The following is a 230686-nucleotide window of genomic DNA, read 5'->3' as shown; positions in this document are numbered from 1 at the left end:
GGGTCAGACCTTCAGGGTCTGCTCGATGTCGGCCAGTACGGCGGCCGAATCCACGCCGATGGCAATCGACTGCACCACGTGGCCGTCCCACACGCTGGGGCCGAACGCCAGGCCTTCCGGCTTGGGAATGGTCATGCCGCGGGCGACGCCGTCGGTGGCCACGCGCACGCTGGCGCGCTCGAACTGGAACAGCTCCGGGCGGGTCAGCGCGATGCACGCGCAGCAGTCATGCACGACCATGCCCTTGTGGCCGGCCTGCAGGTAGAAGTCCACGTAATCCTGCGACAGCGCACGCACCAGCTCGGCATCGGCACCGCCGATGGTCGCCAGCTTGTCCAGGCCGTCACGGTCCATTTCCACGCGGGTGGTCACGTCCAGGCCGATCGCAGTGACCGGCCAGCTGGCGGTGAACACCACGTCGGCGGCTTCGGCGTCGCCCCAGATATTGGCCTCGGCGGCCGGGGTGATGTTGCCGTTGACGTGGAAAGCGCCACCCATGATCACCACGCCGCGCACCAGGCCGGCGATGTCCGGGGCCTGCTGCAGGGCCAGGGCCAGGTTGGTCATGCGACCGACCGCGACCAGGGTCACTTCGCCCGGATGTGCGCGGACCAGGTCGATGATCAGCTGATGGGCCGGGCGCACATCGGCAGCCACGTCCAGGCTGGCCGGCACCGGGTGGTTGCCCAGCCCGTTGTGGCCGTGGATGTGCACCGGCCAGGCTTCCGGGGTGGCTTCCGGCTGCAGCGGGCCTTCGGCGCCGCGCGCGACCGGGGCGGCAAAGCCCCAGGCCTGCTTCAGGTACAGCGCGTTGTGCGTGGTCGACTCCACCGAGGCATTGCCGAAGGTGGTGGTGACGCCGACCAGGTCGATCTGGGCGTGCTTGTGCAGGTACAGCAGGGCCAGGGCGTCGTCGACGCCCGGGTCGGTATCGAAAATGACTTTCAGCATGTTGTTGTTCTTCTTCTTCCGTGTGGTGCGGGGGGCGCCGGCGGCCCGGAGGCAGGCCGGCGCCCCCTACATTGTCCCATCTTCATGACAGGCAGGGCCAACATCGGGGTGGAAGGCCATAATGCCTCCAGTCCAGGCACGGAGTCGCCGAATGCTGATCGTTGCCCTTCTGCTGGTCCTGCTGGTGCTGGGCCTGAACGTGGTGGCTACCGTGGTGATCGTCAGGCGCGATGGCCTGTCGGCCGGGGGGCGGGCAGTGCAGCTGCTGCTGGTCTGGCTGCTGCCGCTGGTCGGCGCGATCCTGTGCATGGCGGTGGCCACGGCCGATGGCTCGGGCAGCCGGGGGGATGGCGGCGCAAGCCATGACAGCTCAGGTGGCTATTCCGGTGACAACCACAGCCATCACGGCAACAGCAGCTCCGACTGCAGCAGTGATGGTGGTGGGGGTGACGGCGGCAGCTGCGGTGGCGGCGATTGATGAGACGTCCCAGGGTGCCGGCCAAGGTCACGTCCTGGTAGTGCCGGCCGCTGGCCGGCAACCTCAACAGCTCAGCCGCCGCCTTCGGTCGGCAACGGCGCCGGCACGTTCAGCAGCCCGCCCGCCGCCACATAGGCGGCCAGTGCCTGGCCCTGGCTCAGCAGATGGCGTTCCATGGTGCGTTCGGCAGCCTGCGCGTCGCGGCGGCGGAAACACTCCATCAACTCGCGGTGTTCGGCCAACGACTGCGCGGTGCGGCCCGGCGTCAGCAGCTGGCGGCCACGGTGCATTTTCAGGATGCGGTGCAGGTCGTGAGTGATGCGGATCAGCCACGGGTTGCCCGCGTAGTGCTGCACGGTTTCGTGGATCAGGTAGTTGTTGCGGTAGTACTCGGCGATGTTGCCCTCGGCCGCCGCTGCTTCCATCGCTGCATGCAGGTCTTCCAGCTGCTGCACGCCGGCATCGTCGATGTGCTTCACCGCCTCATGCGCGCAACGGCCTTCCAGCATCGCCATCACCGGGAACAGCTGGTTGAGGTCTTCCAGCGTCAACCGGGTGACCCGGCTGCCACGACCGGCATCGATCTGCACCAGGCCTTCGGCGGCCAGCAGCTTCAGCGCCTCGCGCAGGGGCGTGCGGCTGATGCCCAGTTCTTCGCACAGCGCGGGCTCGTCGATCCATTCTCCCGGCGGCAGCCGGTAATCGTAGATGCGCTCGCGCACGTGTTCGGCCACCTCTTCGTACAGGGGGGCGCGCTTCTTCGGTGACCGCGGGGCAGGGGCAATGGCCATGGTGGAAGTGTACCGCCAGGTAGTGCCGGCCGCTGGCCGGCAACCCATGATCGCTGGATGGCTTCATGAGATTGCCGGCCAGCGGTCGGCACTACCGCTGGGCGGTTACATCCAGCCCGGCACTACGAACACCAGCCAGGCCAGCAGCGGTCCGAGCGCAACCACCAGGCCGCTGTAGACCAGGAAGCGGCGGAACAGGGTCTCGCGTTCTTCCTTCGCGGCCGAGGCCACCACCAGTGCGCCATTGGTCGAGAACGGGCTGACATCGACGATGGTGGATGACACCGCCAGCGCGCAGATCACGCCAGCGGCGCTGAGGTGGCCCTGCATCAGGAACGGCACCGCCAATGGGATCGTCGCGCCGAGTACCGCTGCCGACGAAGCGAATGCGGAGACGATGCCGCCGACGTAGCAGACCAGCAGTGCACCGAGCAGCGGGATGCCGATGTCGGAGACACCGTTGCCGATGAAGTCCACCGCGCCGGCATGTTCCAGCACGCCGATGTAGGTCACCACGCCGCAGATCAACAGCACGGTGGACCAGCTGATGCCATCGACCGCACCCTTCTGGCTTTGTGGCGACAGCAGCGCCAGCGCGACCGCCACGGTGATCGAGACCAGGCCGACGTTGAGGTTGTAGATCAGCGCCGCCACGCCCAGGCCGAGCAGGCCGATCAGGGTGAACAACCGCTCGCGGGTGAGGTTCACCGCATCCAGTGCCGCCGGATCATTGCTGAGCGTGCCGCCGCCTGCCGCGACCAGCGCGCCATGACCTTCGATCGCGAACTGGCGCGACGAGGCCTGCGGGCCACCGGCCATCGCCAGTTCGGCAGTGCCGAGCATTCCTGCTGCGGTGATCGAGCCACGGCGCAGCAGGGCGATGCCACCAAAGGCGAAGAAGCAGATCGTCGCCATCATGAAGTTGAAGCCCAGACTGGTCAGGAACACCGCCATCTCGGTCACTTCCAGCCCGGCCTTCTGCACCACGCCATTGGTGATGCTGCCGTACACGCTGATCGGCGAGAAGCCGCCCGCCTGCGCGCCATGGATCACCAGCAATCCCATCATCAACGGATTGATGTTGTACTGCTTGGCGAAGCGCAGCGCGACCGGGCCGATGATCGCGACCGCCGCCGGGCCCAGCGCACCGAACGCAGTGAGGACTGCGGTGATCACGAACATCACCCACGGAATGGCCACGATATGGCCGCGCACCGCTTTCACTGCCCAGTGCACCAGCAGGTCGATGGTGCCGTTCTTCTGCGCGATGGCGAACAGGTAGGTGATGCCGACCAGGGTCAGGAACAGATCGCCGGGAAAGCCGGCCAGGACTTCCTTGCCCCCCATGTCGACCCACAGCCCGCCGATGATGAAGGCCAGCGCGAAGGCGACGGCTCCCATGTTGATCGGCATCGCGGTGGCAACGATGAACATGATCACCAGACCGATGATCGTTGCGATTTGTGGACTCATGCGCCCTCCCAGACACGTGACTCACGTACAGCGCGGATGGAGACCCGCCATCCCGGGGTAAGGCGACGTACGGCGTGTTGCGTGACACGTACTGCTCGAACCCGTTACTGCAGCCGTTCCAGCGCACTGCGGACCCAGCCCGCGGCGCCTTCAAGGCTCTGGAACTCTTCCACCGCGCGCACCTCGCAGCACGGATAGGCCGGCGCGACCATGCGCGCCAGTGCATTGCCCGGGCCCAGCTGCAGGAACACCCGCGCGCCACGCTCGAAGGCCTGGCGCATCACCTGCGCCCATTCGATGGTCTGTGCCGGTTGCGCCGACAGCGTGTGCACCACTGCAGCGCGATCCCGCACCGGGCGGGCATCGACGCCAGCCAGCAGGGGCAGCCGCGGTGCCTGCACCTGCGCAGCGTCCAGTGCGGCGGCAAACGGTGCCACTGCGCTGGCCAGCAACGGCGTGTGCGCGGGGACATGGACCGGCAATGGGCGGATTTCCGCGCCGCACGCCTGCGGGTCTGCCGCCAACGCGTGCAGCGACCGCCATGCACCACCCACGATGAAGTGGTCGTGGCCATTGACGATCGCGATGAAGGCGCCATGCGCATCACACAAGCGCTGCGTGGCAATGCGATCCAGTCCCAGGACTGCCTGGAGCCCGGCATCTTCCGGGGTTGCGGCATCCATCAGGTGCGCGCGCTGCGCGGACAGTGCCAGGCAGGTGGTGGCATCGAAGCTGCCGGCGATGGCATGCGCGGCGAGCTCACCGATGCTGTAGCCCGCGATCACCGTCGGCGTTGGCAAGACGTCGCGCAGGCCCTGCCAATGCGCCAGGCTGGCCGCGCACAGCAAGGGCTGGGCCTGCACATTGTCGAAACGGTCGTCGGCCGCCGCGGCGGCGAATACATCGCGCCCCAGCAGTTCGCCCGTGGCATCGAGCAGCGGCCGCGCGCCGGCAAGGTCGCGCACGCGATCGAACATCGCCGCATGTTGCGCGCCTTGTCCGGGGCAGAGCAGGGCAAGGCTCATGCGCCCTCCTGCTGCAACAGGAACAGGCTGCAGGCAAGCAGGTCGGCGCTGCCGCCGGGGCTCAGGTGACGCGCAACGAAGGCATCGGCAATGTGCTGCAGGCGTGGCTGCCAATCGTGCGCGAAAGCACCACCTTCGGCCAGGAAGCGGTGGGCCTGCTGCCGCGCCCAGCGCAGGCCTTCCGCACCACCGCGATGCAGCAGGTTGAGGTCGTCGGTGTGGGCGACCAGCTGCATCAGCGTGTGGCACATCGCGGCTTCGCGTGGCAGGCCACTGGCCAGGGCGTGGCGCAGGCTGGGCAGCGCCACCTCGCGCAACAGTGGGTAACCGGCGGCGGCCTGTTCGCGCACGCCTGGCACCTTGTGCAGGGCGCGCGCGCGCTGGCCGGGGCTGCCTGCATCCAGTGGCGCGTGCGCGAAATCCGCAGCCCAACGACGTACCTCCAGGCAGACCTGCTCACCCGTGGCGGCATGGCCCAGGCGGGAGCGGCAGGCCGCGGCGGCCGCTACCAGCAGGCCGAGGCTGAAGATCGCGCCACGATGGGTATTGATCCCGGCGGTCGCGCGCAGCATCGCGGCTTCGGCGGCGATGCCACGTCGGCGCAGGGCACCGAAGTCCGCCCCGGCGGCACCGAGGTGTGCCACGGCAGCGAAATAGTGGCGCAGCGCGAACAGGCTGCGCAGGAACGTGCCGGCGTCCATGTCGTGATGGCTGCCGCGGTTGAAGGGTGTGACCAGCCCGGGCTTGGGTGCCAGTGCCAGTTCCGCATGCAGGCTGGCGACGGCCAGGCGGCCCAGGCGCGCGCTGTCCACGGCAGCTGCCGGCCTGACCGCCGGTTGCACGACGGCGTTCATGCGCTCACCCCGGCGGGGGCGAACAAGCACTCGCGCAGTTCCAGTGCAGCGCCTTCGAGGCGCTTGACCAGTACCTCGCGGCTGCGTCCCGCGTATTCCCGCCAGTTCACGGCGGCGTCGCCGGCCAGGCACAGCTCGCCATCGACCCGCCGGCCGTGTTCGGTCTCCCATGCCTGCAGCCGTGCGACGAGGGCATCGGCCTGTGCGGCGGTGTCGATCCGCCACAGCAGATCGATGTCCGAGCGCGCGTGCACATAGTGCAGGCCCGTGAGGTGCTGCCATGCGAAGGCACCGAATACGCGCGCTGCAGCGATGTCCTGCAGCGCCTGCAGCGGGTGCTGCCAGTCCTGCACAAGGTCGCCTTCCAGCACCGCCTGCAGCGTCGGTGGCGGCGCGGTGCGCAGCACATCGTGTGCCGGCACGCGCAGGGCCAGGCGCAGTTTGCCCTCGGCGGGTGGCAGCGGCACGCCGAGGCGCAGGCGGGGATCGGCATCGTCGGCGGCACGCCGGGCGACGATGGCGGGCAGCCCCTGCGCAAACCAGTCGCCCAAGCGTGGCTCATGCGCGGCGATGTCCGCCTGCCAGCGGGCGTGCGCTGGTAACCAGACCAGCGTATGGCGTGGCAGCCGCTCAGGCATCGCCCTGGCTCACGGCTGCAGCCACGCGTGCGGCCAGCATGCGACCGCCACGTTCGGCACCCTGCACGGCGCGGCGGTCGCCATCGGTGGGCGTACGCAGCGCCTGCAGCAGGTGTGCGGCGAGGTCGCCGCTCCAGATCGAATCCACCGCGCCCATCGCCACGTAGTTTTCCACGCCCGGTGCGAACACCGGCGAGGTCTGGCTCAGCGCCTGCAGTTTCTCCAGCGGCTGCTTGGTCACCCGCGCCATCGCGCGCAGGTCCATCACCCGCACCTGGGCGTCGGGCAGGGCATGGATGTGGTCGGCCATCAGCCCGAACGAGAGGAAGCCACCACTGACCGATTCACCGTAGACCAGCGTGACCAGTCGCGCACCCCGTCGGCGTGCCAGATCCAGCGTCTGCGCCAGGTGCGCGAAACAGCCGTTGATGCCGAGCAGTTCGTCGCGGCGCGCCAGGCGCTGGCCGGCGGTGTCGACCAGCATCACGATCGGTCGCCGTGGATGCGCGGCGGTGCTGGCCAGCACGGATTCGGCCAGCGCCAGTGCGTGGTCCACGCCGACTTCGAGCTTGTCGGCGGTGCCGATCACGGTCACCTCGCCGTCGTCGGTGATGGCGGTTCCGGTCAGTACCGAGTCCTCCACGTCAACGGCGTGGCCACGCGGGAACAGGGCATCGAGCAGCGCGTGCAGCGGAATACTCATGGCAGGCTCCGATCGGCGGTGGCGGCGAGGAAGTCGTCGGTGTCCAGCAGCGGCAGCCGCTGGGGTTCGGCGATGCCAAGCAACGCCCAGATCTCAAGACCATCGCGGCACCCGCCCCAGGCCTGCACGCGCGCTTTCAGTGCAGCATGGCGTCCCTGCAGCGCATCCAATGCGGCATCTGTATCGGTGCTGGCCGTGTCCGGCTGCAGCGCATCGAATGCCGCCTGTGCGAACGCCTCGATGGCATCGGGCACCAGCATCTGTGCCTGGTCGATCAGGTAGCGGTGCTTGCCCCCCGTTACGCGCCAGACCAGCGCACGATCGCGGGAATCGAACTCTTCAACGCCACGCACGGTCTCGATCACTTCCGGCCCGGACAGCGACAGCCGGCCTTCCTCGGACATGATCACCGTGCTGCAGCAGCGGGCGACGATGCCCATGCCACCGAATGCGCCGTTGCCGCTGCCGATCAGCGCCACCACGGGGACGCCTGCAGCGCGCGCATGCAGCGTGGCGCGCATGATCTCGGAAATGGCGATCAATCCCGCGTTGGCTTCGTGCAGGCGCACGCCGCCGGTATCGAGCAGCAGCAGTACGCCTTCGGGCCGGGTCGCGGCTGCGCGGCGCAGCAGGCCAGTGAGCTTGGCGCCGTGCACCTCGCCCACGCCCCCGCCCATGAATTCACCCTGCTGTGCGGCCAGCAGTACGCGTTTGCCGCGGAGCGTGGCTTCACCGACGACGATGCCATCGTCGAATGCCGCGGGCTGGTCGAGCTGGGCCAGGTGTGGGCTCATCATCCGCCGTGCCGGGCCGAGGAATTCACGGAACGAACCGGCGTCGGCCAGGCCGGCGATACGCTCGCGCGCGTCGGCTTCGTAGTAGCTGTGACGCTGCGTCCGGTTCATCGTGCATCTCCAGCGAGCAGCGTTTCCACCGCCTGGTCCAGGCGCAGGCTGACCACCGCCGGCGTGGCGCCGGCATCGTTGATCGAGATGCGTACATCGCGCAGCGGATGGCGCTGTGCGAAATCGCCGATCACCGCTTCCCAGACGCGGCCAAAGCCCTGTGCGGCGGTGATGATGCGCACCGTCATCGCGCCGTCCAGTGCGGCCGGCTCCAGCAGGATTTCCAGGTTGCCCGAGGCCAGTACGCCGACCAGTACCGCATCGCGCGGGAACTGCACCGGGGTGCGTCCTTCGAATCGATAGTCGAGGGTTTCCATGCTCAGCCCCTTACCAGTTGCGGAAGCGCTTGGGTGGGTCGTACAGACCGCCGGACCAGCGCACCAGATCCTTCACCGAACGTGCCGCCAGCAGGTCGCGGCTGGCATCGCGTACGGAGATGCCGAGGTCATCCGGGCGACGTATGACGCCGCGGTCGCGCAGGTTCTCCACCATCGCGCGGTCGCGGCCCAGGCCCACGGCGGTGTAGCCGGACACGCCGCGGATGGCCTGTTCGCGTTCTTCCGGGGTGCGGCACAGCAGCAGGTTGGCGATGCCTTCCTCGGTCAGCACATGGCTGACGTCGTCGCCGTAGATCATCACCGGCGGCAGCGGCATGCCGGCGCGCTCGGCCAGGTCCCAGGCATCGAGGCGATCGACGAAGGCTGGCGCCATGTGCTCGCGGAACGTCTCCACCATCTGCACCACCAGCTTGCGCCCGCGTGGCATGTCACCGGGGCGTGCGGCCTGCTGGCCGGCCTTGATCCAGGCCTCGCTGGCATGGCGGCGGCCACGTGCATCGGAGCCCATGTTCGGTGCGCCACCGAAGCCGGCGATGCGGTCGCGGGTGGCGGTGGAGCTGTTGCCCTGCAGGTCGATCTGCAATGTCGAACCGATGAACATGTCGCAGGCATACAGGCCGGCGGTCTGCGAGAACGCGCGGTTGGAGCGCATCGAGCCGTCGGCACCGGTGAAGAACACATCGCTGCGTGCGGCGATGTACTTCTCCATGCCCAGTTCGGAGCCGAACGAATGCACCGATTTGACGAAGCCCGATTCGATCGCCGGAATCAGCGCGGGGTGTGGATTGAGCGCCCAGTGCTGGCAGATCTTTCCCTTCAAGCCGAGCGATTCGGCGTAGGTCGGCAGCAGCAGTTCGATGGCCGCCGTGTCGAAGCCGATGCCATGGTTGAGGCGGTTCACACCGTACTCGGCGTAGATGCCCTTGATCGCCATCATCGCCATCAGCACCTGGATCTCGGAGATCTGTGCCGGGTCGCGGGTGAACAGCGGTTCGATATGGTTCGGCTTCGGCGCCTGCACCACGAAGTTGACCCAGTCGGCCGGAATGTCGACGCGGGGCAGGGTGTCGACGATCTCGTTGACCTGGGCGATGACGATGCCGCCACCGAACGCCGTGGCCTCGACGATCACCGGGGTGTCTTCGGTGTTCGGGCCGGTGTAGAGATTGCCGTGGCGATCGGCGGCCTGGGCGGCGACCAGTGCCACGCGCGGGGTCAGGTCGATGAAGTAGCGGCCGAACAGTTCCAGGTAGGTGTGGATGGCACCGATCTGGATGCGCCCTTCGGCCACCAGGTTGGCCAACCGCACCGATTGCGGGCCGGAGAACGAGAAGTCCAGTTTCGAGGCGATGCCGCGCTCGAACACGTCCAGGTGCGAGGGCAGCGACAGCACCGACTGCACCATGTGCAGGTCATGCACTCGCGCCGGGTCAAGGTCGGCCAGGGCTTGGGCGAGGAAATCGGCCTGCTTCTGGTTGTTGCCCTCCAGGCAGACCTTGTCGCCGGGTTCCAGCAGCGCATGCAGCAGTTCGCCGACGTCGCTGGCAGCCACCTCGCGGCCCCGGGCCCACGGCGCGGCACGTTCCAGGCGGGCCTGGCGGCTGCGTTCCAACGTATCCCAGCTCGGGTTCATCGACCGGCTTCCGATTGGTGTCGATGTAATTACGACATAATTACGATTGGGCATGCAACCCGCACTGCAGCAAAAAGAAGGGCCCGCGCGGAGGCGGGCCCATTCAGATTGAAATGGAAGATGACCCGTACCGATCCGGGTAGTGCCGGCCGCTGGCCGGCTCCTCGTCATCGATACACCGAATGGAGCCGGCCAGCGGCCGGCTCTACCGTTTCCGGTTGCTCAGAACTTCCAGCGCAGGCTGGCCGACACGAAGCGTGGTTCGCCGTAGTTGTTGTAGTCCAGGTTGGCCCAGTAGGTCTTGTCCAGCGCGTTGCGCACGCTCAGGGTTGCCGTCCAGTTGTCGCTGATGCGGTAGTTGGCGTTGAACTGCACCAGCGTGTACGCCGGCTGGTTCACCGTCACCGTGCCGCCCAGCGGGTAGGCGATGTTGTAGCCCTGCACCTTGCTCTGCCACTGCACGCCACCGCCAATGCTCAGGCGTTCCAGCGCGCCGCGCAGCTGCAGCTGGGTGTTGAGCTGCAACAGATCCTTCGGCGGGTTGGCGTACAGCAGATCGGTGGCGGCGCGGGTCACCTTGACGTGGGTGTAGCCGGCATTGACCGTCCAGCCCGGCAGGATCTCGCCGTTGACGTCTATTTCCCAACCGCGCGCCTTGGTGCCGTTGACGCCGATGTAGGCGGAGGTGCCATCGCTCAGCGAACCCTCCGGCACGCCCATGTCACGCACCGCGTAGTTGTCCTGCTTGGCCTCGAACACGGCGGCATTGGCAGTCAGGCGGCCATCGAGCCATTGGGTCTTGATGCCCGCTTCCAGGTTCGAGCCCTGTACCGGTGCCAGCAGGTTCTCGTTGCGGTCCTTGAAGTTCTGCGGATTGAAGATCTCGGTGTAGCTGGCATACGCCGAGACGTTCGGGGTGATGTCGTAGACCAGGCCTACGTACGGGGTGACTTCATCACTCACCTTGTACGCACCGCTGGTGCCGGTATAGGCGCCTGCGGCGTTGTAGGAGCGGCTGAGGGTTTCCCAGCGGCTCAGGCGCGCGCCGGCAATCAGCGACAGCGGATCGGCCAGGCGCAGGCGGGTGGCCAGGTAGACACCACTCTGCGTGGTCTTGGCCACGCGGCGCGCGCCGGTGCGGCGGTAGGTCACCTCGGAGATGTCGCCGTTCCAGTTGTACACGTTGGGGATGTAGTAGCAGCGCTCGCCGCCGCAGCGTGCCCAATCGTTCGGGAAGTTCAGCGCCAGGGTGTTGGTGGTGCCTTCCAGGTCCGACCACTGTGCGCCGAGGGTCACGTCGTGGTCACGGCCGAACAGATCGAAGCTGCCGGTCAGGTAGGCATCGACGTTGCGCCGGGTGTCCTTCGAATCACCGGCGGCAGTACGCAGGAAGATGCCCGAGCCGGTCACCGGGTCCGGGTTGCCGGTGCCGTACAGGCGCACGTTCTGCACGTTGCCGCGGGTGTAGGCGGTGTTGATCTTCAACAGCCAGTTGTCGCCGAAGCGCTGTTCCAGGTTGGCGAAGGCGGTATTGCTCTCGCGCTTCCAGTAGCTCCACTTCGGCGACAGGTTGGTCGAGCGCGGCAGATGCGCGAAATTGCCCTGGTTGTCGAAGAACGGCACGGTGCCCCAGGTCGAGCCGGTGGGGTTGTTGTCCTGGCTCTGGTAACCCAGGGTGATCGTGGTGCTGTCGGTGACATCGCCTTCGAGCACCGCCATGCCGGCCATCTTGTTCTCGTCGTAGCGGTCGTAATACAGCCCGCGATCGGTATAGGCGGCGACCACGCGGCTGCGGAAGCGACCATCGGCGGTCAGCGGTGCGGTCACGTCGGCCTCCATGCGGCGGTAATCCCAGCTGCCGGCACTGACCGAGAACGACGCATCGAACTCCTTGCCTGGGCGCTTGCGCAGCAGGTTGACGGTGGCCGACGGCACGCCGGCGCCGCTGAGCAGGCCGTTGGCACCGCGGATCACTTCGATGCGGTCGTAGAAAGCGGTGTCGTATTCCTGGTTGGTGGAACCGCTGTAGGTGGGAATGCCATCGACCTGGAAGTCGGTGATGGCGAAGCCGCGTGCGTAGTACAGCGGGCGCTGGGTGTCATAGAAGGACACGCTGACGCCGGTCACGTTGCGCATCACATCGTTGATGCTGAACAGCGATTCGTCCTGCAGGCGCTTCAGGCTGATCGCGGTGGCCGACTGCGGGGTTTCCTGCAGGGTGATGGGCAGACGGGTGGTGCTGGCAGGCGGCGCCGACTGATCGGCACGCACGCTGACCCGGTCCAGGGTCTTGGCGTCGGCAGCGCCGTCGGCGGCAGCGAATGCGCTGGGCGCGGCCAGCAGGGTCAGCGACGAAAGCAGGGCAGCCGGCAGCAGCGCGCGGCGGGGCAGGCGGGTAGGGCGGATCAGGGACATGGTGGGCTCGAAGCGTGGAGGCGGGAAGGGCGGCAACAGTCGTCCAGCACCCGGGGCGGCGGCTTCGGGCACAGTCAGGTCCATCTGGGAGAGGCGCGGTCACTGCGCATGATGCAAATGTAAATAATTCTTAACAACATTACAATTCGCGTCGTTGTGCAGGGGCTTTCCGGCGCAGAGCAGTGGCGGGCCGGGGTCGGATCCCGTTGCCGTAGGCAATGAGCTCTGACCCCATCGTCGGCGCACAAGCGCAGGTCAGAGCCCTCCCGTGCGGGGGGGGATCCGACCCACCTCGCACAAAAACAAACGGCCACCCGAAGGTGGCCGTCCGTCTGCATCGAAAGGAACGCGCGGACTTACAGCGCCTGCAGTTCCTCGTTGGCATTGCGCTTTTCCTTGGCCGGTGCCGGAACCGCTGCAGGCACCACCGCCGGGGCAGGAGCCGCCGCATTGGCGTCCACCGGCACCTCCAGGTACGGCAGGTGCAGGGTCTGGCTGGTCAGCGTGCGGATCTCGTTGACCAATGCCGCGTTGTCGTTGAGCTTGCGCCCGTACGAGGGCACGATCTCGCGCAGGCGGGTTTCCCAGCCGGCCTTCATCTGGTCCGGGAAGGCCTTGGCCATCAGGTCCAGCATGATCGGCGGCGAGGTCGACGCACCCGGCGAGGCACCGAGCAGGGCGGCGATGGTGTGGTCCTTGTCGGTCACGATCTCGGTACCGAACTGCAGCACCGGGCCCTTCAACGGATCGCGCTTGATGATCTGCACGCGCTGGCCGGCGGTGACCAGCTTCCAGTCGCCCGGCTTGGCATTGGGGAAGTACTTGACCAGTTCGGCCTGGCGATCGGCATCGTTCAGACGTGCCTGGGCCATCAGGTACTGCACCAGGTCCAGGTTGTCCTTGCCCACTTCCAGCATCGGGCCAACGTTGTTGTGGGTGACCGAGGAGTACAGGTCCCACCACGAGCCATGCTTGAGGAACTTGGTGCTGTACAGCGCGAACGGTCCGAACAGGACCACCGGCTTGCCGTCCAGCTTGCGCGCATCCAGGTGCGGCACCGACATCGGCGGCGAACCGGTTTCGGCCATGCCGTAGGCCTTCACGCCATGGCGCGAGGTCACGTCCTGGCCCTGGAAGGCGAGGAACTGGCCACCGACCGGGAAGCCGGCGTAGTCCTTCGATTCCGGAATGCCCGACATCTGCAGCAGTTTCAGCGCGGCGCCACCTGCACCGATGAACACGAAGCGGGTGTGGGTGGTGGTCTCGGTGCCGGCCTTGAGGTCCTTCACCGTCACGTTCCAGCTCTTGTCGGCATTCTGCCGCAGTGCGGTCACTTCATGGTTCAGGTGCAGGCTGAAGTTCGGGCTGCGCTGCAGGCCGGTGGTCAGCTGCCGGGTAATCACGCCGAAGTTGACGTCGGTGCCGAGCGGCATCCAGGTCGCGGCGACCTTCTGCTTCGGGTCACGGCCTTCCATCAGCAGGGGGGCCCACTGCTGGATCTGCCTCGGATCCTCGGAATACTGCATGCCGTAGAACAGCGGGTTCTTCACCAGGGCCTGCTGGCGCTTGTGCAGGTAGGCGATGTTGTCATCACCCCAGACGAAGCTCATGTGCGGGGTCGGGTTGATGAAGTCGCTGGGCTGGCTCAGCCGGCCTTCCTTCACCTGGTGCGACCAGAACTGGCGCGAGACCTCGAACGATTCGGCGATGCCGACCGCGCGCTTGGTCTCGATGCTGCCGTCGGGCAGTTCCGGGGTGTAGTTCAGTTCGGCGAATGCCGAGTGGCCGGTGCCGGCGTTGTTCCAGCCATCGGAGCTTTCACCGGCGACGCCGTCGAGGCGTTCGTAGACCTGGATGTTCCAGTCCGGCTGCAGTTCCTGCAGGTAGGTGGCCAGGGTGATGCTCATGATGCCGGCGCCGACCAGCACAACGTCGACGGGCTTGTCGTTGCTGGCGGCGGGCACCGAGCGCTGGGTCAGTGGCCAGTACAGGAACAGCGCGGCGGCCAGCAACAGCAGCACGAGCAGGGCGAGCAGGGCCTTGCCAAATTTCTTCATGGGGGCGGGATCGTTGGCGGAGGGGAGGAGTTCAGGATGCGCATCAAGCAGGGAAAGGGCGTGAAGAAACAACGCGTTGCGCCATCCTGGCGACGATTCTAACCGGAACCGGTCCTGTTTTTGTGCAATGCATCATCCTGTGGCCGGAGCTGTCCGGGTACACTTGGTGGTTGCTTCCACACAAGACACGGCCATGGAGGGGCCGAATGACGATGTCACGGATGCTGATCGTGGTAGGTGACGCCCTGCAGACGGGCGGTTCGGTGCTTACGGGTTCACCGCACACCGATATCGAAGGCCGTGCAGTGGCACGGGTTGGCGACCGGGTGGTCTGCAGTCGCCACGGGCCGGGCTCCATCGTGTCCGGCGACAGCACTCTGGTCATCGACGGCCAGCCGGTGGCCCGCGATGGCGACAAGGCCAGCTGTGGCTGCACGCTGATGGCCGGCAAGCAGCAGCGGGCGCATGTGGCGGGCGGTGGTGGAGGCAGCGGCGGCGGCGCGGCGATGGCTGCGGTGGCCTCGGCGGCCAAGATGCTGCTGAAGAAGCCGCAGCTGCAGACGCCAGGCTTCGCGCCTCCGGGTACCCAGGCACCGCAGTGCTGGGTGAAGGATCATTCCACCCAGGTGTCGCAGTCGCCGGACGGACGCTACTTCGAAGGCTATGCGCCTGATGGCGCCCGGTACGAGTATGAGCTCCACGCCAGCTTCCGCGTCGACGTGCCGCTCAAGAGCGGCGGCGACATCGTAGTGACCAGCCGCTTCCGGGTGACGACCAAAGGGCGCGTCAGTGCCGCCCAGGTGGCAGAGGCGAAGCAGCGCCTGCGCGACGGTATCAAGCGGCACTGGAACAACCAGTTCACCATAACCGTGGCCGATCCCCAGTGCGGCACGCGGACCTTCCCCGTGCGTTATGACATTGATTTCGTCGACAGCGGGCAGGACTATTCGGTGCTGCTGCACGATGTCTACGAACGTGAGATGGTCAGCGACAGCGTCCTCTATGCGTCGGTGGACACGACGCCGTGGACTTATGCGCATGAGTACGGGCACTGCCTGGGGCTGCCGGACGAATACGATGATGCGGCCGTGGCAAACGATGGCATCGTGAAGTTCTTCCTTCCCAGCGGTACGCTGGACACCGAAGAGGTGCATGCGCCGGAATTCCGCGAAGACAGCGACCCGCTGGCGACCATCATGTCCAGCGTGGACTGCAGCGTGACCCGGCCGCGCCACTGTTACAACATCGGACGCGAGGTACAGGAACTGCTGACCCGCGAGATCGCCCGGGAGATCACATGCACCGTCTCATGATGTCGCTCGCCCTCGTGCTTGCCGCCATGCCTTTCACCGCATCCAGCCAGGAAACGCCCACCATGATCGAACTCCACGTGCGCTGCATCGACAATGCTCCCTGCCATTTCCTCGGCGAGGACATCCGCGTGGAACTGGAACTGCGCAATGCCGGCAGCGAGGACGTGCAGGTGCCGGCCGAGTTCTACCGCCGGCGCGGGCCCAGCGTGAAGCTGGTGGACCGCCATTCCGGCAAGGAAACGTCGCTGCCCATCAACCCGCCCGATGCGCGCCTGTTGAAGTCACCGCAGACGCTGCGGCCGGGGCAGTCCTTCCGGTTCCCATGGCGCATCCTGTCGTCGGAAATCAGCGGTTTCGCCCTGCGCCCGATCGATGTGTCGGCGGTGTTCAGCGTCAACCTGACCCCCGGTGTGCGCGGCGGGCAGGCTCGCATCGTCAGCAGTGAGCTGCACATCACCGACCCGGCCGGCAGCACGCCGCACTGAGTCGGCCAGCTCCGACCTTCGGTATGTTGCTGGTGTTCGACCCGCCAGATCAGGATCGAACAACAGGCGGTTGAGCCTGGCGGGACGGCATCCGGCCACCTTCATGGCCGGGTGTCAGGGCAGTTCGAGAATCTCATCCCCGGCGTCATCGATCTGCCCGGTCGGGCGCCAGCCCAGCCGGCGGTAGAAGCCGTGCGAGCGCGAACGCGGGTCGGCCGAGCAGGCCAGGAACAAGCGTTGGTGGCCGGCATCGCGGGTCAGGCTGACCACTTCCTGCAGCAGCTGGCGGCCGATGCCGCGGCCTTCGTAGTCCGGCAGCAGGGCCAGCACCAGCACCTCGCCGCTGTCGCGGTCGGCGAAGCAGTAGCCGGCCATGCGCTCGCCTTCCCAGGCGACGCGGCCGATGAAATCACTGGTCGAGATGCCTTCGGCCCACGTCTGAGCGGTGATGCCCAGCTGTGCCAGTTGTGCAGCACTGAAGGCATTCTCGCGGGTACGCCCGCGCAGGTCGATGCAGGCGGCGGCATCGTCGGGGTGGGCATCGCGGACCGAGATGGGCATGCAGGGCATCCTTGCAATGATCGGCCCGCCAGTATCCGCATCACGCATGGACCCGGTGTGGAGGCTTCGTGGAGATTGGATGGAGCAAAAAGGGGACGGAGGGGATTAAGTCGTTTAAGACCCAAACGACATATCGGGCAAAGACGACTTAATCCCCTCCGTCCCCTTTTAGCGGCTTGCGCTCAACGCTTGCGCCGGATCAGCGCCGAGGAGGCGTCCAGCACCGCGCGGGTCAGCAGGGCCATGGTCTGTACGTCGCCCTTCCAGTGCTGCCAGTACAGCGGCACGTCTTCCCACGCGCGCTGGCGCACATAGACCAGGCGGCCGGCGTCCAGATGCCGCTTGACCAGGGGCAGGGGGTTCATGGTCCAGCCCATGCCGCCCAGATTGGCCTGCACGAAGGCGCGGGTGGAGGGAATCCACCAGGTCGGCGCGGTGCTGGGCAGGTCGTCGCCCGCCATCCGTCGGGCGAAACGCGACTGCATTTCGTCCTTGCGGTTGAACACCAGCACCGGTGCCTGCGCCAGCGCTTGTGCGGTCACGCCCTTGGCGAAGTGGCGCTCACGGAACTCGGGGGTACAGGTCGCCGCGTAGCGGATGCTGCCCAGTGCGTGGATCTGGCACCCCTGCACCGGCTCGTCCAGCGTGGTCACCGCGCCCAGCACCGTGCCCTGGCGCAGCAGTTCAACGGTGTGGTCCTGGTCTTCCACGCGCAGGTCCAGCGTGGTGCCGGTGCTCTGCGCGAACTGCGAGGCGGCCTGCGGGAACCAGGTTTCCAGGCTGTCATGGTTCACCGCCACCGGGATGCTGGCCTGCGGCAGGTCTTCGTCAGCCAGGCCCATCCGGTGCAGCGCGTCGTGTTCGAGCAGAGCGGTCTGCTCGGCCAGCTGCACCAGTACCTGGCCCTCGGCGGTCGCGGTGGCCGGGGTGCCGCGCTTGACCAGCAGGCGGCCGACCCGATCCTCCAGCGCCTTGACCCGCTGCGAGATGGCTGACGGCGTGACATTCAGCGACTGTGCGGCGCGGTCGAAGCTGCCTTCGCGGATCACTGCGGCGAGGGCGCGCAGCTGAGCATGGTCGATACGCATCGAATTAAGTTCCGCTAATGTTGGTTTAGGAAGTTTAGCTCGTCTTTTTCATGTTGCGGCGCGACAATGGCGCCTGTTCCGGTGCTGTCCGCCTTCGCGAGGCACCGTCCCCCCAAGCAATACAAGGCAGTGAATCCCATGTTCTCGGTCATCTCCGCCAGCACCGGCCTCGGTGCCTGGTTCTCTGGTGCAGCTACCGGCATCGGCCTGTTCGCCGTGGTCGGCGCCCAGAGCGCCTTCATTCTGCGCCAGGGCATCCTGCGCAAGCACATCGTGCCGGTGGTCGCCACCTGTGCGGCCATCGATGCGATCTTCATCTTTGCCAGCGTGGCCGGCCTGCGCACGCTCACTTCGGCGCTGCCGTGGCTGACCACCGCCGTGCTGTGGACCGGCGTGGCGTTCCTGGCCTGGTACGCAATGAAGTCGGCACGCCGTGCGATCGCCGGTGGCGGCGGCATGGGCGAGGCTGACAGCGACGACGGCAGCCGCCGCGCGGTGCTGATGGCCGCGGTCGGCTTTTCGCTGATCAACCCGCACTTCTGGCTGGACATGATGGTGATCGGCTCCATCGCCGAGAACTTCGGCAACGCCCGCATGGCCTTCGCCGCCGGCGTGGTCACTGCCAGCTGCCTGTGGCTGACCGCGCAGGGCCTGGGTGCACGCCTGCTGGCGCCGCTGTTCACCAAGCCCAGCACCTGGCGCGTGCTCGACGGCACCATCGCCGTGATCCTCAGCATCCTGGCCCTCATGTTGGCGGTGCGCGGGGTCCACTGACCCGGCGCACGCCCCCCGAACCCACGTCCTGACTCTCTCTCCAAGGTAGTGGTAACGACGGCACCGGCAACGGTGCCGTCGTTTTTTCCGCGTTGTCCCGTCTGCCTCTGGCAGGGACTGCAGAAGCCTGCCTAGAATCCGCCATCAGGACAAGGTGTCCGCAGGAGCAGGGGGAAGGATGCGCAGGACGATACTGGCGGCCGCATTGGCCGCCCTGGGGTGCGTTGCGATCGGCGGCGCGGGTGCGGTGGACCTGTCGCAGTACGTGCGGCAGGAAGCCTTCACCGACATCAAGATTTCACCGACGGGCGAGTACGTGGCGGCGACCGTGCCGCTGGAGGATGCCACCGCGATCGTGGTGCTGCGTCTCAAGGACAAACAGATGGTCGGCAATTTCCGGCCACCGGACAAGAATCATGCCTACGAGTTCGATTGGGTCAGCGACGAGCGCCTGCTGATCGGACTGGCCCAGAAATGGGGCTCGCTGGATCAGCCCAATCCCACCGGAGAGCTTTACGCGATCAATGCCAATGGCAACCGTGGCGAGCTGCTGGTGGGCTACCGGGTGGAAAGCAAGGGGCCGGGAACGCTGATCCAACCGAAGAAGGTGGAGGCCGTTGCCGCCTTCCTGGCTGATGACCTGCCGGGTGACGAGCGCAATGTGCTGGTGACCGTCTGGCCGCTGTCGGAAGATCCGTTCACCCGCGTCGATCGCATGGATGTGACCAGCGGGCGTCGCTCGCGGGTCGCGTCTTCACCGGTAAGGCGCGGCGAGTTCACCACCGACGGCGCCGGCGAGGTCCGCTTCGTGCATGGCGCCGGCAGTGACAACGTCAACAAGCTCTACTTCCGTGAACGTTCCGGCGACAGCTGGAAGCTGATCAACGACGAGGCGGTGAGCAAGCGGATCGAAACCGCCATCGGTTTCTCTGCTGATGACGGCGTGGCCTATCTCAATGCCGAGCAGGCACAGGGGCCCAATGCGATCGTGAGCTGGAATCCGCAGACCGGCGAGCGCGCGACGCTGTTGCGCGACGATGTGGTCAATCCGTACCGGATCATCCACCGTCCCGGCACCCACGTGCCGGTCGGGGCGCTGTATCTGGGGGACAAGCCCCATACCCGATTCTTTGATGACAGTTCTGCCGACGCGCGGTTGTACCGCAGCCTGGAGGCGGCATTCGGGGGGGCGGTCTACATCACCTCCAGTACCCACGATGGCCGTGTTGTGCTGGTGGAAACCTGGTCTGGCACCAATCCGGGCGACTTCTACGTGTATGACACGGTGGCGCGCAAGGCCGATCACCTGATCAGCCGTAGTGAGTGGATCGACGTGGACCGCAGCGCCAGCGTGAAGCCGATTGCCCTGAAGGCCCGCGACGGGCTGCCGCTGCATGGCTTCCTGACGGTGCCGGCCGGTAGCAACGGGCGCAACCTGCCGATGGTGGTGATGCCGCATGGTGGCCCGTTCGACATCTTCGATTCCGGCCAGTACGACCGCGAAACGCAGATGCTGGCCGCCGCCGGTTATGCCGTGCTGCAGGTCAACTTCCGCGGGTCAGGCAACTACGGCCGGGCGCACACCCAGGCTGGTGCGCAGCAGTGGGGTGCGGCGATGCAGGACGACGTCACCGATGCCACCCGCTGGGCGATCAGTGAAGGCATCGCCGACGGCCGTCGCATCTGCATCTACGGCGCCAGCTACGGGGCCTACTCGGCGATGATGGGCGCTGCCCGCGAACCCGGGTTGTACCAGTGCGCGGCCGGTTATGTCGGCGTCTACGACCTGCCGATGATGTATACCCGCGGTGACATCCAGGATCGCGGTTCAGGCGTGACCTACCTGCGCGAATGGCTGGGGGACCCGGCCAAACTGGGCGCGGTGTCGCCGGTGAACCTGGCCGGGCGGATCAAGGTGCCGGTGTTCCTCGCGGCCGGTGGTGAAGACAAGCGCGCGCCGATCCAGCACACGGAGCGCATGGAAGCGGCGCTCAAGCGTGCCGGCACGCCGGTGGAAAGCCTGTACTACAAGACCGAAGGCCACGGCTTCTACACCGAGGCCCATCGCAGCGAGTACTACGGCAAGCTGTTGGCCTTCCTGTCACGCAGCCTGGGCGGCAAGACCGCAACGACCGCACCTGCGGCCGGCAAGGACAAGGCACCGTGAGCTGACAGGGCGGCGGATGATCGGTCCGCCGCCCTGGTTTTCCACACGCGCGGGCCTTACTTCACCCCGTGCATCATTTTCTTCAGCAGCGGCGCGGCGATGAAAGCGGCCAGCGCGCAGCCCAACCCGATCCACATCAGCAGCCAGAACAGGTGCGCATAGGCGCCGGCGGCGGCCACCATGTCCAGCGATTCGCCTTCCGGCACCTCGATTGCCGCCAGCTTGCCGAACAGCGCGGCCAGCGTTTCCGAGAACGCGGTGGCCAGGAACCAGGTGCCCATCATCAGGCTCATCACCCGCGGCACGGCCAACTGGGTCACCGCCGACAGGCCGACCGGCGACAGGCACATCTCACCGCTGGCCAGCAGGAAGTAGGCCAGTACCAGCCACCACACGCTGGCCATCTCGCCAGTGGCGCCAACCTGTTGCGCGGCCAGCGCCAGCGGCACGAACGAGAGCGCGCCGATCACCAGGCCCCAGGCCGACTTCACCGGCTTGCCCGGCTCCCAGCCGCGGCGGTCCATCCACGTCCACAGTGCGGCGAAGGCTGGCGCCAGCAGCACCAGGAACAGGCCGCCGAGGTAGGTCAGCGAGCCGGCGGTCTGCGGAATCACCAGGCAGTCGCGCACCAGCAGCACCAGCATCAGAACGACAATGGCGGCGAAGAACGTGCGCGGCGCGGCCGAACCCGGGCGCCGTTCGGACAGGCGCGCGCTGACCACGAAGCCCAGCGGTGCCAGCAGCAGCGAGATGATCGACCACGGCAACGGGGTACCGCCGGTGATCACCAGCGAGGGCACGATGTCCTTGGTCAGCAGGCGGTCGGTGAAGGTCACCCACGAGCCGTACGACTGCTCGTACATCGTGAAGAACACCAGGGCCATGAAGATCAGCACCATCAGCGCGATCATCTGCTGGCGCTGCACCGGCGTGCACTTGCTGCCGGTGAACCAGGCAAACCAGACCAGCACGCCACCCAGCACCACCAGCATCAGCATCAGCGCCAGGCTGATTTCACCGCCCAGCGCGAACGCGCCGTTGCCGGCCGCCCACATCAGCCACGCCACCGGCAGCACACCGAGCACCGCGCACAGATAGATGAGCCATTCGCGCGGCAGGCCCAGCACCTTCTGCTTCAGCGCAGCGGGTTGCGGCGGCTCGGCGTGGCCCTGCAGGTACTTCTGACCCCACAGGAACATCGCCAGGCCGGCCAGCATGCCGATACCGGCCGCACCGAAACCGTACTTCCAGCCGTAGGCCTCGCCGAGGAAGCCGCACACCAGCGAAGAGAACAGGGCACCGAGGTTGATGCCGGCGTAGAACAGCGAGAAGCCAGAATCACGTCGCGGGTCATCCTTGGCGTACAGCTTGCCGACGATGGTGGAGATGTTCGGCTTCAGGAAGCCGACGCCCATGATGATCAGCGCCAGCGACAGGTAGGTCACCGCCAGTGCCGAGGTGTCGCGCACCACTTCGCCGTTCACGCGGTACGCGGCGTGGCCCTCGAAGGCCATGCCGAGGTGCCCGAGCACCAGCAGGATGCCGCCGAACAGCACCGCCCGGCGCATGCCCAGCCAGCGGTCGGCCAGCATGCCGCCGAACACCGGGATGCAGTACACCAGGCCGCCATAGGCACCGAGCAGGTCCAGGCCGGCCTTGTCGCCGAACAGGTGGTACTTGGTCAGGTACAGCAGCAGCAGCGCCTTCATGCCATAGAAGGAGAAGCGCTCCCACATTTCGGTGAAGAAGCAGACGTAGACGCCCTTGGGATGGCCCAGGAAGTCGTCGGAGGCGGTAGCGGCAACGGTCATCGACGGCGGGGACAGCGGAAAGGGCGCGATTATAGAAGGGCAGGGGCCGGATCACGGCGCTTATGACAAATACGACTTAATCCCCTCCGTCCCCTTTTTGCGGCAGGCGCTGCGCGGCTTTGCGGGATCGGCCGGTTGGCCTTGCCGCACCGGTCGGGCGGCCGGGTGGGCCTGCGCCGGCGGTGACCATGCGCACTGGACTTGCCGCCCCCTGAACGCTAGCGTGATCGGGATTTTTTGCCAGCAGGGGCTTCCATGAACCACGACGCTGCGCCCAAGCAGCTCACCTTCCGCGCAGTGGCCCTGGCCATCGTGCTGGCGGTGGTGCTGTCGGCCGCAAACGCCTACCTCGGTCTGTTCGCAGGCCTGACCATCGCCACCGCCATTCCCGCTGCGGTGATTTCCATGGGCGTGCTGCGCCTGCTGGGCGGTGGCTCCATCCTTGAAAACAACATCGTGCAGACCGGCGCCTCGGCCGGTTCGTCGATCGCCGCCGGTGTGATCTTCACCATCCCCGCGCTGGTGATCATGGGCTACTGGCCGGACTTCAAGTACTGGTGGGTGCTGGGCATCGCTGGTCTGGGTGGCCTGCTGGGCGTGCTGTTCTCGGTGCCGCTGCGCCGTTCGATGATCGTTGAAGATCCGCTGCCGTTCCCGGAAGGCAAGGCAGCAGCCGAAGTGCTCAAGGCCGGTGAGAACCCGGGCCCGGGCCTGAAGATCCTCGGCCTGTCGGCGGTGATCGGTGCCTTCGTCAAGCTGGCCGCGGAAAGCGGCATGCGCCTGATCCCGGACGCCTGGGCCACCTCGGCCTACGTCGGCAGCTCCAAGGTCACCGCCTTCATCGGCACCAACCTGTCGCCGGCGCTGCTGGGCGTGGGCTACATCGTCGGCCTCAATGTCGGCATCGTGGTGGTGTCCGGTTCGATCCTGACCTGGCACATCGCCATTCCGATCTACCAGGCGTTCTTCATGAACACCGATCCGGCACTGGCGGCGTCGGTTGCTGCGGCTTCTTCCACCGAGGCGGCATTCGCCATCTGGGGCGCGAAGATGCGCTACCTGGGCGTCGGCGCGATGCTGATCGGCGGCATCTGGACCCTGATCTCGCTGCGCAAGTCGCTGCTGAACGGCGTCAAGAGCGGCTTCGCTGCCGCCCGCAAGAGTGGTGGCCCGGTGCTGGCGCACACCGAGCGCGACCTGCCGATGAAGTGGATGCTGGTCGCCCTGGTGGTCTTCGTGCTGCCGCTGCTGGCGCTGTACCAGGCCATCGTCGGCCAGTGGCACGTGTCGATCCCGATGACCCTCATCATGATCGTCGCCGGCTTCCTGTTCGTGTCGGTCTCGGCCTACCTGGCCGGCCTGATCGGCTCGTCCAACAACCCCGTTTCGGGCATCACCATCTCCACCATCCTGTTCGCGTCGGCCGTGCTGGTCGTGCTGCTGGGCGCCGACGGCCTGAAGCCGGTGGGCGCCGGCGGTGCGCCGCTGGGTGCGGTGGCCGCGATCATGATCGGTGCGGTGGTGTGCTGCGCCGCCGCGGTCGGTGGCGACAACCTGCAGGACCTCAAGGCCGGCTACATCGTCGGTGCCACCCCGTGGAAGCAGCAGCTGATGCTGGGCATCGGTGCGTTCTCGTGCGCGCTGATCATGGCCCCGGTGCTGAACCTGCTGGCTACCGCCTACGGCATCGGCGTGAAGTCCGAGCTGCACCCGAACGCGCTGGCCGCGCCGCAGGCCAACCTGATGGCCTCGGTGGCCAAGGGCCTGTTCGGTGGCGAACTGCCGTGGACCTTCATCGGCATCGGTGCCGTGGTCGGTGCGGCCATCATCGCCTTCGACAGCTGGCTGAAGTCGCGCAACGCCCGCTTCCGCGTGCCGGTGCTGGCCGCCGCCATCGGCATCTACCTGCCGCTGGAACTGATGGTGCCGATCTTCCTCGGCGGCCTGATCGCTTACCTGGTCGAGCGCTTCCACAAGGTGCGTGCCGATGACGAAGAAGGCCGCGACCGCGTGCACAAGCCGGGCGTGCTGTTCGCCGCTGGCCTGATCACCGGTGAGGCGCTGATGGGCATCGCCATCGCGATTCCGATCGTGGTCAGCAGCCGTGCCGATGTGCTGGCCGTGCCGTTCCACCTGCCGGGCGCACAGTGGATCGGCCTGGCCGTGCTGTTCCTGGTCGGCTGGCTGATCTACCGCACCGGCAAGCGCGCCATGGCGTAAGGGCCATGGGGTCGGACCCCTTCCCGCAGGGAAGGGCTCTGACCCGGTAGCGCCGGCCGCTGGCCGGCAACCAGACAGATTGCCGGCCAGCGGCCGGCACTACCGCAAACCGCGCTACGGCGCGGTTTGCCTTTTCTGGCGAAGGTGTCGACCCGTCCCCGGCCATGACCGATGGCCTTGGCAGCCCCGGCCGCACGGGCCTACCATCGGTTTTTTGCCGTCCTGCGGAGACCCCGATGAAACTGCGTCATGCCCTGCTGCCACTGAGCCTGCTGGCCGCCCTGCCCAGCGTTGCCGCTGCCCGTGGCCTGGAAGTCCGCGACATGGTGGCCATGGATCGCGTCTCCGCGCCGGTACTGACCGCCGATGGTGGCACCGTGGTGTTCGCCAAGCGCAGCGTGGATGCCAACCTGAAGGCCTCCACCGCACTGTTCGCGCGCAACCTGCGCACGCGTGACGCGGCCCCGCCGAAGCAGATCACCCCGGCTGGCTGGAGCGTCAATTCCGCGTCGCTGTCGGCCGATGGCCAGACCGTGTATTTCCTCAGCGCCAAGAACGGCAGCCAGCAGCTGTACGCGCAGCCGATCAACGGCGGCACCCCGCGCCAGCTGACCGACTTCCCGGTGGACGTGGACAGCTACCACGTGTCGCCGCAGGACGACCGCGTGCTGTTCAGCGCCGGCGTGTTCCAGGCCTGTGCCTCGGACCTGGCCTGCACCGAGAAGAAGCTCAAGGACGTCGCCGGTGCCAAGGCCAGCGGCAAGGTCTTCGATTCGCTGTTCGTGCGCCACTGGGATACCTGGAACGACGGCCGCCGCAACACCCTGTTCGTGGCACCGCTGCCGGCAGCCAAGGCCGGTGCGGTCAAGGGCGCCTCGGCGCTGAGCGCGACCATCGACGGTGATGCGCCGTCAAAGCCGTTCGGTGGCAACGATGATTTCGCGTGGTCGCCGGATGGCGCCAGCGTGGTCGCCAGCATCCGCGTGGCCGGCAAGCAGGAGCCGTGGTCGACCAACTTCGACCTGTACCGCTTCGACGCGGCCGGCAAGCAGGCGCCGGTCAACCTGACCGCCTCCAACCCGGCCTGGGATGCCGGTCCGGTGTTCAGTGCCGACGGCAAGACCCTGTTCTACCGCGCGATGAAGCGCCCGGGCTTCGAGGCCGACCGCTTCGGCCTGATGGCGATGGACCTGGCCAGCGGCAAGACCCGCGAGATCGCGCCGCAGTGGGATCGCTCGGCCGGCGGCATCACCCTGTCCGCCGACGGCGCCAGCATCTACACCACTGCCGATGACCTCGGCGAGCACCCGCTGTTCCAGATCGACGTGGCCAGTGGCAAGGCCACCAAGCTGATCGGCGACGGCAGCGTGACCTCGGTCGACGTGGCCGGCAACAGCGTGGCGATCACCCGCAACAGCCTGAAGAGCAACGACCAGGTGCTGGTCGGCCTGCTGCCGGCCGCAGGCGAAGCCATCGGCGAGCTGCGCGCGCTGACCCCGGCCGCTGGCGACGTGCTGAAGGACGTCAGCTTCGGTGAGTACGAACAGTTCGAGTTCAAGGGCTGGAACAACGACACCGTGCATGGCTACGTGGTCAAGCCGCACAACTACCAGGAAGGCAAGTCGTACCCGGTCGCGTTCCTGATCCACGGCGGCCCGCAGGGCAGCTTTGGCAATGGCTGGAGCTACCGCTGGAATCCGCAGACCTATGCGGGCCAGGGCTACGCCGTGGTGATGATCGACTTCCACGGTTCCACTGGCTACGGCCAGGCGTTCACCGATGCGATCAGCCAGCACTGGGGCGACCGCCCGCTGGAAGACCTGCAGAAGGGCTGGGATGCGGCGCTGAAGAAGTACTCCTTCCTCAACGGTGACAAGGCCTGTGCGCTGGGCGCCAGCTACGGCGGCTTCATGGTCAACTGGATCGCCGGCAACTGGAACAGCCCGTTCAAGTGCCTGGTCAACCACGACGGCGTGTTCGACCAGCGCATGATGGGCTACGCCACCGAAGAACTGTGGTTCACCGAGTGGGAGCAGGGCGGTACCCCGTACCAGAAGGCCGCGAACTACGAGAAGTTCAACCCGGTCAACCACGTGGCGGACTGGAAGAAGCCGATCCTGGTCATCCATGGCCAGCAGGACTTCCGCATCCCGGTCGAGCAGGGCCTGGCCGCGTTCACCGCCGCCCAGCGCCAGGGCATCGAATCGAAGTTCCTGTACTTCCCGGATGAAAACCACTGGGTGCTGAAGCCGAACAACAGCATCCTGTGGCATGACACCGTCAATGCCTGGCTGAAGCAGCACATCGGCAATTGATGAGTACAGCGCCGCCCTTTGGGGCGGCGCTTTTGCTTACGGGTAGTGCCGGCCGCTGGCCGGCAACCACATGCTGCTTCCACCCATACCGGATTGCCGGCCAGCGGCCGGCACTACCAGGAGCGCCCGCATGATCCAGAACGACATCGTCGTCTTCGGTTTGATCGCCGCCACCCTGGGCGCCGTGTTCTGGACCGCTTCGCGCGAGCAGGGCCTGTGGAAACGCTTCTACACGTTCGTGCCGGCACTGCTGCTGTGCTACCTGATTCCCGGCATCTACAACACCGCCGGCCTGATCGACGGGCAGAACACCAAACTCTACAACCCGATCGCGCGCGACATCCTGCTGCCTGCGGCGCTGATCCTGCTGACGCTTGCGGTGGACATCAAGGGCATCCTGCGGCTCGGCCCGAAACTGGTGCTCATGTACCTGGGCGCCTCGGCCAGCATCATGCTCGGCGCGGTAGTGGCCTTCCTGCTGATGCGCGCCGTGCATCCGGAAACCGTGGCCGGTGACACCTGGGCCGGCATGGCGGCGCTGGCCGGCAGCTGGATCGGCGGCGGTGCCAACATGCTGGCGATGCGCGAAGTGTTCGACGTCAACGCGACCACGTTCGGCCAGTTCGCGGTGGTCGATGTCGGTGTCGGTTACGTGTGGATGGCGGCGCTGATCTTTCTTGCTGGTCGTGCGGCGAAGATCGACGCGCGCAGTGGCGCCGATACCTCGGCCATCGATGAGCTGAAGGAGCGCATCGCGCGCTTCCAGGCCGAGCACGAGCGCATTCCCAGCCTCACCGACCTGATGCTGATCGTGGCGGTGGCCTTCGGCGGCGTCGGCCTGTCGCATGCGATTGGCGCGCCGCTGGCGGCCTGGTTCAAGACCAACGTCGGCTGGGCCTCGCAGTTCAGCCTGGATGCGCCGTTCGTGTGGGTGGTGGTGTTGTCGACCACCTTGGGCCTGAGCCTGAGCTTCACCCGTGCCCGCAACCTGGAAGGCGCGGGCGCATCGCGTCTGGGCTCGCTGCTGTTGTACTTCCTGATCGCCTGCATCGGCATGCAGATGGATCTGCTGGCGCTGCTGGACCGCCCATGGCTGTTCCTGCTCGGCCTGATCTGGATTGCCGTGCACATCGTGCTGCTGTGGTGCCTGGGCAAGCTGCTGAAGGTGCCGTTCTTCTACTTCGCCATCGGATCTCAGTCGAACATCGGTGGCCCGGCTTCGGCGCCGGTGGTGGCTGCAGCGTTCCATCCGGCGCTGGCGCCGGTGGGCGTGTTGCTGGGCACGATGGGCTACGCCACGGGAACCTACCTGGCCTACGTCGTCGGCATCACCCTGCGCGCGCTGGCAGGGCAGGGGTAATGGGTATTGGGGTCAGATCCCTTTTGCGCAGCAAAAGGGATCTGACCCCGGTTCACGGTGGATCACGCCACCGGCAACCCGCGTTCGATCAACCACGCCTTCGCGTCTTCGGCGTCCTGCTCGAACCGCGCCGAGTGAAAAGAGGGGCGCCGCAAGGTCCGGCGCGTCGCCACGCGCCCGTGGCCAACCGCGCCCGCGGCTTTACGCCACCGGCAACCCGCGTTCGATCAACCACGCCTTCGCGTCTTCGGCGTCCTGCTCGAACCACGCCTGCGTAGACCCCAGCCGATACGTATACCCCCAGGCATCCATGTCAGCCATCAGCCGCTGGCTGCCGACACCAGCCAGCTGTCCGGCCAGCACGATCTGCAGATAGCAGGTGGCGTCTTCCTCGGCCACCGAGTCGGTGGCGTCGGTATGCACCTGCGCACGCCGCTCCGGCGGCAGCACGATCAGATGGCAGGCTTCGTGCAGCATCGAGTGCACGGGCGTGTCATCGCGCACGTACACGTTGCTGGCGATGATGCCGGCCTCGGGCTCGCCCCAGTAGCTGCCGGGAATCGGTTCACCGGCTGCGACGTGGTGCAGCTGCAGGCCATGTGCGGCGAGCAGGCACTGCGCATCGGCGAAGGCGATGTCGCCCACGCAGGTGATGTCCACGGCGGTTGTCGTATCGGTCATGCGGGTCAGGCAGCCCCGCCCGTGCAGGCACGGGCGGGGCTGAGCATCAGGGTTTGTCCGGGCCTTCAGGCAGCGCCACGGAGATGTCCAGCACATCGTGCTGGCCATCCTTCACCAGGTCGACCTTCACTGCATCGACGTCGATGTTCACGTACTTCTTGATCACTTCCAGCAGCTCGCGCTGCAGCAGCGGCAGGTAATCGGGGCCACCGCGGTTGCTGCGCTCCTGCGCGATGATGATCTGCAGGCGGTTCTTGGCGGTTTCGGCGGTGGTCTTCTTCGCTTTGAGGAAATCAAACAGGCCCATGCTTACCCTCCGAACAGCTTGCTGAAGAAGCCCTTCTTCTCGACGTTGGTGAAGCGCATCGGGCGTTCTTCGCCGAGGATGCGCGCGACGGCGTCGTCATAGGCCTGGCCGGCTGCGGACTCGACATCCAGGATGACCGGCTCGCCCTTGTTGGAGGCGTTGAGCACGTCACCCGACTCGGGGATCACGCCGATCGCCTTCAGGCCGAGCACTTCCTCGACGTCGGCGATGCTGAGCATCTCGCCGCTTTCCACGCGCAGCGGGGTGTAGCGGGTCAGCAGCAGGAAGGCCGGCACGTCCTGGCCGGACTCGGCCTTGTGGGTCTTGGAGTCGAGCAGGCCGATGATGCGGTCCGAGTCGCGCACCGACGACACTTCCGGGTTCACCACCACCACGGCGCGGTCGGCGAAGTACATCGCCAGGAAGGCGCCCTTCTCGATGCCGGCCGGGGAGTCGCAGATGATGTAATCGAAGCCGTCGGCGGCCAGGTCCTTCAGGACCTTGCCCACGCCTTCCTGGGTCAGTGCGTCCTTGTCGCGGGTCTGCGAGGCGGCCAGCACGTACAGGTTCTCGAAGCGCTTGTCCTTGATCAGGGCCTGCTTGAGGGTCGCTTCGCCGTGCACGACGTTGACGAAGTCGTACACCACGCGGCGTTCGCAGCCCATGATCAGATCGAGGTTGCGCAGGCCGACGTCGAAGTCGATCACCGCCACCTTCTTGCCGCGCCGTGCCAGGCCGCAGGCCAGGCTCGCGCTGGAAGTGGTCTTGCCGACGCCGCCCTTGCCGGAGGTGACTACGATGATTTCAGCCAAAGGACTTCTCCTGATGATTCTGTTTGGGTGCTGCGTCAGTCCAGCGCAGCGATCTTGATCTGGTCCTGTTCCAGCCACACCTGCACGGCTTTGCCGCGCAGGTTGTCCGGGACATCGTCCAGTACCTTGTAATGGCCTGCAATGGCGACCAGTTCCGCATGGAAATCACGGCAGAAGATGCGTGCCGCGGTGTTGCCCTGGGCCCCTGCCAGCGCGCGGCCGCGCAGGGTGCCGTAGATATGGATGCTGCCATCGGCAATGACTTCGGCGCCGGCGCCGACGGTGGCCATCACGGTCAGGTCGCAGTTCTCCGCGTACAGCTGCTGGCCTGAACGCACGTTGCCCAGCTGCATGCGGCCCGGCTGCGGGGCGGCGGCGTCGGCGACCTTTGCCACGGGCGCGGCGGGGGCCGGTTTCGGCTCGGCACGCACGACGCGGCGCGGTTCCGCTGCCGGCGGTGGCGGGGCCGGTTCGGCCTCGGCACGCTCGTACTGGGCGCGGAACTTGGCCAGCAGCGGAAGGCCGAGCTGCTGCGAGAGCAGATCGACCGCGCTGGTGCCGTAGGCCAGTGCCACCGGCAACACGCCGGCGCTGCGCAGGCCATCGACCAGCGCCTGTGCGGTGGCCGCGTCCGGCACCTGGCTCAGGCCGCCGAAGTCGAGGATCACTGCCGCGCGGCCGAACAGTTTCGGTGCGCGGGTCACGCGCTCGTGCATTTCCTGCACGAGACGCTCGACATCAAGGGTACGGATGCGCAGATTGGCGATGCCTACCTGGCCGATCTTCAGTTCACCGGCCTGTTCGTAATCGAAATTCACCGCCACGCTCAGGTCCCCGTCGGTCGCTGTGCCTGCGCCGGCAGTTGCCGGGCGCGTGTCCATGCCACATCCGGCAGCTTGCCACGATAGGTCTCCTGGACCCACGGGTAGCTGCACAGTTCCTTGGCCAGCATGCTGGCACGCACGTCAACCTGGGCCATGGTGTTCTGGCCCAGCTCGCGGAAGCCGAAGCTGCCGTGGAAGAGCAGGGCGGCATCGGCGCCATGGTCGAGGAAGACCTCGCAGGTCATCTGCGGGTAGCGCAGCTCGGCGAAGCTCTGCGCGTCGGCATAGAACGCACGGCCGACGCCACCGCCACGCCGGCGGCTGGCGACCACGATGCGGTCGATGTAGAAGAAGGGGGTGTCCAGCTGCTGCTTGAACCAGGCGAAATTGCTGCTGTCGTGCTGGCTGTCGCTGCCGAAGCCGATCAGGAATCCGGCCAGGTTGCCGTCGCGCTCGGCGACGCGGAAGTACTCAGCGGTTTCGTAGAACAGGCGCAGGCGGGCCGCATCCAGGGGAAGGATGGCCAGGCCAGCGTTGTTGTTCAAAGCCAGGACGGAATCGAGCTCGTGCTCGCGCACGTCGCGGATGACAATCGACATTGTGACTCCGTGGGGTAACGCGGTTGGTCCATCAAAGGACCCTGCGCACGATTATTGCATGCCCGGGGTGGGCTGCGGCATGAACAGGCGACCGGGCAGGCATGACTTCCGTGGGGTGCGGTACGCGGGCGTGGCCCGTAGAGTGCTGGCATGTTGGGAGTCCTCAGCCATACCCGTGTCCTCCGCCTGGCCGGCCTGTTCACCTGGGTCATGGTCGGCCTGCCGCTGGCGTACTCGCAGTTCGAGAACCTGCACAGCCGCAACGACATGGGCGGCTGGGCGATCCTGCTGTTCGTCGCCTACCTGTCCTTCGGCACCGCCTATTACTGGCTGACCCGCATCCTGCGCAGCGACAGCCACACCAGCTGGCTGGACCGCGGCCTGTTGCTGCTGCTGACGATCTCGGCGCTGGGGGTCAGCTTCCTCAGCGGCTCGGGCCTGGGCAGCATCCTGATGATGGTCGCCGCGGGGGTCATCCCGTGGATGCTGTCGATACGACTGGGCGTGCTGTGGCTGCTGGTCAGCCAGCTGGCGGTGGCACCGGTCTACTACATGCTGCTGCGCTTCCCGCTGTTCGAAGCAGTGATGCAGTCGCTGTTGTACGGCGGCTTTTCCATGTTCATCTTCGTGACCAGCCTGGTCGCCCGCCAGCAGACCGAGGCCCGCGACGAGCAGCGCCGGCTCAATTCGGAACTGCGCGCCACCCGGGCCCTGCTGGCCGAGAGCGCCCGGGTCAACGAGCGCACCCGCATCTCGCGCGAGCTGCATGACCTGCTCGGGCACCAGTTGACCGCGCTGACCCTGAACCTGGAAGTGGCCAGCCACCTGGCCGAGGGCCAGGCCCTGGAACATGTAAAGCGTTCGCATGGCCTGGCCAAGCTGCTGCTGGGCAACGTGCGCGAGGTGGTCAGCCAGCTGCGCGAGACCGGTGCCATCGATCTGGCAGCGGCCCTGCGTCCGCTGACCGAGAACGTGCCCTCGCTGGACATCCAGCTGGAGATCGAGGACCCGCTGAACGTCGAAGACCCGCAGCGGGCCCACGTGCTGCTGCGCTGTACCCAGGAGATCATCACCAACGCGGTACGCCACGCCGGTGCCCGCCACCTGTGGATCAAGGTGTACCGTGAAGCCCCCGACCGGGTGGTGGTGGAGGCCCGCGACGACGGCGTCGGCGCGGATATGGTCAATGTAGGCAATGGCTTGCGCGGCATGCGCGAGCGCCTGCAACAATGTGGTGGCCAGCTGCAGATCGAGACCCGCCCCGGCGAAGGATTCCGGCTGCGGGCGACGGTGCCGGCAACGGTGCTGGTGGCTGCCCTTACCAAGGTTCCTGAAGGAGTACGTTGATGATTCGCGTCTGCCTGGTCGACGACCAAACCCTGGTGCGGCAGGGAATCCGCTCCCTGCTGGCGCTCGACGACGGCATCGAGGTGGTGGCCGAGGCCGGCGATGGCCGGCAGGCGGTCGAGCTGATACCGCAGGTGCGTCCCGATGTGGTGCTGATGGACATGCGCATGCCGGTGATGTCCGGGCTGGAGGCGCTGCAGGTGCTGTCGCGCCAGGAGCAGCTGCCGCCGACCATCATCCTCACCACCTTCGACGACGACCAGCTGGTGCTGGCCGGGCTCAAGGCCGGTGCCAAGGGCTACCTGCTCAAGGACGTCACCCTGGCGCAGCTGGTCGGTGCCATCCGCACCGTGGCAGACGGCGGTTCGCTGGTGCAGCCTGCCGTGACCCAGCGCCTGCTGTCCGGCCTGGAGCACATGCGCAACGAGTTCGTCAGCCTGGACCGCCCGGACCCGCTGACCGACCGCGAGACCGAGATCCTGCGGTTGATGGCCAGTGGCTTCTCCAACAAGGAGATCGCCAACTCGCTGGGTGTGGCCGAAGGCACCATCAAGAACCACGTGTCCAACATTCTCTCCAAGCTGGGCGTCCGCGACCGTACGCGTGCCGTACTGAAGGCGTTCGAACTCCAGCTGGTCTGAGAAAAATCGTTCCGGTACAAAGACTTGGGTGATGGTCAGGGACTGCGGCCAAGGTTGCCCCCTACTGGCCGGTAGCGGTATGCGTTACCCTTCGAATTCTTTGTCCATACAAATACGCAGCCGGCAGGGAAACCGGTGCGCCAATCCCGATAAACAATGCCCGCGAAGCCTGCTAGGATTGGCGCTTCGCTTCAATCAACCCGGCCGTGGGATCGGCCCCGGAGACTCTCTGAATGACCCGTATTATCGAGTTCCTGATCGCCTTGGGGATCGTGGCTGGCCTGTTCGTCATCATTGGCGTATGTCTGCCGGGCGAGCGTCACATCACCGAAAGCATCGAGACCAACCGCAAGATGACGATCGTGTACGACACGGTCAGCAGCCTGCGCCGCTTCAAGGACTGGAACCCGCTGGTACTGCGCGATCCCGCCGTTGAACTGAAGCTGTCCGGCCCGGCCTCCGGCGTCGGTGCCACCCTCGACTTCACCTCCAAGGACCTGGGTACCGGCTCCTGGAAGATCACCGAAGCCGAAGAGAACAAGCGTGTTGCGATCGCCATCGATGACGCCACCAAGGGTCACGACAAGATCACCACCTTCACTCTGGAGCCGACCGGCAAGGGTGGCCGCAACGTCAAGATCACCCAGGACTACTCGGTGAAGTACGGCTTCGACCTGTTCGGCCGTTATGCCGGCCTGTATGTCAGCCGTCAGATCGGCGACGACATCAAGATGGGTCTGTCGCGTATGGCCAACATGCTGGCCAGCGTTCCGAACGTCGACTACCGCACCCCGGAAGCTCCGCTGACCGATCTGGCCATCGTCGATGTGCCGGCTGAAGACCTGCTGGTCGTCAACGCCGGTAACGTGGACCGCGGTCAGGACACGATCACCAAGTCGATCAAGGACAACCAGGAGTGGATCAAGCGCGTGATGGAGGCCAATGGCCTTGAAGCCGCCGGTCCGTTCCGCATCGTCACCACCGACTTCGGCCAGGAGAAGTACGCCTTCGACATCGCCCAGCCGGTGAAGAAGAAGGGTGCTGAAGGTGCCACCGCTGAAGAGCTGACCGTCAAGATCGACGGCGGCGCTCCGGTCAAGTACGTGCACGTGGCTCCGCACCGTTCGGCGCATGCGGCCTACACCGGCCACATGGCGGGTCTGGACGTGGCCCGCAACGGCCTGCGCGCCTGGGCCGTGACCTCCGGCAACGAAGTGATCGACCGTCCGTACGAATCCTGGAAGGACGGTATCGACAAGTCGTTCACCCCGGAAGGTACCTACGACATCTACTGGGCCGTCAAGTAAGCCTCGGCTGACCCATGTAGTGCTGGACACGAAAACGCGCCGCTTACTGCGGCGCGTTTTTTTTCATCTGGCGCCCGGCAAGGGGCGCTGTGCAAGGAGCCCACATGTTCAATCTCGAACGTCGCGCACGTAAGCCTTCCCTGTTGGCCTGCCTCGGTGCGCTGCTGGCAGCTGCTTCGATCGGCCTGTCCGCCTACGCGTCGCACGGTGTGGCCGATCCGTTGGCGCAGCAGCATCTGAACATGGCGGCGTTGTACGCGTTCGCGCATGGCGCGGTGCTGGTGGCGCTGGGGCCGCGCGCGCACGGGGTGATCGCGCACCTGGCGCTGTACGTGCTGCTGCTGGGTGTCCTGGTGTTTTCCGGCAGCCTGGTGGGGGGCGCGTTGTGGCAATGGCCGACGCGGATGGCGCCGATCGGTGGCACCAGCATGATGGCCGGATGGGTGCTGCTGGCGATCAATGCGTTGAGGCGGTAGCAGCAATCCGGGGAGGAACCGAGCATGGCTCGGCTCTACATGGGATTTGCGTCGGCAGCTTTGTAGAGCCGAGCCATGCTCGGCTTCGAGCGAAGCGACCCGCTTTTGTCTTTGCTCTCTTGTTCCATTCCGTGGCGGACGCACACGGAAACTGTCAGAGGCCGGGCGGGTGGGCTGGGCAGGGGTATCCGCGCCATGGATGGCGCGGCTAAGCCTCCAGGGACGGATTCACGGCGTCCCCTGCCCAGCCTACCCGCCCGGACAGCTCCATGAATTTCGCCGTGCAGCCGCCACGAGGGGCTCAGCCGTTGGCCGGTCTCCAGCACCAGTGCCACGGTTCGTAGACGATCCCGTGCGGGTTGTCGCGCGGGTAGCTCAGATGGAAACCATGGCCGCCGGCATGCACCTGCAGCCACGCAAACGCATCAGTGGCTTCGAACGATTCTTCGGCCGGGGCATCGCCCGGTGTGCCGATGTCCAGCGCATGGCCGCTGTGGTGTTCACTGAAACCCGGGGCGGCATTGACCTTCAGGATCTCGGTCACGCTCAAGCCGCGCGCAAGCTTCCGTTCGAAGATGCCCAACTGGTAGGCATGGCTGCGGAAGCCGGAAATCGCATCCAGCGCGATGCCGTCCTGCGCGGCGTGCAGGCGCATCCGCCGCCAGCCCTGTGCTGCGCCACGGCGCAGCCACAACGGGCGGGCGAAGCGGTCGCGGCCGGCGAAGTGCAGCAGGCAGGGTTCGGGCTCCAGCGGCAGGCCACTGCCGTCGGCATAGCGCTGTGCGTCCAGGCCAAGCTGCTGCAGGCGCTGCTGCAACCCGGCCAGCGGCAGCCACTGTTCTTCCAGCGTGGCACCGAATGGCCGTGCCGCTGTTGCATCCAACAGCGCCAGCGCTTCCTCGACTCCGGTCTCGCGCGGCAGGCGCGGCACCATCGAATGCACGCCGTGCGGCAGTACGGCCGCCAGGTAGCGGCCATCTTGCTTGCGCCGCAGCACCCAACGCGCCTGTGACAGCAGCCGTGCATCCAGGTTGCTGCGCGCGCGCAGCAGGTCGGCGGGCCACACTTCGATGGCCTCGGTATTGATCAGCAGGGGCGGGCGTCGTTGCATCGCCGCAGCTTACTGCCGTGGCGCCGACGCGGCCACCTTGTGCAGCGCATCGAGCAGCGCCTGCGGCCGTTCCACGCTGAGCAGCAACGTGCTGCCATCGCTGACTGGCAGGGCGAGGACACGCGCACGGTCGGTGACCAGGGCGAAGCCCTTGCCGCCGCCCTGCAGGCGGAAGTGGCCCGAGTAGAAGCCCGGCATTGAATAGCCATTGGTCTTGACACGGATGCCATAGCGGCGGTCACGCTGCAGGTCGACCACCTCGGCCTGCTCCAGCCGCAGCTGCGCCACCGGCACGCGCCGCCGGTACATCGTCGAGCGCACGTCCAGCACGTTGCCGGCCAGTTCCACGCGGCGACGGAAGAACGCGGCCCCCAGCCCGATGCCGAGCGCGGCGATCATCAGCAAGCTCCATGCCGCGCTGCCGCCCATCCGGAACCAGGGTGGCGACAGCGTTACTTCGATCCAGGGTGCGCTCGCCGGCGCCTTGTACAGCTGCGCATACACGCAGACCACGAAGGCAGCCAGCAGCGGCAGCACGATCCAGAGCACGCGCAGCGGCGAGCTCTCGGCCACGTCAAATGGTTTCGGATCGCTGGCGCCCATGGTTCAGGCCTCCTTCTTGAACACCAGCATCGCCGGGCGCATCGGCGCCGGGATGATGATGTTGACCAGTTCCCAGCCCAGTTGGCCCTGGCGGCTGAGTTCGGCCTGGATGTCCTCGGCCTTGTGCAGGCCCATCATGGATGTCTTGACCTCGATGGTCTGGTAGCTCCAGCGCTTGCTCATTCCTTGTCCTCCGGCGATGGCGTGGGTTTCGGCAGGCGTCCTGCCTTGCGCAGGGCGTCGCGCAGCACGTATTCGATCTGCGCGTTGAGGCTGCGCAGCTCATCGTCAGCCCAGCGCTGTGCCGCGGCCAGGACCTCGGCATTGATGCGCAGCGGATAGGCTTTCTTCTCACTCATGAAAACTCCTGGCGGGGCGGTGGGGCGCCCCGTTGCGAGGGTGGTTCAGTACAGCGAACCGGCGTTGACGATCGGCTGGGTGCCGCGGTCCGAGCACAGCACGGTCAGCAGGTTGCTGACCATGTGCGCCTTGCGTTCCTCGTCCAGCTGCACCACGCCGTTCTTCTGCAGTTCGGCCAGGGCCATCTCGACCATGCCGACCGCACCGGCAACGATGCGCGTGCGCGCGGCGATCACCGCGTTGGCCTGCTGCCGCTGCAGCATCGCCTGGGCGATTTCGGCGGCGTAGGCGAGGTGGCTGATGCGCGCATCGATCACCTGCACGCCGGCGTCGGCCAGGCGCTCGGCCAGTTCGTTCTTCAAATGCTGGGAAATCTCGCTGGCGTGGCTGCGCAGGGCCAGCTGGCCATCCTCATGCTGGTCGTAAGGGTAGCTGGTGGCCATCGCGCGCAGCGCCGATTCGGACTGGATGTGCACGAAGCTCTCGTAGTCGTCCACGTTGTAGACCGCCTCGGAGGCGTCGATCACCTGCCAGACGATCACCGCGGCGATCTCGATCGGGCTGCCGTCGAGCTCGTTGACCTTCAGCTTGCCGCTCTCGAAGTTGCGCACGCGCTGGCTGACCCGGCGCTTGGCATAGAAGGGGTTGTTCCAGCGCAGGCCGTTGTCCTTCACGGTGCCCACGTACTTGCCGAACAGGCTCAGTACCGCCGCCTGGTTGGGCTGGATGGTGTACAGGCCGGCGAGGATGAAGACGCCCAGCGCCACCAGCAGCACGCCCAGCAGCATCAGCAGCAGGTTGGGCGAGCCGGTGCTGGCCTTGGCTGCCACGCCCACCACGAACAGGGCAGCGCCGGCGAGGGCGACGAGCAGGGCGCCGGCCAGCGTGCCGAGGCCGTTGAGGGAAGACAGCGACTTCTCTTTCATGGCAGTACGTCCTTGAGGGTTCGGAATGAAGATATCAAAGTGATATCACTTGTCGACTACCGTTCGTCGGATGCCGTGGCCGGGACAGTCGGCCAGCTAGAATGCCCACCCGCCTTCACATCGCTGCTGGAACCGCCATGGCCAAGCTTGGAACTCCGTTGTCCCCCTCCGCCACCCGCGTGCTGCTGCTGGGGTCGGGCGAACTCGGCAAGGAGGTGGCCATCGAGCTGCAGCGGCTGGGCGTGGAAGTGATCGCCGCCGACCGCTATGCCGATGCCCCGGCCATGCAGGTCGCGCACCGCTCGCACGTGATCGACATGCTCGATGCGATGGCCCTGCGTGCCCTGATCGCCCAGGAGCAGCCGCACCTGGTGGTACCGGAGATCGAGGCCATTCACACCGAAACCCTGGTCCAGCTGGAACAGGAGCAGGGCCTGCGGGTGATCCCGACCGCGCGTGCCGCACGCCTGACCATGGACCGCGAAGGCATCCGCCGCCTGGCTGCTGAGACCCTGGGCCTGCCGACCTCGCCGTACCGTTTCGTGGATACCGAAGCCGAGTACCGCGCCGCCGTGGCCGCCATCGGCCTGCCGTGCGTGGTCAAGCCGGTGATGTCATCCTCGGGCAAGGGCCAGAGCACCCTGCGCAGCGAGGCGGACATCGCACCCGCCTGGGACTATGCGCAGACCGGTGGTCGTGCCGGTGCCGGCCGCTGCATCGTCGAAGGTTTCATCGATTTCGATTACGAGATCACCCTGCTGACCGTGCGCCATGCCGGCGGCACCTCGTTCTGCGCGCCGATCGGCCATCTGCAGAAGGATGGCGATTACCGCGAAAGCTGGCAGCCGCAGCCGATGTCGAGCAAGGCGCTGGCGCGTGCCGAAGAGATTTCGCGCGCGATCACCGACGACCTCGGCGGCTGGGGCCTGTTCGGTGTCGAGCTGTTTGTGAAGGGCGACGAGGTGTGGTTCAGCGAAGTGTCGCCGCGCCCGCACGACACCGGCCTGGTGACGCTGGTCTCGCAGGAGCTGAGCGAGTTCGCGCTGCATGCGCGCGCCATCCTCGGCCTGCCCATTCCGGTGATCCGCCAGAGCGGCCCGTCGGCCTCGTGCGCGCTGCTGGCGCATGGCGAAGGCGTGCCGTACTTCAACAACGTGGCGGCCGCGCTGCAGGTGCCGGACACCGCCGTGCGCCTGTTCGGCAAGCCCAGCGTGCACGGCCACCGCCGCGTCGGCGTGACCCTGGCGCGCGCGGAAACCATCGACGAAGCGCGTGCCATCGCGCGTGATGCCGCCGAAGCCATCGGCGTCGAATTGCGCCCCTGAAAAAGCAGCGACGACCGACGGTCGTCGCCTACCGGATTCCGGTGGGTACCGACCGTTGGTCGGTACCGATCTCCTGAAGCGCTGAGCCATGCTCGGCTGCTTTACCAGGTGACGCTTTCAGCCCGCCGAATGGCCTGCATTTTTAACTGTGCGCAATGAGTTAATGGATTGCTGTTGGTGGCCGGGGCGGGCCGGCAGTGGGCTTGCTGCAAGGTCACTTAGAATTCACGCTAGACAAGCGAGCTGAAAGCGACATCTGGTTGAGCGTCAGAATCCTGCGTGCTTTATCTTCTGCCAAATGAATGCCAAACACACCTCAGGAGAAGGCTTGGACGAGCGGCTTACATCAGCGCTACCTGCCTTGTATCACCGAATTGGCCAATCACTGATTGATGCCGTACCTACCGACCAATGCGGAATCTGGTTGAACTTCGAGATCATCAAGAATGCTTGGTCGGGTTGGGCGTTCTACCGCAAGCCGTCAGGCTCATACGGCCATCTAGAGCTTCCAGATGCTGCGGAAGCAGCGCTTCTGGAGATGCATCAGCTCTTTTCGCAATGGCACCATGCACTCTGGACGAGTTTGACGTTTCATCTGGATCCAGAGAACAAGATGGAAATCGAGCTCGGATATGAGCCGCTTTCTGAAGATGCGTTTATCGATTCCCAGGGCCGGGAGCAGGCTTGGCAGGATCGCTACCTTGGAGCAGGGGCGCAGATAGACTGGCAGGGCTACTGAGCCTGGTTGGTTGAAGCAGCCGAGCATGGCTCGCCTCTACAGGGCCCTTGGAACGCGGTGGCTGCATTCCGGTGGGTACCGACCGTTGGTCGGTACCCCATCGACACCGGTTACGGCTTCACGTCCACCCACACCAGGTGGTGGTCGCTGCCATCGGCGATCTTCGCTTCGGGGCTTTCATTGGCCGGCCAGAAGATGCCGCTGCCCACGTATTCGAAACCGGTCGAGGGCAGCACGTAGTCCAGGCGCATGGTGCCGGACTTCGGGCCGAAATCGCCAGTGGCGTGGAACGGTGCGCCCTTGCGCTCGATGCCCTTGGCCGCATAGGCCAGGCTGGTCTGCTCGCCACCGACGCTGCGCGGGGTGGGGTAGCGCAGCACGCGGGCGTTCTCGATCAGTTCGACGATCGCCTCATGGCGGCCATCGCCGTCGACCGGGTCGTTGTTGAGGTCGCCGAGGATCACGAAGCGCGCGTCCTGCGCCAGGCCGCCGCACTGGCCCTTGTCGTCGCACAGCCACGGCTTGTCACCCTTGGACAGGTATTCCTGCCACAGGCGCAGTTCGTCGTGGTTGCGCGCGGCGTTGCGCTTTTCCGGGCCGTCGAACACCGGCGGGGTCGGGTGCGAGACCAGCGCGTGCACCACGCCGGCCGGGGTCTTCACCGGCACGTCCCAGTGCGACTTCGACGACAGCCGCAGCTGCGACCACACGTGGTCGTTGTAGAAGCTCTTGCCGGTGCGCGGGTCGACCGGACGGATCGCGCCCGGCATCGCGCTCCACTTCAGCAGCTGGAAGCTGCGCACCTTGGCTTCATCGATCGGGTAGCGCGACAGCACCAGCATGCCGTACTGGCCCGGGTGCAGGCCGTAGCCCCAGGCATCGTTGCCGCGGCTGCGGCCTTCACCGCCGACCACGCCGTTGTTGTCCAGGTCCAGGCCGCTGGGCACGCCGGTATTGACCGGCGCCAGGTAGCGGTAGGCGAAGTGCAGCGGCTTGCCGCCACCGGGCTGGGCGACGTCCAGGTAGCGCTTCTGGAACAGGTCGGCGGCGCGATGGGCGTCGTCGAAGTCGAATTCGTTCAGCAGCACCAGGTCCGGGCGCACCTGCTGCAGCACCGCGGCGATCTTGCGTGCGTGCTCGCTGTCGCCTTCCAGTTCCTTGATCAGGCCACCGGCGTCATCGGAGTACAGCGAGGTGTTGTAGGTGGCCAGGCGCAGCGCAGCGGACGGCTTTTCGGTCATCGCAGGGGACGTGGCGAAGGCGGGGGCGGTGGCGCCGCAGAGCAGGGCCAGGGCGAGGATCAGGGGTTTGGCGTTCATGGGCCGTATTGTGCACCCGGCCCGGTGTCAGCGGTTTGTCAGCGCCCGTCCAGATCGTTGTCGAAATCGTGCCAGCGGCGGCCATCGTAGGCCTCCAGCGGATGGAAGCGGCGCTTGTAGTCCATCTTCTGGTGGCCGCGGATCCAGTAGCCCAGATAGACGTGCGGCAGGCCCTCGCGGCGGGCCCACTCGATCTGCTGCAGGATCGCGAAGGTACCCAGCCCGCGCGCGGCGTGGTCCGGGTCGAAGAAAGTGTAGACCGCCGACAGGCCGTGTTCGGTGACGTCGGTCACCGCCACCCCCAGCAGCTGGCTGGGTTGGCCGTCGTGGCCGGGCAGGCGCATCTCCATGAAGCGGGTGTGCGACCAGCTGCCGATCAGGAACTGCTCGAACTCGTGCGGGCCGTGGTCATCCATGCCGCCGTTGGCATGGCGGTGGGTGAGGTAGCGGTGGTACAGCGCGAACAGGTCGTCGCGGGCGGTGGCGGCGGTGATCCGCACCTCCAGGTCGTCATTGCGGGCGGCACAGCGGCGTTGGCTGCGATCCGGGGCGAAGCGCGCCACCGGAATGCGCACTGCCACGCAGGCCTGGCAGTGCGCGCAATGCGGCCGGTAGACCAGGTCGCCGCTGCGGCGGAAGCCCCAGCTCAGTGCCAGCGGGTACAGGCCGCCAAGGCGGCGATCGTGCGGGTCCAGCACCAGGTCGCGCGCCACCCGGTCCGACCAGTACCCGCAGGGGTGCTCGCCGGTCTGGAAAAGTCGCAGTTCGTCGTCTCTGTCGCCATGTATCGCCATAGGCACAGCATAGCCCCAGCCTGTCGCAGTGGTGGCGACTGTCCGCCGGATGAATGGAACCGGCAGTGGCGTCAACCGATGTCGCGCCCGGGCGTTCTTGTTCCCCGAGGGTGAAGTGATCACCCCGACGCTGTTCCCATCCCCAGGAGTGACCTCATGATCCGTACCCCTCTGTTGTTGGCCCTGCTGCTCGGCACTTCCGCTTCCGGTATCGCGCTTGCGGCCGACACCCCGACCACGCCCGCGCAGCGTCCGGCCAAGCTGGACACCAACGGCGACGGCGTCATCGACCGCAGCGAGGCGGCTGCCAACCCGCGCCTGGCCGCGAAGTTCGACGAGCTGGACAAGAACAAGGACGGCAAGCTTTCGCGCGATGAGTTGCCGCGCTGGAAGCACGGTCGCCGTGGCCACGGCGGTGAGCGCTGGGCCAAGCTGGACGTCAACAAGGACGGTCGCATCAGCCGCGAGGAGGCCAAGGCCGACCCGCGCCTGGCCGCGCGCTTCGACCAGCTCGATCTCAACAAGGACGGCTACCTGGACAAGGCAGATCGCGAGCTGCGCATGAAGCAGCGCCGTGACGCCTGGTTCGCTGCCGCCGACACCAACAAGGACGGCCAGCTGAGCAAGGCCGAGTTCGATGCGGCCAAGGGCCCGATGCACGGCGGCTCGCGCCACGGCGGTCCGCGCGATGGCGCCGCGCCGAAGCCGCAGCGCTGAGTTTCAACGCAATGAATGACGACAACGCCGGCGCACTGCCGGCGTTGTCCGTTACAAGCGGCCGCTGCGCATCAGTGAGTACACCACCAGCGCGATGACCATCAGGTTCATGGCGATGATGCCGGTGCGGCCATACATGGACTCGTATTTCCAGTTGGTCCCGCTGCGGCCGCGCCGCGCCGAATCGCGCGCGATCATCGGTGCCATCACCCGCTGCAGCGGCACCAGGCACTGGTAATTGACCACGCCCAGGCCTACCGCCAGCACCGTCAGCTGCGCCCAGACCGGCGCCTGCAGCATGACCGCCAGCAGGATCGCCAGGCACCAGAACATGCCGGTGATGATGTTGAGATAGAGGAACCGGCGCACGTCGGCGCGCTCGGATGCCGTTTCGGTGTACGACATCAGGAAACGTCCGCCCAGATAGCTGCCGATCGCACCACCGACCACGCCGCCGATCACCGCCCCCCAGCTTTCGGCCGGCAGCACGTGCAGCTGGCCCAGCGTGGCAGTCAGTGAGCCCATCGCAGTGCCGCCCGCAGCGCTGGCACCGCCGAGGCCAAGCTTGCTGCCGCCGATGCCGACACCGGTGCCGAGCAGCACCGCAGCACTGGCCGTGCCGGGCGCAGCCACCAGCACCATCGACACCACGGCAGTGGCGAATGCCGCGCTCGGGGCGCTGCTGCGCGCGAACTCGCCGAAGCGCTGCAGCAGGCCGTCGCGCACCAGGGCGCGGGCACGCGACAGGCGCTTGCGCACGGCGGCGTCACTGAGCCCAAGCAGGTCGGCCACTTGCTGCGAGCGCTGGCCTTCGCGGTAGTACAGCAACAGCACTTCGCGGCTGTCGGCCGGCAACGCGGAAATGATGTCCTCGGCGGCGATCTCTTCCTCCACCCGCTGCAGGCGATCGGCCGCGCCCGGGGCCGGGTCGGCGGCCATGCCCATCGCAACCTCGGCGGCCTCGCCGGTCAGCGGTCTGCCGCGCTGCGCGCGCAGCCAGTCGCGGGCCAGGTTGCGGGTGATCTGCCGCAGCCAGGGCAGGAAGCTGGTCGAGCTGCGCAGCTGGTGCAGCTGCTGCCAGCCCTTCACGAAGGCCTCCTGGGCGATGTCCTCGCTGGCCTGACGATCGCGGGTGATGGCCAGCGCGATGGCGGTAACCGTGTTCTGGCAGGCCAGCACGATGCGGCCATAGGCGTGTTGGCAACCGCTGGCGGCGGCGGGCAGTTCGCGTTCCAGGGTCTGGTCGATCGATGCGGCGAACGTCGTCATGGCGGCGGCTCTCCTGCTGGGATTGTGTCCCATGACGGAGCCGCGCGCGAAGTGTGACCAGCATTCTGTGCGGTAGTGCCGGCCGCTGGCCGGCAACCTCATGAAAAAAAAGGGACGGAGGGGATTAAGTCGTTTGAGGCACAAACGACTTAATCCCCTCCGTCCCCTTTTTGCGGCTGCCGGCCAGCGGCCGGCACTACCCGTGCGTCACTTCGAGGGCTGGATGCGGACCCGGACTTCTTCCTCTTCCGGTGCGGCCTGCGGGGCCGGTTGCGCCTGCTGCGGCTGGGCCTGCGGGGCAGGGGCCGGTGCGACCGGCGCCGGGGCGCCGCGATGGCGCAGGCCGATCACCAGCGCCACGCCGGCGATCACCACCAGCAGGGCGATGCGGATGCGCCAGGCCCAGCTGCGGCCACCGCTGCCCTGTTCCGGCGCGTCGCGGAAGGCGAATTCGGCGGTCGGATGGTCGCGGCGGGTGGTGTCGAGCAGTCGCGCCTCGCGCAGGATTTCACGCGCGCGCGGCTGGTCGTCGGCGCGCACGATCCACACCGCTGGGTAGGCGTTGGCGTTGCCCAGGTCGGTATAGCTGAACTGGCCGCGGCGACGGGTCTTGTACGAGCGCCCGTTGGTCACCTTGACGTCGATGCCATGCTCGCGCAGGAGCTCGGCGACGCCTTCGACGGTTTCCACGCGCTGGCTGCTGAAGATCTGGCGCATCGGATCAATCCTTGGCCGGCACGGCGGCGGCCGCGGCCTGGTCGGGAACCACGCGGATCAGGCCTTCCTGCGCGGTGCTGGCCACCAGTACGCCGTTGCGGGTGAAGAACTGGCCGCGGGCCAGGCCGCGCGAATCCTGCGCGCTGGGGCTGTCCAGCGAGTACAACAGCCAGTCATCGGCGCGGAACGGGCGGTGGAACCAGATGGCGTGGTCGAGCGAGGCCATCTGCACGTGCGGGTGGTAGTAGCTGATGCCGTGCGGGAACGTCGCCGTGCCCAGCAGGTGGAAGTCGGAGGCGTAGGCCAGCAGCGCCTGGTGCAGCTCCGGGGCATCGCCGACCGGCTCGCTCAGGCGCAGCCACACCTGATGGTACGGCGGGCGCTTGGGCGGGTTCAGTTCGTCACGCGGGTAGACGTGGCGGAACTCGAACGGGCCGCCGCGCGACAGCCAGCGCTGCACCTTGATCGGCAGCCGCTCCAGCACTTCGGCCGGCAGCGGGCGGTTCGGTTCGATGTCTTCCGGCTGCGGCACTTCGGGCATCTTGTGCTGGTGCTCGGCACCGGTTTCGGCCTGCTGGAACGAGGCCGCGCAGAAGAAGATCACCTTGCCGTGCTGGATCGCGGTGACCCGCCGCACCGAGAAGCTGCCGCCGTCGCGGGTACGGTCCACGTCGTAGACGATCGGATGGTCGATGTTGCCGGCGCGCAGGAAGTAGGCGTGCAGCGAGTGCACGTGGCGGCCGTTGTCGACCGTGGCCTGTGCCGCGGCCAGCGCCTGGCCCAGCACCTGCCCGCCGAACACGTACTTGGTACCGATGTCGCGGCTCTGCCCGCGGAACAGGTTGTCCTCCAGCCGCTCCAGCGTGAGCAGGTCGATCAGCTCGGAGACGACGGGTTCGGGCGTGTCGTTCAAGGGGGCGGCCACAGCAATGAAGAGGTCCCGATTATACCGGTCAGGCCAGTCCACCATTGGTAGTGCCGGCCGCTGGCCGGCAACCTCATGATCCTCCTGGGGCACCTGCGGTTGCCGGCCAGCGGCCGGCACTACCGGTTATTTGCCCAGCCTGGCGACCAGCGCCTGCAGGGCATTCTGCGCATCCGGGGCGAACCAGGCCTCGACGAAGCGGTCGAGCTGGATCAGGTCCGGCTGCAGTGCCACATGCAGGTCCGCGCGGGCGATGGCGCGGGTCAGCAGCATCGGCTGGCGCGGCTGCTTGAGCAGGTTCTGCAGCCAGGCCACGGCACGTGCCACCACCAGGTCACCTTCGGCCAGTTCGTCGACCAGGCCGATCTGCAGCGCCTGTTCGGCCGGCACCAGCGAACCGGTGGTCAGCAGGACGCCGGCGCGGTGCACGCCCACCGCACGGCGCAGCAGGCGCTGGATGCCCTCCGGTGCGATCAGGCCCACCTGCACTTCGTTCAGGCCGATGGCATACGGTCGCGACGGATCGGCGCTGCGCGCCATCACCCGGTAGTCGCAGCACAGGGCCAGCACGCAGCCGCCGGCCGGTGCATGGCCGGTGATCGCCGCGACCACCGGGATCCGGCTCTCGGCCAGCGTGCGCACGGCGCCAAAGAAGGCGTTCCAGGTGTCCAACAACTTGTGCTTGTCATCACCATGCGAGAGCAGGTGCGGCACGTCCATGCCACCGGTGAAGATGCGCTCGCTGCCCGACAGCACGATGCCGTGCGCGTCTTCGGCCATGGCCAGCTCGATGGCATGGATCAACTGCCGGCACAGTTCGGTGTCCAGTGCGTTGACCGGCGGCCGCGCCAGGCGCAGTTCGCGGATGGGGCCATGGTTGATCACCTCGATGAGCGTCGTCATGCTGCGGTCTCGTTGCGAAGAAGGAACCTGGGCGATGATAACCAAACCATTCGTTGGCGTACTGTTGGTTCTGTGTGCGGCCGCAGCATCGGCCTCGGCGGCGGAACCGGCCTGCGTCACGGTGGAGCAGGGCTGGGCGCGGCTGCCACCGAATCCGGCGATGCCGATGACCGCCGGCTACGGCGTGATCCACAACGGCTGCAGCAAGGCAGTGGCGATCACTGGTGCGACCAGCAGCAGCTTCAATGATGTGTCGCTGCACGAAACCACGATCACGGATGGGGTCAGCCGGATGCGCGCGATCGAGCGCCTGCCGCTGGCGCCGGGCGCACGTGCCGAGCTCAAGCCCGGTGGCCTGCACCTGATGCTGACGCAGGGCAAAGGCGCGTTGAAGGAAGGCCAGGCGCTGCCGCTGCGACTGCAGCTGGAAGGTGGCGGCGAAGCGAGCGCGACGCTGACCGTGCGCAAGGCCGCGAAATGACGATCGGGTAGTGCCGGCCAGCGGCCGGCACTACCAGGCGGGCTTATGACCAGTCGTACGAGAACAGCACCGTGCGGCTTTCCGGCTCGTACAGCATCACGATCGCATCGGCGCCGGTGGCGCACCAGTTGTAGCCGGCCACGTCGGCCACGGCGAAGAATTTGTTGCCATTGCGGGTGATGATCACTGTTTCGGCATCGTCCGCAGCGTTGGGGTCATCGGCTGCTTCGGTGAAGCCCAGCTCGAATGCTGCGGGAATCTCCGCGGTCTCGGTCCAGTTGCCGAAACCGATCGGGCCACCCAGCGTATCCAGATAATCGCGCTCGCTGGCCTCACCCTTGCCGTAGCGCGAGTAGCAGGCGAGGCGGCCATGCGTGGCATGGTAATCGCGGGCCTTGGCGTAGCTCTCGCGCATCTGCGCGATGTGCTCCTGCGCATCCTTGTCCTGCACCGCATCGCCGATGAAATAGCCCGCGTTGCCGAGGAAGCGCATCTCGTTGCCGGCGGTCAGTTCGAAGGCGATCCAGTTGGTGCCGGTGAAATCGTTGTGGTGTTCTTCGGTGGTCTCGCCGATGCAGCCGTCGTACGGCTCGATCGGGCACAGCATCGTTGTCACCTGGCCGGCCAGCTCCGGGCGCAGCACGCCGAGGTCGATCTTCAGCAGCGGCAGCAGGTGCTGGCCGAGCCAGGCTTGGTCGGCGGGAAAGACGTCGGTGGGGAAGGCGACCATGCCGGGTAGCAGGTCGCGCAGTTCAGTCTGGTGGATCATGTCAGTCCTTTGATCAGTGTCGGTAGGGCCGGCCGCTGGCCGGCAAGCTCATTACCGCCGAAGCGTGCCGATCAAGGTCGGCACCTATCAGGGCATTTCAGCTGGAGGCGCTGCGGATCGCCCCCGGCAGCGACGCGCTCTTGCCGGTCTGGGTGTCCATCCAGACCACCACCACGTTGCCGTCCGAATAGAGCTTCGATTCGTCCTGCTGGTCGACGATGCGGTGGCCGATGGTCACGCTGCTGTTGCCCAGGCGCTCGACGAACAGCTCGACCAGGATGTCGTTGGGCCATACGATCGGCAGCCGGTAGTTGACGTTGGTCGCGGCCACCACCGGTGCGATGCGGTCGGTCATCGACACACCGTCCACGCCCAGCATCCAGCGCACGCGCGCTTCTTCCAGGTAGGAAATGTACTTGGCGTTGTTGACGTGGCCCATGCTGTCCATGTCACGCCAGCGCACGCTGATCGGAATTCGGGCCAGGATCTTGTGTTCGCTGCTCATCAGGCGTCCTTCTTCTTTGTCGTGCTCTTGCTGGCCTTGCCGGTGCTCTTGGCGGCTACCGCCTTCTTGGCCACCTTGGCCGGCTTTTCAGGCTTCACCTTGCGCGGCGGGCGGGCGTCGGGCTTGTTGGCCATGGCAGCCGGCTGCTCCGGGCGCGCGCTGGTGGAAGGCAGCATGCGCGCCAGGAACTGGCCGGTATACGACTGCGGGCAGGCCGCCACGTCTTCCGGCGTGCCGGTGACCAGGATGGTGCCACCGCGATGGCCGCCTTCCGGACCCAGATCAACGATCCAGTCGGCGGTCTTGATCACGTCCAGGTTGTGCTCGATCACCACCACCGTGTTGCCTTCGTCGCGCAGCTTGTGCAGCACGCCCAGCAGTGCTTCGATGTCGTGGAAGTGCAGGCCGGTGGTCGGCTCGTCGAGGATGTACAGGGTGCGGCCGGTATCGCGGCGCGACAGTTCCTTGGACAGCTTCACGCGCTGCGCTTCACCACCGGACAGCGTGGTCGCGCTCTGGCCCAGCTTGATGTAGCTCAGGCCGACGTCGACCAGTGTTTCCAGCTTGCGCGCAATCGACGGCACCGGCTCGAACAGCTTCAGTGCATCCTCGACGGTCATTTCCAGCACGTCGTTGATGTTGAAGCCCTTGTACAGGATCTCCAGCGTTTCGCGGTTGTAGCGCTTGCCATGGCAGACGTCGCAGGGCACGTACACGTCCGGCAGGAAGTGCATCTCAACCTTGATCAGGCCGTCACCCTGGCAGGCTTCGCAGCGGCCGCCGCGCACGTTGAAGCTGAAACGGCCCGGCGAATAGCCGCGCGCACGCGCTTCGGGCACCTGTGCGAACAGTTCGCGCAGCGGCGTGAAGAGGCCGGTGTAGGTGGCCGGGTTCGAGCGCGGGGTGCGGCCGATCGGCGACTGGTCGATGTCCACCACCTTGTCGAACAGGTCCAGGCCATCGATCTCCTTGTACGGAGCGATCGGGTGCGAGGCACCGTTGATCTCGTTGGCGGCCAGCGAGAACAGGGTGTCGTTGATTAGGGTCGACTTGCCCGAGCCGGATACGCCGGTCACGCAGGTCAGCAGGCCCGACGGAATCGCCAGGTCCACGCCCTTCAGGTTGTTGCCGGTCGCCCCGCGCAGGTGCAGGGTCATCTTCGGGTTCGGCGTGTGCCGGCGCGCCGGAATCTCGATCGCGCGCTTGCCCGACAGGTACTGGCCGGTCAGCGAGCGCGGTGCCTCCAGGATGTCCTGCAGGGTGCCCTGGCCGACGATCTCGCCGCCGTGCACGCCCGCGCCCGGGCCGATGTCCAGCACGTAGTCGGCCAGCCGGATCGCATCCTCGTCATGCTCGACCACGATCACCGTATTGCCCAGGTCACGCAGGCGGGTGAGGGTACCGAGCAGGCGTTCGTTGTCGCGCTGGTGCAGGCCGATCGACGGCTCGTCGAGCACGTACATCACACCGACCAGGCCGGCGCCGATCTGGCTGGCCAGGCGGATGCGCTGTGCCTCGCCACCGGACAGGGTGTCGGCCTTGCGCTCCAGGGTCAGGTAATCCAGGCCGACATCGACCAGGAAGCCGAGGCGTTCGCCGATCTCCTTGACGATCTTCGCGGCGATCTCGCCACGCCAGCCCGGCAGGCTCAGTTCACTGAAGAACTTCAGTGCCTCGTCGATCGGCAGCACCACCAGCTCCGGCAGCGGGCGATCGGCCACGAACACGTTGCGCGCCGCCTTGTTCAGGCGCGCACCATGGCATTCCGGGCACGGCTGTTCGCTGATGTACTTGGACAGCTCCTCGCGCACCGCCGGCGACTCGGTTTCCTTGTAGCGGCGTTCGAGGTTGGGAATGATGCCCTCGAAGCGATGCTTGCGCTGGGTGCGGCCACCGGCTTCGGTGAAGTAGGTGAACGTGATCGTTTCATCGCCACTGCCGTACAGCACGGCCTGCTGCACCTTGGCCGGCAGCGAGTTCCAGGCGGCATCCACGTCGAACTTGTAGTGCTTGGCCAGCGAGGCGATCAGCTGGAAATAGTAGGCGTTGCGGCGGTCCCAGCCGCGCACCGCACCGGCGGCCAGCGACAGCTCCGGATGCACCACCACGCGCGAAGGGTCGAAGAACTCGGCGATGCCCAGGCCATCGCAGCCGGGGCAGGCGCCCATCGGTGCGTTGAACGAGAACAGGCGCGGTTCCAGCTCCGGCAGCGAGTAGTCGCACACCGGGCAGGAGTACTTGGAGGAGAACAGTGCCGGCGTGGCGTCGGCGGTGTCCAGGCTCTGCACCGAGGCCATGCCATCGCCCAGCTTCAGTGCGGTCTCGAAGCTCTCGGCCAGGCGTTGCTTGATGTCCTCGCGCGGGCGGAAGCGGTCGATCACCGCCTCGATGGTGTGCTTCTGGCGCAGCGCCAGCGGCGGCACCGCATCGATTTCATACAGCTCGCCGTCCACGCGCACACGCACGAAGCCCTGCGCACGCAGCTGGTCGAACACCTGTGCGTGTTCGCCCTTGCGGTCGCGGATGACCGGCGCCAGCAGCATGTAGCGCTGTTCCGGGTCCAGCGTCAGCACCTGGTCGACCATCTGGCTGACCGTCTGCGCTTCCAGCGGGTAGCCGTGGTCCGGGCAGCGCGGGGTGCCGACGCGGGCGTACAGCAGGCGCAGGTAGTCGTAGATCTCGGTGATGGTGCCGACCGTCGAACGCGGGTTGTGCGAGGTCGACTTCTGCTCGATCGAGATGGCCGGGGACAGGCCTTCGATGTGGTCCAGGTCCGGCTTTTCCATCACGCTCAGGAACTGGCGCGCATAGGCCGACAGCGACTCGACGTAGCGGCGCTGGCCTTCTGCATAGATGGTGTCGAACGCCAGCGAGGACTTGCCCGAACCGGACAGGCCGGTGATCACGATCAGCTTGTCGCGGGGCAGGTCGAGGTCGAGGTTCTTCAGATTGTGCGTCCGCGCGCCGCGGATGCGGATGAAATCCATCGCCATGGGGGATCCGGTTGTGGGGGCGTTGGCTGGGTGCCGGGCCAGCAGGGAACGGCAATCGGTCAGCCTACCGAGGTGACCAGATGGGGGCAATGGGCGACAATGCCAGCCCGATGTCTCACCTGATGAGACAGGCCGACAGGCAGGGGTCAGATCCCTTTTCACAACGTGAAAAGGGATCTGACCCCGTTCCGGCCAGGCCTCCGGGCCGTTCAGGGGTTGACTTGACCCGCGCCCGCTGATCTGCGTAAAATCCCGCTCCTGTCCGCCCTCGATGGCGGCAGCTCAGACCACAATAACTACAGAGGAAGGCCTGGTCATGTACGCAGTACTGGTCACCGGCGGTAAGCAATACCGCGTGGCGCAGGGCGAAAAGCTCCGCATTGAAAAGCTCGAAGTCGAAGTCGGCAGCGAGATCAAGTTTGACAACATCCTGATGCTGGGTGACAGCGACGGCGTGAAGCTGGGCGATGCGCTGAAGGGCGCTGCCGTCACCGCCAAGGTCCTGTCCCAGGGTCGTGCTGACAAGGTCCGGATCATCAAGTTCCGTCGCCGCAAGCACCACATGAAGCGTCAGGGTCACCGTCAGTACTACACCGAAATCGAGATCACCGGCATCGCCGGCTAAGCATCAGGAGAAGCAGTCATGGCACATAAAAAGGGCGTAGGCTCCTCGCGCAACGGTCGCGACTCCAACCCGAAGTACCTGGGCGTCAAGATCTTCGGCGGCCAGGCCATCGAAGCCGGCAACATCATCGTGCGTCAGCGCGGCACCCAGTTCCACCCGGGTTCGGGCGTTGGCCTGGGTCGTGACCACACCCTGTTCGCCCTCGTGGACGGCAAGGTGGAGTTCTCGGTCAAGGGCGCCAAGAAGCGCCGCACCGTCAGCATCGTCTCGGCCGACGCCTGATCCAGGCATCGCCGGCACCCGTGCCTCGGCATGGGGGTGCTGCATGAAGAGCCCCGCTTCGGCGGGGCTTTTCGTTAGAGTGAAAGCAAGACCGGCCAGGCCGGATTGCCGGCCAGCGGCTGGCATAACATTCAAGGCGACGGCTGGCAGGCCGCGCCCATCGCAGGCATCGAAACAATGAAACTGGTAGACGAAGCAGAAATCGAAGTGTTCGCCGGCAACGGCGGCAACGGCTGCATTGGCTTCCGTCGCGAGAAGTTCATTCCGCTCGGCGGCCCGGACGGCGGCGACGGCGGTGCGGGCGGCAGCGTGTACATCCGCGCCGACGAGAACCTGAACACCCTGGTCGACTTCCGCCATGACCGCATCTTCAAGGCGCAGCGCGGCGAGAACGGCATGGGCCGCCAGGCCTATGGCAAGGGTGGCGAAGACCTGACCATTACCGTCCCGGTTGGCACCGTGGTGATCAACGTCGCCACCGATGAAATCATCGGCGACCTGACCCAGCACAACGACCGCCTGCTGGTGGCCCAGGGGGGCCGCGGCGGCTTGGGCAACATGCATTTCAAGAGCTCGACCAACCGCTCGCCGCGCCAGGCGCTGCCGGGCGAGCCGGGCGAAGAGCGCACGCTGAAGCTGGAGCTGAAGCTGCTGGCCGACGTCGGCCTGCTGGGCTTCCCCAATGCCGGCAAGAGCACCCTGATCCGTGCCGTTTCGGCGGCGACGCCGAAGGTGGCCGATTACCCGTTCACCACGCTGTACCCGAACCTGGGTGTGGTGAAGGTGGAGAACTACCGCAGCTTCGTGATCGCCGACATTCCGGGCCTGATCGAGGGCGCGGCGGATGGTGCCGGCCTCGGCGCGCAGTTCCTGCGCCACCTGCAGCGCACCCGCCTGCTGCTGCACCTGGTGGACATCTCGCCGATGGAAGGCGGCGTGGAAGGCATTTCCCCGGTCGAGCAGGTGCGTGCGATCGAGCGCGAACTGGAAAAGCACGATCCGGAGCTGCTGAACAAGCCGCGCTGGCTGGTGCTGAACAAGGCCGACCTGATGTTCGAAGACGAAGCGAAGGCGGCGGCCGAGCAGATCGTCGCCGAGCTGGGCTGGAAGGAGCCGTGGTTCCTGGTTTCCGCGCTGGGCCGCGAAGGTACCTTCCCGATCATGAGCCGGATCATGGCCTTCTTCGATCGCCAGAAGGAAGACGAGCTGGAAGCCCGCAACGCGCAGTAATGCTGTTGTGGTTCCATGCGAAAAACCCGGCTTCGGCCGGGTTTTTCATTTTCCGGTAGTGCCGGCCGCTGGCCGACATTCCTCGGGGTTGCCGGCCAGCGGCCGGCACTACCGGATCGCGGGCAACAAAAAACCCGGCCGGGGCCGGGTTCTTGTCTGCTGCCCGACCCCGAAGGGCAGGGCGGCAACGCCGGATCAGGCGGCCTTGAGGGCCTTGATGCGGTCGTTCAGGCGGCTCTTGTGACGAGCAGCCTTGTTCTTGTGGATCAGGCCACGCGCGCTGAAGCGATCCAGGATCGGCTGGGCAACGGCGAAGGCGGCTTCGGCGCCGGCGGCATCGTTGGCGTCCAGCGCCTTGATCACTTTCTTGACAGCGGTGCGCAGCATCGAGCGCTGAGCCACGTTGCGCGCGTTGCGCACGACGGTCTGCTTGGCGCGCTTCTTGGCGGACTTGATATTGGCCACGGTGGTGGTTTCCTGAAAAAATCGGTGTTATGGGAACAGCAAGCTAGCTAGTATGATGGCGTAAGAAATGCACGTCAAGTCGATTGTCAAGAGGGACGCTGAGTGAGTTCACCCAAGTTGTTGCGGGGCCTGCTGTCGTTCAGCAGCATGACCATGGTCTCGCGCGTTCTCGGACTTGTCCGGGACTTCGTGGTGACCACCACGTTCGGCACCAACGCCATCACTGATGCTTTCTGGGTCGCCTTCAGGGTACCCAATTTCCTGCGCCGGTTGTTCGCCGAAGGGTCTTTCGCCACCGCTTTCGTGCCGGTGTTCACGGAAGTGAAGGAAACCCGCAGTCACGCCGAGCTGCGCGAACTGATGGCCCGGACCGCCGGCACCCTGGGCGGGGTGCTGATGCTGGTCACCGCGCTGGCGCTGATCTTCGCGCCGCAGCTGGCCTCGGTCTTCTCAAGTGGTGTTGATACCGATCCGGTCAAGCAGGGCCTGCTGGTCGACCTGTTCCGCCTGACCTTCCCGTTCCTGCTGTTCGTATCGCTGACCGCACTGGCCGGCGGCGCGCTGAACAGCTTCCAGCGCTTCGCGATGCCGGCGCTGACCCCGGTCATCCTCAACCTGTGCATGATCGCCGGCGCGCTGTGGCTGGCGCCGCGGCTGGGCGGCACCCCGGAAAAGCAGATCCTGGCGCTGGGCTGGGCGGTACTCGCCGCCGGCATCCTGCAGCTGCTGTTCCAGCTGCCGTCGCTGAAGGGCATCAACCTGCTGACCCTGCCGCGCTGGGGCTGGAGCCATCCGGGCGTGCGCAAGGTGATGACGCTGATGGTGCCGACCCTGTTCGGTTCCTCGGTGGCGCAGATCAACCTGCTGCTGGATACGGTGATCGCGGCCAAGCTGACCGACGGCTCGCAGTCCTGGCTGTCGCTGGCCGATCGCTTCCTGGAGCTGCCGCTGGGCGTGTTCGGCGTGGCGCTGGGCACGGTGATCCTGCCGGCGCTGGCCCGCCACCACGTCAGTACCGACCGCGAGGGTTTCTCGCGCTCGCTGGACTGGGGCCTGCGCATGACCCTGCTGATCTCGGTGCCGGCCATGTTGGGCCTGCTGCTGCTGGCCGAACCGCTGATCGCGACCATTTTCCAGCACGGCCAGTTCAGTGCCTTCGATACCCGCATGACCGCGCTGTCGGTGTACGGCTTGAGCTTCGGCCTGCCGGCGTTCGCCCTGCTGAAGGTGGTGCTGCCGGCGTTCTATGCCCGCCAGGACACCAAGACCCCGGTCCGTGCCGGCGTGGCCGCGCTGGTGGCCAACATGGTGTTCAACTTCGCCCTGCTGGCCGTGCTGTACCAGGTCATGGTGCCGGACGAGCTGAAAGCGCAGGGCGTGATGGCCGCCATCGGCAAGCAGCCGGGCCTGCACCTGGCGCTGGGCATTGCCAGCGCGCTGTCCAGTTACCTGAACCTGGGTCTGCTGTGGTACTGGCTGGGCAAGACCGACGTCTACCAGCGCCGGCCGGGCTGGGGCGGCTATCTGGTACGCCTGGTGCTGGCCTGCGTGGCCATGGTTGGCGTGCTGCTGGCCCTGCTGCACTGGCTGCCGGGCTTCTCCGCGATGAGTGTGTGGGAGCGGATCGGTGCCCTGGCGCTGCTGGTCGGCGGCGGCGGCGCGACCTACGCGGTAGCCATGCTGGCGATGGGCTTCCGCCCGCGCGACCTGCGCGGGCATTGATCGCGGCTTGTGGCGGCTATACTTCAGGGTTACACCATTGAAGCGGCGGCCCCGGTCGGGCCGGAACGAGAGTTGATGAGCAGGCTGTTCAGAAGCGTCGAGGGTGGGGAGCTGTTCCCCAACGGAAGCGTGGTCTGTATCGGCGCATTCGACGGCCTCCATCTGGGCCATCGTGCGCTGGTGCGCCATGCGGTTGCCCGCGCGCGCGCCTTGGGCGTGGCCGCCGTGGCCGTGGCATTCGAGCCGCTGCCGCGTGAATTCTTCGCCCAGGGCACGCCGCCGCCGCGGCTGACCCTGGCGCGCAGCAAGGTCGAGATCCTGCGCGAGCTCGGCGTCGATGCGGTCGGCCTGCTGCGTTTCGACGCGGCGATGGCGGCGATGCCGGCCGAGACCTTCGTGCGCCAGTTGCTGGTCAAGCGCCTGGGTGCGCGTGAGGTCTGGATCGGCCCGGAGTTCTGCTTCGGCAACCGCCGCCGTGGCGATCTGGCCCTGCTGCAGAAGCTGGGCGCCGAGCTGGGCTTCAGCGCTGGCGAGATCGAAGCGGTGGATCTGCACGGCGAGCGCATCTCCAGCACCCGCATCCGCCAGCTGCTGCAGGACGGCGATTTCGCCCGTGCCGGCGACCTGCTCGGCCGTCCCTACGCGATCAGCGGGCGGGTGGTGCGCGGGCGCCAGCTCGGTCGTACGCTGGGCTTCCCCACTGCCAACCTGCGGTTCCCGAAGACCCCGGCGCTGTCGGGCATCTACGCAACCTGGGTGCACGGCGTGTTCGACCAGCCCTGGCCCTCGGTGTCCAGTTTCGGCACGCGGCCGACGGTGGACGGCGTGGAGCCGTTGCTGGAAGCCCATCTGTTCGATTTCCAGGGCGACCTGTACGGGCGCCACATCGACGTGGAATTCGTCGCCAAGCTGCGCGACGAAGAGAAATTCAATGATCTGGCGGCACTGACCGACCAGATGCACCGCGATGCCGAACAGGCGCGCGCCATCCTTTCCGAACATAGATTGCGAGCCACTGCGTGAGCCAGGACTACAAGACCACCCTGAACCTGCCAGCCACCGAATTCCCGATGCGCGGCGACCTGCCCAAGCGCGAGCCGGGCATTCTGGCGCGGTGGGAAGAGCAGGGGCTCTACCAGCAGCTGCGCGACAACGCCGCCGGCCGCCCGCTGTTCGTGCTGCATGATGGCCCGCCGTACGCCAACGGCCGCATCCACCTGGGCCACGCGGTCAACAAGATCCTGAAGGACATCATCGTCAAGTCGCGCTACCTGGCCGGCTTCGATGCGCCCTACGTGCCGGGCTGGGACTGCCATGGCCTGCCGATCGAAATCGCGGTCGAGAAGAAGTGGGGCAAGGTCGGCACCAAGCTCGACGCCGTCGAATTCCGCCAGAAGTGCCGCGAGTTCGCCGAAGAGCAGATCAACATCCAGCGCGTGGACTTCAAGCGCCTGGGCGTGACCGGCGACTGGGACAACCCGTACAAGACCCTGAGCTTCGACTTCGAAGCCAACGAGATCCGTGCGCTGGCCAAGGTCGTGGCCAATGGCCACCTGGTGCGCGGCGCCAAGCCGGTGTACTGGTGCTTCGACTGTGGCTCGGCGCTGGCCGAGGCCGAGATCGAATACCAGGAAAAGGAATCGCCGGCGATCGACGTGGCCTACGCCGCGCGCGATGCGCAGGCCATCGGCCAGGCGTTCGGCGTGAGCGTGCCGGCTGATGTGGAAGTGGCCGTGCCGATCTGGACCACCACCCCGTGGACGCTGCCGGCTTCGCTGGCGGTGTCGCTAGGCGCGGAGATCAACTACGTGCTGGCCGAAGGCCCGGCGCACAACGGCAAGCGCCGTTGGCTGGTGCTGGCCGCGGCCCTGGCCGAGCGCGCGCTGCAGCGCTATGGCGTCGAAAACGTGGTGCTGCACGGTGAAACCACCGGTGCCGCGCTGGAGAACCAGCTGCTGGCGCACCCGTTCTACCCGGAGCGCGAGATCCTGGTGCTCAACGGCGACCACGTCTCCGACGAGGACGGTACCGGTGCGGTGCACACCGCCCCCGGCCACGGCCAGGAAGACTTCGTGGTCAGCCAGAAGTACGGCCTGCTGGACAAGTACAACGCTGGCCAGGTGACCCCGATCGACGGCCGTGGCGTGTACCTGGAATCGACCCCGCCGGCCGGTGACGTGGTGCTGGCCGGCCAGCACCTGTGGAAGGCGCAGGAGGCCATCGTCGGCGTGCTGCGCGACAACGGTTCGCTGCTGGCCTTCCACCCGATCCGCCACAGCTACCCGCACTGCTGGCGCCACAAGACGCCGGTGGTGTTCCGCGCCACCCCGCAGTGGTTCATCTCGATGGACAAGGCCAACCTGCGCAACGATGCGCTGGCCGCCATCGACACCGTCGGCTGGTTCCCGACCTGGGGCAAGGCGCGCATCCAGAGCATGGTCGACGGCCGCCCGGACTGGACCATCTCGCGCCAGCGCACCTGGGGCGTGCCGATTGCCCTGTTCACCCATCGCCAGACCGGCGAGATCCATCCGCGTTCGGTGGAGCTGATGCAGCAGGTTGCCGACCGCGTCGAGGCCGAGGGCATCGACGTGTGGTACTCGCTGGATGCCGCCGAACTGCTGGGCGCCGAAGCGGCCGATTACGAGAAGGTCACCGACATCCTCGACGTCTGGTTCGACTCGGGCGTGACCCATGAAGGCGTGCTTGCCGCGCGTGGCTTCGGCAAGCCGGCCGACCTGTACCTGGAAGGTTCCGACCAGCACCGCGGCTGGTTCCAGTCCTCGCTGCTGACCGGCGTGGCGATCGACAAGCGCGCGCCGTACAAGCAATGCCTGACCCACGGCTTCACCGTGGACGAGCACGGCCGCAAGATGTCCAAGTCGCTGGGCAACGGCATCGAGCCGCAGGACATCATGAACAAGCTGGGCGCGGACATCCTGCGCCTGTGGATCGCCTCGGCCGACTACAGCAACGAGATGTCGCTGTCGCAGGAGATCCTCAAGCGCAATGCCGACGCCTACCGTCGCCTGCGCAACACCGCACGCTTCCTGCTCGGCAACCTGGACGGTTTCGATCCGGCCCAGCACCTGCAACCGCTCGACCAGATGGTCGCGCTGGACCGCTGGATCGTGCATCGCGCGTGGGAGCTGCAGGAGAAGATCAAGGCGGCCTACGACGGCTACAACATGGCCGAGATCGTGCAGCTGCTGCTGAACTTCTGCAGCGTGGACCTGGGCTCGCTGTACCTGGACGTGACCAAGGACCGCCTGTACACGATGCCGACCGATTCGCACGGTCGCCGTTCGGCGCAGAGCGCGATGTACCACATCGCCGAAGCGTTCACCCGCTGGGTGGCGCCGATCCTGACCTTCACCGCCGACGAGCTGTGGGGCTACCTGCCGGGCGAGCATGCCGGACACGTGCTGTTCACCACCTGGTACGACGGCCTGGCGCCGCTGCCGGCCGATGCCCAGCTCAACGCCGCCGACTTCGACCAGCTGCTGGCCGTGCGCGAGCAGGTGGCCAAGGTGCTCGAGCCGATGCGTGCCAACGGCGCCATTGGTGCCGCGCTGGAAGCGGAAATCACCATCGCCGCCAGTGAAGAACAGGCGGCGCGCTGGCAGCCGCTGGCCGATGAACTGCGTTTCCTGTTCATCAGCGGCGACGTGCAGGTGCGTCCGGCGACCACCGACGAGGTGTTCGTCAGCGCCCAGCCGACCACCAAGGCCAAGTGCGTGCGCTGCTGGCACCACCGCGCCGACGTCGGCAGCAACGCCGACCATCCGGAACTGTGCGGCCGCTGCGTGAGCAACATCACCGGTGCCGGCGAACTGCGGAGCTGGTTCTGATGGCCGCGCCCCGTCCGCATCCGAACGCCCTGGTCTGGCTGCTGCTGTCGGTGGCCATCATCGGGCTGGACCAGTGGTCCAAGGCCTGGGTGTTGTCGAGCCTGCCGGAGTTCCAGCCGGTGGTGGTCATCGACGGCTTCTGGAACTGGTACCGCACCTACAACACCGGTGCCGCGTTCAGTTTCCTGAGCGACGCCGGTGGCTGGCAGAAGTACTTCTTCACGGCGCTCGCGATCGCCATCAGCGGCCTGATGGCCTGGTGGCTGCGTAGCACTGCCCGCGGCAACTGGAAGGCGGCGGTGCCGTACGCGCTGATCATCGGCGGCGCCATCGGCAACGTGATCGACCGCCAGGTGCATGGCCATGTGGTCGATTTCATCCAGTGGTACGTGGGCAGCTACACCTGGCCTTCGTTCAACATCGCCGATTCGGCCATCGTGGTGGGTGCCATCGGCATCGCCCTGTTTGGCCTGTTCGACGGCAAGTCCGCCAAAAAGGCGGATAATGCCAATCCGAAACCGTAAGCCGGCCGCTGCCGGGAGATTGAACTGATGGATGTGCTGCTCGCCAACCCGCGTGGTTTCTGTGCCGGTGTCGATCGTGCGATCGAGATCGTCAAGCGCGCGATCGAAACGCTGGGCGCGCCCATCTACGTCCGCCATGAAGTGGTGCACAACCGCTTCGTGGTCGATGACCTGAAGCAGCGCGGCGCGATCTTCGTCGAAGAACTCGACGAAGTGCCGGACAACAACACGGTGATCTTCAGCGCGCATGGCGTGTCCCAGGCCGTGCGCCAGGAAGCCGAGCGTCGTGGCCTGAAGGTGTTCGATGCCACCTGCCCACTGGTGACCAAGGTCCACTTCGAGGTTGCCCGCCACTGCCGTGCCGGCCGTGACGTGGTGCTGATCGGCCACGCCGGTCACCCGGAAGTGGAGGGCACCATGGGCCAGTGGAACCGCGAAGCCGGCACCGGCCAGATCTATCTGGTCGAGGATGTCGAGCAGGTTGCCACGCTGCACATCAATCAGCCGGAAAACTTCGCCTACACCACCCAGACCACGCTGTCGGTGGACGACACGCGCGGCATCATCGATGCATTGCGCGAGCGTTTCCCGGCGATGCAGGGCCCGAAGAACGACGACATCTGCTACGCCACGCAGAACCGCCAGGACGCCGTGCGCGACCTCGCCAAGCGCTGCGATCTGGTGCTGGTGGTCGGTTCGCCGAACAGCTCGAACTCCAACCGTTTGAGCGAGCTGGCCCGTCGTGAAGGCGTGGAGTCGTACCTGATCGACGGCGCGCACGAGATCGACCCGGCGTGGGTGGCAGGCAAGCAGCATATCGGCGTGACCGCCGGTGCCTCGGCGCCGCAGGTGCTGGTCGATGGCGTGCTGGCGCGCCTGGCCGAGCTGGGCGCCAGCGGCGTGGGCGAGCTGGACGGTGAACCGGAATCGATGGTGTTCGCGCTGCCGAAGGAACTGCGCCTGCGCCTGGTCGACTGACCGGGAAGCGCCTCATCCACGCATGGCGTGGATCTACTGAAACTGCTCTGGTGGGTGCGAACCTTGGTTCGCACGCTTCTGGGCATGCACGAATGGGCGCTCGCCCATGACCTTTGGCCATGGGGCGGGGCACTTTACGGGCCTAGCATCGGAAGATTCTCCGTTGTTGGAAGTTGCCCGATGAAGACCCGAGCCTTGGCGATGTCGTTGCTGTTCGCGCTGGCGGCCACGCCTGCACTTGCGCAGACCTCGCCACCGGCGAACGCGGCGGCTCCCGGCCTGCTGCGCATCGATGTCGACGCGCGCGATCTGGCCCGTCGCATCTTCAAGGTGACCGCCACCGTGCCGGTCAAGCCCGGCCCGGTCACCCTGCTGTACCCGCAGTGGATTCCCGGCAACCATTCGCCCACCGGCCCGATCGACAAGCTGGCCGGCCTGCGCGTGGCGGCCAACGGCAAGCCGCTGGCCTGGCAGCGTGACCAGTTCAACGTCTATGCGTTCAAGGTGAACGTGCCCGAGGGCGTGAGCGAGATCGTCGCCCACTTCGATTTCCTGTCCTCGCAGGGTGGCAGCCAGGGCCGGGTGGTGATGACCCCGGAAATGCTCAACCTGCAGTGGAACGCCAACTCGCTGTATCCGGCCGGTGTCGACGCTCGCCAGCTGCAGGCGCAGGCCAGCGTGACCCTGCCCAAGGGCTGGTCGTTCGCCACTGCGCTTGAAACCGCGCGACGCGATGGCGATACCGTCGTCTTCAAGCCGATCTCGTATGACCATCTGGTCGATTCGCCGTTGTTCGCCGGCGAGCACTACCAGCGCATCGATCTCGATCCGGGCGCGAAGGTGCCGGTGCACCTCAATGTGTTTGCCGACGACGCCAAGTCGCTGAAGCCGAGCGAGGCGCAGATCACCATGCACCGCGCGCTGGTGCAGCAGGCCGACAAGCTCTATGGTGCGCGCCACTACAACCACTACGAGTTCCTGCTGGCGTTGACCGACCGCCTCGGTGGCATCGGCCTGGAGCATCACCGCTCCAGCGAGAACAGCGCCGACCCGGGTTACTTCACCGAGTGGGACAGCAACGCGTGGATGCGCGACCTGCTGCCGCATGAGTACACCCATTCGTGGAACGGGAAGTACCGTCGCGGCGCCGATCTGGCCACCGCCAACTTCAACGTGCCGATGGGCGACAGCCTGCTATGGGTGTACGAGGGCCAGACCCAGTTCTGGGGCCAGGTGCTGGCGGCGCGTTCGGGGCTGTGGTCGACCGCGCAGGCGCGCGACATGCTGGCCAACGTGGCCGCGACCTATGACCGTGGTCGCCCGGGCCTGGCCTGGCGGCCGCTGCAGGACACCACCAACGACCCGACCATCGCCCAGCGCCGCACGTTGCCCTACCGCAACTACCAGATGAGCGAGGACTACTACTCCGGCGGCCAGATGCTGTGGCTGGAAGTGGAGGGCAAGCTGCGCGAACTGAGCGGCAATCGCCGCAGCCTGGACGACTTCGCACGCGCCTTCTTCGGGGTCGGTAATGGCGATTGGGACGTCAACCCGTACACCTTCGATGATGTGGTCGCGACCTTGAACGGCATCGCGCCGTACGACTGGGCGACGTTCCTGCGCGGGCGCCTGGACGGACATGGTTCGTTGACCGGCGGCCTGGAACTGGCGGGCTGGAAGCTGGTTTACCGCGATACCCCGAACGACGCCTACAAGGCGCAGGAAAAGCGCGCCAAGGCCGCGTTGCTGGCGTACTCACTGGGTGCGACCGTGCTGGACAACGGCACGGTCGGTGACGTGATCTGGGACAGTCCGGCGTTCAACGCCGGTCTTGCACCGGGCATGAAGGTGATCGCGGTTGGCGGCCGTGAATACAGCAGCCAGCGCTTGAAGGACGCCGTCGCCGGCGCGGCGAAGGACAAGGCGCCGATCGTGTTGCTGGTGAAGCAGTTCGATCGCATCGAAACGATGAGCATCGCCTACCACGGTGGCCTGCAGTACCCGGTGCTGGAGCGCATCGCCGGCAAGCCTGACCGCCTGGCGGACCTGTGGAAGGCGCGATGAAACCGCGCGCCCGCGATGGCGTGATCCTGCTGATGGCGGTCCTCGCCATCGTCGGTGCCTACCTGCACGGCGATGGGCACTGGCTGCACTGGCTGGCCAAGCCGGCCACTACGCTGTTGATCGCTGCCATCGCCTGGCGCGTGCACGATCCCGCGCAACCGTTCTATCGGCGTGCGGTGCTGGCCGGCATGCTGCTTTCGTGCGTGGGCGACATTGCGCTGATGCTGCCGATGGACGCGTTCGTGCCGGGGCTGGTCGCGTTCCTGCTGGCGCACCTCTGCTACATCGTCGCCTTCCGCGATGGCCTGCGTGCCGGGCGTGGGCTGTTGGCCGCCAGCGTCCTGCTGGCGGCGTTCGCCGTGCTCAATGTACTTGGCCTGTGGCCGCACCTGCCTGCACCGATGCGTGCGCCGGTGCTGGCGTACGTGGTGGTGCTGGCCTCGATGGCGGTGCTGGCACTGGCACGCCAGTGGCGCCAGCCACAGCCCGCTGCCGTGGAGGCCGCCAGTGCCCGCTGGGCCGCTGCCGGTGCCGTGCTGTTCGTCGCCAGCGATTCACTGCTGGCCTGGGACCGCTTCGCCGGTGGCCTGCCGCTGGCCAGCCTGTTGGTGTTGTCCACGTACTACGCCGCGCAGTACGCCATCGCGCGCTCGGTGAAATAGCAAAAAGGGGACGGAGGGGATTAAGTCGTATGCAGCATCAAGGCATATGCGACTTAATCCCCTCCGTCCCCTTTTTCTGTTGTCTGCCGGGGCGAAGTCATGCGTGGTGTGCGCAGCAGGTGTGGGGTGAGTGCTGACTGTCCTTGCGCCCTGTCAGCGGAACTGCAGGGTAAGCAGGTAGTAGCGGCCGAGCGGGTCGTCCAGCCCGGGCATCTGCCCGCCGTTGCCGACCAGATAGTTCACCGGTTGCGCATCAAGCACATTGTGCACGTCCAGTGCTGCGACGATGCGTGGGCCGAGGCGGCGTGCCAGGTGCAGGTTCCAGCGCAGCTGGCGTGGATTCATGCAGTGGTTCCGGTCGACCTGATCCTGTGGGCACTCGGCACCCGGCAGCCAGGCGCGGGTGCGCCCGACCTGGTTGCCGCGCAGGGCGATGTCCCAGTTGCTGTTCTGCCATTGCACGTTCAGCACCGCAGCCAGTTCGGGTGTCACGTGGCCGCGCAGGTCCACGGCAGCCTCATGGTCACGGCGGCGACGCAATTCCTGCTGTTTCAGCGCATCGAGCGAGAACAGCCATTGGCCGTTGCTGCCGGAATCGATGCGGTACTCGCCACGCAGGACCCAGTTGCGGGACGTGGTACGGCCGATGTTGTCGAACGACAGGCGCAGGCTGCTCAGGTGGCCGTCTTCATCCAGTTCCCAGGTGCTGCGATTCCACACCGCGTCGCTCGGCTGCAAGGCGAGGATCTCGTTGCGCAGTTCCACTATGTTGTGGGTCAGCGATAGCGAGAACGTGTCGTTGGGCGTCCACGTGGCCGCCAGCGAATGGCTGCGCGATCGCTCGGCCTTCAGTGCATCGTTCTCCACCACGTTGGCCGTGACGCTGCAGCCGCCACCGCGCGTGGCCATTGCACACTCCGGGAGCGCACTGGAAACCGGAAGCGTGATCGACCCGAAGTAGCCGGGAGGCCGCCGTTGCTCGAACAGGCTCGGCGCACGGTAGCCGCGCCCGCTGGCCAGCAGGAACGACCAGTGCGGCGTCGGGCTCCAGCGCAGCCCGGCGCGTGGCGAGAATGCCATGAAGCCGCCGTCGCGGTCCCAGCGTGCGGCCAGGTCGGCGCGCAGCGTGGGTGCCAGCGGCAGGCCCAGCTCGGTGTAGACGCCACTGCTTTGTCGCGACAGGCGGCGTTGCTGCTGCGGCAGGCCCAGCGCAAGGTCGCCCTGGCTCAGCAGCGCGTCCGGACGCGAGGTCCAGCGTTCGTGGCGCAGGTCGATGCCGGTGGCCAGCTGTGCATTGCCGCCGGGCATCGCCATCAGCTCACGCTGCACGCCCCACCAGCCCTGCCATTGCGCGGTGCTGCCGCGGTTGCGGATGGATGGAAACAGCGTGTCCGCCTCCGCCGCCGGAGGTGCGTCGAACCCGGGAGTGAACCTGCGCGCCTGCGTTGCTTCAAGCAGGCGCGTCGTGCGCACTGTGCCTGCAGTGGACAAGGTGACTTCGCTGCGCTGCGCACTGATGCCTGCCTCCCAGCTGCGCCGGCCCTGGTCACGGCCGATGCCGAAGGTGAGGTCGGCATCGGTGGCGCGGACGCTGGGGCGCACGTTGCCGGCCTCGCGCAGGACACTGTTGAAGGTGATCCCCCGCGAGACAACCGCAATGGCGGTCGGGCCCAGGTCGAAGCGCTGGCGGTTGTGACTGGCCCGCGCCTCGACATAGGCATAGCGTCCCTCACCACGTTCGTGCCGGTAGTGCAGGTAGGCCGACGCAGTGTCCGAGGCGGGTTGCAGCGAGCGCGGCCGCGCGCTGTCGAACCAGCAGCCATCCTCGCGCCGCTTCAGGGGCGGCTCGCAGCGCCGGGCGGGCACGTACCAGTTGCCGAAGATCGCGCCGATCGGATACAGCGAGGTTTCCGCATGCCAGTCACGCTGGTCGCCGGCGACATGCTCGACACGGTGCAGATCGACGCCGGCAAACCAGCGGTCTCCGTTGGCACGCACGCCGCCCGTAGCGGCCTGCAGGCGGTACTGGCCGGCATCACCGCGGCTGCTCAGGCCGGTCTGCAGCATGGCTTCGGGCCCATCGGCCTGGTCGCGCAGGATGATGTTGACCACGCCGGACATGGCATCGGCCCCATAGATGGCCGAGGCACCGCCGCGTACCAGTTCGATCCGGTCGACGAAGCTGAGCGGAATGCCACCGAGGTCGGTGAGCCCGCCCTGTTCCAGCGACACCATCGGATAGCGTGGCAGGCGCCGGCCATTGACGAGGAACAGGGTGGCACGCGGTCCCATGCCGTCGAAGCTGGTGGTGGCAGCAGCACCGACCGGCAGGTACTGCGAGTCGCCGCCGCGCGAGGTACTCATGGCGGGATGGCCGTTCATGCCGGGCAGGTGGCGTAGCAGATCGAACAGATTGCCGTAGCCACTGCGCAGGATGTCGTCGCGATCGATGGTGGTGACTGGCAGCGTGGTCTGCACCGAGGTACGCGGCAGCCGGCTGCCGGTGACGTGGATGGTCGCCAGTTCCACCTGGTGTGGCGTGTCGGTGGGCTTGGCGGCCGGGCGCGGGACGCGCGCGGCTGCGACCCCGTGCGGCGGCTTGGCCAGAGTTTCGGTATGGACCCGCCGCACGACAAAGGCACCCGAAGACGTGCGCAGGATGCTCACTGGCAGGCCGGCAACCAGCTGCTTCAGGGAGGCCGCGGTATCGCGCTGGCCACGGGTGCCATCGGTGCGCAGATCATCCAGTTCGCGTGCGTCGAACAGCAGGGCGGTGCCACTCTGCCGGGCCCACTGCTGCAATGCCGGTAACAGCGGGCCGGCGCCCACGTCGATCTCCAGCGTGCCCGCGGGCTCGCTGGCATCGGCCATCGGTAGTGCGGCAACACCCAGCGCAAGGCATAGCAGGGCGCGGAGCAGCCCCCACTGCAGCGCATCCGGGCCTGCCTTCACTGCCGGTCTCCTCAGTACGTGCGGCGCAGTTCCAGCGCGCCATCCGGACGCGTCTGGCCAGCGACGGACCAGCCCAGTTCCAGCGCCGACAGCAACTCCTGTGCATCGCCTGCGCGGAAGGTGCCGCTCACGGCCAGGTCTGCGATCTCCGGATCGGCGATCACCAGCGGCGTGCGGCCATAGCGGTTCATGCGTTCAACCACGATCGACAGTGGCGTGGCGTCGAAGATCAACTGCCCATGCAGCCAGCCTTCGGCCGCCGCCGTGGACGACAGTGCCGGCCCTGGCTGGATGCGCCCGGACGGCAGCACCTGCAGCTGCTGACCGGGCGCCAGCGTGTGCTGGGCTGCGCCGTTGCTCACTTCCACCGCACCTTCCAGCAGCGCGACTTCGACCAGGCCATCGTGCAGGCGTTCAACCTGGAAGGTCGTACCGATGTCGCGGATCGTACTGTCGCCGGCGTGCAGCTGCAGTGCCTTGTTCGACGGCGCGACCTGCAATTGCAGACGTCCGCGTTCAAGCTCCAGCTCGCGATGGCGCCAGCCGAAACGGGCACGCAGCGTGGTGCCGGCATCCAGCGTGGCCACGCTGCCATCAGCCAGCGTCAGTTGTCGCGGCAGTTGGCTGTCATTGGAATAGCGTTGGGGTGTGGGGTTGCCATCCACAGCCACCATCCAGCCCATGCCGACAGCCAGGCAGATGCCGGCGGCGGCGCCGAGCGCAGGCAGCCAGCGGCGTCGGGGCGCGCGTGCCGCGCGTGCTGCAGCGGTGCGCAGCCAGGGGTCCGCTGCCAGGCCCTCACCCTGCTGGAACAGGTTCTCGGCCTGCACCCAGGCTTTGACATGGTCAGGGTCTTCGGCCAGCCAGTCCTCGAACGACTCGCGCTCGGCCGGCGTGCAGTCGGGGGCTTCCAGCCGCGCCACCCAGCTGCTGGCGCGCTCGAACAGCGAGGCGTCTTCCATGTGCCGGTGGCTGTTCATTCCGTATCCCTGTCATTGTGCAGTGGATCCGGTCCCAGCTCCTGGCGCAGGCCCTGCAGGGCACGGGCGATGTGTTTTTCCACGGTCTTGGCTGTAATTCCACAGTGCCGCGCGATCTGTGTATAGCTCATGCCGGTGATCCGGTTGAGCAGGTACACCTCGCGCGCGCGCTCGGGCAGTTTGAAGAGGGCCTGCCGCAGCAGGGACAGCATCTGCCCCGACTCGGCCTGGCGCAATGGATCCGGTGACGAGCTGGTGGGCTCGTCGCTGCCATCGTGCTCGGCCAGTGACAGATGCGGTCGCGATTGTGGCGAGCGACCGCGATCCGCCAGGCGGTTGCGGGCGATACGATACAGCAGCAGGCGCAGTTCGTCGGGGCCGTGCGCACGATAACGGATCAGCCGTTCCATGCAGTCCTGGGCGATGTCCTCTGCATCCTCCGGCCCGACGCCCCGCGTGCGCAGGAACGCGCACAACGGTGCCCGTTCTTCGCGCACGAACGCGATGAAAGCGTCCGCAGGCACGGGCGGCTCCGGCGCGTGATGGATCAGGGGGGACGGGGCGGACAGGGCTGGCCTCGACAGACATTGGCGGATGCGTCATCGAGTTTTACGCGACGATGACCGGATGGGGAAGAGTGTGTAGTACTGCGCGTTTCATTATGAATGCGTTCATATTTATTGGCCGGGCAGGCTGGGGGAGTTTGCGGTACTCCGACGTTTGACTCTTTACCCGCGTGTTGCGGGTGGAGAGAGAGAACGTATGAAGCATTCGAAGTTGAGCCTGGCCCTGGCCGGGCTGATCGGCGTTGGCGCCATCGCGGCAGCTGATGACGTCATGGCAATGAGTTATCACGTGCAGGGTGACCGCATCTTCCTGAGCGGCGGCGTCACCTATGCCGACGTTGTGTCGCTGCCCGCGTTGCTGGCCAAGGCGCAGGCCGAGGGCCGGCCGATCCGTGAGGTGGTGCTGCGCACGTCCAATGGTGGTGCGTTGATCGCCGGCGAGTGGCTGCAGGGCATCATCCGTACCTCCGGACTGAACACCATCGTGTCCGGTCACTGCATTTCATCCTGCTCGATCATGCAGTCTGGTGGCGTCGAGCGTTATCTGGCCGGCGACCTGCCGATCGTCGACTCGGTGCAGATCCACGCGGCCAGCAATGGCGGCAAGGTGATCTACACGCCGTCGCCACGCATGACCCAGATCTATACCGGCAACTACGGTGGTGGCATGGATGCCGGCTTGCTGCAGAAGGCGATGTACGAGGTGGTGCAGCCGAACGGCCTGCTGGTGTTCCGCGATCCGGCACGCGGCACGGGCCCCTCGGTCACCTTCGACCCCGATGGCAGCGGCAGCAAGCTGGAGTCGTTCCCCGGCCAGGACATCTACAGCAACAAGATCATCACCGCGAACGGTTACCGCGATCCGGGTGACACCCTCAACGTCACGGCCAACGTGAGCGGCGACATCAACCCCGCTTATCTGCGCACCGGTCGCCAGCTGCAGACCTTCGTCGATGATGATTTCGCGCGCTGGAACACCAACTGGCAGTCTACTTACATCAACCTGGCGCAGAGCATCTACAACGCCTCCAGCAAGGGTCCGCAGGGCATCGGCCCGGATTCGGTGCAGGACTACCTCAACGATCCGGGCATCCAGGCGCTGCTGCTGTCCAAGTTGCGCCTGGCTGACCTGGACGTATCCACGCTCGACAACGCCATGGGCGTGATCCGCGTGACCAACGGTGCCACCTGGCGCACGGCCGCCACCACCGGCGCCGACTTCATGCTGGTCGACAACGGCACCATCGCACTGGAAGGCGGCGCGCTGCGTGCGTCGGAAGTACGCGTGCTGGGCGCCGGCACGCTGGTCGGCCATGGCGACGTGGCCGGCACCGCGATGGATCTTGATGCACTGGGCAGCGGTTCCGGCCCCTCCTGGCGCGAGGATGGCTTCAACCGCCTGCGCGTGTTTGGCACGCTGATGCCGCGCGGCGGTGATCTGGTCACCCATGGCTACGTCAACATCATGCCGGGCGGCAAGCTGTTGTTCGACGTCACCGAGAACGGCGGCGCGGCCACGGGCCGACTGCGCGTGGGCACGTTCTTCGATGACGAACCGACCGATGGCGCGCTGGTGATCTCCAAGGGCGCCTTCCTCGAACTGAATGTGGCGCAGGGCTACTACGGCCAGGACTTCCGCCGTGACCTGGTGCAGGGCCCGATCTACCAAGGTGGCTTCGAAGACGTCGTGCGCCTGGGGGACACCGGCTACAGCGCCAGCATCACCGCTGGCGACGTGTTCCGCCCGCGCCACAACTCGCTGCTGAGCTTCAACGTGAAGCAGACCGCCGACGGCCTGTGGCTGACGGCAAACCCCGGCTTCGATCAGCTGGGCCTGTTCACCAACGCCACCTCCGGCGACGGGCTGGGCCGCGCGCTGGCGACCGCCTCCGCCCGCCAGGACAGCAGCCTGAAGTCACTGCTGGGCGCGCTGCAGTTCGCCGACCGTGATGTGATCGCGCAGCAGGCCGGTGTCCTGCGTGGTGACGCGCACGCCAGCCTGCGACTTGCCGACAATGCACTGATCGGCAGCATCGGCAACGTCGTGCAACAGCACCAGGCGGCGATGCGCAGTGGCGGTGATGCAGACGGGCTGGCTTCGCAGGCTGCGCAGTCGGTCTCGTCGCAGCCGGGCATGCGCCATGGCAGCCTGTTCAACCAGCTGGCCATGCATCTGGTCGAGCCGGCCGGCGGCGGTGCTGGCGGCAACGAGGCCGGGCACAGCCGTGGGCTGTGGGCGCGCGGTTTTGCCAGCCATGGCCGCATTGATGCTGACGGCGGCGTGGCCGGCCTGAGCCACAATGTCGGTGGCATCGTGATCGGTGCCGACACCCGCGTGGCCGATGACCGCGTCACCCTGGGCGTCAGCGTGGCAGCGGCCGACATGTCGACCAAGGCCAGTGATGGCTCCGGGTTCAGCGGTGACGTGCGTGCGCTGGACGTGGGCGGTTACCTGGATGCAGCGTACTCGCGCGGCTACCTGTCGGCAGCGGTGCGCTACACCGACCTGCGCCATGACACCCGTCGCAGCATCGGCGGTATCGATGGCCTGCAGCAGCCCCTGCGTGCGAAGTACAGCAACGATGCGATCTCCGCGCGTGTCGAACACGCGTTTTCGTTCACCACCGGCAACGGCCTGGTGATCCAGCCGCTGCTGCCGGTGGTGGACTACGCGCGTACCTCGGCCACCCGCTTCAATGAAGGGCAGGGCGCGGGTGCATTGGTTGGCCGCAGCGGCAGCCTGGAGAGCATCCGCGTCGGCGCCGGCCTGCAGCTGTTCAAGACCTTCGAAGGCAACAACGGCGAGCGCATCACGCCGCGCGCGCGGGTGGTCTGGCAGAAGGAACTGGGCGATTCGCAGGCCCGCTACAGCACTGGCTTCGCGGCTGCGCCGGATCTGGTGTTTGGCGCCAGCAGCCAGAGCGTGGGCGAGCAGGTGCTGGCCTGGAACGTGGGCGTGACCAGCCGTGCCAGCGAGCGCCTGTCGATCATGGCCGACTACGTGGGCGAGCGCCGTGATGGGCAGATCCAGAACGGCGTGATGCTGGGTCTGGGCTACAAGTTCTAAGTGACGCCCGGCACCGGCGATGACGGCATCGCCGGTGCCATCCCAACGCGGGTGATGCTGCGGTATGGTCGGTATGCCATTCCACCCAGGCCCGTCCATGCAGATCGCCGTCTTCAGTGCCCGTCCCTACGACCGTCGTTTCCTTGATGAGGCGAACCAGCGCGATGCGGCTGGGGACGGCTTTGCGTTCGTGTACTTCGATGTGGCGCTGGACGTGCACACGGCCGCGCTGGCGCAGGATTGCGCAGCCGTATGCGTGTTCGTCAACGATCGGCTTGATGCGCAGGTGCTGCGCGCGCTGCACGCGGTGGGTGTGCGGGCCGTGCTGCTGCGCTGTGCGGGCTTCAACAATGTGGATCTGAGGGAGGCGAAAGCGCTGGACCTGTTCGTCGCGCGTGTGCCGGCCTATTCCCCCGAAGCGGTGGCCGAACATGCACTGGCGCTGGTGATGACCCTCAACCGCCAGACCCATCGCGCCTACAACCGCGTGCGCGAGGGCAACTTCATGCTCGATGGCCTGCTCGGGCGCACCTTGCATGGCCGCACGGTCGGCATCGTCGGTACCGGCAAGATCGGCCTGGCCACCGCGCGCATCTTCAAGGGCATGGGCTGCACCGTGCTGGGGCATGATCCGTATCCATCATCGGGCTTTGAAGGCGTGGGCGACATGGTTGAAAGGGATGAACTGCTGTCGCGCGCCGACATCGTCTCGCTGCATTGTCCTTTGACGCCGGAGACCCAGCACCTGATCAACGACGCCTCGCTGGCGCGGATGAAGCCCGGCGCGATGCTGGTCAATACCTCACGCGGCGCACTGGTCGACACCCATGCGGTGATCCGCGCGCTGAAGTCGCGCCGACTGGGGCATCTGGCCATCGACGTGTACGAGCAGGAGAGCGCGCTGTTCTTCCAGGACCTGTCCGGCGAGATCATTGACGATGAGGCCTTCCAGCGGCTGATGACCTTCCCCAATGTGCTGGTGACCGGACATCAGGGCTTCTTCACTGTGGAGGCGCTGCAGGAGATCTCGGCGATCACGCTGGGGAATCTGCGGGATTTCGTGGCCGGGCGGGCGTGCGGGAACCGGGTGGAGGCGTAGTAGACACGCTGCGGAAATAGGCCTCGCCCAGTCCCCACCTGGGGTATTTACTTTGGGTGAATATCATATGAAGCTGTCGTGAAAGGGGCTTATGCCCCTGAAGGTACAGGGGGCGCAAGGAACGGCGCAGCTGCTTTCGGGCCGGAACATGACGCCAGCACACGTCGGTCGATTGCCGAACGTCTGGTGATTGCCGACGCATTTGGACAAAGGGATGTTCCATGCGTAACTGGCAGCAGTTGTTGTTGGGGGCAGTACTGGTTGGCGTTGCGTGGCCGGCCTGCGCAAGTAGTCCTCTGACTCCCCACACGGAGTACAACAAGCGGATCCGGACCGGAGAAATGATCTCCCCGCTGACATCGGATCTCTTCGGGGAGAAGGTCAGTCCGAGCTCTGGTGCAGCCGAATTCGTGGTTACGGATATTGACCTGCCCGGCAACAATGCGTTGCCGGTTCGGCTGCAGCGGCGTCTGTCGATAAGCTCTTTCAAGAACAGGCAACCACTGGGTGGCTTCGGCAGCTGGGATATCGATGTTCCCTTCATCGAGGGCACGTTCGAGTCCACAAACAAGTGGAACACGGGTGGTAATGGCGCCACGCAGCGCTGTGGTCAGCCCTTCTATCCAAAGATTCCTTCGATAGCAAACCTTTACGAAGCCTGGTCGGGCAACAAGGCGCATATTCCTGGAAGTTCAGACCAGGAGCTTCTGTACATCGGTGGATTGGACAATCCGCACCCAACCGATGGCGGCATCTATAACTGGGGAACGAGGGGGAACCTGCGGTTCTCCTGCTTGGCCACGACTGCCAATGGCTATCCCGGCGAGGGCTTTCTTGGCCTGGATGGCGATGGCAACCGATACTTCTTCAATGTGGGAATCGAGCGATGGATGGGGGCCATGGAGTTCGGCGATTCAGGCTTCGGGATGATCCGTGTGTATCTCATGGCCAGTCGGGTAGAGGACCGGCACGGCAATTGGGTTGCCTATGACTATTCGGGCGATCGATTGGTTGGAATTCGCGGCAGCGACGGTCGCGTCATCTCCATCGCCTATTCAGGAGATCGCATTGCCCGTGCCGCTGCCAATGGCCGGACGTGGACCTACGAATACAATGAACCGGCCTCGGCACTGGGATTTGCGCGCTGGGCAAGCCTGCGCGCTGTGGTGCAACCCGACGGTGCTCGATTGGGCTACGAATACAGTGCGCCGGATGCCTACGGCAGCCTGAATCCGGAGTACGGAGTCTGGGATGGCAACCCCAGCAAATGCACCAAGCCCGGGTTTGGCCAGTCCACCTTCACTCTGACGGCCACCCACCCGGCAGGAACCCGCGGACTGTTCGAGTTCGAATACGTAAGTCGCCCGCGCACAGGCATTGGTCCCAACGCTTGTGAGAAGAACGGAAGCCGCTATTATCAGAGAAAAGCCGCCTCCTTCGACCTCTACGCGCTCCGGCGCAAGACCATCAGTGGCCCTGGTCTCGGTACGCAGATATGGTCCTACGAAAATGGTGGCTATTCATCAGGTATCGCGAATTCGGCGGTATCGACGATTGTCGAGCCTGATGGCACACGTCGACACCAGGTGTTCGGCGTCAAGGTGGATGAGAATGAAGGACAGCTGTTGCAGGAAGCTGTCCGGGCTCCAGACGGGAATATCGTCCAGGTCACAACCAACACCTACGTGACGTCAGCCGAAGCCCAAGCCATGCCATTCCCGGACAGCTACGGAATGATGTCAGCCGCCGATGATCCGTTTGCCACTCGGATCCGCCCGTTGAAGCAGACCGTTCTCAGCCAGGATGGGGTCAATTTCGTCAACACGACCGATCAGTTCGATGCGCACGTGCGGCCGGTTGTACAGTCCGAAAGCAATTCGCTGGGACGCGCACGGGCGCTGAGGACTATGTACTTCGACGACACCGGCCGCTGGATACTCGGCCAGGTCGGGCGCAGTACGCAGACCGTTGGCGGCGTTGAAATCGAGACCGAGCGCACCGAGTTCGACTCGATGGCGCGCCCGCAGCGTACCTACGCCTTCGGCGTGCTGCAGCAGATGCTGAGCTATCACGCGGATGGCACGCTCGCCTCAGTGGCGGATGGCAAGGGTAATACCATTGCGCTGGGCAGCTGGAAGCGTGGCCTGCCGCAGAGTGTTGCATACCCGGACGGCAGCAGTGCCTCGCTGCAGGTCGACGACAATGGCTGGGTGCGCGCGGCAGTGGAGCCCAATGGTGCCAGCCGGAACTTCGATTACGACGGGATGGGCCGGATCGTGCTCGCGACCCAGGCTGCCAATGACAGCGTGGCCTGGAATCCTGCAACGACGCGGTTCTTCCAGGTGGCGGGCGCGGAGATCGGGCTGGAAGCAGGCCATTGGAAGCGCGAGTCCAGTACCGGCAACGCACGCGCGGTGACGTACTACGACGGGTTGTGGCGCCCAGTACTGGAAGAGTCGTTCGACGCTGCGGATCGTGGCGGCACCCTGCGCCAGACGGTGACCCGCTATGACAGCAATGGGCGCCCGGTTTTCACCTCTTATCCGACGCGTGTGGCATCGGACTTCCGTTCGGCGCTGCCCGGCACCTACACCGGTTATGACGCGCTCGGGCGACCCACCCGCAGCGAGCAGGACAGTGAACTGGGGCGCCTGGTCACCACGACCGAGCAGCTCGGTGGTGGCAGCGTAAGGGTGACCAATCCGCGTGGCATTGCCACCACCACCGACTACCTGATGTACGGCAAGCCCAGCCAGGACATGCCCATCCGGATCCTCCATGCCGAAGGTGTGGTGACGGAAATCCAGCGCGATTCGCTGGGCAAGCCGCTGTCGATCCTGCGGCGCAATGGCGACGGCAGCATCAGTGTTCGTCGACAGTATGTGTATGACAGCTCCCAGCGCCTGTGCAAGAGCATGGAGCCTGAGACCGGTGCAACCGGCATGGGCTACGACGCCGCAGGCAATCTGCTCTGGTCTGCCTCGGGCCTGACGCTGCTGGGTCCTCAATGCGAGAGCGACGCTGCCTATGCGTCGCCTTCGCGGGCTGACCGGACCTATGACAGCATGAATCGCTTGCTGACGCTGCGCTTCTCTGATGGCCAGGGCGATCAGGACTGGAACTATTGGCCTGGCGGGAAAGTGAAGCGTGTGCAGACCCGCAACAACGGCGCCAGCACCGTCAACGACTACACCTACAACCTGCGCGGATTGCCCACGTCCGAGAGCGTGGCATACGATGGTGGCGAGGCCTGGGCACTAGGCTATGGCTACGATGCGAATGGCGCCCTGGCAACCCATGTGCAGCCATCCGGTCTGACGATCGACTACAGCCCGAATGCGCTTGGGCAACCGACACGCGCCGGAACCTACGCCAGCAACGTACGCTACTACGCGAACGGCGGCATGAGTGGCTTCACCTATGGCAACGGCGTCGTGCATCAGATGACGCAGAACACGCGCGGCCTTCCCGATCGCAGCACCGACAGTGGTGCCGGTGGCAAGGTCATCGATGATGGCTACGATTACGATGCCAATGGCAATGTGGCGGCCATCAGCGATGGCCTGCCTGCAGCGCCGGGAAACCGTGACATGCGCTATGACGGCCTGGATCGTCTGACCGCAGTGACGGCGGCCAGCTTCGGAAACGCAAGCTATGCCTACAACGTTCTGGACAATATCGTCGCTGCCAACGTCGGCGCGCGGCGGCAGTCCTTTGAATACGACTTCAACAATCGGTTGACGAACGTGCGGGATGTCGCCAGTGGTGCGACCGTGACCGGGCTGGGGTATGACGCACAGGGCAACCTGAAGATCCGCAATGGCGTGGCGTTCCGGTTCGACTACGGAAATCGCCTGCGCGAGGTCGATGGCAAGGAGGCCTATCAGTACGACGCGCATGGACGCCGCACTCTGGCCAGTGCGCCCAATGGCAACATTCGTTCCCTCTATGGGCAGGATGGCGTGCTGCGCTATCAGCACGATCAGCGCCAGGCGAAGGGCTTTGACTATATCCAGCTCAACGGCAGCCTTGTTGCCAAGCGTGCGGTGGACATTGCTCCTGCGGCGCTGGTGGTGACGGTTCCGGGCTACAGCGGGAACGGTGCGTTTGCCGTGCAGTGGACTGCCGTCGCAGGTGCACAGCGCTACGAAGTACAGGAGTCGGTGACGGGAGCGTGGCAGACCGTCTACCAGGGAGCGGCGTTGACGGTTTCGCTGGCCGGGAGAAGCTCCGGCGTCTACCGCTATCGTGGCCGTGCCTGCAATGGCACTGTCTGCGGTGCTTGGGGCGTGGAAGCCTCCATCCAGGTGGAGCTTGCGCCCACGGCTGCGCCCGTGATCACCGCACCGGCACAAGGCATCAACGGAACCTACTCCCTGAGCTGGTCAGCGGTGCAGGGCGCCGCCCGCTTTGTGCTTGAAGAGGCCGTGGGCGGTGGTTGGAATGTGGCCTTTGACGGTGCTGCGCGCACCTGTCAAGTGACCGGCAAGCCGGCAGGCACCTATCGCTATCGGGTCAAAGCATGCAACCCACAGGGCTGCGGCGCCTACTCAGCTGAAGCGATGATCACGGCGTTGTACGCTCCATCCGTGCCGACGTTGTCAGTACCTGCTGCGAGCTACAACGGCAGCTATACCGTCTCTGTCTCGAGCGTGGCCCAGGCCAGCAGCTATCGCATCGAAGAACAGTTCAACGGAGGAGCATGGACTGAGATCAACCGGATCAGTGGGAATCAACTGGCCATCAGCGGACGCATCGCCGGCAGTTATGCCTATCGTGCCTTTGCATGCAATGACGCAGGGTGCAGCGCGGCAAGCGCCGTAGGCGCGGTCGTCGTGACATTGCCACCGGTCCAAGCCACGGGAATCAATCTCGGTGGCGTGAGTTACAGTTCCACCGTGAGCATGTGGTGGGGCGCAGTCCCCGCCGCGACGAGCTACCAGCTGATGGAACAGCTCAATGGTGGTGGCTTCAGCCTGGCGCAGGAGAATGGCGCGACTTCGGCGACCCGCGGCGGCCGCTGGCCGGGGCAATGGGATTACCAGGTGCGTGGCTGCAATGTCGCTGGTTGCGGACCGTGGTCAGCAGTTGCGGGCGTGCGCGTAATCGGCCCTCCGGCTACCCCGGTTCTGCGCCTACCGGATGGGAATGGGGTGGGAATCGGCGCGGCGTACTCGGTCCACCTGTTGGAAGTGGCGGATGCGACACGCTACGAGATCGACGAAAGCAGTGACGGCGCCAACTGGTCGCTGGTTGCTGCAGATCGGATGGTCTCTCTGACCAAGGGGGGCGCAGGAAATTTCTACTATCGAGGGCGTGCGTGCAATCCTGCAGGTTGCAGCCCCAGCTCTGCCGTTGGCCAGGTTGCAGTGTTCAGTGCTCCACCGGTTCCCACTGGAGTAAGAATCATCCAGAGTGGTCCAAGAATCTGTTCGATCATCTGGAACCGCTCGCAGGGCGCAACGTACTACGAGGTGCGGGGCAGTACGAGTGTCATCTATCGAAGCGAAGCTATCGGCTATGACTTCGACTCGCGTTGCCAGTCGCCCTATATCGTGCGTGCCTGCAATGCGCAGGCGTGTTCGGCCTGGTCGAACTGAGGGAGGCCAAGTGAGTGCAGGTGCGAAGATGCTGCTGGTTCGAGCCGTTGCGGGCTGCACTGATACTCGCTGGGCTGTTCAATCAGGCTGCTGCGGAGATGGTTGCCTATCAGTATTGACTCTTCACCTGCGTTAAAGATTGGGAAATGGTATGAACAGCCATGGCTTGACGATCGGTGTGGCAGCTGTGTGCGCGATGTTGGCTGCGGTGCCTGCATGTAGCAGGCGCGCAGATGATGCCGGGCAGGATGCAGCAAAATTGGATGCCTGCTACTACAGGGTGAAAAATTCTCAGAGATGTGACTCAAGTTTCCAGCGGCTTATGTTGAATCCTGCATCCGCTGCTGGTCGACAGGTTGGGCTTGTAGGGTATCTGGCGCCAAGAAGTGGAGTGGCGTTGCTCTATCCAGATGAGCAGTCATATCTCAATGATGTAGTAGTCAACGCCGTCGCTCTTGAGGGGGATCTGTCTCGGTTGAATGGCGAGTGGTACAAAACTGTGCACCTGAGGGCCGTGTTTCATCCGACGAATGACCCCATCGCTCCGTGGTTTGGCGTCATGCGTGGCCTCAGCGTTGCAGATCCGGTCGTCCCCTTGGGAAAGGAGGACCCAGTGGTGATTCACGAGGGCGTGTCCTTTGAAGGTCAACGCTGATGTCCATTGGAGCGCCTTGTGCAGTGCGCGGTCGATGCTTGTTCGGCTTGCGGGTTCGGGAGCGTTGCTGGCGTTTGGCTCGATCGCCGCAGAAGTCTTGAGTGGCAGTAGATCCCCCGGCAGCACCTTCCGGCAATTGACCGAAGTGCCAGGCACCTACTACAATGACCAGCTAGGCCGGAATAGCTCAGTTGGTAGAGCGGCGCATTCGTAATGCGTAGGTCGCAGGTTCGACTCCTGTTTCCGGCACCAGTTGTAGAAAAGCCCCGGCCTTTGGTCGGGGCTTTTTGTTTTGGGGAGGGCGGAACTCATTGATGGGAAAGGGATTCGCTGCGGGCTGCTCATTGGTGGGCATCCGTGCTGCCCTCTACGAATGGTTCGCTTCCGCTCCAGCTTCTCCGTTCACTTGGGACGCTCCGGCTTCATGGCGACTTACAAGAGCAACGAAGATGCTCTTTGCGAGGCCCGATAGCAGAGGCTGGTCCCGGGAACAAATGGGAGCTGCTGGCAGAAATTGACTTCTTTCTGGTGAAGATCGTCATGGCACTGCTCGCGGGATCGTTGGAACGCCCGCAATTGAAACTCGGAAGCCACGTTGGTTGAGGCTCTCAAATGTCTTTGTAAGGTTCACCTTGCTGAAAAACGGTAGGTTCTGCTTGAGTGTTGCGCTCGCTTCGCCAAGAACCAAGAAGACGATCTCATAGTCTGCGGATTTGAGGGAATTCAAGGGAATCAGATCTCTTGCCGCCGGATTCACGTTTCGCAGCACTGTCCGAGCCTTCTTGCGAAATCCCTTGTCGCCAAGCATGATCTCTGCAGCTACGCCTCCCTGTGCAAAGAGGTGGCTAAGTCCCGCAGAGCCGCCCTTCCGATGTTTAACGTGGATAAGGTGCTTGGTCGGAGATAGGAGGTCGCACAGCTCAATGGCGGTTGTCGTGCGGTCCGTCTTAACGAGTTTTTTGTCCAGCAAATAGTAGCCATTTGCCGCAGCTGATCGGATGTTGTAATCGCCCTCTGCTTCAATCTTAGGCTTGCCATTGTCTTCCCAGGTCTCTACTGCCGGGAATGGAAGCTGACAAAGGGGGATGTGAGTCAAAATCTCGGTGATTCGACCGATGAATGTCGCATCGATTTCATACCACTTACCGTCGAAGATGATCTTTGTCTTGTCACCTTCCGTGATTTCAAAGTAGACGCATCGATACACTGAGTGTTCAGTGACGTTGCCGTCGACGTCGTGGACAAAGAGGCGGTCCCGCTTGACTGCCTCTATGCTTAGTTTCGGAAGGTCATCAACATTGTTGAGATAGTCGGCGGGATCAATGACGGGTTGTAGGCCCTTCTTGTTTCGAGTGAAGCTAAATCCCAGGATTGAGTCCCATGCTCCTATCTCTGGCAGGGTGATCATCAGCCTGTCGCTGCGCGCGTGCATGGCCGCGATCAATAGTTCGTCAAGTCTCTTAATTTCTGTTTCGTCTTTGAGCCTGCGTACGTTATCGACCCAGGAAAACGACGTCTTATAGGTGTCGCTGTCATAGTAATTCTTGATGCGGCGGCTCAGTGCTGGCAGCTCAGAGGGTTCCATCTCGATGCCAAAGGAGAAGCCGGCGTCTCCTCCAGCGATCTGCACAAGGTCTATGCCCCTTCTGGGCACACCTGTCACTGCGCGGAGAACGTCTCTTAAGATATCGATTCCAAAAACGCTGACCTCTGAGTCTCGAGCAGCCTGGGACTTCTTTTGGACGGGCTGATCTTCAAGGGTGTGAAGATCGACACTCCGCAGTGACTTCTCGTCTAGCGTATTGAGCGCGGTGCGTAGCCCGAAGTCCTGGACGAACAACGACTGCTCAATGAGGTATCGCCCGTATCCGAAAGTGAATGCGAATACATCGTCATCCACTCGTAGAAGCAAAACAGCTGAGCTGGATCTATTTGCGAGTCCTGGAACATCTATGCCTCCAATTTCATCAAGAAATGGGCCCCAAGTCGGTCTCTTCTCATCGCTCTTCTTCACGAAGAGAGTGCCGTCCAAGCCTAGGGCGCCCGCTATCGGATATTCATCTACAGGCGCTGCAGTGAGAAGATTGGCCAGTTTTGTGCCTTCCGCCAGTGGCTTTGCCATAAAAAGGTTGAGTCGGCGATATCCTTTTGCCATTTGTTGTGACTCTTGTGCTCTATGAAGGGTCTTCTGCGTGAATTTCCTGCGGGCGCCAGAGGATATGGCTACTTGCTCCAATGACCAAGTACCCATTCCCATTGATGGGTCGAGTAATCCCATCGCCAGTGCGCACGTACCCATTTGGTCTTTCCAAATGGTCGAAATGTCTGGATGTTCTGGGGCCGATCCGGTGGCTTGGGGGGCTTAGGGGGATGGATCTTTCGTATGGTCATAAATCGACTCTCCTATTTCGGAATGGGAGTAGATCGCAACGACTGAAGCTGAGGCGCTTAGCTCTGCGGGAGCTGGTCGGAATCGGCCAAGTTATCGGCCTTATGGCAGAAAGTGTGATGGCGGTCAAGTTGCCAGTTCGATAGGTCCTTGCGTGGGTATCTCGGCAGACGCGAGGCTGCGGACGATCCTCATCCAAACAACACCTCGCATCCTGTCCTAAGTTGGCTCTATCGCCACTCACGGACAACCCGCCCGATGTCATCCGCCATCACCAAACGCATCGTTCTCAGGGCTGAACCCCGGGATCGCCCCTACGAGGTCAGGGACGCTCAGGTTCGCGGCCTGATCCTGCGTGTGCAGCCTTCAGGGCATAAGGCTTGGATCGTGACCTGGGCGCACGGTAAACGTCGTACCTTGGGGTCGGTCGAGCACTTGACGCTCGACCAGGCTCGGGACCAAGCTCGCCAAGCGGTTGCTGAATACGTTCAGTCCGGATTGCCGGCGCTCGCAAAGTCCAAGCCCACTAGCTGCACGCTCGAAACACTGCTCAACGAGCATTTCGAGCCTTGGGCGATAGCTGAGCTCAAAGGGGGGCGTCAGTACCCGGACCGCATCCGATCGGTGTTCCCGTGGCTGCTGCGTCGTCAGATCATCGAAATCGACGTGCCCACGATGGAGCGATGGTGGCGCGGGCGTGTTACTGGCCCCGATGCCGTCACCAAGGCTACTGCAGCGCGCGACTTCGCTTGCCTGCGATCTGCCTTGTCCCGTGCGGTCGAGTGGAGGTTGATCGAGACCAATCCTTTGATGGGTATGCGTCAACGATCAGCGGCTAGCCGCAAGGTGGTCCGGTTCCTGTCCCCGGACGAAGAAGCGATGCTCAGGGCTGCGCTCGCCGCGCGCGATCTAGCTGGGGTTGAGGGGAGGGCTAACGCCAATGCGGCCCGGCGCAAGTACCGGCAAGCGGTTCTGCCTGATTTGCCGATGGACGGGTACGTCGATCACCTGACCCCGGTGGTTCTTACAGCCATTAATACCGGTATGAGACGTGGTGAGCTGTTGTCGATGAGCTGGGCTGACATCAACTGGGAAGCCAAGATGCTGACCATTCGAGCCGAGAACGCCAAGTCCGGTAGGCAGCGTCACATCCCGCTAAACGTCGAAGCCATGGAAGTCCTGCAGCGTTGGGCTAGACAAGCGGGCGAACGCCGTGCGGGCAAGGTCTTCGACGTGACCGACATCAAGAAGGGGTGGGGAAAACTCATAGCCGATGCCCGCATTGAAGAGTTCCGCTTCCATGATCTGCGCCATCATTTCGCATCACGCTTGGTGCGGGCAGGCGTGGACCTGAACACGGTGCGAGAGCTCTTGGGTCATGCTGACATCACCATGACTCTTCGTTACGCCCACTTGGCCCCGGACACACTGGCGGCGGCTGTCGCCAAGCTGGCGGCGTGAGCGGGCTAGCGCCTCTGCTTCCCAGCCAAACGCTCTAGCTCTTCCCGCATCCTTTGGCGCTCCCCAGAGGGAAGCTTAGCGAAAGCCAAGATCGCCGCAGCCAGGTCATCGTCCTCAGCGAACAGGTAGGCGACCGGGACATCCAATGCCTTGGCTAACTCCGCAGCCTTGGTCATGTCAGCTTGGTTTCGTTCGCGCTCGTACCTGTTGATCAGCACGGCACCCCGGTTCTTGTCCTGGTCCTTATCCACCAGCGCCCCCAGCGCGCGCTGGGACAGCCCGCGCAGTGCTCGAGCTTCGGAGAGCCGCTTGGAAAACGTTGCAGTAATGACAGTGGCCGAGGGCACGCGGAGGTAACGGTCTGTGAACCTGCAGCAGCATGGGCCATATACCTGATCAGTAAAAGTCATTACCATAGCAGTATATAGCGTTGTGCGAGGTATGACTGGCTGCAAGGGGTGGCCGGGCCCGTCAGCGCTCAGTCGGGGACGTTGGGATGAAGAACCGGATTACGCATGTTGCCGTCATGTCGTTGGTGCTGACGGCTGTTGTTCCCGGGGAGGTAGTGGCTCAACAACAGCGGTCATACGACCGTTTCAAGGATCGAACCTCCTACGAGGCCAAAGTGGAGCTATCGGAGCTGTCGAAGACCAGCAGGGGCATTTCTCTGAGCCTGCACAGCGTAGTAGACGGAGACCGCGCTGTTACGAAGTCGGACTCTTTCACTGTTTCGGCCATCGTCACCTTCAACATGTCCTATGACGTTCGCTGTGCCGGTACAAGCTTTGACATGCTCGTGGACGGAAGGGCTGTTCCGCTTCCCAGCGACATGCCCGCCTTCAATCGATACGAGTACGCAATCCTTTCGTTCGGCAAGAAGATGACCTTGGCAGAAGCGGGGGCCTTCACCGGTGCCAACAGGATCGAGGTCCGGGTCTGCGATACCGAATACAGCCTGGACGATGAGCAACGCGCTGCATTGCGTGATCTGCTCAAGGACGCTCAGGTGGGTAGTCCAACGGGTGGCTGACGTCGGAAACCCCAGTGCATCCAATCATGGAGGAGAGAACATGCAAACCAGCGATCCAGCAACTAACCTTTATCAATGCCCGGCTTGCCGTGCTGCCATCCCCTCGGGTAGATCATCCGCGAAGTGTCCTAAGTGCTATGCGGACCTGCCCAAGGCAATTATTGAATCGAATCGTGCGAGCGCGAACGCCCGGGAAGAGCGTGGCTCGACAGCGGCGTGTGTGGCATTGGGGCTAGTTGCACTCGCCATTGGGCTTTACTTCCTGATCAACCCCTCAGCAGGCGGTTACGGCAACATTGCCAACATGCATGCGCTAGCAGTAGGGCAAGCACTGACCATCGCTGGGGCTGTGCTGCTGGGCTTGGGCATTCGCCCTCGCTGAGCAACTAGATTTGCCGCAACCAGGCCCGCTGATGGCAACGTCAGTGGGCCTTTTTACGCTAGCTGAGGTGTCACCTGGCTACTGTCTCAGTCGCCGTGCTGGCTGCACAGAATAGATGCTCTAGGATCGCTCTGTCGGCCAATCTGGGGCTGTCCCAGGGCTGTCGATGCAGGGGAGTAGCGACCCTGTCAGGCTAGCCTTGTGCGGCGATTGGTGCGCATTGGCGAACAACGGGTTCTAAGTATGTGCGCGGATGATCCGTATCCAAAGCACGAAGTCCTAGATGGTTCGCGAAGGCCGCGTTACCTAGCTGCCGTAGTGGGGGACCGGAATCGATCACTCCATACAGCCGTGATCATTCGAGCTCAGCCCTCCTTCGGGACTCAGCAACTCTGGACTGTTGATGGTTCTTTGCAACTGCATTCTTGGTTGACTGCTTTGAGAGGGTGCGCATGTAGGCCGCTCGATGCTCCTCTTTGCGCTCGTGTTCACGCGTCAATTTCAGCTTATCAATGGCCTTCAGAAGCTGGCTTTTGCTGTTGGGTGATAGCGCCTCGCTAAGATTTTCAAAGGTGTCCTCCCAGGCTACCTTTCCTCCAGCGAGCTTAGAGTGCCCGAATGATGTGATCGCAAGTCTCTTAGCTCGGGCATCAATAGACGTTTCTGACACCATCTTTTTGCGTATCAGACGCCCAACAAGTACAGACATCGATGCTGGAGTGGTGCCAATCAGTCGAGCGAGGCTCGCCCGCGTCATCGGATAAGCGTTGGCACCTTGTGCCCGCTCGATAGCCTCTAGCGCCAGGAATCCAGAGAGGGATAGGTCGTATTCCTTGAGGCGGACTTCAAGATCACTAGTCAGCCCGCTGGCAAGTATCAATAGTGCCTTGAACTCAGGATGGGGTAGTTGGCTCATGCCACATCCTAAGGTGGTGGACTGGTTGAATTCAATGGGTCCGCCACTTACTTGCTTGGCAACCTTGTTTCCAGCGACGGCAATTTCGCAGTCGCTAGCAACCAGGAGAACTACCATGCACAAGCACAACAATATTGATCGCTCCACCCGCCTCTTCGCTGCGCAGCGTGAGGGCAGGGACGCGCTGCACGCCGCGCAGAGCGCAATTTCTGAAACGATCATGGGCCGTGAGCAGCTGGTCTTGGATAAGGTGTGCGAGATCCATCGCGCCTCCACCTACAGCGAGATGACTGCATTCCAGGCCACAACTGAGTTTGCGAACATGCTGCAGCGCTACATCGGGACTACCGACCGTCGCTTCGACCTGCGCGTATGCGATGCCTCGATGTTCCGTGCGATCTGGAAAGCTCGCCAGATGGTTGACATGACCGGTATCAACTACCGCGACTACGTTCAGCGTGCTGTGACCTACTTGCGCCACTGCGGCAAGAAACGCATCACTCCTGCAATGCTTGTCTCTGCTGAAGTACAGCTGCACGTGATGGAACTCGACGCCGTCAGTCGCTGAGGCCCGAGCCGGTAGCGGCCCTTGGCGACCATGTTGGGTGCGGAGGGGCCCCTCTGCGCCTAACGGCACTAAGGAGGGTGATGGCTAGGGATGGCCTGGGACCAGGTGAAGTTCAGGCTGTCACATTTGGCGATAGCGCCATCCAACCGCTTGGGGGCCGTTCCCTCATCCAATCCATTGCGCGCCCGCAGCGGAAGCGTCCGGGCGCGCCGTGCGCTAGTGAACATCAGAAGACCGGCGATTTCATCGGCCCGGTCGGTATAACACTGTCTTTATCGAGGAGGGCAGGAGAATGGCTAGGAACAAAGAGTCAGGCGCGACGGGCGGGAAGGCAAAGGTAAAACGGCCTAATCCGGCCCGAAAGAAGGCGTCTGCGAAGAACATGATGGAGGCGCAGAGCAGGGATGCCTCGTATCAGCGCGCGCTGAAGTCGGCTGATCCCGTGGAGCGACAGGTGGGAGAGCTGGTCTTCCAGCGCACGTACATCGATAAAGGCTTGCTTGCTAAAGAGGCATTGTTGCTGCGCAACCGTTGGATCGGGAACCGCTACATGTCCCCGGTGCAGGCCACGCAGGCCTTCACGGAGGCATACACCGCCGCGTACCGTGCTGCTTGGGCGCGCCACTTTGACCTTTCCGAAGCGCCGCATAAGCAGCCCTGTGCGCCAAGTCTCGCATTGAACGACAGGGCGGTTATTACCAGCTTGTGGCGGGCCCGTCAGAAGGCTGACGAACTGGGAATGCCGTACGATCTGTTCTGCGAGGTCGTCATGGAACGATGGATCGTGGGCCGGAAGGCGAAGCGCCCACCATTGCCAAACCAGCTGATTTCCGGGAAGTTGTTCGGTGCATGGATGCGAGGACATCCGACCTGGGCTGAAGCTAGTGAACGGTTGTTCTTGCCCGCTTGGGATCGGCGCTTCTTTATGGAGCCGTCTGGAGAAGATCCCGTGCATGCTGCGGCAATGCGAGCATTGCGTGCCGATGTGTTGCATGCAAAGGACCGTTCCGCCCAATTGGCGCGATATCTTGGGGCTGGTGGACCGCTGACAGAGGCGCGTGCAAAGGCGATGTTTGAAGCAGATATGGTCCGGGATGCGCTAGCGATGGTCGCCGTGCCTGCTGAGGTCAACGACGCGCCTGAAGGATACGTTCCGGCGTGCATCGGCAATCGTAACGACGTGCGGGATATGCCGTGTCACAACTGCCCATTCGCCGTGCAGTGCTCGAGCGTAAAGCGGAAGGTGACACGCGCGCTGAACGCGGCAGGCGCCTCTGGCGATCCCCGTGCGGACAGGAGGCGTGAGCAGAACCGGAACAGCCAGCGCAAGCATCGCGAGGAGCAACGGCGAAAACTGGCTGCATAGCGAGCGCCAATAAGGTCTTATGAGCGCAAACGAGCTTGCTTGTCAGCGGCCCCATAAGAGCTATAAATCAAGAGCAACTACCTTCTCTTTGAGAAGGTAGATATTTATTGGGATGCCAACGTTGATGTCCCGTGACTGGTCCCATCGGTACTCGGGCCTTCGGCCCTCGCACCTCGGGTCCAGATGCGCGCCCCTTCGGGGACGCGCAGAAAATTATAGCCGGGGTTGTGTGGAGAGCGCGCCTCGGAGTCATCGAGGATGATCTGTAAGCCTCTGTGTTGAATCCCACCGGTGTTTGCGTAGGGGTGTCGCTGGCCGGTCCTGCGGCGCGCTCAGCGAGCTTCTGGTGGGCCCTGGCGAGCATCCTGCAGGCCGCTTATGAGCGCAACCTCCCGGCAATCACTGTGATGTATAGATTGCTCGCCCATGTATGCAGTGTTTATGACGATCCACATGACACATGGTCGATTCGATGGCGACCCGGATAATCATGTCGATTGTTGTGAACCGCAGTTGTCATTGATCCACGGCGAAATTGGCCGCGAGGTTGCACGGGGACTTGGCCGTGAAAGCGCGCTTTGGAGGTCCCGCATGCGGATGTAAAGCGCATACGAAGCGCTATCAAAGTCCATGTGCCCTAAGCCTAACGTGCAACGTGTGGGCGGCGGTGTACGAGCTCGTGCCTGCAACCGCAAGATGTGGTGGCCATGTATGAAGCGTGCGGTGGTGTTCGATCTTGTACGGGCGGTAAGGAATGTGTTCCTTTCAAGTCTCATCCCCTGCGACCGATATGCTCAAGGATGCATAAAACAATCAGCGGGACGGCTACATGGATCGTTGGACGTGGATGATGGTAAGGATGTATGCGCCCGCACTTGGGGCTTTGGCGCTGGGGTTGCTGCTGATGCTGCCGTTGGGAATGCTCCGGGAGAGTCCGGTGCTTGCAGGGGTGTATGCGATGGCGCGATGGCTCCCTGCGTTGGCTATCGCGGTATCGGTCACCCTTGCACTTGTCGCTACTGTGCGGCTATGGCGCTGGGATCAAGGGCGCAGCCAGCTGGTGTGCGAATGCGGTGGCTTGCTTGGCCGGGAGCGTACTGGGCGCTTTGGTGCATATCGGAAGTGTCTCGCCTGCAACCGTAACGTCAATGAGAGGTACTACACGTAGGTTCGGTCTCGAGGCGCGTACACCGCGAGCCGCTGTCCGCCTTGAAAGTAGGTGTGAGTCCAACCTGGCTTTCCATGGGGCTTCACGGGCCCGAATCGGCTCAAAGTGACGGCTACTTGGCTTACAAGGCACTTATCGGCACCCTGGTTGCCAGTTGGGGTTGGCTAAGTCATTGATCCAAAAGGGCGCCTGACCATCTGTGGTGCCATGGGTAACTGCATCAGTACTGCGATGTGCTTCTGTGTATTGGCTTGGTACTCTAAGAGACTGTGGGACTTCGAATCGCCTGAGAAAGCGCCCAGAATCATGATGGTATTGCTTGGAAAGTCGAGTTGGCCGTTTTCTACTTCGCGAGGTCGAGTGTAAATGCAGTTTCATGTACTTCAAAGGACAAGTGGATTTCCGGCCTCTGGTGTTGATGTGGCATACCTGAGGATTGATCATTGGAATGATTACTCATTCGTCACGATGTTTGATGTTCGTTACTTTGACGTTGAAGGTGTAATGCATGAACTAGGGCAAACTAAGATCGCGTTCGAAGGGCAGACTACTGATCGAGACACGTATCAGGAGATTCCCACAGTCTTTGAACGCCTAGATTCAAGATTCTTCTCGGTGGGTCAGGATGTCGATTTCTACAAGAAGTTGTCGATCCTGCCGACTCGAGTCCGCGAGAATTTTCTTCTCGCGCTGAGAGACTTGGTGGTTAGCCCTGGCGAGCTCGAGCGGCTAAAGGATGAGCGAGTTCTAGGGACATCGCTTCTGCGTTACGTAAGCATATCAACAATAAAAGGGCAGTTCGCGCGTGTCCTTGACGGCTACGCTGAGTTGACGGACTTCAAATTCTCGTTCTTCAGTCCGGGGTCGGACGGCTTCAGTGACGTGAGCGTTTCGTTTGTTGTGCGCGAGAGTTCATTGCCGAGCACCAATATTCACGCGGTGATTGGTCGTAACGGGGTGGGCAAGACAACACTGCTTAACGGAATGATTAATGCAATAGCAATAGGCGGGGAAGGTGCGCACTTTGTAGATGACTCGGCTTGGGGGGCGCCTCGAATCGACTCGAGTTACTTCAGTAGCTTAGTCTCCGTCTCATTCAGCGCTTTTGATCCATTTGTGCCTCCTCGGGAGCAGGGTGACCCGGCTAACGGAGCTTGTTACTTCTACGTTGGGCTCAAGTCCCATGAAGATCCAGATAGACTCCGAACATCTTCAGAGCTCCGAAGGGATTGCAGTCGTGCACTGCTGGAATGCTTCTCAAATCCCAAGAAAACGCATCGATGGCTTCGTGCGATTGAAAAGCTAAGCTCCGATGAAGTCTTCGAATCGATGGGGCTTTCTGGGCTTCCTGAGATGTATCGGGAAGTTCTTGCGCGGCGAGGTTTGACTGCCGCCGGAGACGAGTTTCATGAGCGGATCCAGCCATTTCTTGCTCGTCTCAGTTCCGGTCACGCGATTGTGCTGCTGACCATCTCTAGGCTCGTGGCGACTGTAGAAGAGAAAACGCTTGTGTTGCTGGATGAGCCTGAAAGCCACCTGCATCCGCCTCTCCTTTCTGCATTCGTGCGTGCGCTATCGGATCTCTTGCATGATCGAAATGGAGTGGCGATTATTGCTACGCATTCGCCGGTAGTACTTCAGGAGATACCTAAGAAATGCGTAACTAAGATGTATCGCGTTCTTGGGGCTGTAAGTCAGAGTCGACCGGATATCGAAACATTCGGTGAAAATGTAGGGTTGCTCACGTCCGAGGTATTCGGTCTGGAAGTGGCGCGCTCGGGCTTTCACGATCTTCTTTCAAGGTCAGTCGCCCGGGGGGCATCCTATGAAGAAATTATCCGTGAGTATGACGGACAGCTTGGTTTGGAAGGGCGGGCTGTCTTAGCGGCTCTCATCTCTGAGCGTGAGCGAGGTGAGGTCAATGCTTCGACTTAGCATCCCCGCAAGTTCCTTTGAAAATGTGATCGATTTGTGTCATGCGGGAATAACTGGGAATGCTGTACTTGCCCACCAAGTGGCGGATGCGCGGGAGCAGATGATCGCTATGGGCGAGGTCTATGTTGCCTCCTGTCAGAACGGAAGGCTATACGAATTGGTCCCTGCTCCACCGGGAGAAGCCGACCCGATAATTTTTGGAGGGCTACGAAAGTCCGACCTGGTCAAGCTGTACGATCAATACTTGCTTGGGGCCGGCAAGCCAGCAAGGCAAATCTATGAGGAACTCCTGGTTTCGGCGCGCGAAAGGTGCCCATTCTGTGGTGGAATAGGCAGGCCTCGAAATGTTGATCATTTTTTGCCGAAATCAAGGTTTCCTCAGTTCTCCATCCTTCCCGTAAACTTGGTGCCGTCGTGTCGAGACTGCAACATGGATGGTAAGGCTGCGCGAATTGCTGTTTCTGCGGAAGATCAGATCATCCATCCGTACTGGGATGAAAGGTGCTTCTTTGACGTTCAGTGGATCTTTGCAAGATTTGAATCCGATATTTTTGATCCGGAACTTAGAATTGAGTATTTTGTTTGCGCGCCTGAGGAGTGGTCTGTGATTGATAGGGCGCGCGCGATTTATCATTTTGCCGCTTTTGATTTGCCGCTGCGCTATGCTTTGAAAGCATCTGAGCATGCGGGGGTTGTGCAGGGGCAGATCATAAGAATGAAATCTGCGGGCGTATCAAATGGTGAGATTATTGACTTCCTCTTGCAGCCGGGGATTGAGTCCGCCGGCTTTCCGAATCACTGGAGAGTTGGCCTGTATCAAGCATTTATTGCGTCGCTGTAGTCGTGCATCTCTGATGTGAATTGCCCAGGACTACTTGGGTGATTCGTTGCAATTCTTGTATGCGGTGTTGCAGTAGGGGTGCGTCATATTGCAGTTGCTTAAATTGCCCTTTCCGCCATGCTTCTTGTCCTTGGCGTGGTCATAGGATATCGACTTCGTAGGGTCGAGGTAGCCGCCGCAAATTGTGCAGCATTGTGCCGAACTAATGGCGGAAGTGATGAAAGTTTGGCTCTTTACGTCGTCACTAAAATCTATTGACGTCGTTACTGGGGTGCCCACAACAATCTTTCCTTCAAGGTTGGCAATCGATACTAGGTCGGAATCAGTTGGCGAGTGTTTATCTCTTAGTTGTTGAATGGTGTAGTCAAGGATCTCTGCATACACGCTTGCGCGACGAACACTAATGTGGCGCTGAATGATGGTTGAGAGTAGGTCCTTCTTCTCGATTAGGACTCTTTCCAGTTCTTGTCGGACGCTCGTGAATTTTTTGAAGAAGTTCGAATCGTTGTTGGCTGCCTTTTGCGCAATTAGTTGCATGGCACCCATGAACATGTAGCTCGAATGTCTGCCGCTTGGTCCATAAAAGTAGACCGCCGGATGCAGGCCAAGGCTGCCTGCTGAGTTTCCAGTGACCCTTTCGACTAAGGCGCGCGTTCTCTGTAAGGCTTTAAGTGTGCCGGAGCCATTGCTGTCGTCAGAAGTGTCGCTTAGGGTTCTGGGCTGTCCGCTCTGATCTCGATTTGCGATAATGCATAAATCAATGAGAGTTTGGATCGCGGTGCGCATGCCCCTTGATCCGCCGAGTGGAAGGTCAAGTGTTTTGATAGGGCTTTGTAGCTCCGGGTCAAATAAGAGTTCGTTGATTTTCTTTGCCGATTCTTCAATCTTCTCGGCCGCTTCATTGTCGAAGGCTGACCAATATTTGTGTCCCTTACCTGAGCGGATGATTGCTCTTGCAGCAATGGCAATCGGCTTGTGGCGATTCTTCAATAAAAGCTCTTCAATGTTGTCTAGGGGTGTCCCCTTTGTGTTGATTTTGAAGAAGGAGGCTTCTGCCTTGTCGACATCGCCATTGACCCATTGAATGGGTAGCGCGCGAGTCGATATTATATTCAAGCGCTTCTTTTCATCCTCGGCCAAGGAGTCCTTGGCTTTTTTTTGTAGAGTTGACCAGCGCCCAATCCTAGACTCGACTAGTTGTCTCGTTCGGCTGGCTACTCGCTTCTGTTCCTTTGATAGCTCGGTGCCGAAGTATGAGAGGGAAAGGTGTCCGTCGCCATAGTCGTCTTCAACCCAAGCGCGAAGCACGCTAAGGCGATGGCCCCCGTCGATTACAAAGGTTGCTGTTTCTGACTGCCATAGGATGACAGAAGGAATCAGATCGCCATCGACATAGCACTCAAGTAACGATACTACCTGCTCCGGTGTCCAGTGATTAGTTTCGCGTTGGAAATCGGGTTTACGCAGAAGCGAGCCCAGGAGTCCATCGGCAGCGAAGTCGCGCACTGAGATCTTGTCTTGCTTGTCGTAGTGTGCAGGCGTCTGCGACGATTTCACCGCAAAATCCTCGCGGATGATCATTGCGTCGAGGTTGACCAAATTGGCTCTGTTAGCCATGTGTCTTCTTCCGTGTGTGAGAGCGTCAGAGTTGGGTGTGATCGCGGAGATATTTTGTTTTAATCGACTAGCCTAGTACTTGTGATCGCCATGAAAGATGGCTGGCGATGTTCTTGCTGTGAGATTGGAGATGAGCCGTCTTTCTGTCAAATGCCAGAAATGCGTTCGTCAGCATCGCCGCTATGCGCCGGCTAGCGCGGAGTAGCTTCGTCTGCTGAGATGTTGCCTGCTAGATGGTGCTGGTTAATATAAGGCATTGTTCTGCAAAGGGATCGTCTCGCTGAGCACTCGCCCAATGAGTGCTAAGCACCTCGGTATGGAGTTCAGCGACGGAGCCGCTATAGATGCTATAGATATAGATAAGGTGTGTCCTCATCCTTGTCCGAATCAGAGCCTGGCGGGGTGGAGGCGTCCTCAACTCAAGGCTTAGTTGGCGCTTACCGTCAGTCGGGCCAGTTCCGGTCAGTCTCCCGAACACTCCATTGGGCACTTGCCGGGCGAGCTCTACAGAGCGTCCCGGCGCCAACGGTCCATGCCGGTTTGATCGTCCGGAGTCGGGCTCATCCGGTCAGTCGCGAGCCGCTTAGATCGTTCGCCGGAGTCGGTCGGCTGGGTTCGTAATGCGTAGGTCGCAGGTTCGACTCCTGTTTCCGGCACCAGTTGTGTGAAAAGCCCCGGCCTCGGCCGGGGCTTTTCGTTTGTCCCCCTGTAGTGCCGGCCGCCGGCCGCCGGCCGGGAACCCCAGTAGTGCCAGCTCATGGCTGGCAGCGAGGGATTTCCGAACGTCGCAGCCTGCCGCCTCCCTGGCTTCTCAGGAGCTTGGCTCCTGGCACTGTTCCTGCCCCGGAAACCGCAGCCGTCCATTCCTGTGCTATGAATATCCAGCCTTGCTCCAAGGCTCTTTCAGGGATTGGAAGGATGCGCAGGTTCGGGGGAGTTGCAGGCGATGTGTTTACCCGCTTGAGGGGATTTGAAGATCGAATTCGCAAGCAGGGGGCATCAGGCGCCTGGCTGTGCTGCGTGCTGATGATCGGCTTTGGCTTGTCGCCAGCCGCAATCGCCCAGGAGACGGTCACCTACATCCACACGGACGCTTTGGGCTCGGTCGTAGCTGAGAGCGATGCCAATGGCAATGTGATCAAGCGCTATGACTACGAGCCGTACGGCGCCGTGGTAGGCGGCCAGGTCACGGATGGGCCGGGGTATACCGGGCACGTAAGTGACTCGGCGACCGGACTGAGTTACATGCAGCAGCGGTACATGGATCCGCAGCTGGGTGTGTTCCTGTCGGTGGATCCGGTGGTGGTTGATGCGAAGTCCGGCGCGAAGTTCAATCGATACGCTTACGCCTTGAACAATCCATACAAATTCATCGACCCGGACGGTCGTGATGAGGAGTGGTTTTCAAACGTTGATCAGATGGGGAACCCTGGCTTCGGGAATGAGCTCGGAGACGATGCCTTTCACTACAATGGGAAGGCTCTCATAGCTGTGAGCATAGGTGGCCCAACGTTGCCAAGCATTCTTCGAGCAATGGCTGCCCCCTTTGCCAAGGCTGCCGCAGCAGAGATGCGAGGTCGCACCGTTGCTGGAGTGAAGGTTGGGGATAGCCCGGCTGATACCAGAGTGGCGCTGGAGGAGGCTGGGTACATGGGGACACGGATATCAAACGAAGCTGGCACGGAATCGGGAACGCTTCACAATGTGCCGTCTATGAAGATGGACGTTAGAGTCATGGATGGAGGGCCGAAGCATCCACCTAGAATATCGGTGACCCGAGAAGGTAACCCGCGTCAGCCCGTAAATCCTGAAAATGGGAAGAACTTCGGTAATATTCCTAAGGGTGAGCAGCGCACGGGAAGTCATATCTACTATCGAGAGAAACCGTGATGGCGAAAATTAAGAAGATGGAAGTTGATGTGGCGGCCGCACGCTCGAGTCTAGAGGGGATGCTGCTTGGTTCATATCTTGATTCGTTCAACGTAAGTAGCCTCAATATAACGTTGAGGTTGATCAACGCCTCGGCGTGCCCAGGTAAATTGCTTTACGTGGATATGAGCTTCTCATGCGCGGCCATTGTTCGTGATTGTGGCATCTCTGCCAGCAATGTGGCGAAACTTGATTTCTTTATGGGGAGGGCGGAATTTCTTCCCAAGGTCTATGAAAAGATTGGAGTTGAGATATCTGGTGTAGAGCTCGATTTCGAAGGTCGACTTGTTCTTTCTATGAGTCATTCAGTCGTTGAATTGGCTGTCACGGACGAGGATATGGAGCTTGAGGGCTCTATCTGGCAAGTCGTGATGGAGGGGGGGGCTGATTCTGCACTATCTCCGGGTGGCTCTGTTTCCTGCATTTCAACTGGCAACGCTGTCATGTTTATGTTCGGTGCTTGATGTGCGATTGCTGCGTGGCAAGATATTCGGGGGGTATTGAAATGGAGGGCTTACTGCTGATGCCTGAGCCGAAAGTTCTATTTTTTACGGTCTAAGCCATTATTTTTCATCGGCGCCGGTACGGGCACGGAAGGTGGCCTTTGCTGTTGAGGGGGTATAACTGTCCTTCCAAGAAGTAGCGATGATTTGAGAGGGCCGAGGGTGAAGCAAAATGACACAGTCCATCTTCTCTTGTCTGCATCCTCTGTTGGCCGAAATCGCGGCCAAGCGTAGCGCTCGGTTGCCTGGCGAAGGCGTCAAGTACCTTCTCGAGTACGACCGCGAGTTGCTGATCGATGTACTGCTGCGAGAGTTCGCGAAGGCAGGGTTGGGAACTGGCGATGAGCCTAATCAACGAGATCGAGGAGATCATTGATTTCGTCGCATCCATCACTGAAACGCCTGATGCGCCGAGCGGGTGAAGAATCATTCACGTCGACACGCAAGCTGCGAGTCATAGGCTCGAATTCTGTTTCTCGCACCCGTGCAACGAATGCCCCGATTCTGGTCGGGGCTTTTCTGTTCGTGCGTCGGTAGTGCGGGGCCACGGTCGCCGGATGGAAGGATGGCCGCCCAGTAGGCCAGCCCATGACTGGCAAGACCGACGCTAACTACCTGTCGCTTTTTGCACATCCCATCGGGCGGTTGCTTCAAATTCCCCGGGGCCGCCAACTGTTCATCCATTCGATCAGACCGCTTCATGCAACTATTGGTAAGCGGGAAATGTCACGGGTCTCAAAGGTCTCCGGGCCATTCGCGGCGCTGTATGTCGTTGCTGCCGTCACATCGGCGTGCGCGCGTCTTCTCGTGTCGTCCACCGCCATGTACTGTGCATGCAACAATTCGTATCGCTCTCTCGATGCATCCGAACCTTTCGGATTTTTCTCATTGAATCGAAGGGGCAGGCGTAAACAACATGGCGCGCCACCGGAAAGGGTGGCCGGGCGTGCAAACCCGAGCACATGCTGTAAACGCTTGCCAGCCGGTACCGCTCTGAAGCGGTACCGGCTGGCAATTCGTCGGCCTATATGGCGGGCGGTGCGTGGGGGTCTTCGGACTCGCCGGCATAGCATGTGTCCCGGTTTGCAACCCGCACCGTCCGCCACCCCGCTTCCGCGCGGTGGCGCTGTTAAGTACAGCCACGGAGGCCGACGCCATGACCACTCGCAAGATTCCGCCATTCCCTGTCGATGAACCCATCAATGACGACAACAACCCCTCCTTTGATCTCAGCACCTTCCAAGGGTGTCTCAAGCGCATCCGCGATGGCGAAGGGTCCGATGGCATGCTATGGCCGGAAGAGAACTTGTCAGACGGCCGCCGTCAGTCCTTGGCCAGGATCGACCGTGCGGCGGTGGGCATGCTGACGGCGGTGGAGATGCTGCATGCGGCGAGTCGCTGCGAATCCATGGCGACGCCCGATCGTCATCTGGATGAGGGCGTGGTCGAGGGGCTGTTCTTCGCATGTCGCGAACTGGCTGAACTGGTGTGCAGGGAAGTCAGGCCGTCCTGACCTTCTGTGCATTGCTGAACGTGTTCAGCAGGCTTTGCCGGTCAGGTGGCTTTGGCGTGGCTGGGCCCGATGCTACGCTGCGTGCCCGTGCGGCGGGATAGCCGGCAAGCACGCGGTGCGACAACGTGTCGCAGCCAGAATCGGGCCTTTCCTGCGCTCGATCATTGTCAATGCCTTTCTTAAATGGTGGGTGACGGCCTAAAATTGAAAGGCTGACTCGACCCCACCTCCCTACCTGTCTTCCGGACCGGTGGGACCGGCTTTGGCCGGAACAGGCAGGACGGGGAACGGCATTCCCTCGCAATTGGATCGACCGATGATTCCGTTGAAAACCCTTGGGCGCTGGTTGCGCCCGGGCCTGCTGCTGTCGTTGCTGGTGATGCTCACCGGTTGCGATGCGGTGGCCATCCTCAGTCCGAAGGGCCAGATCGGCCAGGATGAGAAGACCCTGCTGATCACGGCCACCGTGCTCATGCTGCTGGTCGTCATCCCGGTCATCATCATGACCCTGACCTTCGCGTGGAAGTATCGCGCCTCCAACACCAAGGCCCGCTACGAGCCGAAGTGGTCCCACTCGACGGCGATCGAGGTGGTGGTGTGGTCCATTCCCTGCATGATCGTGCTGGTGCTGGCGGTCCTGACCTGGCGCTCGTCGCACGCACTGGACCCGTATCGTCCGCTGGATTCGGACGTCAAGCCGGTCACCATCGAGGCGATCTCGCTGGACTGGAAGTGGCTGTTCATCTATCCGGAAGAGAAGGTGGCGGTCGTCAACGAAATCAAGTTCCCGGTCAACACGCCGCTGAACTTCAAGATCACGTCCGATTCGGTGATGAATGCGTTCTTCATCCCGCACCTGGGCAGCATGATCTACTCGATGGCTGCGATGGAGACCAAGCTCCACCTGATCGCCAACGAGACCGGTGAATTCCCGGGCATGTCCTCGCACTACAGTGGTGCCGGCTTCGCCAAGATGCACTTCACCGCCTACTCGGTTACCGATGCCGAATACCGCCAGTGGCTGGACCAGGTCCGTGCCGGTGAGCAGACCTTGGACAAGGCCTCGTTCAAGGCCCTGGGTGAAGCACGCAATGCCGAGTGGTACCCGGTCACCTACTTCGGCAAGACCGAAGAAGGCCTGTTCGACTGGGTCATCGCCAAGCACATGGGCGACAACAAGCATTACGGCATGAAGCACGAGCACAAGGCCCCGGCCGATGGTGCCGCTGCTGAAGGTCACGATGCCCATGCAGGTCACGAGGGCCATGAAGGCCACACCGACGCTGCCGCCGCTCCGGCCGAACACGCCGGACACACTGCTGACGAGCACGCCGCCGCCGGTCACGCCGGCCACGCGGGCTCGGGAGAATGAACATGTTGGGTAAACTCTCAATTGAGTCGATCCCCCACGATCCGATCGTGCTGACCACCCTGGTCGGCGCGGTGCTGGGTGGCCTGGGCGTCATGGCCCTGATCACCAAGTTCAAGCTGTGGGGCTATCTGTGGAAGGAGTGGTTCACCTCGGTGGATCACAAGAAGATCGGCGTGATGTACCTCATCGTCGCCTTCGTCATGCTGCTGCGCGGTTTCTCCGACGCCATCATGATGCGTACCCAGCAGGCGCTCGCCGTCGGCGGGTCCGAGGGTTACCTGCCGCCGCACCACTACGACCAGATCTTCACCGCCCACGGCGTGATCATGATCTTCTTCGTGGCGATGCCGCTGATCACCGGCCTGATGAACCTGGCCGTGCCGCTGCAGATCGGTGCGCGCGACGTCGCGTTCCCGTTCGTCAACTCGCTCAGCTTCTGGCTGTTCGTGTCCGGTGCGGTGCTGATCATGCTGTCGCTGTGGATCGGTGAGTTCGCTGCCACCGGCTGGCTGGCGTTCCCGCCACTGTCGGGCATCGAATACAGTCCAAGCGTCGGCATGGACTACTACATCTGGGGTCTACAGGTGGCGGGCCTGGGTACCACGCTCAGTGGTATCAACTTCTTCATCACCATCCTCAAGATGCGCACCCCGAGCATGAAGCTGATGCAGATGCCGGTGTTCACCTGGACCGCCCTGGTGACCAACGTGCTGATCGTCGCTGCCTTCCCGGTGCTGACCATCACCCTGGTGCTGCTGACCCTGGACCGTTACCTGGGTACGCACTTCTTCACCAATGACGGTGGCGGCAACGCCATGCTGTACATCAACCTGATCTGGATCTGGGGCCACCCGGAGGTGTACATCCTGGTCCTGCCGGCGTTCGGTGTGTTCTCCGAAGTCATCGCGACCTTCTCGCGCAAGGCGCTGTTCGGCTACAAGGGCATGGTCTACGCCACCGCCTGCATCGGCGTGCTGTCGTTCATCGTGTGGCTGCACCACTTCTTCACCATGGGCTCGGGTGCCAACGTCAATGCCTTCTTCGGCATCACGACGATGATCATCTCGATCCCGACCGGCGTGAAGATCTTCAACTGGCTGTTCACCATGTTCCGCGGTCGCGTGCAGTTCACCACGCCTGTGCTGTGGACCATCGGCTTCATGGTCACCTTCACCATCGGCGGCATGACCGGCGTGATGCTGGCGATCCCGGCCATCGACTTCGTGCTGCACAACAGCCTGTTCCTGATCGCCCACTTCCACAACGTCATCATCGGCGGCGTGGTGTTCGGCATGTTCGCCGGCATCACCTACTGGTGGCCGAAGATGTTCGGCTTCCGCCTCAATGAGTTCTGGGGCAAGTGCGCGTTCTGGTGCTGGTTCATCGGCTTCTACGTGACCTTCATGCCGATGTACGTGCTGGGCTTCATGGGCATGACCCGTCGTCTGCAGAGCACCGTCAACCCGGCCTACGAGCCGCTGCTGCTGGTGGCCGCTGCAGGTGCCTTCATCGTGGGTGCCGGCATCCTGTGCCAGATCATCCAGGTGGCCGTGTCGATCCGCGACCGCAAGAAGACTGCCGACCTGACCGGCGACCCGTGGGATGCCCGTACGCTGGAGTGGGAAACCTCTTCGCCGCCGGCCTTCTACAACTTCGGCACCCTGCCGGAAGTCACCGAGCTGGACGATTTCTGGGAGCGCAAGCAGCGTGGTGAAGCCTGGCCGAAGCCGGCCAAGTACACCGACATCCACATGCCGCGCAACACCGGCACGGGCGTTGTCATCGGTGCCTTCAGCCTGGTGTTCGGCTTCGCGATGATCTGGCACATCTGGTGGCTGGCCATCGTCGGCTTCGTCGGCATGATCGCCACGTTCATCTACCGCACCTTCGATCAGGACGTGGACTACTGGGTCCCGGCCGCCGAGGTGGAACGCATCGAGAACGAACACCGCAAGCACCTGGAAAACCAGGGCCTGGTGAAGTCGGAGCTGAAGGCATGAGCACCAATACCTCGACCCTGAGCCACGGGCACGCCGCGCATGCGGCGGCCCATGGCCATGACGACCACGAGCACCACGACACCGGCGGCAACACCGTCTTCGGTTTCTGGGTGTACCTGATGAGCGACTGCCTCATCTTCGCCTCGCTGTTCGCCACCTACGTGGTGCTGTCCGGCGGTACTGATGGTGGTCCCACCGCGAAGGACCTGTTCGAGCTGCCGTTCGTGGCGTGGGAAACCGCGCTGCTGCTGACCTCGTCGCTGACCTTCGGCCTGGGCATGATCGCCATGCACCGCAAGCAGATGGGCCAGATGTACCTGTGGCTGGGCATCACCTGGCTGCTGGGCTTCGGCTTCATGTGCATGGAAGTGTGGGAGTTCCAGCACCTGATCCATCAGGGCTACGGTCCGGACCGCAGTGCCTTCCTGTCGGCGTTCTTCGCCCTGGTCGGTACCCACGGCCTGCACGTCAGCGCCGGCCTGCTGTGGCTGCTGGTGATGTTCGTGCAGCTGAAGAAGTACGGCCTGACCCCGACCAACAAGACCCGCATGGCGTGCCTGAGCCTGTTCTGGCACTTCCTGGACCTGATCTGGATCGGCGTGTTCTCCGTCGTCTACCTCAATGGAGCGCTGTAATGGCACATGACAACCATGCACACGACCACGCCGCCGGCGGCGAGAGCCACGGCAGCGTCAAGTCCTACCTGATCGGCTTCGTGCTGGCGGTGGTGCTGACCGTCATCCCGTTCTGGATGGTGATGTCGGGCGACTTCTCGCGCACCGTCAACGGTGTGGTGATCGCGGTCACCGCGGTGCTGCAGATGCTGGTCCACCTGGTGTTCTTCCTGCACCTGGACCGCTCTTCGGAAAGCCGCTGGAACGTCAACGCTGCAGCCTTCACCGTGGTGGTGATCGGCATCATCGTGATCGGCACCCTGTGGGTCATGCACAACATGAACGTGCACATGATGCACTGACGTCCGCGCGACGTTGCCACGCAGAAAGGCCGCCCTCGGGCGGCCTTTTTGTTGGCAGGTGGATGGGGTCGGATCCCTGGCCGCAGGCCAGGGCTCTGACCCCGGGGGCCGGTAGATCCAGGCCACGCGTGGATGGGGTTGCGTGGATGGAGTCAGAGCCCTTGCCCGCGGCAAGGGATCCGACCCCGAAACCGGGGCCTCACCCCACCCGGCGCAGGAACTCCTCGGGCTCCATCGGCCGCCCCAGGTGATAACCCTGCAACTGGTCGCAGCCCAGCTCGCTCAGGTATTCGCGCTGTGCCTGGGTCTCCACGCCTTCGGCCACCACCTGCAGCTGCAGGGTGCGGCCCAGCGCGATGATCGATGAAACGATGGCGGCGTCTTCGTCATTGCGTTCCAGGTCGTGTACGAACGCGCGGTCGATCTTCAGTTCGGTGGCCGGCATGCGCTTCAGGTACAGCAGGCTGGAATAGCCGGTGCCGAAGTCGTCGATGGCGATGTGCACGCCCATCGCGGTCAGGTCGTTGAGGATCGCCAGGCTGGCATCGACGTCCTTCATTGCCGTGGTCTCGGTGATCTCCAGGGTCAGCCGCGAGGGGTCGATCCGGTGCCGTTGCAGCACCTCGCGCACACTGTCCAGTAGCGCCGGCGAGGCGAACTGCAACGGTGACAGGTTCACCGCCATCGACCATTCGCTGTGCCCTGCGTCGTGCCAGGCACGCAGCTGTGCACAGGCACGGTCCAGTACCCAGTCACCGATGGGCAGGATCAGGCCGCTGCGTTCGGCGATGGGAATGAACACATCCGGCGCCAGCAGGCCCAGCTCAGGATGCTGCCAGCGCAGCAGCGCTTCGGCGCCGGTGGCCGGTGCGCCGGCGGCAGGGAACTTGGGCTGGTAGTGCAGCACCAGCTCGTCGCGGGCGATGGCCTTGCGCAGGTCCTGCAGCAGGCGCAGCTGGCGGTTGGCGCTGAGCTGCATCGAGGGGGTGAAGAAGGTATAGCCGTTCCGGCCGGTTTCCTTGGTGTGGTACATCGCCGCATCGGCGTGCGCCATCAGCTCGCGCTCGTTGCTGGCGTCATCCGGGTACAGGGCGATGCCCAGGCTGGCACTGACCTGCAGCTCGGCCGCATCCAGCGTGAACGGTTCGCCGGCAGCGGCGATGATGCGCTCGGCCACCACCACCGCATCGTCGGGAATATCGATGGCCAGCACGATCACGAACTCGTCGCCGCCGAGACGGGCAAACGTATCCTGTGGCCGCAGCAGGCCGCCGATGCGCTGCGCCACCGCCACCAGCAGACGGTCGCCGAGCTGGTGGCCATAGGCATCATTGACCGCCTTGAAGCCGTCCAGGTCGCAGAACATCACCGCCACGGCGCGGCCACGGCGGCGCGCCTTCTCGATGGCCTGCTCGATGCGGTCCTGCAGCAGCATGCGGTTGGGCAGCTGGGTCAGCGGGTCATGCAGGGCGGCCTGGATCAGCTTGTCGTTGGCGTGCGCCAGCGAATCGGCCAGCAGCCCGGTGCGAACGCGCATCTGCCGGTCGAACAGCGAGGCCACCAGGGCGATGCCCAGCGTGGCCACGGTGGTGACGATCACCAGCACCGCCAGCCAACGCGTGTCGATGCCGCCGCTGCCGACCGCACCGCAGATGCTGCCTTCGGGGAAGCGTGCGGCGGCCATGCCGGTGTAGTGCATGCCGACGATGGCCAGGCCCATCACCAGGGAGGCCAGTGCGCGCAGGCGCATGGTGTTGCGCTGCTCGGCACGCAGGCGGAAGGCGATCCACAGCGCCGCGCCGGCTGCACCGATGGCGACCGCGATGGAGGCGGCGAACCATCCAGGGTGATAGTCGATGCCCGGCTGCATGCGCATCGCCGCCATGCCGAGGTAGTGCATGGTGGCAATGCCCAGGCCCATCAGCACGGCACCGGCCAGCAATCGTCGCCACGGCAGGCTGGGCCGCGACACCAGCCACAGTGCATAGGCCGAGGCGCCGATCGAGACTGCCAGTGAGTACAGGGTGATGCCCAGGTCGTAGCCGACCGGGATCGGCAGGTCGAAGGCGAGCATGCCGATGAAGTGCATCGACCAGATGCCCAGGCCCATCGCCGCCGCACCACCGGCCAGCCACCAGCGGGCCACGCGGCCTTCGGCCGTGGCCAGGCGGCCGGCCATGTCCAGCGCCGTGTACGAGGCAAGAATGGCCACCAGCAGGGAGATGGCGACCAGGCTCTGACTGTAACTGCCAGTCATGTTGAATCCAGAGGGGGAGGGAGGGGCGCCCGCAAGGCGCACGCCCGCGACAGCTATCGGCGCGGGTGGGCGGGACTTGAGCGGTCGCAGCACCTGCGACCCGGCTCGGCTATCCTGCCACGCCTGTTCCCGTTGCTGGAAATCATCCGATGGCAAAAGCCCGCACCGCCTACGTCTGCAATGAATGCGGCGCCGAATTCAGCAAGTGGCAGGGCCAGTGCACCGAGTGCAACGCCTGGAACTCGCTGTCGGAAATCGTGCTGGAGAGCGCGGCGGCGGCCAAGGCGCCGGCCTCGCGCCGGGCCGGCTGGGCCGGCAAGATCGACCCGCCGAAGATCACCGCCCTGAAGGACGTGGAGCAGACCGAGCATCGCCGTGTCTCGACCGGCATCGGCGAGTTCGATCGCGTGCTGGGCGGTGGCCTGGTCGAGGGCGCGGTGGTGCTGGTCGGTGGCGATCCGGGCATCGGCAAGTCGACCCTGCTGCTGCAGGCGGTGGCGAAGATGGCGGCCGAGCTGCCGGTGCTGTACGTCACGGGCGAGGAGTCGCTGGCCCAGGTGGCCGGGCGCGCGCACCGGCTGGAATTGCCGCTGGACGGTGTCAACGCGCTGGCCGAGACCGGCGTCGAGTCGATCCTGCAGCATGCGTCCAAGGCCGGCCCACGGCTGATCGTGGCCGACTCCGTGCAGACCCTGTGGACCGAGAGCCTGACCGCCGCGCCCGGCTCGGTCAGCCAGGTGCGCGAGAGCGCGGCGCGGCTGGTGCGTTTCGCCAAGGAGACCGGCACCGCCGTGTTCCTGGTCGGCCACGTGACCAAGGAGGGCGGTATCGCCGGCCCGCGCGTGCTCGAACACATGGTCGATGCGGTGCTGTACTTCGAAGGCGAGAGTGGCAGCCGCTTCCGCCTGTTGCGCGCGTTCAAGAACCGCTTCGGTGCGGTCAACGAGCTGGGCGTGTTCGCGATGGGCGACAAGGGCCTGAAGGAAGTCTCCAATCCGTCGGCGATCTTCCTGTCCGGCGGCAGCACCCACCAGCCGGGCAGCTGCGTGATGGTCACCCGCGAGGGTACCCGGCCGCTGCTGGTGGAAGTGCAGGCGCTGGTGGATGCGTCGCCGCTGTCGAACCCGCGCCGTGTCGCGGTCGGCCTGGAGCAGAACCGCTTGGCCATGCTGCTGGCGGTGCTGCATCGCCACGGCGGCGTGCTGGTCGGCGACCAGGACGTGTTCGTCAATGTCGTCGGCGGCATCCGCGTGCAGGAGACCGCTGCCGACCTGCCGGTGTTGCTGGCGGTGCTGTCCTCGCTGCAGGACCGGCCGCTGGCGGAAAAGACGATTGCGTTTGGCGAGGTTGGTCTGTCCGGCGAGATCCGACCGGTGCCCAATGGCGAAGACCGCTTGCGCGAAGCCGCCACCCATGGCTTCAAGCGCGCCATCGTACCCAAGGCCAATGCGCCCAAGGGCGGTTCGGTGAAGGGTATGGAAGTGATCGCGGTGGAGCGCCTGTCCGAGGCCATCGACGCGGCGTGATCGCGCCGGGCATGGCCCGGCGTCACCACCGCGCACGTGGAATACGGCGGCCGACACGGCAACGGTCAGCCTCCCTGTGCTAGTTTTTCCCGCTCGACGAAGGCGCCCTCTGGCGCCTTTCCGTGCCCCGGAGTAAACGATTACATGCAGGACACCGCGCTCACCGCCCCCAACGCCGAAATCCGTCGCGCCGGGGTCGATCTCAATGGACTGATGACGGTGCTGGGCAAGCACCTGTATTCCACCCCGGTGGTGGCACTGCGTGAGCTGGTGCAGAACGCGCACGACTCGATCATCCGCCGCCGCATCGAGCAGCCCGGCGTCGAGGTGCCCTCGCGCATCGCGGTACAGGTCGATGCCGGTGCCGGCGTGCTGCGCATCATCGATACCGGCGCCGGCCTGACCCGCCAGGAGATCCACGATTACCTGGCCACCGTCGGCGTCGGCTACACCCGTGGCCTGCGCCAGGGCGGCGAGGACGATGAGGGCCTGATCGGCATGTTCGGCCTCGGCTTCCTGTCGGCCTTCGTGCTGGCGCGCCGGGTCAGCGTGCGCACCACCTCTTACCAGACGCCGGAACTGGGCCATCTGTACGTGTCCAGCAACGCCGAGCAGTACACCGTCAGCGAAATGCCGGCACGCGCGGTCGGCACCAAGGTGGAGCTGGAGCTGCATCCGGACTTCCTGCCGCTGGCCAACGAGGCGCGCCTGCACGAGGTGCTGGGTCGCTACTGCGCGCTGCTGTCCGAGCCGATCTTCATCGGTGCTGCGGGCGAGGCGCTGAACCCCGAGCCGCCGCCGTGGCGCGGCCAGGGCGATGTGGCCCTGCATCCGGTGCAGGCGCGTCGCCAGGCGCTGCAATTCGCGGCGCGTTTCGAACATGATTTCGAGCCGATCGTCACCCTGCCGCTGCGTGCGGATGGCAGCAGCGATGCCACCGGTCTGTTGTGGGTGCAGGACGGTGCCACCTACGGCACCAGTGACAACCGCAACCTGTCGGTGTTCGTGCGCGGCATGCTGCTGGACGACGATGCGCGTGACCTGCTGCCGCCGTGGGCGGGCTTCATCGGCGGGGTGATCGAATCCTCGCGGCTCACGCCCACCGCCAGCCGCGAAGACCTGCAGCGCGATGACCAGTACCGCGCCGTGCAGCATGCGTTGCTGGAGGCGCTGATCGACGGCCTGGCCGACGTCGCGCGGCAGCAGCCGGAAGCGTGGCGACGTGTATTGAGCCGCCACAACGAGGCGCTGTTGGGTGCGGCGCTGTGCGATGACCGCCTGTTCGACCTGTTGCTGGAACACGTGCGCGTGCCGACCTCGCAGGGCGACCTGCCGGCCAGCGCACTGCCCGCACGCGGTGCCGTGCATGTGATCCTCGACAACGGCGGCGGCTTCGAGGAAATGCTGTTCCGCGCGATGGGCGTGCCGGTCGCGCATGGCCATCGCTATGCCGTGGTGCCGTTCCTGCGGCGCTGGGCCCAGGCCAAGGGCCTGCGCCTGGTTGAACTGGGGACCGAACAGGGCAACCGTGCGCTGTTCCGCAGCGATGACAGCCTCGACGAGGCGCAGCTGGCGTGGCTGCGCGAGCAGTTGGGTGATGGCGAACAATTGCTGCCAGCACGCTTCAGTCCTGAGTCGCTGCCGGTGGTGGTGGTGCCCGACCGCGAGGCCGAGCTGAAGCAGCGCCTCGAAGACGATGAGAACGACAAGCGCGTTTCAATGGCGGCGCTGCGCCTGGCGCGTCAGTTCACAGCACGCATCGAATCGCGCGCACCCTCGCGGCTGTACCTCAACCTCGACAACCCGGCGGTGCAGGCGCTGTTGCGCGCCCAGCGCGACGGCCACCCGCAGGCCGAAGCCGCAGCACGCCTGCTGCGCTCACTGAAGATCATCGTCGCCGCGCAAGGCCGTCCGCTGGCCCGCGCGACCGCCACGCCCGGCCCGGATCTCAACGGCGCCTTTACCGATATTGCCGGTGCCCTGCAGCAGATGCTGCGCTGAGCACCGCACCCTCTCATCCAGCCTTCGCTAGACAGGAGCACTTACCCCATGGACATCTGGAACTGGGTCGAAAAACTGCAGGGAGATCTGCGCCAGGCCGGCCAGGCGCAGAACGCGCACCTGCTGAACCGTCTCGCCGACGAGGTGAGCGAACTGCGTGTCGACCGCGTCGACGCACTGCTGCCCGAAGCGCGTGCGCTGGGCAAGGCGCTGGACAACCCGTGGGTCGACGTCTACGTCGGCCACTGGGCGCTGCGCAACCGCGTCGGCAATCGCGTCGAAGGCGAGAGCGCGCTGGGTGAAGCCGTGGCGCTGTTCGAGCGCGCGCATCGTGAGGACACGCTGGAGTGCCCGCAGTCGATCTGCGTGACCCAGGACCTGGCCGCCTGCTACGGCAACATCGATGGTCCCGGCTGGGTGCCGGAGCGCATCGAGGTCTGCGACGAAACGCTGGGCCGCATCGATCCGAGCTGGGCCTGCTTCCAGTGCCTGAGCTGCGAAAAGGCCGATGCGCTGCTCGATGACGGCCGCGGCCAGGAGGCACTGGATTACCTGCAGGTGCAGTCGGATGCGATCGAGGCCTGCGGCAAGGAAGTGTTCGACAGCTTCCCGGAGATGCAGATCAAGATCCTGCTGGGCATGGGCCGCGCCGAAGAAGCGCTGGTGCTGATCGAGAAGCGCGAGGCCGAGGTCGCCGCGTCCGGAGAGTACGAACCGGCCAACTGCACGGTGCCGCGCCGCCTGTCCAAGGCGTGGGCGCTGGCCCAGTTGGGCCGCGATGAAGAGGCGCTGCAGCAGCTGGTACCGTGGAGCGAACTGACGCCTACCTACTGGCGGCTGTGGGCGAACACCGCCGCAGCGCTGTGCCGGCGCGATTCCGCACGCAATACCTGGGATCTGGGGACGCGCTTCAACACCATCATCGAGCACTTTGCCGAGGTTGGCTCGCACCGCCTGCTGATCGAAGTCGCTGCGCTGAGCCTGGAGTTGGCCCTGCAGCGTGGTGCACGCTGGGTGGCACAGCGCCAGCTGGAACTGGCACGGGCCCATCTGGCGCAGCTGCGCCAGGATCGTGGGGCGGCTGCGCTGGTGGCCGGCCTGGCCGCGCGCATCGATGCATTGCCGGACGTGGCACCGCTGCCGGTGCCGGCCGGCGAGCTGCTGGCATGGCTGGAGACGCAGGGCGAACAGAACCAGGTGCGTGACCCCGAGCGTGAGGCGCAATGGCTGCTGCAGGCGCATGCCGAGCTGCCGGATGATGAAGCACTGGCCGAGATGGCGGCCTCCGCGTTGGGCGCCTGCGGTGCGCAGGTGGAAGCGCGTGCGTTGCTGTGGCGCTTCGTGCGCGCACATGCGCAGGATGACGGTCCTGCGGCCTACACGCTGATGCGCTGGCTGACCGAGCAGGGCGACGATGCCGGCCTGCGCCAGTTGGCTGATCTCTATCGTGGCAGCGTGCCGGTGTTCGCGCACTGGTGCGAGGTGCAGCGTGCCCGTCGCGTGTCCGACTGGCCGGCACTGGAGCAGGCCGCGCAGGCGTTGCTGGCGGCGTCGCCGGGTTCGCACGGCGCGCGTGGCACGCTGGCGCGGATGTACATGGAAACCGGCCGCTTCAGCGAGGCACAGGCCTGCTATGCGCAGTTGGCTGAGCTGCTGGAAGAACCCAACGCCGCGCACTGGGATCACATGAGTGCGGCCAGCGCCGCATGCGACTGGGACGCGGTGCGCCGCTCGGCGGCAGCGATCGGCATGGAACTGTCCAGCCAGGAGGGCGTGGTCGAAGAGCCGTGGGGTTGGGTGATCATCCGTAGTGAAGAAGACGGGGAGCCGATGGAGTACTACGCCCGTCGCAGCGGCCCGGTGACCGCACGCATCGTCGAGAACGCGCCGGCCAACCGCGCCCAGCAGGTCGGTGACTGGGTGGTGTTCGATGCTGCCTTGGTACATCCGGCGCCGGAGGAGGAAGAGGCGCGTGAGCACTTCATCCCGACCTATGCGCAGGTGCATGTGCTGGAGCGTGGTGGTTTCGCCCGCAGTTGGTTGATCGACGGTGCGCATCCCGGCGAAGAGGCCTGGAACGACTTCGTGGAAGCGGCCGAAGCGCAGGGCTGGAAGGTGTGGTCGCACAGCCGTGCGGACTACACCGTGACCGATCCGGATATGGAGGAGGGCACGCTGCCGGGCCTGCTGTTCACGGTTGCCCAGCCGCAGGACCATGCGCCGTTGGCGCTGCACCGCTTCCTGCAGCAGGAGACCGCGAAATGGCTGTATCCGCATTGCTGGCTGCGATTGGCCGAGGCGTGTGACCAGGATCGCCAGCCGCACCTGGATGTGATCGAGCGTTACGGGTTGTAAGCCTGGTCTCGGGTAGTGCCGGCCGCTGGCCGGCAACGCCATGAGATCCTGTGTTGCCGGCCAGCGGCCGGCACTACCTCAAGGAGAAATACATGCGAAAGACTGGGATGTTCGTGATCATCGGCCTGCTGCTGGCCCCCATCGCGCAGGCTGCGCCCGCCTGCCAGGAGCCCACCGCCGTGGCCCGTGCCTTCTACGAGGCAACGACGGGCGATGGCGACCTGCTGGAGCCGCCGGCGGCACTGGTCAGCCCGGCCTTTGGCAAGGCGCTGCGCGGCGAACGCGCCTGCCAGGTACGCGAAGAGGGCATCTGCACGATCGATTCCGACCCCTGGCTGGATGCGCAGGATGGCGACATCGAGAGTCCGGTGCGCTACAGCTGGAAAGAGGCATCGGCGACTGCCGGCCAGGTCGAGATGCGCTATTCGGTATGGAAGAAGGCCTACGTGACCCGCCTGCCGATGGTGCGCCAGGGGCAGGGCTGCTGGCAGGTCGATGACATCCTCACCAACAGCGGCCGTTCGGTACGGAAGATCCTGGCCCAGCCGGTGCCCTGACCTTCTGCGGCATCCACGCAGGGTGCGGCCCTGGTGCCGGCCAGCGGCCGGCACTACCGGGGTGGGTGCCGACCGTTGGTCGGCACACCGCCTATCGCGTGTGCCCGAACACCAGTTCGATCACGAACTGGCTGCCGAAGAACGCCAGCAGCAGCAACAGCATCGCCGCCAGCGTCCAGTGCACCGCCTTCATGCCGCGCCAGCCATAGCGCCGACGGCCGATCAGCAGCACGCCGAACACGATCCACGACAGCACGCTCAGCACGGTCTTGTGTACCAGCTTCTGCGCCAGCAGGTCGTCGACGAACAGCACGCCGGTGACCAGGGTCAGGGTCAGCAGCGCGAAGCCGACAGTGATCACCCGGAACAGCAGGGATTCGAGGTCCGCCAACGGCGGCAGGGCACGCAGCCACGGCCGGAATTCACGGCGGCGCAGGGCGCGTTCCTGCAGCCACAGCATGATCGCCAGCAGCGCGGCGATGCTCAACGTCGCGTAGGCCAGCAGCGCCAGCCAGGCGTGGCTGGCCAGGCGCCAGCCCAGCACCTTGCTCGGTTCGTGGCCGTAGCCGTGGTAGGCCAGCAGCAGTACCGCGGCCAACGGGAACACCACCACGCCCAGTGCCGACATCCGCCCGCGCGCGCCGACCAGCGAGGTCAGCCAGGCCATGCCCAGGCCGACCAGCGACAGCGCGGCGAAGAAGTGCATGTCCGGCCCGCCGTTGGTGCGCATCGCCACCATCACGTGGTAGCCGCCATGCAGCAGCATCGCCGGCAGGGCGGGCCACAGCCAGATGGGGGAGCCGGTGCTTTCATCGCGGCCGAGCGCGCGCACCAGCAGGGTACTGGCAGCCAGGTAGAGCAGGACGGCGATGAGAACGATTGTCATCGTTGCAGTTTCGCATACCCCCGCGGTGGTGGCGACGGCCGCGGCGTCGCAGTCCGGCAGGCGTGGCGGACCCGTTATACTGTCTGCCTTATTGTCCCCCGTTTTCAGACAGGTCGTACCGTATGTTCGAGTCCCTGACCCAGCGCCTTTCCGGCACCATCGAGCGCCTGCGTGGCCGCGGCCGCCTGACCGAGGAGAACATCCGCGAGGCCACCCGTGAGGTCCGCATCGCGCTGCTCGAAGCCGACGTTGCGCTGCCGGTGGTGCAGGCCCTGATCGAGCGCATCAAGGTGCGCGCGGTCGGCCAGGAAGTGCTGAAGTCGCTGACCCCGGGCCAGGCCCTGATCAAGGTCGTGCGCGACGAGCTGACCGCGGTGATGGGCGCCGAAGCCAGCGACCTGAACCTCAACGTTCCGGCCCCGGCCATCATCCTGATGGCAGGCCTGCAGGGCGCCGGCAAGACCACCACGGTGGGCAAGCTGGCCAAGCACCTGAAGGAAAAGCGCAAGAAGAAGGTGATGGTGGTCTCGGCCGACGTCTACCGCCCGGCCGCGATCGAGCAGCTGAAGACCCTGGCCGAGCAGGTCGGCGTGCTGTTCTTCCCGTCCAGTGCCGACCAGAAGCCGGAAGCCATCGTCCGCGCCGCCATCGACGACGCGCGCAAGTCGTTCGTCGACGTGCTGCTGGTCGATACCGCCGGCCGCTTGGCCATCGACGAAGCGATGATGGCCGAGATCAAGGCCCTGCATGCTGCGGTGAACCCGGCCGAAACCCTGTTCGTGGTCGACGCCATGACCGGCCAGGACGCGGCCAACACCGCCAAGGCCTTCGGAGATGCGCTGCCGCTGACCGGCGTGGTGCTGACCAAGACCGACGGTGACGCCCGTGGCGGTGCCGCGCTGAGCGTGCGCTACATCACCGGCAAGCCGATCAAGTTCGTGGGTGTCAGCGAAAAGCCGGAAGGCCTGGACGTGTTCCACCCGGACCGTATCGCCAGCCGCATCCTCGACATGGGCGACGTGCTGTCGCTGGTCGAGCAGGTCGAGCAGCAGGTCGACAAGGACAAGGCCGCCAAGCTGGCCGAGAAGGTCGCCAAGGGCAAGAAGTTCGACCTGAACGACATGCGTGACCAGCTCGAGCAGATGCAGAACATGGGCGGCATTGGCGGCCTGATGGACAAGCTGCCGGGCCTGGGCAACATCCCGGACCATCTGAAGCAGCAGGTCAGCCAGGGCAAGGAAGTGCCGCGCATGATCGCCATCATCGGCTCGATGACCAAGAAGGAACGGCGCAACCCGAACCTGCTCAATGGCTCGCGCCGCGCGCGCATCGCCAGGGGCTCGGGCGTGACTCCGGCCGACGTCAACAAGCTGATGAAGCAGTACATGCAGATGGAAAAAATGATGAGCAAGATGGCCGGCGGCGGCATGAAGGGCATGCTGCGCAGCATGAAGGGCATGATGGGCGCCATGGGCGGCCGCGGCATGCCGTTCCGTTGATGTCTGAAAGGGGGAGAGGGCGCAGGTGCCGGGACCGGCACTTGCGTGGCCAGCCCCCTGTTGCTTGACTACGTGTTGATCTGACAAGGGAATGCTCATGAACAAGATGATCGTGGTAGCGGCGCTGGTGCTGGCGCTGGCCGCATGCAAGGACGACACGTCCGTATCGCAGAAGGCCGGCAGTGCCATCAGTGGCACGGCGGCCGATTTCGTCGCCGGCCTGGGCGAAGGCGTGGACAAGCGCATGAACGTGACGCTGCAGGCCGATCCGGGCCTGGCCGCACATGGCCTGACCGTGACCCTGGGCAAGAGCCGCGGCATGGGTTCCAAGGAAGCGGCGGTGTATGTGGTGGCCGACAAGGCCTTCAAGGGCAAGCTGGTGGCGCGCGCGCTGGACGCAGAGGGCACCGAGATCGGCCGCGCAGCGGCCGAGGTGGAGTTCGCCGCAGACGACGCGCGTTACGTGACCTTCCAGTTCAACGAGGAAATGGACAGCCAGCTGGTGCGCACCTACGCGGTGGTGGCGCGCTGATCCTTGCGCGACCGGGTCTACGGATCCGGTCGCGGCGACTGGCGTATGCTGGGTGGTGACTTCTCCCACAGGTATGTCGCGTGAACGCATCGCCGATCCTTGAACGCGCCGACACCTTCTGTCGGCGTTTTTCATTGCAGCTTCCGATCCTGCTGGCCCCGATGGCCGGCGCCTGCCCGGTGCCGTTGTCGGCTGCGCTGGCCAATGCCGGCAGCATGGGGGCGATGGGCGCAGTGCTGTCGTCATCGGCCGATATCGGCCACTGGATGGATGACTTCCGCGCTGCCTCGACGGGCCCCGCACAGGTGAACCTGTGGGTGCCGGACCCGGCACCGACCCGTGATGTCGCCGCTGAAGCCGCCAGCCGCGCCTTCCTTGCGCAGTGGGGCCCGGACGTGCCGGCCAGCGCTGCCGACGCCACGCCCGCCGATTTCGAAGAACAGTTCGCCGCGCTGCTGGCCGCGCGCCCGGCGGTGGCCTCGACCATCATGGGCGTGCTGCTGCCGCGCCACGTGCAGCAGCTGAAGGACGCCGGCATTGCCTGGATCGCCTGTGCGACCACCCTGTCCGAAGCGCGCGCGGCACAGGACGCCGGTGCAGACGCGGTGGTGGCGCAGGGTGTGGAGGCCGGTGGTCATCGCGGCGCGTTCGATCCGGCGATGGCCGAGCGCCAGCTGGTCGGCTTGTTTGCGTTGTTGCCGCGCCTGGCCGATCACCTGCAGATTCCGGTGATCGCCGCCGGCGGTATCGCCGACGGCCGTGGCATTGCTGCCGCACTCACCTTGGGGGCCAGCGCCGTGCAGATCGGCACGGCCTTCCTGCGCACGCCCGAAGCAGCGATCGCCTCGGCGTGGGCTGATGGGCTGGCCGCCAGCGAACCGGAAGATACCTGGCCGACCCGCGCCTTCAGCGGCCGCCTCGGCCGTGGCCTGGCGACCCCCTATGTGCGCGCTGCGGCTGCAGAAGGTGCACCGGCGCCACGCCCGTACCCGGTGCAGCGCGGTCTGACCGCGCCGATGCGCAGGCAGGCCGTGCAGGAAAATCGTCTGGCGGCGATGCAGGCCTGGGCCGGGCAGTCGGCGTGGATGGCACCGGCACAGCCGGCCACTGACGTGTTGCGTGGCATGTGGCAGCAGGCGCAGGCGCTGCTGCGATGACGCTGACCTGCAACGGCCGGCTGGCGCAGGTGGAGGATCTGCTGCCTGCACTGGTCAACTATGGCCACTTCACCTCGCTGCAGGTGCGGGGTGGTGCGGTGCAGGGGCTGGACCTGCATCTGGCGCGGCTGTCGCAGGCCACGCGCGAACTGTTCGGCAGCGAACTGGACGCGGCGCAGGTGCGGGACTGGATGGCGCAGGCGCTGCAGCAGGCCGGCCTGGCCGATGCCTCGCTGCGGGTGACGGTGTACTCGCGCCGCTTCGATTTCCGCAATCCGTTGGCGACGGTACCGGTGGACGTTCTTGTGGCCGTGTCTGCACCGGTGGCGCTGGTCGCACCAAAGCGGGTGCGTAGCGTGGTGTGGCAGCGCGAGCTGCCGCAGATCAAGCACGTCGGTACGTTTGGACTGTTTGCCGAGCGTCGCGCGGCGATGGGCGGGGGCTTTGACGATGCCTTGCTGGTCGGCAGCGACGACTGCATCAGCGAAGGCACGACCTGGAATCTGGCCGTGCACGACGGTCACCAGTTGCTCTGGCCGCGCGCCCCCGCCCTGCGGGGTACCGCCGAGAGCCTGCTGAAGCAGCACTGGCCCGGCCTGCAGGTCACCCGGCCCCTCCCGCGGGCGGCCCTGGCCGGTGTGAAGGCGGCCTTCGCCTGCAACGCCAGCGGCCTATGGGCGCTGGAGGCCATTGACGGGCATGTCCTGCCCGGCTCGGAGGCGCTGGCTGAACAGGGCCGGGCAGTGCTGGCGGGCGTGCCGTGGCAGCCGCTTTCCTGAACGAGGCGCGCGGGCTGCCGGTCCTTCGGCATGACGCGGCGCTACCTTGAAGCGTTGTAGCGGGTAGCGCCGGGCCATGCCCGGCGGATGCTTCCGCAGCGAACAACACTCAGGAGTTCCAATCAGATATGGGCACGGTCACCGAGCAGCATCGCGCGGTAGCGATGCACACAATCAAGATCATGGGCGGTGAGGGGCGGCCCATGGTCCAGGCCTTTCACGATGATCATCGCCAGCGTTCGGTCGATATCCTCACGACGTTCAGCTCTCCGGAAACAGGGCTGAAGTCCATCTCCTCCATCGGCCTGTCGGATTTTGTTTTACGTCATGCGGAGGGTCACGAACTGGAAACCCGCGTCGAGCTGTGCGCGTGTGCAGAACAGGACGCGCTGCATTGGGACAACGTCGTCGCCTCGACGGCTTTCGCGATCATGCGTGATCGCACGGCGGTGCGGCCTGGTAGCGTGATTCCGGACATCCTGCAGGACTACTTCCCATCGACCCGGATGCCGCACGTCTATCTGGTGCCGCCCTTCTTCTGGAATGACGCCAGGTTCCCGGGACTACAGTTCCCGCCGGTGGCAATCAACTGGCTGCAGTGCATCGCCATCCACGAATCCGAGCGACAACTTGTCGAGCGGATTGGCAGCGAAGCATTTGATGACCTGCTGCAGCAGCAGGAGATGGACGTGCTGGACTTGCATCGGGAGCCTGTCACTGGAGCACTCTGACGTTACTGCCTTGGGGACGTCGGCGGGGTCAGCTGGAGATTCATCACGTTGCTGAACGAATACCGCCGGGCATGGCCCGGCGCTACCGTGAAGGTAGGCCATCCTTGGGGGTTGGCTCGGCCGGGCTCTGCCGCTATAATCGCCCGCTTACCTCGCCATCCTGGCGACTGGGCAATAGGAAAAACACCATGGTCAAGATTCGACTGACCCGCGGCGGCGCCAAGAAGCGTCCGTTCTACCACATCATCGTCACCGACGTGCGCAGCGCGCGCGACGGCCGCAACATCGAGCGCGTTGGCTTCTACAACCCGGTCGCCCAGGGCGCCGAGAAGCGCATCGAGCTGGACCTGGCCCGCGTTGACCATTGGGTCAAGAACGGCGCCCAGCCGACCGACAAGGTCCGCAACCTGATCAAGGAAGCGACCAAGTCCCAGGCCGCTGCGGCCTGATCCTGACGGGCCACGCTTCGGCGTGGCCCTCTTGGTTGAAGCAGATGAAAGATATCGAGCGCCGCATCCTGCTGGGCAGGGTTGTCGGCGCTTTTGGTGTGCGCGGCGAGATCAAGCTCGAGTCCTGGACCGAGCCACGTTCCGCCATTTTCCGTTACCAGCCGTGGATCGTGCGCAGCCCGTCCGGCGTGGAAACCACGATTGAAGGTGTACGCGGCCGCGACAGCGGCAAGCACCTGGTCGCCCGTTTCCCCGGCGTCGAGGACCGCGATACCGTCGAAGCGATGCACGGCACCGAGATCTACGTGGCCCGCAGTGCATTGCCGCCGCCGAAGCCCGATGAGTACTACTGGGTGGACCTGGAAGGCCTGGACGTGAAGACCACCGAGGGCGTTGCCCTGGGCCAGGTCTCGCACCTGTTCAGCACCGGCGCCAACGACGTGGTGGTGGTCCGTGGTGACCGCGAGCGGATGATTCCGTTCGTGCAGCCGGACTTCGTCAAGTCGGTCGACTTCGAGGCCAACCTGGTCGTGGTCGACTGGGATCCCGAGTTCTGAGTGTGAGCATGCGTTTCGACGTCATCACCCTGTTCCCCGAGTTCCTCGCCCAGTCCGCTGGACTGGGCGTGGTCGGGCGCGCGCAGGAGAAGGGGTTGTTCAGCCTGCATGGCTGGAACCCCCGTGATTACGCCGAAGGCAACTACCGCCGGGTGGACGACCGTCCGTTCGGCGGTGGCCCCGGCATGGTGATGCTGATCGAGCCGCTGCAGGCCTGCCTGCAGGCGATCCGTGATGCCGATCCGACCCCTGCGCGGGTGATCTACCTCAGCCCGCAGGGTGCGCCGTTGACCCAGGCCAAGGTGCGGGAACTGGCGGCACTGCCGCGCATGGTCCTGCTCTGCGGCCGCTACGAGGGTATCGACGAGCGTTTCCTGGAGGCCAATGTCGACGAGGAAATCTCCCTCGGCGACTACGTACTGTCCGGTGGCGAGCTGGGCGCGGCGGTGATCATCGACGCCGTGGCCCGCCTGCAGGACGGTGCCCTGAACGACGCGGAATCGGCGGCGCAGGACAGCTTCGAGGGCGACCTCGGCCTGCTCGACTGCCCGCATTACAGCCAGCCGGCCCAGCACCCGCTGGGTGACGTGCCGGATGTGCTGCGCTCAGGCAACCACGCGGCCATCGCGGCCTGGCGCCGCCAGCAGTCGCTGGTCCGTACCGCCCAGCGGCGCCCGGACCTGCTGGATGAACAGGCGCTGGGCAAGGCCGACCGCAAGCTGCTGGAGCAGGGCCGTCAGGCCCGGAAACACAAGGCCAGCCCCTAGCGCAGGGCTGGCGTTATCGGCTATCATGGCCAATTCCCGTCGGCCCCGGCCGGCGCGCGCAGTACCCAAAACAAACGTGCAGCACAGTCCGGTGACTGCATGAGCCTACGTTGTCGATACGACACGCCCACCCGAACAAGAATCGGTGTAACCCATGAGCAAGCTGAACAAGTCCATCGTCGCGGAATTCGAATCCGCCCAGATCACCCGTGAACTGCCGAAGTTCAGCCAGGGCGACACCGTTGTCGTCAACGTGAAGGTGAAGGAAGGCAGCCGCGAGCGCGTGCAGGCCTACGAAGGCGTTGTCATCGCCACCAAGAACGCCGGCCTGAACTCCTCGTTCACCGTCCGCAAGATCTCGCACGGCTACGGCGTCGAGCGCGTGTTCCAGACCCACAGCGCCATCATCGACTCGGTCGAAGTGAAGCGTCGTGGTAAGGTCCGCGCCGGTAAGCTGTACTACCTGCGTGGCCTGGAAGGCAAGGCTGCCCGCATCAAGGAAGACCTGGCTGCCGCAGCTGCCGCCAAGGCTGCCCGTCTGGCCGAAAAGGCCTGATAAACAACTTCGGTTGTTGCCGCGACGGCCACCTTCGGGTGGCCGTTTGCGTTTCCGGCACCGCATCGGCCACGATCGGGTGATGAACGACATCAACCGGCACTATCCCGCTGTCATCCAGTCGGCGCTGCGCTTCCTGGACGGCAAGGGGCTGGCGCGCGTGCAGTCGGCGCCGCTGCTGCATCGTGTGCTGTGGCGCATGGGCATCGCGCTGCCACCGCCGATCCTGGCCGGCTTCGGCACCAATGCGCTGGTACAGGGCCTGCTGTTCGGGCTGTTCTGGACCGCGCTGATGTGGCTGATGCTGTGGCAGGGCAGCGAGCGCCCGCTGGCCCTGCTGCTGGCGGCCGGACTGTTGGCCGGTGCCCTGTTCGGTGTGGTGATGGCGGCGCTGATGCGCTCGCTGCGCCGCCACCGCAAGCTGCCGGACTGGCGGCAGTTCCGGGCGCGGCAGGCGGACTGATCCGATGGCGCACCGCGCCGTGACCGGCAGGTGCGAGCCGAGCTAGGCTGCGGTTTCATCCTGATGGACGTGCCGTGCGATGCCTGCCAAGCGAACCGCACCTTCCGCCGCGCCCACGCTGCTGTCCGGCGGCAATCCGCAGATTGCCAAGGGCGAGGGCGATGCCCCGGTGCAGGCCTATATCGCGGCGATGCCGGACTGGAAGCGGCCGATCGGAGTACAGCTGGATGCGCTGATCGTGCAGGCGGTGCCTGGCGTGCACAAGGCCGTGAAGTGGAATTCGCCGATGTATGCGGTGGCGCCGGGCGCAGGCTGGTTTCTCAGCTTCCATTGCTTCACCCGCTACATCAAGGTGGCGTTCTTCCGTGGCGCTGCACTGACGCCGGTGCCGCCCGAGCCTTCCCGGAGCGCCGATACGCGATACCTGCACATTGCACAGGATGGGGTGCTGGATGAAGCACAGCTCCTCGACTGGGTGCGCCAGGCCGCGGCATTACCCGGCGAGCGAATGTAAGCGCACCGTTCCGATCCCCTTGCCAACGAGAGCCGATGATGGCCACACATGCACCGAACCCTGCCGATGCCGGAACACCGGCGGCCGAACTGATCGACGCGCGCATCGCCGAGCTGGGGGATTGGCGTGGTGAAACCCTGGCACGTGTGCGTGCGTTGATCCATGAGGCGCTGCCCGACGTGCAGGAAACCTGGAAGTGGCGCGGTACACCGGTGTGGGAGCACAACGGCATCCTGTGCACCGGCGAAACCTACAAGCAGGCGGTGAAACTGACCTTTGCCAACGGTGCCGCGCTGGCGGACCCGAAGGGTCTGTTCAACGCCAGCCTGGAGGGCAACACGCGACGTGCGATCGACATCCATGAAGGCGCGATGCCCAATGCCGCGGCGTTGAAGGCACTGCTGCGCGAGGCGGCCAAGTTCAACGCTGCCAAAACGAAGAAGCGGTAGAGCTGGCCGCTGGCCGGCTGTTGCACGATGCTTCCGGAGAGGTTTGAGGTTGCCGGCCAGCGGCCGGCACTACCGCAGCGTCGCCGCATCCGGGTCGGCCACCGGCGACGGTGGGCAGGCGGGGATCTCTGACGGCGTGGCCAGTTCTTCGGCATGCGAGGGCTTGCCGATCATCTTCGCCTTGCGCCAGCCGCCCCAGCGGTAATACGCCAGCGACAGCAGCATCGACACCAGCGAGCTGACCGGGAAGCTCCACCAGATCGCATCGGCGCCCCAGTACGGCTGCAGCAGTTCGGCGAACGGCACGCGCACGCCCCACAGCGAGCCGGCCAGGATCAGCAGCGGCGGAATCACCGCGCCGGTGGAGCGCACCACGCCGGAGATCACGAAGCTGACGCCGAAGAACAGGAACGAACCGATCACCACGTGGTTGAGGTGGCGGGCGATGTCCAGCGCCTGGCTGGCCGGTGGCAGGAACAGCGCCAGCAGCTGGCGATCGAACACCACCAGCGGCAGGATCAGCGCGCCGGTAAGCAGGAAGTTGAACAGCACGCCCTGGCGTGCGGTGCCGCGCACGCGATCCCAGCGCTGCGCGCCGACGTTCTGCGCGGCCATCGACGAGCACGCCGCGCCGATCGCCATCGCCGGCATCTGCAGGTAGTTCCACAGCTGCAGGGCAGCACCGTAACCGGCGCCGGTGTCGGTGCCGTACTGGTTGACCATGGTCATCAGCAGGATCACCGACAGCGAGATCAGCACCATCTGCAGGCCCATCGGCACGCCCTTGATCACGAGCGCCTTGAGGATGGTCATGTCGAGCTTGAACAGGCGCATGTCGGCGCGGCCCAGCCACAGGGTGTGGCGCTTGTGCCGCATGTACAGCAGCAGGCCGGCCAGCGACAGCGTCTGCGCGACCAGCGTGGCCCAGGCCGAGCCGGCGATACCCAGCGCGGGGAACGGCCCCATGCCGAAGATCAGGACCGGGTTCAGCACGATGTCCAGTGCCACCGACACCATCAGGAAACGGAACGGCGTGCGCGAGTCACCGGCACCGCGAAGTGCGGCGGTAAGGAAGGCGAACGCGTACAGCGTCGGCATCGCCAGGAAGATGATCTGCAGGTAGGCCTCGGCCAATGGCAGCGAGGCGGCCGGCGTGCCCATCGCCGCCAGCAGCGGATGGGCCATGAACCAGCCGGCGATGGCGATGATCACAGACAGGCCGATGAAGAAGGTGGCGCTGGTGCCGACCACGCGCCGCGCCTGCGCGATGTCACGTGCGCCGATGGCCTGTCCGATCAGGATGGTCGAGGCCATGCCGAAGCCGAACACCGAGCCGATCAGGAAGAACATGATGTTGTTGGCGTTCGCGGTGGCGGTCAGTGCCGCCTCGCCGAGGAAGCGCCCGACCCAGACCGCATTCACCGAACCGTTCAGCGATTGCGCGATGTTGCCCGCCAGGATCGGCAGGGAAAACAGCAGGAGATTGCGGCCGATCGGGCCGGAGGTCAGGTCAAGCGGCGCTTTGGCCATGGAGTGGTGATCGAATCCCGGGAGGCGCACACTAGCACCAAGCCGGTTTGCGGGATGTGGCAATGCATCAACGACTGCAGGTGAAGCGGAGCCTGGCGCTGGCCTTGATCGGCGCCGTACTGGCCGCATGTTCGACAGGTGACCGGCTGGGCGATACCCAGGTGCGGCCGACCGACCGCCCCGAGTGCCTGGTTGGCAGCCAGCGCCAGGATCTGTCTGCCGGCGTACCCACCCTGATCGGGGGCAGCGGTTGCCGCACCGATCCGGACAACCCGCGTCCCCTGAACAAGCCACCGGAGTAGCACGCACCAATGCCCGAGCTTTCCCCGCTGTCGCCCAGTGTCCGCCTGGACATCTGGCTGTGGGCGGCCCGCTTCTTCAAGACCCGCAGCCTGGCCAAGCAGGCCATCGAAACCGGCAAGGTCAGCGTCGCCGGGCAGCGCCCGAAATCCTCACGCGCGGTGCGCGTCGGTGAGCAGCTGCAGGTCGACCGCGGCGAGGAACATTTCGAGATCCAGGTGCTGGGGCTGAGCGATCAGCGTGGGCCTGCGCCGGCGGCGCAGCAGCTGTATGCAGAGAGCGAGGCCTCGAAGGCACGCCGTGCCGAACAGCGTGCACTGCGCATCGCCGCACGCGATGGTTTCCAACCGCCGGAACACAAGCCGGACAAGCGCGCCCGGCGCTTGATCCGTGCGCTGGGCGATATCGACGCGTTGTAGGTAACGGGGCGCCGGACCAGTTCCGGCGCCCGCTTGCCTCAGCGCTTGCCGCCCAGCAGGTTGCCGCCGAGCTTGAGCAGGTCGCTCATGCCGAACTGGCCGTCGCCGTCCTGGTCCAGCACGCTGCCGAGCAGGCCGCCGGCGATGCCGCCCTGCTGCTGAACCTGCTGCTTTTCCTGGCCGAGCGCCTGGCTGAGCGAGCCGGCATCGGCCTGGCCGCCACCGAGGCGCTGGGCGAGGAAGGCCATCACGATCGGCGCGAGGATCTGCAGCAGTTGGCTGGTGCGGCCACTGTCGAGCTGGGTGGCCTGGGCGAGGCCGGTTTCCACCTTCTGCTGGCTGCCGCCGAAGATGTGGCCGAGGATGCCGGCACCGTCGCTGGCGGCACCGCCGCCACCGCCGCCCAGCACCGAGCCGAGCACGCTGCCCAGGTCCAGGCCGCTGTGGTTGTTCTGCAAGGCGCCGAGCAGGGCCTGCGCGCCCTGCGGCTGCGAGGCGTTGTTGCCCAGCGCGCCCATCAGCACCGGCAGCGCGGCGCTGATCGCACCGGAAGCCTGGGTATCGCTGATGCCGAGCTGCTGCGACACCTGCTGCAGCGGGGCGCCCTGCAATTTGGCGAGAAGTTCGTCGGTCAGGCTCATCTGCGGAATCCTTGATTGGGGTTGGGCGTGCAGAAGGTACGACGCAGACCGTTAAAACGGCGACGCCGCCTCACAGGGAGGCGGCGTGCCGTACACGGGGCAGGGCGATCAGAGCTCGATGTCTTCGGCGCCCGGGGTGGCGGTGGGGAAGTCCGCTTCCGGCTGTGCCGGCTTGAACGGATCCGACGGCTGGCTGGCCAGCGCCTTCAGGGCCGCGGCAATGCCGGCACCGTAGGCCGGGTCGGCCTTGCTGCAGTTGTCGATGTGGCGCTGCTTGATGAAGTCCGGCGCATCGCCCAGGGCACGGGCGGTGTTGGCGAACAGGCGGTCCTTCTGTGCCTGGTTGTAGCTGCGGAACAGCGCACCGGGCTGGCTGAAGTAGTCGGCGTCGTCCTCACGGAAGTTCCAGAAGTCGGCGTCGCCGCGGATCTTCATCGGCGGTTCGCGGTACTGCGGTTGTTCCTGCCACTGGCCGTAGCTGTTCGGCTCGTAGTGCGGCAGGCCGCCGTAGTTGCCGTCCACGCGCATCGCCCCGTCGCGGTGGTTGCTGTGCACCGGGCAGCGCGCTGCGTTCACCGGAATCTGATGGTGGTTCACGCCCAGGCGGTAGCGCTGCGCATCGGAGTAGGCGAACAGGCGAGCCTGCAGCATCTTGTCCGGCGACGGGCCGATGCCCGGCACCAGGTTGCTCGGCGCGAACGCCGACTGCTCCACGTCCTGGTACCAGTTGACCGGGTTGCGGTTCAGTTCGAACTGGCCCACTTCGATCAGCGGGTAGTCGCTCTTCGGCCACACCTTGGTCAGGTCGAACGGATGCACGCGGTAGGTTTCCGCCTCCAGCTCCGGCATGACCTGGATGAACAGCTTCCACTTCGGGAAGTCGCCCTTGTCGATCGCGGCGAACAGGTCGCGGCCGTGGCTTTCGCGGTCATGGCCGACCAGGATCTGCGCCTGCGCGTCGGTCAGCGATTCGATGCCCTGCTGGCTGACGAAGTGGAACTTCACCCAGAAGCGTTCGCCGTCGGTGTTGGTGAAGCTGTAGGTGTGCGAGCCGAAACCGTGCATGTGGCGGAAGCTGCGCGGAATGCCGCGGTCGCTCATCACCACGGTCACCTGCATCAATGCTTCGGGCAGCAGCGTCCAGAAATCCCAGTTGTTGCGCGCGCTGCGCAGGTTGGTGTGCGGGTCGCGCTTGACCGCCTTGTTGAGGTCGCCGAACTTGCGCGGATCGCGCAGGAAGAACACCGGCGTGTTGTTGCCGACCAGGTCCCAGTTGCCTTCCTCGGTGTAGAACTTCAGCGCGAAGCCGCGGATGTCGCGCTCGGCGTCGGCGGCGCCACGCTCGCCGGCCACCGTGGTGAAGCGGGCGAACATCTCGGTCTGCTTGCCGACCTTCTCGAACAGCTTGGCGCGGGTGTACTTGCTGATGTCGTGGGTGACGGTGAAGGTGCCGAACGCGCCCGAGCCCTTGGCATGCATACGGCGCTCGGGAATGATCTCGCGGTTGAGGTTGGCCAGCTTTTCCAGCAGCCAGACGTCTTCCATCAGCAGCGGGCCACGCGGGCCGGCGGTCTTGCTGTTCTGGTTGTCCACCACCGGTGCGCCGAAGGCCGTCGTCATCGGCGTGACCGGATCATCGCCGTGCTTCTGCTTGGGCGTGGTGCTCAGCTCGCGCTGCTGCTCGGCGCCCTGCTCCGGCGACGGGGCGGTGTGATACGGGCACTTGGCGTTGTTGTTGTCGGACTGGCTCATCGGCTGGCTCCTGGTGGCGGTGAAGACGTGGGAGAAACATCTTCACTCGACTGTAGCTAGGGCCAGATGAAATGAATAATCGAATGATCCATTCAGGTTGATAGATTCTGTCAATTGAAACGCAGAATCGGATTTGCATAGCCTTTCAACAGGCCTCCCGCAAGGTAGGCGAGAGGCCTTGGGCGTGCGCTGCGGTTACAGCAGTGCCTTCAACCGGTACAAGGCTTCCAATGCCTGCTTCGGCGTCAGTTCGTCCGGGTCGATGGCCGCCAGCGCATCCTGCGCCTTGCTGGCCGGTGCGCTGAACAGGCCGAACTGCTGCGGCGCATCCAGTGCCTGCGGCGCCAGCTCGGCGGCATGGCTCTCACCGCCGCGCTGTTCCAGCTCGGCCAGACGACGACGTGCCTGTGCCACGGTGGCGCGCGGCAGGCCGGCCAGTGCGGCCACCTGCAGGCCGAAGCTGCGGTTGGCGGGGCCGTCCTTCACCGCGTGCATGAACACCAGCGCTTCACCGTGCTCGACGGCATCCAGGTGCACGTTGGCGATGCCGCTGCGGCCGCCCTCGTGCTGCTCGTCGGCCAGCGCGGTCAGCTCGAAGTAGTGGGTGGCGAACAGCGTGTAGCAGCGGTTCTGGTAGGCCAGGTGTCGGGCCACTGCATCGGCCAGCGCCAAGCCATCGTAGGTGGACGTGCCGCGGCCGATCTCATCCATCAGCACCAGCGAATGGGCGGTGGCGTGATGCAGGATGTAGCTGGTCTCGGCCATCTCGACCATGAAGGTCGACTGCCCGCGGGCGAGGTCGTCACCGGCGCCGATGCGGGTCAGGATGCGGTCGATCGGGCCGATCAGCGCGCGGCTGGCGGGCACGAAGCTGCCGATATGGGCCAGTAGCACGATCAGCGCGTTCTGCCGCATGTAGGTCGATTTACCGCCCATGTTCGGGCCGGTGATGACCAGCATGCGACGGTCCGGATGCAGGTCCAGATCATTGGGTTCGAACGGCTGCTCGCGTACCGCCTCGACCACCGGATGGCGGCCACGCTCGATCTTCAGGCAGGGCTCGGCCTGCAGCTCCGGGCGCGCCCAGTCCAGCGCCTGCGCGCGTTCGGCGAACGCCGCCAGCACATCCAGTTCGCTCAGTGCAGCGGCACACTGCTTCAGCGGTTCCAGCTGCCCGCCAAGGGTATCCAGCAGCTGCTCGTACAGGTATTTCTCGCGCGACAGCGAACGGTCGCGCGCGGACAGCACCTTGTCTTCGAACGCCTTCAGTTCCTCGGTGATGTAGCGCTCGGCATTGGTCAGCGTCTGGCGGCGGGTGTAGTGCACCGGCGCGCGGTCGGACTGGCCCTTGCTGATTTCGATGTAGTAGCCGTGCACGCGGTTGTAGCCCACCTTCAGGGTGGGAATGCCGCTGCTCTCGCGCTCGCGCAGTTCCAGGTCGACCAGGAACTGGTCGGCATGGGTGGACAGGCGGCGCAGCTCGTCCAGCTCTTCATCGAAGCCATCGGCCAGCACGCCGCCATCGCTCAGCTTCAGCGGCGGCATCTCGGCGATGGCGCTGGCCAGCAGCTGCGCGCACTCGTCGTGTTCGCCCAGCGCCGCATGCAGCGTCTGCAGGCGCGGCGAATCCAGTGGTGCCAGCACCTCGCGCACGGCCGGCAGCAGGCCCAGGCCGTCGCGCAGGGTGGAGAAATCACGCGGGCGCGCCGAGCGCAGCGCGACGCGGGTGAGGATGCGTTCCAGGTCGCCGAGGCGACGGAACTGCTCGCGGATGTCGGCGTCGCTGCCGCGATCGATGAGGGTTTCCACCGCATGGTGGCGCTGTACCAGTACCTCGCGCAGGCGCAGCGGGCGGTGCAGCCAGCGTCGCAGCAGGCGCCCGCCCATCGGCGTCACCGTGCTGTCGAGCACGCCCAGCAGGGTATTGCGGGTGTCGCCGTCGACGCGCGTGTCCAGTTCCAGGTGGCGACGGGTGGCGGCGTTCATCGCGATCGCCTCGCCGGCGGTTTCCATCGCGATCGAAGTCAGGTGCGGCAGGCGCTGCTTCTGGGTTTCCTCGACATAGCCAAGCAGGGCGCCGGCCGCAGCGGTGGCGCGCGGCTTGTCGTCGATGCCGAAGCCGCTCAGGTCGTGCAGCTTGAAGAAATTCAGCAGCTGGCGGCGGCCGCTGTCGGCGTCGAACAGCCACGGCGCGCGGCGACGTACGCCGGTGCGCTGGCGCAGGAACTCCGGCCAGTTCTCTTCATCGGGGACCAGCAGCTCGGCCGGTTCCAGCCGTGCCAGTTCGGCTTCCAGGGCGTCGTCGGTTTCCACCTCGTTGACCAGGAAGCGGCCGCCGGCCAGATCGGCCCAGGCCAGGCCGTAGCCTTGCTTGCTGCGCGACAGGGCCATCAGCAGGGTGTCGCGGCGTTCATCCAGCAGCGCCTCGTCGGTGACCGTGCCGGGGGTGACGATGCGCACCACCTTGCGCTCGACCAGGCCCTTGGCCAGCGCCGGGTCACCGATCTGCTCGCAGATCGCCACCGATTCGCCCAGCGCCACCAGCCGTGCCAGGTAGCCTTCATACGCATGTACCGGTACGCCGGCCATCGGGATCGGTGCGCCCCCGGAGCTGCCGCGCTGGGTCAGGGTGATGTCGAGCAGGCGCGCGGCCTTGCGGGCGTCGTCATAGAACAGCTCGTAGAAGTCACCCATGCGGAAGAACAGCAGCAGGTCCGGATAATCGGACTTGGCCGCGAAGAACTGCTTCATGAGGGGCGTGTGCTCTGCACTGGCCTTCGATGCAGACGGTTTCGCTTTTGAATCAGTAGTTTGCAAGAGAACTTCCTACGGTTTGTAGCGGTCGATCCCGGCAGCTGACGGCAAGTAACAGGGTTCTTCGTTGCGCCGCAGTTGCGGTGATCACTTAAAGAGGATCAAATCGATGTTGCGACGGACAGACGGCGGATCGACCATGGATACGGTTGTTGCGACGCAGGCAGAGGCCCCGCGTCGCCGAGGCACCAAGTTTAAGCTGACCTACCGCCAAATCTGCGAACTGAGCGTGGCCAAAGGCCCGGTCGAAGGCAAGCAGGGAAGGGTGGTCATCGCCCCTCGACTGCCCGAAGACGCCGGGAAGCCTTACCGCGTCCTGGACGGCAATCAGGGCGCGCCAACGGGCTTTGGCTTCTACGTGGGCACCACCCGCACCACTTACGAAGTCGTGGTCCGAGGCCCGGCCGGGGTTCGTCGGTTCTCCCTGGGCAGCGTCACCGACATCGGACCGGAGCAAGCCTACGAGCTGGCGCGACGGAAGTTGGCGGTCGTTCGAGAAACGGGCGAGCATCCTTCGAAGGAAGAGGCCCGAGCCGAGCAGCTGGTTGAGCTGAAGGGGCTGACGCTGGCGGATTGCTTTGCGGCCTACGTTGAGGACCTGCAGAAGCGCGTGCGCAACAAGAAGGCCAAGCCCGCAAGCATCCGAGCGATCCAGGACAGCCTGGCGCGGTTTGCCCGCCCGGAAGTCGGGCTGGCGGATAAACCGATCCTTCAGCTGTTGGACAAGGACATCCACCGTGCGTTCGACGGCCTGCGGCGATCGTCCATGGTGCGCTCCAACCGGATCCCCACCCCGATGCGCCAAGCGCTGGCTGATCAGCCGGATTGGGCCGCACTTTCCACGCAACAGCTCGAGGCGTTGGGTGTGACCGGGAAGTACATCCAGCGAGTCAAAGCGGCGGGTCTAGCATCGACCGAGCACGCGTTTACGGACGCCAAGAGAGCGATCGACCTGGTGCTGAAGCGGGAACGCAAAGCGGCGGCTCAGCAGCAGCGGGAGCCGGTGCTGCGTTACAACCCGTTCCAAGTCATCCACGACGACGACATGCTGCGGGACTCGCAAGCACTTCGCCGGCACTACGAGCGCGCGGAAGTGCGCAATCCGTTGGGGGACGAGACGCTGCCCACGGTCCTCAAGGTGATCTTGGCGCGACGGGACGAGCAAGGCGGCTTGAACGCGACCGGCGCGGACTACTTGCTGCTGACCTTGCTCTGGGGCACCCGCCGCGGCGAGGCCGCTCCCCTGCGCTGGTTTGACCGGTGCTCCCCGGGCGAGCTGCGCCAGTCGGAAGTGTCCTGGGTCTGGTTGGCCGGGCGGGATGAGGTCAACCCTTACACGAGGCGAGCGGGCTCTCAGGTCTACCTGTTTGACACCAAGAACGGCGAGGAGCGCTACCTGCCGGTCGCTTACTTTGCTGAAAAGATTTTGCAGCGGCGTTACGACGAACGCGCGGACGAAACTAAGCTCAAGCAAGACTTGGCGGACGCGGAAGAAGTGTTGGGCGCAGCTCGAGCCAGGCGTGCACGCCGGGATCTGCTGGACCGGCTGGAGAAGGAAGCAGAGCGGGCACGCCGCGCGCTGGCCAAAACCATGTTCGTTTTCCCCGCCCGATCGGACCGAAGCACGACGGGGCATTACTCGGACAGCAAGAGCATCGTGGCAAACGTGCGGCGGGACGCGGGGTTGCTCGATCTGCGGGCAGAGGTCGACATTGGTCTGACCCTCCACGACCTGCGCCGGACGCTCGGCCGTTACGCCGCCCTCCTGTTCGGCGAAAGTCGCATCGTGTCCCAGCTGCTCCACCATCGCACGTTGGGCCGCGGCGAAGATCGCATGGCCGCTGTCTCGGAGCGCTACACCGAGCAGGAGTGGTCCAAGCTCCGCGAGGCAATGGGACGGGTGGAAGAGCACATGGTGGCCACGAGTCCCCGTGTTTGGAACCGCTTGAAGGGAACCGACAAGCCCCGGCTGGACGAGTCCGGCGATGCCCCAGTCTCCATTTTCTCAGCAAGAAACCGGCGCGACGATAAGTGAGGAGCGACCCAATGGAATGCCAGCGTAAAGAAGAGGACTACCTGGAGCAGCGCTCTGCGGCACTGGATGCTGAACTGACCAAAGCCGCCGCAGGCTTGCCGCCTCCGACGATCAGCTCCAAGGCAGCGGCGCGTTACCTGGGGGTGCACTTCGACACGCTTGGCGAGTGGCGCCGTCGAACGCCTCCGGCCGGGCCGCCTTTCGTCAAAGGTGCCGGCCGTGCTGGAGGAGGGGCGAACGAGCACGTTCGTTACCCCTACACGGAACTTGTGGCTTGGCAGGCCTCACGCGTAGGGCGCAGTGTCAAAGAGCGTCGCTTGATCGACGAACTGGACGCGGCCCAGCAACGGGTCCGTGAGCTGGAAATCGAATTGGCCTTGCGGCAGGCGCGGGACGATGCAAGCCGGCTGCAGAAGAAGTTGGGGCGCATCGCATCGCTGGCCACGCTCGATGACATTGCCGTGGTTCCCCATGAGTGGGCATTGGTGGACGGCCAAGTGGCCGGTCATGTCTTGGTGGTGAGTGACGATGTGCTGAGCGGTGCACTTGAACGGGGCGATGTATGGGATGCCACAGTCGAGCAGGCCTTGCAGGCGCCCTGGGTCAACGGGGAGACGCGTGAGCCCTACCATGCCGCCTACGCCAACGTGCTTCAGATAGTTATGCAAAAACTTCGCGAAGCCCAGGCAGCCCAGCGGGCCAGCGATCTGGAGGCGCGTTGGGCGCCAGGGGATGCGATGGGTGTGTCCGTGCGGCCTTTCGCCCGAGACAAAGAAGTGTCGTGAAGTGGGGAACAGACCCGGTTGAGGCGACTACGGGTCTGTTTCAGGGACAGCGCGCGGTCTTGCCTTAGCCGATGCCGCAGCGCGTAGCACTAGGCTAGGTAATGGTCCTACAACGTCAGAGGGAGAATCATATGCACACAGACATTGCAGCCGCCATGGGCTTCGACGACCTCTACAGCGGAAGTGAGGCCTTCCGTGAGCGCTTCGATGAGATGCTGGACGCGGTGAAGGCGCTGCCAGAAGGCCTTCGCGAGCGCGGGCGGTCACTGATGTATCCCCAGCTGCACAACGCTTGCGTGATGGGGGATGTGGAGCTTGTGAGGGCGCTTTTGGCTACCGGGCTGGACCCCGATGCGTATACCTACACAGACGACGATGAGGATCAGACGCCATTGGTTTGGCTGGCCCGGGATGTGGAGCTAGCTTTTGGGGTGAAGCGTCAGATCGCCGAGGCACTGCTCGCGGCGGGGGCGAGCGTGGAAGCGGGGGAGCCCGAGGAGGAGGCCAACAGCGTTGGGAATGACGATTTTGCCGGCTTCTTGCAGGTCAAGAGTCTCTCTTCTGGAAAGGGCTGATACGTCGTCAACAGCCCTTCCGCCCGCCGTCACTGCGCGTGCTCAGTAGATCATGCTGGCGCAGAGAAGCGGGCGGATCGACCCAGACCTAACTTCTTGATACTGCAGTAAATCGCAAGCAGGATAGGTGCCGTGCCATGTCTTGTATTTGAACAGAGAGGTCAACCGATACACGTGTCTTGTATGACGTTGGAGCTCCGACAATGTCAGGCCATGCTTTCCTGAGGATGGGGGTAACGGCAAAATTCTGGAGGAAGTCGAAAATAGCCAAGTCTATTTTTTCCACAACTCATTTATGCTTCTATTGGCATGTGCATCATGCACACTGATTCCATAGACCTTTTTCTTGTTCAAGAACAGCTTATACTCAAGCTCACGAATTCGCTTTCTGTATCGTTCCAAGATGAATCTGTTCTTGGGATTGACGTGCTGGCTTGTTACATGTCCGGTGCAATAGACATGAGTTGCCATCGGGCAGATGATCGCCGATGTGAGGATGTCTGAGATTTGCAGGCCGGCGTGGTTGTCACTAATTCCGAAAAGTGGCGACTCAAGTATGTTGGGATATACATCACCTTTTTTTCCACGCTTGAATTTCTGCGAGAAAATGGCGTGCGAAATGATGCTGTTTGCTTTAGGTTCCCTAAAGTCAGCAACTATGATTCCGCTGCGGTTGGTCTCGTTTAGGTATCGCTGGAAAAGCATTGAGAACTTTTGAGTTGTCAATGCGTAGATGGACTGGCCGTTGAATGGCTTTCCAGCGCCTTTGATCCATATTCGTGAGACTAAGCGTCCCTCGTGATGCTTTACAAGTGAAATGATGTCATCCAAGAACCGCTCGGCTGTCTTGCGAGCGGGGTCAGCACGATGCTTCCGAAGGTCCTTCTTTAGCTCGGACCCTTTTAGCTCAACTCTTAGAGCTTCTAGATCATGGGTCAGATGGCTAAAGGAGGCCGGGTAATACTTAACCTTCAGGGCCACATAATCTTTAGTGAGCTGACGTATCTTAGATTCAGGAAAGAACAGAGCCGTGAGAACAAACACGGGCTGCACCTCAGATGTAGCCGAGGGTAGCTTGCCGGGACAACCTGCTTCGTCCAAATAGCAAAAAGCGAGATCCATCTTTCTTTTCTCCCAAAAAGAGAACAGCCGCCATATAGGCGGCTGCTGGCTGCTTACGCAGGCTGCTGCCGAGGATTGCCCCTTGCAGCTGTTGCGGTCGGTCTAACCGGCCACGTCGTCCATTATAGCGGGGGCATGAGGTGTGTCAACGGGTTGGGTAGAAATGTCCAATTGGCCCTAGTCTCACATCTGGTAGAGACCCCTGCCGATTGAGGACTTCTCAACGCTACCAAGCGCCGTAGCGAAGGAGTCGACGAAGAATGACTAAGCTGTATGCACGCCGGAACGAGCAAGCTGAACATTGCCGAACCAGATCGCCAAGCCCCCTGCGATGGCGTGCCAGCCAAGCCGGGGCTCTGCTGCAGGGCTTCGGGGCAGCCGGTCACGAACGGCCGGCCGGACAATCGAATCTCCAAGAATACCGCTGGCACCTAGGAGGGGATCTGCATCCTAGGCGGCCCAACTACCGGGCCACCTGCACCCCGGAGAACTATTGCGATTGCCTATTCGGAACTCGCCAACAGGCGCTCAATGGCTTGCTTTCGCTTTCCTGGGGGAAGTGCGGTCAGCTCTTCTAGGGCTTGAGACAGTTTTGCCTGCTGGGCCTCGCTTTGAATGCCCAGTGCCAAGATGGCGTCGGCCATTGCCGGCGTCGTCGCCAACAGGTAAGCCGGTGGCACATCCAGTGCCTGCGCCAGCTCGAACAGTGCTTCTAGGCTCACCGTCATCGATTCGCTCTCGTAGCGACTGATGCGAGCCGATGCGGTGTCTTTGTCCAGGCCCATCCTGACCCCCACTTCGCGCTGGCTGAAGCCTCGAAGGACCCTGGCTTGGCGCAGTCGCGCCGCCACGATCGCTCGCGGAGTTGTCGGCGTAGTCACAGGCTGAACGGATGCAGTGCAGGCATGCACCGATCATGACGCAAGGCCTACGCCCCGGGTAGACTCTACGTGCGGCGTAAGTTTGTGGCAAGTCCATCCATCACGGAACGAGGGGCTGTATGAAGAACGGGGCAGTTCTGGCTGGCGCGATCGCGCTGGCCGTATCGACGGGTGCCAGCGCCCAATCCACGACCGCTCCAGGCCTGCTTCGGCACATCGGTGGGGCCATTTATGGGAAGTCCGACTCGCAGGCCAAGGTGTCACACCCCCAGTACGCCGAACCTGCCGGGATGTACTGGGACCTGGACGAGGACACCCTTGAGGGTGCTCAGCACCTGCGCGAAGGGTTGTCCTCCACGGGCGCGCAAGGGATCGACATGTGCGATATGGGCCTGCTGGCCATGGCCCATTCCGCCTACCAGTTGCGTCCTGGCAAACGGCAGTGGTGCTTGCGGCAGGCATGGGTGGCTGCAAAAAGGACGACGGGCAGCAAAGAGGCAGAGCCGCCTGCGGCGGCGCTCGAGCAGCGCTTCGGTCCTGCTTTCGACACCCGGCTGGAGCGGTTCAAAGGAATTCGACGGTATGCCGTGCGCCCCAACTTCAAGGCGCTGGGTGGGGTCAGCTACAACGCGGATCGGGGCGTCATGGAAGTGTTCGTGCCGATGCCACAGATTTCGCTTGCTGGCTTAAGTGTCACCGGGAAGAACTTCGTCCCTTGGATCCGCAAGACGCCCACCGGCGTGTCCAGTCCGCCGAACGCGGGGCGCTACCGGCTGCTGATCCGGATGGATCGCGCTGAAGCGGCCAACCTCGCGCGGCAGGGCCGCTCGTTCCAAGACGACCGCGTGGTCTTCTCGGTCAATCGGGTTTGGATCGACGGCACGGAGCCCAAGATGGACGTGACCGTCGAAAAGGTGAGCCTGGGCTATCGGAACGAAACGATCGAAGTAGACGTTGCAAACGACTAGGGAGAAGGTGCATGAAGCGTGGAATGGTAGCCGCTGCAGTAGCCATTGTCGGCTTGGCCGCATGCAGCAAGGCGGAACAGGGACCGTCGGTGGAGCAGGTTGCAAAGGGGTACGAGCAGTATTTGAACGCGAACCTGGTGGCCGAGCTGGGGCAGCGCGTGGAAGTGCGTGCCTGGGAGGATTTGAACGCCGACTGCAATCCGAGCGGACCAGAACGAACGACGTGCGTCACGGGCGGCACCCTGGATGTGATCGGTTTCCAAGGCGGTCGCCAACTGAAGGAGGCTCCTGCACCTGTGCCTGCCCGGGCAGACCTGGTGTTTGAAAAGCGGGCAGGGCAGTGGGTGCTCATCGACGCACAGAAGAAGCCCTGATCGGTCCTTGCAACCCGCCCTCGTTTTCGCTCATTTGGAGGCTCCATGAATGCCCATGTCCGCTCTCACTTGACCGCATCCCATATGCAGTGGGGCCTGCTCGCACCCGCAACGGTCCTCCTGGGCGGTGCTGGCCTGCTCGCCTTCGCAGGCGGTGCAGAAATTTCTGGAGAGCTGGGGCTTGTCTGGCAAGCTGTGGCGGCGTTCTCGGCTGGCGTTGGCGTGCTGGCGCTCCTCCTGCTGCTTTACGTGCTGAACTGGCGGGCGGCGCGCGTTAGGGCGGCCAGGGCGGCCAACCCCTTCCTGGAACCGAAGCGCGGGGGCTTTTGGAAGGGGGCATTGATGGGCACGTTGGTTGTGGTGGCCGTGCAGATCGGAAGCATCGGGGTGGGGATCTTCTACCCTGGCCTGATCGAGCCGGAACGCAACTTCTTCTTGTCCGTCCCGCCGCTGGCGTTGGCCGCCCTCTACACCGTCTTCCCGATTGCGCCACTGGTGGGCGGGTTGATCGGGCGCGCGTGGCGCGCCACCAGCCTGTAGGGCGGGCGGTTCAGAATATCTTCCTAGGGGGGGGGGCAATAGACACGCGGTTAGTTCAGATACTGCAAGGCTTTTGGGCTCAATGCTGGAAAAAAAGCTGGCAGAAGCTCTGCCCGATAGCGCGACTGTTACGGGAGTATTCTTGAACAGTCGCGCGTTCGGGACGGATCGGCTCCGTCTTTCCGCTAAGTGAAGATCTGAATTAGGGCGTCAACCTCCGGCAGTCTCTGCCTAGAAGCAATCGCGTTGCCTAGAACGAAGACCTGCCTGACGTTCCGATGAGCTTCCCCGCCGTAGAGTCGCTGATACTCACGCTTGTAGTGGGCCGTATCTCCATTGCACTGGTGCCCATTCGTTGCGAGGAGCACGGCCTCTAAGCATGGCGACTGGGTCAGCATATGGATCTTGGCTCGTCTGCCAATAGCTCTAACTGTGTCGTCCCAGTCAGTGTCGGTGTCGAAGAGGGCAGCCACTTTGCTGTAACTGCCTTGCCGACCGATCCGGATGGCGTCTTGGATCACACTTCTTGCGCCTTTTCCCCTCGCATTTCGAATCGTCACACTTGGACCTTGACGGTTACCGCAAAGTGCATCGCGGAGCATCTTAAGAAGTTCGACCTCCGCGTCGCCTTCGCCGACTACTAGCAACGTTGGTCTTAGGTTTCGGACAATCTTTGGGGCTCTAGACATCGCTCCGAACCTCCGGGAGGGCTCCGATCGCGCCAGACTCATACTTTGCCCGGAGGTTATCGTCGCTTCTCAAGCCCTGCACCTGGTCGCCACGGAACGCGGTACTGACGCAGTCGCGCTTTTCTACGAAGTATGTCTGCGCCTTGCTGATGTAGTCCAGAACCTTCGTTGTGTGACTGGTGAAGAACAGTTGAGCGCCCGAAGGATTGGTTTGCTCCGCGTCGAAAAGTGAAAGCAAAGACTCTAGCAAATGGGGATGGAGATCACTTTCCATTTCGTCAATGACAGCAAAACCGCCAGTGCGCAGTACGGGTAGCAGCATCGCGAGGAGGACGTATGCAGACTGAGTGCCATTGGACTCCACCTCGTAAGGCAGCGTGAAGTGCTCGCCGTCTTCCCTTGTATGACGGAAATAGGCGCGCAGCTTCGTTTTTTTCTTGCCGGCTGCGTCCACAGAGTCTTCTTCCCTAACCTCGAAGCTATCAAGGCCAAGATCCCATGATCTCAAAAGGCTGATGGCCTGGTCGCGCACGCCATCGAGCTTCTTAAATGCCTCGTTAGCGTATTTCAAGTTGCTCAAGTAGTGAGGGCGGCCATCAATGTCTACATTCCACTGTCCCATGTAACCATCAATGAACTCGCTGGAATCGCTGTCATGCTGTCGCGCTGTCGAGACCAAAGAAGCATTCCGCCTTGCTCTTCTGGCGACATGGAGCGGGAGATCGAATGACTTGAGCTGCACATCATAGGCGTCGCTGCGCGCGTTCCACTCCCGTTTGAAGAGGTAGCTGAACCTGGTCGCCTTCTTGTACAGCGCTTCCCACAGCACACGCTTCTCTGTCAGTTTGAGCTCGTACTTCCACGTCTCTCCTTTGGAGTCGAACACTATTTCGAACTCTGACGGTTCATCTGGATTCAGTATGCGAGGTGGAAGCGGAATATCCTCGTCAACATCAAGGCCAAAGGAGCCCTTCATAAACCATAGGAGGAAGGCCGCGGGCTTGAGTAGGGCTGTTTTGCCGGACGCGTTGGCACCGAACGCTGCCAAGACGGTTGTGAGGCGTGTGCCATCGGCGGCCCTGCGCTCGTAGCCTCTTGAAGGTGCACCCTTTGGCAACTCAAAGAGAACCTCCGTTTCCTCAAGGAAGCTCTGGAAGTTCTTGAATTTCAACGACCTGATCATGTTTCATCATCCGAAGGGTGGTGCTAATGGCCAGATCTTACAAGAAATTGGTTAATTGCGCGTGTAACGCACGGCCGCGCGCTGCTCTGGCTCTGTGCACCAAACGGGGCAGCCCATCGGATGCAGCCTTGGCGTCGGCGTCGGGAGCCATCAATGGGATCCACCGCAATACTTCTTGACGGTGGTGCGCTCGGCCGCGTGCCAGCTTCAGAGGCTGGATAGTTGCTGGGAAATTACGCGCATTGCTGACCTGAGGCGGTTATCATCAGAACAGCCCATCAAGCTAATCCATTGATGGGCTTTGTTGTTTCTGTATTCTGGGGGCTGGCGCCAGTGGCGTTGCGCGGACAAATACCCTCGTTCGGCGGTTCGCGAAAGATGCCGCGACTATGGCCACCTACGTCTCTCGACGCTCCATCAGCGCCGTCCGGTAGTTCTCGCAGGCGTCCCTCAAGCCCGATTGGGCCACCGCGATCAACGCATCGGTGCTCATGACGGAAGCTTCGTTCCGTTCGACGATCAAAATCGGAAGGGCATTGATGGCCTGTTGCCAGTCGTGCTCCGAGCTTCTGTGCTGCTTGTTGTTGCAATTCTGGTCCATCGTCTCTGCTCCCCTTAAAGATGGAAGCATCTAACCATGTGCGCAAAGCTGCGCAAGGTCTACATAGGGGCGGATCTGCAGATGTGTCGAGCCGTTTGCGATTCGGTCCTTAAATGCCACGGGTGTCTCACTCTTCTGGAGGCCGGTCGCTTTTTGGCCTCCCGGAGCCGCGGGATTGAAGGTGTTGAGGGCTAGATCCGCACGCCAAGCGCGTCCAGGGTGGGAGTCGTCATCGTTCCGGTGGCCCGGATGCCGTGGGCCAATTGGAACATCCGCAGCGCCGATTGGGTTTCAGGGGTAAGCACTCCGTCGATGGCGCCTGGATCATAGCCTTTGGAATAGAGCGCTGCCTGGACGCGCATGATGAGCAGCTTGAGCGCATCGGCGTCCCGTCCCTCCGTGACCGGCTTGTCGTAGGTGCCGGGCTCCAAGGTCAGGTTGTTTGCAGACCGGGAGTTTGCTCGGGCGGCCGGCTCCAAATTCTGGGTCGGGTAGCTATTCAAATGGCTGGCGCCACTCCCGGTCGTTCGGGGAGCTGCGGGCGCCGCCGGTGCCGCTGGCGCGGTGTAGCGGGTGGGCGGTGGGGTATAGGTCGCCGGTGGCGGGGTGTAGGAGCGATACGAGCTTCCCGACCCGGACGAATGGGAGCGATGGGAACTGTGTGATCGATGGGAGCTGTGGCTGCGGTGCCCCGCATACAGGTTGTGCCGGCCTGCATTCAACGAGGTGCTCAGGACGGTCGCGTATTTCCCGTCCAACTCGGAGAGTCTGGAAAGGTCGGACTGGCCCTTGGGCGGCTCCGTGCCCAAGGATCCTAGGGTGGCTGCGCCGATGATCATCAGTGCGTTGGACATGATCAGGTTTCCAGGACAGGAGAGATGGACCGGCTGGTCCAAGCCGGTGTGACCCACGAGAAGAAGCCGCCGCACCGCTGTCGAACCGAGCAGGTTTCGCAGGCGGGTAGGTAGTCGTTCTTCCAAGGCGAAATGCTCTGCACGGCGTAGGGCCAAAGCGATCGGTCCAACGCGCACAGGGGTAAGTTGTAGAGCGAGACCGGAATTCCGCCCTCGGCCAGCAACCCCACCGCGTCGGACAGGACGTCGCCGTAGTCCGCTGGATCGGCCCAAAGCTCACGCTGATGCGCTTTGGCAAACCCGATGGGCTCGATGCCCATCAGTGCGACGTGTTCGACGAAGGGCAGGTTGCGCCAGATGTAGCGGGCCAGCTGTATCAGCCGCTCGACCGTTGGCTTGACCAACACGACTCGGATCTCCACCCGCTGCTGGGCGGCTTCCAATGCGTAAAGCCCACGAAGGGTCTGAGCGAACGCCCCCTCGCTTTGCACCACGTAGTCGTGCAGGGCATAGCGGTCGCCGTAAAGCGGGATGCCCCAGCTCAGGTTGGGATGGAGGCCTGCAAATTTGGCATGCAAGCCAGGCTCACGCAGACGACCGTTGGACAGGATGTGCAGGTGGGTGTTGGGCAGCACGTGCGCGCATTTGGCCACCACGTCGACCAACCCGTCACCCAGCAGGGTCGGTTCCCCGCCGCTGATCGCTAGCGAAGGTTCCTCCGGATCGATGAGGTCGATCAGGTCCAGGAGGTGCCTCACCCGCCAATCGTCTTGAACGTCTCGGGGCGGCTGAGAGCACATCAGGCAGTAGCTGTTGCAGCGCTCGGTGGCGAACAAGACATTGCCGGTGTCTCCGCGCCGGTAGCGGATGGCCACTTTCTTCTGCAGGGGATTGAGCTCCACCACATCCCCAGGCTTGCAAACACCCGGCGGTCCTTCCAAGTGAACGAGAGGGGCCTCACTGGGTGAGCGCAACCCGCTCGAGGGCAAGACTGCACCCCAAGGCAGGTTTAGCAGCTCATTGCTGGCGTGGTCCGCTGGGACGCCCCGCAGGTCCAGGGCCAAGCGCTCGAAGGGAAGTGGTGATTGGGCAAACTCTGCCAGCGACACGACCTTGAGCAGGCTGGCCTTCGCTGACGGCGCCAGCTCGGCTCTGGTTTCAAGCGGCAGCATGGACGGGGTCCTCCACCGGCGGCTTCGGATTGGCCCAGGAGCGCATCAACCCTTGGATGTTCCGGTCAGCCTTCTCGTATCGCTCCAGCAGGAAATCAAAGAGCCCCATGTTCCGCCGGCAGAAGTCGCTGCTGGGCCGATGGCCGATGGGATCCCCCTGGCGGGCGTAGTGCTCGATCGGATCGGCGCCGCACATCGGCACAAACGCGCAGTCGGAGCACGTGGGTAGGGCCTCGGCGACGCCGGCGTCCAGCAAGCGGGCCATGGCGGGCGAGGACAGCCATTGGCTGACCGGTTGGCTGACGTGGCCCAAGGCAAAGGCATCGTCCCCCATGGCGGCCAGCATGCGTGCCTCGTCCGACGGATAGACCCGCCCATCATGGTCATAAATGACGGCGCCCAACCCGGCTCCAGAAGGCGATCGGAGATCGACGTAGCCGTGCCCGAAGGATGTGAAGAGCTGGGAGAGGAGGAGAGACGCGTAGGACTCTTCCATGGCGTAACCGGCCAGGTTCACCGACAGCAAGTGATCGAAGGCTCGCCGGTAGAAGGCAAGGAAGTCTTCCGTGGGGTAGCCGGTGCGCCGGGCCGTCTTGTTTGCGAACCCATAGGGGCTCAAAGGACGCAAGGAGATGCTGTGGAAACCCAGCTTCCGGTATTCGTCGATGATGGCCTCAGGAACCTCGAGGCTCTGGCGGGTCAGCGTCGTCAGCGCCGAGACGCCATCGTCTCCGAGCCAACGGCGCCCGCGTTCAATCCCCTCCACAGTCCGCCGGTAGCTGTCGCGGCCGGGCCGGGGGCGATTGGCGTTGTGAAGCCATTCGGGACCGTCCAGTGACGTAGACAGCTTGAAGCGATGTTCGGTCAGAAACGCCAGCTGGTCGTCGGTGAGGTCATGCAGAGTGGATGCCAGCACGAAGCGCAGGGTGCGTCGGGCGCTCCGATTGCGCTCGACGACCCGCCGGGTGATGGCCTTCACTTGCTCAAAATTCAGCAGGGGCTCACCCCCTTGGAACTCGATCGTCAGTTCTTGGCTCGGCCATTCGAACAACCGTTCCACCGCCTGTTCGGCATGCGCACGTTCCATGTCGTACGCAGTGGCGCTCGTCTCCTGCCGGGACACCTGGCAATAGTTGCAGGTGTGGTGGCAACGCAGGGAAACCACGAAGATGTGGAGAGCGGGTCCACCCATCAGGTAGGACTTTCGGCTACGGATTTGGCTAAGCAGAGGCGCCAAGCTGCTTCGGTCGGTGCCGGCAACGGTCAGGTGCCGGGCTTCCAAATCCGCAAAGAGGGCGGACTCGGTCGGAAGCTGGTGGTTCACCAGGCGCTGAACGTCCTCCATCTTCATCAGGAGCCAGTCGCCTGCCATCGACGAGACGAAGGCCCGATCGTGATCCCACGGCAGGCGCCGGAACCGCAGAGGCAACAGTTGGTAGTCCGATGGCGCGGCGAAAGCCTGAGCGGGCCTAAACCTCGACATGTGGCATCACCGGCTGTGCCTGGTTCAGTGCTGCGCGAAGCAACTCCTGCTGCAGCCCGTTGGTCTCTGATCGCACGGCCGCTCGCAGGCGTTCGTCCAGTAAGTCTCGGGAAAACCGGGCCCAAAGGTCCTCTGGCAACTTAGAGCCGTCCAGAGACCAAAAGCCAACGGTGAGGTTGGCGCCTTGGCTACGAACCTCGACGCCAAGCTCGCCGGTATAACGATGCGCGGCCCGAGCCGCGACGTCGTCTGAATACAGTGCGCGATCAATAGTGAATTGCGAGCGTTCCATTGCTCATCCCCCCTGGATGAGTGAACTTTGCTCCTGAGTAGCCCATGTTGCAAGTCGCCAGAAGTCGAAATTCTCCTCTGACTCGAGAATGCCTTGAGTGCGTTCGGAGCCCGACGCTGTCGACTATTTGATCAGGAATTCACTGGGCTCTTTGCCCTTCTGCACCAGTGCAGCCAGCCACCTTGGTTGGCGGCCACGGCCAGACCACGTTTCATTAGGGTTGGCCGGATTGCGGTACTTAGGTGCGACCTTGCTTCCGGCGGACTTCCTGGGCCTGCGGCCGGAGGGCCTCTTGGAGGTCTCGGAAGAAGCCGTTGAAACCGCTCCATAAAGCTCCTCAATCGTGTAACCGTGGTCTTTGACGTATTGGTTGATCTTGGCTCGCATTGCGGCAGCCTTGGGCCGGGTCAGCACCTTGGTTTGCTGCTTCTCTGCCTGAGCGATCAGGGCTTTGAGTTCTTTGGCCGACAGGCCGCTGACATCGATGGTCATCTGTGTGGTCCAAGCGAGGAGGGCTTTAGCGTAATTCCAAATGGAATTCGATGCGAACGCTCCCTTGACGAGCCCAGGCCCCTCTTCATGAGTTGGTTGGACCTGGGCAATTGCTGCTGGTATCACGGATGGAACTTGCCCGGATCCCGCAACTGTTCCGCAAACTGCCCACGCTGGTAACGCGGCAGTTCCACGTTGGGCTGATACAACTCCAAGGCGCTGATCTGCTTGCTCCGGGTTACCTGCGGTTTCTTGTGGAGATAGTGCTTGCGCAACACCTGGACCCGATCCCGGGGATCGGTGCTGTGGCCGGTTACCAGCGCAATCTCCCTCTCCGGAACATCGTTCACATCAAGCTCTGTCGCCAGGGTGTGGCGGAAGGCATGGAAGCCGATCCCTTTGGCGAACCCAAGGCTCTTCAAGTAGCGGCCGAAATCCACCACGAATTGCTGGCTGTAGCGGGCGTTGGTCTCTCCGGTCTTCCGGTTCACGCCGGCAGAGAGGAGGGGGAACAGCCGCGGGTGGCCAGTGGCCTTCATGTCTTCGACGAACTCGAGGAAACCGGCGTCCAATAGGGGCTTGGCGATGGGGACGACGCGCATGCATCCGGCTCCCTTCATGCTTTGCCGGCTACGCCGTTGGCGCTTCGGATCCGCGGCGAGGTCTTCATCGATGGTCTTTTGGAAGGCGATGCACCAGATGCCGCGCTCCTGGAGAATGTCGGTCAGCTTCAGCTGGCACACTTCGTTGACGCGAGCTCCCGTGTAGAGGCCAATCATCGGTGCCCACCAGTGCTGCGGCTTTCTCGCCCAAGGGATGAAGGTGGCCGGGTCGAAGATGGCCTGCAGGTCTCCGTCCTCGAACAGGCGGATGGCCTTGTCGGGATCGATGGCGTGGTCTTCTTTTGGTTTGCGGAAGGCCTTCATGGGCGAGGACGCGATGGCTTGCCCGTTGACCAGGTGGTTGAAGAAGGCAACCAGGAAGCGGCGGTGGCGCTCTTCGGTGGCCGGAGCCAAGGGCGGTACGTCCTGCTCCTTCCCCAAAGTGATCGCGTCATCGAAGCTGAGGCGTTTCAGCAAGGGATCCGACAACAGGTTTTTCGGAGCCCAGCGCAGCAGCTGCCACAATGCTTGGATATGCTTGTAATCCACGCGGCAGGCCGAAATGTTGCCGCAGGTCAGCAGGAGAAGTTTCAGGGTCCGCTCGGTAGCGAGCACTGTCTTGGGATCCAGCTGCCGGCGGCGCATGTCCGCGAGGTGATCATCGATCTCTTTGGCCAAGGGACGCGCCGGTGTACCCATGGGGAGTTGCTGGGGATACCGGGTTCCGTTCTTCAGCGCGCTCTTGCGGCCGATTTCGTCCAGCGCTGTCAGGATGCATTCCTGAAGATTGATTGCAGCTTCGCGACCTTGAACCGTAGCTCGTTCAATCCGGAAGCGACCAATGTGGATGCCCTCCAGATGAAGGGTGCCAAAGGGTGCGGCAATGTAATCGGTGAGGGCTGCGGAGGGTAGAGCGGTCATTGGTTCACTTCCATCTGGGGGATGGAAGTACGGATAAAACAGGCCGCAAATTCGTCAACCGGGTTGATACAAAAATCTTCGCCCCACTCAACGCCCCTAGACGTTGCTCCGGCTGCGAGGGTGCCCTCACCATCCCGCTAAATCAGTTATCTCCGTGAAGTCCCTTAAAACAAGGGATTTCGAGCGATTTTCAAGCAATCAATAGCAGTCAATTGCGTACTGTTTGCAGTTAATTGCCTAACAATCGGTGCTTCAAAGTTGTTATGCCATGCTGAACGAATGGTAAATGACATGCGGACATGTTAGTTTGAATGGGTGGCCTGTCAGCAGGTTTGTTCTTGAGGACAGCTTCTTGTTGCCAGTAGACCCTGGCCAAACCTAAGGGCTCGGTTAGGGATGCCTGACCTTTGGTCCCATCATTAGAATCAGTGTGGGCTTCGTCTGTGAGCGAGCTGCCAGGGGGCACCTTGATTACCGGTCTGTCGATTCATCGATACAAGAGCTTCCATCCTACTGTTGCTCTACCCATCAGTTTTGAGCCTGGAACGCCTCCAAAGCCAGTGTTCCTGTATGGAACTAACGGGGCAGGAAAGAGTGCCATCGGCGAGGTCATTCAGGGGGTGAGCGGCGGCGATGAGAAGTTCTCTCACTGCCAGATGCACACCTCTAACGACGCTGCATATCGAGTGCTTGTCTACAACCAGCGGTTCGTAGACAAGGTGATCCGGACGGCAGAAGGGGTTCCTGGCATCTTTACCATAGGTGCCTTGGACGCTGAAACCCAGGCTGAGATCGAAGGAAGGAAGGTCGAGGCTGAAGCCCTTGAGTCTCAGCTTGAAGCGGTCAAGAAGAAGATCGAGCATTCGATTGAGGCCGGCAAGAAAGTCCAGGAAGCAGCCATAACAGGGGCGTGGAAGGCCCACAGTGACTACAATAAGCCCCCGTTCCGCGACCTGTTGAACGGGTGGCACAGCGACCGGAAGAAGTTCTTCGAAGAACTCGACAAGTACGCTGTGGCCGACGATGTCGAGCTCGATGGCTTGGATCGTCTACAAGAGCGCCTGGCCGACGCAACCAGCATCGAAACTGCTCAGGTAAGGGTTTCGGTTGACCTTTCAGGTCTGGCGGTAATCGAGTCGCATTCGATCTGGGCCGAGAGGATTGTGGTCTCTTCCGCTAGTAGGCTGGCCCCTTTGATCGAGAAGTGGGGGAACAGCGACTGGGTCGGGCAGGGGCGCGACATTCCACACGGAGAGGACTGCCCCTTCTGCCAGCAGAAGTTGCCGGAGAATTTCGCGGAGGATCTGGCCAAGCTTCTTGATGGGGACAGGCAAGCCCGCGTCGACCAGGTGAAGTTGCTTGCTGAACGCTATGAAGCGACTGTCGGACAGATAGAGGTGTCTGTGGCCCAGGCCTTTAAGCACCCTTTTGCCCAGAAAGATGCGGCCATGTCTCAGGCCTGGGAACTGTTGCTGGCACGGCTCAAGGCGAACAGTGCTTTGATGAAATCCAAGGTCGACAAGCCAGCAGAGCCTTATGACGTTGCGACAAGCGACATTGAGCCGATGACGGGCGCCATTGGCGCCATCAACCAGCGAATCACCGAATTCAACGCAAGAATCGCTGATCGCGCAGCTGAAAAAGGGCGTGTCCGAACGATGTTTTGGCAGGTGATGCGTCGCGAGCGAGCTCCTGTCTACGAAGCGTATAAAGCGAGCAAGGCCCCATTGGTGGAGGCTCTGACGGCAGAACGTGCCGAGAAGACCGCCATTGAAAAGAGCTTGGGCGGCATCACCGAGCGCCTTAAGGAGCTGGGTCAGCTCCAAACAGGTGTGGGGGCAGCAGTCGAAAAGATCAATGCGCGTCTTGCGGGCATGGGTGTCACCTCCTACTCCATCTCAAGTAAAGGAGAGGGGCACCTATATTGCTTGAGCCGTCCTGGGCAGGCAGAGGGCGACATGACTTCGCTCAGTGAGGGCGAGAAGACACTCATCTCGTTCCTCTACTTCCTCGAGCGCCTGAAGGGCTCTGACGAGGCAGATTCAGGTCCGGTGGACCTAGGTAGAACGATTGCCGTCATCGATGACCCGATTTCCAGTCTGTCGCACAACTTCGTGTTCGACATTGCTTCCATCATCCAAGAAGAACTCATCAAGCCGCCCGAGGGCGTGCCGCGATTGCGTCAGGTGATGGTGCTGACCCACAACCTCTTCTTCCTACATGAAATGCTCCGGCAGACAGTGGGTCCAGAGTTGGCGAACCAGGATAAGCGCTGCCAACTGCTCCGTGTGGTGAAGTCAGAGCATACGAAGGTGGTCCCAATGAGGGCGTCGGAGATGATGAACGACTACCAGGCATTGTGGCAGGTTCTTCGAGATGCACGCGATTCCAATACGCCGGCGATCATGGTTCCTAACGCCATGCGATGCATACTTGAGCACTTTTTCTGGTTCACTCACCAAGAAGGGAAGTTCAAAGAAGCTCTGAGGAAGGTCGCTGCCGCTGATGCATCATTTACGCCATTGGCGCGCTTCCTAGACAGGGGTTCTCACAGGGACGGCATCAACATCACCGTGATGGATTTCAATCACTACGACTTGAATTACTACTTCGATAAGTTCAAGGCCGTCTTTGATGCTGCGGGCTTTCCTGAACACTACGCTGCGAACATGGGAGCTGGCGCTGTCCAAGGGCTTGCACAGGAGGTCTGAGCATATGGAAGACGAGATCCTAATGTTCCAAGGCCGTCTTGCGTTGAGCGGCAGGGCCTTTGATGTAACGTTCCAGACCGTCCTTAGCGTAGACCTTCGGCTGAAAATTGAGCTTCTTTCGCCTCCGCTCCAGTTGGCACTGGATCTTCATTCAGCTATGGGGGAGCCTGGGGCGGCTGGCGAAAGCGTAACGCTTGAGGGGAATGGCCGTTCGGAAGAGGTGTTTTTTTCAGACTCGGTAGACGTGAATGGAATTCACATCGGTTCAGGTGGCTGCCAAGTATCAATCTCTGCCCGTTCCGCCAAGCTCTCTCGCAAAGCGAAAAGACGTTCAGATTTTCCCGCCACAAGACTATGGTTCCGCGGTTTCAAGTCAATGCCCATTCGGCCCGTCGAAAGCAGTCTGGGTAAGGTCGAGGTGCGTGGAGGTGTAAAACGGGTAGGCCGCGACGACGCATCTGGATTCGCGGCGATATACGCAGACCAAGCAACCAACCTTGCCGATTGGTCTCAGCGAGCCGACGAACTGTTGACCTTCTTACACCAAGGGTTGGCTTTTGCCAGTGGAAAGCGGCTTCAGGCGCCTGTGCTGGAGGTTCTCTGTGGCGATCGCTGGGAGTGCACCTACTTTGAAGGGGAGGGCTTCGGCGGGAGTCTCTCGCCAATTCACTTCATGAATCGTGGCCCGTTCGTGGAAGCCCTAGTAAAGCGGTTTGAACAGGGGACGCCCTTTAAGGACGCTTTGTGGACCGTGGTTGGCTGGCTCCACGTCGACACGCCTTTTCATGAGGCTCGATTCTTGATGTCGATGACCGCGGTAGAGACGCTCTGTGAGCGTGTAGTCCCGAAAGCAAGAACAACGCTGATGGAGAAGGAGAAATATCGCCCTGTTCGTAAAAGGCTTGTCTCGATCATTGATGAGGCTGGTTTCGATCCAGCAGAGACAGCCGTTTTGACTCAACGGATTGACTTGGCAAATGGACGGCCTCTTTCCTATAAGCTGTCTTCCCTGCGCGATCATTATCAGCTTCCACCGACCGTCTTCACAGACGAAGCGTTCCTGGATCTATGCAGGCTCCGAAATGCTCTTGTCCACAGTGGGGGTGGCAAAGGACAGGACGCTTGGCCCAGAATATTGTTTGTCCGTGAGTTGTTGTCGCAGGTGATCTTTAGGGAGATTGGTTACACCGGTCCCTACGAAAGATACCTCAACGGCTATGCCAGCATGCCGGGTGCCATAGAGAATTTTGATGATGGGAGAAGTGAGGCTCCCGTCAGTCAGGAAAGCATCTAAAGCAGGGTCGCCTTCGTCAGATCGCAGCGTTCGAGCCCGTCACATCCATTTGGGTAGCTCTGGTCAATGCTTGGTTGCGCGTCCCTCCATCGCGGCCGAGAGCATCGCGAGTCGCGCGGTGCCGCGCGAACATGCTTGGTTGCATAGATCCTGGTTGCTGCGGTTTTCCACATAACTCAATAGGGCACCAAGAAGTTCCCTATCGTCCAGCGTTTCTGCGCCGGCCATGAACACGAGGTCTGCCAGTCGCAATCGTCGCTTGGCCTCTTCCCGTCGCTGAGTTGCTTTTGCCCTTGCAGCTTGTCGCTGACTCGACAGAAGCTCCCTGGCTTGCAGCAGGGCCAACCGCTCTGTGGCTCTTTGGATTCTAAGATGATAGTGCGTTGGCTCGGTCATTGCATTTCTCCTGGGCGTGTTTACGAGTCAAACAAAGAAATGGCTCGCGTCAAGTTCTTGAACATTTGTAAATGATCTGCTTCTTCAAGATCGACACGGTCTGAAAATTAGAGCTTGAAAGAAAGGAGCAAGAGCGCACCTAGGCGTCACTACGTGACGCGTGCGCAAGTGGCTTCGCCCCTTGAACCCCAATCGCTTTCAGCGCTTGCGAAAATCCAAAGCCACGGCATAAACAAAGCCACATCCACTGCTTTGGAGCCACATGGCCATCTACCACGCGAATGTCAAAACATTCAGTCGAGCCAAGGGACACTCGTCTGTTGCCGCTGCCGCGTACCGCGCTGGGCTTCTTCTCGAAGACACGCGCACAGGACAGCGCCACGACTACCGTCGGCGGGACGGCGTGGTTGAATCACGCTGCATCATTCCCGACGACGCACCAGGTTGGGCCCTGGTGCCTGCCTCGCTTTGGACGGAGGCCGAGGCCGCGGAACGCCGCAAGGATTCCACCATCGCGCGGGAGTTCGAGTTTGCGCTGCCCCACGAGCTTGACGATGACCAGCGATCGTCTCTTGCCCTCGCCGTGGCGCGGGCGTTGGTAGATCGTTACGGTTTTGCCGCACAAGCCAGCATCCACAGTCCCGGCAGCAAAGGAGGCATGAATTGGCATGTCCACATCCTGGCAACCACACGCCGGCTTGGCCCTGACGGCTTCCTGGACAAAACCCGAGAGCTCGACGGAGGCCCTGCGGGCCGGGCCGAGGTCGAGTGGATCCGGGAGTTGGTGGCCGCGACGACGAATGCGCATCTTGAAGCTGCGAATCTGGACGTTCGCGTGGATCACCGCAGTCTTAAGGCCCAGGCCGACGAGGCGCTCGCGCGCGGGGATCTCGTGGCTGCCGCAGTCCTGTCACGCGCCCCCACGCGTCACCTGGGAAAAGACGCGTCAGCCATCGAACGCCGAGGGGAGTACTCAGAGCTAGGGGAGAGGAACAGGTCCATTCAGGAGGCGAATCAACACGCCTTCGATGAAGTGCTAGCTCGGTTTGAACAGGAAAGCCGGGCCGCGGCGCCTGAGGGGCGCAGTGAAGCGCAGGCCCACCGCGAGGCGAAGCGCTCGAGCATCGATCAGACGCTTGCCTTCTCCGATGGGCAGATCGTTGTATCGCACCAGTTGGGGAAAGCCATCGGCGAGAGGCGCTCCGACGGCAGCACCGAGGGTGTTCCCAGGGAGGCCCCCTCGGTGGAGGCCATCCGGATTGAGGTGGTCCGTCAAGGCGACGCGCTCAGGGAGGAATTGGCTGCCCATGCGCTCCATTCCACGCTGAAAGCGGTCAGTGCACTGGCGAGCGAAGAAGTCGTTCTCGGGGAGTGCAAGGAGCATCGTTCGGCGCTCAACGGGCTGCTGCTGGGCTTGAAGCGGTTTGCAGCAGCATTGGTCCGTTTCCCCAGGCGTCTTAAAGCTGTGCGCCGTGCGATCCGATTGCGGCACATGGCTGAACAGGCGTGGGACGACTTTGTGGCCAACCACCCGGAACCCGGGGTGTCTTGGACCGCTCGTGAGTGGGCCAGGCGTCGCGGCCGCCGGTTGGCAGCTCTGGAGCAGCGGTCTGCTGAGTTGGCTTCAGCCCAAGCTGCCGCAACCCCGGAGCAAGAGGCGATCTTGGCCGAAGACCTACGCTTGCGCGAAGGGTGCTTGGAGGCCGCGAGCGCGGCTGTCTTGGAACGTTGCTCTGTTCGAGCCGAGCCAACCCGGGAGGCGCAGTCGGACTTCCAAGAGTGGCCCGTCGCGTCGGAGGCGTCCCAGCCATCCGCCGTTCCACGGCGCCCCAGGTTGCACTAAACGCAACGAGCCCCGCCTGGCGGGGCTCCTCTCGTTTCAGGTGGCATCCTTCAATGAACAGAGGGCCCCGAGTTCCTCGACGCTGAAGGTGGCGAGCTCTTCTTGGCGCGGCTCCGCCGCCATTCGTCTGTCGGGATGAACGTGCGGTCCACCACGGCTTCACGTGTGCGCGTCTGGGGCACCGGCGTTGGGGGTATGAACTTGCCACGCCGTGGCTGGTCCTCCTCCCACTGTCGAATCAGTTCGGCGGACACGTCCAAGGCATGCCTCACGTCGTTGACGCGATCGCTCAATTGGCGAGAGGAGCCCTGCGACATGAGCCCGATAAGCAGTTGGCTGGCGATTTTGAACTGTGGGTGAGAGAACATGGTTGAGCTCCTTTGAGCCGAGGTGGTGTGCTCATCAAAGCACCATCGCCTCGCTTGGCAACCCAGAATTTTGGGGCTTCTTTCACAGAAGCCGAAGTTGGTCATGCTGGAAAATCATCAGCTTTGGCCGAGCTGAAAACGCGCATAGGCATGCCGATCGCACTTTCGTAGGGCTGGTCGATGACCGGCTCGCGCAAGGCCAGGAATTGCTCTGAAGACAAGATAGGGAAGCTCAGCAGGCTACCCTGCCTTGAGAAGCTTGATGTCCGCAATTCGCTGAAGCTGTTGAAGATGGTCTGGCTTGTTCTTGGCCAGCCACCGCACAATCGCCGCGTTTTCCAAGAGGGTCGACCCAATGTGGGTTTTGACGATTTCGAGCTGGAGGCTGGCTGGGCCATAATTCTCCTCCAGCAGCTTCGTATCGGCTTGCAGCGCTGCCAGCTCCCGTTCCAAGCGTTGGAGCGCCTCGATAGGGGCACCGATGGCCGTCTTTGCTGCCAATGGCTCTATCAACTGTTCGACCGGCGTGTTTTGGAGAAGCGCGGTTGCAAGCTTGATCGAGTAATCCCCCAAGTTGACCATGGTCTGGGCAGCATCGATCTGCCGGAACGGCTTCATTTTTCGCAGCAAACGAAAGACGCCTGCGGCGGCGGGTTTGTCGGCCAGGATGGCGGTCGCTTCGTCGCAAACTCCATCCAGAAGCCGGAATTTGTCCCGGATGGAGCTGGCCGAGATGTTGAGCACCTCCGACAGCTGTTCCACGGAAACCCCGCGCTCTGCTGCCCTGAGGATCATCCGGTGCTCTTGGACCACCGAAAGGCGGTTCACCTGCTTGTTGTAAGTGTAGCCCTCGTCGTCTGTTGAGATGAGGCAGGGGGCCACGGTTGCTCCCAGGTCCTTCAGAGCCTCCAAGCGCATTCGCCCATCCAGGACCAAGAACCGCCCGGTGGTGCCCCGGTCCAGGGTAACCACGATGGGTTCGACCAATCCCACCGTCCTGACCGAGCTCACGATCTGCTGATACTTGACGGAGGCCTTCGTCCCCGTCGGCATGGCAACGCTGTAATGCAGCTGCGCCAGCTGGATATCCACGCAATCCTTCTCAAAGCCCAAGCGTACGCCCGGAGGTTGCTTCTTGCTCATCGAGCTAGCCCTCTGCGCGGCAGCAGGTCAGCCAGTGGTTGCGGGACGCTGATCAGCCCCTCCGATTGGAGAAGTGCGCAGAACTCTTTCGAGGCAAAAAGCTCTTTGAATATCTGCCGAGCCAGGAGGAGCGATTGCTGCGTGAACTCGGCCTTCTTCTGGATGCGTTGGTGCATCTCCACGTCGCGTTTGTAGAGCTTGGCAAGGTCCTCGGGAGTCAGCTTCTTTCGCGGTGCGCCGTGAGCATAGGAGTTTGTTCCCTTCTTTCCGCTTCTAGCTCGATGAGCCAGGATATTTCGGACGACGGTCACCTTCTTTCCCTTGAGCTCGCCGGCCTCGTAGGCGTCCATCAGCAACTGTTGCGCATCGCGATCATTTGCCCGGGAGATGTTGACAGCAAGGGCCAAGGAAATGTGGCCGGCCTCCGCGGCAGCGAGCAAACGTCGCTCTCCGCGCTCCATGAGGTTGGCAACGCTGTTCACCCAGGACGGAGTGCAGCCCAGCTTGGTGGCTATCTCCGGGTCCGAGTAACCGCGCTCTCTGAGCACCTGGACCTGTTCCATGGTCTCGGCCGCCCTGGGCGTGCGGCGGGCGACGTTCTCCACGATGCTCATCACGTGGCCGGTGTGCTCATCCACGTCCAAGATCAGGGCGGGGATGTCGCGGTGGCCCAACAGCTTGCACGCCTCAAGGCGGCCTTGGCCGCAGATCAGGGCATAGGAGAGGGATGTTTCATCGGGAGATGCCTTGCGAACGCTAACGGGGCGTTTGAGCCCCACCGTTTCGATGCTTCGGGTGATGCTTCGGTGGATGCGTTGGTTTCTGACACGCGGATTGGCGACGTGGATGTCGGCAATGGGGATCATCTGAACGCTTGTGCTTTTGTTCGTCATGCGGCCTCCAGCAATGCGACCCGACCGGCCAAGGCGAAGAACTCCTCCAGCGTGTCCATGCGGTAGGCGTCCAAGGAAAAGCCGTTGTCCTCCATGGAGGGCCTGCCATCGGGGGTGAAGTCGATGGAGGGAAGCACGTAGTAATCGTGGGCATGACGGTTACCGGGATCCATCCGGATCACTACAGTCAGATGCGGCGTCAGGCTTGCATCCAGTCGGATGCGCCAGCGGTTGGAGCCGGCGGGTGTGGGCTTGCACCGTGCGATAACGACGGACGTGAGGAGCTCACCGTTCACCCGCAGCAGATCAGTATCCCGGCATGGCTCGACCCACCCACCGTGTTGGGCGATGCCATCCACCACCAGCTGGACCATCTCGGGATGCCGCTGCCGAAGGGCGCGGTTGATCTCCAAGTAGGCGTAGTCGCGTTTGGGGGAGTAGCCAACCAAGCTATAGGCCCGGAGCAGGCTACCAAACCGATGGCGGAAGGCGCTGCTGGAGGGAACGCCTTCTTCTTCGTCGATCAGCATCCCTGACAGCGCGCCATGCCGCTCGAGCAGTGAGCGCAGGGCTTCCAGCATCTGGCGGTCGTCTAAGTGGACCGAACGTGCCGCAATGACTGCTTGAACGCGCTCGAACAGATCAAACGGAACAATGGCTTCAAAGGCATGTTCCTTTCGCACCCACGCCTCTGGCGGGTTCTGAACGTGTTGCAGCTTCAGCTTGAACGAGGTCCGGTTGTAGACGTTGTGGCCGACGTATTTCTCATTGGTTAGTATTTGATGGATCGTCCCTCTGCTCCATAGGCCACCCACTTCATTGGGGATGCCTTCTCGGTTCAGGACGGAGGCAATGACTCGCTCGGGCATGCCGTCCTGCAGGAACAGCCGATAGATGCGCAAGACGGTTGCGACTTCTTGCGAAGGCCCGGGTACCAGGATCACACGATCGGTCTGGATGCTCTTTTGCTCTCCTCGAGCGAGCACAGCCTTGGGCTGGAGATGCTCGTCGACAAGTTGGCGGCGCAAGCCGTATCCCGGTGTGCCTCCTTGTCGGAACCCGTGCCGCACGATGTTGCAGGCCCCTTTGAACACCTTGTCAGATAGCTCACGGCTGTATTCGGCGGCCATGCTGCGCTTGAGGCCAATCATGATGGTGGATGGCAACGAGCCATCGTTCTTGAACGCTTCCGCGCAATAGATGACCGGCACGCCATGGCTCTTACAGGTGTGAACGTAGGCGGCGGCCTCGTCGGGGTCGGGGAAGCGCCCCCAACGGCTGACGTCGTAGACCAGGATGGCGTTGAAGCCAGAGGAGGGGAGCTTCACATCCCGGAGAAGGGCTTGAAGAGCGCTCCGACCTTTCAGGTTTAGTCCACTCTTGCCTGAGTCCTCGTAGGTCTGGACGATCTCCATGCCGTGCGCCTTGGCATATTCGGCAATTGCCGCGGCTTGGTTCTCCGTGGAGTAGCGCTGATGCTCGGTAGACATGCGCACATACTGGGCAACCGGAATGAGCCGATCGGGGGGCTGAGTAGCATCGGACACTGCGTGGTGCGAAAACACGGTCAGCGCTTCCCATGTAAGACTATGTATTCAGCGACCGTAGGCCGGTAGATTGACGGTCTTGTGACCGTTTGAGTTCTTGGCTGAACCCGTCCGGTTAGTGACGGATCAGAAGAAGGCCAGGTTCTAGGGCGCAGACCATGTATCGTGGACAAACAGATGGACATTCCGAGAGAGCGGATGGACGACATCGAAGATGAGAACGGCGGGGATTACCCCCGCTATCATGAAGAGATCGAAGCCAGTGAATTGGTGGCCGGCCTGATGAGTCTGGCTCTGCTCAGCGACGATTTGGCAATGGTTAGCCAAGCCTACAACGTGGCTGCTGTGGACAAATTCATCATGGGGTTGGAGATGCAATTTCTGCGCAGCCGCTATGATGAAGAGACCCCGCGCGAAAATCGGGGTGGCATGTTCTTATCTGCCCAAACCGAGATGTGGATCTTCGCCGCCTACGAGCTTGTCCGGTCCTGGCGGGAGCGGGCGAAGCTGGCGATTAAGCTTGCCGAGAATGGTGGGTTGGACGTCAAGATCTCTCACCTCGTTGGGAAGCCAGATTGGGATTACGGAAGCCAGATGGTGGCCCGCCAACTCAGTCAGGTCCGTGATGAGCCCGCGCTCGTTGCAAGACTTAAGGACGATCTGCGCCGGAGCCATATCCCATTCCACTTGATCGAGTGGGTGAGGGTTCAGCTGGCAAAGCATCAAGAGCCCGGTAACGCGAAGTCTTTTGTTCGCTCGCATCCGATGATGGATCGAAACACGGGGTCGCTTAATTATCAGCTGACTCAGGGGCCTTTGATCTTGGCCACCATGAGCAGACGCGAATTGGCAGACGCGCTTCGGGACCTCAACGATCCGTCGGTCCCTTCAGAAGAGGACATCGCGTCTTTCAATAATTTCCGAAAGGCAAGAGCGGTGAGCATTGATACACCAGGAGAGTGACTCCGCCGCAGGTCCACGGGGGAACATCTGGCGACGGCAATGAGAGGATTACGCTGAGAGTGCTGGACCCGAAGGCGGACGGCTGTGTCCTGGATGGTAAGTCTCGCGGGGCTGGGTGGGATCGCACGCCAAAAGGCCTCGCAGCCCCCTGTTGCGACAGCGTTGCGACGGACCGGTGATCTCGTGGCTGGCGTCGAAGATCCTTGCTGCACAAGGACCTTGATGACTAAGATCTTGTTTTAGTCGTTTTGCTTCATCAGCGGGGTGTGTTCCTTGGACGCCTTGGCGTTGCTGGTGTTGTCTTTTGTATCAGTCACTTGGGGCGTTTCGCGTCTTGGGCAGGGCGTCGGGGCGTGGCCATGCGGGCATGGCCGGGGGGACCGTTAGTGTAGCGATCTGGACCGATCGATGATCCCGGCCGGAAGCCCAGGGGCAAGCGCGGTTGCCCACGACTGTCCGTACGCCAACGCAGGCCCCCGTACACCTGCGGTTTGGTTGATTTCCACGGGACCCCACGGTAGTGTCAGCCCCGGCGATTTCCGCCAAACGGCCTCCATGGAAACCGGGGCGGCTCATTCCCTGGCGGGCGTTGATGGAAAGAGAAAGAACCAGCATGACTGCAGCCTGCATGGCCGCCGAACCCCGCTGCACCTGGCGTACCCTCCTGCTCAGCATCCTGGTCGCCATTGTCCCGCTTGCCGGATCCGCGCCGTACACCCTGTTGAAGGCGGTGGTACTGCTGGTGCTGCTGGTCACGGGGGTGGTGCTGATCCGCCGCCAGCCCGATGTCCGGCTGCGCTACCGCATCGCACGTTTCATCGTGATCGTCTGCTTCCTGCGCCTGGCCTATGCCTTCTACAGCATCGCCTGGCACGGCCTGCGCTGGAACGAGCTGGACCTGCCGGCGCAGACGCTGCTCTACCTGGGCACGGCGGCCGTATTCGCAACGGTGCTGGACTGGCGCCTGATCTGGAAGATCTTCGCGCTGTCCACCCTGGTCTTCGGCGGGTCGTGCATTGTCCAGCACCACGTGATGGGCCTTGAGCGCGCGCACGGTTTCAGTGGCGGAGAATGGACGGCCATCGAGTTCACCATGGTGACGCTGTGCATGGCGCTGTTCTCGGTCATTCGCCTGATCCAACCGAACGTGCATCCGGCCGAGCGCTGGCTGCATGGCATCGCCATTGCCGTAGGGGTGTACGGCTCGATCCTGGCACAGAGCCGGGGGCCGATCCTGGCGTTCGTTCCGGCCATGCTGATGGTGATCGCCGTGCACGTGCGGCGCACCGGGCGCTGGCGCGGCGCGCTGGGCTTCGTCGTGGCGCTGGTCATCGGCGTGGTCGGTGCCACCACGGTGCTCAACCACCAGGTCATCCAGCGCTTTGGAGAGGTCAGTGGCGAGATCTCCGGTTTCAACCAGGAAAACGAGGTGGGTTCGGTCCGCGAGCGCATCGCCATGTGGGGCGTGGCGATCGACGGATTCGCCGAGCATCCGGTGGCCGGCGTGGGCCTGAACCAGTTCGGCAACTATGCCCGCGAGGGCATCAGCCGCGGCGAGGTGTCCGATTCGATCTCCCGCTACAACCATCCGCACAATGAATATCTGGAAGCGGCGGTGACCGGTGGCGTGCCGTTGCTGGTGATCATGCTGCTGCTGTTCATCCTGCCGGGCTTCCATTTCGTGCGGCGTGTCGGCCATGCCGATGAAACTACGGCGATGATCGCCACCGCTGGGCTTGCCGTGGTCATCGTTTACGCACTGTCGGCGTTCACGGACAACGTGTTCTACCGGGCGATGCCGCATTCGTTCTATTTCTATCTTGTGCTGGGCTTCATGCTGGCCACCGCCCTGCCTGCGCGCGACGTGCGCAGGCAAGAGGGGGCCTGCTGATGGCGCATATCCATCTGCTTGCAGCCGACAACCAGCGTGGCCTGACCCACGACATCCAGGTGATCGAGCGTTCGCTGCAGCAGCTGGGCCACGAGGTGACCGTGAGCCGTCTGGACGCAGTGCGCAACGGTGGCGCGTGGAAACTCCGCGGGATGCGCCTGCGCAGACTGCTGGCCTCATGGCTGAGCCTGGGGCGCACGCCGGCTCGTTTCGATATCAACATCTCGCTGGAGCATGTGCGGCCGGCGAGCTTCGGCCTGGCCAGGGTCAATCTGCTCATCCCGAATCCGGAATGGGTGTCCGCGCGCAGCCTGCGCATCCTGCCGCGCTTCGATGCGCTGCTGACCAAGACCGAAGACGCTACGCGCATCTTCAATGCGCTGGGCATGCGCGCGCTGGAAGTCGGCTTCTGCAGCCGCGACCGCTACGACCCAGCGGTGCCGCGCAAGCCCCGCAGCTTCCTGCACGCGGCGGGCAGCAGCCACATGAAGGGGACGGCGACGCTGGTCAAGGTCTGGAAACGGCACCCCGAATGGCCGTTGTTGACCGTCCTGCGCGGCGGGCCTTCGGACGAGGACGAGGGCGGTGCCGCGAACCTGCGCATCGTCCGCGAACGACTGCCCGACGAGGAGGTGCAACGCCTGCAGAACGAGCATGCGTTCCACTTGTGCCTGTCGCAGACGGAGGGTTGGGGCCACTACCTGGTGGAGGCGATGAGCTGTGCGGCGGTGGTGATCACCTGCGATGGCGCGCCGATGAACCAGATGATCGACGAGAGCCGCGGTCTTCTGGTCGCTGCCCATGAAGGCCCGCCGTGTCACTTGTCCAGGACCTGGCATGTGGATGAAGCAGCGCTGGAACAGGCTGTGGAGCGTGCCTTGGCGATGGACGAGGCTGAATGGCGCCGGCTGGGCGCCAATGCACGCGCGTGGCACCTGGCGACCGAGGTTGCGTTCCCTCTGCGCCTCAGCGAGGCCCTGGCCAAGGTCTGAGGCCAGCGTACCGTTGCCGCAGCGCGCTCAGGCCGGTATCAGGGTGATCTGCGGATGCCCGCTGAAGATTTCCATCACGATCTCGAAGTAGGTCTGGCCACGGCCCTGCTCCAATGCTGCCAGCGTGTCGCGGATGGCCGCATGATTGAACCGGCCGGCCTGCTCAAGCTTTGCCTGCAGCCATGCCCGCGTGGTCTCGTAGCCCAGCGCCGTGCGACTGTGCGCGATATCCCGCCACACCACCGTTGCGACGGGATGACCGGCGAGCGCGCCATAGCCGCCCCACAGCAGATCATCCAGCGCGTCCAGGCTGGGCCCAGTCGCCAGTCCTCGCTGGCCATGAATACACGGTTGATTTCCACGTACAGGCTGGCGATGTCGTTGATGGACGTGCCTTCGATGTGCAGGACAAGTGGCATGTGTCGACTCTGGATGAATCTGTCCGGTTGCGGCGGTTGCTGCATTCTGCAGGCCTTGCCCAGATTCATGGTGTAAAGGCGGCGTGATTTTCCTTGTGCGTCGGGATTTCAGTGGTGGAGAAAATCCGTGCGGCACCGCGATTAACTGCCGGATTTCATGCCTGTCTGCACAGTTCCATATATTTGGATCGTTCCATATATAAACTCCCATAAAGTTTCCCTGCGCTGCGCCGCCATCGAACGTACGGCCACGATCAAGGGAATTGAGATGCTTGCCTTACGTAATCTCCGTGTGGGTTCCCGGCTTGGCGCCGGCTTCGGTCTGCTGCTGCTGTTCATCATGGCCATCATTGGCCTGGTGCTGTACGGAAATCACCTGAAATCCGCCCAGTTCGAGAAAGTGGTGGACGTCAACATGGTGAAGATGCGGCTGTTGAACGACATGTTGGATACCAACAATGCGGTGCTGATGCATCGGCGCCTGATGGTGATCAAGCGTGGCGAGGATTTCGACAGGGATTATCAGAAGGCGCAGGAGTTGTCGCAGACCTACGACGGCATCTGGGCCAAGTACATCAAGATTCCGCGCGATGCCACCGGCGATGCGCTGGTTGCGAAAATCGACGCGGCACGCAAGGCTACCGATGCCTCCACCCAGCATCTGCACGAGCGCATGAAGGCCGGTGATTTCGACGGCGCGGCCAAGGAACTGCTCGCCGAGCACGGGCTGGCAACCGCGTGGAACGAAGCCATCTCGACCCTGCTGCGGCATCAGGAGACGCTGACCGAGCGCAGCCGCGAGGAGTACCGATCAACCGAGTCCTGGACCGGCACGTTGTCGATCGTGTTCGGTGTGATGAGCCTGTTGCTCGGTTCGCTGGCCGCCTGGGCGATCACCCGCAGCCTCACCCGCCCGCTGGAAGGGGCGGTGAAGTTGGCTGACGGCATCGCTGGTGGTCGCCTGGACAGTGTCATCGATGCCTCGGGCAACGATGAGGTGACCCAGCTGCTCAGGTCGATGCAGCGCATGCAGGCGCAGCTGCAGTCGGTCATGGCCGCGCAGGGGGAGCTGGCACGCCAGCACGATGCGGGCAGCCTCAGCTACCGCATGGACGAGAGCGCATTCCCCGGCGACTACGGACGCATGGTGCACGAGACGAATGCGCTGGTCGGTTCGCACGTGCAGGTACAGAATCGGTTGATCGAGGTGATGAAGCACTACGCCCGCGGCGATCTGTCGGTGGACATGGATCCGCTGCCCGGCGAGAAGGCGGCGATCACCCAGGCCATGGACGAGACCAAGTCCAGCCTGTCGGCGATCAACAGCGAGATCCGCCGGCTGGCAACCGCTGCAGCGGCCGGTGACTTCAGCCTGCGCGGCGATGAAGATCGCTTCGCCTACGATTTCCGCGACATGGTGGCCGGGCTCAATCGCCTGATGCAGACCACCGACGAGAACCTGGTGCAGGTGTCGACCCTGCTGCAGGCGATCTCGCGCGGCGACCTGACCGTGCGCATGCAGGGCGACTTCCATGGGGTGTTCGCGCGCATGCGTGATGACTGCAATGCCACCGTCGATCAGCTCAAGCAGATCGTCGGCCGCATCCAGTCCAGCGCCTCCAGCATCAATCTGGCCGCAGGTGAAATTGCTTCGGGCAACACCGACCTGTCGCGGCGTACCGAACAGCAGGCGGCGAACCTGGAAGAAACGGCGGCATCGATGGAGGAGCTGACCTCCACCGTGAAGCAGAATGCCGAGCATGCACGGCAGGCCAACCAATTGGCCATCGGCGCGCACGGTGTTGCGTCCCAGGGCGGTGAAGTGGTGGGCCAGGTGGTGACCACGATGTCGGCCATCGAGGCCTCGTCGAAGAAGATCGCCGAGATCATTTCGGTCATCGACGGCATTGCCTTCCAGACCAACATCCTGGCGTTGAACGCGGCGGTCGAAGCTGCGCGTGCCGGGGAACAGGGCAGGGGCTTTGCAGTGGTGGCCAGCGAAGTGCGTACGCTGGCGCAGCGCTCGGCGGGGGCGGCCAAGGAGATCAAGGGGCTGATCGAGGATTCGGTCGGCAAGGTCGCCGATGGCTCGGCGCTGGTCCGCCAGGCGGGCACCACGATGGGCGAGATCGTGGCCTCGGTGCAGCGCGTGACTGACATCATGGCCGACATCTCCGCCGCTTCGCAGGAGCAGAGCTCGGGCATCGAGCAGGTCAACCAGGCGGTGGTGCAGATGGACGAGACCACCCAGCAGAATGCGGCGCTGGTGGAAGAAGCCAGCGCGGCGGCACGTTCGATGGAAGAGCAGGCCAACCTGCTGGCCGAGGCGGTATCGGTGTTCCGCACAGGCGCCGCCACGGCAGCGGCAGTGGTACGCCCTGCGTTGGCCGCGGTGGCTGCGACGGTCACCCCGGTGCGCCGGCCCGCTGCGCTTTCACCCCGAATCGAGCCGACACTGGCGGCCAACGCCGGGGGCTGGGAAGAGTTCTAGCAAGGCAGCACGCCGGTAGGGAGACGGCGCCCATCACGATGGCTGGTCGTGATGGGCGCGGATTTTCTTCCTGAACGCGCGATGGCCGATGAGGCGGCGGACACGCGCATTTCACTTCCGGTTGCCAACCGCGGGAGGACACTTGCGCCATACCGGAACGCAGGAGATGGCCATGAAGACCTCGACCCGATTGCTTGTGCTGGGCACGCTGCTGGCGGCTACGTCGGTGGCCGGTGCGCAGACCTACGGGCCGCGCGATGAAGGACGCCGATTCAACGATGGCAGCCGCGTGGTCTGCAAGAACGTGGAAGTGCAGCGCAACTCGCGCGATCCCAATCGCATTGCCGGTACTGCCACCGGCGCGGTGATCGGCGGCCTGCTGGGCAACCAGGTGGGCGGCGGCAATGGCAAGAAACTGGCCACCGTGGCCGGTGCCGTCGCCGGTGGTGCAGCCGGTCGCCAGATCCAGGGCAACAGCCAGCAGAAGAACGGCGACCGCGTGGTGGAACGCCGCTGCGAGCGCGTCTACCGCTGATTGACCGACCTGGTTGGCCCTTCCACGATGCAGTATCCGAACGCCGGCCTCGCGCCGGCGTTCTTCGTTGCAGGAAAAGGGGACGGAGGGGATTAAGTCGTAATTCCCCAAACCGGCCGCTTACGACTTAATCCCCTCCGTCCCCTTTTTTGCGAGGAGGCGCCAGCTGGCAAGGCTGCCGTAGAGCACAAGCAGGACGGTGAGGGTGATCAGTTCGTGGCTGACTTCGGCCAGGCTGGCGTCCATCTGGTTCAGGCGCACCATCAGGTTGATGCCCGAGGTGGTCGGCAGCAGCTGCGCCAGCCAGACCAGCGGTTGTGGCGTCATCACTGCCGGCCACGACAGGTTGGCCAGGAAGAACAGCGGGATCGAGGTGGCGATGATGTACTGGAAGGCGCGTTCGCGGGTGCGGAAAAAGCTGCCGACGAACAGACCGAAGGCCACGGTGGCGGCGATGAACAAGGTGCCGCCCAGCAGCTGGCCCAGCGGATTGCCGCCGCGCGGGTAGTCCTGCACCCAGGCGGTGAAGCCGGCGTAATAGAACAGGCCAAACAGGCCGATCAGGCCGAAGCCCAGTGCCATGCCGGCCAGGGTCGGCAGGTCGAAGCGCAGGCGCCGGCCGAGTGCGAGACGACGGCCACCGAGCAGGACGCCGATGCCCATCAGCAGGGTCTGGTGCACGATCAGCTCGGCCACTCCCGGCACGATGGCGCTGCCGTAGCCTTCCTGGGTGTTGTACAGCGGGCGCTGCACCAGCGTGACCGGTGGTGCCTGCGGTGCGCCCATGAAGGCGGCCTGGCCGACCACGGCATCACGTCCGAACGCGCCCAGTGCATCGGCCACGCTGCCCAGCACCCAACTGGCACGGCCCAGGTAGGCGCCGTTGCCGAGCAGCACCAGCTTGGCCGGATGGCCGCGCAGGATGTCGCGCTCCAGGTTGGCCGGGATCAGCACGATGCCTTCGGCGTGGCCGGCTTCCAGCTGCTGGCGCGCGCTGTCGATGTCTGCCGGTTGTCCGACCACGCGCGCAACACGGAGTGCATCGAGCTTGCGCAGCAGCTCGCGGCTGGTCGCGCTGTGGTCTTCATCCACCACCAGCACCGGCAGGTTGCCGGCCACCTGGTGGCGATACGCGGCCGGGTAGAAGAACGAGTACAGGATTACCGCGCCGACCATCACCACGATCGCATAGCGGTCGCACAGCACCGCCATCAGGGTCTGCCGCAGGCTGCGCCAGAGTGCGCTCATGCGTCGGCCCCCGCCGGTTGCGCGGCCTCGGGCGTACGCGCGAAAGCGATCAGGCGCAGTCCACCGATGCCGCCGGCCACCACTGACATCAGCAGCAACGTGGCCAGCGGCCATACCGAAACCTGCAGCGGCGAACCGATGAACTGCTGCTGGGTCTGCAGCTTGATGTAGGCGCTGAGCGGCAGCAGCTGATGCCAGATGCGGGTGAACAGGGGGCCATCCAGCACCGGGAAGGTGGCGCTGGAGAACGCCAGTGCGGTGCCGATGCTGAGGCCGACCGCGGACAGCGCGGTGCCCATGTCGCGGGTGACGCCGACGAAGAACAGCGCGTAGGCGGCGGTGGCCAGATAGAACAGGGGTTGTGCGAGCAGCAGCAGGAGCACGCTGCCGGCGATACCATCGCCACGCAGCCAGGCCAGGTAACCGATGCCGAGCGCGCCATACAGCGAGAACAGCAGGATGTACGGCGCGACCTTGCCGGCAATCGCAGCCCACGGCGTGCGGCCCAGCCAGGCGGGCAGGGTGCCGTCGCGGATTTCGCGGCCGAGGCTGCCGGCCACCGCAAGTGCCAGCACCAGCGACAGCACCGCCGGGAAGATCAGCGGCAGCAGGAACAGCTCGTAGCTGCGCGCTGGGTTGTACAGGATGTCCGACTGCACCGCGATCGGTGCCGCACGCAGCTTGGCCGGGCCGACCTGCAGGCCGATGCGCTCGCGCAGCAGGCGCGCGTTCCAGGCCGAGACCGCGTCGCCGATATCGCGCGCCGCGGACTGGCCGGTGGTCATGTAGGTGGCGTTGTAATAGGCGAACACGGTGCCCTGGCGTCCACGCAATGCCTGCCGGGTGACATCGCGCGGCACCAGTACGATGGCGAACACATCCAGCCGACGCAGCTGCGAACGTGCGTCTTCCAGGTCCACCGGCTGGCTGGCGATGCGCACGCCGGGGCTTGCATCGAGCATGCGCAGCAGCAGGCGGCTGTCGCTGCTGTGGTCGAGGTCGACCACGGCGATCGGGATGTCGCGCATCACCGAGGGGGTGAACATCCACGCCATCACGGCCAGCATCAGCAGGGGCAGCAGGGTGACCAGCAGCAGGTCGGCGCGGTTGCCGCGCAGTGACCGCAGCTCGCGCCGCCAGCTGACGGCGAAGCCGCTGCTGTCGGGGCTCAGTGCTGGGGCCATGCGAACAGCACGCTCATGCCGGGGCGGAAGCCCTCGATGCGGCGTACCGGGCGCACCCGCACCTCGAAGCTGCGGACGTCGTAGCCGGACGACTGGCGGGTGGTCCGCCAGGTCGCATAGTCACCGGCCGGATTGATGAAATAGACCTCGAACTCGCCTTCCTGGCCAAGCGCCGGCACGCTGCCCCGCAGCTTGCTGCCGACCTTCAGGCCCTGCATCTGCGATTCGCGCAGGTTCATCGCTACCCACATGCGGTCGATGTCGACCAGAGTGAACACGGGGTAGCCGGCCGGCACCAGTTCGCCCGGGTCGGCCATGCGCTTGTTGATCTCGCCGGCCACCGGCGCGCGCCCTTCCACTTCGACACGCGCGGCGTTGACTTCGGCCACCGCCCCCTCTGCCTGTTGCACCTGGCCCTGCGCGGCACGCTTGTCCTGCTCGCGCGCGCCGGCCAACGCCATGTCGTACTGCGCGCGGGCGGCACGGGCCAGTTCACGCGAACTGGTGGCCTGGGCATGCGCTTCATCGCGCTTCTGCCGGGTCATCACCCCTTCGTTGAACAGGTTCTGCACGCGCTGGTAGGTGGCTTCGGCCAGCGTCGCACCGGCTTCGGCCCGCTTCCAGTTGGCTTCGGCGGCGCGGATGTCTTCGCTGCGCGCGCCTTCGTCGGCCTTGTCGGCCACCGCCTGTGCGGCGGCCAATGCGCCGTGCGCCTGCTGTTCCTTGGCGGCCACTTCCGGGCTGTCGAGCAGGAACAGCACCTGCCCGGGCTGCACGCGGTCACCCTCGCGCACCTTCAGCTCGGCCACGCGCGCGGTGATCTTGGCGGCCACGTTGATCGTGTCCGCATCGGCCATGCCCTGGATCTGGTCGCCTGGGCTGCGCCAGGCCAGCCACAGGCCCAGCACCACCACGACCAGCAGCACCACTATCAGGATCGGTCCCAACCGGCGCTTGCCCGGGGGCGTCGTCGCATCGTCGTGCAGCACATCACTCATGGTCGATCACCTCGTCCGCACGCCGCCGGAACTCTTCGAAACGGTCCATCTGTCCACTGACCTCCAGCAACTGTGCCAGCGCAATATCGTATTGGTAGGCGGCCTGTGCGCGCTCGACGCGGGCGCCGCCGAGGCCGAGCCGTGCGTCGATCACATCCAGCGAGGTGGCCTGGCCTTCGCGGAACGCCAGCTCCTGCAGGCGCAGGTTTTCCTGTGCCTGGGCAATGCTGCTGTCGAGCAGCACGTACTGCTGGCGCGCGGTTTCCAGTTCGTTCCAGGCCTTGCGCACGCCCAGCGCGACCTGGTTCTCGGCCTCGCGCAGGCCCGCTTCGGCCTGGTCCTGCTGCGCACGCGCGGCGCTGATCTGCGCCGGCCGCGAATTCGGCGACAGGAAGGTGTACTTCAGGCCGATGCCAAACGCCCAGTCCGGATCGGTCAGCATTTCGTCGCGGCGGCGGAAGTCGTACTGGCCGAAGGCAAAGATCTGCGGCTTCAGCTTGGCCTGCTGCACGCGCACGCCCTGTTCGGCCTGCGCCACCATCGCCCGCAGGCGTGCGATCTGCGGCTGGCGCGCCTGCGCCGTTCGCTCGAAGCTGCCCACCGGTTCCAGCGGCACGCGCTGCACGAACAGCGGCGACACCGGCTGCACCTCGCCACCACTGCGCAGCAGCGTGGCCAGTGCGGCCTTCAGCGTGGCCAGGTCGTTCACTGTCTTCTGGTATTCGCGCTCGGCCTTGTCGCGGGCCACGGTGGCCTGCAGGCGCTGCGCGCGGGTGGCGAAGCCCTCGCGTTCCAGTTTCTCTGCGTCGGACAGGTGGCGGTTGAGGCCATCGCGCACGTCGCGGCGCACGTCCACCGCCTGCTCGGCCAGGCGCTGGCCGAAATAGGCCTGGGCCAGCTGCACGGTCAACGATTGGCGCTGTGCTTCGCGCTCGGCACTGGCCTGTTCGTGGGCGGCGCTGGCCGCACGTTGCGCGGCCGGAATCACACCGCCGGTGTACAGCGGCAGCACCGCGGTCACCACCGGGCGGGTACGCCAGTCGCGTTCGGTGAACGACAGCGGCGAGTCGATGCCATAGGCCTCGGCCACCGGTGCCAGCGAACCCAGTGGCAGGGTGAGGGTCTTCTGGAACTGCAGTCGGCGCACTTCGCCGGTGATCTCCGGCAGGCGCAGCAGGCGGGTGGCGTCCTGCAGGTCCTGCTTGTTGCGCACCGCTGCATCAGCGGCGGCCAGTGCATCGGAGACCTGCTCCAGGCGCTGCCGTGCCTGTTCCCAGTCCAATGCGGGTGCATCGGTGAGGCTCTGCGCCGGCACAGCCAGTGGCAGGCAGGCTGCCAGAGCCAGCGCGGCCTTCGCGCCGTGCATCCTTGTACGTCGGCCGATCACGCCCATGCCGTCCCAATGGTGAAGAAGTGCGCAAACGGTAGTGCGTGCGGCGTGAAGCCCGGGTCTGCGGTCATCGGTTTGTCCTCAACGAAGGGTGCCGCTGGCCGCAGTGCGCAGCGCCTGGGTGATGTGCTGCAGCGTGCTTGAGCGTACGGCGGCATGCTGCCAGTACAACGGCACATCGAGCCAGCGGCGGGGTTCCAGTACCACCACGCGGCCGGCGCGCACGGCGGGCGCGACCAGGGTTTCCGGGGCCATGCCCCAGCCGAGTCCGCACGCGGCGGCTTCGACGAAACCGGTGGAGGAGGGCAGGTAGTGTAGCGGCGGCTGCAGCCGCGCGCGGGTCAGGCGGCGCACGAAGCGCCACTGCAGTTCATCCTTGCGGTTGAACACCAGCATCGGCGCGCGCGCCAGGGCCGCGGCCTGCATGCCATCGCTGAAGTACTGGCGGGCGAAGCCGGGCGAGGCGATGGCGTGGTAGCGCATCGCGCCGAGCGGGTGCACGTTGCAACCCTTCACCGGCTGGCTTTCGGCAGTGACTGCGCCGAGCACGCTGCCATCGCGCAGCAGCTGCAGGGTATGGTCCTGGTCGTCCATGCGCAGGTCGAACAGGTAGCCATGGCGCTGGTGCAGGTCGGCGATGGCCGGCACGAACCAGGTATCGAGCGAGTCGTCGTTGACCGCCAGCGGGATCGGCGTGCGCGCAGCGTCGCTGCCACGCTCGGGCAGCAGCTCGGCCAATGCCTCGGCCTCCAGCGCCTGCATCGGCCGGACCCGGCGCAGCAGCGCTTCGCCTGCGGCGGTGGGGCGGCACGGTGCCTGACGTACCACCAGTACCTGGCCGAGCCTGTCCTCCAGCGCCTTGATCCGTTGCGACAGGGCCGACGGGCTGATCGACAGGCGGCGTGCCGCGGCCTCGAAGCTGCCTTCTTCCAGCACCGCGGCAAACGCGGCCAGTTGTGGATGTACCAGATCCATGCCGGTGCCTCTTCAGTTTTCCTGCACAGGATAAAGAAAAATCAGATTGTCTAAACAGGGTCGGCGGCCGCACCCTGCGCGTCCCCTCGTTGCCTGGCCTGTCCTGATGTGGATCGCCGCTACCGCCGCCGGCCTGTTCGCAGGTGCCGGCCTGATCATCGCCATCGGCGCGCAGAACGCCTTCGTGCTGCGCCAAGGCCTGCAGCAGCGCCATGTGGGCAGGGTGGTGCTGGCCTGTGCCGGCGCGGACATCGTGCTGATCCTGGCCGGCGTCGGTGGCATGGGCGCGCTGGTGCTGCAGTGGCCGCTGCTGCTGCAGGTGCTGCGCTTCGGTGGCGCGGCCTTCCTGCTCTGGTATGGCCTGCAGGCGGGGCTGCGCGCATGGCGCGGTGGCAGTGCGCTGGCCGCCGCCGAGGCGCAGGGCGGCAGCGGACGGCAGGTACTGCTGACCTGCCTGGCCTTCACCCTGCTCAACCCGCATGTCTATCTGGATACCGTGGTGCTGTTGGGCAGCCTGTCCACGCGTTACCCGGGCGAACTGCGCTGGGCCTTCGCCGCCGGTGCCTGCGCTGCCAGCGTGGCCTGGTTCTGCACGCTGGGCTATGGCGCGCGCCTGTTGCAGCCAGTGTTCCGCAGGCCGGGTGCCTGGCGGATACTGGATGCAGGCGTGGCGATCTTCATGCTCTGCCTCGCCACGCTGCTGCTGTTGCGTCCGCTCTAGGCCGCATCCACCGCGCACAACGGCGTTTCGCCGGGGCGCAGGGTCAATACGCGCACGCCGCTGTGGGTAACCGCCACGGTGTGCTCGAACTGCGCCGACAGCTTGCCGTCGCGGGTGTAGACCGGCCATTCGTCCGGCTGCTGGCGGATGGCTGGCTTGCCCTGGTTGAGCATCGGCTCGATGGTGAACACCATGCCTTCTTCCAGCACCATGCCGGTATTGGGATGGCCGTAGTGCAGGATCTGCGGTTCCTCGTGCATCTCCTGGCCGATGCCGTGGCCGCAGTACTCCTTCACCACGCTGTAGCCGTGGCTGCGCGCATGACGGGCGATGGCGTGGCCGATGTCACCCAGGCGCGCGCCGGGGCGGACCGCAGCGATGCCTTTCCACATGGCCTGGTAGGCGGTCTGCACCAGCCTGCGCGCGGCGTAGTCGACCTCGCCCACCAGGTAGGTGGTGCTGGAGTCGGCGATGTAGCCGTTCTTTTCCAGGGTGATGTCGAGGTTGACGATCTGGCCGTTGCGCAGCACGTCGGTGGTGCTGGGTACGCCGTGGCAGATCACGTTGTCGATCGAGGTATTGAGCACGTAGGGGAAGCCGTACTGGCCCTTGCTGGCCGGCCTCGCCTGCAGTTCATCGACGATCATGCGTTCGACGAAATCGTTGATCTCCATGGTGCTGCGGCCCTGCAGCGGCAGCCGGTCGAGCGCGGCGAACACCTGCGCCAGCAGGCGGCCCGATTCGGCCATCAGCGCGATCTCGTCGGGGCGCTTGATGATCGCCATCTGCTCAGACCTGTCCCGGTGCCAGCAGCGGCGGCTGCACGCCGGCCGCCCGGAGTTCGCTGGCAACGATGTCCTGGAAGCTCAGCGTGGGATTCATCTCGCACAGCATGCCGACCCGGATCCAGAAGTTGGCCTGGGCGTTGATCGAGCGGCTGGAGACGGTGCAGGCACGACGCAGCTGGTCGTGCAGGGTGTCATCGATGTTGACGATGCCCATGGGCGGCCCTGGAGGAGTGGATATACGAAGCGTATATGTTTCGTATATCCAGCTCAAGGCCGCCCGGTTCAGCTGGCGGCGGTGGCGAAGCGCAGGCGGTTGCCGTCAGGGTCACGCAGCAGCATCTCACGGCTGCCCCATTCGGTGTCATGCGGCGGCTGTTCGATGGGGACGCCTGCGGCACTGAAGGCACGATGCAGGGCGTCGACGTCCTCGACGATGAAGTACACCGCGCCGCCGACTTCGCAGTCGCCGCTGTGTTCGGTGAGGAAGATCGTCTGGCCGTCGCGGGTGAGCTGGGCGAACAGTGGGAAGCCGGGTTCGAAGCGGTGTTCCCAGTCGACCACGAAGCCCAGTCCCTGCACGTAGAACGGCAGGGTGGTATCGGCATGGCGCATGCGCAGTTGCGGGATGACGGTCTGGGGCATGGCGAGGGCTCCTGGGGCAGGCGTCCAGTGTAGTGCCGGCCGCTGGCCGGCATCCTCGTGAGCCCGGGAACAATGAGGTTGCCGGCCAGCGGCCGGCACTACCGAAGCCACGCCGGCCAGCAGCCGGCACGACCGGAAGCGGTCAGCAGGCCGTCGGCACCGAGGCCATCGCGGCCAGCAGTTCGCGGTTCACCTGCTGGTGCCGCGCCTGCCACACCGGTAGATCCTCGGCGCTGACGTCGGGCTGGCCATCCAGCGACGACAGCCAGCGCTTGAAGCGGCTCTGGTAGTTGGCCAGCGACACTTCCCCGGTGATGTCACTGCCGACCAGGCCGCCGGCGCGCAGCGCCTCGATCACCACCAGTGCGTGCTCCAGCTGGAAGCGGCCCTGGTCCCAGTTGCTGCGGGCGACGTCTTCAGCGAACACGTCCTTGTCGATCGACAGGTAGGTTGGCTGCGGCGACTTGGCCTGCTCGGCGGCGAACGCGGCCACCAGCGCTTCGGGATGCTCGAAACGGCGGAAGGCGTGGCCCATGCCGAGGCGGTGCCCCCAGCCCACGTCCACGTCCATGCACCAGTACGTCAACCGCCCGCCCATCAGCGGGCGCCAGTGGTTTTCCCAGGCGTGGCCGAGGCCGATGTCGCTGGAGGTGATGCCGAGCACATGGATGTGCGAGATCTGCGGCAGCTTGCTGGCCGCGTTCACCCATGAACCGCAGTGCATGCCGAACGGGAAACGCATGTTGTCTGGATGGTTGTCCAGCACCACCAGCTGGAACGGCGCCTGCGCGCGCATGCGACGCAGCAGCGGCAGGCTGAGGTGGTGGAAATCGCCACTGCCGAGCATCACCGTGCCGAGCTGGGCCGGCAGCGGTGCCAGCACTTCAGCGGCGAAACGGTCGAGGGTGGCATTGCTGCAGGCGAAGCGCAGTGGATCGTGCCATTGCGGCAGGGCCAGGGTCTGCGCCTGGGGCAGCGGCAGCACGCCACCGTCCAGGTCCAGGATCAACGGGGAGCGCAACGGCATCGTTCAACCGCCTCCATCAGCTTCGCCCTGCAGGTACGGGGCCAGCCTGCGCAGGGCGGCGCGCAGCAGTGGGGAGCGTGCATGGATCGCGTGCCGGGTGGAGGTGAACCTGGCGCCCAGTTCGGCCTTGATCCGCGAGTCGGTCCAGCCGGCCACGTAGTGGCTCAGGCCGTGCTGCAGCGCGTATTCGAGGTTGTGCATCCAGCTGACCGCATACAGGTTGTGCTCGCGCGACTGCGGATAGGCCAGGCCGATGTACTTGTCCACCAGCTTGCCGGCGTGGATGTAACACAGGTTCCAGCCGATCAGCTGGCCCTGGTGGCGATACAGGAACATCCGTCCCTGGCCCAGGCTGTCGGCCAGCAGGTGCTGGAAGTAGGGCAGGTCGAGCTGGTCGAAATGCACCGCGCTCTGCGCGTACACGCCCAGGTACAGCGCATACAGTTCGGCCTGCAGCTGCGGGTCGGCCAGGGCCGGATCGCCGGTGGCGATGCAGTCGATCTGCAGCTCGTCACGCGAACGCAGTTTGCGCCGGATGTTCTTGCGGCGCGAAGACGACAGGCGGCCGAGATAGCCATCAAGCGAATCGAAATCGATCGCCACCCAGGCCAGCGGCATGCCTTCCAGTTCGACGAAGCCGCGTGCCAGCAGCGCCTGCAGGAAGGCACCGCTGTGTGCGTTGGCGGCGTCGTCCAGCAGCGGCGAATCGATCGCCAGGTCCTTGACCACCAGAAGGCGCGTATCGCCGATCGCGTGACGCGTCACGTCCTCGGCCAATGCCTCTGGTGCGACGTGCGCGGGCAGCGGGGTGTATTCGGTGCTGGTGGCACCGACGAAGCGGGTCTTCCAGGTGATCCATGGCCGCCATAGGCGCGACAGCGGCAGGCCAAGCAGCTTGCCGCGCAGGTCGTCATCCATCGTGGTGGTCAGGTCCAGCGGCGCACGGAAGGTCGGCAGGCCGCTGGGAAGGCGGCCTGCCTCGAATCCGAGCGGCGGGTGGGCCAGGAAGCCCTCCAGCAGCGCGGCCGGTTCCAGCGCGGTGCTGGACGCGCGTGACGTCATCTCCATCGGCACGGGAACCGGCAGCGCATCGACCTCAGCCCTTGGCCTTGGTCAGCGCCTGGTCGAGCAGGGTGATCGCCAGGTCGATCTCTTCGTAGCTGATGTCCAGCGACGGCGCGAAGGTGATCACGTTCTTGTACCAGCCACCCACGTCGAGCACGAGGCCCATGCGCTTGCCGTCGTGCAGCAGGTCACCAGCCAGGCCGATGTCGACCATGCGGTCCAGCAGTTCCTTGTTCGGGGTGTAGCCGTCGGTCTGGCAGATTTCGGCACGCAGGGCCAGGCCCAGGCCGTCGACATCGCCGATTTCCGGGTGGCGCTTCTGCAGGCCACGCAGACCGTCGAGGAAGTACGCGCCCTTTTCCGGCACGGTGCGCTCGTAATCCATTTCCTTGCCCAGCTTCAGCACTTCCAGGCCCAGGCGGGTGCCCAGCGGGTTGGAGTTGAAGGTGGAGTGGGTGGAACCCGGCGGGAACACGGTCGGGTTGATCAGCTCTTCGCGCGCCCACAGGCCCGACAGCGGGTTCAGGCCGTTGGTCAGCGCCTTGCCGAACACCAGCACGTCCGGGGTCACGCCGAAGTGCTCGATCGACCACAGCTTGCCGGTGCGCCAGAAGCCCATCTGGATTTCATCGACCACCATCAGGATGCCGTACTTGTCCAGCACGCGCTTGAGGCCGGTGAAGAAGTTGCGCGGCGGAATGACGTAGCCGCCGGTGCCCTGGATCGGCTCGACGTAGAACGCGGCGTACTCGGCCTGGCCGACCTTGGGATCCCACACGCCGTTGTACTCGCTTTCGAACAGGCGCTCGAACTGCCACACGCAGTGGTCGGAGTACTCGTCCGGGGTCATGCCCTTCGGGCGACGGAAGGGGTACGGGAACGGGATGAACATCGCGCGCTCGCCGAAGTGGCCGTAGCGGCGGCGGTAGCGGTAGCTGGAGGTGATCGACGACGCACCCAGGGTACGGCCGTGGTAGCCGCCTTCGAAGGCGAACATCAGGCTCTTGCCGCCGCGCGCGTTGCGCACGATCTTCAGCGAGTCTTCAATGGCCTGCGCGCCGCCGACGTTGAAGTGCACGCGGCCGTCGAGGCCGAACTTCTCGTGCATGTCCACGGCAATGGTCTTGGCCAGCTGCACGCGGGTCGGGTGCAGGTACTGGCTGGCGACCTGCGGCAGGGTGTCGATCTGGTCCTTCAGCGCGTCGTTCAGGCGCTTGTTGCTGTAGCCGAAGTTGCAGGCCGAGTACCACATCTGCAGGTCGAGGTAGGGCACGCCCGCACCGTCGAACATGTAGCTGCCTTCGCCGCGCTGGAAGATCTTCGGCGGGTCGACGTAGTGGACGGTGTCGCCGAAGGAGCTGTAGCGGGCTTCGTCGGCCAGCAGCTGCGCGTCGGAGGCAGCCGAATCGGCGTTCTTGTCAAAAATGTTCATGCAGTTCGGTTCCGTGAAGGACGTTCGAAAGAGGTAACGGGGGGCGTGCCTGGAAGGGAGTGCTCAGGCGGTGGCCAGCAGCAGGGGCAGTGCGGCGGGCTGCGGGCTGGCGTCGAGGCGACGTGGCTGCAGCAGGCTGCCATCGAGCAAGCGCGGCAACAGTGCGATTGCATCGTGGAAGGTATCGATGGCGGCATGCTCGATGCCGGCATGGGTGCAATGGGTGATCAGGCGGCGCTTGGCGAACACGAAGTCGGCATCCTCGGACACGCAGAAGTCCGAACTGCCGTCGCCGATCATCAGCACGCGCGGCGCTTCGTTGGCACGCGCCTGCGCGGCGCAGGTGCACTTGCAGGTACCGCTGCGGCACCCTTCGGCCTGGTAGGGCGACTCCAGTTCCCAGTGGTCTTCGCACCAGCGCAGGTGGTTGGCCACCACCGGCAGCGGCGGCAGGCCATGGTTGGCGAGGATGCGGTGGATCGCATAGTCCAGGCCGTCGCTGACGATGCGCAGCGGCAGGCCCAGCTGCTCGGCGCGGGTGACGAAGGCGGCGAAGCCCGGATCGATCTTTACCTGGTCCAGGTGTGCGTCGAGCGTGGCCGGGTCCAGCTTCAGCAGCCGCACCTGGCCCTGCATGCATTCACGTGAGCCGATCTTTCCCGCTTTCCACTGGTCTTCCAGTTCCTGCCAGCCCGGCTGGCCGTATTTCTCCAGCAGCGAGTCGATGACATCTTCGAGGCTGATGGTGCCGTCGAAGTCACACAGGATGCTCCAGCGCATGGGCAGGTCCGTCGATGAAAGAAACGTCCGGCGTGATGCCGGGGCAGGCTCAATGTAGGCAGGCAGCCTTTCTCGTTCCTTTCCTGTTGAAAGCCTTCATTTCCGGGCGGGGAAAACGTTCAGGAATGAGCTTCCTGAATGGGCGGATCGCCCGGAGGTATCCGCTTTCAAGGCTGTGCGTCAGCCAATGCCTGCAGGATCTGCGCGGTCTCTTCAGGGGTCTGCCAGGCGCTGTTGCCGAGGGTCAGCATGCGTGCGGCGAAGTCGCGCGCGTTCGGCACGTCGGCCTGCGGCACGATGCCACGCAGATAGGCGTAGTCGGGCAGGGCGCGTATGAACATGCGGCTGGCGCCAAGACCGCGTGGCCACAGGTTCTCCAGTGCGGCATCGCGTGCGCGCTCGCTGGGCAGCAGCAGCATCAGCATCGGCCAGGTGCCGCCGGTACCGGCCAGCCCATCGACCACCTCCACCGCTGGCAGCTGTGCCAGCTGCACGCGCAGCTGCAATGCACGCAGGCGTCCGGCCTGCAGGAACGCAGGCAACCGTCGTGCAGCATGGGCACCGATGTTCTGGCGCCACTGGCTGACCCGGTGCTGTGGGATGTCCAGCGGGAAGATGTCACCGACGGCTTCTTCCAGATCGCCACGCTGCAGCGCGCTGCGCAATGGATTGCCATACACCAGTGACAACAGTGCGGGGCGGTAGCAGGCGGCCAGGCCCAGCAGCTGCACGCTGCGCAACAGCTCCCAGCGCAGGCTGAAACGCACCTGTTCGGCGGCATGCCCAGCCAGCGCCGCGCGCAGTTCGTCATCGCGGCTGACCAGCAGGCCGCCTTCGTGCAGGCTCAGGCCCTTGCCGGCGGCCAGGCTGAAGAATCCGATATCGCCGCGCAGGCCGACACTGCTGTTGCCAACCCGTGCGCCGAGTGCCTGCGCGGCATCTTCGATCACCCAGGCGCCGGCGCGGTGGGCGATCTCGCAGGCCAGCTCGACGTCGGCGATGCGACCGCCCAGGTGGGTGGGCAGGATCGCCAGCGTGCGTGCATCGGCCAGCTGCTTGAGCTGGCCGGGATCAAAGTCGAAGTGGCCATGACGGGTGTCGCACAGCTGCACGCGCAGGCCGAGGCTGTGCACCGCGATCGGCACCAGCGGGCAGGTATAGGCCGGCATGATCACGGTGTCGCGCTGGGGCGCGCGCTTGCGCAGCGTGCGCAGGGCGATCAGCAGCGCGTGCGTACCGGAACAGGTCAGCTGCAGCGGTGGTGTACCGAGCTGGCTGGCCAGGATGTCGCGCAGGTCGCCACCACCGGGAAGGAAATCGCTGGCCTGCATCGGCAGGCCAGCGGTCGGTGGCAGTTCGCGCGCGAACAGGCTCATCGCGGCGCGCTCACGAGGCGCTTTCGACGGGACTGTGCGGGTCTTCGGCTTCAGCGCGGCCAAGGCAGACGATGCCGGCCACGATCAGGACCGCACCGATCAGGTGGTGCAGGGTCAGCGGTTCGTTCAACAGCCACGCCGACAGCAGCAGCACGCTGATCACCTCCAGGTGCGAGGCGGCAAACGCGGGGCCGATCGGAGCATGCCGCAGCAGGCTCATCCAGGTGAAGAACGCACCGACGTAGCCGAGGATCGCGCCGTACACCCACGGCTGCGACAGTACGCGCAGCAGCCAGGCAGTGTTGGCCTCGACCGGCAAGGCGGCGTCACCGGCGTACTTGAAGCACAGCTGGGCCAGTGTGTCGAAGGCCATCAGCAACGGGAAGCCGATCACATACAGGCGCCTCATGAGCCGGCCCCCACCACCGCCACGCCGGCGGTGACCAGCAGCATGCCGGTCACTCGCAGCGGCGTGAGCTTTTCGCGAAACAGGAAGCGGCCGGCGATCATCAGCGCAACGATGTTGATCGAGCCCAGCAGCACGCCCTTGGACAGCGGTACCAACGACAGGAACGCGATCCAGGCCACGAACTCAAGCACGTAGCAGGCGATGCCGATCCACAGCCAGGGGCGGCTGAGCATGTGTTTCCAGCGCTGCAGTCCTTCGCCATCCTGCGGGTCGCTGGCAGCGGCCTTGAAGGCGAGCTGGCCACCTGTATCGAGCACGACATTGGCCAGCCACAGCAGCGTGGCGAGTGCCCCCATCTCAGGCCACCGCCTTGAGGACGCCGCTGCGTTCACCGATTTCGGTGAAGAAGCGCGCGCTGCGGCGGATCACGTCGCGGCGTTCGCGGTCGATGGTGATCATGTGGTAGCTGTCTTCCAGCACCACCAGTTCCTTCGGGCCGCTGACCCGCGACATCACCAGCTCGGCATTGCCCATGCTGGCCACGTCGTCCTCGCGGGCGTGCATCACCAGGCACGGCGCGGTGACCTGGTGCAGATGGCGGCGGGTCCAGTTGCTCAGCGCACGCATCTCGGCCAGCGCATGCCAGGGATTGCCCGGGAGGCCGGCGGCGGCGCTGTCGCCGGACAGCATGGCGGCGCTGACCTGCGCACGCAGGCGCTCGTCACGCAGGCCGTACGGCGGCTCTTCCATGAACATGCGGTCGCGGCCGATGTTGAAGCGCTTGAACCACGGCAGCAGGAACGACAGCCGCGCCACGGCGGGAATGTTCCAGCCGTCGTAGCGGAAGGTGGCGCCGTACACGCCGACGCCGGACACCCACTCGGGGCGGCGTGCAGCCAGCGCCAGCGACAATACCGCACCCATCGACAGACCACCGACGAACAGCTGGTCAACCTTGTCGCGCAGGCTCGCCGCCGCATCTTCCACGCCCTGGTACCACTGTTCCCAGGTGGTCGCCAGCAGGTCATCCACGGTGCCGCAATGACCGGGCAGCTGCACGCCGTGGACGGTGAAGCCGGCATTGTTCAGCCCCTTGCCCAGCATGCGCATTTCCGCCGGGGTGCCGGTCAGGCCATGGACCAGCAGCACGCCCTGCGGGCCACCGGGGAGGAAGAAGTCGTGCGATTCGGTCACCTGGCGGCTCCGGGACGGCAGTGGGGATGGCAGGATCGCAAGTGCGATTTTCACCAGCCTTTCAGCGCCCCGGGCCGGGTCAGGGGGCCTTCAGCAGCGGCAGCGTGATGGCGACCTTGAGCCCGCCACCAGGGCGGTTGAGGAAACGCAGGCGCCCGCCGAAGTGCTCCACCGCCTCGTGGGCGATGGCCAGCCCCAGCCCGGTGCCGCTGGCGGTGGTGCCGGGCGCGCGGAAGAAGCGCTCGCCCAGCCGCGGCATCACGTCGTCCGGTACGCCGGGGCCGTTGTCCTCCACGTACAGCTCGACATCATTGTCATCCAATGCGTGGACGCCGACCGTGACGGTCGCATCACGACCGGCATAGCGCAGGGCATTGTCGATCAGGTTGTCCAGCGCTTCCTGCAGCATGGCGCCGTTGCCGAGCACGCGCTGCGGCTGGTGGCTGCCGCGGTAGCCGAGGTCGATGCCGTCGCGGATCGCTTCGGGCACGCGCATGCCGACCCACTGCGGTACCAGCTCGCACAGGTCCAGTGCCTCCACGGTATCGGGCACGGTCTGCGCCCGGCTCAGCGCCAGCAGCTGGGTGCTGACCCGGGCAGTGCGCTGGTTGAGCCGGCGGATGTGCTGCAGTGCTTCGCGAACGGTGTCCGGGTCACCATGGGCCAGTGCCTGGTCCACGTGCAGGGCCATGCCGGCCAGGGGAGAGCGCAGCTGGTGCGCAGCGTCGGCGATGAAGCGGTTCTGCAGGGTGATCATCTCCGCCTGGCGGGCAAACAGATCATCGATGGTGCTGATCAGCGGCTGGATTTCCTCGGGCACGTCGGCATCGGAGATCGGTGCCAGTTCGCCGCGGCGCTGCGCCAGGCGGGTCCTCAGCGGGGTCAGGATGCGCAGGCCATAGGTCACGCCGAACCAGACCAGCGCGGCGGTACCCAGCGCCAGCATGGTCATCAGCGGAATGATGATCATCAGGATCTCGCGCGCGCGCTGGCGGCGGTCGGCCATGCTCTCGGCCACGGTCACCGCAAGCCGGTCCTGCGGATCATTCATCGCCTGCGTGCAGACCGTGGCCATGCGCACCTGCTGGCCGTTGAGGTTGCCGTCATACAGGGCCGGATGCACCCCGGTGCAATCCTGCGAGGGGGCATACGGGCTGAAATCAGCATTGCCGCTCAGCGTGCCCTTGCGGCTGCTGTCGACGTTGAAATAGCGATGGCCGTCGGGGTCGTACTCGATCAGGAAGCGCGCCTGCGGAGACAGGTCGCTGGTCACCGGCATGGTGCTCAGCATCTGCGCGAACGAGTGGGTGTCGTCGATCAGGTTGCGGTCGTGGATGCGATTGGAATAATCCAGCGCAACGTAATAGGCCAGGATCGTATTGAAGGTAAGCAGGCCCAGCATCGGCAACGCCAGGAAGGCGAGCAGGCGCCGGCGCAGGCTGGGGGGGCCACTGATCACGGGGTGCTGTCGTCCTGCGCGTCTTCCAGCATGTAGCCCAGCCCGCGCACGGTGCGGATGCCCATGCCGCCGGGTTGCAGCTTGCGGCGCAGGCGGTGCAGGGCGATGTCCAGGCCGTTGTCGGTCAGATCCTGGCCCCAGTCGCACAGCGCTTCCACCAGCTGCGCGCGCGAGACGATGCGCTCGGCGCGCACCGCCAGTGCCGACAGCAGGCCGAACTCGCGCGCGGTCAGTTCCAGTGACTGGTCGTCGATCCACACCCGATGCCCGGCCAGATCGATGCGCAGGCGGCCGATGCGCAGGTCCGGGTTGCCATTGCTGGTGACCCGGCGCAGCTGCGCACGCACGCGTGCTTCGAACTCGTCCAGCGCGAACGGCTTGACTAGGTAGTCATCGGCGCCGAGGTCGAGCACGCGCACGCGCTCGGCCAGACCGTCGCGGGCGGTCACCACCAGCACCGCCAGGCCATCGCCGCGCTGGCGCAGGCGCTGCAGCACATCACGGCCATCCAGCTGCGGCAGGCCCAGGTCCAGCACCAGCAGCGCGTACTGGGTCGAGCCCAACGCGGCGTCGGCGTGCGCGCCGTTGTCGACGTGGTCGACCACATGCCCCTGCCGGCGCAATGAGGCGCACAGGCCGGAGGCGATGTCCGGGTCGTCTTCAGCAATCAGAACGCGCATGCGCGGGGGCTCCTGTAGCGGTCAGGCCCACCGGATGGACGGGGTGGGCCTCTCGGCTGCCGAGGGTAGCCGCAAACCGGGTGAAGGTGGAGCGCGGCGCCGCCGCCGGGCGCGGCCGCGCTGTCCCTTCATTCAGTCCTGCAGGCCGGGCTCGCCCTGTGCCAATGGCACCCGCGAGCCATCCAGCAGGCCACGGCTGAGCCTGCCATCTTCGATGAACAGCAGTTCGCCGTTCTCGCCATTCTTGATGCTGCTGTCGATGGCGATCACGCGGTCGCCATGGAAGCTGCTGACGTGCGGCATCGAGGTGTGGCCGACCACGATGCGCTTGAGCTTCAGGCGGTCGAGCACGGTCTGCACCCCCGCCGTGTCGAGCCGCCCATCGAAGTAGCCGCGGTACCAGATCGGGCTGGTCTTGCCGTCATACAACGGCGCGGTGGCCGGGTCGGCCTTCACTTCGGCCTTGGGCAGGCCCAGCGATGCCTGGTAGGCCGCGTTGGTGCGCGCCGGGTCCAGCGCCAGCTGCACTGCCTCGGGCGAGATGCCGCCGTGCAGGAACAGGGTATCGCCGATCTGCAGCAGCACCGGGCGGCTGCGCAGCCACTGCCCGATCACCGAGTCGGCGCCATACAGTTGCGGATAGCTGCGGCCGAGCAGCTGGGCGCTGCGCAGGTACTTCGGGTTGACGTAGCGCAGGTCGTCGTACAGCACCATGGTTTCGTGGTTGCCGAGCACGAAGTGCACTGCGCCACCGGCGGCGGCGGCCTGCTGCTGCAGGCCGTACAGCAGCCAGAAGGCCTCGGTCACCTGCGGACCGCGGTCGAACACATCGCCGGCGATGACCAGCGTGTCCTTGCCCAATGCCCAGCGGTCCTGCGCGTCGATGACCTGGTGGGCGCGCAGCAGGCGCACCAGCAGCCCGTACTGGCCATGGATGTCGGACAGCGCAACGATGCGCGGCACGGCCGGCAGCACGGAAACCGAAGGCGCATTCGGGGCAGCCACATGCACCGTGTGTTCGTAACCGCAGCGCGGCGCGATATCGGTGCCTGCGGCCTGCGTGGCAAGCGTGTGCGACTCGACCTTGTCGTCGCAGATCCACTTGGCCTGCAACTGCGTGCCCTTGCGGAATACATAGGGGCCATCGGCCTGGACGTGGTCGGCGGGCGCGGCAACCTCGCGGGCCTGCGTGGCTCCGGCGCTGCAGGCCAGCAGCGGCAGCAGCAGGGCGGTCATCAGGGAAGGGCGATAGCACGGCATCGGCGGCGTCCGGCGGCGGAAACATCCGATGCTAACCGGCGCGGCCGGATCGTGGTGTGCGCGAATGGGCGGATCAGGCGCCGCGCCCGTCGTCCTTGAGCTTGCGCACGCGGGTCGCGGCGGCCTGCAGGGGCTGACCGTCGCGCCCGCACGGCTGCATGTAGGGCAACGGTCGCCGTGTGCTCGATTCGATCAGCTGGGAGTGCGCTTCACCGGCCTCGAAGCGATGGCGTTCACCCCATTGGCGCAGCGCGACCAGCAGCGGAAACAGTTCCTGGCCGGCGTGGGTGAGCACGTATTCCTGGTAGGCCGAGCCATCGGAGGCGGGCTGCAATTGCAGGATGCCTGCCTCGACCAGCCTGCGCAGGCGATCACTGAGGATGTTGCGCGCCGCGCCGAGGCTGCGCTGGAAGTCGCCAAAGCGGGTGATGCCATCGAAGGCATCGCGGATGACCAGCAACGCCCATCGGTCGCCGAGCAGGTCGGCGCTGCGGGCGACGGGGCAGGGACTGTTGGCGTGCATGCTGGGGCCTCCGGATGTGGTTGCAGTTTAAAACCAATGGCGATAGCCTGCATCAAGTTTCAAATTGCAACTACATAATGAATGCTCCATTGATTCCCCGCCCATTGCTGGCCCTGCTCGCGGTCGCGGCCGGTGCCAGCGTTGCCAACGTCTATTACGCGCAACCGCTGCTGGATCGGCTGGCGCAGGCCTTCGCACTGGACCGTGCCGTGGCGGGCGCAGTGTTGGCGGCAACCCAGGCCGGCAGCGTGCTGGCATTGCTTGGCCTGCTGCCGTTGGCTGATCGCGGTGACCGGCGGCGTTTGCTGCGGCTGCAGTTGATGGCGCTGGTGCTGGGCCTGCTGTGGCTGGCGGCTGCCCGGACTGCGGCATGGCTGTTGTCGGGCATGCTGCTGGCCGGCCTGCTGGGCACCGCGCTGACCCAGGGGCTGATCGCCTATACCGCCACGCTGGCGCCGCCGGAGCAGCGCGGCCGCGTGGTGGGCGTGGTGCAGGGTAGTGTGTTCATCGGCCTGTTGCTGGCGCGCGTGGTATCGGGCGCGGTCGCGGCCACCATCGGCTGGCGGGCGGTCTATCTGCTGTCGGCAGCGGTGATGACGGCCTTGACCGTGCTGTTGTGGCGGCGCCTGCCGGCGGTGCCGGTACCGGTGGTACGACCGCGCTGGCGCGAACTGCTGTGGTCGATGCTGGGCATGCTGCGCCGGGACCGCAGTCTGCGCGAGCGTGGGCCGCTGGCGTTGCTGCTGTTTGCTGGCCTCAACGTGTTCTGGGCGGCGGCGCCGCTGCCCTTGTCGGCGCCTCCGCTGCAGTGGTCCACCGCGGCCATCGGTGCGCTCGGCCTGGCCGGCGTAGTGGGCGCATTGATGGCGGCGCGGGTCGGGCACTGGATGGACTGCGGTTTCGCCGATCGGGTCAGTCTTGGCGCGTTGCTGCTGATGCAGGTCGCCTGGTGGCCGCTGCTGGGCCTGCCGCAGTCGCTGTCGTTGCTGCTGTTGGGGGTGATCGTGCTCGACCTCGGTGGGCAGGCACTGCACGTATCGAACCAGGCGCTGCTGCTGCGTGCACCGGCAGAACAGCATGGGCGTCTGGTGGCGCTGTACATGCTGTTCTATGCGGTGGGCAGTGGTGCCGGTGCGGCTGCCGGACCCTGGATGCAGGCCCGGCATGGCTGGCCTGCCGTGTGCCTGCTGGGTGCAGGCATCGCGTTGCTGGCACTGCTGTGGTGGGCCGCGTGGCGGGTGGCGGCGGTGAAAGCAGCGGCTGGCGCTCGCATCGGTAGTGCCGGTTGTCGGTAGAGTCGACTGTCAGTCGACTGCTCTTTACCCAACGTGCGAAAAATCCCGCGCTGCGCGCGATAGTCGACCAGCGGTCGACTCTACCTGTCCTGCCGTCATCGCTGCAGTGCGCGCCGTCCCGGGGGCTCCTGCAATGCCTCGCTGGCCACCACCACGCGGTTGCGGCCGCTGCGCTTGGCCTCGTACATCGCGGCGTCGGCACGTGCCATCAGCCGCTCGTAGTCCGGATGGCCATCGTGGCCGGCCACGCCGATGCTGGCGGTCAGTGCCAGCACCTGGCCGTTGGCCAGTGCCACCGGCGACTGCGCGATCTGCCTGCGCAGGCTTTCGGCGATGACCTGCGCCTGCGATTCGCTGGCGGCGACCAGCACCACCACGAACTCTTCGCCGCCATAGCGGAACAGGTAGTCGCTGCCGCGCGTGAGCTGGCCGAGCAGGCCGGCGACGTGCTGCAACGCGCGGTCGCCGGCATCGTGGCCATGGCCATCGTTGATCGCCTTGAAATGATCCAGGTCGAGCAGCAGCAGCGAAAAGGGCGTCTGGTTGCGCGTGGCCAGCTCGATCTCGCGACGCAGCACTGTTGGCAGGAATCGGCGGTTGAGCAGGTTGGTCAAGGCATCGCTGCCGGCGTCGAGTTCGCCGATGCGTTCGAACAGCAGGGTCATCAGGGTCCGAATGGCAGCCAGGTCGTCACGGATGGCGGGCAACACCGCCAGGCGCTGTGCAGCATCGCTGTCTGCGCGCTGCAGGTTGCCATCGATGCGCGCCATCAGCTGGCCGACCTGTTGGGTCTCGCTGCTTTCGCCGAAGCTGGGGATGCCCTTGTGGGTGAACCACAGGCCGAATTCCGAGGTGGCGAGGCTGGCGCTGTCACTGCCCTGCACATGGCCGGCCAACGCGTAGAGCAGGGCGTTTTCCCAGTCCAGCAGCAATGCGCGCTGGCGCTCGCGTTCGGTGCTGACGTTCTGCACCAGCGAGAACAGGCGGTAGGCCGCATCGGCTCGGGTCGAGCGTTCGCGCGCATGGGTGTAGGCCAGGGTCATGCCTTCCATGGCGATGTCCATGATCGCGCTGAGGCAGTCGATGGCGGCGAATGCGGTGTCGCTGTCCGGCGCATCGTCGCGCAGGCGCACGAACAGTTCGTGCTTGAGCACGCGTGCGCCACGGGTGACCAGGTCGACAGGAATGCCGACCCGGGCGTGGACATCGCCGATCACCCGCTGTGAGGCGACGGTAGTGGCGATACCGGCGGCATCGGTGGTCAACAGTTGCACCAGCCAGCGTTGCATGGCCGGTTGCAGGCGCAGCTTGACCTGCTCGTGGGACAGGAAGCGGCGTGCCCGCCCATCCTGCAGCAGCACTTCATAGAAGCGCTGGGCCAGCGCGGGCGGGGCATCGATGGCAGCGGCGCGCAGCAGCGCGGTGGCGGCCGGGCCGGCCTGCAGCAGGCAGTGTTGCCAGGCCTCGGCCAGCGGCTGGCTGGCATCGTCCAATTGGGGTGATTCCACGTCGATCTCTGACTGCGTACGACAAACCACGGGTATCGGCCGCGGTGGCGTGCGGTTGATGGCGGGTGAGCCGGCCAGTTTAAGCGCGATGCAGGGTTGCACGGTGCGCAAAGCACATCGGCGCCCCTGCGGCAATGAGTGAACGCATTTGAGAATCACTCGCATTAATGGGAGAATGCGCGCACGGATCGGGCCGCAGGTGACTGCAGGACTGCTCCGCCTCTCCCTCGTCGTTGCCTCAAGCCCTTTGCCAGAGGCCCCGTTGCCCTGCCAGAAGGTCCAGATCATGTCCCGAGCCGTTGTCCTTTCGCCGCGCCCGCTGGCGCTCGCCGTTGCCGCCCTGCTGGCGGGCAGCGCCCTGACCGCCCAGGCCGAAACCGACGCCACCGATATCGACACGGTGCATGTCACCGCGTCGCAGATCGCCCGCCAGGCACTGGGTACCTCGACCATCACTGCCGAGGACATCGCCAAGCGCCCACCGGCCAACGACATCGCCGAACTGCTGCGCACCATGCCGGGCGTCAACCTCACCGGCAACAGCGCCTCGGGCCAGTACGGCAACAACCGCCAGATCGACCTGCGTGGCATGGGCCCGGAAAACACCCTGATCCTGGTCGACGGCAAGCGCATCGGTGCGCGTGATGCCGTGCGCATGGGCCGCAGCGGCGAGCGCAATACCCGCGGCGATACCAACTGGGTGCCGGCGGAAATGATCGAGCGCATCGAAGTGCTGCGCGGCCCGGCGGCGGCACGTTATGGCTCGGGTGCTTCCGGTGGCGTGGTCAACATCATCACCAAGCGCCCGACCGGCGACCTGACCGGCGCAGTCGACCTGTATGGCCTGGTACCCGAGCACAGTGCCGAAGGGGGCAGCGAGCGCGTTGGCCTGCAGCTGAGCGGTCCGATGACCGACACGTTGTCGTTCCGCCTGTACGGCAATCTCAACAAGACCGACGCGGACTCGCTGGAGCTCAACCGCCAGTACGCTACCACTCCCAACGCGGTGCCGCCGGCCGGTCGTGAGGGCGTCAAGAACCGCGATGTCAACGCGCTGCTGCGCTGGGACATCACCGCCGATCAGGTGGTCGAATTCGAAGCCGGCACCAGCCGCCAGGGCAACATCTACGCCGGCGACCGCGCGGTCAGCACCACCGGCACGTCGACCGGGATCGATCTGGCCGCCCTGGCCGACGACAAGGCGGAGACCAACCGCATGTACCGCAACACCGGCGCGATCACCCATCGCGGCCGCTGGGGTGACGTGACCTCGCGGGTAACGGCCGCGGTTGAGGCGGTCAACAACTCGCGCATCAATGAAGGCCTGGCCGGTGGCCCGGAAGGCAGCTTCAACGGGACCGACTGGTCGACCTCGCGCCTGCGCAACTACCAGCTGGACGGCGAAGTCAGTTTCCCGACCACGCTGGGCGGTGCCGAGAACATCTGGACGCTGGGCTTTGAATACCTGGACAGCCGCCTGACCGATCCGTACTCGATGAGCCAGTCCAGCAGCAGTGGCGGCGGCTTTCCGGGGCTGTCGGCTGACCGTGCGCGCGGCAAGGCTGATGCGCAGACCGCCGCCGTGTTCGTCGAAGACAACATCTATCTGGGCGAGCGCTGGATCGTTACACCGGGCCTGCGCTTCGACCACCACAGCCAGTTCGGCAACAACACCAGCCCCAGCCTCAACGCGCAGTTCCGCATCAACAGCGACTGGGTGGTGAAGGGCGGCATCGCCCGCGCGTTCAAGGCGCCGAACCTGTACCAGTCGAATCCGGACTATCTGTATTACACCCGGGGCAATGGCTGCCCGAATGCACTGCCGAGCCTGGGCGCCGGCTGCTACATGCGCGGCAACGCGGACCTGAAGGCGGAGACCAGCCTGAACAAGGAACTGGGCATCGAATGGGCACCGCAGAGCGGCTGGCAGGCATCGCTGACCTACTTCCACAACGACTACAAGGACAAGATCCAGGCCGGCTACGACCAGATCGGCCTGACCGCCGATGGCCGCGGCCGCATCTTCCGCTGGGAGAACGCGCCGAAGGCGATCGTGCAGGGGCTTGAAGGCAACCTGGTGATCCCGCTGCTGGGCGAGCAGGGCAACCGCCTGAAGTGGAGCAACAACTTCACGTACATGGTGGAGAACGAGAACAAGAGCACCGGCCAGCCGCTGTCGGTGATCCCGAAGTACACCGTCAACACGATGCTGGACTGGCAGGCCACCGACAAGCTGTCGCTGCTGCTGACCGGCACCTTCTACGGCAAGCAGAAGCCGGCCACCACCAACATCAACAATGATCCGCGCTGCACCGGCAGCTGCGATGCGTCGATCGCACTGCAGGACCGCGGCGCGTACAACATCTGGGGCGTGAGCGCGCGCTACAAGGTGACCGAGACGGTCAGCTTCGGCTTCGGCGTGAACAACCTGGCCGACAAGCGCCTGTTCCGCGAGGCCAACAGCAGCGATGCCGGCGCGGCGACCTACAACGAGCCGGGCCGCGCCTACTGGGCCAGCCTGCGCTTCGGGTTCTGAGCGCACGCGGACGTCGGTCCGCTGCGTTCGCCAGGCGTGGCCTGGTGCTGCCGGCCGCGCTCCGGTAGCGCCGGGCCATGCCCGGTGAGGGACCGCGTGGCCTGCAATGTTATAAACACCGTAATAGTCTCCTCCGCCAGCACGGCGTAGCCTGCACCGCATCGCAAAGGAGCTGTTGCCATGGGCCACGACCACGATCACCTGCCATCCGAGATCCGCCACGAGAAACCCTTGTGGTGGGCACTCGGCCTGACCTCCACCTTCCTCGTCGTCGAGGTGGTGGGCGCGTTCTGGACCAACAGCCTGGCACTGCTGTCAGACGCCGCGCACATGGCCACCGATGCGCTGGCGCTGATGATCGCGCTGGTCGCGGTGCGGCTGAGCCGGCGCCCGCCGGACGCGCGCCGCACCTACGGCTATGCGCGCCTGGAAGCGCTCGGCGCGATGATCAACGGCGCGATGCTGTTCGTGGTTGCCGCCTATATCCTGTGGGAGGCAGTCGGGCGCTTCCGCGAGCCGCAGGAGATCGCCTCCTCCGGCATGCTGGTGATCGCGGCTGCGGGCCTGGTCATCAACCTGATCTCGATGCGCCTGCTGCAGGCGGGCAGTGGCGAGAGCCTCAACGTGAAGGGCGCCTACCTGGAAGTGTGGGCGGACATGCTCGGCTCGGTGGCGGTGATCGCCGGTGCGTTGTTGATCAAGTGGACCGGCTGGAAGCCGATCGACCCGATCCTGGCGGTGCTGATCGGTTTGTGGGTGTTGCCGCGCACCTATGTGCTGATGCGCGAGGCGATCAACGTGCTGCTGGAAGGCGTGCCCAAGGGCATGGACGTGGCCAAGGTGCGCGACAGCCTGTCCGGCCATGCCGCCGTGCTGGACGTGCATGACCTGCATGTGTGGGCGCTGGCCTCCAGCACCCCGGCGCTGACCGCGCACATCGTGATGCGCGACGGCACCGATGCCGATGCGCTGCGCCGTGAGCTGGGCGGGCGCCTGCACGATGACTTCGGCATCGAGCACGTGACGCTGCAGATCGAAGCGGACCACTGCGGCGAAGCCTGTGGTGAGCCGGCGCCGGCCAAGGGCGGCGAGCACGAGGGCCATGAAGGCCATGACCACGGCGAGGACGCGCAGGGCCATCGCGGCCACGTGCATCGTTGATCGAGGATGACGACCGCGCCGGATGATGCCCGGTGTGGTCATTCGTCCCGTCGCGAGGCCAGCCGGTCCGCCAGCCGCGTCGGCTCCGGCAGCCGGTAACCGCGCAGCGTGCGCCGTACCCAGTCCAGCGCGGTATCCGCACTGACCCGATGGCCGCCGGCCACGAACAGCGGCTTGCAGCGCAGCTTGCTGCGCAGCACCCAGCCCAGTTGCTCATCGCCATCCAGCAGCGGCATATGTGCGCCGGCCTCGGCGCCCGGTTCGACGAAGCGGCCCACCAGTTTCGACTTGGCCACGCCGATGCTTGGCAGGTCGGTGACCACACCGAGGTGAGCGGCCACCCCCAGCCGGCGCGGGTGGCTGATGCCATGGCCATCGACGAACACCAGGTCCGGTGCGCGCGGCAGCAGCGCCAGTGCGGCCAGCAGTGCCGGCAACTCGCGGAAGCTGAGCAGGCCGGGGATGTAGGGCATCACCGTGGGGATGCGCGCGATCTCCTGCGCCACGGGCTGCAGCGTCTCCGCATCCAACAACACCGCCGCGGCGCGGGTGATGGCGCCGCCCTCTTCAAAGCCGACATCCAGCCCGGCCAGCCAGCGCACCGTGCGTGGCAGCCGGTCCTGGCGCTCCACACGGCCTGCCAGCTGGAGCTGCTGCGCGCGTGCCGCGGCGACGCTGCCTTCCCAGCGCCCGGGGTCGATCACCGTATTCATTGGTCACAGCATCGCATGCGCGGTGCCACGGCCCGGTGAGCGGCGCCCGGGGCTACAATGGCAGCCTGCCTTTCCTCGCGTTGGAGACCCTGCAGTGACCCGTAAACTCGTACTGTTGCGCCATGGCCAGAGCCAGTGGAACCTGGACAACCGCTTCACCGGCTGGGTCGATGTCGACCTGACCGAGCAGGGGCGCCGGGAAGCGGCCGCCGCCGGTCGCCTGATGCGCGAGGAAGGCCTGCAGTTCGACGTCGCCCACACCTCCGTGCTCAAGCGCGCCATCCACACCCTGCAGGGTGCACTGGCCGAGCTGGAGCAGGACTGGCTGCCGGTGAACAAGTCCTGGCGCCTCAACGAACGCCATTACGGCGGCCTGCAGGGCCTGGACAAGGCCGAGACCGCTGCCAAGCACGGCGAGGAGCAGGTCAAGGTGTGGCGTCGTTCGTACGACATCCCGCCGCCGGCCATGGACCTGGAAGATCCGGGCCACCCGATCCATGACCGCCGTTACGCCGGCCTGGACCGCAACGCGCTGCCGGGCACCGAATCGCTGGCCACCACGCTGGACCGCGTGCTGCCGTACTGGCACGACGCCATCGCGCCGCAGCTGAAGGACGGCAAGACCGTGCTGGTCACCGCCCACGGCAATTCGCTGCGCGCGCTGTACAAGTACCTCAACAACGTCTCGCGCGAGGAAATCCTCGAGCTGAACATCCCGACCGGCATCCCGCTGCTGTTCGAACTGAACGACGACCTGACGGTGAAGTCGTTCCGCTACCTGGGCGACCCGGAAGCAGCGCGCAAGGCCGCTGAAGCCGTGGCCAACCAGGGCAAGGCGAAATAAAACAGAAGGCCGGCGCAAGCCGGCCTTCGCTTTTTGTAGAGTCGAGCCATGCTCGACTGCTGTTGGCCTCTTGCCGCAAGGACAATAAACCCGGAACGGAGAGCAGTCGAGCATGGCTCGACTCTACAGAAGGGCGTCCTGTGACCTTTGGCCGGTCCCCACGCTGGGCCTCCCCGGCTACCCTGTGAAATTACCCGCAGGAGAGCCTCATGAACGTCCGCAATCTGGTCCCGCTGGGCCTGACCATCGCCATCGCTGCCTCGCTGGCCGCCTGTGGCAAGAATGAAACCGCGCCGGCGGCCAGCGCCGACGCCAAGCCGGCCTTCGACCTGTCGCAGATCAAGACGCCGCTGATCTCGCTCAACAGCGCCGATCTGGATCCGGCCATTTCGGCCTGTACCGACCTCAATGGCTTCGTCAACAGCAAGTGGCTGAAGGCCAACCCGGTGCCGGGCGACCAGACCACCTGGGGCAGCTTCGAGATCCTGCGCGAGCGCTCGCTGGAAGTGCAGCACGCACTGGTGCAGCAGGCCGCGGCCAGCCAGGCCAAGGCCGGCTCGGTGGAAGCCAAGATCGGTGACATCTGGAAGACCGGCAACGATGAAGCCAAGATCGAAGCCGCCGGCCTGGCGCCGCTGCAGCCGCAGCTGGACAAGATCACGGCGCTGAACGATACCGCTGCCATCACCCAGTACCTGCGCGACAGCCAGGCCGAGGGCAAGGGCGTGCTGTTCTCGCTGTTCGCCAATGCCGACTACAAGGATTCGGCCAACGTCATCGCCTATGTCGGCCAGGGCGGCCTCGGCCTGCCGGAGAAGGGCTATTACTTCGACGACGCGCAGGCCAAGATCCGCGACGCCTACGTGGCCTACATCGCACAGGTGCTGACCCTGTCCGGCGTGGACGCGGCGCAGGCGGCCGAGCAGGCCAAGGCTGTGATGGCCTTTGAAACCCGCCTGGCCAAGGCCTCGATGTCGCGCATTGAAATGCGTGACCCGGCCAAGCGCTACAACCCGCTCAGCGCGGCCGACGCCGACAAGCTGACCCCGAACTTCAGCTGGACCGCGCTGTTCGACACCCTGAAGGTGCCGGCCGCGCAGAAGTTCTCGCTGGCCCAGCCGGGCTTCTTCGGTGAAATGGACAAGATGCTGGCCGACGTGCCGGCCAGCACCTGGCAGGCCTACCTGCGCTTCCACACCATCGACGACGCCTCGCCGTACCTGAGCAGCCAGTTCGAGAAGGCCAACTTCGATTTCTATGGCACCACCCTGCGTGGCCAGAAGGAAATGCAGCCGCGCTGGAAGCGCGTGCTGGAGTCGGTCAACGGTGGCATGGGCGAAGCCCTGGGCCAGCTGTATGTCGATGCCGTGTTCCCGGCCGAATCCAAGGTGGCCATGCAGCACCTGGTGGAAAACCTCTCGGTGGCGCTGAAGGCGCGCCTGGAGCAGCTGCCGTGGATGGGCGAAGAAACCAAGAAGAAGGCGCTGGAAAAGTGGGCCAGCTTCACTCCGAAGATCGGTTACCCGGACAAGTGGCGCGAGTGGACCGGCCTGCAGACCAACGGTGACAGCTACCTGGGCAACATGCAGGCGGCACGTGCGTTCAATTACCGCTACATGCTGGACAAGATCGGCAAGCCGGTGGACAGGACCGAGTGGGGCATGACCCCGCAGACCGTCAACGCGTACTACAACGCCACCAAGAACGAGATCGTGTTCCCGGCGGCGATCCTGCAGGCACCTTTCTTCGACGCCAAGGCCGATCCGGCGCTGAACTACGGCGGCATCGGTGCGGTCATCGGCCACGAGATGATGCACGGCTACGATGACTCGGGCAGCCAGTTCGCCGCCAACGGCAACTTCGACAACTGGTGGACCGATGCCGACCGCAAGGCCTTCACCGAGCGTACCGACCAGCTGGTCGCGCAGTTCGACGGCTATGAATCGGTGCCGGGCGTGTTCGTGAAGGGCAAGCTGACCCTGGGCGAGAACATCGGCGACCTGGGTGGCCTGACCGTGGCCTACGACGCGCTGCAGATGGCGCTGAAGGAAGACCCGAAGGCGAACGTCGAAGTGGACGGCCACAGCCAGGACCAGCGCTTCTTCATGAACTGGGCCACCGTGTGGCGCCGCAACTTCACCGACGGTGAGCTGCGCGTCCGCTTGAACACCGACCCGCACGCGCCGGCCAACTTCCGTGCCAACGGCGCGCCGTCGAACATGCCGTCGTATGCCGCTGCGTTCCAGTGCAAGGCCGGCGACGCGATGGTGCGTGCCGACGACAAGCGCGTAGTGATCTGGTAGTCGATCATCCGTGATGCGTGAAGCGAAAGGCCCGGCGAACGCCGGGCCTTTCGTCTGTCCGCTCGGAGGCGCCGGGACGAGCGCGGCGGATCTCAGGCCAGCGCAGGCTCCTGCGCCAGCATGCGATGGAAGCGCTGCAGCACATAGGGATCGATCAGGCCGCCGGACTGCTCGTCGATGATGCGCAACGCGGTCTCGCGTTCCATCGCTGCGCGGTAGGGGCGCACGCTGGTCATGGCATCGTAGGCATCAGCAACGGTGACGATGCGTGAGCCCAGCGGAATGCTTTCGCCACGCAGGCCGTCGGGATAGCCGCTGCCATCGAAGGCTTCGTGATGGGCGCGGATCAGGCGTGCGACCGGCGCCGCATCGCTGCGGCCGGTGGCCAGGAAGATGTGCTCGCCACGCACCGGGTGCTCGCGCATGATCGCGCGTTCCTCGTCGGTATGCCGGCGCGGTGTCAGCAGTACATCGTCGGGGATGCCGATCTTGCCGATGTCATGGAAGCGCGCGGCCAGGCCGATCTGCGAGCAGGCATCGTCATCGAGATCGCAGTGCGTGGCCAGGCGCTGCGCGAGCAGTCCGACGCGGTCGCAGTGGTGGCGGGTGTAGGCGTCGCGCATCTGCAGCGACATCGAGAGGGCATCGATCAGGCAGGCCTGCGCGTGCAGCAGGTCGGGGGCGGGTACGGCGTCAGGAAACATGGTCATCCGCCCGCACCGGGTGGGGACCGGTGCGGGGTATTCGGGGGCGATCAACCCGGGGCGAGGGTGGTCAGAAGGGCGCGGGCCGCATTGAAGCGGTCTTCCGGCAACGGCAGCGGGTGCTTGATGCGCAGCTTGTCAGGCCCTTCCATGGCGTAGAGGTTCGGTTGTTTCTGGATCAGCTGGATCACCGCCATCGGGTCGATGTTCGGCTTGGACTCGAACACGATGCGGCCACCGTTCTCGCCCAGGTCCAGCTTGCGGATGCCGAGGGTGTTGGCCTTCAGCTTCAGCTCGGCGATGGCGAACAGGTGCTTGGCCGCATCCGGCAGCAGGCCGAAGCGGTCGATCATCTCCACCTGCAGCTCGCGCAGCGCATCACTGTCGCGCGCGCTGGAAATGCGCTTGTACAGGGTCAGGCGGGTGTGCACGTCCGGCAGGTAGTCTTCCGGAATCAGCGCCGGCACATGCAGCTCGACCTCGGCACCGCGCACTTCTTCGCCGGCATCCAGGTCGGGCAGCTTGCCCTGCTTGATGCTGCGCACCGCGCGTTCCAGCAGTTCGGTGTACAGGCTGAAGCCAACCTCGGCCATCTGCCCGCTCTGGTCCTCGCCGAGCAGTTCACCAGCACCGCGGATCTCCAGGTCGTGCGTGGCCAGGGTGAAGCCGGCGCCGAGTTCGTCCATCGAGGCGATCGCTTCCAGGCGCTTCTCCGCATCCGGGGTGATCGAACGACGATCAGGTGCCACCAGGTAGGCGTAGGCGCGGTGGTGCGAACGACCGACACGACCACGCAGCTGGTGCAGCTGGGCCAGGCCGAAGCGATCGGCGCGGTTGATGATGATGGTGTTGGCGTTGGGGATGTCGATGCCCGACTCGATGATCGTGGTCGACAGCAGCACGTTGAAGCGCTGCTTCTGGAAATCCAGCATCACCTTTTCCAGCTCGCGCTCGGGCATCTGCCCGTGGGCGATGCCGATGCGCGCCTCCGGCACCAGCTCGGACAGCTCGCGCTGCATGCGGCCGATGCTTTCCACGTCGTTGTGCAGGAAGTACAGCTGGCCACCACGCGCCAGCTCGCGCTGGAAGGCTTCGCGCAGCAGCGCGTTGTCCCACTGGGTGATGAAGGTCTGCACCGCCAGCCGGTTCGGCGGCGGCGTGGCGATGATCGACAGGTCGCGCAGGCCGGCCATGGCCATGTTGAGCGTGCGCGGGATCGGCGTGGCGGTCAGGGTCAGCAGGTGCACGTTGGCGCGCAGCGCCTTCAGTGCTTCCTTCTGGCGTACGCCGAAACGCTGCTCCTCGTCGACGATGACCATGCCCAGGTCCTTGAACTTCACGTCCGGCTGCAGCAGGCGATGGGTACCGACGATGACGTCGATGGTGCCGGCGGCGACCTTTTCCAGCTCGGCCTTGATTTCCTTGGTGGTCTTGAAGCGCGACAGCACCTCGACCTTCAGCGGGTAATCGGCGAAACGGTCGCGGAAGTTGCGGTAATGCTGTTCGGCCAGCAGCGTGGTCGGCACCAGCACGGCCACCTGCTTGCCGGCACTGGCGGCGGCGAATGCCGCACGCACCGCCACCTCGGTCTTGCCGAAGCCAACGTCGCCGCAGACCACACGGTCCATCGGCTGGCTGCTGGCCAGGTCGCGCAGGGTGGCGTCGATCGCGGCCAGCTGGTCCGGGGTTTCCTCGAACGGGAAACCGGCGGCGAACGGCTCGTACATCGCGCGGTCCACCTGCAGCGCCAGGCCGGCACGGGCCTGGCGGCGGGCCTGGATCTCCAGCAGCTCGGCGGCGACGTCGCGCACCTTCTCGGCGGCCTTGCGCTTGGCCTTGCTCCACTGTTCGCCACCGAGCGAATGCAGTGGCGCGGTTTCCGCCGACGCACCGGAGTAACGGCTGATCAGGTGCAGCTGGGCGACCGGCACATACAGGCGGTCGCCCTTGGCGTATTCGATTTCCAGGAACTCGCCGGGCATGCCGCCGACGTCCATCGCGATCAGGCCACGGTAGCGGCCGACGCCATGGTCCTCGTGCACGATCGGCGCACCCTCGGTCAGTTCGCCGAGGTCGCGGATGATCGCTTCCGGCTCGCGGCCGGCACGGCGCGTGCGGCGGGTGCTGCCGGCGCGCTCGGGGAACAGCTGGCGCTCGGTCAGCACCGCGATGCGCGGATCGTCCAGTGCGAAGCCATCCTCCAGCGGCGCCACCGCGATCGCGAAACGCGCATCGTCGGCGAGGAAGCTGGGCAGGTCGGCCACCACCGGCGGCTTCAGCTCGGCGGCCTGCAACACTTCCAGCAGGGCCTCGCGACGCCCGGGCGAATCGGCGGCAATCAGCACCCGGCCCGGATAGTGACCGAGGAAGGATTTCAGCGCATCGCCAGCGGGGGCTTCGCGTGCGGCCACCGGCAGTGGTGGCAGCAGCTGGTCACCCAGCGCGTGGGCATCGGCGATGCGCGCGTGGTCAGCCGACCACACTTCGATACGCGGGGCATCGTTCAGGCGCTCGCGCAGCAGTTCCGGCGACAGGTACAGCGCCGAGGGTGGCAGCAGCGGCCGTTCCACATCGTGGCGGCGCTGTTCGTAGCGCTCACCGGTCTGCGCCCAGAATGCTTCAGCGGCTTCGCCGGTACCGGCGCAGACCACCGGCAGGCTGCCGTCGGGCAGGTAGTCGAACAGGGTCGCGGTGCGTTCGAAGAACAGCGGCAGGTAGTACTCGACGCCGGCCGGGGCCAGCCCGGACTTCAGGTCCTGGTACAGCGCGCTGCGCCGGGTATCGACATCGAAGCGCTCGCGCAGCGTGGCCAGCACGCGGGCGATGCTGGCCTCGTCCATCGGCACTTCGCGGCCAGGCAGCATGTGCACCGCCTCGACCTTGTCCAGCGAGCGCTGGCTTTCCGGATCGAAGGCGCGGATCGAGTCGATGTCCTCGTCCAGCAGCTCCACCCGCAGCGGCTCGTCGGCGCCCATCGGGAACACGTCGAGCAGGCCGCCGCGCACGGCGAAGTCACCCGGGTCCATCACCTGCGGCACGTTGCGATAGCCGGCGCTTTCCAGGCGGCGCTTCTCGGCTTCCAGGTCCAGGCGCTGGCCGACCTTCAGGTCGAAGCTGCCACCGATCACGTAGCTGCGCGGGGCCAGCTGCTGCAGCAGGGTCTGCACCGGCACGATCACCAGGCCGCGCTTCAGCGTGGGCAGGCGGTGCAGGGCGGACAGGCGCTGCGAAATGATGTCCGGATGCGGGCTGAAGCGGTCGTAGGGCAGGGTTTCCCAGTCCGGGAAGGCCACCACCGGCAGGGCCGGATCGCCGCCGAGCAGGGTCTGCAGGTCGGCTTCGAGCTGGTTGGCACCGTGGTTGTCACGGGCGATCACCAGCAGCGGGGCGTCGTGCGCACGCGCGGCCTGGGCCAGATACCAGGCCAGGGCGGTCGGCGAAGCGGGGGCGCGCCACCAGGCGCGGAGCTGGCCGGCGCGCGGCAGCGGCGGGGCGGGGTATGAGGTACGCGACATGGACCCCGGATTTTAGCAGAAGCCCGATCGAAGCCCGGTGAGTCGTGCCGGCCGCTGGCCGGCCGCCTCATGTGCCGTTGGGGTAGCGCAATGCCGGCCAGCGGCCGGCACTACCGGGAGGCATCGCCGGGCAGAGCCCGGCGCATCCGTCAGTTGTCCAGCTCCAGCACCATCCGCACCAGGCCTTCGGCACCGGTCGGGTGCGGCACCGGCTTGAAGCCCAGCGAGGCGGCCAGCTGCTTCATCGGCTCGTTCTCGGCGGCGACGTCGCCGTACAGGCGGTCCAGGTACTTGCCGCGGCCCCACTTCACCAGCTTGCGCATCAGCTGCCGGCCCAGGCCCTGGCCAATGAGGAAGCGGCTGATCAGGATCGCGTACTCGGCTTCACGGGTACCGGGGATGATCGAGGCCCGGGCGACCGCGCCGACCACCGCCTCACCGGCGGGGAGGGATTCGGCAGCGACCAGGGTGATCTCGGTCTTGGGATTCGGGTGGGTCAGGCGCTGGGTGGTTTCCGGCGAAAGCTCGGTCACCGCCTGCAGGAAACGATCACGGATTTCTTCCGGCCCGAACAGGCTGAACGCCGCTTGCAGCGGTGCGCCATCTTCCGGGCGGATGGGGCGGATCAGCAGCTCGTGGCCGCTGGGAGCCTTGAAGATCTCATGCCAGGGCGGCATGCGGTTGCGAGTGGCCATACCGGGTGATTCCTTGGTGGTCCATCGATTGTGGCATCACCGGGGCTGCATTCCGTGAACGAAAGGCTCACGGCGGTACAGCCTCGTGAAGGCCGTTATTCGGGTGCTTTGAGCCAATCCAGGCGGGTGCTGGCCCCGGGTTCACCCAGGTGCTGGCGCAGCGCCGGCAGGGCCGGGCCGACCACCCGGTCGAACTGCCAGGGCGGGTTGAGCAGCAGCATGCCGCTGCCGTTGAGGCGCAGCGGTGAGTCGTCCGGGCGCACCAGGAACTCGATCGTCATCGCCGATTTCACCGGCAGGGCGGTGGCCTTGCGCAGGAAATGCAGGATGGTGCGGCGCTGCTTGATCGGGAACCAGACGGCACACGTGGCCTGCGGCCAGCGCGCCAGGGTCTCGCCCAGCGCGGCCAGGACCGCCTGGTATTCGGCGTCCTGGGCCTCGTAGGGCGGGTCGATCAGCACCAGGCCACGGCCGATCTTGCTGCCGTTGAACTTCGGCGGCAGCAGCGAACGCAGCAGCGCATAGCCATCGCCCGCCCGCACGTCGACGCGGCTGTCATGGGCGAACAGGGCCTTCAGCGTGGCCGTTTCGGCTTCCTGCAGCTCACAGACCGCCATGCGGTCCTGCGCACGCATCGCCTGCGCGCTCAACAGCGGCGAGCCGGGGTAGTTGGTCAGCGCGCCGACCGGATTGTCGGCCTGCACCGCCTTCAGGTAGCGCTCGACCACCTCGGGCAGCTTGGGCTGGGCCATCAAGCGCATGATCCCGGACTCGGCCTCCAGGGTCTTGCGGCTCTCTTCGCTGGCCAGCAGGTAGCGGCCGGCACCGCCGTGGGTGTCGAGCACGAAGAACGGGCTGTCCTTGCGCTTGAAGCTGTCGATCAGGGCCAGCTGCACGATGTGCTTGAGCACATCGGCGTGGTTGCCGGCATGGAAGGCGTGGCGATAGTTCATGGGCGGCAGTGTACGGGGCGGCGGCCGCAGCGGCTATGCTGCGCGCCATGACAGCTCCTGTTGCCCATGTCCTGGTGGTCGAGGACGAAGCCGCCATCGCCGAAACCGTGCTCTATGCGCTGCGCAGCGAGGGCTATGCCGCCAGTCACTGCCTGTTGGGCGGTGAGGCCCTGCAGCGGCTGCAGGCCGGCGATATCGATGTGCTGGTGCTGGACGTGGGCCTGCCCGATCTCGGCGGCTTCGAGGTCTGCCGGCGGCTGCGTGCACAGCCGGGGCCGGCGGCGCAGCTGCCGGTGATCTTCCTGACCGCGCGCAACGACGAAGTGGACCGCGTGCTCGGCCTGGAGCTGGGCGCCGACGACTACATGACCAAGCCGTTCTCGCCGCGCGAGCTGGTGGCACGGGTGCGTGCACGCCTGCGCCGTGCGGCGCCGGTCGTCGCAGCGCCCAGCGCCGATGCGGGCTGGCAGGAACATGGCGCGTTCGCCATCGACCGCGAAGGCCGGCGCATCCGCTTCCGCGGACAGGCGCTGGACCTCACCCGCTACGAGTACGCACTGTTGGAAGCATTGCTGCAGCGCCCGGGTGCCATCCTCAGCCGCGCGCAGTTGATGGACCGGGGCTGGGACAGCAGTGCCGACAGTGCCGACCGCACCGTCGACACCCATGTAAAGACGCTGCGCGCCAAGCTGCGAGCGGCTGGGGCCAGCGACGATCCTATCCGCACCCACCGTGGCCTCGGCTACGCGCTGGAGGTCTAGCCGATGCGCCTGGTGCTGAAGCTGTTCCTCGGCTTCTTCCTGATCACCGGCATCGCGGCCTTCTTCGTGATGCGCGTGTTCGTCAACGAAGTGAAGCCGGGTGTGCGCCAGGCGATGGAATCGACCCTGGTTGACGCGGCCAACGTGCTGGCCGAGATGGCCGCCGCCGACGTCAAGGACGGCACCATCCGCAGCGGCAGCTTCACCCGCAACCTGGCCAAGGCACGGCAGCGCGACCTGAAGTCGATGGTCTGGCGTTTTCCCAAGCGCTCGCTGGATTACCGGGTGACCATCACCGATGCCAAGGGCATCGTCATCTACGACTCGCTGGGCCGTGACCTGGGGCGCGACAATTCGCGCTGGAACGATGTCTACCGCACCCTGCGTGGCGAGTACGGTGCGCGTTCCAGCCCCGAGATTCCGGGCGAGGAAGGCGATACGGTGATGCATGTGGCGGCGCCGGTGTACGATCCGGCCGACGGCCGCACCCTGATCGGCGTGCTCAGCCTGGCCCAGCCGAACCGCAGCATCGATCCGTTCATCGCTGCCAGCCAACGCGCCATCATCGAGCGCGGTGCGTGGCTGATCGGGCTGTCGGCGCTGGTCGGCGTGCTGGTGACGATGTGGCTGACCACCGGCCTCGGCCAGCTCAGCCGCTATGCACGCGCGGTCAGCGCGGGCGAACCGGTGCCACCACCACGGCGTCGCCGCGACGAGATCGGCGATCTCGGCCAGGCGCTGGAAACGATGCGCCAGAAGCTCGAAGGCAAGGCCTACGTCGAGCAGTACGTGCAGTCGCTGACGCACGAGATGAAGAGCCCGCTGGCGGCGATCCGCGGTGCCGCCGAACTGCTGCAGGAGCCATTGCCGGAGGCTGATCGCGTGCATTTCGCCCGCAGCATCGTCGACCAGCAGGAGCGGCTGACCGAGACCATCGACAAGCTGCTGGCGCTGGCCGAAGTGGAACAGCACGGCTGGCTGCAGACGCGTGACCCGATCGCGCTGCCGGCATTGCTGGCCGATGCGGCGGCGGCCGCGCAGGTGCGCGCGCAGGCGGCCGGCGTGCAGGTCCGCATCGGCAGCGTGCCCGACCTGCGGGTGCAGGGCGACGCCTACCTGCTGCGGCAGGCACTGCACAACCTGATCGACAACGCGATTGCCTTCTCGCCGGCCGGCGCGGAGATCGCGCTGCAGGCCGAGGTGGACGGGCAGGGCGTGCGCCTGCAGGTGGCCGACCGTGGCGCCGGCATTCCCGACTACGCGCGTGAGCGGGTGTTCGAGCGCTTCTATTCGCTGGCCCGCCCCGGCAGCGGGCGGCGCAGCTCCGGCCTGGGCCTGCCGTTCGTGCAGGAGGTCGCGCGCCTGCATGATGGGCGCGCCAGCGTGGATATCCGCGAGGGCGGCGGCACCGTGGCCAGCCTGTGGCTGCCTTTGGGTGTGCCAGGCCAGCGCCCGCGCCGCTGACTTCACACTCGCTTCAAATTCGCCACAAACCCTGCTCACCGCGGCGGTCCATCCTGCAGCCCTCTCCAACGAGGATGGACCATGAAATCCCTGAAGATGCTGCTGCGGTTCGCCATTGTCGGCGGGCTGATCCTGCTGCTGCTGGTGCCGCTGACCATGATCCGCGGGGTCATCAACGAACGCAGCGCGTACCGCGACGAGGCCTTCTCGCGGGTGGCCGACAGCCGCGCCGGTGCACAGCAGCTGGTGGGCCCGGTGCGGGTGGTGCCGTGGGTGGAACGCAAGCAGGTTGAACTGGTCGACCCGCTGGGCGTCAAGAAGACCGAGGTGCAGGTCACCGAGGGGCACTGGCTGCAGATGCCAGCGTCGCTGGAGGTGGGCGGCGAGATGCTGCCGAGCCAGCGTGAGGTCGGCCTGTTCAAGGTGCCGGTATACAGCTGGAACGGCCAGATGAAGGCGACGTTCGCTGCAGACGACTATCCGGTGAAGGCCGGCCGCAGCTACGGCCAGCCGTATGTGGCGGTGGGCATTTCCGATGTGCGTGGCCTGGTCGGTACGCCGAACCTGCGCGTGGATGGCAAGCAGCTGCGCCTGCTGCCGGGGGTTGGTGCGGCCAGCGAGGTGGGCCGCGGTCTGCATGCACCGGTGGCCGGATTCGCCGAAGACCATGGCGGCACGCTGGCTGCCAGCACCGTCGAACTCGAGCTGCGCCTGGATGGCAGCCGCATGCTGTCGGTGGTGCCGGTGGGCGATGACACCAAGATCGCACTGCGTTCGAGCTGGCCGCATCCGTCATTCAGCGGTGCGTTCCTGCCCAACGAGCGTCGCGTCGACGCACAGGGCTTCGATGCGCGCTGGGCGGTGTCTTCGCTGGCCTCCGATGCACAGCGACAGCTGCGCAATGATGGTGCGGTCGAGTCGCAGGCGGTGACGGTGTCGCTGGTTGATCCGGTCGATGCCTACACCCAGGCCGACCGTGCCTCGAAATACGGCGTGCTGTTCGTGCTGCTCACCTTCGTCGGCTTCATCCTGTTCGAGCTGATCAGGTCGCTGCGCATCCACCCGCTGCAGTACCTCATGGTGGGCCTGGCGCTGGCGATCTTCTTCCTGCTGCTGATCAGCCTGTCCGAGCACATCGCGTTCTGGAAGGCCTATCTGGTCTCGGCGGTGGCCTGTATCGGCCTGCAGGCGGTGTACCTGGCCAACGTGCTGGGCCACTGGAAGCGCGGCCTCGGCTTCGCTGCGCTGCTGACCGTGTTGTATGGCGCGCTGTATGGCCTGCTGGTGTCGGAGAACAACGCGCTGCTGATGGGTTCACTGCTGCTGTTCGTGATCCTGGCGCTGGCGATGTGGGTGACCCGCCGGGTGGACTGGTACGCGCTTGGCGCGGAACTGAAGTAAGGAGCACGTCATGAGCTGGCGCCAGGGATTGCGGCAACGGGCACGGCAGGGCATTCCGGCCCTGCTGGAAGTGGATGCGCTGCTGCAGGCACATGGCGTGCTGGCGGCCCTGCCGGGGGCACGGATCGCCCCCGGCCTGGTCCGCTTCCAGCTGGCGGCGGCGACCTGCGAGGGACTGCAGGGCAAGGGGCTGGGCTGGCTGCAGGACGCGCGGCAGGGACGCGGCGCGCTGGCTGGCCGGGTGCCGCGCTACCGGCCATGGAAGGCCGGGGCGGAGGCGCTGGCCGAAATCGGCATCGGCGGCCTGCCCGAGGACTGGCCCGCACATGCGTCGGTGTACGGCTGCAGCAGCATCGACCGGCGGCACTGGTTGCTGCTGCTGCCGGAGCGGGCGCAGCTGTGGCTGGGATGGAGTGGATGAGGTGGCGTGGCAGGTGCGAACCAACCACTCTCCTGTGGCTGCGAACCAACCACTCTCCTGTGGATGCGAACCAACCACTCTCCTGTGGATGCGAACCTTGGTTCGCACGCTTCCGCGCTGTCCATGACCGATGGGACGGTATCGGCGCGCCCCTGCTGGCTAGACTCGATGGGTTGATGATCGAGCCGAAGGGCAGGGGTGCGATGTGATGAAGTGGGGCATGCTGGCGGTCGCGCTGGCGATGGGTGGCAATGCAGGCGCGCAGCAGCGCGAGCCGGTGGACCTGGACATGGTCAGCCGCATCCGCCAGGAGGCCTTCCACCGTTCGCAGGTGATGGACACCTTCAGCTACCTCACCGAACGCATCGGCCCGCGACTGACCAACTCGCCGGCGATGGGCCGCGCCAATGCGTGGACCCGCGGCAAGTTCAACGAATGGAAGCTGGACAACGTCCACGACGAAGCCTTCGACGACTTCGGCCGTGGCTGGGAGTTCACCTCGGCCAGCGTGGAGATGCTGGGTGACCGTGTACAGCCGCTGCATGCACTGCCGAAGGCGTGGACGCCGGGCACCAAGGGACCGGTTGAAGGCGAACTGGTGCAGGTCGAGATCAAGAAGCTCGAAGACATCGAGAAGTACCGCGGCAAGCTGCGCGGCAAGATCCTGCTGCTCGGCGAGGCGCGCGAATACAAGCGCGGCACCGAGCCCGATTCGCACCGCCACGACGCCACCTCGCTGGAAGGCCTGCAGGAGTTCACCCTGCCCAAGGACAAGGACGCCACCGCCGAGCGTGCCAAGCGGGTCAAGGAGTACCAGGAACGCCAGCAGCTGGCGACCAGGGTCGATGCGTTCTTCGTCGAAGAAGGCGCGCTGGCCTCGATCAGCATCAGCAGCTGGGACAATGGCATCATCCGCGTTGCCGGCGGCGGCTCGCGCAAGGCCGGTGAGTCGGTGGGCATCCCCGAGCTGGCGATGATCAGCGAACACTTCAATCCGCTGGTGCGCGCGCTGGAGGCCAAGCAGACCGTGCGCCTGCGCGTGGATGTGGCCGCGCGCTTCACCGACGAGGCCGACCAGCCCGGCTACAACACGCTGGCGGAGATCCGTGGCAGCAGCAGGCCCGATGAAGTGGTGATGATCGGCGCACACCTGGATTCCTGGCACAGTGGTACCGGTGCGGCCGACAACGCGGCCGGCGTGGCGGTGATGATGGAAGCGATGCGCATCCTCAAGGCCACCGGCGCCAAGCCCAAGCGCACCATCCGCGTGGCGCTGTGGAGCGGCGAGGAGCAGGGCCTGATCGGCTCGCAGGCCTATGTGGCCAAGCACTTCGGCCGTTTCCCGGAACCCACCGACCCGGCGCAGAAGGCGCTGCCGGCCTCGCTGCGCGAACCAACCGGCGCGCTGCAGAAGACCCGCGACTACGGCAAGTTCCAGGTCTACTTCAACATGGACAACGGCTCTGGCCGCTTCCGTGGCATCTATGCACAGGAAAACCTCGCGGCGATGCCGATCTTCGAAGCCTGGCTGGCCCCGTTCCATGACGTGGGCGCTACCACCGTGGCCACCCGCAACACCGGCAGCACCGACCACATCAGCTTCGACCGCATCGGCCTGCCGGGCTTCCAGTTCATCCAGGACCGGCTGGACTACTTCACCAATGTCCACCACAGCCACCTGGACACCTGGGACCACGCCGAACCGGAAGACCTGAAGCAGGCCGCGGCCATCGTCGCCTCGTTCGCCTACAACGCCGCGATGCGCGAGCAGTCCTTCCCGCGCAAGGTAGAACCGTAAAAGGGGACGGAGGGGATTAAGTCGTTTCTCCCCTCCGTTTCCCGGTTGCAGGCCCAGCGGCTGGGCAATCGCGACTTAATCCCCTCCGTCCCCTTTTTCCGTCGGGGGCGGCGGGCTGGTAAAATCGGGGGATTCCCGTTCCTCGAGCCGTCCATGACCTGCCGCACCCGCTTCGCCCCCAGCCCCACCGGTTACCTGCACATCGGCGGTGCCCGCACTGCGTTGTACTGCTGGCTGGAGGCCCGCCACCGTGGCGGCGAGTTCGTGCTGCGCATCGAGGACACCGACCGTGAACGCAGCACCCAGGGCGCGATCGACGCGATCCTGGAGGCGATGGAGTGGCTGGGCCTGGATTACGACGAGGGCCCGATCTACCAGACCGACCGCGTCGCCCGTTACCAGGAAGTGGCCGAGCAGCTGATCGCCGACGGCAAGGCCTACTACGCCTACGAAACCCGCGAAGAGCTGGACGCGATGCGCGAGGCCGCCATGGCCAGGCAGGAGAAGCCGCGCTACAACGGCGCTGCACGCGAACTGGGCCTGCCGCGCAAGGACGACCCGAACCGCGTCATCCGCTTCAAGAACCCGCTGCAAGGCACGGTGGTGTTCGACGACCTGATCAAGGGCCGCATCGAGATCGCCAACAGCGAGCTGGATGACATGGTCATCTTCCGCCCGGACGGCTACCCCACCTACAACTTCGCGGTGGTGGTGGATGACTGGGACATGGGCATCACCGAGGTCATCCGCGGCGACGACCACATCAACAACACCCCGCGCCAGATCAACCTGTACGAAGGCATCGGCGCGCCGGTGCCGAAGTTCGGCCACATGCCGATGATCCTGGACGAGCAGGGCGCCAAGCTGTCCAAGCGCACCGGCGCGGCCGACGTGATGCAGTACAAGGACGCCGGCTACCTGCCGGACGCGCTGCTGAGCTACCTGGCCCGCCTGGGCTGGTCGCACGGTGACCAGGAGCTGTTCAGCCGCCAGGAGCTGATCGACCTGTTCGACGTGAAGGACTGCAACTCCAAGGCCTCGCGCCTGGACATGGCCAAGCTGGGCTGGGTCAACCAGCACTTCCTGAAGACCGAGGATGTGGCCGCGATCGTGCCGCACCTGGTCTACCAGCTGCAGAAGCTGGGCCTGGACGTGGCCGCCGGCCCCGCCCCGGAGGACGTGGTGATCGCCCTGCGTGAACGCGTGCAGACCCTGAAGGAAATGGCCGAGAAGGCGGTGGTCTGGTACCAGCCGCTGACCGAGTACGACGAAGCGGCGGTGGCCAAGCACTTCAAGGCCGGTGCCGAGGTGGCGCTGGGCAAGGCCCGCGAACTGCTGGCGGCGCTGCCGGAGTGGACCGCCGAATCGGTGGGCGTGGCCCTGCACGACGTCGCCGCCGCGCTGGAGATCGGCATGGGCAAGGTCGCCCAGCCGTTGCGCGTGGCCATCACCGGCACCCAGGTCAGTCCTGACATTTCCCATACCGTGTACCTGGCCGGCCGCGAGCAGGCCTTGAAACGCATTGATGTGGCCATCACCAAGGTAGCAACGGCCTGAGGCATCCTTGCCAGGCCCGAACCGGAGAACACGCATGCCCGCCAAGACCGCCACTGCCTGTACCGCCCCGCACCACCACGTCCATGACGCGTCGGATTTCGTGGCGGTGGTCGAGCGTGTCTCGCGCGAACGCGGGCTGCGCCTGACCCCGATCCGCGCCAACGTGCTGAAGCTGATCGCCGAGGCCGGCAAGCCGGTCAAGGCCTACGAGCTGCTGGAATGGGTGCGCAACGGCAAGGGCGTGGGCGCTGATGCCCCGCCCACCGTATACCGCGCGCTGGACTTCCTGATGGCCAATGGCTTCGTGCACAAGCTGGAGTCGGTGAATGCCTTCGTGGCCTGCCACCATCCCAGCAGTGCCGCGCACTCGGTGCCGTTCCTGATCTGCAACAGCTGCCACAGCGCGGTGGAACTGGAAGACCGCGAGATCGTCACCCAGCTGGAGAAGCGCGCCAAGGAGCTGGGCTTCCAGCCGCAGGCGCAGACCCTGGAAGTGCACGGCCTCTGCGCGCGCTGCGCCGGGTAACGCAACGGTAGTGCCGGCCGCTGGCCGGCATGAGGAGCGGGGTCGGATCCCTTTGCCATTGGCAAAGGGATCCGACCCCATTTCACAGGCGCTGCCGCAGCCGCTTCAGCACCACCTTGCGCGCAGCCATCAGCTCCGCATCCTCCAGTGCCAGCGACTGCAGCCAGTCCAGCGCTCCAGCCACAGACGCACCGCGCGCGGCATACAGCGCCAGGCTCCGCCCATGCGCCGTCGGCGCCTGCTCGCATGCGCGCCGAACCACCTGCAGCAGCGACTGCTGGGTAGGGGCCGGCACTACGACGCCATTGTCGAACGACAGCAGCACGTTAAGCGCCGCCAGCGCCCGCCAAGGCGCCAACATCGGATCAGCTTGGTTGAAATCGGCCCGTTGGCAGAACGCCAGAAGCGCGTCTACCGATGCTTCGCTACGCACTTCTTCCAGCACCGCGATGGCATAGGTCGCCATCGGCACGTCATCCAGCAGCGGGCGCAGCCCCGCCACCCCACCGTACCCGAAGGCCGCACACGCCCGCGCCCACGGCGCCATCGGCGCGAAGTGCGTGCCATCGGCGTTGTACTGGAATGCCTCGCGCCAGCCGTGCAGCGCACACAGGCGCTCGATCTCGGCCGCACCGTCGCTGCCGTGTTCAAGCACGAAGCGGATCAGGTCCTCTACTTCGATGGCGCCGCCATGTTCCAGCGGCGCAGGCCCCTTGGCCGCCTTGCTGGCCAGTGCGTTGAATTTCATGATGTCCGATTGTTCGTGGGGCAAAGCAGTCGAGCATGGCTCGACGCTACAAAGAAAAGAGTGGAGCACAGGCTCCGCCTTTGATTCCATCCCTTTGAGTCACGTGGCTGACGCGCACGGAACCTGTCCGGCGCCGGGGGAGCAAGCTCGACGCGACCGGGCCCATGCCTCAGTCCATCGGCTTGGACCGGGTATCCACCCGCACGATCACCGACATGCCTGGACGCAGCTGTGCCGCCAGCGCCTGGCCCTCGTTGATCGAAATCCGCACTGGCAGCCGCTGCACCACCTTGGTGAAATTGCCGCTGGCGTTGTCAGGGCGCAGCACGCTGAACTCCGAACCTGTGGCGGGTGCGATCTCCTGCACGCGGCCGCGCAGCACCTGGCCCTGGAACGCGTCCACCGAGAACGTGGCCGGCTGGCCGATCGCCATGCCCCAGGTCTGGCCTTCCTTGTAGTTGGCCACCACCCATAGCGTGTCAGGCACCAGGAACAACAGCTGTGAACCGGCGGCGACGTACTGGCCCACGCGCACGCTGGCTTCGCTGATCTGGCCGTTGCGCGGCGCATGGATCACCGTGTTGGCCAGGTCGATGCGCGCCAGTTCCAGCTGTGCCTGTGCGCTCTCCACCTGGGCCTCCAGGCTCTTGCGCGCCACCTGGGTCGACACCAGCGTTTCCTCGGCGATGCGGATCTGCGCCTGCGACTGCTGCACGCTGGCCTGTGCGGAGGCCTGGGTGGTGCGGAACTTGTCGCGGTCGTTGATCGATACCAGCTGCTGCGCTGCCAGCTCCTCATAGCGCTTGGTCTCGTTGCGCGAGCGCTGCAGCTCGGCCTGGCCCGCCGACAGCGTGGCGTGCGCCGAGGCGATCTGCGCACGGTTCTGGGCCTGCGACTGGTCGGAGTTGGCCAGGGCCGCGCGTGCGCTGTCCAGCGTCGCCTGTGCCTGGGCGACGCGCTGCGCGTAGATGCGGTCATCGATGCGCAGCAGTGGCTCGCCCTCCTTCACGTGCTGGAAATCCTTCACCAGCACTTCGGTCACGTAGCCGTTCACCTGTGGCGCCATCACCGTGATCTGTCCGCGTACATAAGCGTTGTCGGTCACCATCACGCTGCTGGTGAACGGCCACAGGTGCCAGGCGCGCAGGATCAGTGCAATGCCCAGCAAGGCCACCACCACCATCACCACCACGCTGCGCGCGCTGGGCTTGAGGTACTTCGGCGCGACCGCAGGTTCTACCGGCGTGGGCGCGGGCGCCGCGTCGGTCGGTGGCGGAGGGGTCACGTTGTCGGTGTCGTCGGGTCGGGGCGGGACGGGAGGCATCGGGGGGACTCAGCGGGGCGCGGCCGGCGTGGCCGCAGCGGGGGAAGTGGGGTGGCGCTTGCGCCATTGCTTGAGCACGGCGGTGCGCAGCGACAGCAGCAGCAACCAGCACAGGAAGCCGATCGCCAGCCATCCGCTCAGCGTGAACACGTCATTGAAGCCTCGCACATTGGCTTCGCGGCGCGTGGTCTGCGCCAGCTGCGCGCTGCCCTGCGCGCTGCGCAGCACCGGGTCGGTGATCTGTGCGCTGTACAGCTGCTGCTGGAGGCGCAGGCGTTGCGCCACCACCGGGTCGGCCGGGTCGAGCTGGCTGGTCAATGCACTGGAGTACAGCTGCTCGCGGTGCAGCTGGAAGGTGCCCAGCACCGCCGAGCCGGCCAGGCCACCCAGCGTCTGTGTGATCGACAGCGTCACCAGGAAGGTGATCATGTGGTCCACGCCCTGTTTCAGCGCGGCGGAAATGCCGAGCATGATCAACGGGCCCATGAACATGCCGGCACCCACCGAGGCCAGGAACTGGCTGACGTAGAAGTCGTGCGGCCGATCCATGCTGGTGCGGTGCTGATCGAAGAAGGCGGCAGCGCCGAGCAGCAGGATCGCCATCAGCAGCTGGGCGATCAGCCGCTTCGGGCCGAACGTCAGCGAGGCACCGGCGATGCCGGTGACCACGCCCGCGAGGATCACTACGAACAGCGGGCGCATCTGGTCCGGGCCCATGCCCAGCGTGCGCATCAGGTTGACCACGCCATAGGACTGCTCGGTGGTCAGGAAGCGGATCAGGAACGCGCCGACGATGAAGTGCAGCACCGGCAGCTTCGACAGCCAGCGGATCTGCAGCAGCGGATTGCGTCGGTAGTGTTCGATGATGAAGGCGGTGGTGGAGAGCACGATCGAGGCGACCAGCGCCCAGCCCAGCCACGGTGTGTTGAGCCACCAGCGCGTGTAGCCCTGCGCCAGTACGATCACCAGCAGCGCGACAGCCGGCGCAAGCAGGGCGAAGGTGAGGAAGTCCAGTGGCTCGAAGGCTTTCACCTGGATGCCGGGCGGCAGCTTCAGCACCACCACTGCCGCGAACGCGCACAGTGCCAGCCCGGCTTCGAATGAGTAGAGCTGGTGCCATTGGCCGGTATCGACCAGGCCCGGCGAGACGATCCAGGCGATCGGCACCGCCAGCTGCGAGAGGCCGACACCAACCACCAGCAGGTTGCCGGTGAAGCGGCGTGGCAGTGCCTGCAGCATGTACAGCGTGCCCAGTGTCGAACAGGCCGCACCGGCGAAGCCGCTGGCGGCACGGGTCAGCATCGTGGTCTCGAAGCTGCCGACGAACAGGTGCAGCACCGCCAGCGCCGCATACAGGCCTAGGCCGATCTCGGCGAACAGGCGGATGCCGTACTGCTGGCGGAACTTGAAGGCCAGCAGGTTGGCCGTGACGTTGACCATTGCATAAGCCGCCACCAGCCAGCTGCCCTGGGTCGGGGTCAGTGCCAGCTGGCCCTGCAGGAAGGGCAGGTTGGCGGTGACCAGCGCATTGCCAAGGCCACCGGTGATCGCCACCAGCAGCGACACCAGTGCATAGGCCACGCGTCGATAGGGGGGATGCCAGGGCATCGAAGCCGAACCGGGCATGGTCGGCTTCTCGTGCTCCTCCCAATCCGGAACCGGCTTCAGATACGGCTGGACCATCAGCGGGCCTCGCTGGTTGCTCCCTGGAGACCCCCGCGCAGCAGCTGCAGGGCACGCCCGGCCAGGTGGGCGCGCTCGTCGCGGGTCTTGCCGCGCAGGGCTGCGCCCAGCATGCCCGAGATCAGTGAAATATCCGTCTTTTCCAGGTCGGCCCGGCACAGGCCAGCGGCCTTGGCACGGGCGATCGGCGCTTCCAGCAGGTCGCGCACGGTCTCGCGCGCGGTACGCATGGCCGGCACGTCCGAATCCACCGCGCGCCAGTAATCGGCGAGGGCAGGCGAATCGATGATGCGCTGGGCCATACCCTCGAACACTTCGAACAGAGCGTCGTCGCGGTCGCCGAGCTGTTCGACCTGGCGTCGGATGCGGTCGACCGTACGTTGCAGCAGCGCCTGGATCAGCGCGGTGCGGTCGGGGAAGTTGCGGTACAGGGTCGCGCGGCCCACCTGGGCGCGTTCGACCACCAGATCCAGCGGGGCAGTGACGCCATGTTGGCCGAACACATGATCGGCGGCATCGAGGATGAGGGCACGGCGGGCAGCAGCATCGGCACGTTGGGCAGTCATGGGATTATTGTCGGACAAAAGTGTCCGTTTAGCGAGACATTGAGTGACGGGATTGTCCGGTTGTTGTCGTACGCACATCTTTGTGACGAATGCGTGATGGTGCGGGGCGAAATGAAAACGGGGGCCCGAAGGCCCCCGTGGGAAGGTGTGGGATCAGAGCCCTTTCCTTCGGAAAGGGATCCGACCCTGCCGCGCGCGATCAGAAGAACGCGCGGATGCCGAATGCGACACCACGGCCCGGCAGCGGCGAGTAGTCGCGCAGCAGCGAGGTGTGCGGGCGCACTTCGCGGTTGGTCAGGTTGCTGCCATCCAGGAACACTTCGTAGCTGTTGCTCGCGTTGCGATCCCAGCGGTAGGCCAGATGCGCGTCGACCAGGGTGTAGCCGTCGCTCGGCGCTTCGTTCTGGGCGACATCCTTCTGGCGGCTGTAGCGGACCGCACCGACCGAGGCGCGCCAGCCGTCCTTCGACCAGCGCAGGTCGGCGCCGACGCGGGCCGGGGCGATGCGCGGCAGGTAGCCGGTGTTGGCCAGCTCCACCGAGTAGTTGTGGTTGTGGTCGCCATGCGGCACGGCAATGTCGAGGTTGCGGCTGCCGCTGCCATCCAGCTTGGCCTTCACGTAGTCGCCGAACAGGCGCAGATCCCAGTCACCGGCGCCGCCTTCGAACAGGTGCACCAGCGCTTCGGCTTCGGCACCGCGGAACACCGCATCCTGCTGGGTCCACGCACGAACCGGCAGGCCCTCGGTGACGCCGGTGTCGGCCAGGTAGATGAAGTCCTTGAACCTGGTCTGGTAGACCGACGCGGAGAAGTCCAGGCGTTCGCTGTGGGTGTGGATACCCAGTTCCACGCGCTGGCCGCGCTCGGTCTTCAAGTTGGCGTCGCCGATTTCCAGCGAGCGGGTGGCGATATGCGCGCCGGCGGCATACAGCTCTTCGTTGGTCGGTGCACGCTCGGAGCTGTCCACGCCGATGCGCAGGTCGACGGTGTCGTTGAGCTTCCAGATGCCGGCCGCAGACAGGTTGGTGGCGCCGAAGGTGCGGCGGCGATAGTCACCGGTCGGGTCCAGCTTGACCTGGTCGTGGCGGCCGCCCAGTTCCAGCTTGAACGGGCCGAACTGCTTTTCCTGCAGCACGAACAGGCCGATGTTCTTCGTGCCGGTATCCGGTACGAACGCCTCTTCGCCCTTGGCACCGAAATCACTGTTGCCGAACTGCAGGCCGAAGGCGCCGTCCCAGCCGCCGATCTGCTGCTGCACGGCTTCCAGGCGCGCCTCGATGCCACGGTTGGTGAAGCGGGTGGACGGCGTGCCGGCTTCCAGCTCCACGTGTTCGTAGTCGGTGTAGGCCACGCGTGCATTGATGTTCTTCAGGAACGAGACCGGGTTGTAGATGCCGGCCTTGGTCTCGAAGCGGTTCTGCACCATGTCGATGCGCACGTCATGCTCGTCGCCGCCTTCCTCTTCATCGCCATGGTCGTGGCCATGGTCATGGCCATGATCATCGCCATCGGCGTGCACGTGCGCACCATTGGGAATGCCGTAGTTGGTGCGATAGGTGCTGGCCGATACGCCGAAGTAGCCGCCTTCGCCCAGCCAGGTCGCGCCGACGCCACCGGCGCGGGTGCGGATCGAGCTGTTGTCGAGGCGGCCGCGGCGCGGCTCTTCGCCTTCCTCGCCCGCGTGCTCATGGTCGTGATCGTGATCGTGATGGTCTTCAAGGCTGTCGATCACTGCATAGCCGGGAATGCGGTAGTCGTCGCCGTTGCGGACCAGACCATCCACGTGCAGCACGACATTGCCGCTGACGCCATCGAGGCGGAACATGCCGCTCCGCTCGTTGTTCACCGAATTGCCGCGCAGCTCGGCGCGGCCGCTGAGCGGGCGCTCCGGCAGCTCGCGCGCGATGCGGCCATCCACCACATTGACCGCGCCACCGATGGCGCCACTGCCGAACAGCAGCGTGGCCGGGCCCTTCAGCACTTCGATCTGGTCGGCCAGGAACGGCTCGATGCTGGTGGCATGGTCGGCACTGACCGTGGACGCATCCATGTTGCCCATGCCGTTGGACAGCACGGCCACGCGCGGGCCTTCCTGGCCGCGGATGATCGGGCGGCCGACGCCCGGGCCGAAGAAGGTGCTCTGCACGCCGGGCAGCTTGGCCACGGTATCGCCGAGGGTGCCGGCCTTCTGCTCGTCCAGGCGTTCGCCGGCCAGCACCTCGACCGGGCGCGCCAGCGATTCGGCATCGCCCTGCAGCGGCGAGGCAGTCACCTGCACCGACGACAGTTCGGTCAGGTGGCGGTCACGATGAGCGCTGTCATCGCCGGCGGCAAAGGCAACCGAAGGCAGCAGGGCGGCGAGGGCCAGAGCAAGGGAATGCGGCTTCAACCGCGGGGTGTGGGCGGGCATGGAGCGGGTCCTTTGTTACAGTGTATCAATCGCTGGGCGCACGTATCCCGTCAGCGGGACAGGGGGAGGGAAACCGTGCGGGTCGAGGATGGATGTTATATTATTCCATAACGATTCGCCGACCCTGCTGGAAGTCATGTCCCTGTCCTCACGCCTGCGCCACCTGCTAGACCGTTTCGGCGCCACCGGTTCGATGCTGTGCGCAGTGCACTGCGCGGTGATCCCCGTGCTGCTGGCGGCGGCGCCGTCGCTGGGCCTGTCGTTCTGGCTGAGCGATGGGGTGGAACAGGCGCTGGTGGTGTTCGTCACCCTGCTCGGATTGTTCAGCCTGGTCTGGGGCTACCGCCGGCACGGTGCGCTGCGTGCGCTGGGCTTCCTGATTCCCGGCCTGGTGGCGTTGTGGGCCGGCGTGCTGTACGACCCGCTGCACCACAATGCGGTGCCACACGCGGTGGTGATGACCATCGGCGGCCTGCTGGTGGGAGTCGCCCATCTGGTCAACCTGCGCCTCAACCACGGTCACGTGCACGACGCCAGCTGCGCGCACTAGGCGCTCCGTGATAGGATTTTCGATCGTGCGCGGGGGCGCCCAGCAAGGCGGCCCCGCCGAACCCGTGTCAGTACGGGGTAACCAGATTTCACATTTGAGGAGTTGAAGACATGGGTAAGGGTGACCGCAAGACCGCCAAGGGCAAGCGCTACAACGCCAGCTACGGCAACGCCCGTTCGCACACCGCGAGCAAGGTCGCCGTAGGCGCCGCTGCTCCGGTTGCCAAGAAGACCGTGGCCAAGGCTCCGGCGAAGAAGGCTGTGGCGAAGAAGGCCGTCGCCAAGGCCTGATCCGGCCCAGGCCGGTTCAACGAAAAACGCGGCGCCTGGCGCCGCGTTTTTTTGTGCCCGCGCGAAGGCCGGCACACGATTCTATGTAGAGCCGAGCCCATGCTCGGCTGCATTCGGCCAGCCGAGCATGGGCTCGGCTCTACAGGAGCGTCAGCGCAGGGTTTTCTTCAGCGTTTCCGGATTGCCATCGTTCGGCGCGGCCGGCACCTGCAGCAGGTGCGCCAGCAGTGGGTAGACGTCGACATTGTCGAAGCCGTCGATCACCAGGCCCTGGCGGAACGACGGGCCGCTGGCCACGAACACCGCGCGCATGGAGGGCAGGGCATTGTCGTAGCCATGCGAGCCGCGATCCTGATGATCTCGCTTGGCGATCTTTTCCTGATGCAGGGCGTCCCAGCCTTCATCCATCATGCAGACAATGGCGGGAATGCGCGGGTGGGTGCCGTAGTGCAGCCGCGGCGGCAGGTTCTCTTTCTTCCAGCACTCGTAGTGCGCGTGACGACCGAGCAGGGCGCGCTCTGCGGCGGCCTCATGGCCAGCCACCGGCGCGAAGCCCACCGACTGGCCCTGGCTGACATTGCGCGCGATGGCCGGGGCGGCCATTGATTCGGTGGCGATCACCTGGCCGACCGGGACGCTGGCCATGCCATGGTCGGAAACCACGATCACGTTGGTGGTCGCGGCGAGGCCGCGCTGCTGCAGGCCATCGAGCACCTGGCCGACGATCTGGTCGGCGCGCACGATGGCGTCGGCATACTGCTTCGATTCGGGGCCGTAGTTGTGGCCGGCCTTGTCCACGTGTTCCATGTACAGCGTGGTCAGGCGGGGTGCATCGGCGTCGGTCTGTGCAAGCCAATCGAGCACGATGCCGGCGCGCTGCTCCAGCGGTTCCTTGCCGTCGTAGACGCGCCACTGGCTCGGGCGCACACCGCGGATTTCCGATTCGCTGCCCGGCCACGAGGTGGTGGCCGAACGAACCCCGGCGTTCTCGGCGCCGACCCAGATCGGTTCGCCGCCCCACCAGCCGCTGGTGGTGACCGCTTCGCGATTGCTCAGCTCGAACCGGCCCAGTGCTTCATCGTCCATGCTGTTGTTGACGATGCCGTGGTGGTCCGGGCGAAGGCCGGTGACGATGGTGTAGTGGTTGGGGAAGGTCAGCGAGGGATAGGACGGGGTCATCCAGCGTGCACGCACGCCGCCGTCGATCAGGCGCTGCAGGTTCGGGGTCAGGCCGCGATCGAGTGCGTCGGCGCGCAGGCCGTCGATCGAGATCAGCAGCAGCTTCGGCGGCGCGGCCGCAGCGACAGCGGTGGGAATGGAGGCGGTAGGGGCGGGCGCGGTGGTGCAGGCGGCCAATGGCAGCAGCAGCGCCAGCGCGCAGGTCAGGCGTACGGAAGTCATCCGCGCATGATAAGCCGGTGCAATGACGCGCCCAAGACACGGCGCGCTATCGCGCGCCGTGTCCGCGCATTTTTCCCTATCCCCGCGCCTGTCGGCGCGCCCCCTTCAACAAGAAGGGGGTTTTTCCCCAGACATATTCCTGATGATTCCATCCACGCATGGCGTGCATCTACCGTGTCGACCAAGGTCGACACCTACCCACAGCCGCGCAGAATGACGTTCGGACAGATCGCAGGAACCTGTCGAAGGCGGGGGGGGTCCGGTTGCAGGGGCGTGAGCGCCATGGATGGCGCGACCGAGCTTACAGGGACGTACTTGCAGCGTCCCCTGCAACCGGACCCACCCTGCCTCCGCGCAGGAAGCCCGCTGTTGCTGTTGCTCTAGCCTCTGCGGGTGCCGGGCGCAGCCCGGCAAACCCTCTCAGGCGAACAGCGGGGCCTGGCGTTGTTCCAGTCGCAGCAGCGCGGCCTTGGTTTCCAGGCCACCGCCGAAGCCGGTCAGTGCCCCGTTGCTGCCGATCACGCGATGGCAGGGCAGGATGATCGGCAGTGGATTGCGGCCATTGGCAGCGCCGACCGCGCGGGTCGCACTGGGCTGGCCCAGGTGCTGGGCCAGCTGCAGGTAGCTCCAGGTCTGACCGAACGGGATCAACGCCAGCGCCTGCCACACCCGCAGCTGGAACGGCGTGCCGCGTGGCGCCAGCTCCAGGTCGAAGCTGCAGCGTTCACCGTGCAGGAACTGCAACAGCTGCTCGCGTGCTTCCGGCAGCGCATCCGGCGCGTAGTGCCAGTCGTCGCGGCCGCGTGCCGGGTGGCGGTTTTCCGGGAACAGCACATGGGACAGGCCACGCTCGTCGCCGGCGATGGTCAGCACGCCGATCGGGCTGTCGAAACGGTCGAACAACAGGGTCATGTCGGTTCTCCAACGAAAGTGCCGGACAGGTGCCACAGGTGCAGCACGGCATAGGCGCGCCAGGGACGCCACGGCTGCGAGCGCGCTTCGGTCGCGCGTTCGCTCAGGCGCTGGCCCTGTGCGTGGCCGAGGACCTGCTGCAGCACCAGGTCGCCGGCAGGGAAGGCATCGGGCTGGCCGAGGCCACGCAAGGCGATGTACTGCGCGGTCCACGGACCAATGCCGGGCAGTGCCACGCAGCGCGCAACGAATTCCTCCAATGCCTGACCGGGCCCGAAGTCGAGCTGGCCGCTGGCGCAGGCGGCGGCCAGTGCGCGTACGGTGGCGGCGCGGCTGCGCGGCAGGCCGATCGATTCCAGCGGCGCCCCAGCCAGCACCTCGGGGGCGGGGAACTGGCGATCGAATTCCGACGGCATGCCCGGCAGGTGCGCGCCATAAGCATCGACCAGTCGCCGCGCAAAGGTCGTGGCTGCGGCAACGGTGACCTGCTGGCCGAGTACGGCGCGCACGCCGACCTCGAAGCCGTCCCAGCCGCCGGGTACGCGCAGGCCGGGGCGCTCGGCGATGCCACGCGCCAGCAAGGGTTCCTCATCCAGTGCGGCGTGGACCTGCTGCAGGTCGGCATCCAGATCGAACACGCGACGCACGCGGCGCACGATGTCGGGGATCAGGCGCGGATCGACCGCGCCCAGCTGCAGGCGCAGTTCCGGGCGCTTCGGGTCGGCGGTGACGCGCAGCAGGGTGGGGCGCTCCTGCGTGCCGAGCACGCGCTGGTAACTGTCTTCGCCGATCAGCTCGATGCCGGGCAGGCTGCGCTTGCGCAGGAAGGCCAGCATGCGCGGGAAATCCAGCGGTGGCCGGTATGCCAGACGCAGTACCAGGCAGCCGTCATCGGCGGCCAGCGGCTGGTGCTGGCGACGCAGCGCCGTCGGTGCCATGCCGCAGCCCTGCAGGAAGGCGGTATTGAAGCGGCGCAGGCTGTTGTAGCCGGCGGCCAGCGCGACGTCGGTCACCGGCAGCGTGGTCTCGGTCAGCAGCTGCTTGGCCAGCAGCAGGCGATGGGTGGCGTGGATCTGCCCCGGCGTCGCGCCCAGGTGTTCAACGAACAGGCGCTGCAGCTGGCGCGCGCTGAGGCCGAGCTTCGTTGCAAGATCGGCCACCGGCTGCTCCTGCAGGAAACCGCCATGGATCAGCGCGAGGGCGCGCTGCACGGTCTGCCCGGCCAGTGCCTGCTGGGCCTGCGGTGCCAGTTCGGGACGGCAGCGCAGGCACGGGCGGTAACCGGCTGCCGCAGCAGCGGCCGCAGTCGGGTAGTAAGTGATGTTGCGCGGCTTCGGTGGCGGTGCCGGGCACACGGGGCGGCAATAGATGCCGGTGCTGCGCACGGCGGTGAAGAACACGCCGTCGAAGCGTGCGTCGCGGGCCAGGCGGGCGCGGTCGCAGGCGGCGGTGTCGAGGGCGAGGGCGGTGTCCATGGCGCCAGTCTAGGCGTGTGCGGGCGGGGATACTCGCCGGATTCGGACATGGATGCTGGAGGGGGTTCTGGCAGGGCTTGCAGCCCTGCACCCGCCGAGGCCAGAGCAACAGCAACAGCGGGCTTCCTGCGGGTGGGCGGGGTGGGTCCGGTTGCAGGGGGCGCTGCAAGTACGTCCCTGTAAGCTCGGTCGCGCCATCCATGGCGCTCACGCCCCTGCAACCGGACCCACCCCGCCTTCGACAGGTTCCTGCGACCTGTTGGGACGGCGTTCCGCAATGCTGTTGGTGGGTGGCGACCTTGGTCGGCACGCTTTTTTCCCAAGGGTCAGAAGGGGTTCAGTGCCACGCGCTGAATGCGCGCCCTGGACGGGTAGACTGTGGCTCTTGCTCCCATGAATCCCGGTTGCCCGATGTCCGCCAAATTCCGCTGGTTGCCCCTGTTGTGCCTGGCCCTGGCGGGCTGCAGTCAGCTGGAGAATCCGGGCAATGTGACCGCTGCCGACAAGGCGGCGCGGGCGCCGGCCAGCGATGGCGAGAACATGGTGTCGATCAATGCGGCTGACGCACCGCCACCGCCGGCGCCGCCGCGCAGCCGGGCGGATCGGCCGTGGCCGCAGGCGCAGTTGGAGAATGGCCGCGCCTGGGTCAGCTGCAGTACCGAGTACGCCGGTGAGGCGGGCGATGGCGTCGAGCTGGAGGGCCTGCAGCGCGAGCAGATTGCCCAGGCCCTGGCGCCGTGTGCCGAGCGTGGTCTGATGCGGGTGCGTTACGCCGGCAAAATCAATCCGGGCTTCGCCGAAATGATGTGGCGACTTGCTGTGGTCGCCGATGAACAGAAGATCCACAAGCGCATCCTCGATCTGGACTCCAGCGGCGGCCAGGTGGAATCGGCGATCGTCGCCGGTGACAGCATCGGTGAATCGGGCTGGACCATCTGGGTGCGCGAGGGCTCGATCTGCCACAGCGCGTGCGTGTTCGTGCTGGCCGCCGGTGACAACCGCCTGCTGTCGGGCAAGGTCGGCATCCACCGCATGATGCGCATCAGTTCCAAGGCCACCTCGCGCGCCGAGCTCAACCGCGAGCTGCACGAGGTCTACGACAACGTAAAGGACTACCTGCAGCGCAACGGCGTGGCGGTGGGCGTGGCCGATCTGATGATGACGGTGCCCAACCGCAGCCTGCGCCTGCTGACGCCGGACGAACTACGCCAGTACGGTCTGGATGGCACCAACGCGGTGCAGGACGATCTGGAACGGATCAAGCAGATGCGCGCCTGCGGCGATGACTTCGTGCAGCGCAAGGACGCGTTCCTGATCGCCTTCGACCAGCAGTGCAAGCGCGAAGGCGCCGACATGGAATCGATCAACAGCTGCGGCCAGGCCCTGAAGCAGCGCTTCGGCTTCCCGGATGCGGTATGCCCGGAAGAGAGCCCGCTGTCGGAAATCGATGTGGCGACGCTGCCGCCGGCACCGTCCGAGCCGCCGCCGGTGGCCGAACAGGCCCCGGCCGCAACCGGCACGCCGGCTGCGCAGGCCGATGCGGCGGCGGTGGAAGGCAGCGCCCACGCGCGCTGACGAACGGCTCACTGCGCTGGCGTAGACTGCGGTTCTTTCCCGAGAACCGGCGGTGTCCATGAAGCGCGTGCTCCTGCTGCTGTCCCTGCTGCCCCTGACTGTATTGGCGCAGGCACCTGCGCCGGCCACGCCCGCCCCGGCGCCCGCGCGTCCGGCCCCGTCATCGCCGGCGGCTGCGAAACCGGCCACGGCCGGCGCTCCGGCGTTGACCGCCGCGCAGCAGGCCCAGGTGCAGAAGCAGGATGCGGAAATGGGCGCGGCCGCAGTGAAGGCCGCGCAGCTGGTTGATGCCAACCGCGCCGGCGAGTTGTGGGATGGCGCTTCGGCCGTCGCGCGCCGCGCAGTACCGAAGGCCGCCTTCGTCAGCCAGTTGACTACCGAGCGCACGCGCCTGGGCGCGCTGGCCGGGCGGGGCCAGCCGACCATCACCCGGGTCAAGTACAGCGCCGGTGCCGCTGTGCCGGAAGGGCTGTACATCAACGTCAGCTTCCCGACCCGTTTCGCCAACAGCGCGCAGCCAGTGCGCGAGCTGGTCTCGTTCCGTTTCGACGAGGACCAGGTGTGGCGCCTGGCCGGCTACAGCCTGCGTGCGTCTGCACCCTGAGGAGATGATCGATGGCAACTGAACTGACGATGCTGGCCTGGTCGGTGCTGCTGGGCTTTGTCTACATCTTCGCCACCTCCACCGTAGTCACCCGCGAGCGCGGGATGAAGTGGAATGCCTCGGCACGCGATGGCGATGCAAAGCCGGTCAGCGCGCTGGCCGGTCGCCTGCAGCGTGCGCAGGCCAACTTCCTGGAAACCTTCCCGTTCTTCGCTGCCGCCGCGATTGCGGTGGTGGTGGCCGGGCGCGGCAACGACACCACGGCACTGGCCGCGCAGGCCTACTTCTGGGCGCGCGTGATCTACCTGCCGCTGTATGCCGCGGGTGTGCCCTACGTGCGCAGCCTGGTCTGGGCGGTGTCGCTGCTGTCGATCCTGGCGCTGGTGTTCGCGTTGTTGTGATCCCGGCCTGATCCAGATCAAGGCCGGTCAGGTGCGCGGCGCTATGCTGGCCCGGACTGAATCAACGGCAGGAGGCGCGCATGCGCAGGATGGACGTGGTGGTGGTCGGCGCTGGACCGGCGGGTCTGTGCTTCGCACGCGCGCTGGCCGGCAGTGGCCTGCAGGTCGGGCTGGTCGAAGTTCAACCGCGCCAGGCCCTGGCCGAAGCCGCCTTCGATGGCCGTGAGATCGCGCTGACCCATGCCTCGCGGCAGAGCATGGAGCAGCTGGGGCTGTGGCAGCGCCTGCCGCAGGCCGAAGTCGCTGAACTGCGCGATGCCAAGGTGATGAACGGCGGCTCGCCGTTCGCGCTGACCTTCGCCAGCAGCCAGGTCGACGGCCAGCCGCTGGGCTGGCTGGTGCCCAACCATCTGATCCGCCGCGCTGCGTGGGATGCCGTGCAGGGGCAGGACGGCCTGGAACTGTTCGACGGGCGCAAGGTGCTGGGCGTGCAGGCCGATGCGCAGGGCCACGTGGTCACACTCGATGACGGCAGCCAACTGCACGCGCGCCTGCTGGTCGCCGCTGACAGCCGCTTCTCCGCCACCCGCCGCATGCTCGGCATCGGTGCGCAGATGCGCGACTTCGGCAAGTCGATGCTGGTGTGCCGCATGCAGGTCGAGCGCGACCATCACCACACCGCGTGGGAGTGGTTCGGCTACGGCCGCACCATGGCGCTGCTGCCACTCAACGAGGGCCAGGCATCGGCGGTGATCACGCTGCCGCCGCGGCAGATCGAGGAGCTGCTGGCGATGGATGAGGTGGCCTTCGGTGAGGCCATCAGCGGTTGCTTTGAGCACCGCCTGGGCCGGATGCAGCCGGTGGCCACGCCGCAGGCGTATCCGCTGGTGGGGGTGTACGCGCACCGTTTCGTCGGCGAGCGTTCGGCGCTGATCGGCGATGCCGCCGTCGGCATGCACCCGGTCACCGCGCATGGCTTCAACCTGGGACTGGCCAGCGCACAGCGGCTCGCACAGGGCATCGTCGCGCAGCAGCGACGTGGTGCCGACATTGCCGCCGTCGGCATGCTGGCCAGCTACCAGCGTGGTCACCGGCTGGCGTCGCGGCCGCTGTACGAGGCCACCAATGCAATCGCCAGCCTGTATACCGACGATCGTCGCCCGGCGCGGCTGCTGCGCGCGGCGGGCCTGCGTCTGGCACAAGGCGTGGCACCGTTCAGGCAGCTGATCGCCTCACACCTGACCCAGCGCGTGGCCTGAACCGGTTCAGATCAGCCCGTTCAGATCATCCGGCGGCCAGCACCCGGATCTGGCTGTCGGCGAATTCGACCACCTGGCCTGCGCGGATCTTGCAGGCCTTGCGCAGTTCGACTTCGCCATCGACCCGCACCTGGCCATCGCCGATGACCATCTTGGCCTCGCCGCCGCTGGTGACCAGGTCGGCCAGCTTGAGCAGCTGCTTGAGTTCGACGTAGTCACCGTCGAGGTCGAATTCGAGAATCTGCATGGAGCGGGGTTCCTGGGAAGAGGGCGCAGGCCAGTGGCCGGACCGGGGAAGAGGGCGCGTATTGTGCGCCAGCGCGGGGCATGACGGCACGCGCACGGAAAGCTGTACGCGTTGTTCAGGATCAATGCGGTATCATTCCGCTCTGAGCGAGTGAAATCTCCTCCGACCGAGCAGCGCCAGGGCACGCGATAAGAAGGGCGCCCAAAGCGCGGACCATCCCTTTTTTATCGCACTGCCAGGAAGACGGCAGTGCCTTCGGAGTTCCCCATGTCCCAAGATTCCCAAGCGCCGCTGCAGTTTGCGCAGCTCGGCCTGTCCGAGCCCGTGATGCAGGCAGTCACTGCCATCGGCTACGAAACCCCGTCGCCGATCCAGGCCGCCACCATCCCGGCGATGCTGGAAGGCCGCGACGTGCTGGGCCAGGCCCAGACTGGCACCGGCAAGACCGCTGCCTTCGCGCTGCCGGTACTGTCCAACATCGACCTGCAGCAGATCAAGCCGCAGGCCCTGATCCTGGCACCGACCCGCGAACTGGCCATCCAGGTTGCCGAGGCGTTCCAGTCCTATTCGTCGAAGATCCCGGGCTTCCGCGTGCTGCCGGTGTACGGCGGCCAGCCGTACGGCCAGCAGCTGTCGGCGCTGCGTCGCGGTGTGCACATCGTGGTCGGTACCCCCGGCCGCGTGATCGACCACCTGGACCGCAGCACCCTGGACCTGTCCGAGCTGAAGACGCTGGTGCTGGACGAAGCCGATGAAATGCTGCGCATGGGCTTCATCGACGACGTCGAAGCCGTGCTGAAGAAGCTGCCGGAGCAGCGCCAGGTGGCCCTGTTCTCGGCCACCATGCCGCCGCAGATCCGCCGCATCGCGCAGACCTACCTGCAGGACCCGGTGGAAGTGACCATCGCGGCCAAGACCACCACCTCGGCCAACATCCGCCAGCGTTACTGGTGGGTGAGCGGCATGCACAAGCTGGACGCGCTGACCCGCATCCTGGAAGTCGAGCCGTTCGACGCGATGATCATCTTCGCGCGTACCAAGGCCGGCACCGAAGAACTGGCCAGCAAGCTGCAGGCCCGTGGCCTGGCCGCTGCCGCGATCAACGGTGACATGCAGCAGGCCCAGCGTGAGCGCACCATCGCCATGCTGAAGGAAGGCAAGCTGGACATCCTGGTCGCCACCGACGTGGCTGCCCGCGGTCTGGACGTGGAGCGCATCAGCCACGTGCTGAACTACGACATCCCGTACGACACCGAAAGCTACGTGCACCGCATCGGCCGTACCGGTCGTGCCGGCCGCAGCGGCGAGGCGATCCTGTTCGCCACCCCGCGCGAGAAGGGCATGCTGCGCCAGATCGAGCGCGCCACCCGCCAGCCGATCGAAGAGATGCAGCTGCCGAGCGTGGAAGCGGTCAACGACACCCGCATCAACAAGTTCACCTCGCGCATCAGCGAAACCCTCGGCGCCGGTGGCCTGGACTTCTACCGCCAGCTGCTGGAGCGTTTCGAGAACGAGCAGAACGTGCCGGCCATTGAAGTGGCTGCCGCGCTGGCCAAGATGCTGCAGGGTGACACCCCGTTCCTGCTGCAGCCGCCGGTGCGTGCCCCGCGTGAAGAGCGCGCACCGCGCGAACGCTTCGACCGTGGTGACCGCCCGGAACGCGGTGATCGCTTCGACCGCAACGAGCGTGGTCCGCGCTTCGAGCGTGGCCCGCGCCGTGACGACGCCGAAGGTGGTTTCGAGCAGCGCCCGCGCCGCGAGGTTCCGCCGCGTGGTGCGCCGGAGCAGGGCATGGAGACCTACCGCATTTCGGTCGGCCACCAGCACGGCGTGAAGCCGGCCAACATCGTCGGCGCCATCGCCAACGAAGCTGGCCTGGAAAGCCGTTTCATCGGCCGCATCGACATCCACGATGACTTCTCGCTGCTGGACCTTCCGGCACAGATGCCGCCGGACGTGCTGTCGCACCTGCAGAAGGTCTGGGTGTCCGGCCAGCAGCTGCAGATGCGTGCGCTGGCCCCGGGTGAAGACACCAACCCGGCCCCGCGTCCGTTCAAGCCGCGCTTTGACAAGCGTGGTCCGGGCGGCCCGGGTGGCCCGCGTCGTGGTGGCCCGGGCGGTCCGGGTGGCCACGGTGGCGACCGCGGCGGTGACCGCGACAGCCGCCCGCCGCGTCGTGACGGCTTCAAGCCGCGCGGCCCGCGCAGCTACTGAGCGGCAACGTAGCGATGACAACGCCAGCCTTCGGGCTGGCGTTGTCCGTTCCGGGGCTGGGAAAGGGGACGGAGGGGATTAAGTCGTATATGGCAGGCCACGCGCTTATGCCGAAAACGACTTAATCCCCTCCGTCCCTTTTTTCGCATGGCCAACACATTGCCGGTCCTAGGCTGATCCGGTTCCAAGGGAGGTTGTCACCGCAGCACATTCGGGGGGATCCGGGATGGGTAGGAGTGGCACGGACCAACAGCGTCGGCGGGTACCGATGACCCGCGGCCTGGGACTGCGATTTGCGTTGCTGACGGGCATGGCGATCGGATTGGTCGCGTTGTCCGCCTTGATCCAGGAACTGCAGGCGGCCTCCACCGCCTGGATCGCCGGCCAGGGCTACTGGTCGCGTGGTCAGCAGGAAGCCACCGCCGCGCTCAGCCGTTATCTGGCGCGGGGGAATGCCCAGGACCTGGACGATGCACGCCAGGCCCTGCAGGTGCCATTGGGTGATCTGCAGGCGCGGCTTGCGCTGGAACAGGCCGAGCCGGATGAAGCCAAAGCCCGGCAGGGTTTCCTGCAGGGCGGCAACGCGCGTGCCGACATTCCGCGGCTGGTGTTCTCCTTCCGCCATGCACGTGACATCGGCGCATTCCGCGAGGCGACCGCGTTGTGGCGGCAGACCGATGGTGACCTGATGGCGGTGCAGCGCCTGGTCGACGAGCTGCAGCTGCGGCATGACGAAAGCGGCTTGCCTGTGCCTGTCCGTGACCGTTACCTGCAGCAGCTGCGTGATCTCGATCGTCGGCTGCAGGTACTGGCGCAGGCGTTCTCGCAGGCGCTGCTGCGGATGGCCACGATGGTACGGATCGCGACGCTGGTGGTCGGTGGCCTGTCGGTGCTGGCGATCAGCCTGATGGCGGTGGCGCTGGCGCGTCGTGTCGGCAAGGATCTGACCGAGCACGAAAGCCGCTTTCGTGCGGCGTTCTACCAGGCCAACGTGGGCATGCTCAAGCTCGACACCGATGGCAAGGTGATCGAAGCCAACCAGGCGATGGCCGATATCCTCGATTATCGACGTGACATGCTGCTGCAGATGTCACTGCACGACCTGCTGATGGAAGGCGAGCTGGTCATCGATGGGGTGGGCCGCATCGACTGGGACCGGCAGCTGCGGCCAAGCGAACTGCGCTTCCGGCGCCGCGACGGCAGCCTGGTCTGGGGGCGTTGGAGTGGTACCGGCGTGCACAGCAGTGGTGGCCTGTCGGTGTTTGCGATCATCGAGGATGTCAGCCAGAACCACGCATTGGCACGTGAGATCGAGCATCACGCCAGCCACGATCCGCTGACCGGCCTGATCAACCGCCGCGAGATCGAGCGGCTGCTGGAACGTTCGCTGCTGCAGGTGCGCAGCGAGGGCGGCACGCATTCGCTGTGCTACATCAACCTGGATCACTTCAAGCTGGTCAACGACAGCTTCGGCCATGCTGCGGGTGACCAGATGCTGCGCAGTTTCGCCGATTACCTGGTGGCGGCGGTGCGTGATGGCGACTGGGTCGGCCGGCTGGGTGCCGACGAGTTCGCGGTGTTTCTCGCCCATGCCGGCCAGGACGAAGCCAAGCGCGTGCTGCAACGGGTGATCCGCAACCTGGGGCAGGCGACCTTCCCGATCAGCGAGGGCAGTCCGCAGCTGAGCTGCAGCATCGGCGTGGTCGAGGTCAGTGCCGATGCGCCGGACGTGAACTGGTTGATGAGTGCCGCCGACAGCGCCTGCTATGCGGCCAAGCAGGCCGGGCGCAACCGCGTGCACTGCTTCAATGAGAACCGCATGGCGCTGGAGGAACGGCGGCAGGAGGCCGAGCGCCTGCAGGGCGTCAGCCTGGCGATGGCCGAAAACCGCATGCTGCTGTATGCACAGCGCATCGCCCGCGTGGGCGATCCGTCCTACCTGCACTACGAGGTGCTGGTGCGCATGCGTGGTACCGATGGCAGCCTGCATCTGCCCGGCCAGTTCATGCCGGCGGTGGAGCGATACGGCATGGCGGTGGCGCTGGACCGGCACGTGCTCGGGCTGTTGTTCCGCCACCTGCAGGTATGCCCGGCGCACGTGCGCCAGCTGGGCCTGTGCAACGTCAATGTGTCCGCGCAGTCGATCGCCGAGCCGGGGTTCCTTGCCTTCGTCTGCGACCTGCTCGAGCGCAACCGCGCATTGGCCTCCAAGCTGTGCTTCGAGATCACCGAGACCGCAGCGATCAGCAATCTCAGTCAGGCCCGGGCGTTCATCGACGCCGTGAAGGCGCGCGGCTGCCGGATGGCGCTGGATGACTTCGGCTCCGGCCTGTCCTCGTTCGGCTACCTGCGCCAGCTGCCGGCCGACATCCTGAAGATCGATGGTGCGTTCGTGCGCGACATGGATACCGATCCGGTCAGCCACGCCACCGTGCGCGCGATCAGCGAGCTGGGACGTGAGCTGCAGATGGAGGTGGTGGCCGAATGGGTGGAGACCGCCGAAGTGGCGGGTGCGCTGACCCGGCTCGGTGTGCAGGGCCTGCAGGGCTACGCGATCGAGCGGCCGCAGCCGCTGGAACGGATGACCCTGGCCGATCTGCGCCCGGTGCGGCTGGTCGCGGTGAAAGGGCCGCAGGGGGCTGGCTGAATGGCTTGGCGGCGACTTTGGTCTACACGTGCGACGCACGTCCGGCTGCGATAATGCGCGCCAGGGGCGACGCGCAGTGGGCGCGGACGTAAGCAGGAACAGGATGTGGCGTGGGCGTCAGGCAGTGGCAGTACGGAACAGGAGCGGTGCTGGTCGTACTGCTGGTGTGGTTGGCGATGCCGTGGCCGCTTCAGGCCGCCGTGGCCGTGTCGGGCCGCGATTATCTGCTGGTGGGGGGCGCCACCGACGAACCGACCCCACATCGAGCATGCACGCCGCAGATGCTGTCCGGTTCCCGCCAGCAGGTGCTGGTACCGGCTCCGCAGGAAGGCTGGTCGGGCCAGCCACAGGCGCTGGATGTATTCAATGTCTTTGCCGGCGAAGTGCGGGTCCAGCACGGCGACCGCGAAATCTGCGGCAACATGCACGACGCCCGCACCCGCGACTCGCGCTTCCGCGCAGGCATCGGCCTGGTTGCGGTGCCGCCGGCGGGCAGCCACGCGCCGTTCCTGGTCTCCTGGCAGACGCCGCTGAAGGCGCGCTGGGTACCGACCCTGCGGCTGGGCGCGCCCAGCCCGGTACAGCAGAACGACACCGCCCGCCTGCTGATGCGTGCTGCCTGCATCGCTGTGGCGATCGCATTGGCGCTGTCGGCATTGATGGCCTTCCTGACCACGCGCGATCGCAGTTTCCTGGTCTACGTTGCCGGCACCACGGTGCTGGTGCTGTGGCAGGCCATCCTCGGCGGCCTCAGTGGCTACCCGGAGCCGTGGCTGCCGGTGGGGGAGCGCGGGGCCTGGTGGCTGCTCTCGCTGACCGCTGCCACCCAGGCGCTGGTACTGCCGGCACTGTGGCGGCTGAACGGCGGTGACCGCGTATGGCCACGATCGCGGCCATTGCAGGCGACCGTGCTGTGGGGCCTGCTGGCGCTGGCCGTACTGGTGCCGTGGCTGCGCTGGGAACAGCTGGCCTGGGTCGCGCAGGGCCTGCAGGTGTCCTATCTGCTGGGGTGTGGCCTGGCACTGCTGATGGGCGTATGGGCCCGTTGGCGCGGCGACCGCTGGGCGCAGGCTGGACTGGCCGCATTGGCACCCATGCTGGTCCTGATCATCGCCGATGCCTGCCGTGCGGAATGGCTGCTGGAGTACCGGGTCGAAGCATTGCAGCTGTCGGTGACCTGGCTGCTGATGATGGCCGCCTATGCCATGAACCAGCGGCTGGGCCGGCTGCGCCAGCAGCGCGATGAACTGCGCCAGCTGGCCGAAACCGACGGCCTGACCGGACTGCCGAATCGCCGCGCCGGCCTGCAGCAGCTGGCCCGTCACCTGGCACAGGTTGACCGTGAGCGCGGCCCGCTGGTGATCGGCTTCCTCGATATCGATCTGTTCAAGGACATCAACGACCGTCACGGCCATGCCGTGGGTGATCAGGTACTGGTGGCGGTGGCACGCGCGCTGCGCGCTGCGGTGCGCAGCCAGGACGAAGTGGTGCGGATGGGCGGCGAGGAGTTCCTGCTGCTGATGCCCGGCATGCCGCGCGAGGCGGCGTCGGCGCGGCTGGACCGCCTGCGCCAGCGCATCACCGAGGCCGGGCGGGCGCTGCAGGTGCCGGGGCTGGAGGTGACCGCCAGCATCGGACTGGCGCAGTGGCGGCCCGGCGAGGACGACCTGGCCGGGCTGCTGCGGCGGGCCGACCATGCCATGTACGTGGCCAAGCGCGCCGGTCGCAACCGGGTGTTCGACGGCGAAGAGCTCGATCCGCCGGCCCCGGCATGAAGCGCAGCGGGCGGCGATGCCGGATAATAGGGCGATGACCACCCGACTCAACAAACATATCGCCGACACCGGCTTCTGCTCCCGCCGCGAGGCCGATCGCCTGATCGCCGCCCGCCGCGTCACCGTCAACGGCCACGCGGCCGGCACCGGTGCGGTGGTGGGCGAGGAAGACCAGGTGCTGGTCGACGGCCAGCCGCTGCGCGCGCGCGTCGCACGCAAGCCCGGCGCCCGCCGCCACGTCTACATCGCGCTGAACAAGCCGGTGGGCGTCACCTGCACGACCGAAACCTCGGTCAAGGGCAACATCGTCGACTTCGTCGGCCATGAACAGCGCATCTTCCCGGTCGGCCGCCTGGACAAGGAGTCCGAAGGCCTGATCCTGATGACCAGCAACGGCGACATCGTCAACCAGATCCTGCGTGCCGAGAACGGCCACCAGAAGGAGTACCTGGTGGCGGTGAACAAGCCGGTTACCGACGAGTTCCTGCGTGGCATGGCGCGCGGCGTGCGCATCCACGACCAGATGACGCTGCCGTGCAAGACCTCGCGCATCGCCAAGTTCGGTTTCCGCATCACCCTGCAGCAGGGCCTGAACCGGCAGATCCGCCTGATGGCGGCCGAGTTCGGCTATCGGGTGACCCAGCTGCGCCGCGTGCGCATCGACAACATCAAGATCGGTGCGCTGAAGCCGGGCCAGTGGCGCAACCTGACTGAACAGGAGCTGCAGGGACTGCTGCCCAAGCAGCTGGACTGGTAAACGGCTTCTGTAGAGCCGAGCCCATGCTCGGCTGCTCTTCTGTCCGGGTGCAGCCGAGCATGGGCTCGGCTCTACATCGGCTAGACTCAGCAGTGACCTGCCGGAATGTGACGCTGCATGATCAAGCCCGACAAGCCTGCCAACGAAGCCCTTCGGCTCGAGGCGCTGTACCGCTACCGGATCCTTGATTCGCAGCGCGAGAAGTCATTCGACGACCTGGTGGCGATCGCCAAGGCGGTCTGCGGTACCTCGATGGCGGCGGTGACCCTCATCGACGTCGAACGGCAGTGGTTCAAGTCGATCCAGGGCATCGACGCGGCGGAGAACCTGCGCAGCGAATCGATGTGTGGCCACGCCATCCTGCAGCCGCAGGAAATCATGGTGGTCGAGGACGCGTTGCAGGACATCCGCTTCCACGACAACCCGGTAGTGACCGGCGACCCGCACATCCGCTTCTACGCCGGTGCGCCATTGATCAGTTCCGATGGACTGCCTCTGGGCACGCTGTGCGTGTTCGATGCACATCCGCAGCACCTGCCCAGCGACAAGGCCGAGGCACTGGCCGCACTGTCACGGCAGGTGATGCTGGTGATGGAGCTGCGCCGTTTCGCGCTCGACATCCAGAAGCACATGCTGGAACGCGATGACTACGAGCGCCTGCTGTCGGAGTACCAGGACGTGCTGCTGGCGCAGAATGCCGACCTGGCCGAGCAGAGCCGCACCGATGCGTTGACCGGCCTGCCCAACCGCCGCGCGATGGCGGCGGCACTGGAAGAGGCGGTGGTGGAGATCGATGGGCAACCGGGCGTGGCCTGCGTGGCGCTGCTCGACATCGACCATTTCAAGCACATCAACGATTTCCAGGGGCATGCCACCGGCGACCGGGTGCTGGCCGAGCTGGGCGTGCTGCTGCGCTCGCATTTCGCTGGCCGTGGCATGGCGGCGCGCTATGGCGGCGAAGAGTTCGTGGCGGTGATGCCGGGGACCGATCTGCGCACGGCCGAACTGCAATGCGAATTCCTGCGCCTGGCCGTGGCGGATCTTCCGCTGGGTTTCCCGGTCACGATCAGCATCGGCGTTGCCCAGCATCACGCCGGTGAAAGCGTGGACGCGATGCTGGCCCGTGCCGACAAGGCGCTGTACCGCGCCAAGGGCAATGGCCGCAACCGGGTGGAGCTGGCGGGCTGAAACACCGGCGACTCGCGCGCTGAACGCGTGCGACGTGTGGATGATTCGATGCCGTTCCAGTAGATCCACGCCATGCGTGGATGCTCTTCCCGATTCACGTCGCGTCGCAGCTCCTGCGATCAGAACCGGCCAGCATGACGTCCCTGTTTCCACGGACACCAGCCATGCTGCAGACCCTGGCCATCGCCCACTATCGCTCGCTGCACGGGCTGGTACTGCCGTTGCAGCAGTTGAACGTGGTGACCGGTGACAACGGTAGTGGCAAGTCCAGCCTGTACCGCGCGCTGCGCCTGCTGGCGGAGACCGCGCAGGGCGGCGTCGCGGCGGTGCTGGCCCGTGAAGGGGGACTCGGCTCTGCGCTGTGGGCCGGTCCCGAATCCATCGATCGTCGGGTCGCGGCCGGCGAGATCCCGCTGCAGGGAGGGCCCCGGCAGTCATCGGTGGGGCTGAAGCTGGGCTTCACCACCGACGAGTTCGGCTATGCCATCGACCTGGGCTACCCGCCACCCAGCCGTTCGGCGTTTGCGCTGGATCCGCAGATCAAGGCCGAGGCGATCTGGGCCGGGCCGTTCCTGCGCAGCGCCAATCTGCTGGTCGATCGTCGCGGGGCGATGGTACGGCAACGCCATGCGCGCGGCTGGGATCTCGTGGATGACCGGTTGTCTCTGTTCGACAGCCTGTTCACCCAGGTCGGCGATCCGCAGCGCATGCCGGAAACCATCGCCTTGCGTGAGTACATCCGCGGCTGGCGCTTCTACGACCATTTCCGCAGTGATGCCGATGCTCCGGCGCGGCAGCCGGCGATGGCTACGCGCACGCCGGTACTGCACCACGACGGGCGGGATCTGGCGGCGGCCTGGGTGACCATTCTCGAGATCGGAGATCCGGTCGCGTTGGCACGCAGCGTCGATGATGCCTTCCCCGGCGCCACGGTCGGCTTCGGGGAACTGGACGGTCGATTGGCCCTGCGCTTCCACCAGCCGGGGCTGCTGCGGCCGCTGTCGATGGCCGAACTGTCCGACGGCACGCTGCGCTTCCTGCTGCTGGCCGCGGCACTGCACACGCCACGCCCGCCACCGCTGCTGGTGCTCAACGAGCCGGAGACCAGCCTGCATCCGGACCTGCTGCCAGCGCTGGCGCGACTGATCATCGCCGCAAGTGCACGCAGCCAGGTGTGGGTGGTCTCACACGCCAGCCGCCTGATCGCAGCACTGGAGCAGGCGCCCGGCTGTCATTCGCTGCATCTGCACAAGGAACAGGGGCGCACGCTGTTGAGCGGGCAGGGCCTGCTGGATGCCCCTGCATGGCACTGGCCGCAGCGTTGATACGGCCATCCACGCCCGGCGCGGAGGCACTCAATCGGCGATGTTGCGTGCCTCGGCCGTACCAAGAATTTCCGGATGCTGCACAGGCTTGCGACGGTTCAACAACGGATGCAGGAATACCGCGCCGACGATGATCGCCACGCCCAGGTAGAACCACGGGGTGACTTCGTGCTGCTCGCGCAGCAGCACCACCGCCAGCACCACCGCATAGACCGGCTCCAGGTTGGTCACCAGCTGCACCGTATAGGCGCTCAGGTGGCGCAGTGCGACCAGGGCCAGGGCGAACGGCAGCAGCGTGCAGAACCCGGCCAGCACCAGCAGCAGGATGCCGTCGTGCAGGTCCGGGACCACCCACAGTGGGCTGGCCAGCGCCGGCAACAGGTAGGGCATCAGCGGTGCCAGCAGGGTCAGGGTCAGGGTGCCCGCACCCAGCTCCAGCGCGGTGACCGTGAGCGGGTCGGCGTGGCTGACCATGCGCTTGTTGAGCGAGCCGAACACCGCCACCAGCAGCGCCGATATCGCGCCGATCAACACGCCTAGGCGCATGCCATCGGGCACGCCACCGACCACCAGTGCCACGCCCGGCAGCACCGCCAGACCGAACGCCAGTTCACGCAGCTGGAACGGTCGCTTGGCCACCCAGGGTTCGATGATCGAGGTGAACACCGGGGCCAGTGCAATGCAGGTGGCGGCCACCGAGGCATTGGCCAGTTTCACCGCGCCGTAGAAGGTCAGCCAGTGCAGGGCGACCAGCGCACCGATGCCGGCGTAACCGGCCACCAGCCGCAAGGGCAGGGTGCGCAGTCCGCGCCAGACCCGCGGCAGCAGCGCCAGCATCGCCGTCACCAGCAGCATGCGCCACCACACCAGCGGCAGCGCCGGCAGGGTGATCAACTTGCCGAGGATGGCGGTGACGCCCCACAGCAGGACACAGAAGTGGATCTGCCACAGCGCTTTGCGGGTGTCGGGTGTGCTCATCCGCCTATTGTGAGGCAAGGCGATGACCGCAGCGCTATCCGCGTGAGGAATTGCTGGCCCCGTCTACCCGTTGCTGCAGGGCCATCGCCGCTACAGGGTTGCGTGCCTTGCCAGCACCAATGCACAGCAGGTAGACCTCGCGCGGGGTTTCCGGAGCCGGCGCGGCCAGGCAGGGCAGGTCATTCACCGGGTCGCCGCGGGACCAGCGGCGTGCGCGTTCGGCCCAGCGCTGCTGCACCGGCGCCGGCAGGCCCTCGTTCAAGCGGACCTGGCTGCGCTTGATCCGTGCGTAGACGAAACCGGCACTGACGTCACCGTGCAGGGGGGCCTCGTCGCTGTCCTCGATCACCAGCGCCACACCGTGTCGACGGGCGGCGGCGACCAGTGCCGGGCCATGTGCCTCGGCGTTGCGGACCTCCAGCGCATGCTGCAGCGGTACGCCCTGCAGCTGCTGCGGCAACTGCGCCATCAGCGCGCCCAATGCATCTGCATCGGCCGGATGACGCGGATCGAACTGCCACAGCAACGGGCCAAGCCGGTCACCGAGCGCCAACGCCGCCTCAAGGAACGGTGCGGCCGCCTCCACGGTGCTGGACAGGTCACGGCGCTGTACCAGGTAGCGTGGCGCCTTCATCGAAAACCGGAAACCGTCGGGTGTCTGTGCGGCCCACTGCGCACACTGCGTCGCGGTGGGCGTGCGGTAGAACGTGCCGTTGATTTCGATGCAGCGCAGGGCGCGGCTAGCGTAGGCCAGTTCTTCACGCTGCGGCAGGCCGGCAGGATAGAACATGCCGCCACGCCATTCGGGAAACACCCAGCCACCGATGCCGCAGCGGATCTCCGCCGGACGGGCGGTCGCGGTCACTGGCCGTGGTCCGCGCGCCACGGGTCGTAGCTGCCGAACCACCACAGGTAGCCTTCCGGGTCGGCGCAGGCGTAGCCGCGTCCGCCGTAGTCCTGGTCAGCAATGTCGATGACGATGCGTGCCCCGGCGGCCTTGGCCCGGGCGTAGTGCGCATCGGCATCGGTGACGATCACGCAGGCGCTCTGGGTCTGGCGTCCGCCGACCTCGTCAGGCATCGCCGCATGCTGGTTCCACTCGCTTTCCTTGTCGGCCGAGCCGAGCATGATCATGCCGTGGCCGAAGGTGAGCTGCGCATGGAACACCGTATCGCCCTCCGCGTAGACGGCCTGGGCATGGAAGCCGAAGGCGCGCTGCAGCCAGTCGATGGCCGCCTGCGCGTCGCGATAGCGCAGGCATGGAATGATGGTGGATCCGTTGTCTGGTTGGCCGTTCCCGCCCATGGCACCCCTCCTATGGCACAGGGCAGGCTGCGCCGCAGACCGTTACCATCCTGCGAAACCCTGGTGACGGCCTGCACATGGCCGCTACCCCTGTTCGGAGATGGTGC

Annotated in this window: 201 protein-coding genes, 1 tRNA gene and 1 pseudogene; 102 read left to right on the top strand and 101 right to left on the bottom strand. The window is 65.1% G+C overall.

What is annotated here, in order from left to right; all coding sequences use genetic code 11:
• Positions 1-3: 3 nt before the first annotated feature.
• A complete protein-coding gene (locus tag VPH47_RS15560) occupies positions 4-951 on the bottom strand; it encodes a nucleoside hydrolase (RefSeq protein ID WP_368851194.1) in 948 nt (315 codons plus the stop codon).
• A 151-nt stretch (positions 952-1102) separates the two neighbouring features.
• On the opposite strand from VPH47_RS15560, the gene VPH47_RS15555 reads away from it, so the two are divergent.
• Positions 1103-1429 carry a hypothetical protein gene (locus VPH47_RS15555; RefSeq protein WP_110711560.1) on the top strand — a complete coding sequence of 109 codons (327 nt, stop codon included), beginning with the start codon at positions 1103-1105 and terminating at the stop codon, positions 1427-1429.
• Positions 1430-1500: 71 nt separating this feature from the next.
• Here VPH47_RS15555 and VPH47_RS15550 read toward each other — a convergent pair whose 3' ends face one another.
• From VPH47_RS15550 to mqo, 11 genes are all read right to left on the bottom strand, one after another.
• Positions 1501-2220, bottom strand: a complete 720-nt coding sequence (locus VPH47_RS15550) for a GntR family transcriptional regulator (RefSeq protein ID WP_012510388.1) — start codon at positions 2218-2220, stop codon at positions 1501-1503.
• Positions 2221-2325: 105 nt separating this feature from the next.
• Entirely contained in the window at positions 2326-3693 is a 1368-nt protein-coding gene (locus VPH47_RS15545; RefSeq protein ID WP_153856410.1) for an SLC13 family permease, read from the bottom strand.
• 104 nt (positions 3694-3797) lie between these two features.
• On the bottom strand, positions 3798-4718 hold the full coding sequence (mdcH, locus tag VPH47_RS15540) for a malonate decarboxylase subunit epsilon (RefSeq protein WP_368851193.1): 921 nt from the start codon (positions 4716-4718) through the stop codon (positions 3798-3800).
• Positions 4715-5572 (bottom strand): triphosphoribosyl-dephospho-CoA synthase MdcB, encoded by an 858-nt coding sequence (gene mdcB / locus VPH47_RS15535; protein ID WP_153856408.1) that lies wholly within the window; start codon positions 5570-5572, stop codon positions 4715-4717. The genes mdcH and mdcB overlap by 4 nt, the downstream gene beginning before the upstream one ends.
• Entirely contained in the window at positions 5569-6210 is a 642-nt protein-coding gene (gene mdcG, locus VPH47_RS15530) for a malonate decarboxylase holo-[acyl-carrier-protein] synthase (RefSeq protein WP_368851192.1), read from the bottom strand. Before mdcG ends, mdcB begins: the two co-directional genes overlap by 4 nt.
• Complete coding sequence (mdcE, locus tag VPH47_RS15525; protein ID WP_368851599.1) at positions 6203-6907, bottom strand: biotin-independent malonate decarboxylase subunit gamma; 705 nt, start codon at positions 6905-6907, stop codon at positions 6203-6205. The genes mdcG and mdcE overlap by 8 nt, the downstream gene beginning before the upstream one ends.
• A gap of 2 nt (positions 6908-6909) precedes the next feature.
• Entirely contained in the window at positions 6910-7818 is a 909-nt protein-coding gene (locus VPH47_RS15520) for a biotin-independent malonate decarboxylase subunit beta (protein ID WP_368851191.1), read from the bottom strand.
• The gene (gene mdcC, locus VPH47_RS15515; protein WP_100471609.1) at positions 7815-8135 is read right to left on the bottom strand and encodes a malonate decarboxylase acyl carrier protein; all 321 of its coding nucleotides are present in this window, start codon (positions 8133-8135) and stop codon (positions 7815-7817) included. Before mdcC ends, VPH47_RS15520 begins: the two co-directional genes overlap by 4 nt.
• A 10-nt stretch (positions 8136-8145) precedes the next feature.
• Complete coding sequence (gene mdcA, locus VPH47_RS15510; RefSeq protein WP_368851190.1) at positions 8146-9789, bottom strand: malonate decarboxylase subunit alpha; 1644 nt, start codon at positions 9787-9789, stop codon at positions 8146-8148.
• A 222-nt stretch (positions 9790-10011) separates the two neighbouring features.
• Positions 10012-12204, bottom strand: coding sequence for a TonB-dependent siderophore receptor (locus VPH47_RS15505; protein WP_368851189.1), 2193 nt, complete (start codon positions 12202-12204; stop codon positions 10012-10014).
• Positions 12205-12560: 356 nt separating this feature from the next.
• Positions 12561-14261 (bottom strand): malate dehydrogenase (quinone), encoded by a 1701-nt coding sequence (gene mqo / locus VPH47_RS15500; RefSeq protein ID WP_368851188.1) that lies wholly within the window; start codon positions 14259-14261, stop codon positions 12561-12563.
• A 206-nt stretch (positions 14262-14467) separates the two neighbouring features.
• Here mqo and VPH47_RS15495 point away from each other — a divergent pair, with 206 nt between their 5' ends.
• The gene (locus tag VPH47_RS15495; protein ID WP_368851187.1) at positions 14468-15574 is read left to right on the top strand and encodes a PAAR domain-containing protein; all 1107 of its coding nucleotides are present in this window, start codon (positions 14468-14470) and stop codon (positions 15572-15574) included.
• 62 nt (positions 15575-15636) lie between these two features.
• The gene (locus VPH47_RS15490) at positions 15637-16059 is read left to right on the top strand and encodes a hypothetical protein (protein ID WP_368851186.1); all 423 of its coding nucleotides are present in this window, start codon (positions 15637-15639) and stop codon (positions 16057-16059) included.
• Between the two features lie 114 nt (positions 16060-16173).
• Here VPH47_RS15490 and VPH47_RS15485 read toward each other — a convergent pair whose 3' ends face one another.
• Both VPH47_RS15485 and VPH47_RS15480 read right to left on the bottom strand, forming a co-directional pair.
• The gene (locus tag VPH47_RS15485) at positions 16174-16620 is read right to left on the bottom strand and encodes an N-acetyltransferase family protein (protein ID WP_368851185.1); all 447 of its coding nucleotides are present in this window, start codon (positions 16618-16620) and stop codon (positions 16174-16176) included.
• Positions 16621-16802: 182 nt separating this feature from the next.
• Positions 16803-17708, bottom strand: a complete 906-nt coding sequence (locus VPH47_RS15480; protein WP_006424060.1) for a LysR family transcriptional regulator ArgP — start codon at positions 17706-17708, stop codon at positions 16803-16805.
• Between the two features lie 138 nt (positions 17709-17846).
• Between VPH47_RS15480 and VPH47_RS15475 the strand changes: the two genes are divergently transcribed.
• Together VPH47_RS15475 and VPH47_RS15470 are read left to right on the top strand one after the other, a co-directional pair.
• Positions 17847-18482, top strand: coding sequence for a LysE/ArgO family amino acid transporter (locus tag VPH47_RS15475; protein WP_005415673.1), 636 nt, complete (start codon positions 17847-17849; stop codon positions 18480-18482).
• A gap of 178 nt (positions 18483-18660) precedes the next feature.
• Positions 18661-20649 (top strand): alpha/beta hydrolase family protein, encoded by a 1989-nt coding sequence (locus VPH47_RS15470; RefSeq protein WP_368851184.1) that lies wholly within the window; start codon positions 18661-18663, stop codon positions 20647-20649.
• Positions 20650-20705: 56 nt separating this feature from the next.
• Here the strand turns inward: VPH47_RS15470 and VPH47_RS15465 are convergent, their stop codons facing one another.
• A complete protein-coding gene (locus tag VPH47_RS15465) occupies positions 20706-22460 on the bottom strand; it encodes a peptide MFS transporter (RefSeq protein ID WP_094002397.1) in 1755 nt (584 codons plus the stop codon).
• A gap of 255 nt (positions 22461-22715) precedes the next feature.
• Between VPH47_RS15465 and VPH47_RS15460 the strand changes: the two genes are divergently transcribed.
• The 3 genes from VPH47_RS15460 to VPH47_RS15450 all read left to right on the top strand — a co-directional run bounded on the left by VPH47_RS15460 (position 22716) and on the right by VPH47_RS15450 (position 28355).
• Positions 22716-24680 (top strand): OPT family oligopeptide transporter, encoded by a 1965-nt coding sequence (locus VPH47_RS15460; protein WP_110711582.1) that lies wholly within the window; start codon positions 22716-22718, stop codon positions 24678-24680.
• Between the two features lie 236 nt (positions 24681-24916).
• Positions 24917-26995, top strand: coding sequence for a S9 family peptidase (locus VPH47_RS15455; protein ID WP_153856398.1), 2079 nt, complete (start codon positions 24917-24919; stop codon positions 26993-26995).
• Between the two features lie 130 nt (positions 26996-27125).
• On the top strand, positions 27126-28355 hold the full coding sequence (locus VPH47_RS15450; RefSeq protein ID WP_153856397.1) for a DUF819 domain-containing protein: 1230 nt from the start codon (positions 27126-27128) through the stop codon (positions 28353-28355).
• Between the two features lie 201 nt (positions 28356-28556).
• Here the strand turns inward: VPH47_RS15450 and VPH47_RS15445 are convergent, their stop codons facing one another.
• Genes VPH47_RS15445 through VPH47_RS15425 form a run of 5 tightly spaced genes read right to left on the bottom strand, consistent with a single transcriptional unit; the run spans position 28557 to position 31578 of the window.
• Positions 28557-29036 (bottom strand): hypothetical protein, encoded by a 480-nt coding sequence (locus VPH47_RS15445; protein WP_110711585.1) that lies wholly within the window; start codon positions 29034-29036, stop codon positions 28557-28559.
• A gap of 46 nt (positions 29037-29082) precedes the next feature.
• Positions 29083-29343 (bottom strand): cell division topological specificity factor MinE, encoded by a 261-nt coding sequence (minE, locus tag VPH47_RS15440; RefSeq protein ID WP_004148073.1) that lies wholly within the window; start codon positions 29341-29343, stop codon positions 29083-29085.
• A gap of 2 nt (positions 29344-29345) precedes the next feature.
• The gene (gene minD / locus VPH47_RS15435) at positions 29346-30155 is read right to left on the bottom strand and encodes a septum site-determining protein MinD (protein WP_010483375.1); all 810 of its coding nucleotides are present in this window, start codon (positions 30153-30155) and stop codon (positions 29346-29348) included.
• A gap of 35 nt (positions 30156-30190) precedes the next feature.
• On the bottom strand, positions 30191-31036 hold the full coding sequence (gene minC / locus VPH47_RS15430; RefSeq protein ID WP_368851183.1) for a septum site-determining protein MinC: 846 nt from the start codon (positions 31034-31036) through the stop codon (positions 30191-30193).
• Positions 30982-31578, bottom strand: a complete 597-nt coding sequence (locus tag VPH47_RS15425) for a GNAT family N-acetyltransferase (RefSeq protein WP_008267255.1) — start codon at positions 31576-31578, stop codon at positions 30982-30984. The genes minC and VPH47_RS15425 overlap by 55 nt, the downstream gene beginning before the upstream one ends.
• A gap of 150 nt (positions 31579-31728) precedes the next feature.
• On the opposite strand from VPH47_RS15425, the gene VPH47_RS15420 reads away from it, so the two are divergent.
• From VPH47_RS15420 to VPH47_RS15405, 4 genes are all read left to right on the top strand, one after another.
• The gene (locus tag VPH47_RS15420) at positions 31729-32925 is read left to right on the top strand and encodes a sensor histidine kinase (protein WP_153856396.1); all 1197 of its coding nucleotides are present in this window, start codon (positions 31729-31731) and stop codon (positions 32923-32925) included.
• Complete coding sequence (locus VPH47_RS15415; protein WP_006424175.1) at positions 32925-33566, top strand: response regulator transcription factor; 642 nt, start codon at positions 32925-32927, stop codon at positions 33564-33566. The genes VPH47_RS15420 and VPH47_RS15415 overlap by 1 nt, the downstream gene beginning before the upstream one ends.
• Positions 33567-33799: 233 nt before the next feature.
• Entirely contained in the window at positions 33800-34873 is a 1074-nt protein-coding gene (locus VPH47_RS15410; protein WP_110711588.1) for an SRPBCC family protein, read from the top strand.
• Between the two features lie 104 nt (positions 34874-34977).
• The gene (locus VPH47_RS15405; protein WP_368851181.1) at positions 34978-35349 is read left to right on the top strand and encodes a DUF423 domain-containing protein; all 372 of its coding nucleotides are present in this window, start codon (positions 34978-34980) and stop codon (positions 35347-35349) included.
• A 301-nt stretch (positions 35350-35650) separates the two neighbouring features.
• Here VPH47_RS15405 and VPH47_RS15400 read toward each other — a convergent pair whose 3' ends face one another.
• From VPH47_RS15400 to VPH47_RS15380, 5 genes are read right to left on the bottom strand one after another with little or no spacing between them, the layout of a single operon-like run.
• Positions 35651-36460, bottom strand: coding sequence for a D-alanyl-D-alanine carboxypeptidase family protein (locus tag VPH47_RS15400; protein WP_368851180.1), 810 nt, complete (start codon positions 36458-36460; stop codon positions 35651-35653).
• Positions 36461-36469: 9 nt separating this feature from the next.
• Complete coding sequence (locus VPH47_RS15395; RefSeq protein ID WP_368851179.1) at positions 36470-37063, bottom strand: PH domain-containing protein; 594 nt, start codon at positions 37061-37063, stop codon at positions 36470-36472.
• 3 nt (positions 37064-37066) lie between these two features.
• Positions 37067-37246 (bottom strand): DUF4177 domain-containing protein, encoded by a 180-nt coding sequence (locus VPH47_RS15390; protein WP_006424209.1) that lies wholly within the window; start codon positions 37244-37246, stop codon positions 37067-37069.
• A complete protein-coding gene (locus tag VPH47_RS15385) occupies positions 37243-37422 on the bottom strand; it encodes a hypothetical protein (protein WP_005408543.1) in 180 nt (59 codons plus the stop codon). The genes VPH47_RS15390 and VPH47_RS15385 overlap by 4 nt, the downstream gene beginning before the upstream one ends.
• A 45-nt stretch (positions 37423-37467) precedes the next feature.
• Positions 37468-38349 (bottom strand): SPFH domain-containing protein, encoded by an 882-nt coding sequence (locus tag VPH47_RS15380; protein WP_197610242.1) that lies wholly within the window; start codon positions 38347-38349, stop codon positions 37468-37470.
• Between the two features lie 137 nt (positions 38350-38486).
• Between VPH47_RS15380 and purT the strand changes: the two genes are divergently transcribed.
• Together purT and VPH47_RS15370 are read left to right on the top strand one after the other, a co-directional pair.
• Positions 38487-39674, top strand: coding sequence for a formate-dependent phosphoribosylglycinamide formyltransferase (purT, locus tag VPH47_RS15375; RefSeq protein ID WP_180847399.1), 1188 nt, complete (start codon positions 38487-38489; stop codon positions 39672-39674).
• A 424-nt stretch (positions 39675-40098) separates the two neighbouring features.
• Positions 40099-40413, top strand: a complete 315-nt coding sequence (locus VPH47_RS15370; protein ID WP_368851178.1) for an immunity protein YezG family protein — start codon at positions 40099-40101, stop codon at positions 40411-40413.
• 110 nt (positions 40414-40523) lie between these two features.
• Here VPH47_RS15370 and VPH47_RS15365 read toward each other — a convergent pair whose 3' ends face one another.
• Together VPH47_RS15365 and VPH47_RS15360 are read right to left on the bottom strand one after the other, a co-directional pair.
• Positions 40524-41732 carry an endonuclease/exonuclease/phosphatase family protein gene (locus VPH47_RS15365; RefSeq protein ID WP_153856393.1) on the bottom strand — a complete coding sequence of 403 codons (1209 nt, stop codon included), beginning with the start codon at positions 41730-41732 and terminating at the stop codon, positions 40524-40526.
• Between the two features lie 38 nt (positions 41733-41770).
• Positions 41771-42526 (bottom strand): arginyltransferase, encoded by a 756-nt coding sequence (locus VPH47_RS15360; protein WP_049447050.1) that lies wholly within the window; start codon positions 42524-42526, stop codon positions 41771-41773.
• A gap of 156 nt (positions 42527-42682) precedes the next feature.
• Between VPH47_RS15360 and VPH47_RS15355 the strand changes: the two genes are divergently transcribed.
• Complete coding sequence (locus tag VPH47_RS15355; RefSeq protein WP_368851177.1) at positions 42683-43243, top strand: EF-hand domain-containing protein; 561 nt, start codon at positions 42683-42685, stop codon at positions 43241-43243.
• A gap of 51 nt (positions 43244-43294) precedes the next feature.
• Here the strand turns inward: VPH47_RS15355 and VPH47_RS15350 are convergent, their stop codons facing one another.
• The 4 genes from VPH47_RS15350 to VPH47_RS15335 all read right to left on the bottom strand — a co-directional run bounded on the left by VPH47_RS15350 (position 43295) and on the right by VPH47_RS15335 (position 47057).
• A complete protein-coding gene (locus VPH47_RS15350) occupies positions 43295-44512 on the bottom strand; it encodes an RNA polymerase sigma factor (protein WP_125427831.1) in 1218 nt (405 codons plus the stop codon).
• A gap of 207 nt (positions 44513-44719) precedes the next feature.
• The gene (locus VPH47_RS15345; RefSeq protein WP_248859637.1) at positions 44720-45229 is read right to left on the bottom strand and encodes a pathogenicity-like protein; all 510 of its coding nucleotides are present in this window, start codon (positions 45227-45229) and stop codon (positions 44720-44722) included.
• 4 nt (positions 45230-45233) lie between these two features.
• On the bottom strand, positions 45234-46142 hold the full coding sequence (gene tesB / locus VPH47_RS15340; RefSeq protein WP_008265305.1) for an acyl-CoA thioesterase II: 909 nt from the start codon (positions 46140-46142) through the stop codon (positions 45234-45236).
• Between the two features lie 138 nt (positions 46143-46280).
• Positions 46281-47057 carry an enoyl-CoA hydratase/isomerase family protein gene (locus tag VPH47_RS15335; protein WP_010483336.1) on the bottom strand — a complete coding sequence of 259 codons (777 nt, stop codon included), beginning with the start codon at positions 47055-47057 and terminating at the stop codon, positions 46281-46283.
• A 34-nt stretch (positions 47058-47091) separates the two neighbouring features.
• On the opposite strand from VPH47_RS15335, the gene VPH47_RS15330 reads away from it, so the two are divergent.
• Positions 47092-47538 (top strand): copper chaperone PCu(A)C, encoded by a 447-nt coding sequence (locus tag VPH47_RS15330; RefSeq protein ID WP_368851176.1) that lies wholly within the window; start codon positions 47092-47094, stop codon positions 47536-47538.
• Between the two features lie 43 nt (positions 47539-47581).
• Here the strand turns inward: VPH47_RS15330 and VPH47_RS15325 are convergent, their stop codons facing one another.
• The 3 genes from VPH47_RS15325 to uvrA all read right to left on the bottom strand — a co-directional run bounded on the left by VPH47_RS15325 (position 47582) and on the right by uvrA (position 51805).
• Positions 47582-48307, bottom strand: coding sequence for an enolase (locus VPH47_RS15325; protein WP_368851175.1), 726 nt, complete (start codon positions 48305-48307; stop codon positions 47582-47584).
• A 97-nt stretch (positions 48308-48404) separates the two neighbouring features.
• Positions 48405-48812 carry an acyl-CoA thioesterase gene (locus tag VPH47_RS15320; protein WP_368851174.1) on the bottom strand — a complete coding sequence of 136 codons (408 nt, stop codon included), beginning with the start codon at positions 48810-48812 and terminating at the stop codon, positions 48405-48407.
• Positions 48812-51805 (bottom strand): excinuclease ABC subunit UvrA, encoded by a 2994-nt coding sequence (gene uvrA / locus VPH47_RS15315; RefSeq protein ID WP_197610254.1) that lies wholly within the window; start codon positions 51803-51805, stop codon positions 48812-48814. Before uvrA ends, VPH47_RS15320 begins: the two co-directional genes overlap by 1 nt.
• 316 nt (positions 51806-52121) lie before the next feature.
• Here uvrA and rplU point away from each other — a divergent pair, with 316 nt between their 5' ends.
• The 3 genes from rplU (at position 52122) to cgtA (ending at position 53942) form a co-directional block, all read left to right on the top strand.
• Entirely contained in the window at positions 52122-52430 is a 309-nt protein-coding gene (rplU, locus tag VPH47_RS15310; RefSeq protein WP_005408557.1) for a 50S ribosomal protein L21, read from the top strand.
• A gap of 18 nt (positions 52431-52448) precedes the next feature.
• Positions 52449-52712, top strand: a complete 264-nt coding sequence (rpmA, locus tag VPH47_RS15305; RefSeq protein ID WP_005415704.1) for a 50S ribosomal protein L27 — start codon at positions 52449-52451, stop codon at positions 52710-52712.
• A gap of 177 nt (positions 52713-52889) precedes the next feature.
• Positions 52890-53942, top strand: coding sequence for an Obg family GTPase CgtA (gene cgtA / locus VPH47_RS15300; RefSeq protein ID WP_110714281.1), 1053 nt, complete (start codon positions 52890-52892; stop codon positions 53940-53942).
• Positions 53943-54137: 195 nt separating this feature from the next.
• Here the strand turns inward: cgtA and rpsT are convergent, their stop codons facing one another.
• Entirely contained in the window at positions 54138-54407 is a 270-nt protein-coding gene (gene rpsT, locus VPH47_RS15295) for a 30S ribosomal protein S20 (protein WP_005408560.1), read from the bottom strand.
• 117 nt (positions 54408-54524) lie between these two features.
• Here rpsT and murJ point away from each other — a divergent pair, with 117 nt between their 5' ends.
• From murJ to VPH47_RS15260, 7 genes are all read left to right on the top strand, one after another.
• Positions 54525-56129 (top strand): murein biosynthesis integral membrane protein MurJ, encoded by a 1605-nt coding sequence (gene murJ / locus VPH47_RS15290; protein WP_110711602.1) that lies wholly within the window; start codon positions 54525-54527, stop codon positions 56127-56129.
• 75 nt (positions 56130-56204) lie between these two features.
• On the top strand, positions 56205-57152 hold the full coding sequence (locus VPH47_RS15285; protein ID WP_110711603.1) for a bifunctional riboflavin kinase/FAD synthetase: 948 nt from the start codon (positions 56205-56207) through the stop codon (positions 57150-57152).
• The gene (gene ileS / locus VPH47_RS15280) at positions 57149-59980 is read left to right on the top strand and encodes an isoleucine--tRNA ligase (RefSeq protein WP_197610257.1); all 2832 of its coding nucleotides are present in this window, start codon (positions 57149-57151) and stop codon (positions 59978-59980) included. The genes VPH47_RS15285 and ileS overlap by 4 nt, the downstream gene beginning before the upstream one ends.
• Positions 59980-60504, top strand: coding sequence for a signal peptidase II (gene lspA / locus VPH47_RS15275; protein WP_180846398.1), 525 nt, complete (start codon positions 59980-59982; stop codon positions 60502-60504). The genes ileS and lspA overlap by 1 nt, the downstream gene beginning before the upstream one ends.
• A 27-nt stretch (positions 60505-60531) precedes the next feature.
• Positions 60532-61482, top strand: a complete 951-nt coding sequence (gene ispH, locus VPH47_RS15270; RefSeq protein WP_019337505.1) for a 4-hydroxy-3-methylbut-2-enyl diphosphate reductase — start codon at positions 60532-60534, stop codon at positions 61480-61482.
• A 180-nt stretch (positions 61483-61662) separates the two neighbouring features.
• Positions 61663-63546 (top strand): M61 family metallopeptidase, encoded by a 1884-nt coding sequence (locus tag VPH47_RS15265; RefSeq protein ID WP_368851173.1) that lies wholly within the window; start codon positions 61663-61665, stop codon positions 63544-63546.
• Positions 63543-64208 (top strand): lysoplasmalogenase, encoded by a 666-nt coding sequence (locus VPH47_RS15260; RefSeq protein WP_368851172.1) that lies wholly within the window; start codon positions 63543-63545, stop codon positions 64206-64208. The genes VPH47_RS15265 and VPH47_RS15260 overlap by 4 nt, the downstream gene beginning before the upstream one ends.
• Positions 64209-64361: 153 nt before the next feature.
• Here VPH47_RS15260 and VPH47_RS15255 read toward each other — a convergent pair whose 3' ends face one another.
• The 3 genes from VPH47_RS15255 to VPH47_RS15245 are packed head-to-tail and all read right to left on the bottom strand — an operon-like array spanning position 64362 to position 68664.
• A complete protein-coding gene (locus tag VPH47_RS15255) occupies positions 64362-67160 on the bottom strand; it encodes a TonB-dependent receptor plug domain-containing protein (RefSeq protein ID WP_368851171.1) in 2799 nt (932 codons plus the stop codon).
• Positions 67161-67171: 11 nt separating this feature from the next.
• Positions 67172-68140 (bottom strand): FecR domain-containing protein, encoded by a 969-nt coding sequence (locus VPH47_RS15250; RefSeq protein ID WP_368851170.1) that lies wholly within the window; start codon positions 68138-68140, stop codon positions 67172-67174.
• Positions 68137-68664 carry an RNA polymerase sigma factor gene (locus VPH47_RS15245; RefSeq protein WP_110711610.1) on the bottom strand — a complete coding sequence of 176 codons (528 nt, stop codon included), beginning with the start codon at positions 68662-68664 and terminating at the stop codon, positions 68137-68139. The genes VPH47_RS15250 and VPH47_RS15245 overlap by 4 nt, the downstream gene beginning before the upstream one ends.
• A gap of 238 nt (positions 68665-68902) precedes the next feature.
• On the opposite strand from VPH47_RS15245, the gene VPH47_RS15240 reads away from it, so the two are divergent.
• The 4 genes from VPH47_RS15240 (at position 68903) to VPH47_RS15225 (ending at position 79379) form a co-directional block, all read left to right on the top strand.
• Positions 68903-71773 (top strand): autotransporter domain-containing protein, encoded by a 2871-nt coding sequence (locus tag VPH47_RS15240; protein ID WP_368851169.1) that lies wholly within the window; start codon positions 68903-68905, stop codon positions 71771-71773.
• Between the two features lie 97 nt (positions 71774-71870).
• Positions 71871-72872: a 2-hydroxyacid dehydrogenase gene (locus VPH47_RS15235; protein ID WP_368851168.1), complete on the top strand. Its 1002-nt coding sequence runs from the start codon at positions 71871-71873 to the stop codon at positions 72870-72872.
• 341 nt (positions 72873-73213) lie between these two features.
• On the top strand, positions 73214-78472 hold the full coding sequence (locus VPH47_RS15230) for a hypothetical protein (RefSeq protein ID WP_368851167.1): 5259 nt from the start codon (positions 73214-73216) through the stop codon (positions 78470-78472).
• 831 nt (positions 78473-79303) lie between these two features.
• Positions 79304-79379, top strand: a tRNA-Thr gene (locus VPH47_RS15225).
• 286 nt (positions 79380-79665) lie between these two features.
• On the opposite strand, the gene VPH47_RS15220 is transcribed toward VPH47_RS15225, so the two are convergent.
• Entirely contained in the window at positions 79666-81249 is a 1584-nt protein-coding gene (locus tag VPH47_RS15220; protein WP_368851166.1) for a TIGR04141 family sporadically distributed protein, read from the bottom strand.
• Between the two features lie 525 nt (positions 81250-81774).
• Between VPH47_RS15220 and VPH47_RS15215 the strand changes: the two genes are divergently transcribed.
• Entirely contained in the window at positions 81775-82977 is a 1203-nt protein-coding gene (locus VPH47_RS15215; RefSeq protein ID WP_368851165.1) for a tyrosine-type recombinase/integrase, read from the top strand.
• Positions 82978-82982: 5 nt separating this feature from the next.
• Here the strand turns inward: VPH47_RS15215 and VPH47_RS15210 are convergent, their stop codons facing one another.
• The gene (locus tag VPH47_RS15210) at positions 82983-83324 is read right to left on the bottom strand and encodes a helix-turn-helix domain-containing protein (RefSeq protein WP_368851164.1); all 342 of its coding nucleotides are present in this window, start codon (positions 83322-83324) and stop codon (positions 82983-82985) included.
• Between the two features lie 149 nt (positions 83325-83473).
• On the opposite strand from VPH47_RS15210, the gene VPH47_RS15205 reads away from it, so the two are divergent.
• Both VPH47_RS15205 and VPH47_RS15200 read left to right on the top strand, forming a co-directional pair.
• Positions 83474-84007 (top strand): hypothetical protein, encoded by a 534-nt coding sequence (locus VPH47_RS15205; RefSeq protein WP_368851163.1) that lies wholly within the window; start codon positions 83474-83476, stop codon positions 84005-84007.
• 40 nt (positions 84008-84047) lie between these two features.
• Positions 84048-84389, top strand: coding sequence for a hypothetical protein (locus VPH47_RS15200; protein ID WP_139042353.1), 342 nt, complete (start codon positions 84048-84050; stop codon positions 84387-84389).
• Positions 84390-84744: 355 nt separating this feature from the next.
• Here the strand turns inward: VPH47_RS15200 and VPH47_RS15195 are convergent, their stop codons facing one another.
• A complete protein-coding gene (locus VPH47_RS15195) occupies positions 84745-85305 on the bottom strand; it encodes a MarR family winged helix-turn-helix transcriptional regulator (protein ID WP_207049897.1) in 561 nt (186 codons plus the stop codon).
• Between the two features lie 115 nt (positions 85306-85420).
• Between VPH47_RS15195 and VPH47_RS15190 the strand changes: the two genes are divergently transcribed.
• From VPH47_RS15190 to VPH47_RS15175, 4 genes are all read left to right on the top strand, one after another.
• Positions 85421-85873: a hypothetical protein gene (locus tag VPH47_RS15190; RefSeq protein WP_057502306.1), complete on the top strand. Its 453-nt coding sequence runs from the start codon at positions 85421-85423 to the stop codon at positions 85871-85873.
• A 382-nt stretch (positions 85874-86255) separates the two neighbouring features.
• Positions 86256-87239: a bZIP transcription factor gene (locus VPH47_RS15185; protein WP_065197983.1), complete on the top strand. Its 984-nt coding sequence runs from the start codon at positions 86256-86258 to the stop codon at positions 87237-87239.
• Between the two features lie 1534 nt (positions 87240-88773).
• Positions 88774-90342: an AAA family ATPase gene (locus tag VPH47_RS15180; protein ID WP_368851162.1), complete on the top strand. Its 1569-nt coding sequence runs from the start codon at positions 88774-88776 to the stop codon at positions 90340-90342.
• Entirely contained in the window at positions 90329-91183 is an 855-nt protein-coding gene (locus VPH47_RS15175; protein WP_368851161.1) for an HNH endonuclease, read from the top strand. The genes VPH47_RS15180 and VPH47_RS15175 overlap by 14 nt, the downstream gene beginning before the upstream one ends.
• Positions 91184-91213: 30 nt before the next feature.
• On the opposite strand, the gene VPH47_RS15170 is transcribed toward VPH47_RS15175, so the two are convergent.
• Positions 91214-92800, bottom strand: a complete 1587-nt coding sequence (locus VPH47_RS15170; protein WP_368851159.1) for a DUF262 domain-containing protein — start codon at positions 92798-92800, stop codon at positions 91214-91216.
• A gap of 873 nt (positions 92801-93673) precedes the next feature.
• On the opposite strand from VPH47_RS15170, the gene VPH47_RS15165 reads away from it, so the two are divergent.
• The 8 genes from VPH47_RS15165 to cyoD all read left to right on the top strand — a co-directional run bounded on the left by VPH47_RS15165 (position 93674) and on the right by cyoD (position 101093).
• A complete protein-coding gene (locus tag VPH47_RS15165) occupies positions 93674-94690 on the top strand; it encodes an RHS repeat domain-containing protein (protein WP_368851158.1) in 1017 nt (338 codons plus the stop codon).
• The gene (locus VPH47_RS15160; protein ID WP_368851157.1) at positions 94690-95193 is read left to right on the top strand and encodes a hypothetical protein; all 504 of its coding nucleotides are present in this window, start codon (positions 94690-94692) and stop codon (positions 95191-95193) included. Before VPH47_RS15165 ends, VPH47_RS15160 begins: the two co-directional genes overlap by 1 nt.
• A 211-nt stretch (positions 95194-95404) precedes the next feature.
• Complete coding sequence (locus VPH47_RS15155) at positions 95405-95608, top strand: hypothetical protein (RefSeq protein WP_368851156.1); 204 nt, start codon at positions 95405-95407, stop codon at positions 95606-95608.
• A 780-nt stretch (positions 95609-96388) separates the two neighbouring features.
• The gene (locus tag VPH47_RS15150; protein ID WP_368851155.1) at positions 96389-96745 is read left to right on the top strand and encodes a hypothetical protein; all 357 of its coding nucleotides are present in this window, start codon (positions 96389-96391) and stop codon (positions 96743-96745) included.
• 316 nt (positions 96746-97061) lie between these two features.
• A complete protein-coding gene (cyoA, locus tag VPH47_RS15145; protein WP_075675026.1) occupies positions 97062-98117 on the top strand; it encodes a ubiquinol oxidase subunit II in 1056 nt (351 codons plus the stop codon).
• Positions 98118-98119: 2 nt separating this feature from the next.
• Positions 98120-100117, top strand: coding sequence for a cytochrome o ubiquinol oxidase subunit I (cyoB, locus tag VPH47_RS15140; protein WP_040008505.1), 1998 nt, complete (start codon positions 98120-98122; stop codon positions 100115-100117).
• Complete coding sequence (gene cyoC / locus VPH47_RS15135; RefSeq protein ID WP_110711620.1) at positions 100114-100752, top strand: cytochrome o ubiquinol oxidase subunit III; 639 nt, start codon at positions 100114-100116, stop codon at positions 100750-100752. Before cyoB ends, cyoC begins: the two co-directional genes overlap by 4 nt.
• Entirely contained in the window at positions 100752-101093 is a 342-nt protein-coding gene (cyoD, locus tag VPH47_RS15130) for a cytochrome o ubiquinol oxidase subunit IV (protein ID WP_014036396.1), read from the top strand. Before cyoC ends, cyoD begins: the two co-directional genes overlap by 1 nt.
• A 199-nt stretch (positions 101094-101292) precedes the next feature.
• On the opposite strand, the gene VPH47_RS15125 is transcribed toward cyoD, so the two are convergent.
• Positions 101293-103350: a putative bifunctional diguanylate cyclase/phosphodiesterase gene (locus VPH47_RS15125; protein ID WP_368851154.1), complete on the bottom strand. Its 2058-nt coding sequence runs from the start codon at positions 103348-103350 to the stop codon at positions 101293-101295.
• A 149-nt stretch (positions 103351-103499) separates the two neighbouring features.
• Here VPH47_RS15125 and radA point away from each other — a divergent pair, with 149 nt between their 5' ends.
• The 4 genes from radA to VPH47_RS15105 all read left to right on the top strand — a co-directional run bounded on the left by radA (position 103500) and on the right by VPH47_RS15105 (position 109789).
• The gene (gene radA, locus VPH47_RS15120) at positions 103500-104876 is read left to right on the top strand and encodes a DNA repair protein RadA (protein ID WP_014646395.1); all 1377 of its coding nucleotides are present in this window, start codon (positions 103500-103502) and stop codon (positions 104874-104876) included.
• 144 nt (positions 104877-105020) lie between these two features.
• Positions 105021-106877, top strand: coding sequence for an ATP-binding protein (locus VPH47_RS15115; RefSeq protein WP_368851153.1), 1857 nt, complete (start codon positions 105021-105023; stop codon positions 106875-106877).
• A 48-nt stretch (positions 106878-106925) separates the two neighbouring features.
• On the top strand, positions 106926-109232 hold the full coding sequence (locus VPH47_RS15110; RefSeq protein WP_110711623.1) for a tetratricopeptide repeat protein: 2307 nt from the start codon (positions 106926-106928) through the stop codon (positions 109230-109232).
• Positions 109233-109324: 92 nt separating this feature from the next.
• A complete protein-coding gene (locus VPH47_RS15105; RefSeq protein WP_180846358.1) occupies positions 109325-109789 on the top strand; it encodes a hypothetical protein in 465 nt (154 codons plus the stop codon).
• Positions 109790-109880: 91 nt separating this feature from the next.
• Here VPH47_RS15105 and VPH47_RS15100 read toward each other — a convergent pair whose 3' ends face one another.
• A complete protein-coding gene (locus VPH47_RS15100) occupies positions 109881-110675 on the bottom strand; it encodes an inner membrane protein YpjD (RefSeq protein WP_110711625.1) in 795 nt (264 codons plus the stop codon).
• A 122-nt stretch (positions 110676-110797) separates the two neighbouring features.
• Between VPH47_RS15100 and ffh the strand changes: the two genes are divergently transcribed.
• The 12 genes from ffh to VPH47_RS15040 all read left to right on the top strand — a co-directional run bounded on the left by ffh (position 110798) and on the right by VPH47_RS15040 (position 119128).
• Positions 110798-112174 (top strand): signal recognition particle protein, encoded by a 1377-nt coding sequence (gene ffh, locus VPH47_RS15095; protein ID WP_164160673.1) that lies wholly within the window; start codon positions 110798-110800, stop codon positions 112172-112174.
• A gap of 97 nt (positions 112175-112271) precedes the next feature.
• A complete protein-coding gene (locus VPH47_RS15090) occupies positions 112272-112706 on the top strand; it encodes a hypothetical protein (protein ID WP_110711627.1) in 435 nt (144 codons plus the stop codon).
• Between the two features lie 80 nt (positions 112707-112786).
• Positions 112787-113863, top strand: coding sequence for an NAD(P)H-dependent flavin oxidoreductase (locus VPH47_RS15085; protein WP_368851152.1), 1077 nt, complete (start codon positions 112787-112789; stop codon positions 113861-113863).
• Positions 113860-114642: an aminotransferase class IV family protein gene (locus VPH47_RS15080; RefSeq protein ID WP_368851151.1), complete on the top strand. Its 783-nt coding sequence runs from the start codon at positions 113860-113862 to the stop codon at positions 114640-114642. The genes VPH47_RS15085 and VPH47_RS15080 overlap by 4 nt, the downstream gene beginning before the upstream one ends.
• Before the next feature lie 128 nt (positions 114643-114770).
• A complete protein-coding gene (locus tag VPH47_RS15075; RefSeq protein WP_368851150.1) occupies positions 114771-115373 on the top strand; it encodes a suppressor of fused domain protein in 603 nt (200 codons plus the stop codon).
• 188 nt (positions 115374-115561) lie between these two features.
• Positions 115562-115822, top strand: coding sequence for a 30S ribosomal protein S16 (rpsP, locus tag VPH47_RS15070; RefSeq protein ID WP_005415733.1), 261 nt, complete (start codon positions 115562-115564; stop codon positions 115820-115822).
• A gap of 44 nt (positions 115823-115866) precedes the next feature.
• Complete coding sequence (gene rimM / locus VPH47_RS15065; protein WP_010483256.1) at positions 115867-116379, top strand: ribosome maturation factor RimM; 513 nt, start codon at positions 115867-115869, stop codon at positions 116377-116379.
• 8 nt (positions 116380-116387) lie between these two features.
• Complete coding sequence (gene trmD, locus VPH47_RS15060) at positions 116388-117146, top strand: tRNA (guanosine(37)-N1)-methyltransferase TrmD (protein ID WP_111112948.1); 759 nt, start codon at positions 116388-116390, stop codon at positions 117144-117146.
• Positions 117147-117300: 154 nt separating this feature from the next.
• A complete protein-coding gene (gene rplS, locus VPH47_RS15055) occupies positions 117301-117702 on the top strand; it encodes a 50S ribosomal protein L19 (protein ID WP_005408597.1) in 402 nt (133 codons plus the stop codon).
• Between the two features lie 82 nt (positions 117703-117784).
• A complete protein-coding gene (locus tag VPH47_RS15050) occupies positions 117785-118165 on the top strand; it encodes a DUF6404 family protein (RefSeq protein WP_075675013.1) in 381 nt (126 codons plus the stop codon).
• 79 nt (positions 118166-118244) lie between these two features.
• Positions 118245-118679 (top strand): DUF1801 domain-containing protein, encoded by a 435-nt coding sequence (locus tag VPH47_RS15045; protein WP_075675012.1) that lies wholly within the window; start codon positions 118245-118247, stop codon positions 118677-118679.
• 38 nt (positions 118680-118717) lie between these two features.
• Entirely contained in the window at positions 118718-119128 is a 411-nt protein-coding gene (locus VPH47_RS15040) for a DUF1801 domain-containing protein (RefSeq protein WP_368851598.1), read from the top strand.
• A gap of 69 nt (positions 119129-119197) precedes the next feature.
• On the opposite strand, the gene VPH47_RS15035 is transcribed toward VPH47_RS15040, so the two are convergent.
• Positions 119198-120658, bottom strand: a complete 1461-nt coding sequence (locus VPH47_RS15035; RefSeq protein WP_368851149.1) for an MATE family efflux transporter — start codon at positions 120656-120658, stop codon at positions 119198-119200.
• 62 nt (positions 120659-120720) lie between these two features.
• Here VPH47_RS15035 and VPH47_RS15030 point away from each other — a divergent pair, with 62 nt between their 5' ends.
• Positions 120721-120960 (top strand): hypothetical protein, encoded by a 240-nt coding sequence (locus VPH47_RS15030; protein WP_368851148.1) that lies wholly within the window; start codon positions 120721-120723, stop codon positions 120958-120960.
• Positions 120961-120969: 9 nt separating this feature from the next.
• A complete protein-coding gene (locus VPH47_RS15025) occupies positions 120970-121377 on the top strand; it encodes an RNA-binding S4 domain-containing protein (protein ID WP_110711637.1) in 408 nt (135 codons plus the stop codon).
• 38 nt (positions 121378-121415) lie between these two features.
• Here the strand turns inward: VPH47_RS15025 and VPH47_RS15020 are convergent, their stop codons facing one another.
• From VPH47_RS15020 to mutS, 3 genes are all read right to left on the bottom strand, one after another.
• Positions 121416-122018 carry a DUF937 domain-containing protein gene (locus tag VPH47_RS15020; RefSeq protein ID WP_049446404.1) on the bottom strand — a complete coding sequence of 201 codons (603 nt, stop codon included), beginning with the start codon at positions 122016-122018 and terminating at the stop codon, positions 121416-121418.
• A gap of 108 nt (positions 122019-122126) precedes the next feature.
• Positions 122127-123638 carry a catalase gene (locus tag VPH47_RS15015; protein WP_368851597.1) on the bottom strand — a complete coding sequence of 504 codons (1512 nt, stop codon included), beginning with the start codon at positions 123636-123638 and terminating at the stop codon, positions 122127-122129.
• Positions 123639-123965: 327 nt separating this feature from the next.
• Entirely contained in the window at positions 123966-126521 is a 2556-nt protein-coding gene (gene mutS / locus VPH47_RS15010) for a DNA mismatch repair protein MutS (protein WP_368851146.1), read from the bottom strand.
• Between the two features lie 202 nt (positions 126522-126723).
• On the opposite strand from mutS, the gene VPH47_RS15005 reads away from it, so the two are divergent.
• The 3 genes from VPH47_RS15005 (at position 126724) to VPH47_RS14995 (ending at position 129979) form a co-directional block, all read left to right on the top strand.
• Complete coding sequence (locus VPH47_RS15005; protein ID WP_368851145.1) at positions 126724-128619, top strand: integrase; 1896 nt, start codon at positions 126724-126726, stop codon at positions 128617-128619.
• Positions 128620-128630: 11 nt separating this feature from the next.
• Complete coding sequence (locus VPH47_RS15000) at positions 128631-129404, top strand: nucleotide-binding protein (protein WP_368851144.1); 774 nt, start codon at positions 128631-128633, stop codon at positions 129402-129404.
• Positions 129405-129535: 131 nt separating this feature from the next.
• The gene (locus tag VPH47_RS14995) at positions 129536-129979 is read left to right on the top strand and encodes a hypothetical protein (protein ID WP_368851143.1); all 444 of its coding nucleotides are present in this window, start codon (positions 129536-129538) and stop codon (positions 129977-129979) included.
• Between the two features lie 273 nt (positions 129980-130252).
• On the opposite strand, the gene VPH47_RS14990 is transcribed toward VPH47_RS14995, so the two are convergent.
• Positions 130253-131101: a DUF3800 domain-containing protein gene (locus VPH47_RS14990; RefSeq protein ID WP_368851142.1), complete on the bottom strand. Its 849-nt coding sequence runs from the start codon at positions 131099-131101 to the stop codon at positions 130253-130255.
• 503 nt (positions 131102-131604) lie between these two features.
• Positions 131605-131940, bottom strand: coding sequence for a helix-turn-helix domain-containing protein (locus tag VPH47_RS14985; RefSeq protein WP_368851596.1), 336 nt, complete (start codon positions 131938-131940; stop codon positions 131605-131607).
• Between the two features lie 161 nt (positions 131941-132101).
• Here VPH47_RS14985 and VPH47_RS14980 point away from each other — a divergent pair, with 161 nt between their 5' ends.
• From VPH47_RS14980 to VPH47_RS14970, 3 genes are read left to right on the top strand one after another with little or no spacing between them, the layout of a single operon-like run.
• Positions 132102-132950, top strand: a complete 849-nt coding sequence (locus VPH47_RS14980; RefSeq protein WP_368851141.1) for a hypothetical protein — start codon at positions 132102-132104, stop codon at positions 132948-132950.
• An 11-nt stretch (positions 132951-132961) separates the two neighbouring features.
• Complete coding sequence (locus tag VPH47_RS14975; RefSeq protein WP_329766789.1) at positions 132962-133324, top strand: hypothetical protein; 363 nt, start codon at positions 132962-132964, stop codon at positions 133322-133324.
• Between the two features lie 45 nt (positions 133325-133369).
• Positions 133370-133864: an ABC transporter permease gene (locus tag VPH47_RS14970; RefSeq protein WP_368851140.1), complete on the top strand. Its 495-nt coding sequence runs from the start codon at positions 133370-133372 to the stop codon at positions 133862-133864.
• A gap of 681 nt (positions 133865-134545) precedes the next feature.
• On the opposite strand, the gene VPH47_RS14965 is transcribed toward VPH47_RS14970, so the two are convergent.
• The 8 genes from VPH47_RS14965 to VPH47_RS14930 form a co-directional block, all read right to left on the bottom strand.
• Complete coding sequence (locus VPH47_RS14965; RefSeq protein ID WP_368851139.1) at positions 134546-135724, bottom strand: ATP/GTP-binding protein; 1179 nt, start codon at positions 135722-135724, stop codon at positions 134546-134548.
• Positions 135725-136133: 409 nt separating this feature from the next.
• Entirely contained in the window at positions 136134-136337 is a 204-nt protein-coding gene (locus VPH47_RS14960; RefSeq protein WP_368851138.1) for a hypothetical protein, read from the bottom strand.
• 191 nt (positions 136338-136528) lie between these two features.
• On the bottom strand, positions 136529-137191 hold the full coding sequence (gene hxsA, locus VPH47_RS14955) for a His-Xaa-Ser repeat protein HxsA (protein WP_368851137.1): 663 nt from the start codon (positions 137189-137191) through the stop codon (positions 136529-136531).
• Between the two features lie 2 nt (positions 137192-137193).
• Positions 137194-138363: a His-Xaa-Ser system radical SAM maturase HxsC gene (gene hxsC / locus VPH47_RS14950; RefSeq protein WP_049455424.1), complete on the bottom strand. Its 1170-nt coding sequence runs from the start codon at positions 138361-138363 to the stop codon at positions 137194-137196.
• Positions 138350-139846, bottom strand: coding sequence for a His-Xaa-Ser system radical SAM maturase HxsB (gene hxsB / locus VPH47_RS14945; RefSeq protein WP_285314702.1), 1497 nt, complete (start codon positions 139844-139846; stop codon positions 138350-138352). Before hxsB ends, hxsC begins: the two co-directional genes overlap by 14 nt.
• Positions 139833-140138: a hypothetical protein gene (locus tag VPH47_RS14940; RefSeq protein ID WP_049455422.1), complete on the bottom strand. Its 306-nt coding sequence runs from the start codon at positions 140136-140138 to the stop codon at positions 139833-139835. The genes hxsB and VPH47_RS14940 overlap by 14 nt, the downstream gene beginning before the upstream one ends.
• Positions 140139-140261: 123 nt before the next feature.
• Positions 140262-140630: an H-NS family nucleoid-associated regulatory protein gene (locus VPH47_RS14935; protein ID WP_049455421.1), complete on the bottom strand. Its 369-nt coding sequence runs from the start codon at positions 140628-140630 to the stop codon at positions 140262-140264.
• Between the two features lie 122 nt (positions 140631-140752).
• Positions 140753-142153: a site-specific integrase gene (locus VPH47_RS14930; RefSeq protein ID WP_368851136.1), complete on the bottom strand. Its 1401-nt coding sequence runs from the start codon at positions 142151-142153 to the stop codon at positions 140753-140755.
• A gap of 467 nt (positions 142154-142620) precedes the next feature.
• On the opposite strand from VPH47_RS14930, the gene VPH47_RS14925 reads away from it, so the two are divergent.
• A complete protein-coding gene (locus VPH47_RS14925) occupies positions 142621-144864 on the top strand; it encodes an AAA family ATPase (protein WP_262242816.1) in 2244 nt (747 codons plus the stop codon).
• Positions 144865-144868: 4 nt separating this feature from the next.
• A complete protein-coding gene (locus VPH47_RS14920) occupies positions 144869-146158 on the top strand; it encodes a hypothetical protein (protein WP_329764275.1) in 1290 nt (429 codons plus the stop codon).
• 63 nt (positions 146159-146221) lie between these two features.
• Here the strand turns inward: VPH47_RS14920 and traD are convergent, their stop codons facing one another.
• Positions 146222-146554: a conjugal transfer protein TraD gene (gene traD / locus VPH47_RS14915; RefSeq protein ID WP_262242814.1), complete on the bottom strand. Its 333-nt coding sequence runs from the start codon at positions 146552-146554 to the stop codon at positions 146222-146224.
• Positions 146555-146816: 262 nt separating this feature from the next.
• Between traD and VPH47_RS14910 the strand changes: the two genes are divergently transcribed.
• Positions 146817-148397, top strand: coding sequence for a MobA/MobL family protein (locus tag VPH47_RS14910; RefSeq protein ID WP_329764274.1), 1581 nt, complete (start codon positions 146817-146819; stop codon positions 148395-148397).
• Between the two features lie 608 nt (positions 148398-149005).
• Here VPH47_RS14910 and VPH47_RS14905 read toward each other — a convergent pair.
• Genes VPH47_RS14905 through VPH47_RS14895 form a run of 3 tightly spaced genes read right to left on the bottom strand, consistent with a single transcriptional unit; the run spans position 149006 to position 152297 of the window.
• On the bottom strand, positions 149006-149908 hold the full coding sequence (locus tag VPH47_RS14905) for a plasmid partitioning protein RepB C-terminal domain-containing protein (RefSeq protein WP_368851135.1): 903 nt from the start codon (positions 149906-149908) through the stop codon (positions 149006-149008).
• A complete protein-coding gene (locus VPH47_RS14900; RefSeq protein ID WP_262242812.1) occupies positions 149905-150801 on the bottom strand; it encodes a plasmid partitioning protein RepB C-terminal domain-containing protein in 897 nt (298 codons plus the stop codon). The genes VPH47_RS14905 and VPH47_RS14900 overlap by 4 nt, the downstream gene beginning before the upstream one ends.
• On the bottom strand, positions 150798-152297 hold the full coding sequence (locus VPH47_RS14895; protein ID WP_368851595.1) for a recombinase family protein: 1500 nt from the start codon (positions 152295-152297) through the stop codon (positions 150798-150800). Before VPH47_RS14895 ends, VPH47_RS14900 begins: the two co-directional genes overlap by 4 nt.
• Before the next feature lie 249 nt (positions 152298-152546).
• Here VPH47_RS14895 and VPH47_RS14890 point away from each other — a divergent pair, with 249 nt between their 5' ends.
• The 3 genes from VPH47_RS14890 to VPH47_RS14880 all read left to right on the top strand — a co-directional run bounded on the left by VPH47_RS14890 (position 152547) and on the right by VPH47_RS14880 (position 156194).
• Positions 152547-153311, top strand: coding sequence for a hypothetical protein (locus VPH47_RS14890; RefSeq protein ID WP_143025182.1), 765 nt, complete (start codon positions 152547-152549; stop codon positions 153309-153311).
• Between the two features lie 628 nt (positions 153312-153939).
• Entirely contained in the window at positions 153940-155202 is a 1263-nt protein-coding gene (locus VPH47_RS14885) for an O-antigen ligase family protein (RefSeq protein ID WP_368851134.1), read from the top strand.
• Positions 155202-156194, top strand: a complete 993-nt coding sequence (locus VPH47_RS14880) for a glycosyltransferase (protein ID WP_368851133.1) — start codon at positions 155202-155204, stop codon at positions 156192-156194. Before VPH47_RS14885 ends, VPH47_RS14880 begins: the two co-directional genes overlap by 1 nt.
• A gap of 27 nt (positions 156195-156221) precedes the next feature.
• Here VPH47_RS14880 and VPH47_RS14875 read toward each other — a convergent pair.
• Positions 156222-156613 (bottom strand): annotated as a pseudogene (locus tag VPH47_RS14875) (barstar family protein).
• A 268-nt stretch (positions 156614-156881) separates the two neighbouring features.
• Here VPH47_RS14875 and VPH47_RS14870 point away from each other — a divergent pair.
• A complete protein-coding gene (locus tag VPH47_RS14870) occupies positions 156882-159104 on the top strand; it encodes a methyl-accepting chemotaxis protein (protein WP_368851132.1) in 2223 nt (740 codons plus the stop codon).
• Positions 159105-159270: 166 nt separating this feature from the next.
• A complete protein-coding gene (locus VPH47_RS14865) occupies positions 159271-159639 on the top strand; it encodes a glycine zipper 2TM domain-containing protein (protein ID WP_110711644.1) in 369 nt (122 codons plus the stop codon).
• 120 nt (positions 159640-159759) lie between these two features.
• Here the strand turns inward: VPH47_RS14865 and VPH47_RS14860 are convergent, their stop codons facing one another.
• From VPH47_RS14860 to VPH47_RS14840, 5 genes are all read right to left on the bottom strand, one after another.
• The gene (locus VPH47_RS14860; protein ID WP_164160801.1) at positions 159760-160887 is read right to left on the bottom strand and encodes an ABC transporter permease; all 1128 of its coding nucleotides are present in this window, start codon (positions 160885-160887) and stop codon (positions 159760-159762) included.
• Positions 160884-162071 (bottom strand): ABC transporter permease, encoded by a 1188-nt coding sequence (locus VPH47_RS14855; protein WP_368851130.1) that lies wholly within the window; start codon positions 162069-162071, stop codon positions 160884-160886. The genes VPH47_RS14860 and VPH47_RS14855 overlap by 4 nt, the downstream gene beginning before the upstream one ends.
• Complete coding sequence (locus tag VPH47_RS14850) at positions 162056-163069, bottom strand: HlyD family secretion protein (RefSeq protein ID WP_110711647.1); 1014 nt, start codon at positions 163067-163069, stop codon at positions 162056-162058. Before VPH47_RS14850 ends, VPH47_RS14855 begins: the two co-directional genes overlap by 16 nt.
• A complete protein-coding gene (locus tag VPH47_RS14845; protein WP_368851129.1) occupies positions 163062-164462 on the bottom strand; it encodes a TolC family protein in 1401 nt (466 codons plus the stop codon). The genes VPH47_RS14850 and VPH47_RS14845 overlap by 8 nt, the downstream gene beginning before the upstream one ends.
• Before the next feature lie 78 nt (positions 164463-164540).
• On the bottom strand, positions 164541-165434 hold the full coding sequence (locus VPH47_RS14840) for a LysR family transcriptional regulator ArgP (RefSeq protein ID WP_071228490.1): 894 nt from the start codon (positions 165432-165434) through the stop codon (positions 164541-164543).
• 106 nt (positions 165435-165540) lie between these two features.
• Here VPH47_RS14840 and VPH47_RS14835 point away from each other — a divergent pair, with 106 nt between their 5' ends.
• A complete protein-coding gene (locus VPH47_RS14835) occupies positions 165541-166155 on the top strand; it encodes a LysE/ArgO family amino acid transporter (protein WP_153856854.1) in 615 nt (204 codons plus the stop codon).
• Here VPH47_RS14835 and map read toward each other — a convergent pair.
• The 15 genes from map to VPH47_RS14760 all read right to left on the bottom strand — a co-directional run bounded on the left by map (position 166152) and on the right by VPH47_RS14760 (position 178790).
• On the bottom strand, positions 166152-166934 hold the full coding sequence (gene map, locus VPH47_RS14830; RefSeq protein ID WP_368851594.1) for a type I methionyl aminopeptidase: 783 nt from the start codon (positions 166932-166934) through the stop codon (positions 166152-166154). The two genes, VPH47_RS14835 and map, sit on opposite strands and share 4 nt — an antisense overlap.
• A 10-nt stretch (positions 166935-166944) precedes the next feature.
• Complete coding sequence (locus VPH47_RS14825; protein WP_005415768.1) at positions 166945-167157, bottom strand: ParD-like family protein; 213 nt, start codon at positions 167155-167157, stop codon at positions 166945-166947.
• Positions 167158-167225: 68 nt separating this feature from the next.
• The gene (locus tag VPH47_RS14820; protein ID WP_368851128.1) at positions 167226-167585 is read right to left on the bottom strand and encodes a bleomycin resistance protein; all 360 of its coding nucleotides are present in this window, start codon (positions 167583-167585) and stop codon (positions 167226-167228) included.
• Between the two features lie 142 nt (positions 167586-167727).
• The gene (locus tag VPH47_RS14815; protein ID WP_110711652.1) at positions 167728-168612 is read right to left on the bottom strand and encodes an arginase family protein; all 885 of its coding nucleotides are present in this window, start codon (positions 168610-168612) and stop codon (positions 167728-167730) included.
• Positions 168613-168615: 3 nt separating this feature from the next.
• Positions 168616-169680: a GNAT family N-acetyltransferase gene (locus tag VPH47_RS14810; protein ID WP_149908612.1), complete on the bottom strand. Its 1065-nt coding sequence runs from the start codon at positions 169678-169680 to the stop codon at positions 168616-168618.
• 28 nt (positions 169681-169708) lie between these two features.
• Positions 169709-171109 (bottom strand): aspartate aminotransferase family protein, encoded by a 1401-nt coding sequence (locus VPH47_RS14805; RefSeq protein ID WP_014036434.1) that lies wholly within the window; start codon positions 171107-171109, stop codon positions 169709-169711.
• A gap of 63 nt (positions 171110-171172) precedes the next feature.
• Positions 171173-171889 carry an MtnX-like HAD-IB family phosphatase gene (locus VPH47_RS14800; RefSeq protein ID WP_368851127.1) on the bottom strand — a complete coding sequence of 239 codons (717 nt, stop codon included), beginning with the start codon at positions 171887-171889 and terminating at the stop codon, positions 171173-171175.
• 167 nt (positions 171890-172056) lie between these two features.
• On the bottom strand, positions 172057-173265 hold the full coding sequence (locus VPH47_RS14795) for a DegT/DnrJ/EryC1/StrS family aminotransferase (RefSeq protein WP_368851125.1): 1209 nt from the start codon (positions 173263-173265) through the stop codon (positions 172057-172059).
• A 10-nt stretch (positions 173266-173275) separates the two neighbouring features.
• A complete protein-coding gene (locus tag VPH47_RS14790) occupies positions 173276-173674 on the bottom strand; it encodes a multidrug efflux SMR transporter (protein WP_197610304.1) in 399 nt (132 codons plus the stop codon).
• Entirely contained in the window at positions 173671-174030 is a 360-nt protein-coding gene (locus tag VPH47_RS14785; RefSeq protein ID WP_006425769.1) for an EamA family transporter, read from the bottom strand. The genes VPH47_RS14790 and VPH47_RS14785 overlap by 4 nt, the downstream gene beginning before the upstream one ends.
• Position 174031: 1 nt before the next feature.
• Positions 174032-174868: an alpha/beta hydrolase gene (locus tag VPH47_RS14780; protein ID WP_368851124.1), complete on the bottom strand. Its 837-nt coding sequence runs from the start codon at positions 174866-174868 to the stop codon at positions 174032-174034.
• Positions 174869-174947: 79 nt separating this feature from the next.
• Positions 174948-176327: a sensor histidine kinase gene (locus VPH47_RS14775; RefSeq protein ID WP_368851123.1), complete on the bottom strand. Its 1380-nt coding sequence runs from the start codon at positions 176325-176327 to the stop codon at positions 174948-174950.
• The gene (locus tag VPH47_RS14770; protein WP_005408670.1) at positions 176324-177007 is read right to left on the bottom strand and encodes a response regulator; all 684 of its coding nucleotides are present in this window, start codon (positions 177005-177007) and stop codon (positions 176324-176326) included. The genes VPH47_RS14775 and VPH47_RS14770 overlap by 4 nt, the downstream gene beginning before the upstream one ends.
• Positions 177008-177139: 132 nt before the next feature.
• A complete protein-coding gene (locus VPH47_RS14765; protein WP_110711658.1) occupies positions 177140-178267 on the bottom strand; it encodes a metallophosphoesterase in 1128 nt (375 codons plus the stop codon).
• Between the two features lie 73 nt (positions 178268-178340).
• Positions 178341-178790 carry a helix-turn-helix domain-containing protein gene (locus VPH47_RS14760; protein WP_110711659.1) on the bottom strand — a complete coding sequence of 150 codons (450 nt, stop codon included), beginning with the start codon at positions 178788-178790 and terminating at the stop codon, positions 178341-178343.
• A gap of 77 nt (positions 178791-178867) precedes the next feature.
• On the opposite strand from VPH47_RS14760, the gene VPH47_RS14755 reads away from it, so the two are divergent.
• Entirely contained in the window at positions 178868-180085 is a 1218-nt protein-coding gene (locus VPH47_RS14755) for an MFS transporter (RefSeq protein ID WP_368851122.1), read from the top strand.
• 95 nt (positions 180086-180180) lie between these two features.
• Here VPH47_RS14755 and VPH47_RS14750 read toward each other — a convergent pair whose 3' ends face one another.
• Positions 180181-181593, bottom strand: a complete 1413-nt coding sequence (locus VPH47_RS14750; protein ID WP_368851121.1) for a diguanylate cyclase — start codon at positions 181591-181593, stop codon at positions 180181-180183.
• A gap of 286 nt (positions 181594-181879) precedes the next feature.
• Between VPH47_RS14750 and VPH47_RS14745 the strand changes: the two genes are divergently transcribed.
• On the top strand, positions 181880-184129 hold the full coding sequence (locus VPH47_RS14745) for a TonB-dependent siderophore receptor (RefSeq protein ID WP_368851120.1): 2250 nt from the start codon (positions 181880-181882) through the stop codon (positions 184127-184129).
• A gap of 180 nt (positions 184130-184309) precedes the next feature.
• Positions 184310-185290: a cation diffusion facilitator family transporter gene (locus VPH47_RS14740; RefSeq protein WP_046983236.1), complete on the top strand. Its 981-nt coding sequence runs from the start codon at positions 184310-184312 to the stop codon at positions 185288-185290.
• Positions 185291-185328: 38 nt separating this feature from the next.
• On the opposite strand, the gene nfi is transcribed toward VPH47_RS14740, so the two are convergent.
• Positions 185329-186003, bottom strand: coding sequence for a deoxyribonuclease V (nfi, locus tag VPH47_RS14735; RefSeq protein ID WP_368851119.1), 675 nt, complete (start codon positions 186001-186003; stop codon positions 185329-185331).
• 94 nt (positions 186004-186097) lie between these two features.
• Here nfi and gpmA point away from each other — a divergent pair, with 94 nt between their 5' ends.
• Both gpmA and VPH47_RS14725 read left to right on the top strand, forming a co-directional pair.
• Positions 186098-186847: a 2,3-diphosphoglycerate-dependent phosphoglycerate mutase gene (gpmA, locus tag VPH47_RS14730; RefSeq protein WP_032127519.1), complete on the top strand. Its 750-nt coding sequence runs from the start codon at positions 186098-186100 to the stop codon at positions 186845-186847.
• 209 nt (positions 186848-187056) lie between these two features.
• Positions 187057-189150 (top strand): M13 family metallopeptidase, encoded by a 2094-nt coding sequence (locus tag VPH47_RS14725; RefSeq protein ID WP_368851118.1) that lies wholly within the window; start codon positions 187057-187059, stop codon positions 189148-189150.
• A gap of 92 nt (positions 189151-189242) precedes the next feature.
• On the opposite strand, the gene VPH47_RS14720 is transcribed toward VPH47_RS14725, so the two are convergent.
• The 4 genes from VPH47_RS14720 to VPH47_RS14705 all read right to left on the bottom strand — a co-directional run bounded on the left by VPH47_RS14720 (position 189243) and on the right by VPH47_RS14705 (position 195017).
• On the bottom strand, positions 189243-189860 hold the full coding sequence (locus tag VPH47_RS14720; RefSeq protein WP_032127517.1) for an HD-GYP domain-containing protein: 618 nt from the start codon (positions 189858-189860) through the stop codon (positions 189243-189245).
• Between the two features lie 44 nt (positions 189861-189904).
• Entirely contained in the window at positions 189905-193369 is a 3465-nt protein-coding gene (mfd, locus tag VPH47_RS14715; protein ID WP_368851117.1) for a transcription-repair coupling factor, read from the bottom strand.
• A gap of 149 nt (positions 193370-193518) precedes the next feature.
• Entirely contained in the window at positions 193519-194064 is a 546-nt protein-coding gene (locus VPH47_RS14710; RefSeq protein WP_004150340.1) for a GNAT family N-acetyltransferase, read from the bottom strand.
• A 95-nt stretch (positions 194065-194159) separates the two neighbouring features.
• Positions 194160-195017 (bottom strand): 23S rRNA (adenine(2030)-N(6))-methyltransferase RlmJ, encoded by an 858-nt coding sequence (locus VPH47_RS14705; RefSeq protein WP_014036453.1) that lies wholly within the window; start codon positions 195015-195017, stop codon positions 194160-194162.
• 35 nt (positions 195018-195052) lie between these two features.
• Here VPH47_RS14705 and creB point away from each other — a divergent pair, with 35 nt between their 5' ends.
• The 7 genes from creB to VPH47_RS14670 all read left to right on the top strand — a co-directional run bounded on the left by creB (position 195053) and on the right by VPH47_RS14670 (position 202945).
• Positions 195053-195778, top strand: a complete 726-nt coding sequence (gene creB / locus VPH47_RS14700) for a two-component system response regulator CreB (protein WP_110711666.1) — start codon at positions 195053-195055, stop codon at positions 195776-195778.
• Positions 195779-195781: 3 nt separating this feature from the next.
• The gene (creC, locus tag VPH47_RS14695; RefSeq protein ID WP_368851116.1) at positions 195782-197242 is read left to right on the top strand and encodes a two-component system sensor histidine kinase CreC; all 1461 of its coding nucleotides are present in this window, start codon (positions 195782-195784) and stop codon (positions 197240-197242) included.
• An 81-nt stretch (positions 197243-197323) separates the two neighbouring features.
• Complete coding sequence (gene creD / locus VPH47_RS14690; protein ID WP_110711667.1) at positions 197324-198643, top strand: cell envelope integrity protein CreD; 1320 nt, start codon at positions 197324-197326, stop codon at positions 198641-198643.
• 10 nt (positions 198644-198653) lie between these two features.
• A complete protein-coding gene (locus VPH47_RS14685) occupies positions 198654-199064 on the top strand; it encodes a hypothetical protein (RefSeq protein ID WP_368851115.1) in 411 nt (136 codons plus the stop codon).
• Between the two features lie 220 nt (positions 199065-199284).
• Positions 199285-200862 carry a M20/M25/M40 family metallo-hydrolase gene (locus tag VPH47_RS14680; protein ID WP_368851114.1) on the top strand — a complete coding sequence of 526 codons (1578 nt, stop codon included), beginning with the start codon at positions 199285-199287 and terminating at the stop codon, positions 200860-200862.
• A 153-nt stretch (positions 200863-201015) separates the two neighbouring features.
• On the top strand, positions 201016-202419 hold the full coding sequence (gltX, locus tag VPH47_RS14675) for a glutamate--tRNA ligase (RefSeq protein WP_368851113.1): 1404 nt from the start codon (positions 201016-201018) through the stop codon (positions 202417-202419).
• 34 nt (positions 202420-202453) lie between these two features.
• Positions 202454-202945, top strand: coding sequence for a Fur family transcriptional regulator (locus VPH47_RS14670; RefSeq protein WP_004150412.1), 492 nt, complete (start codon positions 202454-202456; stop codon positions 202943-202945).
• A gap of 82 nt (positions 202946-203027) precedes the next feature.
• Here the strand turns inward: VPH47_RS14670 and VPH47_RS14665 are convergent, their stop codons facing one another.
• From VPH47_RS14665 to VPH47_RS14645, 5 genes are all read right to left on the bottom strand, one after another.
• Positions 203028-203693, bottom strand: coding sequence for a hypothetical protein (locus VPH47_RS14665; protein WP_368851112.1), 666 nt, complete (start codon positions 203691-203693; stop codon positions 203028-203030).
• Positions 203694-203862: 169 nt separating this feature from the next.
• Complete coding sequence (locus VPH47_RS14660) at positions 203863-205017, bottom strand: HlyD family secretion protein (protein ID WP_368851111.1); 1155 nt, start codon at positions 205015-205017, stop codon at positions 203863-203865.
• Between the two features lie 9 nt (positions 205018-205026).
• Positions 205027-206700, bottom strand: coding sequence for an MFS transporter (locus VPH47_RS14655; RefSeq protein ID WP_368851110.1), 1674 nt, complete (start codon positions 206698-206700; stop codon positions 205027-205029).
• Positions 206700-207266 (bottom strand): TetR/AcrR family transcriptional regulator, encoded by a 567-nt coding sequence (locus tag VPH47_RS14650; RefSeq protein WP_010483118.1) that lies wholly within the window; start codon positions 207264-207266, stop codon positions 206700-206702. The genes VPH47_RS14655 and VPH47_RS14650 overlap by 1 nt, the downstream gene beginning before the upstream one ends.
• Positions 207267-207465: 199 nt before the next feature.
• Positions 207466-209676: a TonB-dependent receptor gene (locus VPH47_RS14645; protein WP_368851109.1), complete on the bottom strand. Its 2211-nt coding sequence runs from the start codon at positions 209674-209676 to the stop codon at positions 207466-207468.
• A 136-nt stretch (positions 209677-209812) separates the two neighbouring features.
• On the opposite strand from VPH47_RS14645, the gene VPH47_RS14640 reads away from it, so the two are divergent.
• The gene (locus tag VPH47_RS14640; RefSeq protein WP_008264835.1) at positions 209813-210226 is read left to right on the top strand and encodes a MerC domain-containing protein; all 414 of its coding nucleotides are present in this window, start codon (positions 209813-209815) and stop codon (positions 210224-210226) included.
• 110 nt (positions 210227-210336) lie between these two features.
• Complete coding sequence (locus tag VPH47_RS14635; RefSeq protein WP_004150462.1) at positions 210337-210516, top strand: 30S ribosomal protein THX; 180 nt, start codon at positions 210337-210339, stop codon at positions 210514-210516.
• A gap of 150 nt (positions 210517-210666) precedes the next feature.
• Here the strand turns inward: VPH47_RS14635 and VPH47_RS14630 are convergent, their stop codons facing one another.
• From VPH47_RS14630 to VPH47_RS14620, 3 genes are all read right to left on the bottom strand, one after another.
• Positions 210667-211917 carry an ectonucleotide pyrophosphatase/phosphodiesterase gene (locus VPH47_RS14630; protein ID WP_180846339.1) on the bottom strand — a complete coding sequence of 417 codons (1251 nt, stop codon included), beginning with the start codon at positions 211915-211917 and terminating at the stop codon, positions 210667-210669.
• A gap of 420 nt (positions 211918-212337) precedes the next feature.
• Positions 212338-212829 (bottom strand): methylated-DNA--[protein]-cysteine S-methyltransferase, encoded by a 492-nt coding sequence (locus VPH47_RS14625; protein WP_368851108.1) that lies wholly within the window; start codon positions 212827-212829, stop codon positions 212338-212340.
• Positions 212826-214304, bottom strand: coding sequence for an AlkA N-terminal domain-containing protein (locus VPH47_RS14620; RefSeq protein WP_368851107.1), 1479 nt, complete (start codon positions 214302-214304; stop codon positions 212826-212828). Before VPH47_RS14620 ends, VPH47_RS14625 begins: the two co-directional genes overlap by 4 nt.
• Positions 214305-214715: 411 nt before the next feature.
• Here VPH47_RS14620 and VPH47_RS14615 point away from each other — a divergent pair, with 411 nt between their 5' ends.
• The 4 genes from VPH47_RS14615 to ubiM all read left to right on the top strand — a co-directional run bounded on the left by VPH47_RS14615 (position 214716) and on the right by ubiM (position 218143).
• Positions 214716-215879: a hypothetical protein gene (locus VPH47_RS14615; protein WP_110711678.1), complete on the top strand. Its 1164-nt coding sequence runs from the start codon at positions 214716-214718 to the stop codon at positions 215877-215879.
• A gap of 58 nt (positions 215880-215937) precedes the next feature.
• On the top strand, positions 215938-216483 hold the full coding sequence (locus VPH47_RS14610; RefSeq protein ID WP_197610354.1) for a DUF4019 domain-containing protein: 546 nt from the start codon (positions 215938-215940) through the stop codon (positions 216481-216483).
• 11 nt (positions 216484-216494) lie between these two features.
• Complete coding sequence (locus VPH47_RS14605; protein WP_110711680.1) at positions 216495-216884, top strand: MAPEG family protein; 390 nt, start codon at positions 216495-216497, stop codon at positions 216882-216884.
• A gap of 80 nt (positions 216885-216964) precedes the next feature.
• The gene (gene ubiM, locus VPH47_RS14600; RefSeq protein ID WP_180860181.1) at positions 216965-218143 is read left to right on the top strand and encodes a 5-demethoxyubiquinol-8 5-hydroxylase UbiM; all 1179 of its coding nucleotides are present in this window, start codon (positions 216965-216967) and stop codon (positions 218141-218143) included.
• Between the two features lie 25 nt (positions 218144-218168).
• Here ubiM and VPH47_RS14595 read toward each other — a convergent pair whose 3' ends face one another.
• Entirely contained in the window at positions 218169-218390 is a 222-nt protein-coding gene (locus VPH47_RS14595; RefSeq protein ID WP_010486399.1) for an RNA-binding S4 domain-containing protein, read from the bottom strand.
• Positions 218391-218657: 267 nt separating this feature from the next.
• Between VPH47_RS14595 and VPH47_RS14590 the strand changes: the two genes are divergently transcribed.
• The 6 genes from VPH47_RS14590 to VPH47_RS14565 all read left to right on the top strand — a co-directional run bounded on the left by VPH47_RS14590 (position 218658) and on the right by VPH47_RS14565 (position 228296).
• Positions 218658-220604 carry a DEAD/DEAH box helicase gene (locus VPH47_RS14590; protein ID WP_075674956.1) on the top strand — a complete coding sequence of 649 codons (1947 nt, stop codon included), beginning with the start codon at positions 218658-218660 and terminating at the stop codon, positions 220602-220604.
• Positions 220605-220830: 226 nt separating this feature from the next.
• Positions 220831-223251 carry a putative bifunctional diguanylate cyclase/phosphodiesterase gene (locus VPH47_RS14585; RefSeq protein ID WP_368851106.1) on the top strand — a complete coding sequence of 807 codons (2421 nt, stop codon included), beginning with the start codon at positions 220831-220833 and terminating at the stop codon, positions 223249-223251.
• 110 nt (positions 223252-223361) lie between these two features.
• On the top strand, positions 223362-225026 hold the full coding sequence (locus tag VPH47_RS14580) for a diguanylate cyclase (protein ID WP_324187372.1): 1665 nt from the start codon (positions 223362-223364) through the stop codon (positions 225024-225026).
• Between the two features lie 34 nt (positions 225027-225060).
• Entirely contained in the window at positions 225061-225783 is a 723-nt protein-coding gene (locus tag VPH47_RS14575; RefSeq protein WP_032128352.1) for a pseudouridine synthase, read from the top strand.
• Between the two features lie 117 nt (positions 225784-225900).
• Positions 225901-226971: a sensor domain-containing diguanylate cyclase gene (locus VPH47_RS14570; RefSeq protein WP_110711684.1), complete on the top strand. Its 1071-nt coding sequence runs from the start codon at positions 225901-225903 to the stop codon at positions 226969-226971.
• Between the two features lie 164 nt (positions 226972-227135).
• Positions 227136-228296, top strand: a complete 1161-nt coding sequence (locus tag VPH47_RS14565) for an AAA family ATPase (RefSeq protein WP_368851105.1) — start codon at positions 227136-227138, stop codon at positions 228294-228296.
• Positions 228297-228326: 30 nt separating this feature from the next.
• On the opposite strand, the gene VPH47_RS14560 is transcribed toward VPH47_RS14565, so the two are convergent.
• The 3 genes from VPH47_RS14560 to VPH47_RS14550 are packed head-to-tail and all read right to left on the bottom strand — an operon-like array spanning position 228327 to position 230579.
• Positions 228327-229274 (bottom strand): DMT family transporter, encoded by a 948-nt coding sequence (locus VPH47_RS14560; RefSeq protein WP_032128349.1) that lies wholly within the window; start codon positions 229272-229274, stop codon positions 228327-228329.
• 34 nt (positions 229275-229308) lie between these two features.
• Entirely contained in the window at positions 229309-230139 is an 831-nt protein-coding gene (locus VPH47_RS14555; protein ID WP_368851104.1) for a DUF72 domain-containing protein, read from the bottom strand.
• Positions 230136-230579, bottom strand: a complete 444-nt coding sequence (locus VPH47_RS14550; protein WP_180854207.1) for a VOC family protein — start codon at positions 230577-230579, stop codon at positions 230136-230138. The genes VPH47_RS14555 and VPH47_RS14550 overlap by 4 nt, the downstream gene beginning before the upstream one ends.
• Positions 230580-230686: the final 107 nt, after the last annotated feature.

Source organism: Stenotrophomonas sp. WED208 (genome assembly GCF_040984485.1).
Taxonomy (GTDB): domain Bacteria; phylum Pseudomonadota; class Gammaproteobacteria; order Xanthomonadales; family Xanthomonadaceae; genus Stenotrophomonas; species Stenotrophomonas riyadhensis.
Note: the sequence above shows the minus strand (reverse complement) of the source record. Positions and strands in the feature narration are given on the sequence as shown.

Coding starts and splice junctions, on each gene's coding strand:
- VPH47_RS14960 (WP_368851138.1), bottom strand. CDS start 136,337: ATGGACCAGAATTGCAACAACAAGCAGCACAGAAGCTCGGAGCACGAC.
- uvrA (WP_197610254.1), bottom strand. CDS start 51,805: ATGGCGATGGATTTCATCCGCATCCGCGGCGCGCGGACGCACAATCTG.
- VPH47_RS15395 (WP_368851179.1), bottom strand. CDS start 37,063: ATGGGCGCCAGCGATCCGAAACCATTTGACGTGGCCGAGAGCTCGCCG.
- VPH47_RS15115 (WP_368851153.1), top strand. CDS start 105,021: ATGCAGGACACCGCGCTCACCGCCCCCAACGCCGAAATCCGTCGCGCC.
- mqo (WP_368851188.1), bottom strand. CDS start 14,261: ATGAAGAAATTTGGCAAGGCCCTGCTCGCCCTGCTCGTGCTGCTGTTG.
- VPH47_RS15410 (WP_110711588.1), top strand. CDS start 33,800: ATGACCCGTATTATCGAGTTCCTGATCGCCTTGGGGATCGTGGCTGGC.
- VPH47_RS14625 (WP_368851108.1), bottom strand. CDS start 212,829: ATGACCCTGTTGTTCGACCGTTTCGACAGCCCGATCGGCGTGCTGACC.
- creD (WP_110711667.1), top strand. CDS start 197,324: ATGAAATCCCTGAAGATGCTGCTGCGGTTCGCCATTGTCGGCGGGCTG.
- VPH47_RS14940 (WP_049455422.1), bottom strand. CDS start 140,138: ATGGAACGCTCGCAATTCACTATTGATCGCGCACTGTATTCAGACGAC.
- creB (WP_110711666.1), top strand. CDS start 195,053: ATGCTGCGCGCCATGACAGCTCCTGTTGCCCATGTCCTGGTGGTCGAG.
- VPH47_RS14990 (WP_368851142.1), bottom strand. CDS start 131,101: ATGGATCTCGCTTTTTGCTATTTGGACGAAGCAGGTTGTCCCGGCAAG.
- VPH47_RS15330 (WP_368851176.1), top strand. CDS start 47,092: ATGATAACCAAACCATTCGTTGGCGTACTGTTGGTTCTGTGTGCGGCC.
- VPH47_RS14680 (WP_368851114.1), top strand. CDS start 199,285: ATGCTGGCGGTCGCGCTGGCGATGGGTGGCAATGCAGGCGCGCAGCAG.
- VPH47_RS14900 (WP_262242812.1), bottom strand. CDS start 150,801: ATGACGAACAAAAGCACAAGCGTTCAGATGATCCCCATTGCCGACATC.
- VPH47_RS15285 (WP_110711603.1), top strand. CDS start 56,205: ATGAGCAGGCTGTTCAGAAGCGTCGAGGGTGGGGAGCTGTTCCCCAAC.
- VPH47_RS14935 (WP_049455421.1), bottom strand. CDS start 140,630: ATGACCATCGATGTCAGCGGCCTGTCGGCCAAAGAACTCAAAGCCCTG.
- VPH47_RS14590 (WP_075674956.1), top strand. CDS start 218,658: ATGTCCCAAGATTCCCAAGCGCCGCTGCAGTTTGCGCAGCTCGGCCTG.
- ffh (WP_164160673.1), top strand. CDS start 110,798: ATGTTCGAGTCCCTGACCCAGCGCCTTTCCGGCACCATCGAGCGCCTG.
- VPH47_RS15560 (WP_368851194.1), bottom strand. CDS start 951: ATGCTGAAAGTCATTTTCGATACCGACCCGGGCGTCGACGACGCCCTG.
- rplS (WP_005408597.1), top strand. CDS start 117,301: ATGAGCAAGCTGAACAAGTCCATCGTCGCGGAATTCGAATCCGCCCAG.
- VPH47_RS15195 (WP_207049897.1), bottom strand. CDS start 85,305: ATGAGCCAACTACCCCATCCTGAGTTCAAGGCACTATTGATACTTGCC.
- mdcA (WP_368851190.1), bottom strand. CDS start 9,789: ATGAACCCGAGCTGGGATACGTTGGAACGCAGCCGCCAGGCCCGCCTG.
- VPH47_RS14685 (WP_368851115.1), top strand. CDS start 198,654: ATGAGCTGGCGCCAGGGATTGCGGCAACGGGCACGGCAGGGCATTCCG.
- VPH47_RS14645 (WP_368851109.1), bottom strand. CDS start 209,676: ATGCCCGCCCACACCCCGCGGTTGAAGCCGCATTCCCTTGCTCTGGCC.
- VPH47_RS14995 (WP_368851143.1), top strand. CDS start 129,536: ATGCACACAGACATTGCAGCCGCCATGGGCTTCGACGACCTCTACAGC.
- nfi (WP_368851119.1), bottom strand. CDS start 186,003: ATGAATACGGTGATCGACCCCGGGCGCTGGGAAGGCAGCGTCGCCGCG.
- VPH47_RS14860 (WP_164160801.1), bottom strand. CDS start 160,887: ATGAGCGCACTCTGGCGCAGCCTGCGGCAGACCCTGATGGCGGTGCTG.
- VPH47_RS15215 (WP_368851165.1), top strand. CDS start 81,775: ATGTCATCCGCCATCACCAAACGCATCGTTCTCAGGGCTGAACCCCGG.
- mutS (WP_368851146.1), bottom strand. CDS start 126,521: ATGAAGCAGTTCTTCGCGGCCAAGTCCGATTATCCGGACCTGCTGCTG.
- VPH47_RS15175 (WP_368851161.1), top strand. CDS start 90,329: ATGCTTCGACTTAGCATCCCCGCAAGTTCCTTTGAAAATGTGATCGAT.
- VPH47_RS15150 (WP_368851155.1), top strand. CDS start 96,389: ATGACCACTCGCAAGATTCCGCCATTCCCTGTCGATGAACCCATCAAT.
- VPH47_RS15505 (WP_368851189.1), bottom strand. CDS start 12,204: ATGTCCCTGATCCGCCCTACCCGCCTGCCCCGCCGCGCGCTGCTGCCG.
- VPH47_RS14980 (WP_368851141.1), top strand. CDS start 132,102: ATGAAGAACGGGGCAGTTCTGGCTGGCGCGATCGCGCTGGCCGTATCG.
- mdcC (WP_100471609.1), bottom strand. CDS start 8,135: ATGGAAACCCTCGACTATCGATTCGAAGGACGCACCCCGGTGCAGTTC.
- VPH47_RS15110 (WP_110711623.1), top strand. CDS start 106,926: ATGGACATCTGGAACTGGGTCGAAAAACTGCAGGGAGATCTGCGCCAG.
- VPH47_RS14865 (WP_110711644.1), top strand. CDS start 159,271: ATGGCCATGAAGACCTCGACCCGATTGCTTGTGCTGGGCACGCTGCTG.
- VPH47_RS15100 (WP_110711625.1), bottom strand. CDS start 110,675: ATGACAATCGTTCTCATCGCCGTCCTGCTCTACCTGGCTGCCAGTACC.
- VPH47_RS15475 (WP_005415673.1), top strand. CDS start 17,847: ATGTTCTCGGTCATCTCCGCCAGCACCGGCCTCGGTGCCTGGTTCTCT.
- VPH47_RS15030 (WP_368851148.1), top strand. CDS start 120,721: ATGCATCAACGACTGCAGGTGAAGCGGAGCCTGGCGCTGGCCTTGATC.
- VPH47_RS15400 (WP_368851180.1), bottom strand. CDS start 36,460: ATGCAACGACGCCCGCCCCTGCTGATCAATACCGAGGCCATCGAAGTG.
- VPH47_RS15465 (WP_094002397.1), bottom strand. CDS start 22,460: ATGACCGTTGCCGCTACCGCCTCCGACGACTTCCTGGGCCATCCCAAG.
- lspA (WP_180846398.1), top strand. CDS start 59,980: ATGGCCGCGCCCCGTCCGCATCCGAACGCCCTGGTCTGGCTGCTGCTG.
- mdcG (WP_368851192.1), bottom strand. CDS start 6,210: ATGCCTGAGCGGCTGCCACGCCATACGCTGGTCTGGTTACCAGCGCAC.
- VPH47_RS14760 (WP_110711659.1), bottom strand. CDS start 178,790: ATGCACGCCAACAGTCCCTGCCCCGTCGCCCGCAGCGCCGACCTGCTC.
- VPH47_RS15050 (WP_075675013.1), top strand. CDS start 117,785: ATGAACGACATCAACCGGCACTATCCCGCTGTCATCCAGTCGGCGCTG.
- VPH47_RS14855 (WP_368851130.1), bottom strand. CDS start 162,071: ATGGCCCCAGCACTGAGCCCCGACAGCAGCGGCTTCGCCGTCAGCTGG.
- VPH47_RS15450 (WP_153856397.1), top strand. CDS start 27,126: ATGATCCAGAACGACATCGTCGTCTTCGGTTTGATCGCCGCCACCCTG.
- VPH47_RS15205 (WP_368851163.1), top strand. CDS start 83,474: ATGAAGAACCGGATTACGCATGTTGCCGTCATGTCGTTGGTGCTGACG.
- ispH (WP_019337505.1), top strand. CDS start 60,532: ATGGATGTGCTGCTCGCCAACCCGCGTGGTTTCTGTGCCGGTGTCGAT.
- VPH47_RS15335 (WP_010483336.1), bottom strand. CDS start 47,057: ATGACGACGCTCATCGAGGTGATCAACCATGGCCCCATCCGCGAACTG.
- VPH47_RS14910 (WP_329764274.1), top strand. CDS start 146,817: ATGGCCATCTACCACGCGAATGTCAAAACATTCAGTCGAGCCAAGGGA.
- VPH47_RS15090 (WP_110711627.1), top strand. CDS start 112,272: ATGAACAAGATGATCGTGGTAGCGGCGCTGGTGCTGGCGCTGGCCGCA.
- minE (WP_004148073.1), bottom strand. CDS start 29,343: ATGGGCCTGTTTGATTTCCTCAAAGCGAAGAAGACCACCGCCGAAACC.
- VPH47_RS15445 (WP_110711585.1), bottom strand. CDS start 29,036: ATGACCGATACGACAACCGCCGTGGACATCACCTGCGTGGGCGACATC.
- gltX (WP_368851113.1), top strand. CDS start 201,016: ATGACCTGCCGCACCCGCTTCGCCCCCAGCCCCACCGGTTACCTGCAC.
- VPH47_RS14660 (WP_368851111.1), bottom strand. CDS start 205,017: ATGCCTCCCGTCCCGCCCCGACCCGACGACACCGACAACGTGACCCCT.
- mfd (WP_368851117.1), bottom strand. CDS start 193,369: ATGTCGCGTACCTCATACCCCGCCCCGCCGCTGCCGCGCGCCGGCCAG.
- VPH47_RS14570 (WP_110711684.1), top strand. CDS start 225,901: ATGATCAAGCCCGACAAGCCTGCCAACGAAGCCCTTCGGCTCGAGGCG.
- VPH47_RS14825 (WP_005415768.1), bottom strand. CDS start 167,157: ATGGGCATCGTCAACATCGATGACACCCTGCACGACCAGCTGCGTCGT.
- VPH47_RS14705 (WP_014036453.1), bottom strand. CDS start 195,017: ATGAACTATCGCCACGCCTTCCATGCCGGCAACCACGCCGATGTGCTC.
- VPH47_RS14650 (WP_010483118.1), bottom strand. CDS start 207,266: ATGACTGCCCAACGTGCCGATGCTGCTGCCCGCCGTGCCCTCATCCTC.
- VPH47_RS15555 (WP_110711560.1), top strand. CDS start 1,103: ATGCTGATCGTTGCCCTTCTGCTGGTCCTGCTGGTGCTGGGCCTGAAC.
- cgtA (WP_110714281.1), top strand. CDS start 52,890: ATGAAACTGGTAGACGAAGCAGAAATCGAAGTGTTCGCCGGCAACGGC.
- VPH47_RS15460 (WP_110711582.1), top strand. CDS start 22,716: ATGAACCACGACGCTGCGCCCAAGCAGCTCACCTTCCGCGCAGTGGCC.
- VPH47_RS15360 (WP_049447050.1), bottom strand. CDS start 42,526: ATGGCGATACATGGCGACAGAGACGACGAACTGCGACTTTTCCAGACC.
- VPH47_RS15105 (WP_180846358.1), top strand. CDS start 109,325: ATGCGAAAGACTGGGATGTTCGTGATCATCGGCCTGCTGCTGGCCCCC.
- VPH47_RS15200 (WP_139042353.1), top strand. CDS start 84,048: ATGCAAACCAGCGATCCAGCAACTAACCTTTATCAATGCCCGGCTTGC.
- VPH47_RS14740 (WP_046983236.1), top strand. CDS start 184,310: ATGGGCCACGACCACGATCACCTGCCATCCGAGATCCGCCACGAGAAA.
- VPH47_RS14790 (WP_197610304.1), bottom strand. CDS start 173,674: ATGAGGCGCCTGTATGTGATCGGCTTCCCGTTGCTGATGGCCTTCGAC.
- VPH47_RS14610 (WP_197610354.1), top strand. CDS start 215,938: ATGAAGCGCGTGCTCCTGCTGCTGTCCCTGCTGCCCCTGACTGTATTG.
- rplU (WP_005408557.1), top strand. CDS start 52,122: ATGTACGCAGTACTGGTCACCGGCGGTAAGCAATACCGCGTGGCGCAG.
- VPH47_RS15425 (WP_008267255.1), bottom strand. CDS start 31,578: ATGTCGATTGTCATCCGCGACGTGCGCGAGCACGAGCTCGATTCCGTC.
- VPH47_RS15185 (WP_065197983.1), top strand. CDS start 86,256: ATGATGGAGGCGCAGAGCAGGGATGCCTCGTATCAGCGCGCGCTGAAG.
- VPH47_RS15180 (WP_368851162.1), top strand. CDS start 88,774: ATGCAGTTTCATGTACTTCAAAGGACAAGTGGATTTCCGGCCTCTGGT.
- VPH47_RS15470 (WP_368851184.1), top strand. CDS start 18,661: ATGCGCAGGACGATACTGGCGGCCGCATTGGCCGCCCTGGGGTGCGTT.
- VPH47_RS14615 (WP_110711678.1), top strand. CDS start 214,716: ATGTCCGCCAAATTCCGCTGGTTGCCCCTGTTGTGCCTGGCCCTGGCG.
- VPH47_RS15080 (WP_368851151.1), top strand. CDS start 113,860: ATGACGCTGACCTGCAACGGCCGGCTGGCGCAGGTGGAGGATCTGCTG.
- VPH47_RS15025 (WP_110711637.1), top strand. CDS start 120,970: ATGCCCGAGCTTTCCCCGCTGTCGCCCAGTGTCCGCCTGGACATCTGG.
- VPH47_RS15325 (WP_368851175.1), bottom strand. CDS start 48,307: ATGATCCACCAGACTGAACTGCGCGACCTGCTACCCGGCATGGTCGCC.
- rimM (WP_010483256.1), top strand. CDS start 115,867: ATGAAAGATATCGAGCGCCGCATCCTGCTGGGCAGGGTTGTCGGCGCT.
- VPH47_RS15005 (WP_368851145.1), top strand. CDS start 126,724: ATGGATACGGTTGTTGCGACGCAGGCAGAGGCCCCGCGTCGCCGAGGC.
- cyoB (WP_040008505.1), top strand. CDS start 98,120: ATGTTGGGTAAACTCTCAATTGAGTCGATCCCCCACGATCCGATCGTG.
- VPH47_RS14840 (WP_071228490.1), bottom strand. CDS start 165,434: ATGGATCTGGTACATCCACAACTGGCCGCGTTTGCCGCGGTGCTGGAA.
- VPH47_RS14805 (WP_014036434.1), bottom strand. CDS start 171,109: ATGAACATTTTTGACAAGAACGCCGATTCGGCTGCCTCCGACGCGCAG.
- VPH47_RS15385 (WP_005408543.1), bottom strand. CDS start 37,422: ATGAGTGAGAAGAAAGCCTATCCGCTGCGCATCAATGCCGAGGTCCTG.
- VPH47_RS14745 (WP_368851120.1), top strand. CDS start 181,880: ATGTCCCGAGCCGTTGTCCTTTCGCCGCGCCCGCTGGCGCTCGCCGTT.
- rpmA (WP_005415704.1), top strand. CDS start 52,449: ATGGCACATAAAAAGGGCGTAGGCTCCTCGCGCAACGGTCGCGACTCC.
- VPH47_RS14635 (WP_004150462.1), top strand. CDS start 210,337: ATGGGTAAGGGTGACCGCAAGACCGCCAAGGGCAAGCGCTACAACGCC.
- VPH47_RS14665 (WP_368851112.1), bottom strand. CDS start 203,693: ATGAAATTCAACGCACTGGCCAGCAAGGCGGCCAAGGGGCCTGCGCCG.
- cyoD (WP_014036396.1), top strand. CDS start 100,752: ATGGCACATGACAACCATGCACACGACCACGCCGCCGGCGGCGAGAGC.
- VPH47_RS14820 (WP_368851128.1), bottom strand. CDS start 167,585: ATGCCCCAGACCGTCATCCCGCAACTGCGCATGCGCCATGCCGATACC.
- VPH47_RS15165 (WP_368851158.1), top strand. CDS start 93,674: ATGAATATCCAGCCTTGCTCCAAGGCTCTTTCAGGGATTGGAAGGATG.
- VPH47_RS14870 (WP_368851132.1), top strand. CDS start 156,882: ATGCTTGCCTTACGTAATCTCCGTGTGGGTTCCCGGCTTGGCGCCGGC.
- VPH47_RS15155 (WP_368851156.1), top strand. CDS start 95,405: ATGACACAGTCCATCTTCTCTTGTCTGCATCCTCTGTTGGCCGAAATC.
- VPH47_RS14905 (WP_368851135.1), bottom strand. CDS start 149,908: ATGAGCAAGAAGCAACCTCCGGGCGTACGCTTGGGCTTTGAGAAGGAT.
- VPH47_RS14885 (WP_368851134.1), top strand. CDS start 153,940: ATGGCCGCCGAACCCCGCTGCACCTGGCGTACCCTCCTGCTCAGCATC.
- hxsB (WP_285314702.1), bottom strand. CDS start 139,846: ATGTCGAGGTTTAGGCCCGCTCAGGCTTTCGCCGCGCCATCGGACTAC.
- VPH47_RS14655 (WP_368851110.1), bottom strand. CDS start 206,700: ATGGTCCAGCCGTATCTGAAGCCGGTTCCGGATTGGGAGGAGCACGAG.
- mdcH (WP_368851193.1), bottom strand. CDS start 4,718: ATGAGCCTTGCCCTGCTCTGCCCCGGACAAGGCGCGCAACATGCGGCG.
- VPH47_RS14880 (WP_368851133.1), top strand. CDS start 155,202: ATGGCGCATATCCATCTGCTTGCAGCCGACAACCAGCGTGGCCTGACC.
- VPH47_RS15260 (WP_368851172.1), top strand. CDS start 63,543: ATGAAACCGCGCGCCCGCGATGGCGTGATCCTGCTGATGGCGGTCCTC.
- VPH47_RS15265 (WP_368851173.1), top strand. CDS start 61,663: ATGAAGACCCGAGCCTTGGCGATGTCGTTGCTGTTCGCGCTGGCGGCC.
- VPH47_RS14595 (WP_010486399.1), bottom strand. CDS start 218,390: ATGCAGATTCTCGAATTCGACCTCGACGGTGACTACGTCGAACTCAAG.
- VPH47_RS14630 (WP_180846339.1), bottom strand. CDS start 211,917: ATGACTTCCGTACGCCTGACCTGCGCGCTGGCGCTGCTGCTGCCATTG.
- VPH47_RS14550 (WP_180854207.1), bottom strand. CDS start 230,579: ATGGGCGGGAACGGCCAACCAGACAACGGATCCACCATCATTCCATGC.
- hxsC (WP_049455424.1), bottom strand. CDS start 138,363: ATGCTGCCGCTTGAAACCAGAGCCGAGCTGGCGCCGTCAGCGAAGGCC.
- rpsP (WP_005415733.1), top strand. CDS start 115,562: ATGGTCAAGATTCGACTGACCCGCGGCGGCGCCAAGAAGCGTCCGTTC.
- VPH47_RS15380 (WP_197610242.1), bottom strand. CDS start 38,349: ATGAAAGAGAAGTCGCTGTCTTCCCTCAACGGCCTCGGCACGCTGGCC.
- traD (WP_262242814.1), bottom strand. CDS start 146,554: ATGACCGAGCCAACGCACTATCATCTTAGAATCCAAAGAGCCACAGAG.
- creC (WP_368851116.1), top strand. CDS start 195,782: ATGCGCCTGGTGCTGAAGCTGTTCCTCGGCTTCTTCCTGATCACCGGC.
- VPH47_RS15480 (WP_006424060.1), bottom strand. CDS start 17,708: ATGCGTATCGACCATGCTCAGCTGCGCGCCCTCGCCGCAGTGATCCGC.
- VPH47_RS15550 (WP_012510388.1), bottom strand. CDS start 2,220: ATGGCCATTGCCCCTGCCCCGCGGTCACCGAAGAAGCGCGCCCCCCTG.
- VPH47_RS15485 (WP_368851185.1), bottom strand. CDS start 16,620: ATGCCCATCTCGGTCCGCGATGCCCACCCCGACGATGCCGCCGCCTGC.
- VPH47_RS14835 (WP_153856854.1), top strand. CDS start 165,541: ATGTGGATCGCCGCTACCGCCGCCGGCCTGTTCGCAGGTGCCGGCCTG.
- VPH47_RS15405 (WP_368851181.1), top strand. CDS start 34,978: ATGTTCAATCTCGAACGTCGCGCACGTAAGCCTTCCCTGTTGGCCTGC.
- VPH47_RS15170 (WP_368851159.1), bottom strand. CDS start 92,800: ATGGCTAACAGAGCCAATTTGGTCAACCTCGACGCAATGATCATCCGC.
- VPH47_RS14770 (WP_005408670.1), bottom strand. CDS start 177,007: ATGCGCGTTCTGATTGCTGAAGACGACCCGGACATCGCCTCCGGCCTG.
- minC (WP_368851183.1), bottom strand. CDS start 31,036: ATGGACACGCGCCCGGCAACTGCCGGCGCAGGCACAGCGACCGACGGG.
- VPH47_RS14605 (WP_110711680.1), top strand. CDS start 216,495: ATGGCAACTGAACTGACGATGCTGGCCTGGTCGGTGCTGCTGGGCTTT.
- VPH47_RS15490 (WP_368851186.1), top strand. CDS start 15,637: ATGATCGAACTCCACGTGCGCTGCATCGACAATGCTCCCTGCCATTTC.
- mdcB (WP_153856408.1), bottom strand. CDS start 5,572: ATGAACGCCGTCGTGCAACCGGCGGTCAGGCCGGCAGCTGCCGTGGAC.
- VPH47_RS14565 (WP_368851105.1), top strand. CDS start 227,136: ATGCTGCAGACCCTGGCCATCGCCCACTATCGCTCGCTGCACGGGCTG.
- VPH47_RS14755 (WP_368851122.1), top strand. CDS start 178,868: ATGAATGCTCCATTGATTCCCCGCCCATTGCTGGCCCTGCTCGCGGTC.
- VPH47_RS15160 (WP_368851157.1), top strand. CDS start 94,690: ATGGCGAAAATTAAGAAGATGGAAGTTGATGTGGCGGCCGCACGCTCG.
- VPH47_RS15495 (WP_368851187.1), top strand. CDS start 14,468: ATGACGATGTCACGGATGCTGATCGTGGTAGGTGACGCCCTGCAGACG.
- VPH47_RS14620 (WP_368851107.1), bottom strand. CDS start 214,304: ATGGACACCGCCCTCGCCCTCGACACCGCCGCCTGCGACCGCGCCCGC.
- VPH47_RS15345 (WP_248859637.1), bottom strand. CDS start 45,229: ATGCGCCAGATCTTCAGCAGCCAGCGCGTGGAAACCGTCGAAGGCGTC.
- VPH47_RS15045 (WP_075675012.1), top strand. CDS start 118,245: ATGCCTGCCAAGCGAACCGCACCTTCCGCCGCGCCCACGCTGCTGTCC.
- VPH47_RS14930 (WP_368851136.1), bottom strand. CDS start 142,153: ATGACCGCTCTACCCTCCGCAGCCCTCACCGATTACATTGCCGCACCC.
- hxsA (WP_368851137.1), bottom strand. CDS start 137,191: ATGTCCAACGCACTGATGATCATCGGCGCAGCCACCCTAGGATCCTTG.
- VPH47_RS14670 (WP_004150412.1), top strand. CDS start 202,454: ATGCCCGCCAAGACCGCCACTGCCTGTACCGCCCCGCACCACCACGTC.
- VPH47_RS15020 (WP_049446404.1), bottom strand. CDS start 122,018: ATGAGCCTGACCGACGAACTTCTCGCCAAATTGCAGGGCGCCCCGCTG.
- ubiM (WP_180860181.1), top strand. CDS start 216,965: ATGCGCAGGATGGACGTGGTGGTGGTCGGCGCTGGACCGGCGGGTCTG.
- VPH47_RS14795 (WP_368851125.1), bottom strand. CDS start 173,265: ATGAGCCTGTTCGCGCGCGAACTGCCACCGACCGCTGGCCTGCCGATG.
- VPH47_RS14560 (WP_032128349.1), bottom strand. CDS start 229,274: ATGAGCACACCCGACACCCGCAAAGCGCTGTGGCAGATCCACTTCTGT.
- VPH47_RS15000 (WP_368851144.1), top strand. CDS start 128,631: ATGGAATGCCAGCGTAAAGAAGAGGACTACCTGGAGCAGCGCTCTGCG.
- VPH47_RS15235 (WP_368851168.1), top strand. CDS start 71,871: ATGCAGATCGCCGTCTTCAGTGCCCGTCCCTACGACCGTCGTTTCCTT.
- VPH47_RS15240 (WP_368851169.1), top strand. CDS start 68,903: ATGAAGCATTCGAAGTTGAGCCTGGCCCTGGCCGGGCTGATCGGCGTT.
- VPH47_RS14575 (WP_032128352.1), top strand. CDS start 225,061: ATGACCACCCGACTCAACAAACATATCGCCGACACCGGCTTCTGCTCC.
- VPH47_RS15035 (WP_368851149.1), bottom strand. CDS start 120,658: ATGGCCAAAGCGCCGCTTGACCTGACCTCCGGCCCGATCGGCCGCAAT.
- VPH47_RS15355 (WP_368851177.1), top strand. CDS start 42,683: ATGATCCGTACCCCTCTGTTGTTGGCCCTGCTGCTCGGCACTTCCGCT.
- VPH47_RS14765 (WP_110711658.1), bottom strand. CDS start 178,267: ATGCCGTGCTATCGCCCTTCCCTGATGACCGCCCTGCTGCTGCCGCTG.
- VPH47_RS14720 (WP_032127517.1), bottom strand. CDS start 189,860: ATGACCATGTTTCCTGACGCCGTACCCGCCCCCGACCTGCTGCACGCG.
- VPH47_RS15040 (WP_368851598.1), top strand. CDS start 118,718: ATGGCCACACATGCACCGAACCCTGCCGATGCCGGAACACCGGCGGCC.
- VPH47_RS15390 (WP_006424209.1), bottom strand. CDS start 37,246: ATGAGCAAGCGCTGGAGCTACCAGACCATCGAGGTCAAGACATCCATG.
- VPH47_RS14890 (WP_143025182.1), top strand. CDS start 152,547: ATGGACGACATCGAAGATGAGAACGGCGGGGATTACCCCCGCTATCAT.
- VPH47_RS15125 (WP_368851154.1), bottom strand. CDS start 103,350: ATGACTGGCAGTTACAGTCAGAGCCTGGTCGCCATCTCCCTGCTGGTG.
- VPH47_RS15190 (WP_057502306.1), top strand. CDS start 85,421: ATGCACAAGCACAACAATATTGATCGCTCCACCCGCCTCTTCGCTGCG.
- VPH47_RS14850 (WP_110711647.1), bottom strand. CDS start 163,069: ATGAGTGATGTGCTGCACGACGATGCGACGACGCCCCCGGGCAAGCGC.
- VPH47_RS14815 (WP_110711652.1), bottom strand. CDS start 168,612: ATGCCGTTGCGCTCCCCGTTGATCCTGGACCTGGACGGTGGCGTGCTG.
- cyoA (WP_075675026.1), top strand. CDS start 97,062: ATGATTCCGTTGAAAACCCTTGGGCGCTGGTTGCGCCCGGGCCTGCTG.
- VPH47_RS15230 (WP_368851167.1), top strand. CDS start 73,214: ATGATCTCCCCGCTGACATCGGATCTCTTCGGGGAGAAGGTCAGTCCG.
- VPH47_RS14710 (WP_004150340.1), bottom strand. CDS start 194,064: ATGGCCACTCGCAACCGCATGCCGCCCTGGCATGAGATCTTCAAGGCT.
- cyoC (WP_110711620.1), top strand. CDS start 100,114: ATGAGCACCAATACCTCGACCCTGAGCCACGGGCACGCCGCGCATGCG.
- VPH47_RS14970 (WP_368851140.1), top strand. CDS start 133,370: ATGAATGCCCATGTCCGCTCTCACTTGACCGCATCCCATATGCAGTGG.
- trmD (WP_111112948.1), top strand. CDS start 116,388: ATGCGTTTCGACGTCATCACCCTGTTCCCCGAGTTCCTCGCCCAGTCC.
- VPH47_RS15075 (WP_368851150.1), top strand. CDS start 114,771: ATGGGCACGGTCACCGAGCAGCATCGCGCGGTAGCGATGCACACAATC.
- VPH47_RS15220 (WP_368851166.1), bottom strand. CDS start 81,249: ATGGCAAAGCCACTGGCGGAAGGCACAAAACTGGCCAATCTTCTCACT.
- VPH47_RS15420 (WP_153856396.1), top strand. CDS start 31,729: ATGTTGGGAGTCCTCAGCCATACCCGTGTCCTCCGCCTGGCCGGCCTG.
- VPH47_RS15455 (WP_153856398.1), top strand. CDS start 24,917: ATGAAACTGCGTCATGCCCTGCTGCCACTGAGCCTGCTGGCCGCCCTG.
- VPH47_RS14585 (WP_368851106.1), top strand. CDS start 220,831: ATGGGTAGGAGTGGCACGGACCAACAGCGTCGGCGGGTACCGATGACC.
- VPH47_RS14845 (WP_368851129.1), bottom strand. CDS start 164,462: ATGGGCGTGATCGGCCGACGTACAAGGATGCACGGCGCGAAGGCCGCG.
- radA (WP_014646395.1), top strand. CDS start 103,500: ATGGCAAAAGCCCGCACCGCCTACGTCTGCAATGAATGCGGCGCCGAA.
- purT (WP_180847399.1), top strand. CDS start 38,487: ATGGCCAAGCTTGGAACTCCGTTGTCCCCCTCCGCCACCCGCGTGCTG.
- VPH47_RS14640 (WP_008264835.1), top strand. CDS start 209,813: ATGTCCCTGTCCTCACGCCTGCGCCACCTGCTAGACCGTTTCGGCGCC.
- VPH47_RS14975 (WP_329766789.1), top strand. CDS start 132,962: ATGAAGCGTGGAATGGTAGCCGCTGCAGTAGCCATTGTCGGCTTGGCC.
- VPH47_RS14785 (WP_006425769.1), bottom strand. CDS start 174,030: ATGGGGGCACTCGCCACGCTGCTGTGGCTGGCCAATGTCGTGCTCGAT.
- VPH47_RS14800 (WP_368851127.1), bottom strand. CDS start 171,889: ATGCGCTGGAGCATCCTGTGTGACTTCGACGGCACCATCAGCCTCGAA.
- VPH47_RS15320 (WP_368851174.1), bottom strand. CDS start 48,812: ATGAGCAGCGAACACAAGATCCTGGCCCGAATTCCGATCAGCGTGCGC.
- VPH47_RS15545 (WP_153856410.1), bottom strand. CDS start 3,693: ATGAGTCCACAAATCGCAACGATCATCGGTCTGGTGATCATGTTCATC.
- VPH47_RS14810 (WP_149908612.1), bottom strand. CDS start 169,680: ATGGAGATGACGTCACGCGCGTCCAGCACCGCGCTGGAACCGGCCGCG.
- VPH47_RS15350 (WP_125427831.1), bottom strand. CDS start 44,512: ATGACGACGTTCGCCGCATCGATCGACCAGACCCTGGAACGCGAACTG.
- VPH47_RS14920 (WP_329764275.1), top strand. CDS start 144,869: ATGGAAGACGAGATCCTAATGTTCCAAGGCCGTCTTGCGTTGAGCGGC.
- VPH47_RS15250 (WP_368851170.1), bottom strand. CDS start 68,140: ATGAACAGCCACCGGCACATGGAAGACGCCTCGCTGTTCGAGCGCGCC.
- VPH47_RS15015 (WP_368851597.1), bottom strand. CDS start 123,638: ATGACGACGGCCTTCGGCGCACCGGTGGTGGACAACCAGAACAGCAAG.
- VPH47_RS15415 (WP_006424175.1), top strand. CDS start 32,925: ATGATTCGCGTCTGCCTGGTCGACGACCAAACCCTGGTGCGGCAGGGA.
- VPH47_RS15365 (WP_153856393.1), bottom strand. CDS start 41,732: ATGAACGCCAAACCCCTGATCCTCGCCCTGGCCCTGCTCTGCGGCGCC.
- VPH47_RS14725 (WP_368851118.1), top strand. CDS start 187,057: ATGAACGTCCGCAATCTGGTCCCGCTGGGCCTGACCATCGCCATCGCT.
- VPH47_RS15520 (WP_368851191.1), bottom strand. CDS start 7,818: ATGAACCGGACGCAGCGTCACAGCTACTACGAAGCCGACGCGCGCGAG.